This window comes from Nonlabens sp. MB-3u-79 (genome assembly GCF_002831625.1).
Lineage (GTDB): Bacteria > Bacteroidota > Bacteroidia > Flavobacteriales > Flavobacteriaceae > Nonlabens.
Window position 1 is genome coordinate 1617844 of sequence record NZ_CP025116.1, and the last position, 230686, is coordinate 1848529.

Genomic DNA, 230686 nt, shown 5'->3' on the forward strand with positions numbered 1-230686 from the left:
TGTCTAATATAATGTCCACCACACGCTGTTGCGTCGGTTTTGACACATAACTTTCTTGTCCATAGGTGAAGTATTGCACATTTAATAGTAGTGCTAAAAAAACAAATTTCTGTAGAGATCTAATTGACAATGTCGATAGTTATAAAAACAAATATATATGTAGTTATTTTAAAAAGTGAAATAAACATCTATTATTTGTGTTTTATCGATGTTTTGATTATGCGATTTAACTTTTGGTTAATTTTTTTGCGTGCAGAACCATATCTTTCAGTCGGTTAGCATATCCACTTTCATTGTCGTACCAGCCTATGATTTTCACCATTTTACCTATAACACTAGTCATTTGAGAATCATAAATACAGGAGTAAGGACTTCCTGATATGTCTATGGAAACAAGTGGAATATTGGTATAGGAGAATGTGTTCGGATGCGCTTTCGCGAAAGCGTAAAATGCATCATTAATTTCTTGAACAGTCACATCTTTTTTTACGTTGATAGTCAGGTCGGTAAGACTTCCATTAGGAACTGGTACACGTATGCCGCAACCACCTATTACGTTACTCAATTCAGGGAATATTTTAGTCAGTGCCTTTGCAGCTCCAGTAGTAGTAGGGACTATGGACTGTCCAGCGGCACGTGCTCTGCGTAAATCTTTATGTGGATGATCGTGCAAGCTTTGATCTGAAGTGTAACTGTGCACTGTGGTGATGTATGCCTGTTCCACACCGCAAAGTTCATTCATTACTTTGATAAGTGGCGCTGCGTTATTAGTGGTACAACTTGCATTTGAAAAAATAAGATCCTCTTCGGTAAGAATATGCTCATTAACACTTAACACAACTGTTTTGATATCATCTTCAATAGGAGGAGCACTCAGAATTACTTTAGAAGCTCCAGCATCAATATGTTTTTGTAGGTCAGTCCTCGTTTTAAACTTACCTGTTGCTTCAATAACTATATCTACATTTTTCCATGTGAGATCATCTAGATCCTTGTGATGAGTAAAGGATATTTGATGACCATTAATACTTATAGAGTCTTCGTCAAAGGTAATTTCAGCATTGAGTACGCCGTGAATAGAGTCGTATTTTAAAAGATGCGCCATGACCTCATTAGCAGCAAGGTCATTAATGGCAACGACTTCCATACGGGGGTCGTTAAATACCGTTCTTAAAAAAGTACGTCCTATACGCCCAAATCCGTTGATGCCTACTTTGACTTTTACCATGTATCGTTTAAAGAGGTTTTGATAACTCTTTGTTTTTTATTTAAATATTGATCGATCAATAGACCTGTTCCCGTACCTATTAAAAAACCAAAAAAGACATTAAAATGTGCAAAAAAAGAAAGTGCCATTCCAGCAAAAGACCCTATGGTTAAAAACAGATAAGAATAACTAGACTTTAATTGCTCTTTTAGAAACTGTATAAAGGATTGAAGAGAGTTTTTAATTATTTGAGCAGACAAATCTTTATTTCTTAAACGTATCATTTGAACATCTAATTCTTTATGTAAGATGTCAAGTTCATTGTCGCTATAATCAAATGCTGCGATTTCAAAAAGTAGTTCATTCCATTTATCAAGTAACAAGAGAACTTTTTTATCTTCCATTTCTACGCGGTGATAATTAATTTGTTCTATGGCTTCTTTTATTGTCATCTTGCTCCTTTAAAGGATTTATACAGTGATAAAAAGCTTATAAGAGATGCTTGTGAGCTTTATAAGAACTTCTTACTAAGGCACCACTTTCCACGTGTCTAAAGCCCATTTCTAGGCCTATAGTTTCATATTTTTTAAATTGTTCTGGAGTGATAAATTCTTTTACAGGCAAGTGTTTTTTAGAAGGTTGTAAGTACTGGCCTATGGTAACAATGTCTACATTGTTATCTCTAAGATCCTTCATAGTTTGTATCACTTCTTCTTCAAATTCACCAAGACCAAGCATGATGCCAGATTTTGTGCGCTTGATACCTTGTTGTTTTAAGTATCTTAAAACTTCAAGACTGGTGTCGTATTTAGCTTGTATACGCACTTCACGAGTAAGACGTCTTACGGTTTCCATATTATGAGAAACCACTTCTGGATTTGCTTCTACGATTCGGTCTATATTCCTGGTGTTCCCTTGAAAGTCTGGTATTAATGTTTCTAAGGTTGTTTCTGGATTCATACGCCGTATAGCAGCGACAGTTTCTTTCCAGATAATAGATCCCATATCTTTTAAATCGTCACGATCTACACTGGTAATAACGCCGTGTTTGATACCCATTAATTTAATACTGCGAGCTACTTTTTCTGGTTCTGCCCAATCCACAGTGTCTGGACGGCCGGTTTTTACACCACAAAATCCGCAGGAGCGCGTGCAGGTATTTCCTAGAATCATGAAAGTTGCTGTTCCTTCTGTCCAGCATTCTCCCATATTAGGACAGCTACCTGAAGTACAAATAGTATGTAAATCATACTTTTCTACCGTACTTCTTAGCTCTTTATATTTTTGACCAACTGGTAATTTAACTCGTAACCATTTTGGTTTTTTTTGAGTTGGCGCGACTGATGTTTTTACTGCTTCCATAATACAAAGTTAATGATATTGTAGTCGTATCTATAAGGATTACTAACTAGTTCCATTGTTTTGGTCGATGCACCATGTTAGAAATAAATAGTGCGAGTTGAGTTCCTATTAAAATCAATTCCAAAAAAGGCAGTATAATAATGATATCGCTTTCGCGAAAACGAGAAAAACCTTTGCTTAAAACCACCCAAAAAACGATATACCTTAGCACTATAACCGATAAAATAATTATCCAGTTGATGCCAAAAAGCAGGCCTAAAATCGCCGAAAGGAAAAATCCGATTTGAGATATATAAAATAAACCAAGCAGCAACTTATGAGAACTCTTATAATACTTTGCTGTATTGACGTGTCTTTTTTTCTGTTTCCACCAGGAAGACCAGTCCGTTTTAGGCTGGCTGCAAGTAAAGGAATCTTCATCTAGAGATACCGCAGTGTTCTCAGAAGTTGCTGCTTGGTTGACAAATAAATCATCATCGCCACCGAGTATTTTCATATGGTTCATAAAGCCGTTTACTTCATAAAATTGCGTCGCAGTATAGGCTAAGTTGCGACCCACGCCCATATAAGGGTTGCCGTGCATGGCATAGCTAAAGTACTGTATAGCTGTTAAGACAGTTTCATATCGGATGAGTTTGTTGAGCAGGGAATCGTCAATTTTTTTATAGCCGCTATACCCCAATACAATATTTTTCTCTTTTGAAAAATGTTTAGAAATGAGAGACAGCCATTGGGAGCTGTTAGGAGTACAGTCGGCATCAATAAAAACTAAGTGATCGTTGACCGCTTTTTTAATCCCAAGAGTTAATGCGTATTTCTTATTCCCCCAAAAACTCTCGTTATTAACTACATCTACCATTTTGATGCGATGGTCTTTTGCCATAAATTCTTCGATGACAATTCTGGTGTCATCGTGGCTGGCATCATTTATTAAAATGATTTCAAAGTTGGGATGGTCTTGTTCTAATAATTTAGGAACTAATGTTTTGAGATTTTCTTGCTCGTTTTTGGAGCAAACAATTACAGAAACTGCCTTTTTTAAATTGCCTTGCGGCTCGGGTTCTTTGCTGTATCCGACTTTTGATAAAAATAAATTAAAAGCAGTATTTATGATGGCAAAGCCTGCCAAAGCATAAAAGAATACACTTATTTCCATGAAGACTAATTAGGTTCTTACTTGATCGTTTTTACAATCTTGTTCTTCAGGTAATTTCCCGCACATACCGCAAGCATCTCCATTTTTATTAAGATACGGATTCTGACTGGCACAAGTTCCAGCAAATTTACCGTCTTTTTTGCTCCATATTTTTATGGCGATACCCGCAAAGGCAAGTGATAAAAGAACAAATGATATAAGTATAAGTTTCAAATCCATGACGCAAAGATAAGTATTAGAGTCAAGGGTTTACAACCAAGAACTATAAATTATCACTTGATTATTTTTTGTTAATTTTTATGATCAATGCACTATTTAGTGCTGGTTAAGGCATTTGATCTAACGGCAAGGCTTCTGGTAGAGGCCTTGTAAATTGATAAAATGTAAGAGGACTATTATGAGCGTCTAGCAACTCTTTAAGACTTTTAAGATTTGTCTTAATACCTATATTTTAAATTCTTGTTATCACAAAGCCCGATAGTTTTCTTAAACTAATGTGAGGAGTTATGAGGATAGATTTTACGATTAATTTATGGAGCTGTTGGACCTATTAAATTCCAAATTCATCATTATAACCAATTTTCTATGGTAGTGGTTTTCATTAAAGATCAATTAAATTAACCTCAGTGTCGATCTTTATACCATAACGATCGTGAACTGCTTTTTGAACCTTATGAGCTACCTCCAGGATTTCTTTCCCAGTGGCGTTACCATGATTTACTAATACGAGCGCTTGCTTGTCGTGAACGCCAGCATCACCATACCTTTTCCCTTTAAATCCGCATTGATCTATAAGCCAGCCAGCAGGGATTTTTACATGTTCTTCATCTACTTGATAGGAGGGCATTTCTGGATGCATTCTTATCAGGTCTTCATATTCGGACTTTTTAATAACAGGATTCTTAAAAAAGCTACCGCTATTACCTAATATTTTAGGGTCAGGTAATTTGGTGCTTCTTATTTTGCTCACAGCTTGAGATACTTTTTGAATACTGAGATCACCACCCAGTCGTTCTAGCTCTTCTTGTAGAGCACCGTAGCTAGTTTTAAGCTCGTACTCATTGGTCTTGTTAAGGTTGGCAAGCTTAAAAGTTACTGAGGTAATGACATACTTACCAGCCGCTTCATTTTTAAAAATGGAATCTCGATAACCAAATTTACAGTCGGTCAAAGAGAGTGTTTTTTCTTCTAGGGTTTTGATGTCGATGATGTTGCAGCTGTCAAAAGTGTCTTTGAGTTCAACACCATATGCACCTATGTTTTGAATAGGCGATGTACCTACATTACCAGGTATAAGGGACAGGTTCTCTATACCTGCAAAGTTTTTTTCAATGCAATAAAGGACAAAGTCATGCCAGTTTTCTCCTGCCATGACTTTTACATATACATCATTTTCTCCTGTTTGCGTTATCTCTATGCCTTTTAAAAGAAGATGAATGACTGGTTTTTGAACATCATTAATAAGCAACATGTTACTACCACCACCTAATAGAAAAACGTCCTGATCATGGTAATAACCTAGCGCTTCTTTTAACTCCAGAATGGATGCTGGTGCTGTGTACGCTTTCGCGAAAGCGGAAATACCAAAAGTATTGTGCTCCTTTAATGGAAAATGATGTTTTATTACTATCATCCCTTATAGGCCTTCAAAGCTTGATCTAAAATACGAATAGATTTTTTAAGGGATTCTTTTTCAAGAACATAAGCGATTCTTATTTGGTTTTTACCCATGCCAGGTGTGCTGTAAAACCCTGCAGCTGGGGCTACCATAATGGTCTCGCCATCCAGCTCAAACTCTTCTAACAACCATTGTGCAAAAACGTCTGTATCATCTACTGGAAGTTGAGCGACACAATAAAAAGCGCCTCCTGGATTTGCCACTTCAACACCTTCTATTTTTTTAAGACCATCTATAAGAATATCACGACGCTCTATATATTCACTGATGACTTCATCAAAATATTCCTGTGGAGTGTCTAGGGCAGCTTCTGCAGCGATTTGCGCAAAGGAAGGCGGGCTTAGTCTGGCCTGAGCAAATTTCATTGCTGTAGCTATCACTTCTTTGTTTTTAGAAACTAGACAACCTATACGGGCACCGCACATACTGTAGCGTTTAGAAACAGAATCAATCATAATGGCATGCTCTTCCAGTCCTGGCATACTCATCACAGATAAATGCTGGCGTCCATCATAGGCAAACTCTCTATATACTTCATCAGAAACTAGGAATAGATCATGCTTCTTTACAAGAGCAGATAACTGATCCATTTCTTCTTGTGTATATAAATAGCCTGTGGGGTTACCTGGGTTACAGATAAGAATAGCTTTTGTTTTATCCGTTATCAGTTTTTCAAACTCGCTTATAGCCGGTAAAGAAAAGTTATTTTCTATATGCGTTGAAATAGGTTTTACAGTAATACCGCTTGCCATGGCAAAGCCATTGTAATTAGCATAAAATGGTTCAGGTATAATCACTTCATCTCCATAGTCACAAATACTACCCATAGCAAACAGTAAAGCCTCACTCCCACCAGTAGAAACAATGATATCCTCACTTTTGAGATTCATATTGTTTTTATTGTAGTAAGTGGTAAGCTTATCTCTATAAGATTGATTTCCTGCGCTGTGACTATAAGAAAGAACTTCCATGTCTGCATTTTTGACAGCATTGATGGCTTGTTCTGGTGTTTTTATATCTGGTTGACCAATATTGAGTTGGTATATGTGCATTCCGCGAGCGGCTGCAGCTTCTGCATAAGGAACTAATTTCCTTACCGGAGAAGAAGGCATACTTTGTCCTTTTTCAGAAATTTTTGGCATAGTAATATTTTAAAAATGCAAATGTAATACTTGCGTAAGGATAGACAAAAGACTTTGACAATACCTTATATTTATATATCATGAAAAATTTAGTTTTAATAGTACTAGTTATTCATCAAGTATTTTTTCTCAGCGGTCAGAATGGGTTGAATTTTAAAGAAGGCAGTGTAAAGGAAAATATAGATATTAAATTACACTCTAATTTAATTATTGTACCAGCTAAAGTTAATGGTGTGGAGCTTAACTTTATTTTAGACACTGGAGCTACAAAGGACATCATATTTAGCCTGGTTGGAATTGATTCTTTGCAAATGAAAGCAGGGAGGTATATCTCAATTAACGGCTATGGGTCAGAGGTTCCTATCAATGCCTTACTAACTTCAGGAAATAAAGTAGAACTAGGTAACTTGATTATAGATGAAGAAGCACAGTTCCTTGTGGTAGAAAGTAGTGAAATTAATTTTGCGCCTAAACTGGATATACAAGTCCATGGTATACTAGGAGCGAGATTTTTAAAGAATTTGATTACCCATTTTGATTATGAAAATGAGTTATTACGAATTTATAAGGACTCTGAATCGTTCCCTAGCTATCTCAGAAATGCACAAAGTTTTGATTTGAGCTTTGAAAATTTCAGGCCTTTTTTTAATGGCGAGTTAGATTTTAAAAATAAAGTCAGGAAACTAGAGTTATTGATAGATACGGGCAGCGGCGATGCGTTATGGGTTTTTGATGAATTTGATTCTACTTTTGAACTTGATAATAGTTTTGAAGATTATTTAGGGTATGGTATGAATGGGGCTGTTATCGGACTCAGAACTAAGGCAAATTCCTTACGGCTTTTAAATAATACGCTTAAAAAGGTAGCTTTATCCTTCCCGTATAAAGAGTATGCGGGCTCAAGTAATGATCAAAGACAACATAATAGTAGCCTTGGAGGCGAGATTTTAAGAAGGTTTGACATGGTTATTAATTATCCAGAGAAAAAAATTATCATGTTGCCTAATGAAAATTTTAATGAAAGATTTTTCTACAATATGAGTGGTATTGGAGTGAAGAACGGGGCTAAGGAACTGATGTACGTGCAAGAAATGCGAGCTGCACTAAGAGACAATTATCGTGCTGTTGACAATGCTACAAGCAGCAATTATATCAGGACAAATAAAAGTTACAACAGTTATAACTATCGTACTAAAATCATAGTTGATTACGTAAGAGAAGGCTCTCCTGCAGCACTTTCAGGGGTTCAAGTGGGGGACCAGATTATCGCTATTAATAGGATTAGTGAACAAGAGCTTACCATTGATAAAGTGAGCGAGCTGTTTTTTAAAAATCCTTATAAAAAATTAAAAATTAGAATTAAAAGAGGTGATAACATATTTAAGGTGGAAATTGTTAATATTCCTCTAGTCTTGTAATTAGTTATTTTTAGGTATTACTTCACCTTTTAATCGCAATGGAATAGGGTTTTGATCAATATTTGCATAAACGGTAATCGTTTTTACGATAGGTCCTACTTTATTGGTTTCATATTTTACTTTGATCTCTCCAGTTCCTCCGGGAGCGATTGGTTTTTCAGGCTTTGATAGGATATCACAGCTACAAGAAGAGTAAATCTTGTATATTTTCAATGGATTGTTTCCTGTGTTTCTAAAAGTAAATGTTCTAATACCATCACTTCCTTTTTCTATTTTACCATAGTCCACTGTAGTAGATTCAAATTCTATAGTCGTAAGAGGGTCTTGGACAGGGTTACTCTGTGCTACTGCGCCAGTAGAGAATAATCCGGTAAATAAAATTATGAGTAAATTTTTCATCATTATTTATTTAAGTTATTAAAAGTAAACTATCGATCTTAAAGTGACTGTTAATGCTGCTTATATTTTAAGTAAATAGTACTTTTGTCCTTGAAATTCAAAAACTAAGCCAAACATGTCCTTAGCGTCAAAATACGATTCCAAAACTACCGAAGAGAAATGGTACAACTACTGGATGGAAAACGATTTTTTCACATCTGTACCAGATGAAAGAGAAAGTTATACGATAGTAATTCCGCCACCTAATGTGACCGGAGTCTTGCATATGGGGCACATGTTAAACAATACAATCCAAGATGTGCTGATACGTCGTGCACGCCTTAAAGGATATAACGCCTGTTGGGTTCCTGGGACAGATCATGCATCTATTGCTACTGAAGCTAAGGTGGTAAAGAAGTTAAAAGATCAAGGTATCGATAAAAATGACTTGACCCGTGAAGAGTTTTTACAACACGCTTGGGACTGGACGGATGAATACGGTGGTATTATTCTCGAGCAACTTAAGAAATTAGGAGCGAGTTGCGATTGGTCTCGTACGAAGTTTACTCTAGATGAAGATATGTCTGCATCGGTTATAAAGGTGTTTATTGACTTGTACAACAAAGGATTGATTTATCGTGGTTACCGCATGGTGAATTGGGATCCAGAAGCAAAGACAACTTTAAGCGATGAAGAAGTTATTTATGAAGAGCGCAATGGGCATTTATACCATTTAAAATATCAAATTAAGGGAAGCGAAGACTTTGTAAGTATAGCGACTACTCGTCCAGAAACCATTCTAGGGGACACAGCAATTTGTGTACATCCAGATGATGAGCGCTACACGAGCTTAGTAGGTAAAACCGTTATAGTACCTATAGTAAATCGTGAGATTCCAGTAATTGCAGATCCTTATGTGGATATGGAATTCGGTACAGGAGCTTTGAAAATTACTCCTGCGCACGATCAAAATGACAAAAAAATAGGAGAGACGCATCATCTAGAGGTGATCGATATTTTTAATGAAGATGCTACTTTAAATAGCTTCGGATTGCATTATGAAGGTAAAGATCGTTTTGTAGTGCGTAAAGAAATTTCTAAGGAGCTAGAAGACCTTGGTTTTCTTATAAAGAAAGAAGACCATGTTCATAAAGTAGGAACCAGTGAGCGCACTAATGCGGTTATAGAGCCCCGACTATCTGACCAGTGGTTCCTGAAAATGGAAGAATTGGCAAAGCCCGCTATCAAGGCCGTTAAGGAAGATATTGTGGAGTTGTTGCCGCCTAAGTTTAAAAGCACCTATTTCCACTGGATGGAAAACGTACGCGACTGGAATATCTCGCGACAGTTAATGTGGGGGCAGCGTATTCCTGCTTACTACTATGGTGACGGAAAAGATGATTTTGTTGTAGCTACTAGTCTTGATGAGGCTGTTAGGCTTTCGCGAAAGCGAGCTAATAACAACAACCTTCAACCAGAAGATTTACGTCAAGAAAATGATGTTCTCGACACCTGGTTCTCTAGTTGGCTGTGGCCTATAAGTGTGTTTAACGGTGTTTTAGAACCAGAAAACGAAGAGATTAATTATTATTACCCTACTCGTGATCTAGTTACTGGGCCAGATATTTTATTCTTTTGGGTAGCTCGTATGATCGTTGCTGGATATGAATTACGCGATGAAAGGCCTTTTGATAAAGTCTATCTAACTGGATTAGTTAGAGATAAGCAACGTCGCAAGATGTCCAAGTCTTTAGGTAATTCTCCAGATGCGTTAAAGTTGTTAGAGGAATATGGCGCTGATGGCGTGCGTGTTGGATTGTTGCTAAGTGCAGCAGCAGGAAATGACATTATGTTTGATGAAGATCTTTGCCAGCAAGGAAAAGGCTTTGTAAATAAAATGTGGAATGCCTTTAGACTCATACAAGGATGGGAAGTGGACAAATCACTAGAACAGCCGCAACATTCTGCTCAAGGAATTGCATGGTATACCAGCCGTTTTAATCAAGTACTTACAGAAATTGAGGATCACTATTCTAAATACAGAATTAGTGATGTATTGATGACCTCGTACAAATTGATTTATGACGATTTTTGTGGATGGTTGTTAGAAATTATCAAACCAGAATACCAACAGCCTATAGATCCACAAACCCTTGCTGAGGTCATTGCGTTATTAGAAGATAACATGAGATTGATGCATCCATTTACTCCATTTATAACAGAGGAAATATGGCAAAGTACTTCTAAGCGTAAGGTAGAAGAAGCTTTATGCATCAATACATGGCCAGAAGGTGGCGCTTCAGATCAAAAATTATTAGCTGATTTTGAACTCGTACAAGAAGTTATTTCAGGGATAAGAACGGTTCGTAAAGAAAAGCAAATTGCTTTTAAAAACCAGATCGAGTTGAAAGCCATCAATAATGAAAATCTAGATCCAAAATACAACTCATTGATTCAAAAAATGGGTAATGTTTCTAGTGTAGAGACAATTGCAGAGCAAGTTGCTGGAGCTGCCAGTTATCGAGTAAGATCTAATGAATACTTCATACCTTTAGAAGGAAACATAGACGTGGCAGCCGAGTTAGAAAAACTAGAAGCTGAGCTCAAAAGAGCTAAAGGCTTTTTAATAGGGGTGCAAAAAAAGCTAAGTAACGAACGCTTTGTAGGTAGTGCTCCAGAACAAGTAGTAGCTATAGAAAAGAAAAAAGAAGCCGACAGCCTTGCAAAGATCGAAACGATTGAGGCAAGTATGAATGCTTTAAAATAATTCAGGAAAGTAGAGCGTGTTGATCGATACCCTCTAATAGCTTTGGAGGGTTTTATGAATTATTTGATAAGGCTTTATCTTTGTTGAATTTGCGAACTATATTTTAAGAAATCAAAAATAATTATGAATCCATTTGTAACTATAGTCATTGTTTTAGGTGCTGCTGTTTTATGTTTAATAGCACTCGCTATTTATATTCTTAGAAAAAAGGATTGACCAGCGCCTTGTATGAACTTAAAAAGCCTCCAAAGAAAACTTTTTTGGAGGCTTTTTAAATATTGTTGTTGTCTAAACTAATAACCCAATACCATTGCGATTAGGGTATAGATTACCAAGGCTTAGGATAGAGTTTTTCAATGATTTCTATGTACCTTATTTTTGCTTCAGACTTAGATATAGATTGTACTTGAATAAGAGCGTTCATCTTAAAAGCGCTTCTCAAATCATTTGATTCAAAACTGCGGTTACTCACATAAGGTTCGTTAATAGCTCGCTTGTAATACGCATACAAATGTAGTTGTAGGTCTGGTGGCACTAAAGATTGTTCTTCAGAGGACGCTTTCGCAAAAGCGTTATTAAAATCAATATCAAGTTCTTTTTCTGTCATTTAAAAAGTAGCCAGTACGGTTTCTCCTCCTTTTACCTGCTGATTCAATTCTACGGTAATGAGAGTGTCTACAGGTAGATAAACATCTACGCGACTACCAAATTTAATAAAACCGCTATCATTCCCTTGTATAATCGTATCGTTTTCTTGGGCATAGTTAACAATGCGCTTAGCAAGTGCTCCAGCAATCTGGCGGTACATCACCTGTATTTTATTCTTGTGATTGATGACTACAGTAGTGCGTTCGTTCTCTTCGCTAGCTTTAGGATGCCATGCCACAAGGTATTTGCCTGGATGATATTTACTATAAGCTATTGTACCTGAAATAGGGTACCTGGTCACATGTACATTGATAGGAGACATGAATACAGATATCATTAAACGCTCTCCTTTGAAGTACTCTTTATCAGTAACTTTTTCAATCACTACTACTTTGCCATCTACTGGAGAAACAACGTTAGAGTCGCTTAAAGAGGTGTTTCTTTGAGGGTTTCTAAAGAATTGCAGAATGATAAAGAGTAAAGTTATGGTGATAGCAGACAAGCTTATCTGCAGCCATTGGGGTATAGATATAAGCCATATCGTACTCATTAAAATTACAGTAAGTACAAATGCAATTAAGATACTTTGATTTCCTTCTTTATGAAACATAATTGATAATTAGAAAAGTTGCGTAAGCAAATGGAGCTGCAAATATAATACTGTCCATGCGATCAAAAATCCCACCGTGACCTGGCATAATACTTCCGCTATCTTTTACTTCTGCTTGTCGTTTTATTTTACTCTGAATTAAATCTCCTATGGTACCAAAAAAGGCTACTACAAATGCAATGATCATCCAGTCCCAAACACTGTAGTTAATGATCCCTATGGATTTTAAATAATAGAAAAGTCCGGCACCAGATGCGATGGCCATAACTAAACCCCCAAGAAAACCTTCAATGGTTTTTTTTGGGGAGATGCGTTTCATGAGTTTGTGCTTTCCAAAGTTCTTGCCAAATAAGTAAGCAAAGCTATCATTGGTCCAGATAATCACAAAAATACCTATGATTAATTCCTCTTGAAATGAATCTTGAACGAAGTTGGTCTTTGCCACCACGTCTGGTATTAAAGCTAAAAATAGACTGCTTCCAATTAAATAGAGCAGGGCTATGATATGTTTTTTAGTATTAAAGAGCGCAATTCTATCCACGAGAACTAAATCTCTTATAAGGTATATATTGACCAATAATGTGGCGATAAGGAGCACGTAAATGAACTCCATTGATACGCTTTTCCATACTAAGAAATAATAAGCGATAGGTAGTATAGGATAGATGAACCATTGCCTTAACCTGATCATTGGTATTAACTCCAGAAGGCAAATAAACGCAAAGGCGCAAAATAAAATAATAAAGACATCTCTTGAAAATAAAGCGCTTAATACCACAAGAGATACATAAACGATTCCAGAAATGGAACGAGTAATTAATTCTCTCATTTTATAAGTCTTCTAAAAGTAGTAGGTAAAGTCTTTTGTTAGGCGCTCCGTAATTCATCAAATCTTTTTCTTGTTTAGGAGCTGTTTCTTTAAAGTTCTTGAGCGTTGTGATGTTAGTGGGTATGTGACCGTGGCTGTTGTGCTTGATGCCTCTTAAGCCTTCTCCAATAGACTCTACTATTTGACTTGTACTGGCTAGTATGACATAGGTGCCAGGTAGTTCTGCGGGTTTAGTTTCTTTTATTTGTCTTGAAGAAAAAAGAATGGCACCATTATTTGCAATCACATATTCACAAGTCCCTAAAAAGAACTCACCATGAAAATTAGCAGGAGAGTAGTTTAAGTTAAACCCTTCAAAGCGTTTTGTGAGTTGCCCATCAAAACACAGTACATCTTTTTCAAAATAGTCGTGTTCAACAAGAATGTCTTCAAAATGTTGCTGGATCTCCTTTTCATCGATCGCATAAAGAAATCTACCACCTTGATGTTGGAAATTATGAATAAACTCCTCGTCTAAAGGTGGTTTTTCATCGGGCATATATTTAGAACGTTCTTCATTAGAGCCCACAACGGGGTCAGAATCAGAAGTTTTCTTAAAAAGTCGTTTAAATATACTCATTGCCTATGAATAGCATTTTATGGGATTAACGTAAATATAGTTACTTAAATCAATGCTAGCAAACTATTCTTCCTCATCAGCTGGTGGAGTTTCATTTAAAATAGGTCGAGTAGAGGATTTTAAGGATACCGCTTGCTCTTTGATGAATGGTCGTTTTCCAAATATCTTTTCTAAATCATCTTTAAAGATCACTTCTTTTTCTAAAAGAATTTCAGCAAGCTGGGTGAGTTTATCTTTATTTTCTTCTAGAATTTTTATAGCACGGTGGTATTGTTCTTCAATAATCTTAGATATTTCCTCATCGATAATAACAGCTGTTTGTTCACTATAAGGCTTAGTCATTGAATATTCTTGCTGCCCGCTAGAATCGTAATAAGTAATGTTTCCAACTTTTTCATTAAGACCGTAAATGGTTACCATAGCACGAGCTTGTTTTGTAACCTTTTCAAGGTCACTTAATGCGCCTGTAGATATATTATTAAAGATTACTTTTTCTGCAGCCCTACCACCCATAGTAGCACACATTTCATCCAGCATTTGTTCTGGACGCACAATTTGTCTTTCTTCAGGCAAGTACCATGCGGCACCCAGAGATTGTCCCCGAGGCACTATAGTTACTTTAATTAATGGAGCAGCATGTTCTGTCATCCAGCTTACGGTTGCATGACCAGCTTCATGAAAAGCAATTGTTTTCTTCTCAGAAGGAGTGATTAACTTGTTTTTTTTCTCAAGCCCACCTACGATTCGGTCTACTGCGTCGAGAAAATCTTGTTTACCTACAGCTTTTTTACCATTTCTAGCGGCTATAAGAGCGGCTTCATTACAAACGTTTGCAATATCAGCTCCAGAGAATCCAGGGGTTTGTTTTGCTAGGAATACAGTGTCTAATTCATTCTCTACTTTCTTTAAAGGTCTGAGGTGTACTTCAAAGATTTCTTCTCTTTCTCTTACGTCTGGCAGGTCTACATAGATTTGTCTGTCAAAACGTCCTGCACGCATCAATGCTTTGTCAAGAATATCGGCACGGTTTGTTGCCGCTAATACGATTACATTAGTATTCGTTCCAAAACCATCCATCTCTGTCAGCAGTTGGTTCAATGTGTTTTCTCTTTCATCATTAGAGCCAGACATGTTAGACTTACCACGAGCACGGCCTATGGCGTCAATTTCATCGATAAAAATGATAGCAGGAGATTTTTCTTTTGCTTGTTTGAATAAATCACGTACTCGACTGGCACCTACACCGACAAACATTTCAACAAAGTCAGATCCACTCAATGAGAAGAACGGCACTTTTGCTTCACCAGCAACAGCTTTTGCTAGTAATGTTTTACCTGTCCCTGGAGACCCCACTAATAAAGCTCCTTTAGGAATTTTTCCACCTAGAGAGGTGTATTTTTCAGGATTTTTCAGGAAATCCACAATCTCTTGTACTTCTTCTTTTGCTCCTTCTAGTCCAGCAACATCTTTAAATGTGGTTTTAATATCAGTCTTCTGATCAAATAATTTTGCTTTTGATTTTCCGATGTTAAAAATTTGCCCGCCGCCGCCGCCAGCACCGCCACCGCTCATGCGTTTCATTAAAAATAACCAGATACCGATGATGAATACGAAGGGAAGTATGGAGATCAATAGATCTGTTATACCTTCATCTTCACGGTCAAAAACAAGTCTAGTTTCAGGACTCGATGTATTTATAGCCAGTTTTAATTGCTCTTCAAAAGATTTTGCATCACCAAATTCTACCGTGTAGTTAGGTAATTTAACTCCGCCGAATGATGGTGCTTTTGCGCTAGGTTTATATTTGGTTAGAGTAAGTGCATCTTTAGACATAAAGACCTGAGCGAGCCCTCTATTACTCACTACTACTATACTGTCTACTTCCTGATTTTCAATAGCCTTAAAAAACTCGTTATAAGTGAGCTTTTTAGTTTGATTGAAACTGTTGTTAAGTAAACTATAGCCTATAAAAAGTAAAGCAATAGGAACAATGATCCACCAAATATTAAATTTAGGTTTCCCTTGACCAGGCATTAAATTTGATTTTTTTTTGTCCTGTTCTTTATTATTGTTTTCTGACATCTTTTGTGTGTGATCTTATTAATAAGTACTTTCAATAGAGGTGAATTTTGCATCACCCCACAATTCTTCTAGGTCGTAATATTCTCTAATATGTTTTTGAAACACATGGACTACTACATTTACATAATCCATAAGAACCCATTCTGCTTGATCAGTTCCCTCTACATGCCATGCATTTTCATGAAGTTGTTTACTTACATTTCTTTGTACAGAGTTTACGATAGCGTTTACTTGCGTATTTGAGGTACCATTGCAAATAATAAAATAGCTAGTTACCGTGTTTTCTAATTCTCGTAAATCAAGTATGGTAATGTTATTTCCCTTTACATCCTCTATTCCAGATATTATTTGTGTAATAAGGGCATCGGTAGAAACTGTCTCTTTAGTCATTAAATATTTTTTGTATGCACAAATTTATTCTTTTTTTGATCTATGTTTATTAAATTACACATAAACTAACGAATAAATTTTCATTTTGAACATAGTCAAATTACATGCCACTACATCTACTAATGATGAGTTGAAATCTCGCATGCGCGAAAGCGAGCTGCCGCACCTAACAACCATCTATACTATGGAACAGACCAGAGGTAAAGGACAGCGAGGGGCGACATGGGTGTCTGAGAAAGGTAAAAACCTGACATTCAGTATATTATTAACTGAAAAAACTCAAAATCTAACACCTTTTTTAATAAATCAAATCCTTTCTGTCACTATAGTCCAATGGTTAAAAAAGGATTTACAAGTTCAAGCAAAAATTAAATGGCCTAACGACATCCTGTCAGTTCAACATAAACTTGCCGGAATTCTTATTGAAAATATATTTTTTGGAAAAGAAATAACCTATTCGGTAGTGGGTATAGGTCTTAATGTAAATCAAGAAACTTTCGAAAATTTACCCAGGGCTATTTCTTTAAAGAATATAACTGGCCGCGAGTTCGACTTAGAAAGCTTGCTTATTAATTTTTTAAATCTGCTGAAAAACAATTTGCGCGACCCTTTAGGAGTCGCGCAAGAGTATTATAAGTATCTTTTTAAGTACAATCAAATAACTTCCTTTAAATCTTCAAAAGGAATTTTTGAGGGGATTGTTAAAGGAACTGATCCAGACGGGAAGCTTTTATTACAAGTTAATGATAAGCTAATCGCCTTTGAAGTTAAAGAGTTGGAATGGATGTATTAGATCTTCTCTAATCCGTTAGCTAGTTGTTCTAAAAACTTAGTGATAGGTCCTTTAATCATCATGGCCATCATGGCATTAAAATCTCCATTAAATAATAATTGTGCCTCAGATCCATTTTCAGTTTCACTGATGTTGCAAGTAAGTGTAAAAGCAAGTTTATCGCTTGTAGATCCTAATACAACTTGTGAATGAGGAGTTTTATCTGTAAGAGCTAGCGCTATTTCGGGCATTCCTTTAAGCCCAAAAAGGAACTTGTCTTCCCCTTTAAGTTCAAACTTAGTGTCCTCTGGCATTAGGTTTTTAAAATTTTCTACCTGAATCAGAAAATTATATAATTCCTCAGGATTTTTTTGTGTTTTTGCTACACGACTTTCTAGATTCATGGTATTGAATTAAGCGTTCCAGTTGCTAGGATCTTTTCTCCAGCTTTTTAATAATTCTATTTCGTCTCCTTTAAAGTGCCCAGCTTGAGTGGCTTGGTCGACAAGGTGATCATAATCACTTAAAGTAGTTAACTCTAAGTCATGCTTTTTAAAATTCTCTACTGCAAAATCAAAGCCATAAGAGAATAGTGCGAGCATTCCTTTTACATCAGCTCCAGCTTCTTGAAGTGCTTCTACTGCATTGAGGCTGCTTTTACCGGTACTGATAAGGTCTTCAACGACTACGACTTTCTGTCCTTTCTCTAGATGTCCTTCTATCTGATTCTGTCGGCCGTGCTTTTTAGCCTCTGGCCTTACATAAATAAAAGGCAGGTTCATATAATCGGCAACCAGCATTCCAATGCCTATTGCTCCAGTAGCTACTCCAGCGATTACATCTGGTTTGCCGTACAGCGCTTCAATGCGCTCTGCTAGTTGTTTTTTCAAGAAATTTCTAACCACTGGATAAGAGAGTGTTACTCTATTATCACAGTAAATAGGAGATTTCCATCCACTTGCCCATGTAAAAGGTTCTTGTGGTTGCAATTTTATTGCTTTAATTTGCAACAATAACTCAGCAGTTTTTATTGCTATATTCTTATCTCTAACCATGGGGCAAATGTATAAAGTTTTTGTGAAAGAGGTCGCTATAATCGTTACCTCTGATAAAAGCGCTTTCAAAGACCATAATACCTTTAATATTAAAAAGGTAAATTTTAATGAACTTGTTCAACAAATCGAAAATAAAGAAATCGCTAATGTGGTTTTATATTCTAAAAATGAATCCAAGCTTTTAAAAAGACTTCATAAGCTACTGCCCGTAGTTATAGCGGGTGGAGGGTTGGTCTTGAATCAGGATAATGACTTTCTCTTTATACATCGCAATGGAAAATGGGACCTACCTAAAGGAAAAGCAGAAGAAGGCGAGACCATTGAACAAACTTCTATACGAGAAGTAGAAGAAGAAACTGGAGTTAGAGATCTTCAAATCACCGATTATCTAGGACATACCTATCATACTTTTACTAGAAAAGGAAAACTTAAATTAAAGTTGACACACTGGTTTATCATGGAAACGGACTTTCATAAAAAGTTGAAACCACAAAAAAAAGAAGGGATCGACAAGGCGGTATGGATCAATAAAGAGATGGCAATTCTGGCTTTGAAGGATTCCTATGCTAACATTAGAGAACTTTTTCCAGACGACATGTTAGTTGATGATGCGCGATAGATCTAAATAATGAGTTAACTGATAGGCATCTATTTCCACGATCACTGTATCGTTTAAAAAGTCAAATTCTTTAGGTAATTCCACTTTTTTAGACAGTCTTAAATTTTTAGAAATTTCACTGTTAAACTGAAAAGCAAGACCGCTATTTTCAAAATCTTTGGGATCAAATTGAAATGCAGTGTTGCGTACATGTTCTATAAATTTATTTTGTAGGTCTCCCCCAGGAATCTCGTTTATAAGGTTTGCCACTGCTTGTTGTAAGTTGGCGTCAAAAATAATTTTTATATCCCCTTTTTTATTTTCTGGAATAAGATCGCTTAAATGAATTTCTTTTAACTCTGGTTTTAAGAATGTCCTTAAGAGCCTTCCTTTTTCATTGCCTCGGGTATATTTCAATTCATAGCTGGTAAATTTTTCTACATCAGAAACAAAAACGGTATTTAAATCTAAAAGGCCTTCATTTTTTTGGTCCCTACATAAAACACGCTCTCTTCTGTTAGTAAAGATGTCAAAAAGGTTTTTTAATGGTGTTCCTTGGACATAAGTAACATCAATAAAGTCTCTTGTTATCAGGCCAGTAATCGCATTGTTTAGAACCTTATCGGCAGCAGTTTTTGAATTGAAATTAGGGATGGAATACTGATAGCTCTTCCCGTTGCATTCCAGGTCTTTTTCTAACAGCTCATAAGAAATGGCGCCTTCAACTTTTATATCTGTGATTGGGGTTGCTTCAGGAGTATTTTTCTTGTCATTACAAGATAATAATGTGATGCAACTAATAATTAATAGGATTTTATTCATTTTTTGTTCCATTTATAAATAGGGTAAGTTAAATGCGATTTCTCATAGTTAGGACTGCGTTTATGGATCCAGTCCAGTTGCTGGTAATTACTTTCTTTAAAGGCTTTGTTTGCTGTTTTTAAGGAGTCAAACTCTTTTTTTAAATCTGTATTCTCACTTAGAATTTTTTGAGCAGTAGATTCAAAGACATAACTGGAAAAACCTTCCTTCTGTTGAAGTATGGTGTCAAAATAGTTCCATTTGAAAAAAGAGTCTTGTCCTGCTGGCTCCAGCGTTTCCATGATATATCTCATACCAGGTTGACGGGTGGGGATGATCATGTCGCTTTCGCGAAAGCGTAATGCTACAACTTCCTCTTCCACTTGTACATTAGAGTGTGGATAATGTCCTTCATACGCACTTGAAGCAGTTCTATAGTTAGCAATTCGGTATTTAGTAACATTTAAAGTGGTGTCTTTTGGTAAGAATTCCATTTTTATGTGATTGTGTCGCATCAATTCAATGATTTTCCATTGACTTTGAGGTACTACATAATAGTCTGGAATAGAGACACTATCGGTTGCTTTGAAGTAATTTTGATAGGCTGTTTTTTTAGTAAAAGGTTGATTGCGATCATAAGTCATCAAGTCGTTTCCTGTCAAATCATTTATACCGACTACCGCTTCATAACCTAAAAAATCCAATGTATCGGCTTTAGAACTGTCGACTGTATAGTTCAACGTATAGGAAGAAGAAGTTTTATAAGTTTTAAAAGAATCGGCACGAGCTTTTTTGATTTCTGCAACGTTCTCAGAACCTATACCTATCATTTCTTCCATGATTGCTTGAGTACCCAATACGCGGTCTTTATAAGGTTTCAACATGTGCGTTTCTACCATCATCCCTAGTGTATTCCACAAACTGGTATAACCGGTAGAGTATCTTGGGTAATCCATAAATTGAGAAAAACCTTTCTCAGGTGAAGAATTAAAGACATTCACATAGGGTGTAATTGGTAAATTTCTTGCTGCAAGTCGTGTTTCTAATTCTGGTTGTAACTTGGAGTGAAGGTAATTCCCTGCCGCATTTCCCAACTTGTCGTGTTGTGTGAATAGATGCGTCAACGTGTATTGATAATCGGCTCCATTGCTCACATGATTATCAATAAAAATATCTGGATTGATTTTATGATATATTTTATAAAAAGCTAATGCATTGCGAGAGTCTGCCTTTATAAAGTCTCTATTCAAGTCGTAATTGCGTGCATTACCTCTAAAGCCGTAGGATTCAGGACCGTTTTGATTGGTACGAGTAGATGTATTTCGATTTAAAGAGCCACCCACATTATAAACGGCAATAGCGCTAAAAATCAAATTATCAGGAGCATTTACTTTTCCGGTCGCAAGATCTCTTAAGAGCATCATGCTCGCATCGATACCGTCACTTTCACCAGGGTGAATTCCATTATTGATCAAAATTTTAATTTTGTCCTCGTTAGCGCTGCCCCAGTCAATGGATTTCTTTGAAAAGCTGATAAGATGCAAAGGCTTACCACTATCAGTCAGTCCTATCTCTTCTAATTGAATACTAGCAAAGTCTGCAGCTAAATTTTTATAAAAAGCAATAACTTCTTCATAGGTAGCCGTTTGGTTTCCATTGCCATTTTCAAAAGGCGTAGGATGTTTTTTAGCAGCTTGAACAGCTTGTTTTTTACTATCCGTTCCACAAGAGAATAATAGAAAGACAGTAACTAATAGTGTGAAAAATTTGCTCATTTTATATTTTTATATTTCTGTACTTTATTTATAAATAGCTCTTTTAAAGTGTGAGAGGCTTGCGTTTTAATAAACCTTCTTGTCTCTCATGGAATAATAAGGAACTTATCTAATAAAAAAAGTGATGTATACACACTTTTAAATTCTTTCCGTTTCTCCCATGAAGACCTTAGAGTCCATCTCAGCAGCTCATCAATAATTTCAAAGGTTCTCCTCAGGCAAAACCCAACGGGTTTCTTAATCAATTGAGGTATTTTTCAGCTCTCAGCTTTCAAGACGTTATCCGTGGACTATTAAAAGTCCCATCCATATAAATGAGATAAGTTCCAAACAGTTTAGCTTTTTAACGCTTGGAGTAATGAAGGCGTATTTTAATAGTAAATAGAAATTCGTTTTTTGCTAATAGCTAATAGCTAATCACCAATATCCACCATCAAGAAAGCTATATCCTTACCGTATCAGGCACTAAACTGGTGTAATCACCATTATTTCTTATCACATCTCTAACGATAGAAGAAGAGATATAACTTTTTCCAGAACTGGTGAGTAAAAATACGGTTTCAATTTCAGACAGTTTTCTGTTGGTATGTGCGATAGCCTTTTCAAATTCAAAGTCGGCTGGATTGCGCAATCCCCTGAGTATAAACGCAGCATTTTGTTCTTTGCAAAAATCAATGGTCAGACCAGAATAGGTCATCACTTTGATTTTTTGATCCTTACCAAAAGCTTCTTCTATAAAACGTTTGCGATCTTCTAGTGAAAACATATATTTTTTATCGGCATTAATACCTATAGCTATTATAACTTCATCAAAGAGTCCCAACCCTCTTTCTATAATATCGTAGTGACCTAAAGTGATGGGGTCAAAACTTCCGGGAAAAACGGCTCTTTTCATGAGTTGTGATGTTTGATAGTGTTTTCAATAATTTGAGTGAATACATTTTTCATTGTAGCTCCTGAAGCTTTAATTTGTTGTGGTATGATGCTTTCTTCACTCATTCCTGGATTAGTGTTTACCTCAATAAAATGAGGAATATTATTGTGAAAGATAAAGTCGGCTCTGGCAAGACCTTTTAATTTTAAAACTTGATAAATACGTCTTGTGATATCTTGAACTGCATTTGTATGGTCCTCACTTATGCGTGCTGGCGTTATCTCTTGAGATTTACCTTGATATTTTGCTTCATAATCAAAGAAGTCATTTTCACTTACTATCTCCGTAGGTAAAAGTACTTTTATTTCATTATCAATTTGATAAGCACCTACAGACACTTCTACGCCATCGAGAAACGACTCTATAATAATTTCATTATCAACAGAAAAAGCATTTTCTAGCGCTGCATCCATATCTTTAACTTTATATACTTTAGAAACACCAAAACTACTGCCACTGCGATTTGCCTTTACAAAACAAGGCAAACCAATGTTTCTAGCAATTATTTCTGCATCAATACTGTCTCCTTGATTGAGGTACATATGTCTACCAGTGGTAATGTTCCAAGGCTTTAATATGGCGATACAATCTCTTTTATTAAAAGTGATCGCACTTTGATAATAATCGCAAGATGTTTGTGGAATATGTAAAAGTTCTAGCATCGCCTGTATGATACCATCTTCTCCTGGCGTTCCATGAATAGTGTTGTAACAGCAGTCAAAAGTGACTTTTTCACCATCTATCGATAAACTAAAGTCATTTTTATTAATCTCATACCGCTCTCCAGTAGCATCTTTATAGTACCAACCCTCTTTTAAAATAGCAACAGAATAAATATTATACAAGTCAGAATCGAGGTTCTGTGCAATGACAGCGCCACTTTTCATGGATATCTCCCATTCGTGGGAATAACCCCCCATTAATACCGCAATGTTCTTCATAAGCTGATTTTTCGCTTGAGCGTAAACAACAAAGTTAAAAAAGATGTCGTTCTAAGAACCTATTCTATCCTTATCTTTGTTCAATATATTAACGGTTTAAAAAAATTCATTCGTTTTTTAACCTTTAAAAACATTAAAATTCTATGAATTTTTTCAGATTCATTTTTACTAAAACCTTTTGGATTCAAGTAGTTATAGCTGCTGTGGTAACCGTAGTGCTATGTTTTACTTATTTATTTTGGCTGGATTGGTACACTAACCACGACCAGAAAATAGAAGTCCCTAATCTAGAAAAACTTTCGTTAACAGAAGTAGATGAACAGTTAGAAGTGTTGGATTTACGTCGTAAAATCATTGATAGTGCGAGCTATAACCCTGCTTTTAAGCCTAGAACAGTGATTGAACAAGATCCATTAGCAGGTAAATTTGTAAAAGAAAACAGACAAATCTATATTAAATTAAACGCATCAGGTTATGGAAAAGTAACCGTGCCTAATTTGATTTATAAAACCAGAAGACAAGCGATTCCTACTTTGGAAGCATTAGGATTTAAAATAGGACAGATCACTTATAAGCCTAATATTGCCGAAAACACCGTTTTAGAAATGCGTTATAAAGGAGCAACCTTGGAGCCAGGATCACAATTGAGTAAAACATCTACCATAGATTTAGTCTTAGCAGACGGTAATAACCCATCAGCAATTGAGCAACCTACAAACAATGAATAAAGAGTTGGACCACGAAGATCTTGACGATCAACAAAAACACGAGCATTATCACTTTGTAGCAGGTAGTGGACAAGACCCATTGCGTGTTGATAAATACTTAATGAATTTTATAGAGAACGCTACACGTTCCAAAATTCAACAAGGTATTAAAGAAGGCGCCGTTACTGTTAATGGCGATATTGTAAAATCGAACTATAAAGTAAAACCTCACGACGATATTAGAGTGTCCTTTGACCATCCACCACATGAATCTCTTTTGGTGGCAGAAGATATACCCTTGAATATAGTTTATGAAGATGACTATTTAGTAGTGGTCAATAAACCGGCAGGAATGGTGGTGCATCCTGGACACGGGAATTATTCGGGAACCTTGATCAATGCTCTTATTCATCATTTTGAAAACCTTCCTAACAATTCCAGCAACCGCCCAGGATTGGTACACAGGATCGATAAAGATACCAGTGGTTTGCTCGTTGTTGCTAAAACAGAAGAGGCAATGGCCTATCTGTCTGCTCAATTTGCTGCCAAAACTAGTGAGCGAGAGTATATCGCCATTGCATGGGGTAACTTTACAGAGCCTTCTGGAACCGTAGAAGGCAATATAGGACGTCATCCTAAAAACCGTCTTCAAAACACCGTATGGGTAAATGACGATGCAGATAAAGGGAAGCCTGCTGTGACTCATTATAAAGTAGAGGAAGATTTCGGTTATGTGACGGTAATCAGTTGCCGCTTGGAGACGGGTCGCACACACCAGATAAGAGTGCACATGAAATATATAGGTCACACGCTTTTTAATGACGAGCGTTATGGTGGCGATAGAATTCTTAAAGGAACTAACTTTACTAAATACAAGCAATTTGTAGATAATTGCTTTAAAGTACTGCCGCGTCAGGCCTTGCACGCTAGAACTTTAGGTTTTGAGCATCCCCATACTAAAGAATGGATGAGTTTTACCAGCGATGTGCCTCAGGATATGGTTGAATGTATCGATAAGTGGCGTGTTTATGCTACTAATTCTAAAGATATGTAAGTAGATCATGAGGTAGCTCGAGGCGAAAGTGAAATACCAAGCATTTCCCTCCCAGTTTTATTAGTGCTATTTCCTTATGCTGTTGCCGCTAGTGGGCATATCGGTACTTGTTAAGATCGAGAAAGTTCATAGTGATATAAAGAACTTAATTAGATTTTGAGAGCAACATTAGATTTTCAATAGTATTTTTACTAATCAAAATACAGTCTATGAAAATCTTACTTTCTCCTGCAAAATCATTGGATTACGAAACTAAATTGCCCACCTCTAGAGCAACACAACCTTTATTTGCAGAAGATGCATCGCAAATAAATGCAAAGCTAGAGCGTATGAGCAAAAAGGAAGTAGGGGAGTTGATGCATATTTCAGACAAGCTAGCTGATTTAAATTACCAGCGTTACAAGAATTTTCAAGAAGTCTTTACCAAAGAAAATGCACGACCTGCGATCTATGCTTTTGCAGGAGATGTATACACAGGTTTAGACGCGTATAGTTTACCAACAGCTATTTTAGATCATGCTCAAGACAGTATACGTATACTTTCTGGGATGTATGGTTATTTAAGGCCCCTGGATTTGTTACAGCCTTACCGACTAGAAATGGGAACATCTTTACCTATTGAAAGTAATAAAAATCTGTATGAATATTGGAAAGATAAGATTACACCAGCCTTGAATAAGGAGATAAAAAAAGAGGAGTTATTGGTCAATTTAGCCAGTAACGAATACTTTAAAGCAGTAGATAAAAAGAACCAGGAGGGAATCCTAATCACCCCGGTTTTTAAAGATTACAAAAATGATAAGCTTAAAGTGATCTCTTTCTATGCTAAAAAAGCACGTGGTACGATGGCCAGGTATTTAATTGAGAATAAGATCGATTCTCTAGAAGGAATTAAAGCCTTTGCTATGGACGATTACAAATTTTCAGAACAAGAAACAGTTAAAGAAAACGAGCCTGTATTTGTAAGGTGAGACTTGACAAAATTATGGCACTAGTTTAGAGTTTCATAGGTATAAGTTTTATCTTTCGGCATGGAAGAAGAAAAATCCCATTTTTCTATTAAAGATTGGTCACTTAACGATAGACCAAGAGAGAAGCTTTTGCACAAAGGTAGTTCCTCACTTTCTGAAGCAGAATTGATTGCGATATTGATAGGCAGCGGCACCCGTAAAATGAGTGCGGTAGAATTAAGTCGTATGATGATGAACGACTCTCAAAATTCACTAGATATCCTAGGAAAAAAAAGCCTGAAAGAACTCATGAAATACAAGGGGATAGGAGAGGCAAAAGCCATTAGCATTGCCGCAGCAATGGAATTAGGTAAACGTCGTGCCATGGAAATGCCAGCAGGACTCCCTAAGATTAAATCCAGTAAAGATGCTTTTAGAATTATGCAACCCATTATAGGAGAATTGCCTCACGAAGAGTTTTGGGTCATGCTACTGGATAACGCCCACAAAGTCTTAGAGAAAAAAAATATCAGTATAGGTGGAATAACCGGTACCCTGGTAGATACACGGCTGGTATTTAAAAAGGCAATAGAAGCCGGAGCAGTTGCTATGGTGCTTGCACACAATCATCCTAGTGGAACTTTACAACCTAGTGTTCAAGATAAATCACTTACTCATAAATTAATAGAAGCAGGTAAATTACTCGATATCAAAGTACTCGACCATTTAATTATAACACAACAGAGCTTTTATAGTTTTGCAGATGAAGGACAGCTATTATGATTTTAATTTACTGTGCTAACATCACTCCTAGGAAAGAGTATATTTTTAAACACGTCTTTCGTCGTTTGATGTTACAAGATTTTAAATTTACCTCAGAGGTGAGTAAATTTGTAAGTCATTCTGGTGTAAAATTCAGTTACGGGCCTAAGCCATTAGGAGAAGAATTATTTATCTGGTCCCATGGTCTTCTAGATGAAAATGGTATAGATGATCATGAAATTGAATTTCATCAATGGGATGAGCTTCCTATCTTTTTCAAGGCTCCAGAGCGCAGTGATATACCCTTTGATGTTTTTTCGGCTGCGTTTTATTTAATCACGAGGTACGAAGAGTATTTGCCGCAGGTAAAAGACGACTTAGGAAGGTATAGTGCCAAAGAAAGTACGGCCGTTAAAGGAGGCTTTATTTTAATGCCCTTAGTAGATCTATGGATTAGAAAATTACTCATTCTTCTAAACAGGAGTTTTGATACTACCATCAAGCGAGAATTACAGCTTAAAACAATTGTAACTATTGAGGTGTCTTCTTTCTTTAAGTATAAAGGTCGCGGTGTGATGGATAACGCTATCTTGTTTTATGGTCATATCAAACGATTTAAAATACGCTATCTATTCAAACAGATCTTGGTTCTTTTAGGTTTTAAAATAGACCCATTTAACAATTACCAGCAATTGATTGATTCCATGAGAAATAGATGGAAACACGGAAGAAAAATACCCAGTGCTACAGAGAATATGATCTTTTTCTTTCATTTAGGAAGATATAACCGTACCGATAACGGGATAAGTCATAGGTCCAGAAGATATAGGGAAGCTATCAAACAAATAGGGGATTATGTAGATATAGGTTTGAGGTATTCTTTTTTTTGTGATGATAATGAAGTAAAGGCACAAGGAAAGAAGTTTGAGAAAATATCAAACAGGCCATTGAGTAAAACTATGGCAGCTTATTCTAAGATTTCCACTCCAGGACATTACAAACGACTGGTAGATTTAGAAAAACTAGAAGATTACAGCATGGGTTATGAAACCATGCCTGGTTTTAGAGCAAGCACCAGTCATCCATTTTATTTTTATGACCTCGATTACGAGGTGCAAACTCCGTTGCTTATCTATTCCTATGCCTTGCATTACAAAAGTATTTCTGGCAATATGCTTAATGGTCAGAAACAAATAGTACAACAATTGAAAAGAAGAGTAGAAGAGGTATCAGGCCATTTTATAGTCATGTATGATTATGCACAATTTGAGCAAGGTTTAAAAAGTCATGCGACTACCATTTTAGAATATATATATGACAAAGAAGTTTAATAATATAGAACACATTTTTTTTGATTTAGATCACACACTCTGGGATTTTGATCTGAATAGTAAGTTGGCCTATAAACAGATATTTGAAGAGCATCAACTCACTTTAGAGTTGGACAGATTCATTGAAATATATGAACCCTTGAACTTGCAGTTTTGGCGCATGTTTAGAGAGAATAAGATTTCTAAGGAAAACTTGCGCTTCCAAAGGTTAAAAACTGCTTTTGATGCTTGTGATTATGCTGTAGAAGACGAGAAGATCCATCTCTTTGCAGATTTATACATGGAGTACCTTCCTAATTATAATCACCTTTTTGACGGGTGTATTGAGCTCTTAGATCAACTTCAAGACAATTACCGACTTCATTTGATCACTAATGGATTTAATGGTGTCCAGCAAAATAAAATCAAGAACTCCGGTTTAGATAAGTATTTTGACGTGGTATTAACTGCTGAAGCTGCGGGAGTGAAGAAACCAGCACCAGAAATTTTTCACAAAGCTTTACAAATGGCTAATGCAGAAGTAGCCAATAGTTTGATGATAGGAGACAGCTATGAGGCCGATATCAAAGGTGCTCAAAATATAGGGCTAGCAACGATCTGGTTTCAACTAAAAGATGAGGTCGTTCCAGAACATGAAGTAGTTGTTCGTCACCTCAGGGATATCTACCCATTATTGTCATAATCGTAATGGTCTTTCCAGCGTTTTTGTAAAAACTCCTTTTGTGCATTTTCTCTAGGATTATTCCCAGGCTCGTAGATTTTTGTTTTACTGATCTCAGCAGGTAAAAAGTCGTAGTGGGCAAAATTCCCAGGATGGTCGTGTGCATATTTGTACTCTTCTCCATACCCCAATTCCTTCATAAGCTTTTTAGGGGCGTTTCTTAGCCCTAATGGCACCGACAGGTCTCCGGTTTCTTTTACGAGCCGTTGAGCGTTCCCTATAGCCATATAGCTAGCGTTACTTTTTAAGGAAGTGGCGAGATAAACGGCGCACTGGCTTAAAATAATTCGTGATTCTGGGTAACCTATGGTAGAAACCGCCTGGAAGGTATTGTTGGCCATGATAAGAGCGGTAGGATTTGCATTTCCTATATCTTCAGAGGCCAGTATCAACATTCTACGAGCTATGAACTTTAGATCTTCGCCTCCCTCAATCATTCTTGCAAGCCAGTAAACACTGGCATTAGGGTCGCTGCCTCGTATGGATTTGATAAAAGCACTGATGATGTCATAATGTTGTTCACCAGTTTTATCATATCGTGCAGGATTAGCTTGTACTTGTGATAATACCAGCTTGTTCGTGATGGATATTTTATCCGTGGTTTGAGAATTCACGACAAGCTCAAAAACATTTAATAGTTTGCGTGCATCACCACCACTAATTCTTATAAGTGCTTCTGTTTCTGTGATGTCAATATCTTTTTTAGATAAGAGTTCATCAATTTCAATGGCCCTGCGGAGTAAGTTTTCTAAGTCCGCTTTCGCGAAAGCGTCTAATACATAAACCTGACATCTAGATAAAAGTGCCGGGATGACTTCAAAACTTGGATTCTCTGTCGTGGCTCCTATAAGGGTGACCCAGCCTTTCTCTACGGCCCCCAAAAGTGAATCTTGCTGTGATTTGCTGAACCTATGGATCTCATCAATAAACAAAATTGGATTCTTTGCTGTAAATAAGCCTCCAGAGTTCTTTGATTTCTCTATTACCTCACGTATGTCCTTTACACCGCTGTTGATTGCACTAAGGGAGTAGAAAGGGCGTTTGCTCTCTTGGGCAATAATATTAGCAAGAGTTGTTTTTCCAGTTCCTGGAGGGCCCCACAAGATCAAGGATGGAGTGGTGCCATTAAGGATATGTTGTCTCAAGGCACCCTTGTCACCTACAAGATGTTGCTGGCTCAAGTACTGGTTGAGATTGTTCGGTCGGATTCGTTCTGCGAGTGGTGTGTTTTGCATAAGGCTAAATTAAAGGTTCTTCGTCTTACGTACAATTTAAGATCCCATCATTTGTAATGATGTCATGACAAGATTTCGTTTATTTGTATTGGCTTCTTAATTGATAGGTACCTTCTAATGAAAGATTCAGAATATTTTAAATTTGATGGGTTCACCGTTTTACCGGCGGTGTTCTTTGTATTTGTTATGTGGCTGGTTTATTGGTTAGAAGTGAAATTTCACTTTAGGTTTACAGACAATGGAATCCGTCCACACCGATTGTCAGGTTTACAAGGGGTCGTTTTTAGTCCTTTTATCCATTCTGGATTGAAACATTTATGGAGCAATTCTTTACCATGTCTTATTCTTATCACCGCTCTTAGCTTTTTTTACAGAAGAGTGAGTTTCTATGTATTGGTGGGTGGAATAGTGCTAACTGGTGTTCTTACGTGGCTTTTAGGAAGACCTTCTTACCATATAGGAGCAAGTGGTGTCGTGTATATGTTAACGGCCTTTTTATTTTTTAAAGGCGTGTTTACGGGTCATTATAAATTACTTTCTTTAAGCTTTTTAGTGGCTTTTTTTTATGGTAGTTTGATATGGTATGTATTGCCCATTAAAGAAGGTGTTTCTTGGGAGGGTCATTTAAGCGGTGCCATAGCAGGCTTGTTTCTCGCTATAGTAACACGTAACAAGCTTCCTGAAAAGAGAAAGTACGTATGGGAACTGGAGCACTACAAAGAAGAGGAAGATCCCTTCATGCTTCATTTTGACGAGAACGGTAACTTTGTGGAATCCATTGATGAAGAAGAGTAGTAACGCTATAACTTCTGTCTCACTACTTCATAAAGCATAGCTCCACAAGCCACAGATACATTAAGAGAGGCGATGTCACCTTGCATAGGCAGTTTCACTATGTGGTCGAGCGTTTTCAATGTAGAAGGATTGATACCTCGGTCTTCACTACCCATTACAATACCAAGGGGTATGTTCAAATCAATATCGTACAATAACTGGGTTGCTTTTTCACTAGCTCCAGCGGTTTGTATACCATAGGCTTGTAAAAGAAAAATAGCGTCTTTGATGTGGTTTACTTTACAAATAGGCATGTTAAACACGGCACCAGCACTGGTTTTGATAGTGGCGGCATTTACAGGGGCACTTCCTTTCTCTGATACAATAATGGCTTTAACACCTGTACACTCAGCAGTACGTATAATAGCACCGAAGTTGCGTACATCAGTTATTCCATCAAGCAATAAGAAAAGTGGTTTAGTTTCTAGATCGGTCTTTTCAAGAATGCTTTCCAGATCATGAAAGTCCACAGGAGATATGCTTGCCGCAGCTCCTTGGTGATTACCTCCTTTAGCAATATGGTCTAGTTTTTCACTAGGCACATAAGAAACGGCTATGTTATTTTTACGTGCAGTGTTTTGAAGTTGGTGCATTAAAACCCCGTCAGCTTCTTTAAGAAGGTAGATTTTAGAAATCTCTTTATCGCTTTCGATTGCTTCTATGATTGCTCTGATCCCGTAAATGTATGTAGTCTTTTCCATGCTGCAAATGTAGTAGTTATTATTTGAGTTTAGTGCAAAAAAAAACCCAAGCCTAAGCTTGGGTTTTTAAAATTTTATTGTGGATCAATAATTATTGATTCACACAGAAAGATCTGCTTTGAGAAGCTCCAAAAGCACCTCCACCTGAAGCAAATGTAATAATAGAACAAGTTATTGTGTAGTTTCCAGTAACAGTTCCGTCTAGTTGACCATCTCCATAAGAGTCAGTTATTGTAGCTGTATAACAACCATCAGCTAAGAAAATGTCAGCTGTGATAGTTTGTACACCGTTACCTAGAGCAGGCATGGTATAAACCACATTTCCTGTAGCATCGTCTGTAATACTAAAACCAGTTTCACCAGCATAAAAATCAGTGTTGATGGTAAACGTAGTATCATTACAAACAATTTCTCTAAAGTAATCTACAGTTGTTGATCCTTTGAAAGCAGCAGTTGTTCCTCCAGACGTTTCGATTGTAAAAGTTGCGGTTTTAAGATCTCCATCATTTCCTGTAATTGCAGCGTAGTCAAAAGCTACTGAAAGCACTCCTTCATAAGAGTCTGCAGGAATAGATAAAGAACCAACTGTAAATTCAGCAGGATTAGTTGCGTCATTTACTGTTACGTTAAAAGACCTTGCTTCACCAGATACAGTCGTACTTAAAACTGGAATGGATAAAGTTAAACCTTCTACAGGTATCGATGTACTATAAGCAGCTTGAGTAAACTGTAGTGCCGTTTGTCCATTGACATTGTCAAAGATAGGCTCTTCAGATTCACAAGAAATTATGAATGCTGTTAAGCATATTGCGATAAATTTTATATAGTTTTTCATTTTCATTTTTTTTAGATTAATAACCAGGGTTTTGTTGTGCTCTCAAACCAGGATTACCGTTGAATTCAGATAATGGAATAGGCCAGTTGAATCTAAAGTCTGATAAAGCAAGATCACAAGCTGCAAAAGGAGCACAATCCATGTTAGCTCTATCAATACCTCTATTACCTAGAGAACCTAGTCTTCTAAGATCGACATATCTTCTTCCTTCAAAAGCAAATTCTAGTCTTCTTTCGTCAACAATTGCACCCCAAGCTTCTGTTATATTAGCATATGCAGGAGTAGCTTGATCAGCTCCAAACCTTGAATCTCTCAAATCATCAATTAATCCTGCAACGCCAGGAGCGTCACCAGCATTAGCACGAGCCTCTGCAAGAATCAATAACATTTCTGAAGAACGTAATATTTTTTGATCGTTCATTAATGGTTGACCTTCTGAACCTCTATACTTATTTACAATAAATACATCTCTACCAGCTTCAGCAACATTTGAAAATTCAATTCCATTGTTGTCTCTTCTTAAATCAGCTGCGTCATATGCAAACCATAAGTTAGTAGCCATTTCATAATATGGACCACCATTCAGGTCAGGACCAGAAAAGGCAAAACTAGCACCGTTCCATCCACCAGCAGAAGAACTTCCTGTAGCACCTTGACCGTCATAAGAATCATTAATAGTTCTTTCTAACTTCATGATTACTTCTGTGTTACCAGTGTCAGCGATCATAGCATCATACTGAGCAGGTGTTCCTAATGGGTAAGAGGTTAGTAAACTATTTGCGTAAGTTACTGCATTACCATAATCACCTGAATAAGCATAAGCTCTTGCTTTTAAAGCATTTACACTATCCTTACTAAAGAATGTAGAACTACTTTGAGTATCAATTAACCCATTAGCAGCGTCCAAGTCAGTAAATATTGCTGTAAAAGTTTCCCCAGTAGTGTTACGTAGTGGAGCAAGACCAGTATTTGCAACAAAATCAATAACAGGTACACCTAAAGTAGTAGGGTCTGTTAAGTCAGTGCTGTAGTACTGAAGAAGTTGTAAGTGTAAAAACGCACGTATCGCATGTGCTTGACCTACTATACGATCTTCAGCAGCTTGATCATCACTATCAATATCGGCAGCAGCTTCAATAATTCTTGTAGCTCTTGTAATACCTTGATAATTTCTTGTCCATAAAGCACTTGGTCCAGCTGCACCAGAATTAAACTGCTGACGGTACAAAGATTGTCCTTGACCTCCATTAGAATATGCAATACGAATTTCATCAGTAAATACCGCATTAAAGTGTATTTCTGGTGTCGTATCTAGTCTGTTGTATGCAGCAGATAACGCATCCTGTAGGTCGTTAGTTGTTTGTAGTGCATTATCAGCACCTAACAAACCTACTTGTTCAATGTCAATAGCATCTTCGCAGCTCACTGCAAATACCGCTAAGGCACCTAATATTAAATTTTTATATATTTTCATTGCTTGTTTTTTTTAAATTCCTATTTCTACTCCTACAGATATGATTCTCGGTGTTGGATATGTACGTGATCCATTGCTTAATACAGCAGCATCAAATCCTCTCCACTTAGAGAAAGTAACTAAGTTTTCTGCATTTACAAAAAGTCTCAAATTAGTTAAATGGAACTTTTCTACCACTGATTTGTCAAATGCGTAACCAAAGCTTACGAAACGTAATCTTAAGTAGTCAGCTTCTCTCAACCATCGGTTACTGTTGTTTAACGCTAACACGTTAGTCGCATCTAGTGATGGGATAGCAGTTACTCTGTTTGTTGGAGTCCATGCATCTAATAAGTCTGCAGATACATTAAACTGTCTTACACTTGTAATATCAACAACATCAGCAAGGTTAAAGTCAAAACGATCTATACCAGTTGCGTAATTCCATTGAGTTGTAAGGAAGAAGTTTTTGTAGTCAGCATTCAAAGTAATACCACCTTGAAATTCAGGAGTGAGATTTTTGTTTAACCATCTTCTGTCCGTATCATCATTAGGGTTTTCAGTTAGGTTTCCATTGATGTCATAATGAAGTAATTCACCGTTTGCTGGGTTTACACCTGCATAAGGAACTGAAAAATACTCTCCTAATCTACCACCTTCTCTACCTACACCGATACTTTGTCCGTCTTCTGTTGGTAAGTCTCTAATTACATTTTCATTAAAGTTTCCTACAACACCTAATTCTAGACCAAAATCTCCTTGGTTTTTAGGTTGAAAAATTTTATATCTAAGGTCTATATCTATACCTTTATTAGTCATTGTTCCAAAGTTACCAAAAAGTGAATAACCACCTGTACCAACTGCACCAGAAATATTTCTTGCTTGAAATAAGTCTTCTGTGTCCTTATAGTAAAGATCGATATTACCTCTTAATCTTCTGTCTACAGCTTCAAAATCAATACCTAAGTTAGTCTGACGAGTCGTCTCCCATTTTAAGTCACTAATACCAAATACAGTAGGCGCAAGTCCTTGAACACCTCCATAACCTCCTACAGAACCATATAGATCTTCTGTCAATGTAAGTCCAGTGAAGTATCCACCACCGTTTACATTTTGATTTCCTACAGTACCGTAAGAAGCTCTTATTTTCAAGGTGTCAAAAGGATTGTTGTCTCCCCAGAAGTCTTCATTACTTACGTTCCATCTACCAGCTATGGAGTAAAAAGTACCCCATCTGTTAGTTGATGAAAATCTTGAAGAAGCATCTCTTCTCAAAGTTGCACTAAATCCATATTTACTGTCGTAATCATAATCTAATGATCCAAAGTAAGAGAATAAACCTGAATTAAGAACTGTTGCATTAATGTTGTCTACAAACACATCGCTTCCACCATTATCACCGATAAATCCAGCGCCATCTCCAGGAGAAAATAGTGTTGGGTTAAGTCCGTTAGCTCTAAATCCAAATCCTCTAAAATGAGCCTTAAAGTATTCTGTATAAAGACCTACATCTAAAGTGTGCTTTTCATTAAATGTTTTGTTATATGCAAGACTAGTTACAGAGTTGAATGAAAATTGTCTGCTAGTCTGTTGAAAAGCAAAACCAGCTTGTCCTGCGTTGAAACTGTTTTGAAAAAACAAAGAGTTCCAACTATCAGAACCTTGGGATCTTGTTAGGACTATGTTTTGATAATCAAAACCACTTACGTTTCTCAGCGTAAGATCATCTGTTATTTTGTATCCAAAGTTTGCACTACCTAATACTTTAACTTCTTCTTCATCTCTTTGGTAAGAATTTAATCTGTCTAAAAGAATAAGAGGAGTAGATCTAAAAATAGATTCTAGTGTAGGAGTTGCTGCTACCAATTCTGTTGCATTTGTGTAATCAGTTGGTTGTAAATAAGGTACAGAGATAAACGCCCCTAATACATAGTTACGGTTAATAGCACCTGATCCAATTGAGTTAGGCTCATTATTCACAGAGTAGTTAGCATTTAAATTAAGACCGTAAGTAAATCTCTTGTTTTCAGATCTACCGTTGATATTAGTTCTAATGTTAAATCTCTTCAATTTGGATTGTACTAATACACCTTCTTGATCGAAATAACCAAGTGAAGTAAACTGCGTACTATTTTTTCCACCAGAAGATAAGGTCACTGTATTGTTTGTGCTTACTCCAGTTCTAAAGAATACATCTTTCCAGTCTGTATTAGGAGCACCAGCGATTTGAGCATCTGTAAGTGGAGTTCCACTACCGTCAAATCCATTTGCACCAAAACCGACACCTCTATCACGTTCTAACGTAAGTAGTTGCTGAGAATCCATGTAGTTGTAATCATTACCCATCAGGTTAGTAAATGACTGTATAGAAGTTGCATTCACTTTTAAAGGTTGTTCGTACTTACCTTTTCTAGTTTCAATAACAATTACACCATTTGCTCCTCTGTTACCATATATAGAAGTACCTGCAGCATCTTTAAGAACTACAACACTTGCTATATCTTGTGGGTTTAAACTTCTGAAGTTATCCTCATCTACTGGTATACCATCGATTAAGAATAAAGGCTCTGTATTACCATTGATAGATCCCACACCACGAAGGTTTACTGTAGAATTTGCTCCTGGTTGTCCAGAGTTAGTAAAAATGTTCAAACCTGCTACTTGTCCAGAAAGAGTCTGTACAAAAGAAGCGTTTGGTCTGTTCTCAATGGTTTCACTAGTTACTACACTAGCTGCTACATTGATTCTCTCTTTTACTGCATCTCGGAAACCTACTACAACAACAGCATCCAATGATGTTTTCATTAGCGTGTTTATTACGGTTTGGTCACCTACTAGGACCATGACTTGATCATAACCGGAATAAGTAAATACTAACGTGTCCTCTGAATTAGCTTGGATTGAGTAATTTCCATCAAAGTCGGTTGTGGTATTAGCGGTTCCTCCTTTTACAGAGACGACAGCTCCAAAGAGACCACCTTCTGTATCAGTTACCTTCCCGGTAACGGTTTGCTGGGCAAAAGCTACTTGCACAACTAACGCTAGTAAAAGCGTTAAAATTCCATTTAATTTTGTTTTCATGTTTAGATTTATTTGAATTAGCCAATGCCAAAAATCAAAAAAAGAAGTTAATAAAACAACTTTTATGGAATCTATTTATACTATTTATTTAAATAGACTTAACATTCAGCTAACATTCTAGAAGTTTATTTTTAGGTTAATGTGAGCTACTGTGCTGGATAAGTCCACTTTAGCATCTTCAAAACGGCCGTTTGCGATGCTTAAATTTAAAACCCCAGCCTGTGTTAAAATTGCAATCCCACCACCAAAACCGTATAATTTATCAAGCTTTTTACTATTAAAATTCTCAAAAACTCCTATATCTAGAATACTGTGTAGGTATATTTGATCGTTTAAACGGTATCTATACTCAGTTGCGAGCGTGGTATAGAAAGAGCTATCTATGCTGTTTTGGTTAAACCCTCTAATACTTCCCAAACCGCCGAATTGATAAAGCTCATTGAACTGGATATTATTAGAGTTTAAGTAGGTGCTCGTCAATCTGCCTAAAAACTTACTTCTATAACCTAGATGCCACAACTTTAAAAAGGTTGCGTGAAAATTCAATTGATTTTCAGAATTGTTTTCAATGCTTCTTTCATTGAACCCTATACGGGTAGTTAACCAGAGGTTTTCTGGCATTAAAAGGTCTGATGTCTGCTTTTTAATTTCTGTTATTAGCTCTATTCCGTTTTTAGAAAAATCTTCTAAACTGGCATCTTGACCTATTGCCGTAGAGGTGCTGTTGATGTAGTTGATTCCTATAGTACTGTTCCAATTGGGTTTGTAAAACAGTCCTGCTCTTACTGATGTTCTTTGGTAGGTGCTGTCTCGCCTTTGTATTTCCAGCATAGAAGATATCCCTAGAGGGGTATCCCATACATAAGGAAGGTCTATACTGGTCGTGAATTGCGTCTGGTCGCCATTGTCGTTTCTGTATTCTAGAAGAAAGGTTTCTGCGCGATCCAGATTGTTTTGTAGTTTGAGGTGAACATATCCGTTCAGTTCCAGTTTTCCATTATTAGAATTATTAAAACCTATTAAACCATCAGCACTATTTGTTTTTATTTTTTCCAGGTAAATAAAAACGTTGGTGCTGTCCTGTTTGAATAACACCTCTGTGTCCTTTGTTTTTTTTACAAAGGGCATGTCTTCAAGACTTTTTTCTAGTCGCCCAATGGTTTTATCGTTATAGGTGTTTCTTCTTTTGGTAAAGTTTTGGAGCGTGTTGGTTGGAAATTTGTCATATCCTTTTATCGTTATGCGGTTTAAATACCTTTTTTTTCTTTGAGAAACTGTAAGTGCAGCTTCTATAGTATCGCTATTGTTGAATTTAAAATGGGTTAGTTGGGTTGTGGTAAAAGGGAAGCCTTCTTGTTGGATGCTATTGTTTAGGTCATATAAATAATTTTCAATCTCATTTATAGGAATGAAGTTACGCTTTCGCGAAAGCGAGATCACTTTCAGGACCTCTAACCTAAGATCGGTATCTTCTTTAATTTGAACATGGGAATACCTTCTGTTGAGTACTATCTCTAATTGTTGTAAGCTGTCATTGATCTTTTGTCGCTTATTAATAAGAAGATTCAAGTAGCCCTTTTTCAACAAGGAAGTTCTGATGCTGTCGGTCTGTTGGTTGCTATTCATTTCTTTTAAAGGGAGTTGAACAAGGGAGTCTGCGGGACTAAGTTCTGTTTTTTTAAAAGCGAGTTGGAGTTGATGGTTTTGACCATTTCCTATATTTAAAAATAGAATATATATAATAAGGACGTAAGTATGTTTCAATGTAGTTTTGTTATTAAGGCTTAAACCTATGAATTAACGTGTGATATTGTTCTATTCTTGTGCTTTAATAAAAAGATATACAAATATTTGAAACTGAGGTTTGAATAAGTCAATTTTATTCATACCTTTGCCGACCCTTAAAAAAGGATTAATTTATTAGCGTAAAACAATATGCCAACGATTTCACAATTAGTACGTAAAGGAAGAGCCAAAATAACCAAGAAGAGTAAATCGGCTGCTTTAGATTCATGTCCTCAACGTCGTGGAGTATGTACTCGTGTTTACACCACAACACCAAAGAAGCCTAACTCGGCAATGAGAAAGGTTGCTCGTGTTAGACTTACCAACGGTAAGGAAGTAAACGCATACATTCCAGGAGAAGGACACAATCTACAAGAGCACTCGATAGTATTGGTTAGAGGTGGAAGGGTAAAGGATTTGCCGGGAGTTAGATATCACATTGTGCGTGGAGCACTGGACACCGCAGGTGTAGCAGACCGTACACAACGTAGATCTAAATACGGTGCAAAACGCCCTAAGAAGTAAACTAAATTTTAAAGAATTGGAGCATACTCTGTTCCTATTTTTTTAATTAACAATTTCAACAAGAAGAAATGAGAAAAAGACAGGCCAAGAAGCGTCCTATCCTACCGGATCCACGCTTTAAAGACCAGCTAGTGACACGTTTCGTTAACATGATGATGTTACACGGAAAGAAGTCTACAGCATTCAAACTTTTCTATGATGCAATGGATATCGTAGAAGAGAAAAATCAAGATGAAGAAAAGACTTCTCTAGAAGTGTGGAAAGATGCGTTATCTAACGTTATGCCACACGTAGAAGTACGTTCTCGCCGTGTTGGTGGAGCTACTTTTCAAATTCCAATGCAAATTAGACCGGATAGAAAAATATCTACTGCTATGAAGTGGTTGATCAGTTATTCTCGTAAGCGTAATGAAAAATCATTTTCTGTACGATTAGCTTCTGAAATTCTTGCTGCGGCTAAGGAAGAAGGTGCTGCTGTTAAGAAAAAGGTGGATACGCACAAGATGGCTGAAGCGAATAAAGCATTTTCACACTTTAGATTCTAAAAATGGCACAAAGAGATTTAAAATACACGAGAAATATTGGTATTGCTGCGCACATTGATGCGGGTAAAACCACTACGACAGAGCGTATTCTTTTTTATACAGGAGTAAGTCATAAGATAGGTGAGGTGCACGATGGTGCTGCTACTATGGACTGGATGGAGCAAGAGCAAGAACGTGGTATTACTATTACTTCTGCTGCTACTACATGTACATGGAAATTTCCAATGGAAAACGCAGAGCCATTACCAGAAACTAAGGATTATCACTTTAATATTATTGACACACCAGGTCACGTTGACTTTACAGTAGAGGTTAATAGATCGTTACGTGTTCTTGACGGTTTAGTTTTCTTATTTAGTGCAGTTGATGGTGTTGAGCCGCAATCTGAAACTAACTGGAGACTTGCTGATAATTATAAAGTGCCGCGTATAGGTTTTGTAAACAAAATGGACCGTCAAGGGTCTAACTTTCTTGCTGTATGTCAGCAAGTAAAAGATATGTTGAAATCTAACGCAGTGCCGATTGTTTTAAACATTGGCGATGAAGATGAATTCAAAGGTATCATTGACCTTGTGAAGAATCGTGCTATTGTTTGGCATGATGATACTCAAGGAGCAACATTTGATGTGATCGGTATTCCTGAGGAATTGAAAGAAGAGGCAAGAAAATATCGTGGAATGCTTATCGAAGAGGTAGCTGCATATGATGAGAACTTGCTTGAAAAATATATGGAGGATGAAGACTCTATTACTGAGGATGAAGTGCATGCTGCTCTTCGTGCTGCTGTAATGGATATGTCTATTATTCCTATGATTTGTGGTTCAGCGTTTAAAAATAAAGGTGTTCAGTTTCTATTAGATGCTGTATGTCGTTATTTGCCTGCTCCTACAGATAAAGAAGGTATTTTCGGTATCAATCCTGATACTGATGAGCAAGAAATAAGAAGACCAGATGTTAATGAGCCTTTTGCTGCTCTAGCATTTAAAATTGCTACAGATCCTTTTGTTGGTCGTTTAGCTTTTTTCCGTGCTTATTCTGGCCGTTTAGATGCTGGATCATACATCCTTAACAACCGTTCAGGTAAAAAGGAACGTATTTCTCGTATTTATCAAATGCACTCTAATAAACAAAACGCCATCGATTATATCGAAGCGGGTGATATAGGTGCAGCGGTAGGATTCAAAGATATCAAGACTGGTGATACCATGACTGATGAAAAGCACCCTATCGTTTTGGAATCTATGGATTTTCCAGATCCAGTTATCGGTATTGCTGTAGAACCAAAAACTAAGGCAGATGTTGATAAAATGGGTATGGCTTTAGCTAAATTAGCTGAAGAAGATCCAACATTCCAAGTAAGAACTGATGAAGCTTCAGGCCAGACTATTATCTCTGGAATGGGAGAGTTACACTTAGATATTATCGTTGACCGTATGCGTCGCGAATTTAAGGTTGAGCTTAACCAAGGTGCGCCACAAGTGGAGTATAAAGAGGCTATCACTAGATCGGCTACACACAGAGAAACTTATAAAAAGCAATCTGGTGGTCGTGGTAAATTTGGAGATATTGTATTTACTATCGAACCAGCTGAACCAAATGAGGAGGGTAAGATAGAAGAAGGTCTTCAATTCATAAATAAGATTAAAGGTGGTAACGTTCCTAAGGAATTTATCCCTTCAATTGAAAAAGGTTTCCGTGAATCAATGAAAGCAGGTCCTCTTGCTGGATTTGAGATGGATAGTATGAGAGTAACCTTGACTGATGGATCTTTCCACGCTGTGGATTCTGATGCATTATCATTTGAACTTGCTGCTAAAATGGGTTACAAAGCTTCTGCAAAGTCTGCAGGTGCGGTAATTCTAGAACCTATCATGAAGCTTGAGGTAATTACTCCAGAAGAAAACATGGGTGATATCGTAGGTGACTTAAACCGTCGTCGTGGTCAAGTGAATGATATGAGTGATCGTAATGGTGCTAAGGTTGTTAAAGCTGATGTGCCATTGTCGGAGATGTTTGGTTATGTAACTACGTTACGTACGCTTTCATCAGGTCGTGCAACATCTACAATGTCATTTTCACATTATGCTGAAACTCCTTCTAACATTAGTGAAGTAGTAATCGCAGCAACAAAAGGTAACAATTAATATTTCAAACGATGAGTCAAAAAATCAGAATTAAACTCAAGTCTTACGATTATAATCTGGTAGATAAATCTGCAGAAAAAATCGTTAAAACTGTAAAAAGTACAGGTGCTGTTGTAACTGGACCTATTCCACTTCCAACACACAAAAAAATATTTACAGTATTAAGATCTCCTCACGTCAATAAAAAATCTCGTGAGCAGTTTCAATTGAGCTCTTACAAGAGACTTCTTGACATCTATAGTTCTTCTTCAAAGACTATTGATGCTCTTATGAAGTTAGAACTTCCTAGTGGAGTTGAAGTGGAGATCAAGGTATAATCATTTTACTGAGGATAAGAAAATTGATAAGTACCGCTTTCGCGAAAGCGGTGCTTTTTAAAAAGTTTTTAAATAACAATTAATTAAATAAATATGTCTGGGTTAATAGGAAGAAAAATCGGAATGACTAGTATTTATGACGAGAATGGTAAGAATATGCCATGTACGATCATAGAGGCAGGTCCTTGCGTTGTTACCCAAGTCAGAACTGAAGAGGTAGATGGATATTCTGCTTTGCAATTAGGTTTCGATGACAAATCAGACAAGAATGCTTCTAAAGCTGCTCAAGGGCATTTTAAGAAAGCAGGTTCTGGTGTCAAAAGAAAAGTTGCTGAATTCAAACGTTTTGATAAGGAGTACAATTTAGGTGATTCGATCACTGTAGATATGTTCACAGAAGGTGAATTTGTCGATGTGGCGGGAACGTCAAAAGGTAAAGGTTTTCAAGGTGTTGTTAAACGTCACGGTTTTGGTGGTGTTGGACAAGCGACACACGGTCAACACAACCGTTTAAGAGCTCCTGGTTCTATCGGTGCTGCATCTTACCCTGCACGTGTATTCAAAGGAATGCGCATGGGTGGACAGATGGGTAACGAAAAAGTAAAAGTTCAAAATTTAAGAGTATTAAAAGTTGTTTCTGAAAAGAATCTTTTAGTGGTGAAGGGTTGTATACCTGGTCATAAAAACTCTTATGTAATCGTACAGAAATAATGAAGATAGCAGTATTAGATTTAAAAGGAAAAGAAACTGGCCGTCAGGTAGAGTTATCTGATGATATTTTTGGTATCGAGCCTAGTGAGCATGCTATTTATTTAGATGTAAAGCAATATTTGGCAAATCAACGTCAAGGTACGCATAAAGCTAAGGCCCGTGCAGAGATTACGGGAAGTACACGTAAGATAAAGAAACAAAAAGGAACAGGTACAGCACGTGCAGGTTCTATTAAGTCTCCTATCTTTAGAGGTGGAGGTCGTATTTTTGGTCCATTACCACGTAGTTATTCATTCAAATTGAATAAAGGTCAGAAGAGGTTAGCTCGTAGAAGTGCATTAAGTCAGAAGATGGCTGAGGGTACTCTTACAGTAGTTGAGAACTTTAATTTTGAGGCACCAAGAACAAAGGATTTTATTGAAGTTTTAGAAGGTTTAGGACTTAATAATAAAAAATCCCTTTTTGTGTTGGGTGAATCAAATAATAATGTATATTTGTCTTCGCGAAATTTGAAGGGCTCTGATGTTATAACTAACTCAGAATTAAGCACTTACAAAATTCTAAATGCTGCAAACGTAGTGCTTTTAGAAGGTTCGCTAGAAGGAATTCAAGAAACTTTAAGTAAATAAGTCATGAGCATTTTAATAAAACCTATTATTACTGAGAAGGCAACTAGAGATAGTGAGCTTCTAAATCGTTACGGTTTTGAAGTGTCTCCTAAGGCTAATAAAGTTCAAATCAAAAAAGAAGTAGAGGCGACCTATAGTGTAACTGTTCTTAAAGTAAGAACAATGAATACTCGTATCAATCGCAATACTAAATATACTAAATCAGGGATTCAAGTTGGTAAAACTAGTGCTCGTAAAAAAGCATTTGTACAACTTAAAGATGGTGAAACCATTGATCTTTACAGTAATCTATAATTAAAAGACAATAATGTCAGTAAGAAAATTAAAACCTGTAACACCTGGACAGCGATTTAGAGTTGTTAATGGCTACGACGCCATTACAACTGATAAGCCGGAGAAGAGTTTACTCGCTCCGATAAAACGTTCAGGTGGTCGTAATGATAGTGGTCGTATGACTATGCGTTACAAAGGTGGTGGTCACAAAAGACGCTACCGTATAATCGATTTCAAGAGAAATCATCATGGTGTTCCAGCAACTGTTGCAAGTATAGAGTACGATCCAAATCGTACTGCCTTTATTGCTCTTGTGAACTACCAAGATGGTGAGAAGCGATATATCGTTGCTCCTAATGGTCTTAAAGTGGGTCAGAACATTGTGTCTGGCGAAACTGCAACTCCAGAAGTAGGAAACGCTATGAAGCTTTCACAAATTCCTTTAGGTTCGATCGTTAGTTGTATTGAATTACGTCCAGGTCAAGGAGCTACTATAGCTCGTAGTGCTGGTTCTTTTGCTCAGTTAATGGCAAGAGATGGTAAATACGCTACGGTTAAAATGCCTTCTGGAGAAACAAGATTAATTTTGCAAGAATGTTTAGCTACTATAGGAGCTGTTTCTAACAGTGATCACCAGTTAGTGGTAAGCGGTAAAGCAGGAAGATCTAGATGGTTAGGTAGAAGACCTAGAACTCGTCCAGTAGTGATGAACCCTGTTGATCACCCAATGGGTGGTGGAGAAGGTAAGTCTTCTGGAGGTCATCCAAGATCTCGTAATGGTATTCCTGCAAAAGGATATCGTACACGTGATAAGAATAAAGCTAGTACTCAATATATAATAGAACGTAGAAAGAAATAAATTATGGCTCGTTCACTTAAAAAAGGACCTTACGTATTTCATAAACTTGAATCTAAGGTGGCTCAAAACATTGAGTCCGGAAAGAAAACTGTTATCAAAACTTGGTCTCGTGCATCTATGATCACTCCAGATTTTGTTGGTCAAACAATTGCTGTTCATAATGGACGTCAGTTTGTTCCCGTGTTTGTTACAGAAAACATGGTTGGACATAAACTTGGTGAATTTTCACCTACCAGATCCTACAGGGGTCACGGTGGTGCAAGGAACAAAGGTAAAAAATAAGCTAAGCTATGGGAGTTCGTAAACGACAAACGGCTGAAAGGCTAAAGGAAGAGAGAAGTAAAATTGCTTTTGCAAAGCTTAATAATTGCCCTACTTCACCTCGTAAAATGAGATTAGTAGTTGATATAATTAGAGGAAAGAAAGTGGAGGATGCATTAAACATTCTTAAGTTTTCTTCTAAAGAAGCTGCTAGAAGATTGGATAAGCTCGTACTTAGTGCTGTTGCAAATTGGCAAGCTAAGAATGAAGATGCTGATGTTGCTGAGGCTGGACTTTTTATCAAAGAGATAAGAGTTGATGGTGGTGCAATGTTAAAGAGGTTGCGTCCTGCTCCACAGGGTAGAGCGCATAGAATAAGAAAAAGATCAAACCATGTGACTCTTGTGTTAGGTCAAACTAATACCGTAGAGGCTAACTAATATATTTATGGGACAGAAAACAAATCCAATAGGAAATCGTTTAGGTATCATCCGCGGATGGGAATCTAACTGGTATGGTGGAAATGACTATGGAGATAAGTTAGCAGAGGATGATAAAATACGTAAGTATATCCACGCTCGTTTATCAAAGGCAAGCGTATCTCGTATTATTATCGAGCGTACCTTGAAACTTGTTACGGTTACTATTACTACTGCTAGACCTGGTATTATTATCGGTAAAGGTGGTTCTGAAGTAGATCGTTTGAAAGAAGAATTGAAAAAAATATCTGATAAGGATGTTCAAATCAATATTCATGAAATCAAAAGACCTGAATTAGATGCTCATTTAGTTGGCTCTAGTATCGCAAGACAAATTGAAAATCGCATCTCTTATAGACGCGCTATCAAAATGGCTATTGCTGCTGCTATGAGAATGAATGCTGAAGGTATCAAGGTTCAGATTTCAGGAAGATTGAATGGTGCCGAGATGGCAAGGTCTGAATCGTTTAAAGATGGTCGTATACCTCTTTCTACTTTTCGTGCTGATATTGACTATGCATTAGTTGAGTCACACACTACTTATGGTAGAATAGGTGTGAAAGTATGGATTATGAAAGGTGAAGTTTATGGTAAACGTGATCTTTCTCCTCTAGTAGGACTTGCAAAGAAACAACAAGGAAATAAAGGTGGTGGTACTAACCCTCGTGGTGGTAGTAATCGTCGTCGTAGAAATTAATAATAGCTAGAAATGTTACAACCTAGAAAAACAAAATTTAGAAAACAGCAAAAGGGTCGCATGAAAGGTGATTCTGGACGTGGTAACCAGCTAGCCTACGGGACCTTTGGGATTAAATCTTTAGATTCTAATTTCATTAACTCAAGACAAATCGAGGCAGCACGTATTGCAGCTACTCGTTTTATGAAGAGAGAAGGTTCTTTATGGATCAAGATATTTCCAGACAAGCCTATTACTAAAAAACCTCTTGAGGTTCGTATGGGTAAAGGTAAAGGTAATGTCGAGTATTGGGCAGCGGTTGTTAAACCAGGTAGAATTCTTTTTGAAATTTCTGGTGTACCTCAAGCTGTTGCACAAGAGGCATTGCGTCTTGCAGCACAAAAATTACCAGTTAAAACTAAATTCATAGTCGCTCGCGATTATCAAGAATAGATTTGAGTCATGAAACAATCAGAAGTTAAAGGATATTCCCAAGAGGAATTAAAAGACAAACTTGTGGAATCACAAGTTGCTTACGGAGATTTAAAGAGAACTCATAGTATGTCACCATTAGATAATCCTTCACAGATTACTAAATTGCGTAAGACTATTGCGAGAATCAAGACTGCGATCAATAATAAATAGTGTGACTATGGAGACTAGAAATTTAAGAAAAGAACGTGTAGGAGTTGTTAAAAGTAACAAGATGGATAAAAGCATCGTTGTTACTGAAGTCAAAAGACAAAAGCACCCTATGTATGGAAAGTTTGTTCTAAAGACAAAGAAATATGTTGCTCATGACGAAAAGAATGAGTGCAATGAAGGCGATACCGTACGTATTATGGAGACTCGACCTTTAAGTAAGTCTAAGAACTGGAGATTAGTAGAAATATTAGAAAGAGCTAAGTAATGGTACAACAAGAATCTAGATTAAAAGTAGCCGACAATACAGGTGCAAAGGAAGTTCTTTGTATTCGTGTATTGGGTGGTACTAAAAGGAGGTATGCTTCCGTAGGAGACAAAATTGTTGTTTCTGTTAAGGAATCTACTCCTAATGGTAATATTAAGAAGGGTGCGGTTTCTACTGCAGTCGTTGTCCGTACTAAGAAGGAAGTAAGAAGACCAGATGGTTCTTACATTCGTTTTGACGACAATGCTTGCGTTTTATTAAACCCAACTTCTGACATGAGAGGTACTCGTGTTTTTGGACCAGTAGCACGTGAATTACGTGACCGACAGTTCATGAAAATTGTTTCACTCGCTCCAGAAGTTCTATAATAAAAAATTATGGCAAAGTTAAAAATCAAAACAGGGGATACGGTGAGAGTTATTGCTGGAGAACACAAAGGTTCTGAAGGTAAGATCTCAAAGGTCCTTATTGAAAAAAATAAAGCAATCGTTGAAGGTGTTAACATGGTTTCTAAACACGAGAAGCCTAGTGCAACAAACCCTCAGGGAGGAATAAAAGAAAAAGAAGCTCCGTTACATGTCTCAAACCTTTCTTTGATAGATAAGAATGGTAAGAATACCAAAATTGGTTACGAATCAAAAGATGGTAAAAATGTACGTATTGCTAAAACAACTAAAGAAGTTATATAATCATGTCGTATTTACCAAGACTTAAAGGAGAATATAGAGAGCGTATTGCTGGGGCTTTACAGACAGAGTTTTCATACAAGAATGTTATGGAGATTCCTAAGCTACAGAAAATAGTGCTTAGCCGCGGAGTAGGTGGTGCTGTTGCTGACAAGAAATTGATTGATTACGCTTTAGAAGAGTTTACAACAATCACTGGTCAAAAAGCGGTGGCAACCCTTTCAAAGAAGGATGTTGCATCGTTCAAATTACGTAAAGGTATGCCAATTGGTGTAAAAGTTACTTTACGAGGTGATCGTATGTATGAGTTTTTAGATCGCTTTGTAACTGTTGCTCTTCCAAGGGTAAGAGATTTCCAGGGTATAAAAGCAGATGGATTTGATGGTAGAGGTAATTATAACTTAGGTATTACTGAGCAAATTATCTTTCCTGAAATTAATATAGATAAGGTAAATAAAATTTCTGGTATGGATATTACATTTGTAACCAGTGCTGATACTGATAAAGAAGCAAAATCGCTTCTTTCAGAATTGGGCTTACCTTTTAAAAAGAACTAATTAGAGATGGCAAAAGAATCAATGAAAGCGCGTGAGCGCAAGCGTCAAGCAATAGTGGATAAATATGCCGCTAAGAGAAAAGCTTTAAAGGAAGCTGGTGACTATGAAGAGTTACAGAAGCTTCCGAAAAATGCTTCTCCTGTTCGTTTACACAATCGTTGTAAATTAACTGGTCGACCTAAGGGTTATATGAGACAATTTGGTGTTTCTCGTGTAATGTTTAGACAAATGGCTAATCAAGGTTTAATTCCTGGCGTTAAAAAGGCTAGTTGGTAATAGCTTAAAGATATAATTATGAATACAGATCCAATCGCAGATTATCTAACTAGAATAAGGAATGCCGTTAGAGCAAATCACAGAGTAGTTGATATTCCTGCATCTAAAGTAAAAAAAGAAATAACTAAAATCTTATTTGATCAAGGTTATATTCTTAGCTATAAGTTTGAAGACACTTCGGCTCAACAAAACATAAAGATCGCTTTAAAGTACGATCGAGACACTAAGGAATCGGTTATTAAAGATTTACAGCGTCTATCTAAACCTGGTTTACGTAAGTATTCTGGTGCTAGTGAGTTGCCACGTGTTCTTAACGGTCTTGGTATCGCTATCATTTCTACCTCAAGAGGTGTTATGACTGATAAGCAAGCTCGTTCAGAAAATGTTGGTGGAGAAGTTCTTTGTTACGTTTATTAATATACAGTTATGTCAAGAATAGGAAAGAATCCGGTGGCTATACCTGCTGGTGTATCGGTAAAAGTTGAAAATAAGGAAATCATTGTTGAAGGTAAGCTTGGTAAGTTAGTTCAACCTTACACAGACGTTAGTGTTGAAGTAGATGGTGATCATGTTATTGTGAGTCGTCCTTCAGATGCCAAAGATCATAGAGCTAAACACGGACTTTACAGGTCTTTGATAGATAATATGGTTCATGGTGTATCTACTGGATGGTCTAAACAATTGGAACTTGTAGGTGTTGGTTATAGAGCATCCAGTCAAGGACAAAAGTTAGACTTAGCCTTAGGATTTTCACATAGCATAGTTTTAAATATTGCACCAGAGGTGCATATTGAAACTGTGTCTGAAAAGGGTAAAAATCCGGTTATTAAATTGACTTCCTTTGATAAGCAATTGTTAGGTCAGGTAGCCGCTAAGATTAGAGGTTTCAGACCGCCAGAGCCTTATAAAGGTAAAGGTGTTAAGTTTGTAGGAGAAATAATTAGAAGAAAAGCTGGTAAATCAGCATAATTTATATTTATTATGGCACTTTCAAAGTCAGCGAGAAGAATAAAAATCCGTAAGCGTATTCGTAAAACGGTAAATGGAACGGCTAGCCGTCCTAGATTATCTGTTTTTAGAAGTAATAAAGAAATTTATGCTCAGGTAATTAATGATGTAGATGGAGTGACCATCGCATCGGCCTCATCACGTGAGCTTAAGTCTAACAGCCCTAAAGCGGAAGCTGCCAAAGAAGTTGGTAAAGCTGTTGCTGAGAAAGCTAAAGCTGCTGGTGTTGAAACTGTTTCTTTTGATAGAGGTGGTTATTTGTATCACGGACGTGTTTTATCTCTTGCAGAAGGAGCTCGTGAAGGTGGTCTTAAATTTTAATTTGAAACATTTAATATAATGTACCAAAAATATAAAAATGTAGAAACGGTGAAGCCAGGTGGTCTTGAGCTTAAGGATCGTTTAGTAGGTGTTCAACGTGTTACTAAGGTAACAAAAGGTGGTCGTGCTTTTGGATTCTCAGCAATAGTTGTTGTTGGAGATGAAAACGGTGTTGTAGGTCATGGTTTAGGTAAATCCAAAGAAGTATCTGAGGCTATATCTAAATCGGTTGAAGACGCTAAGAAAAATCTAGTTCGTATTCCATTAAGAAAGGGAACTATTCCTCATGAACAAAAAGGTAAGTTTGGTGGTGCAAGAGTTTTATTGATGCCTGCTTCTGCTGGTACCGGAGTTATTGCTGGTGGTGCTATTAGAGCGGTTCTAGAGGCTGTTGGAGTTCATGACGTACTTAGTAAGAATCAAGGTTCTTCAAATCCTCACAACGTAGTAAAAGCTACTTTTGACGCGCTATTGCAATTGCGTAATGCAGAGACAGTGGCAAAACAAAGAGGTATTTCATTAGATAAAGTTTTTAACGGATAATCATTGTCATGGCTATATTAAAGGTAAAGAAAGTACGTAGTGCCATCAATAGGACGGCAAGACAAAAAAGAACACTAGAATCTCTAGGTTTAAGAAAGATGAATCAGGTTGTAGAGCATGAAGATACTTCGGCGATACAAGGTATGATTGCTAAAGTTCAACATTTAGTCTCTGTAGAGAAGGCATAAAAAATATCAAAATGGGTTTACATAATTTAAAACCAGCTGAAGGTTCCGTTAAAAATTCTGCCAAGATTATTGGTCGTGGACAAGGATCTGGTAAAGGTGGTACCGCAACTCGTGGTCACAAAGGAGCAAAGTCTAGATCAGGTTATTCTAAGAAGGTAGGTTTTGAAGGGGGTCAAATGCCACTTCAACGTCGTGTACCTAAATTTGGTTTTACCAATATCAATAGAAAGGATTATGCAGGCGTTAATCTTGATGTAATTCAGGCTTATCACGAGGCTGGTCGTTTTACAGATACTATTACTATAGAAGATCTTATCTCAGAAAGATTGGTTCACAAGAATGACTTAGTTAAAATATTAGGTCGTGGTGATATCAAAGCATCGGTTAATATTTCAGCACACAAATTCACTGCAACTGCCAAGGCTGCTATTGAAAAGGTAGGTGGACAAGCGCAAACAGTTTAATTTTTTTAGATGAAGTTAATTGAAAATTTAAAAAATATTTGGAAGATCGAGGAGCTAAGGGATCGTATTATTATGACCTTTAGTTTACTACTTGTATATAGATTTGGTGCCCAAATTACATTACCTGGTATTGATTCAACTCAATTAGTAGGCTTGGCCTCTAATTTTAAAGATGGTATAGGTGGTATTCTTAATGCCTTTACGGGTGGAGCTTTTGCAAAAGCTTCGGTTTTTGCATTGGGTATTATGCCTTATATCTCTGCCAGTATTGTTGTTCAATTAATGGGTATCGCAATTCCTTATTTGCAAAAGCTTCAGAAAGAAGGTGAATCAGGTAGGAAAAAAATCAATCAAATTACAAGATGGCTTACTATTGGTATCTGTCTCATTCAAGCACCTAGTTACATGCTTTCTTTAGGATCACTTGGTGTTCCTGAATCAGCATTCATGATGCAAGATCAGCAAACCTTATTTTTAGTATTAAGTACTATTATATTGGTGACAGGTTGTGTATTTGCTATGTGGCTTGGAGAAAAAATTACTGATAAAGGTATCGGGAATGGTATATCATTATTAATAATGGTTGGAATCATCGCTACATTGCCGCAAGCTTTTATACAGGAAGTTGGCTCTCGTATTGATGGAGTTGGTAGTTGGTTCCTTATAATTGTTGAAGTTGTTATATGGTTGGTGGTTATAGCCTCTTGTATAATGCTCGTTATGGGTGTCAGGAAAATACCTGTTCAATATGCTAGAAGATCAGCTACAGGAGGGTATGAGAAAAATGTTTTTGGTTCTCGTCAATATATTCCGTTAAAGTTAAACGCTTCTGGGGTAATGCCTATTATCTTTGCACAAGCAATAATGTTTGTTCCTTCAGCTATTGGTCAGATGGATTCATCGTGGGCAAAGTCTATAGGAACAGCTTACAGTGATATGTTTGGATTATGGTATAACCTAACTTTTGCCTTACTTATAATAGTATTCACTTACTTTTACACGGCAATTACGGTACCTACTAATAAAATGGCTGATGATTTAAAGCGTAATGGTGGCTTTATCCCTGGTATTCGTCCAGGTACGGAAACATCAGAATATTTAGATCGTATCATGTCACAAATCACTTTGCCTGGTTCATTGTTTTTAGCAGCGGTGGCAGTCTTCCCAGCAGTTATTTCATTAATGGGAGTTACTCAGTCATGGGCTTTGTTTTATGGTGGTACATCTTTATTAATTATGGTAGGTGTCGCAATAGATACGATGCAACAAATTAACTCTTATCTTCTCAACCGTCATTACGATGGATTGATCAAGACAGGTAAGAATAGAAAAGCAGTAGCATAATGGCAAAGCAATCAGCAATAGAACAAGATGGTTCCATTATAGAAGCTCTTTCAAACGCAATGTTTAGAGTGGAGTTGGAGAATGGACATGTTGTGACTGCGCATATATCTGGTAAGATGCGTATGCACTATATAAAATTATTACCTGGAGATAAAGTAAAATTAGAAATGAGTCCTTACGATCTATCGAAAGCAAGGATTACTTATAGATACTAACATGAAAGTAAGAACGTCAATTAAAAAGAGAAGTGCTGACTGTAAGATAGTTCGTCGTAAAGGGCGTCTATACGTCATCAACAAAAAGAATCCTAAATTTAAACAAAGACAAGGTTAAGCTATGGCTAGAATTGCAGGGGTAGATATACCTAAAAACAAACGTGGAGAAATAGCATTAACTTACATTTACGGTGTAGGTAGGAATCGTGCAAAGGATGTTCTTATTGCTAGTGGTGTTAGCATTGATAAAAAAGTTAACGACTGGGATGATGATGAGATTGGAAAGATCCGTGCCGCTATAGGTGAATTTACTATAGAAGGTGAATTGAGATCTGAGACTCAAGTCAACATCAAACGTCTTATGGACATTGGTTGTTACAGAGGAGTTCGTCACAGATCTGGTCTTCCATTAAGAGGGCAACGTACTAAGAATAATTCTCGTACACGTAAAGGAAAACGTAAGACTGTTGCTAACAAAAAGAAAGCAACTAAATAATAAGTAACTGATATGGCAAAGTCTAAAGCGGTAGCTAAAAAGCGCAAGGTAATTGTTGATAGTGTTGGAGAAGCTCACATTTCTTCATCATTCAATAATATTTTGATTTCGCTTACAAACAAAAAAGGTGAGGTGATCTCATGGTCATCTGCCGGGAAAATGGGTTTCCGTGGTTCTAAGAAGAATACTCCATATGCTGCACAACTTGCTGCTGAGGATTGTTCTAAAGTAGCTCACGAGGCCGGTTTGCGTAAAATTAAAGCATATGTAAAAGGACCAGGTAATGGTCGTGAAAGTGCTATACGTTCGATTCACAATGCAGGAATTGAAGTAACTGAAATAATTGATGTTACTCCTTTACCTCATAATGGATGTCGTCCACCGAAAAGAAGAAGAGTTTAATTTAATTTTAATATCGAGTGGTTATTAGATCATTGAAGGATATAGACCTGAATTCATGATACACGACTCACAAAATTTATAAAAATGGCAAGATATAGAGGTCCTAAGGCAAAAATTGCTCGTAGATTCAGAGAACCAATTTTTGGCCCTAGTAAAGCTTTGGAGAAGAAAAACTATCCTCCAGGTATGCACGGTAACGCAAGACGTCGTGGAAAAGAATCTGAATACGCGGTTCAGTTAAAAGAAAAACAAAAAGCTAAATATACTTATGGTATCTTAGAAAAGCAGTTCAGACTTATGTTTGAAAAGGCAACTCGAAGTACTGGTATTACAGGTCAAGTTTTACTTCAATTATGTGAATGCCGATTAGACAACGTTGTCTACAGAATGGGTATAGCTAGAACACGTAGAGGTTCTAGACAACTGGTATCCCACAGACACATTACCGTTAATGGACAACTAGTAAATATTCCATCTTACCAATTAAAACCTGGTGATGAAGTAGCTGTCCGTGAAAAATCAAAATCACTTTCTGCTATTGATGATGCTTTGTCAAGTAATGATCGTGTTTATGATTTTATTACCTTCAATAAAGCTTCTTTGAAAGGTGCATTTGTTAGCGTTCCAGAACGTTTACAGATTCCTGAGAATATCAAAGAACAATTGATCGTTGAATTGTACTCTAAATAATAACCAACTCATTAAGTAATCTTATGGCAATATTAAATTTCCAAAAGCCGGATAAAGTAATCATGATTGATTCAACTGATTTCGAGGGAAAATTCGAATTTAGACCCTTGGAACCAGGTTACGGACTTACCGTTGGTAATGCACTTAGAAGAGTACTATTATCTTCATTAGAAGGATTTGCAATTACCTCTATACGTATAGAAGGTGTAGATCACGAATTTTCTACTATCGAAGGTGTTGTTGAAGACGTAACTGAAATTATTTTAAATTTCAAACAGGTTCGTTTCAGAAGACAAATCGACGAAGTAGATAGCGAAGTAGTAAATGTGTCATTTTCAGGTAAGGATCAGTTTACTGCAGGTGATTTACAGAAACACATTTCTGGTTTTCAAGTATTGAATCCTGATATGGTGATCTGTAACACAGAAAGCAGCGTAAGTTTAAACTTAGAATTGACTATAGAAAAAGGTCGTGGATATGTTCCTGCTGAAGAGAATAAGAATGTAAATGCTGCCATCGGTACTATTGCAATCGATTCTATCTTTACGCCTATCAAAAATGTCAAGTATAGCATAGAAAATTACCGTGTTGAGCAAAAAACTGACTTTGAAAAGTTGATTTTTGAAATTATCACTGACGGTAGTATTCATCCTAAGCATGCACTTACTGAAGCTGCAAAAACATTGATCCACCATTTTATGTTGTTTTCTGATGAGAGAATTACTTTGGAGGCAGATGAAATAGCACAGACGGAAACTTATGATGAAGAAAGTCTTCACATGCGTCAGCTTCTTAAAACTAAATTAGTAGACATGGAGCTCTCCGTGAGAGCATTAAATTGTCTTAAGGCCGCCGAAGTGGAAACACTTGGTGATCTGGTTTCTTACAACAAAAATGATTTGATGAAATTCAGAAATTTTGGTAAGAAATCTCTAACGGAGTTGGAAGAATTAGTAAATGTCAAGGGTTTAAACTTTGGTATGGATCTAGCAAAATATAAATTAGACCGTGACTAGGTTGATCCTAGTTCAAGAATATAACAGAAAATGAAACACGGAAAAAAAGTAAATCATTTAAGTAGAAAGACAGCTCACCGTAAGGCCATGTTGTCAAATATGAGTTGTTCTCTTATTGAGCACAAACGTATCAATACTACTGTAGCAAAAGCAAAAGCGCTTAAACAATTTGTTGAGCCTTTAATCACTAAATCAAAAGAAGATACTACGCACAACAGAAGGTTGGTATTTGCTAAACTTAGAAGTAAGGAAGCAGTTACTGAACTTTTTAGAGACGTAGCTTCTAAAATTGGAGATCGACCAGGTGGTTATACAAGAATCATAAAAATGGGTAACAGACTTGGTGATAATGCTGATATGGCAATGATCGAGTTAGTTGACTATAATGAGACTTACAAACTTGAAGCTGGAGCTAAAAAAGCAACTACTCGTCGTAGTAGGAGAGGTAAATCAACAACTGCTGAACCAGTTGCTGAAACAAAAGCAAATGAAGAAGAATAATTTTCTTTATAAGTTGTAGAAAAAGGATCAATGAATATTTCATTGGTCCTTTTTTTTTGAATTATTTTTGAATATAAATTGATTATGGGATATCTAGAAAAAAAAGATGCCATTATTTTGTTGGAAGATGGAACAATTTTCCACGGCAAGGCAGTAGGAAAGGGTGGTACAGCCACAGGAGAAATATGTTTTAATACGGGAACCACTGGTTATCAAGAGATCTTTACAGATCCTTCCTATTACGGACAGTTAATGGTGACCACTAATGCGCACATTGGTAACTACGGTGTGGCCTCCAAGGACGAAGAATCAGACTCTATTAAAATAGCAGGTTTAGTTTGTAAAAACTTTTCTGAAATCTTCTCGAGAGATGCAGCTGAAGGGGATTTGCTTTCCCTTCTTGAAAAGAAAAACCTTGTGATATTATCAGATGTAGATACACGTGCACTGGTTTCTTATATTAGAGATCATGGCGCTCAAAACGCTATCATATCCTCAGAGTTAGAGGATCTTGATAAATTAAAATCACAATTAACTGAAGTTCCTTCTATGAAAGGTCTGGAGCTGGCTTCTAAAGTTTCTTGTAAGGAGCCTTACTACTTTGGTGATGAAAATGCGAGTATTAAAGTCTCTGCATTGGATTTAGGTATCAAAAAGAATATCCTACGCAACCTAGCTGATAGAGGTGTGTATATAAAGGTTTTTCCTTATAATTCATCTTTTGAGGAAATGAAGTCTTTTGAACCAGATGGTTATTTCTTATCTAATGGCCCTGGTGATCCAGAACCTTTGACGTCAGCTATACAAACAGCTAATGATATTATCGAAGCCGCACTTCCCTTATTCGGAATATGTTTAGGTCATCAAATTATTGCCTTAGCTAGTGGCATTTCAACCTTTAAGATGCACAACGGTCACAGAGGTATTAATCATCCTATTATGAATGTAGAAACTGGTAAAGGAGAAATTACTTCTCAGAATCATGGTTTTGCTATCAATAGACAAGAGACAGAAGAAAATAAAAATATTAAAATCACACATTATCATTTGAATGATAATACGGTAGCAGGAATCAAACATGTGTCTAAGCCATGTTTTTCTGTACAATACCATCCAGAAGCTGGTCCTGGTCCTAACGACGCTACCTACTTATTTGATCAGTTTATTAATTTAATCAAAACAAACCAAAAAGCTACAGTATGAGCACAATTATAGAAGTACACGCCAGACAAATATTTGATTCAAGAGGAAATCCTACAGTAGAAGTTGATGTATTTACATCAAACGGTATTATGGGAAGAGCTGCTGTACCATCAGGAGCATCTACCGGAGAACACGAGGCAGTAGAATTAAGAGATGGTGGTAAATCCTTTATGGGAAAAGGTGTAGGTAAAGCAGTAAACAATGTCAATACCCTTATCGCTGAAGAACTTTTAGGAACATCCGTTTTTGAACAAGCTTATATAGATCAATTGATGATCGATTTAGACGGTACGCCTAACAAAGCAAAGTTAGGAGCAAACGCTATACTAGGTGTTTCTTTAGCTTGTGCAAAAGCAGCGGCAATGGAATTGAACCAACCTTTGTATAAATACATAGGTGGAATGAGCGCTTGCATGCTTCCAGTTCCTATGATGAATATTATAAATGGAGGCTCGCATAGTGATGCTCCTATAGCATTTCAAGAATTTATGGTGATGCCAGTGGAAGCAGAGAGCTTTTCTCAGGCACTGCAAATGGGTACAGAGATTTTTCATCATTTGAAAAAAGTACTTCACGATAGAGGTTTAAGCACAGCAGTAGGTGATGAAGGTGGATTTGCACCAAAATTAGAAGGCACTGAAGACGCTTTAGATACCATATTACTAGCGATCAAAAATGCTGGTTACGAGCCAGGAAAGCAAATCATGATTGCCTTAGATTGTGCTGCCGCTGAGTTCTTTGTAGATGGTAAGTATGACTACACAAAATTTGAAGGAGCATCAGGAGTGATCAGATCTTCTGAAGAACAAGCTACTTATCTTGCAGAGCTTGCAGATAAATATCCTATTATTTCTATTGAAGATGGTATGGACGAGAACGATTGGGACGGATGGAAAATCTTAACTGAAAAAGCAGGTCATAAAATACAGCTGGTAGGGGATGATCTTTTTGTTACTAATGTAGAGCGCCTCTCTAAAGGAATTGAAAATGATATCGCAAATTCTATTCTTATTAAGGTGAACCAAATAGGTACACTTACAGAAACAATTGCAGCGGTTACCATGGCTCATAAAGCAGGTTACACGTCAGTAATGTCTCATCGCAGTGGAGAAACAGAAGACAATACCATTGCAGATCTTGCTGTAGCACTTTCTACTGGTCAGATCAAGACAGGCTCTGCTTCACGTTCTGATCGTATGGCAAAGTACAATCAGTTGCTTCGTATAGAAGAAGAGCTGGCAGATTCTGCTTATTACCCAGGTAGAAAAGCCTTTCAATTGTAATGCTTCCCTATTAGTTTCGCTTTCGCGAAAGCGGAACACACCAAAGCCATCTAGAACATAGATGGCTTTTTTATTTGTCAGATAGTTATAAAAAGAGACGCTATTTATGTAAAAAATCGATGAAATACATATAAATGCAATTAATCGTAAGATTTATAGTAGTGAATTTTAAAACAAGGTTAAAGTGTCGTTTATTTATGTCTTCAAAAACTCTTTCAGATGATTCGAATTCTATTTTTTACTTGTTTTTTATTATTATCCTTTTTAAATACCGCCCAAGTTATATGGGAAACAGCTGATCGACAAGAGGTAGCAAAAATACCTTCTGAAGAAAGGCTTATTCAACCGCATACATTTAACCTAGTTAAAATTAACCCACAAGCCTTAAGCGATAAGTTAGTAGCTGCTCCAAATCGCTTTTCTGGATCAAATGGGATTGCCATAGACTTTCCTGCTGGAAATGACACCTTTGAAACTTTCAGCGTTTACAACTCAGGAACCGTTTCAGAGGAATTACAAGCTCAATACCCAAACATAAAGTCTTATGTAGGGAAAAGCCAGCAAAACCCATTAAATACCATTTATTTTACCATTACTCCTCAAGGCTTTAGAGGTTTAATTACGGGAGAGAAAATTATTTATATGGACCCTTATGCTAAGAGTGTTCCTAATATTATCATGTCTTACGATCGCAAAGATCTTTCTAGAGCAGCTGATGATGATTTCAGTTGTGGGGTAGATGATAGCTTGGATTTATTAAATAAATCTTCGTTTACAGGAATGGAGACTAAAGCTTTTAGAGATAGACAATTTAGAACTTATAGATTAGCAGTAGCAGCTACGGGCGAATATACGGCCTACCACGACGATGGTAATGCAGGAAATGGTAATGCAGTAGCTGACGCTATTGCTGGTATAGTAACTACAATTACTAGAGTCAACTCTGTATTTGAAAAAGAGATGTCTATTAGATTCACTCTGGTAGGTAATAACGGTAGCTTAATTTATACTAATTCAAATACAGATCCATATGACAACTATAGCGGTGGTCAAATGATAGGAGTAAACACTTCTACAATTAATGGTCAAATAGGTAGTGGAGCTTATGATATAGGTCATGTGTTCTCAACCGGTGGTGGAGGAGTTGCAAGCTCATCTAGATGTAGTAATTTCAATAAAGGAAGAGGGGTGACTGGTATTGTAACTCCAGAGTTTGATCCTTTTGATATAGATTATGTATCTCATGAGATAGGCCACCAGTTTGGTGCTTCTCATACCTTTTACAATGGATGTTTTGGAGGATCCCCTTCTAGCAGTCCCTATGAAACTGGAAGTGCTTCTACCATTATGGGCTATGCAGGTATTTGTGCTCCTAATGTACAAGATAATTCTGATGCTTATTTTCATGCGATTAGTTTGCAACAGATGCATGCTACAATGGCATCAGATACATGTGACGATCAGATTTCACTAGGCTCTAATAACCCTACAGCTCCTGATGCACAAAATTTAGTAGAGAAATTCATGCCTATATCTACTCCTTTTAAGTTAACTGCAATTTCTAGTGTAGCTCCTGATGCTGGCGAGGTTTATACCTATCGCTGGGATCAATTGGATACTGGTGCTGCCGCAGCAACTGGAGCGACACAGCCTCCGGTAAGTTCTAATACTATTGGACCTATGTTTCGATCTATTTTTGCAACTACTGATCCTACCAGATATTTTCCTAATCTTGAGGAAGTGTTGAATGGAGATGATGATATATGGGAAACACTTTCTACAGTAACTAGAGAGATGACTTTTGTTTCTACTATTTATGACAACAACATTAATGGAGGGCAAACAGATCAAGCAGAAGTAATCGTAAAACCTAATACAGCTGCAGGTCCGTTTGTAGTGAATACACCAGTGGGTACTGATGTGTGGCATGAAGGAGAGACGAAAACAGTTACATGGGATGTTGCAAACACCAACCAGCCGGCCTTAGCAGAGCAAGTAAATGTAAAATTATCACTAGATGGTGGATATACTTATCCTATAATGTTAGCTAGTAATGTAACTAACTCAGGTTCTAGGAATGTTACCATACCTACAGGAGCTAAAACTGCTAATGCTAGAATCATGGTTGAAGCTGTTGGTAATTACTTTTATAATGTAAACAACGGAAACTTTGAGATCAAAGAAGGTACCTTTGAATTAACAGCTACAAGTGATGATTTCTCCGTTTGTCAGCCTAGTGACGGCGCTACTACTTTTGAATACAATGCAGCACCTGATTTTAATGAAACAGTTACTTTTAGTGCCGTAGGTTTGCCAGCAGGTTTGACAGCTAGCTTTACACCAAGTTCTACCACTACCGATGCTACAGTGAGTATTAGTATTTCTGGTACGGCAGGCGTAGCTGCTGATCAGTATGATTTTAGTGTGGAAGGACAGTCTACATCGGTGACCATATCTAAAAACTTTACTTTTAAATTATTTGATAATGCAGTAGGAGAAGTACTCCAAGTAGCTCCAGTAAATGGGGCGGCAAACCAAGTAGCCAACCCTTTACTCCAATGGGATGATCTGGCCAGTGCCTCTAGTTATTTAATAGAAATCTCAGAGAACAGTGATTTTTCAATTATCACGGAGTCCAATACTGTTTCTTTTCAAAACACCTACCAGCCAACGACATTGGTTCATAGTACAATCTACTATTGGAGAGTGACGCCTTCTAATGATTGTAACGCGGGATCAGCTGCGTCCATTAGTTTATTTCAAACAGCCCAAGATGTTTGTATCACCTATGACAATGAGACCTATGTGAATACTGCGCAACCGGCAAATAGACAAGACGAATGGAATACCAGTATCAACGCAGTTGCAGCAAAAGTCGTAGTTACCGATGATATTGAAGTCACTAATCTCAGTTTTTACATGCGAGCAACTCACGGGGATACGGGGCATATTAAAATGCAGTTGAGTGCTCCTACAGGTAGGTTTGCTGAAGTATACAACAGAGAGTGTGCAAGCGGAGTTAATTTTAATTTAACGGTAAGTGATCAGGGAACTCAAAATTTTGGTTGTGCACCTGGATATACAGGAGCTTTAACTGGTAATCAACGACCTGGTCAAGCATTTACCAGGTTTAATGATGCTAGTGCTTTAGGAGAATGGGTGTTGCTCGCGACCGATAGAACATCTGGTACGGGTGGTACATTTAATGAATTTTCAGTTACCGTTTGTGGAAGGTTGCAATACGTAAATGATATTGATAATGATTTAAACCTGGGTTTAACCACCAGCTTTAACGCTACTAATGTGATTGATAATACCTCACTGAGATCAGTACAAGCAGGGTTTACTAATGCCAACTTGGTTTACGTAGTTACTAACGATGTGGACTATGGACAAATCCAGCTTAATGGAGTAGACCTAAATATAGGGGATACCTTTACTCAAGGAGATGTAGATAACAATCTCATTCAATATGTACACACTTCTTTAGAATTAGTTGCTGCTGATTCCTTTGCATATTCCGTATTAGGAAATGCTAGTACAGTTTTGCCAGGAGAAGTGTTTAATATTACAATTGAAGACCCTACACTCATCTATGATACTGGGGTTTGGACACCATTTGCTCCTCATGCTGAAACTGGAAGTTTAAATGCGCAAGTCTTATCAGGTACAGCACCTGTTGCGGCAGATGCTATTATCAACGACTTGACAGTAACTTTAGGAGTACTTTCTATAGCATCAAACGTAGTACTTACTGTGAATGGAAATCTAAGCGTAGAAGGAGAACTAGATGGTACTCAGGGTACCTTGAGATTAGAAGGAGCTACGGCTCAAAGCATAAGTGGTGCTGGTTCATTAGAATTGGATAGACTAGAGGTGAACAACGCTTCTGGAGTAAGTTTTGGTGCAGTTACCAATATCTACGATGTGTTAATGCCTCAGGCTTCTGTGCTAAACGCAAATAACAATATCGTATTTAAAAGTAATGCTACGACAACAGGGCAGTTAGATGATGCAAGTGCAGCAACTATAAACGGTAGTGTTCGAGTAGAACGTTATATTCCTGCAAAACGTGCATTTAGATTTTTGGCCTCTTCTGTAAATACAACAGCTAGTATTAGAGAAAACTGGCAAGAAAATGGAGCAGTGGTGCCGGGCTTGGGAACACATATCACAGGGCCTAGTGCAGCAAACGGTTTTGATACTACTGCATCTGGAGCCTATTCCTTATATACATTTGATAACGATAATTATACTTGGAGCGCGGTCCCTAATACAGATACAGAGCAACTTGTTATCGGAGCTCCTTTAAGGGTGATGGTAAGAGGTGACCGTACTACAGATTTAACAAACAATAATGCAACCCCATCTGTTACTACCTTAAGAGCAAGCGGTGCAGTTCACACAGGAGACTTCGTGAGATCTTATGCTACGGACAGTGGAGAGTTTGCGATGATTTCTAACCCATATCAAGCAGCTGTTGATTTTAAGAATGTTTTAAATGATATTGCTACTTCTGGTATAAATGGCAACTTCGTATATGTTTGGGATCCTACACTTAATACACGTGGCGCCTATGCAACCGTAGATATGTCAACGCTTAATGGAACTGCTATTCCATTTTCAAGTGGAGCTAATAAATTTTTACAGCCAGGCCAGTCCGTATTTGTTCCTACTACAGGAGCTTCTGGAATGACTTTTAAAGAAAGTCATAAAGCAGTTGATCAACCGCTTACTGCAGTATTCGGTGCTTATAATCAAAACTCCTTTATCACCATCTCACTAAAAGATGCCAACGCCACAGAACTGATCGATCAAGCAACTATGCAATATGACAATGGATTCAGCAATATGGTTACCCAAGAAGATGCTATAAAATTTATAAATTTAGATGAGACGCTGGCTCTCACGAGTGGTGCAGACCAATTAAGTATTGAAAGACGTCAGTTGCCAGTGGATGGTGACATCACACCTATATACCTTTCTAACTATAGAAATAACTCCTACACTATGGATCTGGAAGTTGCACTGAATGCGGGATTGACCGCCATATTAGTAGATCAAGAAAGAGGAACGCGTAGGTTATTACAAGACGGTCATAATACTGTAAGCTTTAGTGTCGGTGCCTCTGGTAGTTCAGATAATAGATTTCTAATAGAATATGCTGATAATACTTTAAGCTTAGTAGAAAACAATTTGATCAATTCTATTTCAGTTTATCCTAATCCTGTGGTGAATAATAGCTTCCAAGTGTCTAGTACTTATCTGCTAGGTAAAGAGGTGCAACTGCGCATGTACAATGCTTTAGGTCAAAAGGTTTATGAGAATGCTACTGTTTTTAATGGTACACAAACCATTACTCCTTCAGCCATTCTGAGTTCAGGTATGTACTTGTTAAAAGTTAGTACAGGAGAAGAGAGTGCTACTATACAACTTATCGTAAAATAACATTTGTTAGTTTTGGAGCTTACAAATAGCAAAACGGCGACCTTTGGGTCGCCGTTTTGTTTTTACATAGTTGCTTATCTCGCTTTCGCGAAAGCGGAATTCCGATCTTCTCTTACGAATTGCGTCGCTTTTTAAGCCTTAAATTACACTATTCGTGTATAAAAACTAAATATTTTATTAAAGTATGGAACTTCATATCCTAAAATTTATGAAAATCAATGCTTGTGCAGTATTTTCGCAAGTACAAATCCAAAATTTAACATGGCAGACAAGGCGATATTAGAGTTTGATGGCAAGAAGTATGAATTTCCTGTAATCACTGGCTCTGAAGATGAAAAGGCAATAGAAATAAAAACGTTGAGAAGTGCAACGGGTGGACTTACTACAATAGATCCTGGTTATAAAAACACAGGGAGTTGTATTAGTGCAATAACCTTTCTAAATGGAGAAGAAGGTATTCTGAGATATCGAGGTTACTCTATAGAAGAGCTAGCTGATAAAGCCGATTTCCTTGAAGTTGCCTACTTATTGATTTTTGGTGAGCTACCTACTCGAGTTGAACTAGATAAATTCCATTCGGATATTAAGGCAAAGTCTCATGTAGATGAAGATGTAAAGAAAATTCTTGATGGTTTTCCTAAGTCTGCTCACCCTATGGGAGTGCTTTCTTCATTGACCAGTGCGCTGATTGCTTTTAATCCAGCTTCTGTAAATGCAGATAGTAAAGAAGATATGTACAATGCTATCGTGAATATTATGGGTAAATTCCCTGTTCTTGTGGCATGGGCATTGAGAAAACGCACAGGACAGCCACTTGATTATGGAGACGATAGTCTAGGTTATGTAGATAACATCCTTAAAATGATGTTTAAAAAACCTAATTCTGAGTACAAAATAGATCCCGTTGTTTCCAACGCACTAAATAAATTATTAATCCTTCATGCTGATCACGAGCAAAACTGTTCTACAAGTACTGTACGTATTGTAGGTTCCTCACATGCAGGTCTTTTTGCAAGTTTAAGTGCTGGTATTTCTGCACTTTGGGGGCCACTTCACGGTGGTGCTAACCAAGCTGTTCTTGAAATGCTAGAAGCGATCAAGGTAGACGGTGGAGATACTAAGAAATACATGGCCAAAGCAAAGGATAAAAATGATCCTTTCCGTTTAATGGGATTCGGCCATAGAGTATATAAAAACTTCGATCCACGTGCTAAGATCATTAAAGTAGCAGCAGATGATGTTCTAGAACAATTAGGTGTAGACGATCCTATTCTAGAAATTGCTAAAGGACTTGAAAAAGAAGCCTTGAATGATCCTTATTTTGTAGACCGTAAATTATATCCTAACGTAGATTTCTATTCAGGTATTATTTACCGTGCTATGGGAATTCCAGTAGAGATGTTTACCGTAATGTTTGCATTAGGTCGTTTGCCGGGATGGATCGCACAATGGAAAGAAATGCGTGAAAACAAAGAGCCTATAGGAAGACCACGTCAGGTATACACTGGTGAGAATCTTAGAGCATTCAAAGACGTTTCAAATAGATAAATCGATTTTTTTTGAAATAAAGTTCACATACACAACTCCTGAAAAGCGCTGCTTTTTGGGAGTTTTTATTTGGAGTCTACATTAAAATTTTGAAGATAAATCTGTTTATTTAATTCTGCAAATTTAAAAAGAACAGGATATTTTTATTGCTAAATTCACAATATGGAAAAAATAAACCTTCATGTAACCGACGAGACCTCACGTTTGAGAAGTGTCGTTTTGGGAACCGCACGCAGTAATGGTCCGGTACCATCTGAAGAAGACGCATACGACCCTAAGTCTCGCGAACATATCATTGCGGGAACCTATCCTTCTAATGAGGATATGGTAAATGAAATGGAAGCCGTAGCTGCTGTTCTTGAAAGGTATGATGTCAGCGTCCTGAGACCAAAACAAATTGAAGATTGCAACCAGATCTTTACTAGAGATATAGGTTTTGTGATTGATAATGTGTTTGTAAAAGCAAATATTCTTCCCGATCGAGAAGAAGAACTTGATGCTATCCAGTATATAGTTGATCAAATGCATCCTGATAATGTGATAAGACCACCAGAAGAGGTACATATAGAAGGCGGTGATGTCATGTTGTATGGCGACTATATATTTGTTGGGACGTATAGAGGTAGGGACTATTCAGACCATATCATTGCGCGCACTAACGTAGAGGCTGTAGCCTGGTTAAAAGAAACCTTTCCTCATAAAAAAGTAGTAAGCTTTAACTTGCGCAAGGATAATCTGGATCCTTATAATAATGCCTTACATTTAGATTGTTGTTTCCAGCCAATAGGAGATGGCAAGTGTATCATACATAGAAATGGCTTTTTACAAGAAGAAGAATACCAGTATTTAGTAGATTTCTTTGGACGTAAAAATTGCTTTGAGATTACTCAGGAAGAGATGTATCATATGAATTCAAATATTTTTTCTATCGCACCAGATGTGGTGGTGTCAGAAAAGAATTTTACGAGATTAAACGCTTGGTTGCGCAGCCATGGAATAACCGTAGAAGAAGTTCCTTATGCAGAGATTTCCAAACAAGAAGGACTTTTGAGATGTTCTACCTTACCCTTAATTAGAGACTAGATGAGACAGATAACCGATACTATTTTAATGGTACGCCCAGTGCAGTTTCGCTCCAACGAAGAAACTGCGGTAAATAATTATTACCAAGACGGAAGGATTAAGATCCTAGATCAAAATAAAAAAGCACAAGATGAATTTGATGCTTTTGCAGCAGCCTTAGAAGAAAAAGGGATACGTGTTTTATTGGTACAAGATCAAATAGAATTTGATACCCCAGATTCCATTTTTCCGAACAACTGGATTTCTACCCATGAAAATGGAGATATAGCCTTATATCCCATGTTTGCAGAAAACAGACGTCGGGAAAGAAGACCAGATGCCATGGAATTAATGGAGGCTGAAGGTTTTCAAATCAACAACGTTATCGATTACAGCAGTGCTGAGGACGAAGGTTTCTTTCTCGAAGGTACCGGGAGCTTATTACTCGACCGAGTTAATCGCAAAGCATATTGCAGCATTTCACCAAGAGCAGATGAAGAACTGATGATCGAATTCTGTGAAGACTTTGAATACACACCAGTAATTTTCACCGCTTATCAAAGCGTAGAAGACAAACGGCTGCCTATTTATCATACCAACGTAATGATGGCTTTAGGAGAAAATTACGCAGTGATTTGCTTGGACTGTATAGATGATAAAAAAGAGGCTAAAAATGTGCTCAAACACCTTAAGGAAGACGGTAAAGAAGTGATTGTTATTACAGAAGATCAAGTCAATGCCTATGCGGGTAATATGATGCAGGTACACAATGATAAAGGCGAGCGCCTACTAGTTATGAGTGATCAAGCTTATAAGTCGCTTACAGCTTCTCAAATCGCTAAACTAGAAAAGTACAACGAGATCCTCCATCCTTCTATTGCAACTATAGAAACATTAGGCGGTGGCTCGGTAAGATGTATGATGGCTGAGGTGTTTTTACCTAAGGCATAATTTAATTTTACTCAAATACAAAAGGGGCAGAATTCATTCTGCCCCTTTTTGATAGAGCGTTGTTTTTATGCTTTATTCTTGTATTGATTATTTGCCAGTCGCAATATGCCTGATCATTCCAGAAAAAATAAAGTAATGGAATGGGAGCATAGAATACCAATACAGCCTTCCCCAAAGACCTCTTGGTCTAAAAGTAGCTGTTTGATGTACGACATTATGCTCATCGATCTCAAATTCTAGCCAAGCTTCTCCTGGCACTTTCATTTCGGCAAAAAGCAACAGTCTTTTCTCTTCTTTATCTGCCACCAACACACGCCAAAAGTCCAGCGCATCTCCAGCGTATATTTTGTCAGCATTTGTGCGACCACGTCTTAATCCTACACCTCCAAAAAGCTTGTCTACAGCACCGCGTATTTTCCATAAAAAATTAGCGTAGTAGTATCCGTTCTTGCCGCCTATGGACCAGATACGTTCCAAAGCCGCTGCAGCATCTGAGGTTTCTAGTTGCTGTGCATCTTTAAGACACCCATAGCTAGGCACCTTTTTATATTTATTGAGACTGCGCTTAAATCTGCCACTCACCATCGAGTCTTTCCAGCTGCTTACCACTTGGTTTTGCTCAATTTTTGCAAATGCCATATCCAGTGCCTCTTGATAGTCGTATAGTTCAATACCTAATCTTTCTGCCAGGTCATTTTTTGAGGCAATAACTTCTATCGCCATACTGTCGACCAGGTTTTGAGCCAATTTATAACTGGTGCTGGTTACAAAATATAGCCAATAGCTACTGAGCTTAGGAGTCATTACTGGAATGGTAAATATGTAAAGTTTTAGATCTCTATTCTCAGCATACCCGGTCATCATTTTTTTATAGGTCAGTATACTTTTCCCGCCTATATCAAAGCTCTGGTCGTAACAATCTTCTCTTCCTAAAACACCCATTAAAAAACTCATAACATTACGTATTGCAATAGGATGTGTTTTAGTGTTGACCCATTTAGGAGTAACCATTACGGGTAGTTTTTCACAAAGATCTCGCACGATCTCAAAGGAGGAGCTACCGCTACCAACAATTATCCCTGCTCGTAAAACGGTCAGATGAAAATCACCGGTATAGAGTATGTCTTCTACTCGCTTTCGCGAAAGCAAATGCTTACTTAGTTGTTCTTCATTGACAATTCCAGAAAGATAAATGACCTGTTGACAATTGGTTTGCTGAATCAGCTCCACAAAACGCTCGGCACTATCGGCTTCCATTTGATCAAAATTATCGGTACTAGAGGACATAGAGTGGATCAAATAATACGCGGCATCAATATCCTTAGGTAACACATGATCTGCAGGTGCTTTGAGAAAATCAATTTCTATAATTTCAATTTGGTCTTTGATCTCTTGAGGTACAGAGAGTCTTGCAGCACTGCGCACCGCACAAACAACCTCGTGATCCTCTTTTAATAATTCATAAAGAAGGCGTACGCCTATATAACCGTTAGCTCCTGTAAGTAATACTTTCATAATTTAAAGATACTATTCAAATAGTGTAACTAAGGTATAAGTTTGTTAAAACAAAAAACGCCATCTGAGCAGATGGCGTTTTAGACTATTGTGATATTCAAAGATAACTCTTTTACTAATTATTATTTTTTTTCTCATTCAAAAGTGAGCGGTTATCATCACTGTTTCTATCAATCAATTTGTTGTAAGGGTCTATTCCTGCCTCCACAGGTTTAGAGTCTACCACAATATCAAAAGTGTTTGAAATATCAGTTATTTTCATTTTCTTTAAATAAAGCACTTTTTCTATTCCTGTTTTTTCATCTTCTTCACCAAAAACTCCTACTTCTATATAATCAGCTAGTGGTAAGGACTGTAAGGCTCTGTTTCTTCCTTCAGGAGTAAAAGAAAGACTGTCACCAGACATATTCTTATAAACAGACTTCCCTTTCTCATCAGCTCTATACTTAGTAACTACAGCATCAATAGATACCAGATATTTGCCATCTGGTAATTCTGTATAATTCGCTTTTTTTACTTTGTTATCATATAAGGTTATGGTCTCGAACATATCGGTAATTAGATATTGCAAAGAGTCTGGCGTTACGGCTCTAATGTCATCTACAAATTCTGTAGCTACAGGATAAGGAGCACCTTTGAACTGATACTTTTCGGCAAATCTCTTAATTACATTATTGAATTTTTTCTCTCCTAGATAATCGCTCATCGCGTAAAGTACTAAAGAACCTTTTTGATAATGAATGTATTGTTGGTTTTCATTATACATCAAAGGGTTCTCCTTTATTTGCTCTACTGTTCTACCTAAAAGGTAGCCATCCATGGCAACTTTAAGAAACTTGCGCATTTGTTCTTTACCATTTGTTTTTTCTAAAACTTTAAGCGAACTATACTCCGATAGACTTTCTGATAAAAGCGTAGCCCCTTTGGCATTGGCACCTATCACTTGATGCGCCCACCACTGATGCGCTAACTCATGAGCAGTAACACTAAACGGATAATCTACATTGTCATTGTCATCATCATCTACATCTGCTATAAAGCCTATAGCTTCACTGAAAGGAATGGTGTTAGGGAATGCTTGGGCAAAGCCCCCACCAGTTCTAGGGAATTCAATGATACGCACTTGTTTGTGTTGATATGGTGTGTAGTTATCATTATAATAATCTAATCCATCCTTTAAACCATTCATCATGCGATCTACGTTATAAATGTGATCTGGATGGTAATAGATTTCAAGTTTTATTCCATTATGTTTCTCTCTTCTCACATCGTAGCGACCGCTTAAGAAAGCGTAGAAGTTCAGGATTTTAGAATCCATTTTATAATAAAAGTATTTGCGTCCATCTTCTTCCCATTCTTTCATTAGATAGCCTGGTGCAATGGCAATTTGGTCGTTTGAAGTACTCACAGTAGCCTCAAAGTCTATCCAGTCGCTATTGCCGCCTATATAATTGTTGTCTCTAGCACCTGGAGCATCGGGTTCTGGTAAGCGGTCTTTAGGAGGTAAATTGTACTTCTTACGTATTTGTGTATTGCGTATTTCGCCTTGATCGTTATAGCCTATAGAAGGAAATATGCTGTTGTTGATAAATGTTCCATTATCTACTACTGGAGAATTATTGTCAAAGAATGTATTGGGTTTGTTCTCGGTTGTAAACTTCATGATCAATGTATCACCAGGCTGCAAAGGATTTTTAAATTGATACATCCTATAATCGTAATCTTCTTGATCATAAACGATTTCAGTCTCTCTATCTAGATCAATAGTAGTAGGTCGGTCAGGATAGTTGACGTGTAATGTATCTATGGTGATATTTGTTTGATTTACAAAGGTGTATGTCGCACCAGCTTTAAAGTCTCTAGTGTCAGGAAAAACATCCATAAAGGTGTTTACTGCAACTAATCGAGGTTGAGGTGTTTTAGCAAATTTGCTTAACTCCTTTTCATAGTTGACCCTCATTTCTTCTTGTTCTTTCCCAGAGATTTGCTTGTTATCTACATTGTTTACTTTCCAGATGTAGCCACCTATTGCAAAGAATCCTATCAAAGAAACTGCTAGTATTGCTATAAGTGACTTTGATAATCTTGCTTTCGCGAAAGCGAAACGTTCCATCATATTCGTATCCATTCCACGACGGTAGAACAAGACAGAAAGTGCAAATAATGCAATACCTAATAAAAACCAATAGACTCTATAAGTAAAATAACGAGCTAATCCACTACCATAACCATTCATGTCACTAGGGCTAGGAGAACCTGCGCCTTGATTGAATATAAACTGGCTTTGTTGAACACCTATCGCACCCAATAATGGAGGAATCCCTATGGCTAGAACTAATAAAACAATTAACCCTACCCATTTGTTTTTTATTAGGGTATGAATGAGCAGCGACATTAAAATCCAAGGAATGAAATCCCATATATTTATCACATATAAATCAAAGAAGTACAAGGGCAATTCAAACTCAAAGAATCCATTATAAGACTGTATGATGATACCACTCAAAATGACAATGAGCAAAATGGTCGCTACCATAAATAGCATGGCTATAAACTTAGAGAGCAATAGGGTCCAGTTTTTAGTAGGTGTTGCATCTACCAGTTGATTGAGGTGTGCGGCTTTTGCACGGTCCATTATCAAACCACTGTATAAAAAGATCAATAAATAAGAGAAAACACTAAAAATTCCACCTGCAAATTCCAGCATCACCCATGTTTTAGGTAATATATCTGTTCCATATTGTTGTCCTGTAATCAACATAGTTAGCAATGAAAAAGCAAAGGCTACAGAGCCAATGATGATAAATGGCCATCCTATAACAATATATGAAATATCTGATTTTGCGATAATCCACGAAGTTTTAAGCTGTCCAAAAAATGATAAATCCTGCCTAGCAGTAGGCATAACCACTTTTTCTATAGTACCAAAATTCTTCTTGGTCACCCGTTGAGATTTTTTTCTAAAAAGAGATAAACTTGAAGGATTTTGAGAGAAATTGAAGCCAAATAAAACACCAGTGAATACCAGTAATGAAATCCCTAACCAGATCAAACGGTTGTATAGTAAAGTTCCTTCTACGGGAATCAATTGTGTGCTCTGTTCTTCGGGTGTCCAGTATTTGATTTGTGCATAAGTCGCGCTATCTCCCGTAGGTTCTAGCAATTCTACCCAGTAAGAGTCGTCCATAGTTGGGACGCTAGATTGAGCTGCTAATTGTAGGATGATCATGACCAGTACAAACATAAATCCTATATTCACATTTCGTAAAAAGGCGGTTATAGCAAAAACAATAGCGCCGTAGAAAAATATATTAGGAATAATGTAAACCAAGAACGGTTGCAGGTAATTCATGATCTTGAATGGACCTACTAGTTCTTCATTTGCTCCAGGCAAGTAAAATCCTATAGTAATACCTATCAAACTCGCAATAACTACTAAAATGCTCATAGTCATACCAGCGCCAAATTTGGCCAATAAATAATTCCATTTTGTCAATGGATAAGAATACAACACATTATGCATGTTATTCTTAAAATCTCGTTGTATGGTTCCACCTATTATGGACGGAATCAGTAAATAAGATAGTATAGCAAAAAAGCCCAACAAACTGTAGATTCCTACAGCACCATTAAGTTTAATGGCACTTGTTACGGTGACATTATCACTGTCAAAAACACCCACTGCAATGGCGGAAATAGTTACAGATAATAAAAAAAGCACGACTGTATATATGTAAAAAAGAGGTTGTTTAAACCAGGTTTTTAGTTCGTGTATATATATGGTAGAGAACATATTTAGGCGTTTTCTGTTTCGGCAATGAATTTATCATTGCTCAATGTGGTGAAGTAAACATCTTCTAATGATGGTTGCGCCTTTGCGAAAGCGTCACCAGGACTTGTTTCGCCATAGACACGTACATTTAATTTATTATCCTCATTGTAATTAGAAGAAATGACGTTGAAGTCTTTTTGCATTTGCTCGATAGCGTCTCTTTCTACCGTTGTTGTCCAGATTTTATCTACCAGCTCAGCCACCATTTGCTTAGGAGTTGCTTGAGCCAATATCTTCCCACCATTCAATATCGCCATGTCGGTACATAATTCCTTGACATCATCTACAATGTGGGTAGAGAAAATAACGATGTGGTTGGTTCCTATTTCCCGTAATACGTTTAGGAAACGGTGACGCTCTGCTGGATCAAGTCCTGCGGTAGGTTCATCAACAATGATTAATTGAGGGTCGTTCAATAAAAGTTGAGCGATGCCAAAACGTTGTTTCATACCTCCAGAATATCCTGCGACATGTTTGTGTTGTACATCAGTAAGGTTAGTTACTTCAAGAGCTTTGGCTACAATAGCATTGCGCTCTGATTTACTAGTGATCCCTTTTAAACTGGCAAAATAATGCAACAAATCATACGCACTCATTTTAGGATATACACCAAATTCCTGTGGCAAATAACCTAAGGTCTTTCTAAATTCAATCTTGTTGTTTAAAATGTCTAAACCATCTAAATGTATGCTGCCTGAATCAGGAGACTGTAACGTAGCAATAGTTCTCATCAGAGAAGATTTACCAGCACCGTTAGGGCCTAAGAGACCAAACATCCCTGCATTGATATCTATAGATACATCATCTAGTGCTTTTACACCATTAGGGTAGGTCTTGGATACATTCTTTAAACTAAGAATCATGTGATCGTATTTTATGGTTTGCAGGTTAGTGTCTCTTTCTATATATATGTTACACTTTTATAAGGTAAAAGTCAAAAGCAACAGCAAGCCCAAGTAGAAAATACAAATTCTAAAAGGAGGAAATTTTAGTCATTACTTTATAGAAAAGAAGAATGTATTCTTCAATTCATTAAAGGGTTTTTAATTTTTTGCATTCGGTAATTCTATAAATCATCAATAAATTCAAGCCCTTGATCTAATTTTAATTGAGATAATTTATCAAAGAACTTGTGAACCCGCTTGTGGTCTGCCTTTACTTTTACAAAGTAATTATCTCGATGAATACTGTATTCTTGAGCACGACCTTTGTATATAGTAAGTTTGTAATAGGGAATAGGCAATGCATAGGTCTCCAATAAAGACCGGAACCTAACGATTATTCCATTTTGTCTGATCTCCACATTGCAGCAGTTGATATTAATATCGAGCACCATAAGGTTGTGAATTTGTATACTGGTGCTGGTAATAAACAGCTTAGGAGAACCAGATCCTTTTAATTTCCAGCGTTCTTTTAACGTGAGAACGGCACCTACTTCTTTAGAAATTTCTCGATCAATTTTCGGATTGTTATAAGAGACGTTATGTAGCATAAAATAAAGTTATATTCTTGGACCAGTTATTATTTCAGTAAATTCAAATGGTGAATTCTATTAGTTCGTTGAATCTCAAAAGCCTTTCATAATACTTATCTTTGCGGGCTTAAATTTTTTACTTATGACGCTGTTTCAACAACTAGAAAAGGCTACGAAGGAAGCTGTAAAATCCATTTTTTCTATAGAGTTAGAACAGGTGGAGATTACGCTTACGCGAAAGGATCAAAACGGAGACTATACCATCATGGTATTTCCTATGTTGCGTCATATTAAAGGCAATCCAGCTGCGATAGGCGAGCAAATTGGAACCTATTTAAAAGAAAAAACAGACTTGATCACTGCTATCGAAGTCATTAAAGGATTCCTGAATATCAGCGTTTCCTCAACAGCCTTCTTGATAGATTTTAATCGCATACTCAACCATGAGAAGTACGGCACGACTGAAGTAGATGCTACACAACCAGGTGTGATGGTGGAATACAGTTCGCCTAATACCAACAAGCCACTTCACTTAGGACACGTTAGAAATAACTTGTTAGGTTATTCGGTAGCTAATATTATTAAGGCTACGGGTCGTAAAGTCAATAAAACACAGATCATCAACGATCGCGGTATTCATATTTGTAAATCCATGCTGGCTTGGGAGCAATATGCAAATGGAGAGACACCAGAATCTACAGGTTTAAAAGGCGATAAACTAGTTGGGAACTATTACGTTAAGTTTAATCAAGAATATAAAAAGGAAATAGCGGTACTTATTTCAAATGGTAAGACTGAAGAAGAAGCAAAGAAAGAAGCTCCTTCTTTAATAGCGGCTCAACAAATGCTTCAAAAATGGGAGCAAGGCGATGCTGAGGTAGTAGCACTTTGGGAAAAAATGAACGCATGGGTATATGATGGTTTTAAAACCACTTACCAAAATTTAGGAGTTGATTTTGATAGCTTGTATTACGAGAGTGACACCTACTTATTAGGTAAAGACGTCGTTCAACAAGGACTGGATAAAGGCGTGTTTGAAAAAGACCCGGATGGATCGGTATGGATCGATCTTACTGAAGATGGACTGGATCGTAAAATAGTATTGCGCAGTGATGGCACCTCCGTTTATATGACACAAGATATAGGAACTGCTATACAGCGCGTAAAAGATCACGACATCAATTCTATGGTGTATACCGTAGGTAACGAGCAGGATTATCACTTTAAAGTACTCTTTCTTATCCTAAAGAAACTAGGTTTTGATTGGGCAGAGAACTTGTACCACCTGAGTTATGGAATGGTAGAGCTTCCATCTGGAAAAATGAAGTCCAGGGAAGGAACTGTAGTTGATGCCGACGAGTTGATGGAAGAAATGACGTCCACTGCTAAAGCCATTGCACTAGAACAAGGTAAGCTAGAAGGGCTTTCTGAACAGGAGAAAGAACGACTCTACGACATGATCGGTTTAGGAGCTTTAAAGTACTTTATGCTGAAAGTGGATCCTAAGAGAAGCATGTTGTTTGATCCAGTGGAATCCGTAGATTTTCAAGGGAATACTGGCCCTTTTATTCAATATACGCATGCGCGTATCAAATCTATTTTACAGAAAACCGGATTTGATTCGACTAAATTAAATAGCGCAACCAATTTAGAATTGACCGATAAGGACACGGCAGTAATCATGTCTTTACAACAGTTTCCAGAAGTGATTCAGAGCGCAGCAGATAAATACAGTCCAGCACTAGTAGCAAATTATGTATACGAACTGGTCAAAGAATTCAATTCCTTTTATCAAAATGTACCCAAAATTGTAGAAGAAGAAAACGCCGACTTAAAGCAATTCCGTTTGTTGTTGTGTTATAAAACGGCAGCGGTTGTAAAAAGCGCTTGTGCCTTATTGGGAATCGAAGTTCCTGAGCAAATGTAAGACAGTCTTTGAGTGGTGAGTCCTTGAGTAGTGAGCTGTGAGTTGCTGAGTCCTTGAGCTGATGAGCGGTGAGCTGTGAGTCGTGAGCTTTGAGTTTGTGAGTGGGGAGTCTTTACAGGACAAACTTCTGTAATACCATAGGTTGGTCCTTCCAGAAAATTCAGAGCACATTTCTTAATGCTAGCAAAGTGGCAGCAGTGAAATTTGTCTGTCATCCATTATGGATGGAGACAGCTTTCTAATGGAAATTGAGAATTGAAAACAGCGACTGAAAATTTTAGTTCAGCGCATCCATTTTCTTAGCAATTACGTCAGCTGCAGCATAGGCTTTATCACTTGCCGTGCGATCTGAAGTAGAAAGGTCATGGTATTCTTTCATGAGTTTTTGATATTGCTCTTGCAATTTTTCCATCTCACTTTTCTTTTTAAATAATCCGAACATCGTAGTGTTTTTTAGGTAGTCGAGAAGATACCAACAACCTTCCACAAAACTTGTCATTCTAGAAAGAGTTCCAGAAAAATAGGCTGTTAGAAGTTTTAGATCAAGCACCTATTCGTCCCAAATTTGTATGGAATCCGGCATGAAAATTTACAAATACAACTGTAAAATCCTTTTGGCAGCTTTTTTGGCTCAGCCCAGACCGTTGCTAAATTGTTTTCCATTTGAAATAAAGGGAAATGCTTTTCGGGAGGTCGGAATGCGATTAAAAAAATAATATAACTTTTGAATGAAAAATGGATACTTTATTTCCGAAAATTTAATTTCATCTAATCATCTAATCATCTAATCATCTAATCATCTAATCATCTAATCATCTAATCATCTAATCATCTAATCATCTAATCATCTAATCATCTAATCATCTAATCATCTAATCATCTAATCATCTAATCATCTAATCATCTAATCATCTAATCATCTAATCATCTAATCATCAAATATTACTTCTTTTAATACTCACGGCATTTGCAAACCATTGAAAAGCAAAGAAGCTGATCAAAAAGGCAGTCACAAAAACATTCATAACATCTTCTGTAGTAAAGCTAATGTAAAGCGCAATTCCTGCGATCAGGGTCATGATTCCAGCAGCGAGCGGCATCATTAATGCAGGTTTAGTTTCCATATAAAACATACTCCACGGAATCATTAAAATAAGTCCAGCTATAGCGAGCATTAAGAATCTAAAATCGTCTAAGAGCAGGTATCCTGTCACTCCTGATAAAGAGACGAGGATACAAACAGCCGTAAAAATAACAGCTTGTTTTTCTTTTGTACTCAAAAGGAACTTGGCATATGTATTAAAACTGAAAAGCAATTGAGACACAGGGCCGATAACCCACGTGCTCAGTGCAATTAAAGCCAAAAGAACTACTACAGGAGTTAGAAAAGGTTCTAATGCGGGAACTGTTTCTGCTGCATAGCTTATGGCTCGAGTTCCTAAATAAAATCCTATGATAAAAAACCACTGGTATTTGGCACCCATATTTCCCAGCCAAAATTGATATTTTAAGAACCATCTGTAAACAAAATATCGGGCTTGCAAGGCTTGCATCATCCCGGCTTGAGCATAAGAATTGTTAGGATCGTACCTCAAGGCTTCCTTAAAATGTTCTAGAGCTGCTTTGTGATCTCCTATTTCTAGTTTGTTCCAACCGTAATTGGTATGCGTATAAGAATCTTCTGGATTTTCTCCCAAGGCACCTTTTAAAGTTTCTTCTGAGGCTGCTCTTTTATTCTGTTTGAGTTGTGATGTACTTTTTACATTGAGTGCCAGCAGGTTAGCTGGATCTAGAGATAATGCTTTTTCAGCGAGTTGCTCTGCTTCTTTATACCGCTTTCGCGAAAGCGAAACATGAGCCAGCATCGCATAATTTTGAGGTTCTTGAGCATTGAGGCTTATAGCTTCTTTAAGTAATTCCTCAGCTTCATCATAACGTTCTACATCCAGCATAACTCGCGCTTTAGTAGCGTACAATTGTGCCATGGATGGAGAGAGTCCTATTGCGATATCAATAAAATGTTTTGCCTTTTTAGGGTCGTCTTGAGCAAGGTTGACCTCTGCAAGAAGATGCAAACAAGAAATGTCGTTGGGGTCTTGAGTCAGCGCTTGGTTAAGGATATCTTCTGACTGAGAATATCTTCTTTGTTGATAGAGCAAATAGGCCCTTTCGTATAAAGCTTCTGTCATTACTTTTTGATTTTTAAGTAATGAAGTATATCATCATACAGCCCAGATTCATTTGCATAGACAGCAAAGTTTTTTGCAGTGACAAACCATTCTTTAGTGCTGGGTTTGTGTTGTTTTAAGGATCTTAAAAGGTCTTTAGTCGTCAAGGGTTGAGGTATACCAGACTTGATGGCATCTTCCAGTTTATTTTCTATAGCGATATCGATTACGGCTTCTATATCAGCACCAGAGTATTCCAATGCTTTTTTTGCTAGCGCTTGCGTATCTATATCTTTAGTGGGTTTTTCTTCTAGCTTGAGATCAAAAATAGCTTCTCGTGCTGGAGCATCTGGTGGCGGTACAAAAAGGATGCGGTCAAATCTTCCAGGACGACGGAAGGCCGTATCCAGATGCCAGGGCATGTTAGTGGCTCCTAAAACTAATAAGCCTTCGTTATCGTTAGAAATACCGTCCAGCTCTTGTAAAAACTGATTGATCAGGTTTTTTCCAGCGCTTTGTTTCATATCACTACGGCTGGCGCCTAGCGCATCGATCTCGTCAATAAAAAGAACACAAGGGGTGTTGTTTCTCGCTACTTCAAAAATACGGTGTAGGTTTTTCTCTGAATTACCAATCCACATATCCAGAATATCGTTGAGGTTTAAGGATATAAATTTGGCATTAATTTGTCCAGCAGTTGCTTTTGCAATATAGGTTTTACCGCACCCTGGAGGTCCGTAAAGTAGAATTCCACCACCTATTTTCTTACCGTAGGCTTTATAAATTTCTGGATGGAGTAAGGGTTGCACAATTTTAAGGTCTATCTCTCGCTTGACATTTTCCATGCCTCCTACATCCTTAAAACTGATTTCTGGCTTTTCTATAAAAACACTGGATTCATCAAAACCGTCGTCATAATCATCATCGTAATCGTCGTCGTCGTCGTAATCTCCAGCGCCATTAGAAGGCATTCTCAATTCTTTATCCAGTTCATCATCACTAAATCCAGGATGGTATTTTAATAAATCTTGATAAGCATCTATAGCTTGTGCCTTGTCATTAGATCGCACTAAAGACCTCGTATAAAATAAATGCGTGTCCAGATCCTTATTTCCTTCTTGGATCAGGCTTTCTAAGATCACAATTGCCTTAGAATAGTTTTTCTGTTTATAAGAAATAAGCGCCAGTCCAATTCTTGCTTTAGGCTCTGCTTTGTATTGTAAAATAATCTCGTATTCTTCCTCGGCTTCCTCCAGCATGTTTGCCAGTCGCAGGGATTCTGCAAGATGCAATCTCAAAGGGATATTGTCTGGAGAAAACTCCAGTGCTTCTCGTAAATTTTGAATTGTCTTATCGTCCATTTCTCTTCTTCAATCTTTTCTAACTTTTAAACCTCCATGCTACAAATCTGGACTCTTTATTACCTGTGGCCATTTCTATAACTTTCACTTCTGCTTGAAGTTTTTCCAATTGCTTTATTGGTTTTTTTAGGTTTTGCTTACGCGAAAGCAAACAAGTAAACCATCCTACTTGGCCTTTATATGCAACCGATTCTTTAATCATGCGCTTGATGAAAAGGGCTTCTCCACCGTTACACCAAAGTTCATGTGCATGACCAGCAAAGTTGCGTCGCTCTTCATAAGTGCCTAGCTTTCTCTGTTTGGACATATTGGCTTTTACAGCTTCTTCTTCGCTTCCATAAAAAGGCGGGTTGCACATGGTGAAGTCATAGCTTTCGCCTTCCAGGATGACTCCTTTAAAGATATTGCCTTTATCGATCTGATGACGTATTTCTATCGGGTCAATTTTGGAGGTGTTTTTTTTCGCAAAAGCGACACTTTCATCCTCTACATCACAACCTACCATTTTCCAGTCGTAAATCGAATTTCCTAAAATAGGATAGATAGCGCTTGCGCCACAACCTATGTCCAAACCATTTTTACCACCTTTTCCAACAAGATCTGCCAAATGGTGTATATAATCTGCACGACCAGGAATAGGTGGGTAAAGAGATCCTTCTGGAAGTTTCCAGTATTTGATTTTATAATGGTGTTTTAATAAGGCGGTGTTGAATTCCAAAATAGAAGTCGCATCACTAAAATCAATAGTTGTAGCGCCAGAAGGGCTTTCAACAAGATGATTCCCTAATTCTGGATGCGTAGCTATTAGTTTTTGAAAGTCGTAACCGTACCTGTGTATGTTTCTTAAATGCATGCTGCAAAGATACTTTTTAGTGAGGTGTTTTCGGTGATTTTATAGTATTAATAGTTCCATTGCCCAGCTTTCAATACTAAGGGTTTTTCTATGCCTGCCAACTGAGCATTAGGAATGCCTATCAATGACTTATTTAACTTAGGTTTTGATTTTAAGTTGCTGTGAATGTAGGTTCTACGAATAATAAGCTTCCAGTTTTTATAAGGTATGAAAACCGACGATTTAATGTCCTTAAGGGGTGAAACTTGTCGACCATAAAAGAGCGACAATTTTTGACGGAATACATACATTTTCTGCGGTTATTCATTTCAGGTATCCTTCCAAATGATAAGCTTTCCACGATAAAGGTGCATGGTGTTTAAATCTAAATTTGATTTTTTAGATTTCAATGGAAGCTTTAGAGCAGACGTCAACAAGTAGGTTGTCGTTAATTAGATCTAGATATTTTGCGCAGCAAAAACGATTTGATGTCTTTTGCCTTTTGTCTGTCGTTATCAAATCTGTCGTCCTAATAATGATCATCATAAAAACGTATCTTTGCAAAAATGTTCAATTATGAAAACCTTTGTTGATCTAAACCTCAAAACACCCTTACAAAACGGGCTAGAGGAATTGGGTTTTGAGACCATGACACCTATTCAAGAGGAGGCTTTTCCAGTCATCCTTTCTGGACGTGATATGATAGGAATCGCGCAAACAGGAACTGGTAAAACTTTGGGATACATGTTGCCATTGCTACACGAGTTAAAATATGCTCAGATAAACGACCCTAGAGTTTTAGTTCTTGTTCCTACCAGAGAGCTGGTAGTGCAAGTGACAGAAAACATTAGAGAGTATTCTAAGTACATGAAATTGAATGTGTTGGGAATATACGGAGGTGTCAATATCAATACTCAAAAGAGAGCCTATGCAGAAGGTGTTGATGTGCTTGTAGCTACTCCAGGACGATTATATGACCTTATCGTGAGTCAGACGGTCAATTTTAAGAACTGTAAAAAGGTAGTGATTGATGAGGTAGACGTGATGCTGGATCTAGGTTTTAGATTTCAGCTGACTAATATTTTTGATCATTTGCCTAAGCGACGTCAGAACATCATGTTCTCAGCAACAATGACAGATCAAATAGAAGATTTTATAAAAGCTTACTTTTATAATCCAGATAAGATTTCCATTGCTGTTTCTGGTACGCGATTAGAAAATATAGAACAATCTTGCTATGCAGTAGAGAACTTCTACACCAAAGCAAATTTGCTCATGCACTTAGTAAGTGATCAAGAGCAGTTTCATAAAGTGCTGGTTTTTGTAGGAAACAAAAAAAGTGCCGATAGACTTCAAGAAGTCATGAGTCCACATTACGGCGGTGAGATTTCTGTCATTCACTCCAACAAGACACAAAATTATAGATTGCGATCCATTGAGCTTTTTGATACGGGTGAAAGCCGTATTCTAGTTTCTACAGATGTTATGGCTCGTGGTCTGGATCTGGATAAAATCTCTCATGTTATCAATCTAGATGTGCCAGCATTTCCAGAAAACTACATGCACCGTATAGGAAGAACGGGTCGTGCTGAAGAAATGGGTAGGTCTATTCTGTTTTATACAGAGAAAGAAAAGGATGATAAAGAAAGAATAGAGGAACTCATGAATTATAAGATTCCTGAACTAGATTTTCCTGAAGAAGTAGAGGTTTCCAAGCAAAAAACTCCTGAAGAGAAACCTGTAGTGCGCGAGATCTTTAATCCGCATAAAGCAATCGAAGACGAGCGAGGTGCTGCTTTTCACGATAGAAGTGAGAAAAACTCTAAGACTAATGAAGGCGGTAGTTACCGTCGTATAATAGCAGCAAAGTATAAAAAACCTAAAACTCGAGGTGATAAGGGAGCTAACAGGCGCCATAAGAAATAAGTATAAAAAAGCCGTTTAAGAAACTCTTCTTAAACGGCTTTTTTAAAGGTATGAAGTGCTTACTCAATAAGCGTTGTGGTGGTAGAGCTCATGGTTATTTTTACTTCTTGAGGAATCGTTTCAGATTTCTCAATCAATACTGTTCCTTCGAGACTTTGCTCAAAACTGGCCTTTTTGATCCAACCTGTTTTCTTATCAATAGTATAAGTAGCTTTTGATGGACCGTATAAGTCATACTTTGCTTTCATCCCCATTAAATCGGTAGTGGCGTTTTCTGGCGTTGTAACCATAGCAGAAGAGTTGATCATATACGACTCCTCGGTCACACCTTCTAAGTTATAGGTGGTGGTAGATTTAAAAGTAGCTATAGAGTTAACAGTAGTAACCTGTTCCCAAGAATCACCAATATGGATTTCTTTTGTCGGTAATATTTGAGTGATTTTACTGTAGCTATCTATTTGCTTTTCAGCACTCATTTCTTTTTTCATAGCCCCTTCAATCTGCAGCAATTGCATTTCTGGCAATTTCATACCCTCTGTTAATCCTGTAAGCTGTGCGCTATTGTCAAAACTTAATAGTTCTCCTTTAGTATTCATGGTGATTTTAATAGGGTCTTTGATCATATTTTTAAACATCTGATTCATGGGGTTAGAAGAAGCTCCATTAGAAGACATGGTTTCAGTTCCCATCACAGTTTTAGTGGTATTGGACATCTTTTTAACAATGATATCGATGGAATAAATACCATCCTTAATATCTGTTACAATATAATCAGACTCTGTAGAAATGATAGTGGTAATATCTTGAGGCTGGCCGTTGACAACTTGCTTTTGCTCACTAGTAACCACTAGATTTTGTGGATAAATTCCATCTTTTTCTAGATTGTAAACAATATCGTATTGAGCTGTGGCGATTATGCTACAACATAAAGCGATAAAAAATAAAGTCTTTTTCATATTAGTTGGTTTAAAGTATGAATATAATATCATAAAGTGATTTACGGGAAACTTTAACGATTTTCTAACGATAGGCAGACGGTTTAAGATAGAGCTGTTTCTCTTGAAATCATCACAAAGGTCTTTAGGGGGTAATTTATAATCCCTGGGGATTGCCTTAATAGTTATATCAATAAGTAGGATTCCGCTTTCGCGAAAGCGAGATAAAAAGCATTTATAACACTAATTAACACTAAACGGGGCAAAAGTGGTCCAATAGTTGAAAAGTGGAGGTGTGTTAAGCCCGAAAATCTAAATGGACTTAACTATATTGCACACCTTAATTTAAAGAGAAAATGAAAAAATTACTTTTAGTATTATTCCTTGCAGCAGGAACAGCAATGGCACAAACGGGTTATGTAGCTTCTGAAGCTCTTTTACAATCCATGCCAGAATTTCAAACAGCTCAACAGGAAATAAGCAAACTAGCAGCTTCATTAAAAGCTGATGATCAGAAGGCAGAGAACAATGTAAAAGAAAAGATTGCACTTCTTCAAGCTAAGGTTCAAGAATTAAATAAGACTTCGACAGATGAAGTAGCTTTTAATGAAGAATATGAAATCTACAAGTCTCAGGCTACTGCATTACAGAATGAATTGATGAACAGCAAAAAACTGGCTGAGTTAAAACTGGGGGAAAAGCAAAATAAATTGTTGACTCCTCTTTCTCAGAAACTCAACGAGGCTATTAAAAAAGTCGCTCTTGCTAAAGGATACAAGATCATATTAGATATTAGCGCTGTAACTTATGCGACAGAAGAAACTAATATCAGCAAGGCTGTAGCTTTAGAATTAGGTATTCCGATTCCTACAGAATAAGGCTTACACCTATAGTTTTACCTATTCAAAAAGATCACTTCTAACGGAGTGATCTTTTTTTGTGGAGCTTATTGAAATTAAAGTTTATATAAAAAAGTTCTTCATCTATAAGATTCATTTATGGTAATCATTATATTTGTTTATATATACCATAAGCGGCAATTCAATTGAAAAACTTTCTAGTAAATCATAACTTAATAGGGAACATAATTGTTTTGTTTGTTGCTGCTTTATTTTTAGGCCAGCCTGTTGTTGAAGTTTGTTTAAATATGGAATATGAGGTATCTATTTTGGAGGCTGAAATTGATGCATCTTCTGATCTAGAAGAATACACAGATACCGAACTAGAAAATGAAAAAACCATTACAGAGTTATTCTTTTTTGAATCCAAAAATGGCGCTTTTGTTCAAGTTCATTTGCTTCATTTCACTCCCCATCTATGGTCTGATTGCTCTCAGGAGATATTGATTCCGCCTCCTGAATTAGTTTCTTAAAAGCAACTCGAGACCAAATTCAAATTTTATTCATCAAAGTATTGATTTGCACGTCAAATCGATTCTTACTGCTCCCGTAGTTTACGGGACAACATTCTAATTTATGCATTCTTCAAATCCGTTTAAAAATTTTAAAAAAGACATACCAGCCAGTATTGTTGTTTTTTTTGTCGCCTTACCCTTGTGTTTAGGTATCGCATTAGCTAGTGGCGCACCACCATTTGCAGGACTTATTTCTGGGATAATAGGTGGTATAGTAGTGGGAGCTTTAAGTGGTTCTCAATTAGGAGTAAGTGGTCCAGCTGCTGGCCTCGCTGCCATAGTAGCTACTGCTATCACCGATTTAGGTAGTTTTGAAATCTTTTTAGTGGCTGTGGTGGTAGGTGGCGCGATTCAAGTAGTTTTCGGCCTCTTAAAGTTGGGGATTATAGGGTATTATTTTCCTTCTTCGGTTATCAAAGGGATGCTCACCGGTATAGGTATTATTATCTTTTTAAAGCAAATCCCGCACTTTTTTGGATTGGACAATGATCCAGAAGGGGATATGGATTATTTTCAGGTAGATGGAGAAACGACCTTTAGTGAGATTTTAAGCATAGGAGAATACATCAGTCCAGGAGCTACGTTGATAGGTGTTATCGCACTGGCTATTTTACTTTTATGGAGCAATGTTCTCAGTGGTAAATCTAAAATATTTGAAGTTATTCAAGGTCCATTAGTAGCGGTTGCGGTAGGAATTATCTATTATGTTTTTACCAGTGATTTATCCTATTGGAATATTTCTAATGAACATTTAGTAAACGTTCCTATTCCAGAGAACTTTGATTCTTTTGTAGGTCAATTTAGATTTCCTGATTTTAGTCATATAGGTAATGTAGATGTTCTTATCACTGCATTTACGATTGCTTTAGTGGCATCTTTAGAAACACTGTTATCTGTTGAGGCTACAGATAAATTAGACCCTTTAAAAAGAGTTTCACCTACCAATAAAGAGCTGATAGCACAAGGAACCGGTAATATGGTTTCTGGTTTTATAGGTGGTTTGCCTATTACTCAGGTAATTGTGAGGAGTAGTGCAAATATTCAGTCTGGTGGAAAGACAAAGATGAGTACTATTTTACATGGTTTTTTATTATTGGGGTCTGTCATTATCATTCCAGCGTTAATGAATAAAATACCGTTGTCGGTGCTTGCAGCCATTTTACTTATAGTGGGTTATAAGCTGGCAAAACCTAGTGTTTTTAAAGAAATGTGGACAGCAGGTTGGCGACAGTTTACTCCTTTTGTTGTCACGGTTTTATTGTTGCAAATTAACTTTTTACTAGGGGTAGGGGTAGGTCTAGCTATAGGAATTGTGATCACACTTTTTCAAAGTTATCAAAACTCTCATTTCCTTCATGCCACTGAAAGTGATGAAACAGGGGAGCACAAAGTTATAATGATCCTTGCAGAAGAAGTCACCTTTTTCAATAAGGCCACTATTCTTAAAGAATTAGATAGCTTGCCAAGGAATACTTACCTTGAGCTGGATGTTACTAATACCAATTATTTAGATTACGATGTGATTGAGATACTAGATGATTTTAGAGAAAAAGCAAGGAATAGAGAAATCAATATCTTGTTAATTTCTGAACTAGGAATGGAAGAGAACCCAGAGAGTTTTTCAGAATTCTTCAAATTGAGATCTAAAAAGTAAAGTTAAATTTTAAAGGAAATTAAATGAAAGTACATACTAAAGAATCACAAGCAACCATGACACCTGAAAAGGCGTTGCAGTTTTTAACTGAAGGCAACCAGCGGTTTCAAAATAACTTAAAAGCAAACCGTAATTTATTACAACAAATAAACGATACCCGTGATGGTCAGTTTCCTTTTGCAACCATTCTTAGTTGCATAGATTCTCGTGTATCAGCAGAGTTGGTTTTTGATCAAGGTCTAGGAGATATCTTTAGCGTTCGTATTGCTGGTAATTTTGTAAATGAAGATATTTTAGGAAGTATGGAGTTTGGGTGTAAGCTTGCAGGCACCCGGCTTGTAGTGGTTTTAGGGCATACCAGTTGTGGTGCTATAAAAGGAGCTTGTGATCATGCGAGGTTAGGAAATCTTACCAAGCTTATTCAGAAGATTGAACCTGCGGTATACGCAGTGAACGAACCTAAAGAAGAAGCCTTACGCAATTCTAAAAATTTAGATTTTGTCGATGCTGTTTCTGCAAAAAACGTAGAGCTTACTATCGATAGAATACGCAAAGAAAGTCCAGTTTTAATGGAGCTAGAAGAGGATGGAGATATTAAAATAGTAGGGGCAATGTACAATATTGCTACTGGGGCTGTTGATTTTTATAGTTAAAAGCAGCTGTATTTTGAGTTACAACAACAAAGCCCTCCATTTAATGGAGGGCTTTGTTGTTTAGTTTTAATCACAAATACTGGTGTTTTTTAAACTTGGAGACGTTGTTTTATAACCTACTTTAATTGTTCCTCTTTTACGGGGTTGTGCTTCTCTTCTTTTTTTAAAAACAAGTAATACCCATTTACTATTAAAATGCCTGCATTGGTCACAATGATAGGCAGATTAGGTGTGATAAATAGAAACCCGTAGAGTAGAAATAATCCACAACCAATGGAATTTACCATGCGCAGGGTAATGATGTTTTTCATAAAGAAAGAAAACAGTACGACTGCGCTTGCCGCATAACCTACTAGATCTAATGTTTCTGTACCTAATTCCATAACTTATAGTTGAGTATGCAATAGTACCGTTTATTAGTCAGATGGTGAGTAAGGGAGCTATTGGTAATCTTACTTAGTTCCAACAGGCTTCTTCTTATATTGATAAAATAAAGAAAGTTTCTACCGTATTCACAGACTATTTAATGGCTGTATTCAGGTTTTTTAATAAAGAAAATCAGGTGTATCATCTTGTTATTTAATGCCTAAATTTGTGGATTCACACAATGCTTATGCTTTACGTTACCGCGTTTATGGAAATTGACTTTTATCCTTATGTAAAATCCTTACACCTCATTTTTGTTGTTACTTGGTTTGCGGGACTGTTTTATATCCCTAGATTATTTGTGTATCAGATCGAGGCACATGCAAAGCCAGAGCCTGAAAAAAGCATCTTACTTCAACAATTGAAGATCATGACGAGTAGGTTGTGGTATATCATTACGTGGCCCAGTGCTGTTCTTACCACAGTTTTTGCTGTCTGGTTGCTTATTTTAAATCCGTACTGGTTACAAGCTGCTTGGATGCAGGTTAAATTAGGCTTTGTGGTGCTACTCATTATCTATCATATTAAAACTCATTTTATACAAAAGGAATTACAAAAGGATGTTGTTAAATGGACCTCTAACGCTATGCGCATCTATAATGAAGGTGCGACCCTTATTTTGTTTGCAGTAGTTTTTTTAGTAATTGTTAAGAGTGCGATCAATTGGATTTACGGTCTGGTGGGGCTTTTAGTTTTTGTTGTAATCTTGATGCTCCTTTTTAAGCTTTACAAAAGGCTTAGAGAAAGAAATAAGGAGTAACACCAATTTATCTTTCAAATGCCTCATAAAATTAGTTTATTTTTTAATATGTCATTTAAAAAACAAATTGGTGTAAATAGTCCGTAATGATTTCGCTTTCGCGAAAGCGAGACCTCCTATAAATTCCTGTTTAGAAAGAAAATAGAAAGTGGTACAATGAGTCGTAAAATAGGTCTCTAGAACTCCTGAAATAACATAAAGATGGCCATGATCATCATGATGGCATTCTCAATAAAAGTTGCCTCTGTCATGGGTAATTTAAGAGCTGTCCCCAAACAGGCGCATGAAATAGATTTTTTATCTAGTAGTGTTTTAGTTACGCCAATTGTAGTGATGCCTAATAGGATCAAGGTAGCAATGAGTGCTATGTCTATTTCAAATCGCATCAAAAACATCAGTCCAAGTGCCGTTTCTAGGAAAGGATACACCCATCCATAAACTGAAGTCATCTTAGCTAATGGATCATACATGGCAAAACTTGTTGAAAAACCTTTTATATCCAGCATTTTAAAAAAGCTAAAAACGATAAAGAACAAGCCCATAAAGTCCAGCATGGCTTCGTCCCAGTTTTCTCTTTGATAGTTGAGCATTACTGTTGCAACTGTCAAGTAACTTAATATAAGCAAAAGGGGCAGTAGTTGTTTCCATTTGGACTTCTCCATTTTTATAGTCGAGCTGGAACCCAAACTGGAATCAACCACCTCTGGTTTTGTCATTGCTGTTATTACGTACTTTTTAGGCAGCGCTTCTTGAAAGGTTTTAATGCTTATGTGGTATGCCATAAGGATAACAGCTTGCTCATTTTCTAAAGTCACCATGGCTTCTTTAACCCCAGGAATAGCGTTGAGTCTTTTCTCCACATCGCTGCGGCAACCATTACAGGTCATTCCAGATATTTGATAGGTATGTTTCATTAGTTCTTAGGTAGATAAAGTTCCATATCTACACCTATAAGCTGATCTATATGACCGGCGATGGGACGTTCTTTATCTGTTTTAAAATGCATGTGCAAGAATGTGGTATGGTGCGTATAAATCGCTTGATGCTTTTCAGAATAGAAGCCTATAATCTCGACATTTTTCTTTTTTAAAATGCCATTTGATCCAGTTTCTTGGTGCTTTTTATGATTGTGCACTTGGTCCCCTTCTGGCCAGTTGATCACGTGCCAGTCTAAAGATATCGCATTTCCTTTTAATAAAAACGGAAATGCTTGGTCTACATCTAATCCATTTTTGAGTGCGGCTTCTTTGATTTGTTTTTCCAGTGCAGCGTTATTAGAAAAGGGTTTCAGTGCCACCCCATCGTTCCATTCTGGAATTTGGGCATAGACTAACAATGCCGCTTTGTGATTAAAACTTGAATCTATTTCCACCTTATTATTTGTAGTCGATTTACTTACATAAGATACCCCGTCAAACACCTGAATCTCGCCTTTGAGATCTTCTAAAGCACCTAGAGCATAAAGATGAGGCAATAGTTGTAATGAATCTAGAGACATCGTTGCTTCTAAATTTCCTGACATCATGTTTTTTAAGGCACCTTGATGTTTTACAGTGTTGTCTTTAGTTGGTTGATCAGCACAATTTATAATACTTGTTGCTATAATAAGCAGTAGTAAAAACTTTAGTTTATTCATTTTTTGTTGGTTTAAATGGTATTGGACCAATTCAGTATGGAGCTAATCCGTCAAAGAAATTATTTGAGGTTGCACAAAGGTATCATTAAGTTTTATTTCAGTTGCTATAGCGTGACCATTACAAGAATAGACTTGTTCTCAAAATTAGTAAATCACACTTCATGGACGGTTGTAAAAGTCACAATAAGCACATGGATCTATTTATCAGAATATAGAAAGGGGCAGCCCTTTTCTACTTTTTCAAAAACCAAATGAATAGAAAACCTAATGTACAAAAATGGCGATGGTTTTTAAAACCAGCCTAGTAAATGTTACATAAATGTCTTGCTGTGATTGTTGTAAATTGAATTAGAATAAAAAACCCTTAAAATCATTTGATTAAAAGGGTTTTATTATAGGATATAAAAAGCGTCTGGATTCCTTTTTAAGGTGATGCTTTCAATTTTATCTGGATGAACTAAAGAGGTTTCTTCCCTTTGTTTTAGCCAGTTGTTATAAGCTGCTATAAATGAGTGATGAAAGGCTGTTTTTTAGATTTTAAAACTCATCACCGGTAGTAAGGAGTGGTTAGCTAGATCTTCAGAGATGCTTCCTCTAAAGAAGTGTGAAAGTCCTTTTCTAGCGTGTGTGCTTACCGCTATACAATCGGCATGAGTCTCCTCTGCATATTGTAACAAACCGTCTTCAACCGTATAGCCAGAAATAAATTCCACCTGATCGGTACCACCAGCAGCGGCAAATTGGGTTGTCATTTCTTTAAATTCTTTGGAGCTGATAAAGTCAGTATGAGGTCTATTGACATACACAACATGTAACTTACTTCCTAGCGTAGAAAATACACCAACAGCTTTTTTATACGCTGCCACGCTTTCATCTGCTAGGTCTGTTGCAAAAACCACATTATTAAGGCTAAAGTTTTCTGGCCTTGATTTTACAGTTAGTACTGGAGTACTGCTGTTTCTAACCATTTTTTCAGCATTGGATCCAGTAAAAATACCTTCGTGCGCCATCAGTCCATGTGAGCCCATAATAATAAGGTCTGCATTTACATCTTGGGCTAATTCATCTACTTCTTTATATACCTTATGATGTTTTATCATGGCATTTACTTGAACTCCCTCCAAGTAATCTTTATCAAGAAAAGGTTTAAATTTCTTTTGAGAAAGAGCTAGTAGAAACATCATTTCATTTTTATTGTCACTATCAGAGTTAGTAATCAGCGAGTCCGATAATTCGAGCATGTGCAGCACATGTAGGGTTGCGTTGTGCTTTTTAGCAAGCAAGGCACCTATCTCTAAAGCATATTCAGAATATTTTGAAAAGTCTACTGGTATGATAATGTTGTTCATGAGGTATAGTTTGGTATAAATTTAATTCATTCTACAACCAATCTCTTCTAAACAGCATTGATATTAGTCATAGGTTGTTTTAACTCTTTTTTATAAAAGGAATCTGTATACAGAAACGAATAGCATGGAGTACTTATTTAGACAGGACAATTTCTATTTCAAAACTGTTTAAAAGGCTTGTGTCTGGTAAATTATAAACCCGTAAATATCTTCCATAAATTAGGGACAAGGATTCTTTAAGATTACTTTTTTGGGTTTAACCCCAACAAAAGCTAAGTAGAGAGGGCTTAAACTATACTAACAGCTATTAGAGATTGCTGCTTAACTTTCAAGACAGAATAAAAAGATCAAATAGTGACTTGTCTTTTTAGAAAGTGGCATATGGGACTAGACGATATTCGTCTTTTTGTAGATCAATAATCTACTCACTCTTAATAATAATTCATTTGGATTAAAGGGCTTGGCAATAAAATCATCTGCTCCAAGATTAAAAGCCTTAGTAACCGTTCCTTCTTCTTCCCCCAATCCAGATATGACAATAATAGGTATATGAGGAAAATTATTTTTACAATAACTGGTTACTTCTAAGCCTGATTTAAGGGGTAATATCACGTCTGTTATTAGCAGGTCTGGTTGTATCTCGTTTATAAGTTCTATAGCATCCATTCCATCTACGGCATTATAAACTACGTAGCCTTCTTTCTTAAGAATGAAATTATAGATTTTTAAGGTGAGTAGATTATCTTCTACTACAAGGATTTTGATTGTCTGAATCATAACTTAGTTAACTTTAGGGCAGATATAACGATATGCGGCACCATTTAACGATTCTGTATTCATGTAAATATATAGAATAAACCAACTTTTATAGCTTATTAATGTTGAAAATACATATTTAATCGATTAAAATCTGTTTTTTATAAAAATAGATCTTAGAGTCTGTAATGAATCATTAAAAAAGTCTCGTATTCATTTTGCCATTTATTTTTACTGTATTCTTGGTAATTATAAACTCCTTGAACTCCTATAAGGAAATGTTTTCCAAATTGTCTGTAATAGCCTAATCCTACTCTGTAGGAATCGAGTTCGATACGTTGATTCAGATCTCCTAAAAGTATTCGTTCATCTGGCGAGGTACCATATCCAAGAATTGAATTGATATAATCAAAGCGTGTATGGTAGTAATACCTAGACGTTAACGTAAATGCCGGGTATATATTTTTCTTCTGTTGTTGAAAAAAAGATCTAAAATGCATCCAGTAGGATCCAAAATACTTTCCAACTCCTAATGTTGCAGCAGGAATATCATTTTGTACCACATACGTGTATCTCATTCCTAAGTCCATTTCCCAACCCATAGGTAAGGCTTGGAAGTAAGTTGCACCAAGTCTCCATTTTGGAAAAACCAAATCTTCAGAGTAACCAATAGAAACATTTGCATAACTCTTATCTCCAGTAAAGAAGTAAGATTGACCTTCCAACTGAACTCCATCTATCAAAAAGGAGTCATTGGAACGTCTTTGGGTATAGTTCACACGACCTAAAAAGGATCCCCATGGGCGCTCGCCAATGTATTGGATGGTCCCCAGGTGCCATGGACCGACACCGGAGCGATCAAAATTGGTAAGTCTGTATTGAACGCCTATCCTATTGCTGTTAAATCTAGAGTTTAACCAAAACAGGCGCTGAGTTAGGCTAGCGTTTTTTGGATACATCAGTGTAAGCTCTTCTAAATATTCACGCTCTTTATTAACATCCTCTTTTAACTGATAGACATGTAGCTTCTTCAATGGGAAAGTTTGATTTTTTGGATGAATAGTTATGGCATCATTTATAAGAATTTCTGCCGGTTCATAATTTTCTGTTTTTAATTCAAGATTGATTAAATATAAAAAGGCTTCTTCATAAGCGGTGTTTTTAGCTAAGACCTTTTTGAAGTAAAGTCTTGCGCTATCTTGTTGACTAGTAATTTGGTGAATACGACCTATTAATAATTGGAAGTCTAGATAATCAGGACTTATTTTCTTTCCCAGGTGGGCTTGTTTAAAAGCCAACTCATATTTTTTTTCTTTTAAGGATTCATAAGCTTTGATGAGCAAGCTATCCGTATTTATTTGTTGTGCAGGAGATAATTGAAACCCTAAAAAGCACACGCAAATGAAGGCTACTGTATTTATCGAAAAAGGAATACTACCGCTAATCTTCATAGAACTGATTTTATTTTTCAATAAGCTTAAAGCCTTTTCTAACCATGACTCCCCATATTGCTTCTTTCTTTATAAAAAATCGCCAATATCCTTTTAACGCAGCAACAACTAATATGGGGTGATAAAAAAATGGTTCAATTAAGGCCATTCCAATTAACTTTAGAATCTCACTGATATTTGCGTAGCTTTTGTATAACAATTCATCCAGTAAAATTGAAATAATCGTAATGTTAATATAAAACAAATAAACGAAAAGAAGGGGCCACATCAAAAAATCAGAATAGATGAAGTCGCCATAAAAATAAGATAAAGTCAATGATGAAATGATCAGGAACAAACCAAAAGTTTCAATAATAGGTGTCAAAAACTCAAATAAGAAAAAATAGGGGAGCGCAAACCAACCCGTGTTGCCGTACTTAGGATGGAAGAACATATTTTTATGAACCAGAAGTGTTTGTATCAATCCTCTTGCCCATCGCACGCGCTGTCGCATTAAAATACTTAGATTAGGAGGTACTTCTGTCCAACACAAAGACTCCGGTATGTAGGTGATTTTAAATTTTATTTCTTCATCATACATCACTTTTCGCATTCTAATAATCAAGTCCATGTCTTCTGCAAACGAATTATGAGTATATCCTCCAGCTTTAATAGCCACTTCTTTGTCAAACATACCTAATCCTCCTGAAACTAATATTAAGGCGTTTACCTGACTCCATGCCATTCTGCCAAACAGAAAGGAACGCACATATTCTAGTTCCTGAAACATGGGATACCATTTTGTTGGAAAATGAACCTGTACTAAAAAACCTTCGTCAAATGTGCAAGAGTTAGAACTTCTTATAGCTGCTCCTGATGCGATCACCTTAGTTTTACTTTCAATAAAAGGTTTGATAAGTTTTACTATGGTGTTGGGGTTTAAAATAGAGTCTACATCTGTACATACAAAAAACGGGTATTGTGAAGAGTTGATCCCAGCATTGGAGCCATCAGCTTTTGATTTTCGATTTTCTTTATCGACCACCAAAAGTTTAGAGTATATTGTTTTTTTTGATTTATAATGACCCCTTACTGGAGCGGTCTTAATATGTTCTTGATAATAAAACGGAACCTTGACTAAGTCGAACTCCTCAATTAATTTTTCTAAAGTATCGTCAGTACTGCCGTCATTAATGATGATCACTTCATATTTGGGGTAGGAAAGAGATATCAAGCTTTTAACGTTATAAACAATAGTAGTACTTTCGTTAAAGGCAGGAGCTACTATGGATACACCAAGCGCTTGATTGGATTTTAATAGAACATCTTCATTAATGTAGTGTTTCGTCAACACATACTTCCGGATGGCATAATAGGAAAGAAAAGCAAAAACTAAATAAAATATTACGTAAAGGGAAGCATAGACAACCATGAACCAATTATTATACGAGTCCTGAAAATTTACTAAGAAATCATATAAGGCTCTCATAGATAGGTAGTATTTAAATGTAATTTCATCTTATCGATTTCTATATCAAGCATAAAGTTGGTGTTGTAATAGGAAGGGTCAATTGCCTTTAGGCATTTTAACAACTCCATCTTTACACCCTTACCTAAGCTTTTTAAGGTTAGATTTTTTATAATAAAACTAAGGGTAGATTCACCACCAATAACAGTTAGTGATTTTAATATTTCTATTTTTAATAATTGATCTTCCCTATAAAATTGTTTTAGTAAAAGTTCTTCAGCATCAGTAAAAAATAGTTCTCTAACGGCATGGATAGCCTCTTCTCTTATTCTGTAATGTCGATGGTTGATCAAGTGTAAAATTGTTGCTTCTGCCCCTGTATAGTTATAAAAGACCATCACTTTTAAACCAAGAATAATAACAGATTCATTTGTGCTTTCCAAATACTTGTCAATGTTGTTTGGCATAGGTTCTTTTTTCATATAAATAACATCAAGTACCTTATACTCATTTACTCTAGATAAGAAAAATGGATAGTCTATTAAAATATCAAAAGGCTTTGTAGTTAGATAGAGGTATGCCACAAAAGCATTGGAACGCAGGACTTTATTTTTAGATGTTAGAAGAGGTCTTATGTATTTTAAACTATCGACAAAATGGAACGACTGAAAATGATACATCCCGTTGCATTTGGTATGCCAAAACCAACTTTTAAGCAGCTGAGCACTGTATTTATGTAGCTCAAAGGCTATATAAATATCACGTATTTGATAGATGAGGTTGCCTTTTAAAGTAAGGCTTAAATCAATTAGCGAGGAAAGCACCAACTTACGGAACCATTTTTTACGATATGGAAACGCTGATTTAAATTTTGTGACTTCTGCTTGTAAAACTTCTCCTTGATATCCAGAAAAGGTCAATTCAGTAAGAGCGTCAGATATTTTAGGAAGGAATCTTTTCTTTTGAAAAGAAATATATGCAAATCTCAGCCGGTAATAGATCAAGCTTATGGTAAGAGCGATCAATAAAACAACAAAAACTGGTAATATCCAATTTATAAGAAACGCCTCAAAAAAATTTTTATCCATCATTTGAAGGTGATATTTATTTACCTATTCCATTATTTGAGGTAGATCTAATTTTCCTTGGTTTATGTTTTGGTTGGTGAACAGTTGTTTAATAGGTTTTTCATAAATTTACGTTAAATAAACGAGAATTATTCTCATTTAAGGGCTTTATCTGCTTTTATTAGAGTAAACACCTATTAATCAGGGTAACTACATGAAAGTGTCGCCTATTAGAATTATGCAAGTAGGATATTTTAGAAATTAGAAGTAATCTTGTGGTTCATTTAATTGAAGCATTCCAGATTTTATAGAAATATTTTTCTCGAACCAGTTCTTTTTTAGCCGTTGGCACATAGTCTTTATTTGGTGTTTCTAAAGCCGACCTTTCAACAGTTACTTTCCTTCTCTTTTTCAGTTTAATCAATGATTTTAACGACTCTTTTTAATAACTGTATCAATAGAACAGGGGAGAAACTTGTCCCTATTATGATCAACCAAACAGTTGGATCAATCATTCTAAGACCAAGTATTTCATTTAATGGGGCTAGGTTGTAAAAAACAGCTATAATGATGATACAAAGCAGCAATGCGTACCACACAAAAGCATTGCAGGTAATCTCATTTTTTATAAATGATATTTTATTTGAAGATAAATTGAACACATGCCACAATTGTGCTAATGCGAGACTAAAGAAGGTAATGTTATTACAAACTTCTGGCTCGTATTGGAGGTAAGAACTACAATACCAGCTTACTATCATAATAGGCAATGCCATTAAGAGGGCATAAACGATGATACTGATCCAATCCTTTTTGACAACAATGGCTTCTGCTGGATTACGTGGACCATTTTTCATGGTTAACTCATTGCCTTTTCCCATTCCCAATGCCAATGCCGGAAAAATATCGGTTACTAAGTTGAGAAACAGAATCTGCATAGGAAGAATGGAGAAGGAGAAATTGAACAAGCCATAGCCAAAAACGATAAAAATTTCGGACAAATTACAGGAGAGCAAATACACTAAAAACCTTTTAATATTTTGAAAGATGGCCCTGCCTTGCTCAATGGCCGAGACAATAGAAATAAAAGAATCGTCTTTCAGTACCATCTCAGCTGTTTCTTTTGCTACCTGTGTACCTCTCAACCCCATTGCAATTCCGATATCTGCTTTTTTTAGCGCCGGAGCATCATTTATACCGTCACCAGTCATGGCGACAATATCCCCTTTTTTTTGGTAAAGGCTCACCATATCTAACTTCTGTTTGGGGTCTACTCTTGCAAATATAGTGGCGGCAAATAATAACTTTTCGGGTGGATTGCTTTCCAATTCCTTGCCAGTAATAACGATATTTTCTTTATCAGATAATTTTATCTTTTCAGCGATATGAAGAGCAGTGGCGGGATGGTCGCCCGTAATCATTATTACTCTTATGCCTGCTTCTCTGCAAGATTGTAACGCACCTATCACATCCATTCTTGGAGGATCTAAAAACCCGATAAAACCGGAAAAAGTTAAATCTTGTAAGAACTTATCAGTTGAGATACCAGTAGCTTCCTTAAAAGCAAAAGCAAGTACTCGGGTGCCTTGTGCTTGTATTTCTTCTGCTTTCTGTAAAAATAGTTCCTTCTCCTTTTTCGTTAATATTTCTATGGTATCTCCCTTACTGTAAGTAGTGCACTTTTCTATGAGTACTTCCACCGCTCCCTTAGCGGCTACAAAGTTGGTACTGCCGTTTTTATGTAAGGTTCCCATCACTTTAGTTTCAGAGCTAAATGCTTCCTCTGATATACGGGGATATTGTTGATTAATTTTATCAGAATCGATATGGTTATCAGCTACAAATTGCAACAACGCAATTTCTATAGGGTCACCTAGTTCTTTTTCATTAGTTCCTTTTTCACGGATCACCGCATTGTTACACAGGGTGGAGATCAGCAGCAGTTGGTCCATAATCACTCTATTGTTTTCAGTGCTTATTTTATTTTTCTCCACAGCGATGTACTCATCAAAAATGTATATGTTGCTGACTTCAATTTTATTTTCAGTTAGGGTTCCCGTTTTATCCGTAAAAATGGTATTGATCCCTCCGAGGGTCTCCACTGCTGCTAGCCTTTTTATCAACACATTTTTTTTAGCCATACGCAGCATTCCATAGGTTAATGCAATGGTAGCTACTATAGGCAATCCTTCGGGAATTGCTGCCACAGCTAGTGCTAATGCTGTTTCAACAATAAGGTAGATGTCTTTACCTTGTAGAGCCCCTGTAGCAATAAAAATTAACGCCAACGCACTTGTAATCCAAATCAGCTTTTTTGTAAGACCCTGTAGCTTTTTTTCGAGAGGGGTACTACTTTGCTCTGCAGCTTCTACCAGAGACGTAATTTTACCCAATTCTGTGTGCATCCCTGTACCCGTTACTAGAACCTTAGCATTGCCATTTACAATGGCGGTGCCCTTAAAAACCATGTTGGACTGTTCGGCTAGAGGAGTATTTTTTATAAGTGATTCCAGCCTTTTGGTTACGGGCAAAGATTCGCCGGTCAGCGCTGATTCGTCTGCTTCGAGTTGATGAAGTTCAAATAAGCGACCATCAGCAGGTACCATATCTCCGGCTTCTAAGAGCACTATATCGCCGGGTACTATCCTTTCGGAGGGGACTTCGACTACCCAGTGATCTCTTATTACTTTGGAAACACTAACATCCATCTGTTTTAATGCACTCATGGATCTGCGTGCCTGTAATTCCATCAAAAAACCTAGGGCTGCTGTAATAAATAGTACGGCAATAATTGAAAATCCCTCCAACCAATGTTGAAAAGAAAAGGAAAGGGTAGCAGCTACTACTAGTAATAAAACGATGGGGCTTTTGAATTGAGCAAGAAGAATTAAAAAGATGCTTTGTTGTTTTTGTGCTTTATAGCTATTCCAACCATAGTCTTTAATTCCTTTTTGTACCTGTTGCTCTGTTAGTCCACTCTGTTGATTTGCCTGAAGAAGTTGAGCAATTTTTTCTATATCCTCAGCGTGAGGAAATTTAATGGGATAGGAGTTATTTTCATTTTCGTTTTTCATTTTTAGTTTCTCCTGATCTGGGTGATGGTATTGGACTAAAAGCTTTTTCGCAAATACGTGCAGCTAAATGAGTTGCACAAGCACTAAAGTAGCACATACACACAATAATTTAATGCATATACACCTGTTTTTACAATTCCTATTCATTTATGATGCCTTAACGACCATACTATATATCGTAGTGATGGATCAAATTACAGCTAGAGGTACACTTCATCATCGCAGTTTTTTCTAGTCCATCTGTTCACTAATTTTGCTACAACTTATGTTTTAGAACAGCGCTATATGTACTTAAATCAACATTAAAAACATCCCTTAATAAACCCTTGTGTCTTTCTATTTTGGAAACCTAAGGGTGTTTTTTGTAGCGTCGGAGCGAGAGCACTCTAACTTTTTAGTTGTGGGTATGGAGCTAGTTTTTGCTAATTCAGATAGTAGTTTGTGTCGCATCACCTCTATTGATATATAAGTTAGCGTCAGTACTCTGTTTGCTGTGCTCTGTTGGATCGTTCTTTTTGGATGGAGTACGATAGGAGGATTTACAGGACGCTGCTACAGGAGAAGTACTTCATTTAGAATTTTAAGAACTGAGGGATGTTGAAATTATAGAACAAAATACGACACAAGCTTTTTTGATACCGCATTAATTATCTCATATCAACACTTTTTTAAGCACCTTTTAAATCCTAATTATTGCTTTAAAACCATTTCCTATTTCGGATTCAAAAGTAATGCTGCCGTTAATAGAATGCACGCGGTTCTCCATATTTTGAAGGCCATTTCCTTTTATAAGTTGGGCTCCTACACCATTATCTTTATAGTTGATGCTAATGGAATTTCCAGTGGAGCTAAAGTTGATGAACACAAAACTAGCCTCGCTGTGTTTTCTCATGTTGGTTAAGAGTTCTTGTAACACTCTATAAATAGCAGGTTTTTGAATATCCTTCAAGTTTTTCCAATCCATGAGTTGAAGTCCTTTTGTGATGACAGTTACATTTTCATTTTTATAACTCAATAAAAGATCACTAAGCAGCTCTGTATACGGAATATGGAGATCTATAGAACTGTTTTGTTTTGAAATATCTCTGGTTCTCTTATAGATGTTTTCTAGATGGTCTAATAATTCTATATTGCTATTGGAACCTGTCTGTAGTTGAGTCATTACATGATAAACATCATTTGCAACCTCGTCATGAATCTTTCTAGAGATGCGCGTTTCTGTATTATAGACTTCCTGTAGTTTTTCTTTTTTGTGTTGATAGGATAAAATAAAATAAATAGATAGGGATGCCAAAGCAATAAATAACAAGAGGTAAAGCAGTCGCTCATTGTCGAGTTGACTATTTTTAAGGTCTTTTTCTTTTTTATCGTATTGATAAACGTAATAATTAAAGTTATTGCGTTGCTCCTCTTCCATGTTGTTGAGACTGTCATTTAGCCTGATGTAGGATAAAGCGTATTCAGTTTCTCCAGTTTCTACTTTTAATCGTAGAGCGCTTTGTAAATGCTCAGGAAATTTGGTTATACGGGCTGTTTCAAGAAACTTATCAGAATATTTTTTCATATTTAAGCTGTCTTTGGCATCTTTATAAAAACGAGTCAAGTGGTTGTAACTGGATATCATTCCATTGGGGTATTGATCTTTTAATCTTAAGTCTAATGCCTCTAACATGCCTTTTTCTGCGTTGGGTATGTGGAGTTGAGATTCAATAAAACTCAAATTACTCAATGTTCTTGCAATCTCTACCGTATTAGCACTTTCTAAGGCTTTGTTATAGGCGGCTTTATAAAAAGATAAAGCGGTTTCTAGTTCGTTTTTGAATTCGTAGACGTATCCCTTGTTATTCAATAGGACCGCTCTATCAGCAGGTAAGCTGGCTGTGGTTAAGGCTTCATCATAAAGAGCTAATGATTGTGAATAATCCTTCCTTTCCCTATAAATTTTGGCCAACTCACCAATGGAAGTGGTGTAACAAATCTCAGTCCAGGCGGTTTTATTTTCAAGCTCAGCTAAGAGATCTATGCATTCTAGATGTAAGAGCTCACTTTCAGAGGTATAGCCCAATCGCATTTGTATACGTGCCAGATTTTGAATAGCATAAATGTACCTAGTTCTATCTTCTTTTTTTTTAGAATTATCTATCTTAAGCTGTGTAAAGAATTGATAAGCTTTAGCCAGGTCATTAGATTTTAACGGGTTGCTAATTTTGTTGGAGTAATAAGATAAACTATCGGTTTCTTGAGCATTTGATGTAGAGCTCAAAAAAGATAAAAGACAAAAAAAGAGGAATGAAGTTAAGGTTGCTTTCATGTCTCTAAAATACTACCTAAATTTAAAATGTAGGATTAATCTTTATAATTATCTACAGGAGGTGGCGGTGGAGGAGGTGTTTCAACCGTTCCTTCATTTTTAGCAATTATAATTTATTTGATTTTTCGGTATTATTTTTTAGCATATAAAAATGGGTACGTTTATTCAAAAGGGTTTGTTGTCCATACCGTTAGCTCGGGAATAAAGCCTTTGTTGCGCATTTCTACAATCGATATAATAGTATGTGCAATATCTTCTGGTCCTAGCTTGTTAAATTGTTCTTTATGGTCTTCACGATTTTCTCGTGATCGATACCTAAATGCAGTTGTAACTTCACTTGGGTTTACTAAAGTTACGCGACTATTATATTTTCGTAATTCAGCCTGCCAAGATTGCGTCATTGCTCTAACTGCAAACTTTGATACAGCAAAAACTGAACCTTGTGCAAAACCTTTTTGGCTAGCGCTTCCTCCACTATTTATAATAGTGCCAGTGCTTACTTCCTAAAATTAGAGTCTGATGATTTTTCTCAAACTATAAAGCTTATCAAAAAGTAAGTTTTCTAACGCTTTAAAAAGCCGCTTGATCTCAGAAGGTAAAGCGGTTTTTTGACGACTCATTTTCCATCTTAGAATTTAAACACTAGACAGTTACTAGTAGTGTTTTATGGGTTAGTATTCTTCTCGCTTTCGCGAAAGCGGTACCCACACAAAACCTATAACCTATAAGAGGTATCATATCCTATTCTAAAAATTATATAGGATGCAGAGGAGGTGTCTTGAAAGACTAGAGGGGTTTATTTTTTATAGCCTTATCACGCTATTTTCACCTCCAGCATAGTCATTCCATGCATAAGAATCTGCTTCTTCTTCATTTAAATAAGCACCATCCACGAGGTATTTAAATTCATAAGAATTAGAAGTTTCTAAGTCAACGGTTGTTTTAAAGCTTCCATTTTTTAATTTTTTAAGAGGAGTTGCTTGATCATTCCAGTTGTTAAAACTTCCTACAACAGCAACATTTGTTGCCTCTTCAACAGGTAGCATAAATGTTACCTTACAGACCGGTTTGCTTTTTAAAAATTGTTTCTTGAGGGCCATAATTGATTTTTTTTAAATTCTGAAATAAAAATAAAGAAAAATAAATAAAAACAACTATTTGAAAAACAGAATGTTAGGATAAATGTAAATATTTATTAGATTGATAGTCAGTAGGTTTAAATTTTAATTATTTCTAAAGAAGCCTGATGATAAATTAGCATTTTCTTAAAAAACAAGATAAAAATTTAACATTCAATTTTAGTTGCTTTTCAACTAAATCGTGTGCGTAAAAAGGTAAAAAGCCATAAAAAAGTTCAAAAATGTCAGATTGGAGCCTTTTTTACTGTGGATGGATGGGATTAGTTGCATCCTTTATTTAAAAACAACTCCCTTACGGATTACCGTACATCAACAACCCCTTTCTTATCGTATTATTAACCTGAAAAATGGAAAGCCAATTTACAGACTGCTTTTTTGAGATGTAGTGTTGAAAAACTAGCAGCATCTGAGATAAGCGTTTTAGAGCATAAGCATTATTAACGGTGATGTATATGGCTCTTAGCGTGTAAATTACTTTTCGGATGAAACACAAGCCGAATTTTTAAATTTTATTATCACTTTTTTTTCTCAATAAGCCAAATTAAAAAATTTGGCGGACTTCCAAATATGCCATAACTTCGATTAAACAACTAATTAGCTATGAGCTATATACGGTGTTGTGTGTAGTGCTTTCGTCACATTTTTGTTCCTATATAATATACTTTTTTGTTTTTCGGCACTACATAAATTAGTTCTGCTCCAGTCGGTGTAACTCCATTGCAATAGATACTCCATGGATAAACATAAACTTCTTCCTTTTTTAAATCTTCTAATTTAGGAAACCACGGTATTTCGTGTTCCCATCCACTTGTCATTTCAACTGCATCTTTCAAAACTTTGGGTAAACTATCTAAACGATAAAAACCTTTTTTATTTTTCAATTCTTCGCGAGTGACTTTCGATATGTCAATCGCATAAGCGTCTAAAAAGTCGCCAGTAAATGAGCGTCCGGATTCATAACTATTCGTTACTTTTTCAATTCTTTCGTCTCCAAGTCTGCACCAATTCAGTACAAATCTCACATCAGATTTTGTGGCTTTATTTTCAACCGTTTTATTTCCGATTGTGGTTGAATAGGCGAGGTACCCCAATATCAGAATTATTCCAATTAAAGATATTCCGCCCCAGATTGTTAGAGCTTTTTTTCCTAAATTATAAATTCTGTTCTTCAATTAATATAAGTTCAAATGTTTATTTTGCATTACACACAACTCGTTATATACACACTAATGTAATACATATCCTACTATCTGATTTGGATATGGTTAACTTTTCGATAATAGGAGCCTTTCCAATTTGTTGTTACAAGGAAGAAACATTCTTGATATTAGCTAAAGTTTTCTATACCTGTTTTGTTGATGGTAGAGTTGTGAACAGGTCATTGGATCAACAAATAAAATACTATTCATTTCATTTAGGTTACGGGTTTCCTCATTCCTTGATGTCTTTATCTAAATCAACATGAAAAACTTGTGTCTGTAATTTTCTACGTATTTCAATGTAAATGAGACTATTCCTTAGAAAGATTACATAAAAAACAATATTTCGTTAAGAATTAAAAGTTAGATAAAATTGTGTTTCAATGATATATTCAAAGGCTATCAAAACACCTTTTTACTATATCACGTTGAAAATAATTATGCGGGGAATTAATTTTAATAGCTTGTCAACACCAATCTACTTATTAAACATAAAAGCAATAATTTTGTAACAATTACATTAACGGGATCGTTTCAGCATTGTTATTCAGGAATACCGGCTTAAATAACTCTTAAGGTTTGTTATTTTTTGTATGGAACTATTCGTTTTATAAATTCATCGGATATCCTATCATTCATAACTATTGGTATAATAAACGGTAAGAAGCTAATCTAGGATACTACAGAAATTAAATGTATTCGTAAGAAACAAGATGCTTTAATTATATTTCCATTATTTTCCGATAGGTACTGAAACATATTCTTTAACTTGAAATTTCTAAAATATCCTTTTGAATTTTTAGATAACTTAACTACCACTTTAATACTAAAATCAAACGACTATGAACAAAAATCAAGACTGGTTACAAAAAGGTCGTGATGGCTGGAGCAATAGAGGTAGTAAAAGACCACCTTTTGCTATTGAACCAAAGGAAGGTCAGCGTTCTGTTTGGGACTTTCCGCGTCCACCTGTAATTGAAAAAGTGACTGAAACTTTACTTGTGAAATACAAAGGTGAAACCATTGCAGATACTCAGAATGCTTGCGCAGTTTTAGAGACAGCGAGCCCACCTACGTATTACGTCCCACGTGAGGATGTAGAGCTGCATATGCTATCACAAATATCTGGAAAAAGCTCTTTATGCGAGTGGAAGGGTGAAGCTAATTATTGGGCATTAAAGGAGAACAAGAATCGGCCTGTCGCTTGGTCCTATGCAAATCCGTTTCAAGAATTTTCTGAGTTAAAAGACTACTTTGCTTTCTATCCTCAACACTTAGAATGCTTTGTAAATGGAATTCAAGTAAAATCGCAACCTGGAGAGTTTTATGCTGGTTGGATCACACCTGACTTGACTGGACCTTTCAAAGGGGAAAGCGGTACAAGCCATTGGTAAGACTTATTAATATGAGGTTTAACACTAGGTTGCAATAGCGCTTTAAAATTGCATTTTTAAACTAACCTGATTTCTGTTGTATGTTGTATGTTGTAAACTTACTGACATAGTGCGTCAACATTAAGCTTATGTCTAAATATACAAACAACAAGACTGCAACATCCACTTGTTAGCGTTTGTTGCAGCCTTGTTGTAATTTTGTTTTTTAACAATGCTTTACTATTGGTCATAGTAACACATTTATACAACAGAACAACTCATAAATATCAATTCATGGACTTCGTCTCTAAATAAAAACTCTTCAATACATCTCTTACAATTTCCTTGACCTTGACCAATTCTTTAGCATCAAGATCTTTTTCATTTCCACAAGGCTTTCTACTCCTTGACTGAGATGAAATTCATATTGTAAAATTATAAGGTCATCTGTCTGATAGATTAACTCTTCAATTTTAATTATATCATTAAGAGGTATTTGAAATGATACAAATGATCTAAATAAAATTTCTTTTTGAAGAGTTGGATCTTCATACATTAATGTAGTGGTCGAATACAATAGCGAATTTGACTACTCATTGTAAACCAAATCTCCAGCTTTATCTTCTATAAGATCCTTGTCACTCCATTATGAATTAAAATATTCTAAAGCGTCAATGTTAATCTGAATTTTGTTTTGCGGAGAAGCTGGGTAAGAATAAAAAAGGAATAAAAATAAAGACTATATTATTATCGATTTTGTGTTCATTAAGTATGTTTTAAATGTTTGCTAACGTTAGGCTAAGAAACGTGCGGTTTTTGGAACACGTGAATGGCCTTTGCATCGTAAATTATATTGAAAGTAATCATCTTCATTTTTGCGGAAATCCCGCATATTTTCTTAGGTGTTGTTAGCCTTTGTTTTGTTCATTTCGCTATTGCTTTAGTCTTTAACTATTCCCACTCTCTAAAGTGACTTTGATATAGTCATTAATTAACTCCTCTAAAATATCTAAAGGAACAGCGCCATTTTGTAAAACTGCATTGTGAAACTCCTTCAAATCAAACCGACTTCCAAGCTCTTGTTTTGCTTTTTCTCTTAGTTCCAAGATTTTCATCATGCCTACCTTATAAGCGCAGGCTTGACCTGGTGTTACAACATACCGGTTAATCTCGGAAATGACTTCATTGGTTGGTATTCCTGTATTAGCAATCATGAAACCAATGGCTTCTTCCCGCGTCCATCTTTTATAATGCATTCCAACATCCACTACTAAGCGAACGGCCCTGAACATTTCAGCTTGCAGCCTTCCTAAATTACCAAATGGGTCGTTTTCATAGAAGCCCAGTTCCCAGGCTAATTGTTCGGTATATAGCGCCCAACCTTCCATATAAGCTATAAAAGGAATAACGGTTCTAAAAGTTGGTAAACCTTTTAATTCATTTTGAATAGCTGTTTGAAAATGGTGACCGGGAATGCCTTCATGGTAAGCTAAGGTTTTCATACCGAATTTAACAATATCCTTTGGGCTCCTTAAATTAGTAAAGAACACACCTCCTTTTGAGCCATCGAGGGTAGGTCCTTCATAGTAAGCTAATGGTGTACCTTCTTCTTTGAATGGAGGCACTCGCTTCACTTCTAAGCCTGCTTTTGGGGTCATGTCAAAAGCTTCTCCAAGACCTTCCTTTACTTCCTCTAATATGCTGTTATATTCTGCAATAATCATCTCGCGACCAGCATCATTATCAGGATATAAGAAACGTTCTTCTTTATTCAGTTTTTGAACAATCTCCCCAATTGTTTTAGTAGAGTCTGCATAGCCTTCGGCTTCTAGGATTGTATTCATTTCCTCTTTGATTCTAGCGACTTCAGAAAGTCCAAGATTATACAATTCTTCAGGGTTAAGGTCAGTGGAGGTATTTACTTTCAACATGAAGCGATAGTATTTATCGCCATCAGGAAGTTTCCAAGCACCGGCATCGTCAGTTGCGCTAAGATTTAGCTTTTCCATAAAATCAATTAAGCTCTGGTAGGCAGGAAACACTGTTTGTTCAATAGCCTCTTCTACCTGTCTTTTATAAGCTGCCTTTTGCTCTTGAGAAATATCAGCTATCGCATCCACTTTAGTTTCAAAATTGACATAAAGGATATTGGAAGTCACTGCTGAGGATATATCCACCTTACTATTGGCTAAACTGTCTTTTTGCTGCCCAATAAAAACCCTCATTTCATCAAGCACTATGGCATTAATGAATTTTGGTGCGATGATGCCTTTTGATTCTCTTATTTTAAGGGATTCTATGAGCTGAGAAAACTTGGTGTCAAATTTTGATAGCCTGGAGATGTATGCTTCTATATCACTTTTACTTTTAAGCTTGTGGTAGCTTTCTAGTAAACTTGGTAACTGACTCTGTAACCCATCCACTTGTTTTACAGGATAGTCATGATAAAGGAATTGCTCTCCCTGCAAACCAATATCTAGGTAGTATCCTACCTCCATGTAATATTTCAATATTTTAGTATTGAGTTGTTTTTCTGGCGATTGACTATCAAAATCGTAACTCAACAAGGTTTCGTAATTTTCTTTTGCCTGATTGAATTTTTCCCATTTCTTAGTATCAGAAATATCATCAAGTTCATCTTTAGTCCAATCATAAACAATAGGAATACCCAACTGTGTAGTTATTTCAGGACTGTCTAATATAAGTTCTACGAACACCTTTTCATAAAAATGATTGATGTTAAAAGGTTTGAACCATATAAGATTGGTTAGCCATAATCCTCCAAGGATTACTAATGTCAGCAAGGTTCTTCCTGTCCAAAATTTCCAAGTACGTTTTTTCTTCATGGTCAATGTTTATGAATGGTGGTTAATCATAAAGGCTAACGGTCTTATATATGAAAAGTAAGGCAGTTGTAAGCGATACTTTTCGGATTAAACACAAGCCGAATTTTTAAATTTTACTTTTTATCTTTTTTATTGGAAATCGTCAAATTTAAAAATTTGGCGACTTTCCAAAAATGCTCAAGCCTTAGTGCCTACAGTGACTTGCTCTATTTTTTATATACAAAGTTGCCAATAGTACTTTATACGATACCTGTATATCTCGTATAAGCACTGTTGTGCAATTCTATTCCAATTAATCTATTCGAGTCTAAATTCAATAAATATCGGCCTTTTATATCGTTATACATTCCGTCATAAGAACTATCTAAGCAACCAATAAAAACGAAATAGAAATCATCAAAAAAGTATGTAGAATCAGCAGTTCTATATATTCCGCCCATTCCAACGTAATCGTCGTTATTTTCCTCAAATACTCTGGTTATGTCATTGAAATGTTTATCGTAAATTATATCTAATTCCTTTTTGCTCTTTATTGACATTTTCTTGTCATAAATATCATTGAATAAATTATATCTTACACGACTAAATTCTCTTACGAAAATTTTATTCTTTTCTCTTACCTCATTCATTCTGAGTTCGGTTATACTTTTCCAATCAGAAAACCTATCAGTTTTTACTTTATCGCGATTTGATTTTTCGGCTGTTTTTAATCTTTTCAATCCGTAATATGCAAGTATTAAAGTTATAGTTGCTCCGAAAAGTTCTTTGAAGTTGGTTATTTCGGTGAAGTAATTATTAATGCCTTCTAAATCGAGTTGTAAATTCCGTTTTAATAATTCTAAATGGACAAAGACAAAAGCAATCAACGAGAATAAACTTAGTATGATTGAGAATATAATTATTACTATGTTAAAAAATTTCTGCATTGTTTTTCGGTTGTTTCTCGTACACCTAACGTGTTTGTGTATGATTTCGTTGCGTGGTTAAGCACCTAATTTAGCAAATTAACAACCGAATAGAAAACCCCCTAGGATTTTTGTAAGTAGGCAAGAAGCCAGCAATAAATTATATACGGGTTATGTGACGTGTTATTTATTATTCTTTCATTACAAAGTCACTTAGCAGTTTTACAATCATATCATCATTATCTAGAATTGCTGTGAGTAGTGTCGCGTGAGTTCTATTTGGTACCTCTTTTGTAAATACGTGAACATTACCTACATCTGTCATTGCTGTAGCAAATCGTTCGTTCTGTTCTTTTCTCCAGGCATCGTCACCGTCAGCATAGATAAGTAAGATATTGTCTCGATTAGGTAATATATGAGGTTTTACGGAGGCTTGTATCCAACTTTGTGGGTCATTACCCCAAATTGTCTGGTAAATTGAATCCTTTTCGATGCGGTCTTTAGCTGTCTCTTCAACGTAAAGAAATGGACTTATAAGTACCGCACCAGCCAACTTAGAATCTTCTATTTCATGAATCTGTAGAAGAGCAGAATCAATTGCAAGGAGTGCAGCGAGGTAAGCTCCAGCGGAATGGCCGCCAACGTAGACCTTTTGGGGATTGCCACCATAGCCATCTATGTTTTTAATTACCCATGCAGTTGCTGCTGCTGCATCATTTACATGTGTTGGATGTTGAAATTCTGGAGACAATCTGTAGTTGACACTTACTAAGCCGATTCCAGACTCAGCAATTTTATTACCTATATCCTCACCCCAACTTTTATCTCCCATTAAAAGAGCTCCTCCATGAAAATACACAATCACAGGTACATTTTTTTTGCCTTGTGGCATATAGATATCTAATAAATCCTTGCCATTATCATAAACGGAATCATTCATATAATCTACATCCTTTGTGACAATAACTTGTGCATCCACAAGGATTGAGCTTAGCAATAGTAATAATGTGCAACAGTAAAATTTCATATTCATGATTCTATTGATTCTTATTCATGTTACATAATGGTTCGTGTATGTTACGTATCCCGAAGGGTATGGCTTATACACTTTGTTAGGCATCATTATTATTCATGTTTGTGATGATCCGAATTCTTATAATGTTCTCTAATGATATTTCTACCAAAATCTCCATCAAAATCTCTCCACACGGTGTGAATGTGATTAGCTTCGTCCTGGACATTATCAAACTCAATTAAAAAAGACTTCCCCTGAATCCGATAATAGTGACCTTCACCCAGCAAAGTTGCTCCGGCCCATCCAAATCTTACCTCATTTATTTCTTGATCCATAATACTATTCATTCTCTTTTTGGCCTGTTCAGCTGGCACGGTTGATAGATACTCATCAAGAAGTTTTAAAAAAATAAGTTGTTGATTCCTGGTTAACTGACCATACATAATTCCTACGGGACTTAGAGGCTCAACTTTTGTGGATTTCCCTGTAACAATGTCAAAAAATGGTTTCTCCTGAAATAGTGCCACTTTCCTTTGTTCTTCGGATAATGAGTTTATCAATTCAAAACCTAGGTCTTCTTCCTTTTGAAGAGTGCGCTCACCTTCTCTGGGGCCAAAAAGAATTCTTGCTGGATTCGCTCCTAAAAATCGGGGAGCACTTTCAACTTTTCCGTTATTAATTGTAAAATTCAGAGAAACATGATGTCCTTCAAAAGAGAAAGCCCATAAGGGGGCCTTTTCAGGATTTCCATAAAATGCTACCGAATATTTTTCAGGATTTCTCCGTATTGAATCTCCACTGATTTCCAAAAGGATATTTTCTAAATCGATGATTTTGATCGTTTTATTATATCCCGTTTCTGAAAGAAAAGTCTTAAGAATTTCGTCCAATTTGGCCTTCTGATTGGAATCAAGTTCATTCAGTTGAATTCCTGCTCTAGGAAACATTGAACTAGGTAAATAATGCCAGAGAATTCTAGATTTGTCATTGAAGAGCATCTGCGTTTTGTTCCTTTGAGCCTGTGTTAGAGATTTCAAAAAATCAACTGTAGGTAGTAATTTATGTTCTATAAAGGCCCCTTGTTGTCCCACAGCATTCAGGCTAAAAGCTAAGAATACGATGCTTGCTAGTACTGTGTTTTTCATATTTCTGTAATTTATTAAATTGTTTTTTTTGACTGTAGCGTCGAAGAATTCTTTCACCGCCACACTGCAGTAATCTATCTCGTGGTCTCCTATTTTCATGAGGCCTTAAGGTCTTGTTATACGCTTATTTTTTACCATACAAAGTGTATACCGTCTTTCTTAGATTCGCTGGCTGGACAGATATATGTGATTCGCCATCAAATATTTGCCACTTTAAATTTATAGTATTATAATTACTATTCTCGAGATATTTGCTGAATTTCATCATCGTTGGTACCATTGTTTTTTCTTCCTGACCTCCAACAGAAATATAGACTTTAGTTTGTGGTAAATCCCAAGTTTTATTTTCAGTGAATTGCGCAACAGCTTGATTTAATAATTTCTCATTGTCCCACCAAAATGATGGACTACTGATACCAAACCGAGTAAAATAACCATCAGAATTCACCAAACAATAAGCCACAAACAAGCCTCCAAGTGAAGCTCCGCGAATACCTCTGTCAGCATTCGTTTTGTAATTCTTATCTACGAATGGAATTATTTCGGTTTTAAGAGATTCAAGAAATTTAGCTGCCCCTCCAGTTTTAAATTCACTTTTGGTTGCATTGCGTTTTTCATTTCTTTCTTCATCAAAAGTAGCTATAGAGGTCGTATAGTCTTCATTTCTATATTTAAAATTTGAAGCATTAACCCCGACAAGGATAAAGTCTTCTGTATCTCTTTCAAAAAAGGGTCTTATTCCCTTGATTACGGGAAAGGTATACATACCATCCAAAGAATACAAAACGGGATACGTAATGGTATCTTTTGTCGAATAATTTTTAGGAAAAGAAATGTACAACTGATAATCTCTTCCTATAATCTTGGAGTATATGGTGTGGTCTGGCTCCGTTTTTCTGTTTTTTGGGGTTAATTTTTGACTAAACAAAGAGTTACTAAAAATGAGGAATAGCATTGTAGTTATTGCAAGTTGTGTTGGTTTTAAAATATTCATGTAGTTTTATAATTTAATAACTTTTTGTGGTACCCTGAAATAAATTTAGACAAGGCATTTATTCTAATTCAATATTGTTAAGGAAAGTATTTTTAATTGCAAATAGTATTCACCTTTCGCAAACTCCCGAATGCTTTATTTACCATATGCGATGTTGCATGCAGTGTACTTTATTTTTTAACGCCATACAAAGATGTTAATGTTCGGCTTACTTGAGCGGCAATTACCGACATATGTGTTTCACCATCAAACACTTTCGAGCTTACCTCTAATCCTTTATAGTTACTGCTTCTAAGACTTTTGCAAAACGCAATCATATTTTTTTCCATATCTACTGCGGGGTCAAGCGCTCCAACGGAGGCAAAAACCTTTATATTTAATTCAGAATTTTGCTTAGGAAAAGATTTTTCCATTTTTAAGACTTCTTTGTCTTGCCACCATAAGGCAGGGCTGTTTATTCCATAGCGATTAAATAATTTAGGTTCTTTAACAAGGCAATATGCAGTAAATAGACCCCCTAATGAAGAGCCCACTAATCCACGATTATCATTTGATTTATAATGCGCATCAACAAAAGGAATAATTTCATTTTTAAGAACGGCTAAAAATTTTGAGGCTCCACCTGACTTCGTCTTTGTATTATATTTCAAATCAGTTTCTTTACTGTAAGAAGGGCTATAGTCCGTGTGACGGTTGTCAAACCAACTCCTTATTTCAGTCTCACTACTACCAATACCAACAATTATTACCTTTTCAATTTCGCGGTCCAAATCTAAAACAATTCTGGTACCATGAAAGGTGTAATACAGAAGCGCACCATCTAAATAATATAAAACAGGATATAAAAGCGAATCTTTTGCTGAATATCCTTTGGGAAGAGAGACATATAATTCGTAAGATCTTTTATTTATCTTAGATTCAATGGAGTGGTCTGGTACTAATTTATGGTCTACAAATGTCGCTTTTTGTCCCACAGCATTCAGGCTAAAAGCTAAGAATACGATGCTTGCTAGTATTATGTTTTTCATATTTCTGTAATTTATTAAATTGTTTTTTTTGACTGCTACCTCGAAGAATTCTTTCACCGCCACACTGCAGTAATCTATCTCGTGGTCTCCTATTTTTATGAGGCTTTAAGGTCTTGTTATACGCTTATTTTTTACCATACAACGTATATATCGTTTTATTGAGCGAAGCAGGAAAAACAGATATATGATTTTCTTCATCAAATATTTTCCACTTCAAGTCTATATTCTCATAATTACTATCCTCAAGATATTTGCTGAATTTCATCATTGTTGGTACCATACTACTGCTTTCCTGATCTCCAACTGAAATAAAGACTTTAGTTTGTGGTAAATCCCAAATTTTATTTTCAGTGAATTGAGTAACGGCTTGGTTTAATACTTTTTCATTATCCCACCAAAGCGAAGGACTATTGATGCCAAAACGGGTAAAATAACCATCAGAATTCACCAAACAATAAGTGGTAAACAATCCTCCAAGGGAGTGCCCTGTAATCCCTCTGTCAGCATTGGTTTTGTAATTTTTATCCAGGAATGGGGTGATCTCGGTTTTAATGGATTCAAGAAATTTAGCTGCTCCTCCAGATTTAAACATTCCTTTCCTCTTTTCATCTTCAGAAGTATTTACAGATGGCGTAAAGTCTTGATATCTATTAACTATCCAATTTGAAGTACCAATTCCGACAATGATGACATCTTCTATCAAGGGTCCAAGGTCAAAAAGTGTTCTCATTCCTCTAATTGTAGAAAAGTTAATTTGACCGTCCATAACATATAAAATTGGATAAGAAATGCTGTCTTTTGTCGAATAATCTTTAGGAAAAGAAAGGTACAATTGATAGTCTTTTCCAGTTATGGTAGAAGTAATTGTATGGTCTGGGGCTAATATTCTTTCTTTTGGGGCTAATTTTTGACCAAATAAGGAACTACAGCAAATGAGTAATAATATTGCTGTGAATTTAAAATGTAACGGTTTTAAAGAATTCATTTTTTTTATTTTTAATATGATTTATTATTCGTACTTGACGGTAGTTTTTTTTTATTTGTCTTTCTTAATAAATTAAAGACGAGATATCTGCAGTTGCAGTTACTCTTTTAAAATACGAATCGATATTTTAGAGGCATGTTCTGCGTCATGATAAATACGATGTGTCGCTTTGATAAAATCTTTCTCATCCGCTTCATAAATATTTACAAACGATTGTGGGTTTATATCAACCAAAGGGAACCAGGAATTTTGAACTTGAATCATTATTCGGTGTCCTTTTTTAAATTGGTGCGCAGTAGCCGGCATTTCAAACGATACTTCAGTGACTTGACCCGGTGTAAAAGGCTCTGGATTTTCAAAACTATTTCTAAACTTACCTCTCATTACATCTCCTCTCACTAACATTTGATAGCCAGCCATGGTAATGTCCGTGTCATTTTGTTCGTCATTTTCTAATTCGTTTGGAAAGACGTCAATCATTTTTACAACATAATCTGCATCTGTCCCTGTAGTACTCACAAATAAATTGACGTTTAAAGCACCCACTACAGTGATGTCTTCTTCTAAAATAGCTGTTTGGTAGACCATAACATCAGGTCTTCGACTTGCAAATCGTTGGTCGTCGGTCATATATTCTCTTGTTCTTTTCAGGTGGATGCCTTCGGCATAAGGTACAGGCTTATTGGGATCCACTGCATACTCATCATAACAAGCAGTGGCTGCTGGCTTGCTAAAAGAAAGTTTTTCATCACAGCCCAGAAATAACTCTTTCTTCTCAATATTTAAGGGGGGCCAAGCATTAAAGGCTTTCCATTTATTTGCTCCTGTAATAAATATGGAAGCCTCAGGAAGGTCCATCTCCCCTTTATTTTTTAAATGGTAATTAAAAAACTTTAATTCAACATCTCTAAAATATGCTCGAGTGTTGCTTTCAAAATTAATATTTCCGAGTTTTTTACCTTCATCTAAGACCCATTGCCCGTGAAACCAAGGCCCCATAATAAGGCTGTTTTCAACCGTTTTATTCTGTGTTTCTATGGCTTCATATGTTTTTAGTGGGCCGTATAGATCTTCGGCATCAAACCAACCACCAACCACCAGCACGGCAGGTGCAACATTTTTAAGATGCGGAAGCACATTTCGTGCTTTCCAAAACGAATCGTAGTTTGGGTGCTTTATCAAGTCAGACCAGAATTTATTCGTTTGTACCGTAGGTTTTTGTTGCATATTTTTAATCGGGCCAAGCTCTTTATAAAAAGCATAATTGTCTTTATTTTTATAATCAAATGGGACTTTTGAGCTAAGTCTTGTGGGGCCATTTCTAGGTATGCCCATAGCAGCAGACTTTGGAAATGAATCCATCAGGAAAAAAGCACCGTTGTGATGACGATCATCTCCTAAAAACCAATCGGTGACCGGCGCTTGTGGGGAAACTGCTTTTAGAGCCGGGTGCGCATTAGGTAGGGTCATCGTTGCATAAAACCCCATATAGGAAATCCCAAAGACACCAACATTACCGTTGTTGTTGTCGACATTATGTACCAACCAATCAATGGTGTCATACGCATCACTGTTCTCATCTGTTTCTTTCTTTTTTTTATTTGGATTGTATGGTCGCACTTCTACAAATTCGCCTTCACTCATATATTTACCTCTCACATCCTGACGAACTAGAATGTATTTTTCTTTTACTAGATGTGTGAAATAGTTCAAAAATTTCGAATTTTTGTCTTTGTTTGGTTCACTATTAAAAGGCGTTCTTATAATCAATATCGGATACGAAATTGATTTGTCTCTTGGTGCATAGACGGAAGTAAACAATTTTACACCATCTCGCATTTCAATTTGAATTTCCTCTTTGGTATAGTTCTGCTGTATGTCGTTTTGAGCGAAAAGTTGAAATGAACATGCAAGCAATAATGAAAAAAATAATATGGTTTTTTTAATGGTATTCATTGTGTTTTATTTCTTTTTGTTAAAGTAAATTGATGGATTGGACTTGGTTTAAACTACACTATTAGGTAACGCGACGGTTACCATTGCAACCTACTTTTTATAAATGTCTGAGATTTATCATATTTTTTTTAAGACAGTGCTATTCTTACTTTAGCTCCAACAGTTATTTTTGTATCTATTAAAAGTTCCTCTGCTGGACGCCTAATTCTTGCTACTTTGTAACCAGTAACTCCTAGAAGTGATAAGCTTTTTTTAATATATTGTTATTGTTAATAAAAGTTAAAAAAGTAATCATATCAAACTTATCTTCCTATTCTCTTTGTTCAAGAACTTCAACATAATACTTTAAAAGCATCGGTATCAATATTTTATTTTTCTACCTCTTGAATGTTAAAATTTGAAGCAGGTAACAATCTTGAGTCTTCTAAAGAGGCTTTTCTATGCCCAGTAATTTTTTGATAAGCTTCACTTTTAACAAAATCTACAAAGACATCTAGAGAAGCATATTCGACGAGTATTATGGCATCCCATTTTTCATCCTGTGGCCCAATTAAGAAATCTTGGCTTTCACCATAATATATTATGTTTCCAACTTTCGTGTTTTCAAAAATTTTTTCAACTTGTTTTAGATAGTATTGATAGGTTTCTTTACCTGTTTTGTCTTTTTGAATATTCGAAACTGCTATGCCCGTATAGTCAGCAATAGGTTTATACTTCAGTAAATTAAGCATTACAATTTTCTCCTGGCCTTTGAAAGTGTCATAGAATTGATTCCAAGATTCTTCCGTAGATCCAATATATTTTTGTTTTGTACTTATTTTTGCTATGTCTTCTTTTAGATTTTTAGGCGCAGCATCTGCCTCTTTATTTTCAGATATGCAGCTATTCAATAGAATGGCAAAAGTTAAAAGTGAACTAATTTTAATTAATTTAATCATGTTATATTTGTTTTAATGTTTAATCTAACTATCATTAAATTAGGTTTTATAAAATACTCCCTAACTATTTGTTTCGAATCATCTCGGTAAATAATTGTGATCGGTTGTTATTTAAAGTCGTATTTCAAAAGGTCATTTCCTAATTTCAATTTCTAATTATCTTTTCGTGTTCTTTTTTAATTGCTACCAACGGTCATGGCTAAACTGCGTTTAAATGCAGTTTAGACAATGTTAGTAAGCGTCTCTAGCGTTCTACTTTAGTAAGTATATAATTATCCTGTTCTTTCATTAGAACAATTTTTCCTGGTTCATCTCTCTCAAAGGAAAGAACTTCTCCTAAATTACCATCTTCACGAATTCGTTGAAATTTATCTCCCTCAATATGTTTGTATAACTGCATTGATTCAGCTGGAGAAACTGATGGTAGAGAAAACAAAGCTAGTTTACCTTCCCAGGTAGCAACATAGTACTCGTTCATGTCTATCTCATATGATCCGGTATACTGTACAAGATCATGTTCCATTTTTTCGACAGAATCCTTTTTAACGGGTTTAACTTTATTGATAATGGCATGCATCCCCTTTATATATTTTCCAGGACTTACCCCCCCCGCCATTAATCATTACAGTGTACGCCATTTTCTCTTTTAAATTTAGCGCAAGTGATGTCATGTAACCAGGACAGTGTCCACTATGACCAACCCATTTATTTCCACCTTCCCCTTTCCAAACATGAAACCCTAATCCCCAAGTGACTTTCCAGTCTGAGTTCGTCCAATGTACATTATGCATATTTTTTAATGTTGCTGGGTTTAATATCTCCGCAATAGTTGTATCCCTTAATCTAAATTGCCAAGAAGCAAACTTTCCTAAATCCTCTACGTTAGAAGAAAAACCTGCCGCGGCTTGGACTCCATTTGCTTGGAAAAACCCCACTTCTTTTCGCTTTCCTTCTCTTGATAGTGGGCTGTAACCAATTGCCAATTCAGTTCCGTGTAAAGATTCTGGCATAGTCGGTCGTGTATTGTCTAGCTCAAGCTTTGATAGAATATTAATTTTGATGTAATCCTCAAAATTCTCACCTGAGACTTCTTCTACAACATACCCTAATAATGTAAGTGCAAGGTTACTATATTGAAAATAAGTGGATGCAGGATACAAGGTTTGTTGTGATGCTAATTCGGCTTTAATTTCTTCTTTAGTTGGGAAATTATAGATCGGGCCATTCCAATGTGAAAAGGTGTTTTCACTAGGTAAACCAGATGAGTGGCTCAACAAAGTCCTAATCGTAATCGGACCACTTCCTTTGTATTGTTGTTCTAGATTGTACCAAGGCAATACATCTTGAATATTGTCATCTAATCGCAGTTTCCCTTCATCGTATAATTTCATAATTGCAACCGAAGTAAACAACTTTGAAATAGAACAGATACTACAAAGCGTTTTAGGGTCAGCTTTAATCCCTCCCTCTATGTTAGCCATGCCGAAGGCACCAGACCAAATCAATTCTTGGTCAGAAACAATACTTGCAGTTATTCCAGGAAGTTTTTCGTAATCTTTTTGGGCGTCTAACCATGCTTCAATAATTTTAATGGCATCGCTATAGTCTTTGGATTCTTCTTGAGCGAAAGTTGAAATCGAAAAGGAGAATAAGATGATAATCAATAAGTTCTTTTTCATAGTTTAATTTCAATGCTTACTAACGGTTGCGTATTTGGTAAGTAGCGTGCAAAATAGCGATTACCTTTCGGTTAAGCTAGAGCCAATTTTAAAAATTTGGCAACTTTCCAAAAAGGCCCAAACCATTTTGTTAGCGATTACTTGCGCTATTTTTTATATGCGTTGTAGTTTGTAGTTTTTTTATTTTAAATTCTTGAATGAAATTTGAGTAGAAAGTAACCAGAGATTATTGTCAAGGCTAGAAAAACCCCAACAGCCGTCTGTTTAGCAATATTTTGATGTTCATTCACTTTCATGCTTTTTAGCACATTGCTGTTGATCCAAATTCCTAGTGCCGAAAAGACTCCAACCTCCATAGTTAGAATTACGAATTGCGCGATCATGAAACTGGTCATATCGTCACGTAGTTGACCGTTTTCCCAGCGAAAGTCACTCGGAATAAAGTTTGGATTTATGTACATGTTCAAGTAGAGCAAGATCCAAAGAATGAATGCCAATCTAAGGAGATTGTAAGTTGAATATATACTCCATTCAAGTGTTTTCATTTTTTAATAGCTCAACGTGTTCGGTTTTGATTTGTGGCTTTGTTAATTGCTTACAAACGGTATACATATCCACGAGGATTTTTGTAAGTAGGCGAGAAGCAGCAATAAATTACACACGGCTTAATCTTGATTCTCATTAATAAGTAGATATAGAGCATAATCGCAAGCAGTATCCATATCAAAATCTAAAATTATTTTTTCAATTTTCGCTGCTATTTCCGGTCTTTGAAATACAATTGCAAGACCACCATCAACTTCCATCATTTCAGCATATTTTCTTCCATTGGCACTTGCAACTGACCAATTATAAGGGTAAGCAATTTTTCTTCCGTCACTACCCGTGCTAGTTGTCCAACCTGAATAAGGGTAAGCAATTTTTCTTCCGTCACTACCCGTGCTAGTTGTCCAGCCTGAATAAGGATAAGCAATTTTTCTTCCGTCACTTCCTGTACTGGTTGTCCAACCTGAATAAGGATAAGCAATTTTTCTTCCGTCACTTCCTGTACTGGTTGTCCAACCTGAATAAGGATAAGCAATTTTTCTTCCGTCACTTCCTGTACTGGTTGTCCAACCTGAGTAAGGATAAGCAATTTTTCTTCCATCACTTCCGGTACTAGTTGTCCAACCTGAATAAGGATAAGCAATTTTTCTTCCGTCACTTCCGGTACTAGTTGTCCAACCCGAATATGGATAAGAAATTTTTACGCCGTCAGAACCTGTACTACTTGTAAATGAATAATTGAAATTCAATAGGTAAACTACATTGTCTTTAACAACAATCAGTTTCTGAGCATTTAGATTACTCCCCAATGTCATTATCAGAAATAAAAGGAATCCAACTTTATTATTTATCATATTTTATCTTTTTAAATTGTGGCCCCAATGTCTTGTGTTTGATTAGTTGCGGTATAGCTTGTTGTAAGGCTGAAAGATAATTAAACGGCATCTAATTTGATTACGGTAAACCGTAGCTATTATTTATACACGGTGATGCATTAGTTATTTACGTTTTCCTTATTAAAATCCGCGAATTAAAGTTACGGTGTACAAGGGTGGCATTCAACCCTGAATTATTTTTTTTTAAAAAAACTATTTTTTTTTTAACACAAGAAAAAACTTTAATATTGTGCGTTTTAACTTAGGTTAATTAATTTTCTTCTCTCTTTTAATTGAGGTAAGAAAAGACAAAATTTTTTAAAAAGACCCAATGAAAAAAATAACACTCGTGGCCTGTCTATTACTTGCTACACAATTAATGTATTCACAACAAACCATTCCAACATCAGGAGGAGATGCCACAGGCAGCGGAGGTTCCTCTAGTTATACGGTTGGGCAATTGGTGTATACGACCAACACCGGTAGTGGCACAGTTATCCAAGGGGTGCAACAGCCGTTTGAATTTCAAATACTCAGTAACGAAGAATTGACTACTGTAAATCTAGCAGCCATTACGTATCCTAATCCAACGTCTGATTATGTGATGCTGAAAATTTCAGATCATGCGCTCGATAATTTAAGTTATCATCTTATAGATATTAATGGAAAAGCTATATCTAATGGCCACATTATTAATGGGGACACTCAAATTAACATGCATCAATTAGCTATAGGTATGTATATTTTAAAAGTAAGCCTAAACAACCAAAAACTAAAAACCTTTAAAATCATTAAAAAATAACATTAACCTATTATGAAAAAACTATACACAATTTTAGCAGCACTATTTCTTACTGCCAGTGCTTTTGCCCAAGCACCAGAGAAGATGAGTTACCAAGCAGTGGTAAGAGACAGTGGAGATGCTTTAGTAACAAGTCAACCAGTAGGCATGCAGATCAGTATATTACAAACTACAGCAACTGGAACAGCCGTTTATGTAGAAACTCAAACACCAACAACCAATGTAAACGGATTGGTGAGCCTAGAAATAGGCACAGGAAGTGTCGTTAGTGGCGATTTTACAAGCATAGATTGGTCTACAGACAGTTATTTTATAAAAACAGAAACCGACCCAGCTGGCGGAACTACATATACCATAACAGGTACCAGCCAATTAATGAGTGTTCCTTTTGCCTTGTATGCAAAAACATCAGGCAATGGTGCAGGTCCAATTGGCCCACAAGGGCCAGCAGGTAACGATGGTGCAACTGGACCAATAGGAGCAGACGGAGCTGCTGGAACTAATGGAACCGATGGAGCACAAGGTATTCAAGGAGCACAGGGAGATATTGGAGCTGCCGGTGCAGATGGAGCACAAGGTATTCAAGGAGCAGATGGAGCAACAGGTACAACTGGGCAGCAAGGACCAGCAGGTAACGATGGTGCAACTGGACAGCAAGGACTGGCAGGAAATGACGGTGCAACAGGGTTGACAGGTCCTGTAGGTCCAACCGGTCCCGCAGGTTCTCTAGGTCCTCAAGGTATTCAAGGAGCTGCTGGAATTAATGGAACACCAGGTATTCAAGGAGCACCAGGAACTGCAGGAGCACCAGGAGTAGACGGAGCTGCTGGAACTAATGGAACCGATGGAGCACAAGGTATTCAAGGAGCAGATGGAGCAACAGGTACAACTGGGCAGCAAGGACCAGCAGGTAACGATGGTACAACTGGACAGCAAGGACTGGCAGGAAACGACGGTGCAACAGGGTTGACAGGTCTTGTAGGTCCCGCAGGTTCTCTAGGTCCTCAAGGTATTCAAGGAGCTGCTGGAATTAATGGAACACCAGGTATTCAAGGAGCAACTGGTGCATCGGGAGCAGATGGAGCTGCAGGAGCACCAGGAACTGCAGGAGCACCAGGAGTAGACGGAGCTGCTGGAACTAATGGAATCGATGGAACACAAGGTATTCAAGGAGCAACGGGAGCAGATGGAGCAACAGGACCTTCAGGAACTAATGGAACACAAGGTATTCAAGGAGCAACAGGAGCAGATGGAGCACAAGGTATTCAAGGAGCAACAGGAGCAGATGGAGCACAAGGTATTCAAGGAGAAACAGGCGCAGCAGGAACTAACGCAACACAACCTACCTACACTGTAAACACCCTTTATCCAGAGTTAGGAGGTTACGTAATAGAAATTAATGCAGATGGCACACATGGTTTGGTTGCAGCCATGCAAGATCAAGGAACTTCAAATTGGTATCAGGCAAATGACTTATTGAGCAATGCCGCTAATCATGATGTTAACGGCGCTAAATTTAAAGATTGGCGCATACCTACCAAAAGAGAATTAAACCTTATTTATTTTCAGAGAGCAAGTATTGGAGCGGCCTCTTACTACTGGAGTTCTACGGAGATCGATAACTATAGCGCGTGGTACCAGTTTTTCCCCAATGGTAATCAGGGCTACAGCTTTAAGAGCAGCACAGAATATGTGCGTGCTGTTCGGGCTTTTTAATTATTTAGTTATTTATCAATTTAATTAGTACCGCGTAAGCGGTCGGTTTAAAAAATATAGAACCAATAGTACTCTAAAAAAGTAGTATTGGTTTTTTTGTTTGCAGTAATTACTGGCAACTGGTTATATACCTATTAATACAATACATATCCCGCCATATGACAGGAATACGATTAACTTTTTGCGATAGTAGCTTTTTCAATTTGTTGTCACAAGGAAGAAAAGTTATTGATAGTCGTTAAACTATTCTATAACCGGTTTTGTTGATGATGGCATTGTGAACATGTCGTTGGCTTAACAAATAAAATGCTATTAATTTGATTTAGGTTACGGGTTTCCTCATTCCTTGGTGTCTTTATCCAAATCAACATTAAAAACGTCTGTCAATACACTTTTTCTTATTTCAATATGAGACATCGGGGATGAGTCTTTATTTTTTGCTCTTTTAGGGGATTGATTTAAGGTTACATCATCACTTATCATGGCATAAAGTTTCCTAAGTTCCATAGTAGATAATTCCTTAGCAATTTAATATACAGATGCAGCGGTTAACATGGTTTTTTTGAACCTAACTTACTGTCCTAATTTCGGGGGAATGATCAATGTTTATCAAATAATAATACTAAGGTGAGCTCTCATATAAGTTTCGTTTAATGTTTATTCATTTCTTTAGGTAGTTCTTCTGGCACCGTATTTTAAAGCAAGCAGGAGGTTTGTATTGTAAATAAAATTAAAATGGATAAATGTTGCACCTATGTTGTACCCAAGTTAAAATATTTTATTATTATTCATATATAGCTGAGGTTTCAAGAGGTTATTAATACAACACGGTGTTGGTGGTAGTTTTTATTGTATTTCTTTTTCGTAAAGGTTATTATTAGATAATGGTAATTCTTTTATTCCAACCTTTATGAAATCAAGTTTTTCATAGTATTTACAAAGTTTTGTGTTTTTAGAATCTGCATCAAGTCTTAAATATTTATAATTATCTTTTTTGGCATTATTTTCAATTTCTTGAAGCACTTTAGTTCCAATTCCTTTTCCGTTATATTCTTCCTTTACTACTAATGAATGTACATATTTGGATTTTTCGGTTCGTTTCCCCCAGTATAATAAATCTTCATTTAGAATTCTAACCATACCTATATTTTTTCCGTTTAAATCATCGAGAAAAAAGAATTCGTTGTTGTTAATTCCTTCTTCGACCCATCTAATCTTTTCTAGAGGTGGATTCATCCAATACTGCCAATGGTCAATATTCATTTTATTTATTTTCTCAGCAGTTTTTTTAAATAAGTTTAAGACGGTACTTTTATCTTTGATTTTCACTTGTTTAAATGTAATATTCATTTAATAATGCTTTTTATTTTAATTACCGCCATCGGTCATATATATGGTTTGTTGCGTGTTTAAACACTTAATTTAGTAAATAAAAACCGAGTAGAAAATCCGCGAGGATTTTCGTAAGTAGGCTAGAACTAGCAATAAATTATATACGGTGTTGGTAGCAGTGCTTATTCCATATTCGTTTTTGTTTTGAAATCTGAATTTTTTCCAGTTGAATTTACTTTATTTATAAACTCTTGCATTTTATCTGTTAGATAAAGTATGTCTTGATTTTTCCAATATTCTGCATTGTATTCTCCTTTGAGGTCAAACATATCTCTATTTAAGTTGATGTTGTTCTTAATTTTTTCAGTATTGTCTATGGGAATTGAATAATAAACATAACTCCAATCAAAAATATCTTTTACTTGTTCTTCATAAACTTCTGTTTTTCCTTTTAAAGTTGCTTTATTTAACTGAATTTTATTTGTTATAGTGTTTCTCTCAAAGCTCGACTTCCAATTACTTAATATAGTTCTATATTTTGCATTTCTTATATTCTCAAAATTTGCATTTTGATTGCTATAAGTTACATCTGCTTCTTTAAAAGTATTGTCTTCATTTAAAATATAATAACCACTATACAAAAATTTTTCACTATCTATTGGATTGAGGATAATTTTACTTGAACTCTTTTCTAAAGAAGTTTCGTAACTAATATTAAATTCTTCACGATTAAAAGCAATTCTAATAATGTTTGTAAAGAATTCTTTAAAACTGAATAATGCAAAGTCAATATTTCTATTTTCGATACCTACTTTTCTGATATTTTCAATATGTACTTTATAGTTTTTTTTAGGCATAGGTTTTGACCTAGTATCAAATAAAGCTTGTTTTTCCACTATTCCAGAAAAATCGACAATTTTATAAAATTCATTGTTTTTTTTAATCACAGCTCTTAAGAAAAACTTTTCTTTATGTGGTTCAAGTGCATAGTCTGTCAATACAGTTTTTAGCATTTGAGTGTAAAGTCCACCTTTGCTCAATACAATTTCATCTAATTCATAAGTTAATGGCTTCATAAAAATTGTGTCATTTGCTTTTAGATACATAAAATCAACATCTAAAGTTTCATAAACTACGCTTTGGATTGAAATTTTTCCATTCGTTTTTTGAAATTCAAAAACACCATCTTCATTGCTAATTGTATAATTTTCAAGTCCCTTTATAGTTGCATAAGAAATAGGTTTATTATCTTCTTTGTCCCATAGAATATTTAATGCTGACTCCTGTCCAAATAAGAAATTTGAACTTATTAGAAATATTAATAAATAAAGTCTAATTATTAATTGTTTTTGATTCATTTCGGAATGTTTTTTTGCATTGCTACCAACTCTTTATATGCATACTAATGTAATACATATCTTACAAAATGATAGGAATACGGTTAACTTTATGGCATTGGAGCCTCTCCATCTTACCTGTTAGATGGAAGGAACATTCTTAATATTTATTAAAATATTCTCGACTTGTCTTGTTGATAAAAGAGAGTGAACGGGTTATCGGTTAGGCTATTTAAAAACGCCTCCATTACAGATTATCGTACACCAACAATTCCTTTCTTATCGTGTTATTAACTTGAAAAATTGAAAACCAATTTACGGACTGCTTTTTTAAGATGTCGTGTTGAAAAACCACCGAGCGGTAGCAGGTGTTTTTTTTAAAGTGGAGTCGGAGAACGACATTGCGGTAGCAATGTGCGAGTTGTAGCGCTGGCCGTGATTCTCCCGACCTGCACAAAAAAAAACCACCGAGCGGTAGTAGGTGTTTTTTTTAAAGTGGAGTCGGAGAACGACATTGCGGTAGCAATGTGCGAGTTGTAGCGCTGGCCGTGATTCTCCCGACCTGCACAAAAAAAAACCACCGAGCGGTAGCAGGTGTTTTTTTTAAAGTGGAGTCGGAGAACGACATTGCGGGAGCAATGTGCGAGTTGTAGCGCTGGCCGTGATTCTCCCGACCTGCACAAAAAAAAACCACCGAGCGATAGCAGGTGTTTTTTTTAAAGTGGAGTCGGAGAACGACATTGCGGGAGCAATGTGCGAGTTGTAGCGCTGGCCGTGATTCTCCCGACCTGCACAAAAAAAAACCACCGAGCGATAGCTGGTGTTTTTTTTAAAGTGGAGTCGGAGAACGACATTGCGGGAGCAATGTGCGAGTTGTAGCGCTGGCCGTGATTCTCCCGACCTGCACAAAAAAAAACCACCGAGCGATAGCAGGTGTTTTTTTTAAAGTGGAGTCGGAGAACGACATTGCGGGAGCAATGTGCGAGTTGTAGCGCTGGCCGTGATTCTCCCGACCTGCACAAAAAAAAACCACCTAGCCGAAGCAGGTGTTTTTTTTAAAGTGGAGTCGGAGAACGACATTGCGGGAGCAATGTGCGAGTTGTAGCGCTGGCCGTGATTCTCCCGACCTGCACAAAAAAAAACCACCGAGCGATAGCTGGTGGTTTTTTTAAAGTGGAGTCGGAGAGAGTGTAACAACTCCATTTCATGATATTTATGGTATAAGTGAATATAGGGTATTTATTGATTAATTCAATGATATAAAGGTTTATAAGAGTTTATTAAACTTTGAATGGAATTGAATAAGATTGATATCAGTTGACTAAATGTTGACTAAATGTTGACTAGGTTGTTTGGGTTGGTTATATTTGAATGTTCAAATACTCAATATAATGGCAACGATTAAATTTCAACTTCAAAGTAAGTCTAAAAACGCACCTATATATTTACGTCTATCTCTAGGACGAGATTTAAAGAAGTCAACCAAAGAGAAAACAGTATATATAAGTTTTAAACGCAAAACTTCATTAAGCATCAATCCGAAAAATTGGAGTACAAAGACGCAACTCCCTTTACAGAATTATGCAGATGAAAAAAATTTGACTTCCAAATTAAGAAAGTTAAACGATTTTATATTAGACGAGTTAAACGACTCTAATAGTCAAGGTATAGAAATTACTGGCGACTGGTTACAAGTTAAAATTGATGCACACTTCAACAAAGTAGAAACAAAGCAATTAGACTATCTATCTGAATACAGTATTTATTTTATTGATAACCTTAAATACAAGGTTAATGAAAAAACGAAAAGTATCGGAGTATCTAAGTCAACAGAGAAAAAATATAAAACTATATCAAACAAAATAATTGCATTTGATAATTACCAAAGCAAGAAAAAAAAGAAAGTAATTCACACAAAACTGATTGATGTTAATTTGACCTTTAGAAGCGATTTAATAGATTATTTCAGCAAAGTCGATAAACTAAGCGACAATACTATTGGACGGTATTTAAAGTTCGTCAAAAGCATTTGTATAAATGCAAAAAAGAATGGTTACCAAGTAAGTCCACAACTAAACGATTTTTTAGGATTTACAGTTAAAGCACCAAAAGTAATTCTGTCACTAGAGGAAATTGAGCAAATAAAAAACACAAAATTCGTCAGCGATGCACATGAGATTTCAAAAGATTGGTTGATAATAGGTTGCTTTACTGGTCAGCGTGTTTCAGATTTATTGAGAATGAATAAGGGAATGATAGAGCATATTCAAGATTATGACTTTATCGTATTAGAACAAGTGAAAACAAAAAAGACTGTTCAAATACCAATACATTTTGAAGTTCAAGAGATACTAAATAAAAGAGGTGGGGAGTTTCCGCCAGTTTTCACAAATAATATTGATAGCAACAAGGCAATGTTTAACCGTTATCTTAAACAGTTATCTAAAATTGCAGAGATTTACACTATTGTAAATGGTAATAAATTTGATGATGTAAAGAAAAGGTATATCAATGGAGATTATCCAAAGCATGAACTCGTTGCTAGTCATATTTGTAGACGTTCATTTGCTTCAAATCATTATGCTACTGAATTATACCCTACACCTATTTTAATGAATATAACTGCTCATAAAACAGAGCAAGTCTTTTTGGAATACATAGGTAAAAAGCCAATAGACTATAGTTTGCAACTTGCAAAAATCTGGCAGAAAGTTGGTAAGAAAAAGAAGAAGTTCAATAAGCAAAAGGCAGATTTAAAAATAGTTCGTAAAGTTTCAAGTCTAAATTAAAAACACGATTAAATAAATTATGTAGAACCCTTTTAAATAACTTTAAAAGGGTTTTTATATATTGACCACGCAACGCAAATTAATACCCATGAGTTTCGAAAAATCAAAAGAAATTGTAAGGAGTTTTAATCACGATTTCCAGTTTAAATACGTCATGTTAGATTTACCTAATATGGCTGACAGTGAATTTTTGAATTTTGATGAAGATGATTTTAAGAACTACAAATGGAATTATTATTGGGTAGGGAGTGATCTACCTCCATTTGGAGATGATGACAGTCCTGAATTAAAATTTCAAAAGGTTTTTAAGGAGGAGTATGATGAATTGAATAATAGAAATATTTTTTTTCATTGCTGTCTTTTAGAAACTTATAAGGAAAACTTTAAAGTTGTTTTAAATAACTTCCTTGATAGATTCCCTGACGCATTAAAAGTAAATGCAATTAAAGAAGAGATTGATAAGTTTGTTGAGCCATCAGAAAACACATATTTATACTCACTAGCAAGCGATGAGGTTAAACTAAGTTTGAACTTTTCAAGAACAGCAATTTTAAGGTTCTTAATCGAAGAAGCGAATAAAGAAAATTACGATGTAAATGTATTTGAGGATTTTCATAAAAATATATTTAGTACTGAAATAGTTCCGTTCAGCATTGAAGGTAAAATAAAGTCTAATAATGATGATGATGATTTGAAACTTCAATGGAATGGCGATATATCCAATTTAATTGAGCTTATAGAAGCACTATTAGTTAATGAAAATATAAAAGGGACTAAAAAAGATGTGTATAAATATTTTGGCGATTTGTTCAATTTAGATTTGAGCAAACATGCAATCATAGTTAGTAAGTTTATACATCGTAACTCTGATAATGAAACCAAATTCCTAAACGAACTTGCTTCATCTTTACTAAAAGAAATTAAAGCTAGATTAGAAAAAAAACGCAATTAAGTTACTAGTAACTATGCTTTACACACCTTTAAACCTATGCAATTTTACAGAATATTAATAAACAATATTCTATATTATGCAAACAGTACAATTTATTTCAGTTACACCTGAACAGTTACAAAACGCAATTATTGAGGGCGTTAAACTCCAATTAGAAGACTTCAAGAAACATTTTCAACCAAAGACTCCAAAAGACTACCTAACTCGTCAAGAGGTGGCAGAACTCTTATCAGTAGATTTGTCAACTGTTCACAATTTAAGTAAGAGAGGTACTCTTCAAAAATTACAAATTGGTGGTCGTGTTCTATATCTGCGCTCCCAAGTAGAAAACTCTATTGTCAAACTTAATAGTTAGAACAATGGCAGCGAAAGTACCTCAACATCATACATTGATTTATAAAGAAATTAATGTTGGAAAATTCAAAACGACAAGACACTACGAGCTTATCAATTTTATTGATCCAAAGATTAAACTTACAAAGTTGCTGAACCTTAGCAAAAACAAAGAGTTTGCAAAATCTTCGCCTATATTTTGGTTGCAAATTCGTATAGATAATAAATGGCAAAAGCCAAGATTAACAGGGCTTTTTAAAACTTCATTATCTAACGTGTATTATGGCGACATAGATAAATGCAAACATCTATTATTATTCAATTTTTCAGATAGAACAAATACTTTGACTATCAAATATTTTGAAAACTACTACACAACGAATCTAACAAGCCTTTTACTACTCTTTATAGAACAATAGTAAGAAACGAAAAGGAGCGTATAAAACGCTCCTAAATGTTCAAATGATAGGTATTTGTGGCAACGCATACCCATTAATCAAATATACCATTTTATAATATTCCTTGACTTTAGATTTTCTAAAAATAAAAATAGTTGATCAGTCCGTAATGAAATACTTATGGGAACACCCTATGCTTTATTTTCACTCTAAAGGTGAAAAACTTTCAACGGATAAGGAATTAATATCTACTACGAATAAAAGGCAATGGAACGGAATCATATTTGAATTAACACATTACTGCCTTTACATAGAGTTTAAACCGCATTATTTCTTTAATCATGGTTTGCATAATGCAAATGATTTTAAAGTAACTGACTGTATAAAAGTATTAAAAGAATTTATTTCTGTTTTTCAACTTGACCCTACATTGTTACTTATCAGGAATATAGAATTTGCCTTAAATGTTGTTATTCCAAAGGAGTTAATTTGTGTCAAAGAATTGTTATTACTCGCGATATACCATGAAAGAAATCAATTCTATAGTGATAAAAAATTACCGTTTATGCGTTACAGTACTACGGTAAAAGCAAATGGTGAATCCAATGTATATAAAATAATTAAATCCTACGCAAAAGGTATTCAATACCCAAAAGAAACGGATCTCAATACGTGGAGATTTGAAGTTAAAAGTAATAGAAAAGGTTATATCTCTAAATTAGGAATTCACACATATAGCGATTTGCTTAATCCTGACATTTATCTAACTTTAGAAGAAACGATTTTAGATGAGTTTGACAAGGTTTTAATACTTGATCATTCCGTTACTCCAAACCTTACTAGAACTAAGTTAAAAACACATAAAGAACGGCTAACGCAAATATATTGGCATAGATTATTCCAAAAGTCAAGGAATGTATTCAGAACGAATTTTAATAAATATTATGATGATCTAAATTCTTGCGAAACACATTTAAAAAAAGAACTAAGAAAACTAATAGTTAATAAACTTCAAGAACTAAAAAAGTGTGCAATTTAAAACCCTTATATAGTTGAAATGCGCACTCCAATTTTAAAAGAGTGTTTATTAACTGGATTAGATATTACAATGCAGAGAGCAGATAGTAAATATATTTCTATTACTGGATTAAAGTTTTTAGAAATAAATAATTTGCCAACTTTCTTAATATTGAAAAAGTCGTTATTGACAGGTCATGTGAATAAATTTGAAAAAGATATATATTCAAAGATGAGTAAGCAAATACGTAATAGGGCTGGGTCTAGACTGCCCATAGACGCTAATCAATTAGGTATTTCATTTTAAATAGTTGTTATTAAATGACAACCAGTACATCAATTTTAAGTCAGACTTTGATTATAGTTAGCATTTTGTTTAATAAGCTTCTTAATTCGATTACAGTTCCTTTATTACATAAAATGTTATTCTACACTGTTTAAGCATTATCTTACTACTTTAGAATAGTTGCTAATTCGGTAGGACACTAAGTACCTAAACATAAAAGTCTAAAACTTTTCAAATAATTATAATATATAAATAAAGGGGGTGGTTAATTTTATGAGTCCACCCTTGGAAAAAATAAGAAGAACTACATACTCTAAGTACTAATAAACAAATTTATGCAAATTAGAATATAGAAAAAACAGTAATTAAAAGGGGTTTCTTAGAGGTTAATGTCAATGATAGGTTAAAAACTATATAAGTAATGTTTTAAAATAGTTTCTTGTTTCTTGATCTGTACAGTATATATGACATGACTTTGATCCTCTTGTCATTAAAGTTCTATACGTGTTTTTTATAACTTCTTCAACTTTGGCTCTACCGTCAATAGGGTCTTCTTCAACAATTTTCCTCCATGTTTGAATAGCCTTATCTGCTCCAGGATGTTTTTCTGGCTGTATGATAACTTCGCCTTCTCTTACAATGAAATCATCACCGATAATCACAGCAATATGCTCTAGTTCCAGACCTTGACAAGTATGAATACAGCCAACTTCATTTATTGAATTTTCTTTTAATAGCCATAACATGCCATCCTCTTTTAAATTCCATCTCATTTGGAAATCATATTCAGGGAATTCAATATCAAACAAGTTACTTTGTTCTTCTTTTGTTAATCCTTTCCATTTTTTTGAATTTGATGCTGTTTTCCATTTCCAACAATATCCAGCAACAATTCTAGCACTATTCTTTTCATTGTTTAGCGTGTTGATGATGTTACGCATCTCTGTTGGGTTATCATAAACAACAAAATTATACTCACTAGTATCTAATTTAATATTAGCGGTATCTCTTATGGCTAGTGTATTGTCAAGCCATGATAAATAGCCGTTTGAGCCTGAACACCTGAATTGCGATTCAAGGGCTCTATTAGTTATGCTAGCATCTAATTCGTAAGCCCATTTTTCTATTTCCTCTTTTGACCCAATATCTTTTAAAGTGACTTGTTGATTTTCATCAATGAAAAAAACTGAAAACAGAGATGAATTGATAATTTCCTTTACTTGATTTTCCCCTAAATTTGAAAACATACCTGATTTTAAATTTAAACGATGAGCCTCATCGACAATTAATGCGTCAAAAGTATTTGTTTTAGTATCGTGAAAAACACCTGAACCCTTAAACATATTAGAAAACTGAGTTTTCTTCATAGTTTTTGTTAATTTAGCTTCATATACACTACGTGGCGCTGAGTTTTTAGTAACATATTGACTAACTAATCCCATTTTAGTTAATTGGACTAATAAGTTTATTGCGACAACAGACTTGCCAGTACCAGGTCCACCTTCAATTATTAACACCTGTTTTTTACCTGTTTTTGCTTTTTTAGCTAATACTTTAGCTTCTTCAAAAACTTCTTTTTGCTCATCTATTAAAATAAATTCTTGATTACCCTTTATTAAGGAAACCATACTATCAGCTAACACTTTTGATGGTCTAATCTCGCCGTTTTCAATTTGAACTATAATGTCATTTGTATCTCCAAATTTTATATATCTTCTGATAAAATCTTTAAGTTTAACTTTATCATCTTTGCAAAATACTGGTGCTACATTAAGATATTCAGAATAAAATTCATTTTTAATGACATTATCTTCTTTATAGTTATGAAGATATGCACATGGTAGTAAATTTATATCACCTTCATAAACAGCTGCATTATAACTTTTAAGTAACATTGAATATGACCAAGCTTGATAACTAGGATGCTGTGTATCTTTATTACCGTGGCTAAACCTTGTATTAACTATAGCGTCTTTACTAGTAATGTTGGCTTTATCCCATTGTTTCAATTCCACTAAAATTGCTTGGTCTTGTCTAGAATCATTTTGACCAGTAATAATGAAATCTATTCTATTCTGTGTACTCGGTATAGAATATTCTATAGCAATACCGGCGGTATTAGGAATATCATCCCCTATTAGGATCATCCCCATCATTGGTAATGAATTAGCCCATGAACGATATTCACTATCGCCAACTTTTTTATTTAATTTTTCGGCAACAGAATTTTTAACAATGTCCTCTATACACCCTTCCATAAAGTCTTTAACAAATTGCTCCTTAGTTGACTTATATACAATCATAGTTGATTGTATTTTTTTGCAGTTCCTTTTGCTTTTTCTACAGGATATTTTTCTCCATTTTTTTTGATTTTTTCAAGCAAAATATCTTTTACATTAAATTTATATTTTTCAGCTAGGAGTAAGGTATAAGCAAGAACGTCAGCCAACTCTTCTTTCACTTTTTCTTTATCTGCTTCTTCATGTGATTTCCACAAGAAATTTTCTAAAAGTTCACCTGCTTCAATATTAAGAGCAACTGCAAGATCTTTTGGGTTGTGAAATTGCTCCCAATCCCTTTCATCTCTGAATTTTATCAGTGCATTAGTCATTTCTTTTATATCACTCATGTTCTTATTATCTTAATTAAACACAACGGTCTTGATTATTATTAGTGGGGGCTACCTTGTTAAGGGTTTTTCACAAGGGTGAAAGATAATTAAACTGTATCGACTTTAATTACGGCAAACCGTAGCCATTAATTATACACGGTGTTACAAGCTGTATTTTATTGTTTTATCTCTTTCTAAATCCGTATTTTCTTGCCATTCGATAATAGAGTTTTTAGGTGTTTCTCGGTCAATTAAAACTTGTTTTGCAAATTGAATTGGTGTAAGCTCAAATTCAATTGAGTTTTTTTTAATTTTATAAATATATACTTCATTGCAAAATAAAAAGTCATCAACAAACTTTGCCTTTATTCCGTAATTCACATATTTCAATTCAGATGCTACGCTAGGATAGATTATACAATTAATTCCGTCATTCTTAAGTAGAATATTGCTAAATGCTATACTTGATTTATATTTATACTCTTCTCCGTTTTTAATTTTTTCTTGAAATTTAGAAGAGATATATTTTTCAATCAGTTCGTCTGTTTTACTTGGGTATTCATATTTTTCTAATTCAGAATCTCTGTCAGGATTAGTTTTTAAAGCTTCAATTCCAGCATATTGTGAACGGAATTTTATTTTTTTAAATTTCTTGTGGAAAATTCCAATCATTACCAAATCATCATTGTTTGGATTCAGTTCTTTTATTGTAGCTCCCAAGTAGTTTGATGAGTAGAAAAAATTTTGTCCAATGTTACTGCACCTGTTTAGTTGATGATATTTCTGGTCAATTTCTTTGAAATCGGGATACCAAATGGATTTTACAGTTTTTAAATCCTCTGCATTAGTATTTTCTATTATTCGTGCTCTAAATAAACCATCTGGCGAGATATTTATTGTTGGTCGATTATGTCCTAAAATTTTTCCCGAAAAATACTTTTCAATTTCTTCGACAGTATTTTTTTCGAAATCAAATTCATTAAATTCTCGTTCTATTCTGTCGGTCATTCGTGATGTTGCTTGTAACGTTGTTGTATAAGATAGTGGCGTGTTTAAGCACCTAATTTAGCAAATAAACACCAGATAGAAAATCCGCGAGGATTTTCTTAAGTAGGCGAGGACTAGCCATTAATTTTATACGGTGTTTTGCACCGTTTTTTCTTCATTTTTTTTCAATTCTTTCGATAAAAAATATCCGCCAACTATTCCGTGAATTATTCCAAACATTCCGTAAATCCAAAGTTGATAAATCAAATATCCAGCAAGCGATTCCAAAATTCCTATTCGCTCAAATTCGAATGAATTTATTATTCCGATTACTAATGCTTTAAAGTATAATATTAAAATCCACGAAGCAAAAAGAGTAAAAAATGATATTCCGAAATATTTTTCTTTTTCTTTTCCAACATATTTGTTTAAATATTTAAAAGCTAATATTCCGACTAATGGTATCGATATTATTGTTGTAATCCATTCAATCCAATCTCTTTCGATTGTGTACCAACTTGGAATTTCTCCAATAATGGCATAAAAAGCGAAAAGAAAAATCAGTCCGGAAGAGTAATATTTGGTGATTAAAAATTTTATGTTTTTCAATTCATCGTACAGTTTTTCTTAAGTGGCACACAGCGTTCAGGCTATGCTGCGTATCCCGAAGGGTATGAAGTATAGGTTATATTGTGCTTAGTTTTTTATTCTTTCAATATACAAAGGAGCTTGTTGGAATCCTTATATTTCAACTTGGTCTATCACTTTGTTTGCTGCACCTCTGAATTTTTTAGTTTTGAGCATTTTATCGAACAGAGCTATGGTTTTTTTAAGGTGCTTAGGATTTTTTGTTGCCAAACTGGATAGTGAGTTGTATATCCCGATAAGGACTTTGACAGGTTCGACATCATAGTAGCCTGCCTGGGAAATATCCGGTTTGTCGTAGGTGTTCACATGTTGTAGAAGTTCAAGACATTCAACAGGATACTTTTTGGCACATTTAAGCAGGTATTCGAAATAGTACCGTGGCTCTTTTCTGGCCACATTTGATTGGGCGTATCTTTGAAGCAATGGATAAACTTCAAGGAACATTTCGGGGGTAAGGTCGAAGAATGCAGACGAATACTCTTGTATTACTTTTTCATCGGTAGAGTGAAGGAATCTTAGAAAGATTTGGCGGCATTTTGCCCGAACACTTTCTTTTTTATCCCCGATATTTTTCACGGCCATATCTACTAGCTTTGCTTTTGCTTCATCACTGATTTTAAGCAGTGAGTTTAAAAGCTGATAGCTTCCTTTTTTTTCTTTTAGCCACGCTCCACCCAAAACAACGGCAATTGTACCGTGTATGGATTCCATTTTTATCGCTCGTTGGAAGTAGTCATTGAGCTTATCGAAGTTGTTGTTGAGTAAGTATTGCACCGACCAGATGGAATGTTTCATGATTTCTGGTTCGTTGGAGCTTACCAGCTTTAGAAAGATTTTCAGTGTTTTTTGCTCATTAAGGCGCATCAGCATCGCAAGGCGTGGCATTATTGCAACCCGAACACTAAGATTCGGGTCTTCTGCTATCTTCTGAAGTGCTTCGAAAACAAGGTTTTCAAAAGCAGGATTGAAATAGACCTCACTGATTCTTCCCGCTGCTGATCCGCGCACATTATTTGCACCATCATTCAGCGCATCATTGCGAATGGTGTTGCCCTCAGGGTCTGGGTGATGTTTGGCAATTTCGATCAGGTATTCTAATACATCCTGATCCAGAATCTTGGTCTCTATGAAGTATGAGGACACCCAAACGAAGTAAAGCGTGTATTCCCTATCAAATGGAATGGAGAGCGCTTTTTTGTAGATGCGCTGAACTTCGGATGGGTTGTATTTCGCCTCTTTTAAGCCTGTAAGACCAGCGACTATGTATTGGTAGGGCACTTTGTTCTCGTCAATCAGTTTTTCGATGAATGGAAAGAAATGTGATGCCTTGTTTTTTGTTTCTGCCTGAAATGCGCGGGAGTGCTCTAAAATCGACCCTCTGGACGATGCGAACTCGGCTTTGTATTCTGCATCATATTTTTCAAATGTTTGCTCCCATTGATCGAATGTCATTTTATCGTAGGCCGAGCTGTTCATGGGTGGGCCTACACCTATCAAACCAAACTTTCGGGGTTCTTCATCCTTAACAGTCTTAAACTTTCGTTGCAATTCTTGGAAGCGTTTTTTTAGCTGTGCCATTGCCATCACTTCATTTAGCGGTATGGCATTTAAATAGAGAAATTGGTGGTGGCCGTATCGCAATAAAGTATGCTGCTTCTTGTCGTTGTCATCAGTGTATATTCTGACTTCGTACTTCAACTGAATTGAAAGAACGATCTTGTCTATCGTTTCTTTTTGCGCTTGATTGAAGTGCGGATAGACTGCCGTTAACAGCTGCCGGAACTGGAATTGAATCTTGTCATCACCCTCCAGTCCATCTTTTTGATGAAATAGCTCCATTAGCTGAAATATCTCGGTTGCATAATGGGCTGGGTTTGCCAACAATCCGAAGAACAACAACCTTAAGATGGTAATGGAATTACTGTTGTGATGATTTGCCAAGAACTGGTCAAACCACGGAGTAGTTTGCTCTGCTTGCTCTTGCACTTTATCTACGAGCAGATGATATATTGCCTCGTGCCCGTGGGAACGGCCATGACGCTCATAGTCGAATAGCCGAAAACCTAAGTCGATGTATAATTTAGATTTATCCTCGCCACTTGTTTTTGCAGAAATCCGCTTGATAATATCGAATGCGAAGTCGAGCGCTTTAATGGTATCAACCTCGAACATCTTTTTAAATAGCTCTTCGTCCTGATGTTCAAAATGGGGCTTGTCATTATGGCCCTTGATGGCTTCAATTTTATTAAGGCAATGGGTTTTGTAGTTCTGTATGACCCAATCAATATTGAAGTTCAACGCATCTTCGAGTGTCTTATAGTAACCAAAACGATCAGTTCCTGCTTCGGCTTCATGTTTTTCGAAGAGCTGGAAAGCTGCTGGAATATCCCATTCTTTAACATGGTAGAGCACCCTGAAAATGAACTTTGATCTCCCTTCAAATTCAGAACAATTCAAAAGAAAATCGCAAACGGTTTGTCTGCTATTGGGTAGTTGTTTGATCAAAATCTGCCACAGCAGGTTAATTTGAATATCCCATCTATCGGAGGTGCTTTTATAGTGTAGAAGGGTTTTGATATTGTCCACAGCCTTATTCGCTTTTCCCCAATCCCGTTCAGCAAGCTTGTTGAGCCAGCCAATCCTTTGGGTGATCAGCTTATTCAGTTCTCCTTCTTCAAGAAGAAATGAAAACCAACCATTGCCAGTAACCGATTCTAAAAAAGACATTTTCAGCTCATTACTTGGCAGAATGCGGGATTTTACGAGCTGCTTTTCCTGTGTTGTTGGGCCTTCTTCAAAACCAAGCAGATTCAAAAGCATTAGTTTGATATGAAATCGGTAATTAGAGGAAAGTAGAATGGTTTCGAGGGCTTTTATGTATGCAGTATGATCTTGTTCGCGCAGAAAGCCAATAATCATTTTCAAGCTAGATCGAATGAAAAGACCTTGATGGTTTTCAAGTATGTAGTTTGTTACTGGTTTTCCGTTCTGAACGAATTGCTTCGCAAAGGCAAAGTCAAAAAATGTTTGATGAAAAAATTGTACTTCCTTGTCCGCTTCGGTTAAGATTCCACAGCTTTTCAAATAGTCAATCTCGTCCTTAAACGATCCGAAAAATGGCTTTGAGGGGGTGCTAATTCTCTGTTCCCCATGCATCTGTTCCGCGATGGTAAAAACTAGATTTTGGCATTTATCGGTATTCGCTGACGATGTGTTTGGAATCTTAACTATTTTCTGAATCCAGAGATTTTCATACAGGTCGTGCAGTGTGTTTATTGACCGAAGGTTGGTTTGGGTATCGTACACCTTGCAAAACACATTTAGATGATGTGGCGTTTGCAGAAGGTTAAGTAATTGCCTAGGTACTTCGTTCTCTCTTATTCCAAGCTTGGTAAGCACCTGTGTAACCTGAATTGCATCTAGGAAACCAACTTTGAAGCTTTTTTGATTTTTGTAGAACTTCAATTCATTGTCATAATCGAGATCGTATCCCCTAACAGAAATAACCACTCTAACCCGATCAATAGCAATAAGCTTCCTAACAAGAAGGTTATAAGTATCGAGGTATTCTCGTTTGGCTGATAAAGACTGGGAAAGCGCATCTATCTGGTCAATAAGCACAACTACCCACTCACTAGCCTCGCTTAGAGTTCGAACTACTTTTTCGAACGAGTCTTCTAGATCAATTTTGTTTTGTAGGTCTGTGATACTTTCAGCATAAAGCCTATCAGCTTTTAAGGCAATTGCAGGTACGTTAGTTTCTTTGAGTTTTAGAAAGGCATCTTTCAGAATAACAGTTTTTCCAATACCGGCATCGCCAACCAGCAAGACTACAGGTTGCTCATTTTTTCCCAATGGTGATTTGATCCATTGTAGCAAATCATTCGTTTCCTTTCTTTCTATGTGCGAATTATCTACCCCTTCAAAAGTGCTGTTGTAATCCGTTAGGTGGTGGGAGGCATGATCAAATTTTTGCAGAATAACATCGACTGGAATATTAGAAGTGGTTTGGTATTCGCTCTGCTTTTTCAGCTCTTCCGTCAGCTTTTCAACTGGCTCCGATTCAATCACCATTCTAACCTCAAAAAAGGTTTTGATGATAGACTGAAAACCGTCAGTATTTAGCAGCGTGTCTAAGTCTTGTGGTATTATTTTCTTTACAGTAATTGAACCGAGTATTGTTTTAAGGTCGGATTCAATGTCTGTGTATTTAAAGTGTTTAAGTTCTTCATTGGTATTTATTACAGCTTCTGTCCAATCTTTTAGTTCTGTCTGTTTTAGTATCTCTTTTTTGAAGTCGTCCAGTAAATCTTTAGCCTTTTCATTGAAACCGTAGGAGACGGCAAACCAATACGTAAAATTCTTAGGGTCGTGAATCAACCTATTATCCAAAAGGTAATGCAGCACAAACTTGATGATCTCCCTTGCACAATCTGGCCTCGTAATTCTCTTACCGCCAGCAATACTATGCTTGCACTGAATTAGTCCAATTGATTTGCCATCCAAATGCAAGCTACAATCTCGCCCACGTTCCCCAACTCCTTGTAGAAGATTAATTTCGTCAAACTGCCCTTTCCAGTCACCTTTTTCAATTCTTAGTTTTCCAATTGAGTAGTGAAGTTCTTCAAACCTTCGGTCGTCAAGATCAGAATATGGATAGCCTTTATTTGGCGAAGCCAGAGGTTTATTTAAGGCTTCTTCAATAGTGGGTTGAGTGTAAGATAAGGCCATTAAGAAAGTTACAGTTTTGAATCAAAATATTTTTTTACATTATTTTTAGTGTCGCAAGCTGTTTTTCATACAATTAAGCACAACGGTCTTGTGTATGAAACGTAGTGCATAAATAAACGCTAACTTTTCGGATTTATAACTAGCCGAATTTTTAATTATTTTATTTTATTTTCTAAATATAACCAAATTAAAAATTTAGCGTACTTTGTAAATATATAAAAACCTCTCGGAATGCTATAATAGCTATGTTTTATACACGTTGTTGTGGTTCGTTTTTACTCCAGTTAATTATTATATTAATTTCCGAAATATCATTGAATAAATCAGCATTTGGGTCGTACTTTCTTGTGTCTAAAGTTACTCCAACTTTACCTTTCCCGAATTTTGTTCCAATTGAAGTTAGATTGTGATGAAGTTCTTTTGGTTCCATATTCGGGAAAGGAAGTAAAGCTCCTATTAGTGTTTCCGAATAATCTGTTTTTAACGAAAAAACATTAAATGTGGATTTTGAATTGGGATTGCATACATAGTAAGTTCCAATATGATTTGACTTAAATTGATTGCTAATCATTAAATGACCTTCTGTAGGTGAATCAGGTTCTTTAATTTCCCTTCTTATAGTGTCGTAATAAGAATCTAGTAAAAAGATATATCCAAATTTTGAAAACGCTATAATGTAGTTGGTTTTAAGTAAAGCTTTATCAACTTTACTATCATCTATCCTTTTTTTATTCGGTACCATATTAAGGATTTCTCCAACGGATTTATTTTTTAAATTATAAATAAACCTATCGAGTGTACTCGGATTATTATTATCCATTTTGTGAAGTACATTTAAAAGGCCATTTCCTTTTGACGTAATCTCAGAATTCACAAAAGTATCTTCAAATTCTACTCTAACTCTTTGAACTGAATCTTTGTGAAATTTTGAGTCATCTATTTCTCTTATTCTATGAATTAAATGATGGTCAATTTGATGTCCAGCTTTAGAGTTACACTCAAAGCAAGTTAGTGCTATTCTAGAGCCTTTTAATTTCGCAGGCGGCGCATCTTCTTCCGTTAAATAGTTCTTTGATTTATTCGCGATTAAATCTGACTTTTGGAATTGTTCTAAACATAAAGGGCAGATATAAGTTTCGGGATATTTTAGTTCAATATCAATAATTCCTTCATCTTTGAGTAAGTGTAATTGTTTCGAAAACTTTTCAAATAAGTTACTTCTTGATTTTAATTTTTGACTCATAATTTCCTGAATATACTATAATTATTTTGTTTGTCATACTGCCTTATTTATTCCAAGAGTTTAATATTAAATCTATTATATTTTTTAACTCTGGTAATTCTAATGCAGCGTTATCATTCGTGATAATTTTGTTTTTGTAAAGGTCTCTAAAGTTTTTTTGTATCGTTTTTTTATCTTTTACTTCTCCTTGGTATTGTCCAAGTTTGTCATCGTAACCTTTCCATTGTACAGGATAAAAACTTGTTTCCGATGCTAGAGACTTCTCTCCTAAATACATTTCAATGCTACATCCTAAACCGTTAATATTCATTAGACTTAACCCATTAGGACCTTGTGTTGGGTAATTAACAGCTAAACTATTATGAGGGTATGTAAAAATTTTTATGTTTTCTGGAAGCTTTGTTCTTTTTAGATTATTAATTTCTTTTATTCCCGCAGTATCATTATCAAAAAGAGCAATTATTTTGTTTTTTACTCCTGACCCAACAAAAGCTTTTACAGTTTGAACCAACCGTGAAGCGTTAGATTCATAATTTGAATTTTCAAAATCCATAAAATGATACCGTAAATTTAAAAAAGGATAAAATAAATTAATGCCTTTTTTTATGAATTCAGTATCGGTTTTACCTTCGGTTAAAATTATGATTTTTTGAAAATCAAGTTCTTTTTCAGGATTATTCGTTATCCATCCAGCTTCTATAATAAAGGTTAAATCGTAGACTATTTCTATATCCTCATCTATTGAATCAAAAATAGACCATAGCAGACATTCTAGTTTTTGGTTTGGTATTCCGAAGTTATTTGAGGTAATGAATTCTTGAAAATTTAATGAAAAGTAATCATCACAATCTCCGTAATTTTTAATTCCTTTATTGATGGAAGTTTCTATTATTTTTTGGTAATTCTTAAAAGAAATTTCGCTTTCATTATTAAAAATCACTTCGTATTCGTCTTTATATTTTTTCAGAGCGATATTAAAATCATTCTTTGTTTTTGATAAATTATTACCATAAATCTCTAATTTCTTTTTACATATTCCAGCTGTTGAGATGAACTTTTTTGATATATAATCATCTCCATCAAATTGCTTTACTAAAAAATCTGACTCATCAAATATTAAGTTTATGACTTCACTTTGATAATCATTTTTAATCTCAAAAATGTCATAACCATTAACTTTTAATTTGCAATATGTTCCCATTAATTTTTAAAGTTCAGATTATTTTCAAATGCACTATAACAAAGGTATAAACGCCGTTTTTCCCATGGCGTTTATACAATTCATTTAAACTTAAAAAAAAAGTGGTTTGATATGATTCTTTCTGTAGAGAATATAGAAGAGTATTGAGATTTTTAATTCTCTCTAATTATATTTGCGTGTGCTCTAATTTTTTCAGGTTTTTTAATTATTATATCAAACACATACATCTTTATTCCTTTTAAATTACTTGTCTTAACTTGCTCCCATTCTTCATCAGTTAATCTTAACCAGGCATTATGATCAAAGGTATTTGATCTTGTATTTAAACGATAGTCAACTTTTTGTTTAGGCTTCTCTATTTTACTCCCATCTTCAAAGTATAACGTGACTCCAGTTCCTGTAAAAATACTTGAACTGCTTTGCTCAATGCACATATAATAAGTGCCAGAAGTAGTTTTCCTAAATTGAACTTGTTTATTATAACCTTTGGGTATTACGTAATCTATATCACCAGATAATTCATTAACTGTTACTTCTAGTTGTTTTCTATACTTACTTAATTTTAAATCTGTTTGTGCATTGGAAATCAATACTGTGAACATTAATCCGATAACTAAAATACTTTTCATTTATATATTATTTAGATTATTCATTTACTTTTCTAAGTTAATAAAAAATAAAATTAAAAAACTACAAATTGCAATTATCATCATTAAACCTATTGTTAACCTTACATACAACGTGTTTGTATGCAGTTTCTTGCTTGTCTTAAACACCTAATTTAGTAAATATAAACCGAATAGAAAATCTGGTAAGATTTTTTTGAAAAGGCGAGCACTAGCAATAAATTATATACGGTGTTGTGTACAGTTTTTATCCTTTTACAGTTCTAATTTTTAACTCTTCCAATTTTATTAATGCGTCAACTACAATTTGAATTTTGTTCCCAATCAAACAAAAGTACTTTCCTTTCTTGAATTCCGTCATAATTCCGATTAGGCGATATTCAACTTTGTGTTTTCCATTTTCCATATATGTAAACATTAACCATAGTCCGCAACCACTAATTCCGTGAAATTTATCATTAATTTTAGATTTGTCTCCAGAATCCAAATCTTTACCTTTTCCCTCCATTTTTAATATGTAGAAGTGCTTTGGGTCAAAGTCATAATATTTATAGACTTTTTCTTTACTTGGTGAAGTAAGGTAAATCGTAGCTCCAGTTTCTAAAAGTCCGTTTTCTCTTTTCACGTTAACAGCAGGAAATCCGACAACCGCATAATGTGGAGCGTCAAGCATTTTATCGTGCTTTCTAAATTTTGAAATTGGGAGGAAAAAATATGGTTTTGATAGTGCAGGTAACATTTCTTCGTCGATTCGTATAATCGCAACATCTATTCCCTTACTTTTTTCGATTTCAGTCATCCAAATTTGACCAATTACATTGATAAATTTTTTATGGTCAACTTTTATAAATAGATTTTCTCCATCTTTTTCAAGATATTCAGCTACGTGAGATGCAGTAAGGATAAAATGCTTTTTCTTTGATTTAACAAAAACGCCAGAACCAAAAGGTTCTAATCCTTTTTTCCCTTTTTTAAAGAACTGGCACGTGTGTCGAACGATTTCTGTTCCACAAACCTCATTGATTTTTTGGTCAAAAATCCAAATATCTTCTTTGTCAGTTATCTCGTTCATTAATTATACATGTTGTTAGGTGTAGTTATTTCGTCTCTAATGAATTTATAACTATGTCGGTAATATTTTCATCATCAACAATAAAATTAAACGATATATTAAAATGAATTCGTCTAATTGTATTTAAAAATGTGTTTTCATCATTACTTTCAATATCATAAAATTTTGTGTCGAATAAATTCTTATTGTTTTTGTAAACAATTGTTGGAATAGTTAATCTTAAATCGACTTTTCGCAAATTGAAATATAGTTCCGCAAAAAAATCATTATCATTTATAATTGACCATTTCATTAAATCAGGGTCTTCAATCCCTTCAATAATTACTATCTCAAAGTCAATTAGATAATTGATATTAGTCAATTCTCCAACACTATTTTTCAATAATTGTTGAAACCAATTCGATGTTTGTGAATTGATGTGATATTCTAATTCCTGTTCTATTAGTTTTTCATTGGGGTAAATAAACTCCTCCATAATTTGGTGAGAGGAATATTTGTTTTGTTTCATATCAACCTCTTTGTCAATGAAGTCTCTAATTGAATTATAAATTCTAAAATTATTTTTTAATCCAAATTTTGACACATCTTCAAGTAAGTCTTGATGTAAGTTTTGATTTTTACCGTCAAAAAAATCTTTCGAGTTATTATTGATGAACAAAACATCTTCGTAAGGACAATTATTTTTTAAATATTCCAAGAAAGAAAGCCATATCAGAGTGTCTCTATATCCTTTGTCTTGATCCTGAAAAGGTTTTACTTTTTTTATGGCTCTTTCGACAATTTTGGTATTTTCTATAGAGTTGTAAGGAATGAATTTTACATTTTGTGTTTTTTCAGATATTATATCTCTAATAGAATATTTGTAATCCAATTTTTTAAAATCGAATGAAGGTTCAATTTTCAATAATGATTTTGAACGTTTGATACTGTCTTTAAATGACTTCTTTAAAGTTTCTAATTCTTTATTGAACTTATTTTCAATTTCATCGCATACTAAATCGGATACAATCAATTCAGAATTTGTGTTTTCAAGAAAATTTATCAAGTACTTAAAATTAGCGTTTTCAAAATGCCAATTGTTATAAAGTATATTAGTATCTATAAATACAACCATTGTTTTTTTAATTACACCTAACGGTTTTGTGTATGATTTCGTAGCATGTTTCAGCAACTAATTTAGCAAATACAAACCAAATAGAAAATCAGCGAGGATTTTCGTAAGTAAGCTTGCACTAGCAATGAATTATATATGGTGTTATGTGCCGTTTTTTAAATGATCAATCTTCAATAAGCATAACCCAAACAGAATGTTTTTCAACAATTTTAATTCGACCATCCTTTAGTAATAATTTCAAAGTGCCTAATCTATTATGACCTTCAATTAATTGATATTTACCATTCATTTCAGAATTATCTGGTTTTTCATTGATGAATGAAGCTACATCAATTATTATTGGTGGTATTTCCCATGTTCCATTGTCTTCCCAAAATTTTCTGTGCCAAAGTGCAAATTTATTTATCGGATATTCATTGACCATTTTTTTGTTATCATCTATAATACTTAAATCGTTGAAAAATGAGGTTTTTACTTCAATCAAATCGAATTTAACTTTTGATAGGTCAATCCAAGAATAGTTTTTAATTGAGTTTTGATCATTATAAAGAGGGAATATCCATTGATGAATTACTTCTTTTGGAATATGAGAATAATTTAATTTTTCAATTCTTTCATAGTAACTGTCGTAAGTTTCTAAATTTTCGTTGACTTTAGGTTCTAAATCCTTCCATGATTTATGACTTAAGATTTGATTCTTTATGGGGGTGTTCATTATGGCATATAAATGGTTATATCAGCTCAAAATAACTTTTATACAGAAATAATACTAGGATAAACTCTTATTTAAGATGCGTTGAATATTTAGCTTCTACCGAATAGATGAGTTCTTTGTGGAGGTAGAATATAACAATACCGAAAATAAAATAGTGGGTTTACTATTTTTTAACGCAAGTTGCTTAGTGAATAGGAATATTACTATTTAAGGAATCAATAAATCAATACAAGATTATAATGGCTTTCATAAAAGTAAAATTTAATTAAAAACATCAAGATTTTCCGATAGTTGACTAAATGTTGACTTAAAAAAACCCCAACAAATTGAATAACAATAAGTTGAGGTGTTTAAAAGTGGAGTCGGAGAGAATCGAACTCTCGTCCAAACGAGCGGTTTAACGGCCTTCTACATGTTTAGTTTCCATTTGATTTCAGTCGTTACACCGGTCAGAAACTACCAAAGCAACGCTTGTCTCCAATTGAGTTTCTCCTCAACATCAAAGCCCTGTTGAGAATAGATTTACTTTTACGAAATCTCAAAATCAGCCGCCGTAAATCAAGGCTTCTGAGAGATTTCCTGCTTGTCTACCTAGTAGACCGAGGCACTATCCTACTGTGATTCGGATTATGCAGCTAGGGCGTAGTTATTCTCGCCGTTTAAAAAAGTTGAAAAATGAGATTTAAGAGCTGTTTCCCAGCGCTCTACATGCTTACAATTAACTCGATCTCGCTGTCAAAACCAGTCGACCCCAGTTGTTTTTTTGATAAAATCAAAAAAAATCCAAATTCCAATTCACAATCATTGAAAAATGGATGACAAATATAACCATCTGCCATAGAAATTACCGTAAAAAATATGCCAAAAGAAATTTATCTCTTTAAAGTAATCGGCCCCTTATAGAATGTGCCACTAGGTTGCTCCACCATCAACCAATAATCAGAAGAGGGTGCCGCAATCCCATTGAAAGTGCCATCCCAACCTAGTCCCTGAGGAACCATAAAGTCCATCAGCTTTTTATAGCGATCCTAAAAGCTACTGCGCCGTCCGGTGTCTTTTTTGGAGTTGAAAAATGGCCAGTAGTCCTTAAAAGCATCAGTAGGTCAGTGAAACAGATTGCTCTGCTTAGTAGGGTGGTTCTTAGCTCCCTTGATGCTTATACCGAACTGGCTTTTGCAACATTAGCCTTAGGTAAAGATGCGGTGCTGCCTTTAGTAAGGTATCTTTTTAAAACGCCTCCACGCACTTTATGGACGTCAAATTCAATAATAAAAGCTTTTGGATCCAATTCCTCCACCAGTTTTAATGTCTTATTGATATCGATGCGATTGACCACCGTTTGAATAATACGTACTTTTTCACTCTTGCCACTACTTCCATAACCACTTGCGCCTTTGTAAATAGTCATTCCCACTCCTAATTGTTGTGCAATACCTTCTTCAATAACTTCAGATTTATGAGAGACTATAGTAAGACCTATAAAATTTTCCAGTCCCTGAATAAATAAATCAATCACTTTGGCAGTAACTATATAAGCAAGAATAGAATACATCGCTACTTCCATAGACATGACATAAGCCGTAATAGCAAATAGCACGACGTTAAAAATCAGTATGGTTTTGCCAATACTAATACCGTATTTATTAAAAATAAATAAGCCTAACAATTCAGAGCCGTCTAATACAGCGCCGTTGCGTATACTGATTCCTATTCCAGCCCCTAAAAACACCCCACCAAAAATGGCGATCAGCAACTTATCCTCTGTAATCGTGCTGAAGGTTTCTAGATTTATAGAGAGTGCGAGCAAAGCAATCGCAATCATTGACTTGATCACTATTCTTTTGGAAACAGTAAAAGCTCCTACTAGTATAAATGGAATGCTGATGAGAATCAGTAAGATAGAAATGTTCCAGCCGGTTTGCTGACTCAATAAAATCGCAATCCCTGTCACACCGCCATCTAGAAAATTATTAGGCAATAAGAAGGCTTTTAAACCTACACTGGCTAATAGAATTCCTATGGCTATTTGACCATACTCTTTGACATAAGTGCGCATATGAATTGTTTATAATCAAATGTAATAGTATTACTATTATTAAATAATCGTTTAACTATTGATTAACTAAAGGTTTATTCTCCAGCTCTATTTCCTTATATTGCTGCTTTAAATAGTAGCTATGAAATTTGCCATTATCAAAGAAAGGAAGAATCCGCCAGATAGAAGAGTGGTGTTTACTCCAGAGCAGTTGAGCCGTTTAGGTCTCGCTTTCGCGAAAGCGGAATTCATAGTGGAATCCTCACCCATCAGAATATTTCCAGACAGCCAGTACCAATCTCACGCAATAGAGGTAAAGGATGACGTGAGCGATGCTGATGTGATGATAGGGGTAAAAGAAGTGCCCGTAGAAGCTTTGATTCCCAATAAAAAATACTTTTTCTTTTCCCATACCATTAAAAAGCAACCCTATAACAGCCAATTGCTCAAAGCAGTTTTAGATAAAAAAATTGAGCTTTACGATCACGAAACCATCGTAAAAAAGAGCGGTAGCCGATTGATAGGTTTTGGAAGATATGCCGGTATAGTAGGAGCTTATAACGGTTTTCGAGCACTTGGTATGCGAGACGGTTTGTTTGAGTTACCTAAAGTAGAAGACCTGCCCGATTACGCGGCTCTAAAAGCAGCGTTGAAACTCATAAGATCAAAATTACCAGCTATTCATATTGTAATGACCGGTAATGGTAAAGTTGCTGGCGGTATAAGAGAAGTGCTGGAAAAGCTCGAAATAAAAGAACTGAAACCTAAGGAATACCTGCAGTTAGGTCATTTTCAAAATAAACAGACCACCTTTACCGTGCTGGATGTACATCATTATTACACTCGCAAGGATGGTTACCGACCTACTAAAACAGAGTGCTACAACAATCCAGAATTGCTAGTGAGTGACTTTTCAAAATACGCCAAAATAACGGACATGTTAATTACAGGTCATTTTTATGGCAATGAAGCTCCTTATCTTTTTACTCGAGAAGATGCCAAGCAATCTGACTTTAAAATAAGCCTAGTCGCAGACGTGAGTTGTGATATTGATGGTCCTATTGCTTCCACCATAAGACCTAGTACTATAGCAGATCCTGTTTATGGTTATGACGCTCAAGGCGAAAAAGAGGTCCCTTTCAAAACCCCTGGATCCATTACGGTGATGGCGGTAGATAATTTGCCCTGTGAATTGCCCAAGGATGCTAGTGAAGGATTTGGCGAAATGTTTGAAAAACACGTGATCCCTGCTTTCTTTAATGGAGATAAAAATGGAGTTTTAGAACGCGCTCAAATGACCACTAGCGATGGAAAGCTAACAGAACGATTTACCTACCTTCATGATTATGTGTACGGTGAGCAAACTTCCTTTTAAATGATAACAACTATTACAAAATTAAAATACTCCTATGAAGAGAACAAACGGTAAAATAAATGCACTGCTTGTTGCAACTCTTTTTTTGTTGTTGTTTGCTTTGCCTGTTGCTGCCCAATTTAATCCTAGTTTAATAGGTAATGCTGCAGCTCAAGGAAATGACTGTTATCAAATCACACCTAATTTAAACGGTCAATCTGGTGCCATCTGGTCTCCAGACAGGATCAATATGCTAGGTGATTTCATTATAGAATTTAGAATTTATCTCGGTACAAATGACGTAAATGGAGCTGATGGACTCACCTTTGTATTGAAAAACAACCCAACTCCTATAATTGGTGCTTTAGGTGGTGGAATGGGGTATGAAGGCATTCCCAATTCTTTTGCAGTAGAATTTGACACCTGGCAAAATGGACAATTAGGAGACCCTACTTTTGATCATATTGCCATGGTTTCAGCTGGACAAAACAATCACAATCTCGCTCAAAATCTAGCAGGACCTATTGTAGCGTCTACCACTTCCAATAATGTAGAAGATGGACAAGAACATGATGTGCGTATAGAATGGAATGCTACCGCACAAACCATGAGCGTTTACTTTGATTGTAGCTTACGACTTTCTTACACAGGGGACTTAATTAGTCAGGTTTTTGGGGGTAGTGTCTTTACTTATTTTGGTTTTACTGGTTCCACAGGTGGTGCTGCAAATTTACAGCGGGTGTGCTTTGATTACATATCTTTTGCAAATGATATAGGCAGCCTTAATGATACCGCTATTTGCGTTGGAGATACAGTTTCTAATGTTGACGTGACCATTAATGGGGGTGCTAGCTACTTATGGACACCTGCAACTGGAGTGAGTGATCCTACTATTGCCAACCCTACTTTTACACCTACCTCAACCACTACTTATTCGGTAGATATTATTAATGGTTGTGGGAATATCATACAAGATGATTTTACAATAAGCGTAGGTACCCAACCTATGGCAAACACCATAGCAGATCTAGCAGTTTGTGATGATGCCTCTAACGATGGGTTCATTATTTATGACCTATCTCAACTAGATGCAAGTGTTTTAGGAACTCAGGACCCAGCATTATATGCGGTGTCTTATCACACGTCACAAGCAGATGCTGACACTCAAATGAATCCGCTGCCAGCTAACTTTACAAATACAGCTATTTGTACACGTATTTATGCGCGTTTGGAATCTGTAATCAATACGACCTGTTATGATACTACAAATTTTGAATTATGTGTAAGCATACAACCAGTAGCTAATCCAGTAGCCACCTACAGGTTATGTGATGATGCATCTAACGACAATTCTGAAGTCTTTGATCTGGTTTCTAGAAATCCAGAAATTCTGCTCACTCAAAATCCAGCAGATTTCAATATAGAATACTTTAGCGCTCAAGCAGATGCCGATTTAGGATCTGTAGGCGGGGCGACTCCTGTGAGCAACCTGTATAGTAGTGGTGGTCAAATCATATATGTGCGTATAGAAAACAATACTAATACCGACTGTTTTGATACCACCTCATTTGATATTATTGTAGATGATATCCCACTAGCAACAGCCCCTGCAGATGTAATTATTTGTGATGATGTTAGTAATGACGGGACCGAAGATATTGCGCTGTCCCAATTTGATGCTAGTATTTTAAATGGACAAACGACTCCTGCTTTTGTAGTGTCCTATCATCTAAATCAAGCAGATGCTGATGCTGACGCTCCCGGACTTATGAGTCCATTTACCATTACCACCGGTACAACAACCATTGTTGCAAGAATAGATAATACAGCTAATCCAACTTGTTTTGATACCACACCTATCAATATCATTCTCAACGAGCAAGCAATAGCTAATAACGTTGCCGAATACCGTATTTGTGATGATGCCAGTAACGACGGGCTAGAAGATTTTGACCTGAGTACTCAAGATAGTCAAGTTTTAGGAACTCAAAACGCAGCTAACTTTAGCATAGAATACTTTACCTCTCAAGCAGATGCTGATTTAGGATCTGTAGGTGGAGCAACGCCATTGCCTACTAGTTACAATAGCGGTTCTACAACAGTTTTTGTAAGAATACAAACCAATGCCAATACCAGCTGTTACGACACTGCTGTATTCGATCTGTTTGTAGATCCATTACCACTTGCAGGAACTCCAGTAGATATTATTGTGTGTGATGATCCGTCTAACGATGGAACAGAAGACGTGAACTTATCTCAGTTTGATAGCGCCATCCTCAATGGACAGACCAATCCTAGTTTTAATGTGACCTATCACGCCTCTCAAGCAGATGCTGATGCTAATGCAAATCCATTGTCCAGCCCTTATGCAGTGAGCAGTACCACACCTAGTTTATTTGCCAGAATCGATAACGCTGATAATGATAGCTGTTACACGACCTCTACTTTTAGATTTGTGATCAGTCCTACTCCAACGGCAAATCCAGTTGTGGATATGATTACTTGTGATGATCCTGGAAATGACGGTTCTGAGGTATTTGATTTAAGCATGGCCAATAGCCAAGTATTAAATGGACAAAACTCCAGTGATTTCAATATCAGCTTTCACCCATCACAAAATGATGCCGACATGAATACTGGTGCGTTAGCTACTTCTTATGCTAGTAACACGACGACTCCAGAAACTATCTTTGTAAGAATAGAAGCGATCTCAAATCCGGTTTGTTTTGATACGACCAGTTTTACCTTAACCGTAAGTGAACAGCCTACGGCAGGAACTGGAACTGACGTGGTAGGTTGTGATGACATCAGCAACGATGGTTTTGAAGAATTTGATTTCAGCACACAAGATGCTGCGATCTATAACGGTCAAAACACTACAGACTTCAATGTGACTTATCACAGCAGTCTAACAGATGCTAACAATGATATCAATGCCTTGAGTTTTCCTTATACCAATACTTCTAGATCACAAACGATCTACGCAAGAATAGAGAATGCTGCTAATCAAGATTGTTATGACCTATCTACTTTTAGAATAGAAGTATTTGCACGACCTCTTATTGCTGACCAAGGACCTTATACTATTTGTGCAGGCGTTGCTGAAACTATTGACGCAGGTCCAGGATTCTCTAGCTACCTGTGGTCTACTGGAGAAACGACACAGACTATTGATGTTGCCTCTGGTGGCGATTATACGGTAACGGTAACCAACAGCGATGGTTGTGATAGTATGGCAACAGTAACTGTTGTAGCCTCTGATGTAGCCATAATTGAACGCATCGATGTAGGACAGTTTGAAGTAAACACCAACACACTGACAGCAATTGTCACTGGAAGTGGTGATTACGAATTCTCATTAGATGACTTTGTGTATCAAGACAGTCAGCGATTTAATAATCTGTATCCAGGATTCTATACGATTTATGTACGAGATAAAAACGGTTGTGGAACTGTATCTATGGATGTTGTCATCATAGGTGGACCTCCTTATTTTACTCCTAATCAAGATGGGTATCACGATACGTGGCAAGTCATTGCAATAGAAACCATTCCTGATGCGAGTATTTATATTTATGACCGTCACGGTAAATTATTGAAACAAGTAAGCGCTACGGGTCAAGGATGGGATGGAACTTATAACGGAGCTCCTATGCCATCCAGTGATTACTGGTACTTAGTAGAATTAGCTGACGGGCGTAGTTTTAAAGGCCACTTTGCTTTAAAGCGATAATCCAACTGATTCCTTAACTAATAAAAGCGAGTTATTTTTCAATAACTCGCTTTTGTATTTGAACACATCTGATTTGATCCTATTCCTTATTTCTTGAGAGCTAAGAGGTGTTCCACCACCAAAACACATAAAATTCCCAGGGTGTACATCAACATATCCCACCAAGAAAAGCTGGTGCCCATAACCACTCTTGCCCATTTATATTGATCCAGACTTAATAGGCTTATCAATTGTACATACTGAGCGGTCTCTATGGCGTAAGCAAAAACCAACGCACCCACAGCTGCCGCAACCACTTTTAAATAACTTATAGACATCAATACGGCATATACGAGTATGACCACTAAAAAGTCTCCTAAATAAGGGCGTACAAAGGCATCGTGAACATAGCGCTCTATAAGCACTTCAAGAACAAACAGGAATAGGGCAGTTAAGAGGTATAGGCTTCTTTGCTTTCTATTTATGGAAAATGCGCTCATTGTAATTTTTAAAAAGTGTGTAGGTCACTATAAGAAATAGACTCATACTACCTATCATCAACCAAGCCTCTGCATGTGAAAAAGCATGTATAAATAGGTCTGCCATGTCTAAAAACAGTTGTTGTGGGTGTTGTATCATATCCCAAGTATTCCATCGCAGCACACGACCCAGGTAAACCCCATAACCGCAAAGAAACAAAATGCTGTATTCAAAAATACGTACCCATTTCTTATGAGGTAACCATCCTTTTTCACTTAAAAGAACACTCATGTCTCTCAAGCTTAGAAAACCTAGAAATAGTCCTGTAGCGCTAAAACTGAGGATGAGCAAGGATTCATAAACCAGCCAGTTACTTGCAGCATGCCTGATGTGAATCAAATCGGTCAGTATATAAGGTGCGTTAGGTAGGAAGGCCAGCCAGATCAGGAATGTGGCGATGAGGTTGGTGTTGGTGACGCTTTCGCGAAAGCGCAATCGTACCAACATCACATATGGAATAAAAGCCAGAAACAAGTTCCAAACTAAAAAGAGCATGGAATAATGATGCGTAATTTTCATTCGAAATCCCAGGAGTACGATACTCAACAAAGTGAGCGCAGTAACTTGCTTAAATTCAGAAAATCTTTGAATAACAATTAATTTCATAAGATATGGTTTATAAAAATTGAAGAGCAACATAGCAATAAAACATAGCTATAGGGATATTCAGTAAGAGTACATAGGTAGTGAATAGGGCTTCCTTAAACGGGACATCACCTAATAAAAAGTTGGCCATCACTATCAGGAATAGGACTACATTTATAAAAAATGCAAGGACCAAAATCCCAATGCCTAAACCTATAAAGTACTCCTCACCGGTGACTAGATAAAGTAAAAAATCTAATGTCCCAACAGCAAAGGATAAACCTGCTATCTTTACGGAGATGCTATTTTGCTTTTGTAGCCTATTGAGAACTATCTTCATGATCCAGTTGTAGTTGATGAGCGATCCAATTAAATTCTTGCCAGTTGCGGTTGGTATAAGCAGCTTCATTATACCGGTCGCTTAGGTACTTTTCCCCACTTTTTTGCTGACTGTAAAGCTCATATAAGTCCTGCTCTTTTAGAACTAATGCATTTTGAGGAAGGAGGCGTTCTAGGTAAGGCTGGTCTATTTTATTTGCTTTGATATTGTGATCGGTAATGATTGCCGACCAATTGATCAGCGCGTAAATAACAATGCTAGCGTAGCCTATCGCCATATTGCGTCTTAATAAATACACAAAATTGAGTCGGTGAGTGACTTTAAGATAGGTGGTACAGAGTCCGATAAGGGTGAGAAAAAGATAGATCATCACACCTATGCGTTTATGAGTTAGTCCATGATCCTGTATATAGATATAGTTTTTTATACAGATACTAACAACGAGTAAGGCATTGAGTCCTATCCATATATAGGTGAGCGTGCGCAACTTCTGATTGTTTTTTAAAAAATTGACATCTCCGCGAAATATAAAAGCAATCACTCCCAAAGCAAGAACAATACTTACTATAGAGGCATTCACTCCTTGATGCACCGCATCAGATAAACTGCTGGCTTCTAAATTGGTGATACCGCTTAAGAATAAGATTTCTGTAATCAGGACTATACAGAGTAAGCTATTCAAACACAGAAGAGAGATAAAACCTATTTGCGACTCATTAGCGACACTTTTTAAGGCTGCGTCGTTAAGTGTTTGGGGAACCAACTGATTAGGGTAATTTTGATCCCTTGCAGTGAGCTCTTTTATAGGTTGCGGGTCATGAATATTTGCTATAATAAAGGCTCCTAGAACAGCGGTAAAGATCCAAAATACATCTATAAACGAGAAGTCTATAGCTGTTAAGACTTCATGGAAAACAGGATTAGAGCTGCTGTATAGAACACTAAATACCACTACTAAAACTAAGGGGATACCGATCAACTTTAGAACTTGACCTGTAGCTATCTTTTTTTTAGGTTCCCCTATTTTGGGTGGCTCCAGTTGATAAAAAAAGGAATGAAATACTCCAAAAACAGCATTGTAACATCCGTTGAGCCAACTCACGTAAATACTGCTTTGAAAGCTAGCCACGTAACCTATATATAGTAAAGTGCTTAAAAAATAGGCGGTCATGCTCCATGTAGAACCGTGGATGCTGATTGCTAAGGCACTGGAAAGCATGGCTGTACCACTGAGGATAATGCTGCTTTTTAACAACATTTTTTTGCGAGAAATAGCTAATGCGCCTATTAAAAAGATGCTGTAAATCAAGGCATTAATTCCTAAACTTTGAGTGTAGAATAAGGTGGCAAATACGAGTCCGCCGGCGGTGATGAGGATGGTTTTTTTCATTTTGTTATGAATTTATAGTGACAAGGGTTGATTTAAAAAGAGAGATAGGAGAGGAGAGGTATTGTTTAAAATCTAATTGATGAATAGATTCAGAGGCGCTACCATTTAAATAAGCATCAGTAAATACCAAGTGCTGATCTATATATAATACGGCACCTACCAGCATGGCGAGTAAGACAAAAGGACTGCGTTTGCCATTTCCCCACAACCAGTATTGCATGGCTATTTCTTGGGCGGTGTCTATTTGGAAATCCGTAAGCACGTGAAAGATGTCGTGATCTTCACAACGCGGCTGAGGTTCTAGTTGGTGCTGTAATAGAAAACAACCCAAGTGAAAGCCCAAGCTTTCTTCTGGATAGGACAGCAGTTCCTTAGTGTGTACCTGCCAGGAAGGACCTGTTTTGAATTTCATATACAGGTTGCTTGCAATCTCAAAAGAGTGACAAACAAATAGCTCTCGTATCAACCTTAAAGTACTTTGTATTTCAAAGTAAAAAGATAAAAAAAAGGTTTTCATAATGGGATAGGTGTTATGTAGCATGTGATTTTTTCATTTGGTGTTTGTTGCATCCTTATAAGTTTTGGATGGGAGCACTTTTTTAAAGTGCTCCTTTTTAAGTTTCGTTATTTTAAATACTTGAACTTCAGGTTGCTTCTTAGCTACCGCTTATTAATTTCTCCAGTGCGTCTATGTGTTTTTTGAATTCGAGTTTACCGATCTCTGTTGCGATGTATTTGGTATTGGGTTTGCGTCCTATAAAGCTTTTTTCTACTCTGATATAGTCTTCTTTTTCCAGTGCTTTTGCATGACTGGCTAGATTTCCATCGGTTACGTCTAGTAATTCTTTGAGTTCTTTAAAGTCGGCATGATCGTTCACTACGAGCACGGACATAATGCCCAGCCGTATGCGGTGATCAAATGCTTTATTTAATTTGTTGATTAAACTCATGAGTAGTTCGTCGTTTTGTTTCTTTGTTGCTATCTGTCCCTACAGCATAGAGACAGAGGGTGTTTTGGCAATGCGATTCCTCGCTACCTGTCGTATTTATAATACATCACCGCTCCATAAATAATATGACACAGCCCAAAACCAGCAGCCCAAAAATACAGTCCGTAACCTATATACTGCGTATTGATCAAGCCTAAAATCGCACAGCTTATTCCTAGATATTTTACAGTTCCCAAGGTGTATTGAGCGGCGTTCATACAGGCCAGTCCATAAAAAACCAACATGGCTGGTGCGACCAGTCCTATCAAATGGTATTGTAATAAAGCCAAGGTAAATAAAGCTCCTATGTTTAATGGTACCATAAAATTAATAACCAATCTAATAGATTGTTTGGTCCAGATTTTTTGTTGGTGCTTTTTTGCTTTTGCCTTGGTTAGAAAAAAAGCGGTAAAAACTGCCAAAAATAATACGACTGTAGCCACCACAAGTATTTGTATTGACGGATTTTGAGCCCATGGAGTAGTCGTCAGGCGATCCAATGTCTCGGTATAGTCATTTCTATAGGCATTTTGAATGATAAAATATCCCATCACACTACCTATTAGCGCATAAATCCCAGCCATGACACCGCTCATTCCTGATAGTGATATAAACCTGGTCGACTTATTCATAAGCGACTTGATCTCTTTAATGTCTTCTAGATATTTATCTGTGGTCATAATTAAAGTACTTTGAAATACAAAGTAAAACTATTTTTGGATAAGCTGCAATAGTTTTTAAAATTATTTTTTTGAGGGGTCTTGATGTTTATTCCGCTTTCGCGAAAGCGTGCATAGCTTCCTAACCTATCCTTAGAATGGCAAATGAAGGCTATGATTGCTCCCATGAGAAGAATCCTAATAGAAGGTTTTTTTATGTTTTGCCGCCTATGCTGTATAAAAGAACGGCTTGCGCCATCTAGCGCAAGCCGTTCTTATCATGTTTCTGGATGTTAAAAGCTCTAGTCTTTATTCTAACACCACAAGTCTTTACTTATTAGCAAGCAGCAATGATTCTTAGTTTTTATCCCAACCTGTTGCTTTTTTCCAGCGCACCGGTGCCGCAGGTTCCGGTTTTGCTTTAAACTCTTGAGCAGGTAATAGACTTAATGCTACTTGAACTGCTTTTTCTAATTGTGGATCTATTCCTGAAGAGATGCTTTTAGGGTCTTGAATAACCTCAATATCTGGTGCCACACCTTCTCCTTCTACAGCCCAATTTCCATCCAGATCAAAGAAGCCGCCGCGTGGTGCCACCATTCTTCCACCATCTATAAATCTTGGGGTGTCCCAAGTTCCTACTAATCCGCCCCAAGTTCTAGTACCTACTATAGGTCCTATATTTTGTTGTTGGAACATATAAGGAAGTAAATCACCACCAGATCCAGCTCTTTCATTAATAAGCATCACTTTAGGGCCAAATATTCCTGCCATAGGAGTGGTCCATGGTTGGTTATCATTTGCCTTGCTGTTAAAATACCCCATAGGCTCGCGATTCATAATATCAATCATGTAGTCTGCCGCAGAGCCACCACCATTATTACGCTCATCTATTACCACTCCTTTTTTATCTTGTTGAGAAAAATAATACCTATTGAAGGAAGTAAAGCCACCATCACCGGTGTTGGGTACATAGACATAAGCCAGTTGACCCTTTGATAATTTATCTACTTGGCGTCTGTTAGCTTCTATCCATTCTACCGTTCTTAAACCACGTTCACTTCTTACAGGTTTTATGATCAGCTTTTTGGCATCTTTCTCTTTACCAGTAGAACTCACTTTAAGACTTATGGTACGGTTTGCTGTTTGTTCTAGAAGTTGGAAGGGATTTAGGTTTTCGCTTAAAGCGGCACCATTAATAGCGTGTATATAATCTCCTTCTTGAACATCAAGTCCAGGCATAGAAAGCGGGCCAGTTACATTTGGATTCCAGTTCTCGCCTGTATATATTTTCTTAATTCGATACATTCCCTTGTGCAGTTCTAAATCTGCTCCTAATAAGCCTACAGGAACGTAATTAGCATCTGGTAGATCACCACCAGAAACATAGGAATGGCCTATGGCGATTTCACCACTCATAATGTCTACCACATAATTGAGATCTACCCGATGACGCACGTCTTTGATCCAGGGTGCATACCAATCATAAACTTGATCCCAAGGAGCTCCATGTGTATTATCTACATACAGGAAGTCTCTCATATAACGCCATCCTTCTTTAAAGATTTGGGCATATTCCTCTTGCGGGTTGACCTTTATTTGAATGGAAGTTTTAAGCGTTTCTTTTCCAGCGGCATCTGCTTTGGTATCGTTCAAGCTCCAGTTGCCTGATTTATAAATTAGAATATGGCTACCATCATAGGAGGAAATCATGCCATTGACTTCAGTGGCAAATTCTTTTGCTTTCTGTTCTTTTACATCGTATTTGTGAACTTTGAACCCGCTTTCATTAGGAATGCTTTCTGCAATAAAAACAACTCCAGCAGGACCTTTAGTCATGCTGACATAATTTCTAGCAGGGAGGTCCATTGGGATGATACGTTGATAGATTCCTTCTTTATCGATCCTTACTGTTACAGCGGTATCTTCTTCTTTGTCGGCAGCCTTCTTTTTGTCCTTTTCCTTGTCTGTTGCTGTATCTGATTTTTCTTCATCCGTTTCTGGTAGGTGAGGTGCTTTAGCATTTTTAGACAGTACGACTGCATATAGCGATCTGTTCAATGATTTATCCATAGAACTCATGTCCAACCATCCAGAACTAAGACCGTAATCCGTGCTTGTCAATGTGTATAGATAGTCGCCAGACTCATCCCAAACAGGGTCGATAGAATCTGCCAGTGGGTCTGTGATTTGAATGGTTTCCTTGGTGTCTATGTTGTAAGCAAAAATGGCTTTGAAGTGGCTTTTCAACTGTTTGCTGTAAGCGATCCATTTACTGTCTGGTGACCATACAGGGTTTAAAGTTCTGTTGGGATGTGCAAAATTATCTGTTGCTACGATGTTATAGGTTCCAGTAGCAATCTCGAGTACATAGGCATTAAAGTTAGTATCTGTAAACGTGAGATACTTTCCGTCTGGAGACCAGTCTGGTTTAAAGTAAAACGTAGGATTTGCTATGGCTATGGTTTTTTTATTAGCACCATATTGATCGGTAACCATCAATTGGTATTCCCCACTTTGATCAGAGAACCAGGCTATTTGGTCTCCTTTAGGCGACCAGATGGGACTGCGGTCTGCAGCTGCAGTAGAGTTGGAGATATTACGCCAGGTACCGTTTTCTTTAGGTACTGTAAAAATTTCTCCTCGGTGTTCAAAAAGAACCCGTTTTCCATTAGGCGAAATATTAGGATTGCTTAAGTCTGAAGCTTTTACTTCTTCCCATCGCTCTCTAGCATAGTTGTAATCGGCATTTACATCAATGGCAAGTGGAGTGGTCTTTCCTGAATTGGGATCCAAAAGATGTAAATAACCAGCTTGTTCGTACACGATCTGATTCTGGTCGGTGTCTAAGTTTTTTACATCAAACCTTTTGTGAAAAGTAATTTGTTTTTCTTCTTTGGATTTGGGGTTGTAGGACCAGATGTTACTGGTATAATCCCGCTCAGAAATGTAATAAATCACCTCCTTATGCCATACCGGGGTCAGGTGACGTTCCTGATCTAATTGAGGGGTGGTTTGCAATTCTTTAGTCTTTAAATCTACGATCCAAATAGGAAGCGCCTGCCCACCGCGGTAGTTGCGCCATTCTGAATCCCATGAGGTGATGGGAGTATAGGCTAGGTATTTCCCATCGCTAGACATATTCCCAAAAGCAGCTCTACCTATATCTATTTTTACAGGAAAATGCTCCTCAAGACCTATGGTAAATAAATGACTGGATTGAGTAGGTTTTGATTCCCGATCAGATCTAAAAATGATTTTGTTGTTAGGAGTCCATCCTTGGACAAAGTCTCCACTGGGATGAAACGTAATTCGTTTTGGTTCACCGCCAGAAGATGGAATGACATAAACATCCATATTCCCATCATACTCTGCGGTAAAAGCGATCATGCTGCCATCTGGTGAAAACTGAGGGGTCATTTCGTAACCTATATCGCTCGTAAGTCTTATGGCACTCCCTCCAGAGGTGCTGGCTTTCCAAAGATCATTTGCATAAGAAAAAACAACTTGACCCTTATGTATACTAGGTTGTCTTAAAAGCTGTGTTCCTTGACTTGTGGCAAGAATTCCAGAAAGTGCAAGAAAAATGCTGAGTAAATTTTTCATAGTTGATGTATTGTGGTTACAAGATATAACATTTATATATGTGTTGTATTCGGTTTTTTATTTTGTCTAAAAAATAAAAATAGGTGCACAGGACATGAAATGGAACGCTAAATTTCCAATAAGGCTATTGTTCAAACCAAGCTATAGCGTTATGGATCTATTCATGTGTAGACGAACCAGCTTCCATTAAAAAGGTGTTTATCAATGCTCTTAGAGCATAGACTTCTTAGAACTCCATTGAAACAGCATTAGCATTAAATATATAAATGATAAAAGTCTGATTTTTTTTTAAAAAAAGGAGAAAGACATTTGTAAATTTATATCCTGATAAAATGATCCATAACGGAACCAGTATGGAGTTCTTATCGCTTGTGAAAACTACAATAGAAATTGTTCTTTGCGAGTGGTAAAATGAGAAGAAAGCAATGATTAAAAATGTAACTCCAAAACAAAGAAATGAAGCCTAAAAAATGGACAGCAGTGATCGTACTAGCGGTGACTCTTTTAGTGACGGTAACTATAATAATGACCGAGCGTTATTCTTATCATAGCAGTCCCCGACAACCTGCTAACACGTTTTTACACCAACGAATTAAGAAATTTCAAATTCACGGAATAGATATCAGTCATCATCAAGGACTTATTGATTGGCAACAGGTAAAACATCCAGATACCGCTCATAGGTTCAATTTTGCTTTTATAAGAGCAACGGTAGGAATGAATAAGGATCAACGCTTTAAAGAAAATTGGGAAGCGGCTTTGGATCATGGATTCTCTCGAGGAGCCTATCATTATTACTGGAGTAATGTCAATAGCACAAAGCAAGCGCATCATTTTATAGAAACCGTTTCTATAGCAAAAGGAGATCTTCCACCAGTACTCGATATTGAAGATATCTCCAATGTCCAAAATAAAAAGTCGTTGAGGAAAGGACTTAAAAATTGGATCCAGATCATCGAAACTCATTATGGTGTGAAGCCTATTATATATAGCGGGGAAGCTTTTTATAGAGATGTTTTGAAAGCCGACGCCTATTTTAATGATTATCCAAGAGTATGGATTGCTAACTATAACGGAGTTGCCTCCCCTCGCATTTCATGGGATTTCTGGCAGTACACCGACCGCATGCCTGTAAATGGCATTGTAACATTAGTAGATGCCAATGTTTTTAAAGGTTCTCTGGAAGAATTTAATAGGCTTTTAGTTCCTTGATTTATGGAGTAATAAAAGGGTTGCTCCATTTTACATTCGTATACATATCATTACCAGTTAAGGTTTTTAAAAAATTTACTAAAGCTTCTTTATCAGTAATAGATAGATTCAATTGTTGCCCTATCGGGCCATTAGGGCCTAATCCTTGAAACAATAATGGGTCTACCAGTTGCTGGTTAGTCATATCTATATCATTATAATGTTCTACCATTTCTAACAAGGAATTTAAAGAGCCGTTATGCATAAGAGGTCCATTAAGGTAGCCTGCTGGGTTTTCTAAATCTCTTAAAGTAGGAGCTCTTGTGTTATTGTGATCAAAAATGGTTGGGTCTGCAATGGTCGCGATGATTCCATTGTTGTGAATATTATCTTTTATCGCAAATTCTGGTGGTACGTGGCAACTCACGCAACCTGCACCTCCATTTTGTGGGACGGTGGTAAATAAAAATTTCCCACGATTTTCTGACATGTTATAGTTAGGAAACGGCTGCCCTGGATTTCCAGTTAATAAAAGACCATCATCATACTTAGAATCAAACGACTGAATACTTAAAACAAATTGAGCAAGACTTTCTTGTAGACGTTCTTCAGTAACCAACTCGTCACCATAAACATGATTAAAAAGTACTTGGTAATAATCAATTTGAGATAATTTACTTAATAGGTCGTCAAAATTAGGAGCAGCATTTTCACCGCTAAAACCCATTTCTAAATGATCCTTAATAGGTTCGGTTACTTGTCTTTCTAACGAGTTGACTCTTTCATTCCAGAAATAGTTAGTCCCTGCTTGAAAACCAGTATTTACTAACCTCATACTATGTCTTGCTGTTACTCCGTTAACACCTATGCTGGCTATTGCGGTATCACTAAAAGCATTTTCTTGTTGATGACAATTAGCGCAAGAAATTGAATTGTCAATAGATAATTGTTTGTCGTAGAACAATATGCGTCCTAAGGTGGCTTTTTTATTATCTATGGTATTTCCTGTTTCCGTAAAGCGTATGTAAGGTGGGATATTTGTGTTTTGATAATTTAAAGTAGAATTAAGGTCCACATTCGTGCCAAATACACTTTCTAAAATAGTTTGATCTGTAGGGATGTAATCTTCTTCACTGCTTTGACAGGAGGTAATGGAAATGAGGGTGATTAAAGCTAAAACAAGACAGGATTTCATAAACGACTTTTTGTTAAGACCGTCACAAGGTAACGAGTTTAATTTTAATAAAAAGAAATGGCTTCATGAGTGATCATGAAGCCATTTCAAATCTATAAATAGATGTTTTAATTGGTAACCATCGGCACTCCATCAACCGTTTCATTAGTTGATTTTGCATTATGGCTAATAACTTTACTGTCATTCGAGCGCAGTATTTGAAGGTCTTTAATCTCGGTATCACCAGTATTTACAAGGGCACCTTTATTGGCAAGGATGACCATTCTATCTTGATATTTGAAATTTGTTAAGGTCACCTGTGTCTTGCCTGTTATAGAAAGTGCTTCTATGTCGTCGGTATAAATACGAATTTTCAGTCCAGGAATACTTTGTTCAGAATTTTGTGTAATGACCAAAGAATTATGATCAGACACAACGTTTAAACCTTTTAGGTTTTCTGTGTTTTTATTGAAAATAATTTGACTTTTATTAGAATGCACTATTTCAACTTGTGCCTCCGTATCAATTTTAATTTTGGAGAAGTCTTCTACTTCTTGAATACTTTGTGCGGTACATAAGCCTACAAAAAGGACAGCAGTTATTACTATTATTTTTTTCATGTCTTAAAATTTTTAATTGTTAGTTACTTACCAGATAGACCTGTCATTTTATAAATTGTTACAGGTTTAGATGTTTTTTGTTGAATTAAAAATCTTTTTAATTCGTATTTAATGGAACATAAAATTATGATACAGCAGGGTAGTAGCTATTTTAAGCAGTTAAATGAGTAAGAATAAAATATAGCTGAATGGCATTTAATAAAGCAGCTTCTGTTGAATTTGATTCAACATACTAATTGAAATGTACCTGATTGCCCCTTATCTGTCATCTCATCCTAAAGCTCTTTTGGACGGCCTTATTTTTAAATCTTTGTGGAGTTACAGCAAAAAAAAAGCTGCTATTTTTAAAATAGCAGCTTGGAATTTGAAGAGAATGGGAGTGTTAAAACGAATTGATTGTTTTTCTAATAGCAACCAGTCTTGTAAGAAGTCCTTCTAAATGTTGAAGATCCAGCATGTTTGCTCCGTCACTTTTTGCATTTGCTGGGTCAAAGTGTGTTTCTATAAATAAACCATCTACATGGTTGACAATACCAGCGCGAGCGATAGTTTCTATCATGTCTGGTCTTCCACCAGTAACACCACTGTTCTGGTTAGGTTGTTGTAAACTATGAGTCACATCAAGAACAGTAGGAGCAAAGGCTCTCATGGTAGGAATCCCTCTGAAATCTACAATCATATCTTGATAACCGAACATCGTACCACGATCTGTGATCCATGCTTTATCACTTCCTGTATCTTTTACTTTTTGTACGGCATGCTTCATGGCTTCGGGTGACATGAACTGACCTTTTTTAAGGTTCACTACTTTGCCGGTTTCTGCTGCTGCGACAACTAGATCAGTTTGTCTTACGAGAAATGCAGGAATTTGTAATACATCCACATACTCTGCTGCCATTGCTGCATCGCTGACCTCGTGAATATCGGTAACCGTAGGGATATCAAATGTCTCAGAAACTTTACGTAATATTTTTAATGCATTCAGGTCTCCTATACCTGTAAAGCTATCAATACGACTGCGGTTTGCTTTTTTAAAACTTCCTTTAAAAACATAAGGTATTTTTAAATGATCTGTAATTTTGACCACTTTTTCAGCTATTCTTAATGCCATGTCTTCTCCTTCAATGGCACAAGGTCCAGCGAGTAGAAAGAAGTTATTTGCATCTAAATGTTTAAGTTTAGGTATACTATTAAGTTGCATAAAATGCTGTTTAAATTAATTTCTGACGAGTACTTCTCTGCCGCTTTCTTCCCATTTGGAAATACCACCTTGCATATCATAAATAAGAGTGAAGCCTTTATCTTGGAGAATCTGAGCACAACGCTCACTTTGGCCACCTTTATTACAATAGATAAGAAGGGGTTCGTTTTTATCTAATTGATCAAGGTAGCTATTGAGGTCATCATCTTCTACCTCAATATTAATCGCGTCTTTAATGTGTTTATCAGTAAACTGTATTTCGCTGCGTACATCAATCACCTTGACTTTATTCAATTCCATCATGTTAGCTGCTTCTTCTACAGTCACCTGATTGATGACACCTGGTTGGTCATTGAAACAGCTTTGTACAGAGAGTACCAGTAAGGATATGAGTAGTATTTTAAATAGACTTTTCATTATTCTGGGATTGCTGTATCTCCATCCCAATTGCTGTAACCGCCAGTAAGGTTAAAAGTGTTTTTTAAACCCAACTGCTCCATGATCTGGCAAGCTTGCATACTTCTACTGCCAGCACGGCAGTAAACGTAATAATTCTGGTCGGCATCCATATTATTCATAGCGTTCATGAATTCTTGAGGTTTAAATATATCGTAATGCAAAGCGCTTGGAATAATTCCTTCACTTACTTCTTCATCGGTGCGCACATCGATAATAAAGCCTTTAGTATCTTGAGCCGTTTGCTCTTTCCATTCTTGGTTGTTGAGGTCTGTTATCATAATTGTCTTATAAGGAACAATTGCTTGTCGCAACTATTTTTTGATTTTTTAAATTCGTATTCTTAATGGCTCCATAACCACCTTCTACATTTATTATATTTTTAATGCCGTTAGCCTTTGCAATACTAGAAAATATTACAGATCTATAGCCACCGGCACAATGAACGTGATAAGTGGTATCAGCATTTAAGTTTTTTACTTCTTCATGGATCTCACTTAAAGTATGTAGCGGTACACTGCAAATATGCCCAGTTTCATATTCACCAGGCTTACGTGTATCTATGGGGTTTTTTACAGAACCATCTTCCAAACCGTCTATAAAAGCTTGTGGGGTACAGTTTTTAATAGTTGTGACTTCTAAATCACTGTTTTTCCAAGTGTCAAAACCACCTGATAAGTATCCTTGGGCATTATCATAACCTACACGAGCAAGTCTGATCACCGCCTCTTTTTCCCGCCCTTCAGGGACAACGAGAATTATTTTCTGATCTATATTTTCAATTAAAGCACCTACCCATGGGGCAAACTGTCCATCCAGACCTATAAACCAAGACCCAGGAATGGCACCTGCCGTGTATTCTTGGGGAGATCTTACATCTAACACTAAATAATCAGGGTCTTCAGCGAGTGCTTTAAAAGCGGCCAACTTTATAGGTGTTATTCCTCTTGCAATAACTTCGTCTATGCTAGAATTAACGCCTTTATTCATCCAGACATTTTTAGGAAAGTAAGCAGGAGGCGCTGCGATACCTGTAGTCACTTCTTTTACAAAATCTTCTTTACTTAATGTAGGAGACAGTGCGTAATTGGTTTTTTTCTGATTGCCTAATGAGTCACTGGTTTCTTTACTCATATTTTTACCACATGCACTTCCTGCTCCGTGAGCTGGATATACGGTAATGTGATCAGGTAAAGGCATGATTTCATTTCTTAAGGAATCGTATAAATGAGCGGCAAGATCTTCTTTGCTTATGTCAGATTTCACAGCTAGATCTGGTCTTCCTACGTCTCCTATAAAAAGAGTGTCACCAGTAAATAAAGCTTGTTCTTTACCTTCTTCGTCTTTTAAAAGATAACAAGAAGATTCCATGGTATGTCCAGGAGTGTGCAATAATTGTAACGACAGGTTCCCTATTTTAAATGCTTGTAAGTGTTCCGCTTTCGCGAAAGCGTAACTAGTAACCGCATTTGGACCTATAACAATCGTGGCCCCAGTTTTATCTGCTAGATCTACATGTCCAGAAACAAAATCTGCGTGGAAATGGGTAAGAAAAATATAGGTAATGGTCACGCCGTCTTCTTTAGCGCGGTCTATGTATTGTTGTACCTCTCGCAAAGGGTCAATGATAGCAGCTTCACCGTTTGAGGCAATGTAATAGGTTCCTTGAGCAAGACATTTAGTATAATATTGTTCCAGGATCATAAAGTTGATTTTATGCAAAAATACAATTTATAAACCTCAGAAATAAGAAAAGCTCATGAGTAGATCATAAGCATGTATAGAAAATAGTGATGCTAATTTGCACCGGTAAGCATCTAAGGGTATCAGGGTAAAATATTTTTTTCTTTTCTTTTTTGAAATTCAAACACAAATGCACAGCCTTACTTAATACGGCATCCTATAGCCGTAGATGTAGTGACCTTTATGCGTTCACCATTGAGCAGGGCTTGTAACGCATTTTCAAGATAGGTATTCTTCACCGCATTTGCATCTTGATAATTATCATCAATGGCCCCTATATATTTTACGATATAGTCCTTGCCTTCTTTTTGAAGTAAGAAGACATGAGGGGTTTTTGTAGCACCGTACTGAGGGTAAATTTTTTGTCCGGCATCTAACAAATAGGGGAAAGTAAAGCCTTTTTCCTTTGCTCTTGTTTTCATAGCGTCAAAACTGTCGGTAGGGTATTCTTTTGGGTTATTAGGATTGATAGCGATAACCGGGTATCCTACACTTTTATATTTTTGGTCTAAAGCGATAATTCGGTCTTCATACGCCACACTATAAGGGCAATGATTGCAGGTAAAAATAATAACAAATCCTTTTGCCTCTTTAAAGTCCTTAAGAGATGTGGTATTGCCATCTGTATTTTTTAAAGAAAAATCTGTTGCAGCATCACCTATATCATATCCTTTTGTGGAGCTAATTTTTACGGCTGCTTCTGTATGGAGGTATTCCTTATTGGGGGTGGGTTTTTGAGCAAAAAGGTTTTTGCGCTCTCGATGATCTAGTATTCCGAAAAAAAATGAAATTGCAAGTCCGCCAACTAATAGAATCACTAATATTTTTAACGTCTTCATAAAAATTCATTTATGGCATTTTCCAATTCATCGTAGGTCAATGCTTTGTTGTAAAATTGTTTTTTGTCTTTAGAAATGATTAAAGTCACAGGTATAGCACCATCCCAGTGCTGATCAACTAGGGGAATCCACTCTGCCGCATAAGGATCATCTAGGAGTAATACCTTAGACCTTATTTGATTGTTTTCTAAAAAGGGTTGGACCGCAGTTGTTATACTTTTTGCCTCGTCTAAAGAGATTAAAATAACATCCAAATCCTCTTTATAGGAAGCACCTATTTTTTCAAAATAGGGTAACTCTTCTATACAAGGGGCACACCAAGTTGCCCAAAAGTTGATCACTTTTATTTTTTCATTATCTGCAATAAGAGCTTGTTTTAATCCGTCCTGATTTATGGTGACCACTTTTGCAATAGGTCGTTGATCACAGGAGAGTAGGCTGAGCATCAAAAAAACGATAAGTATATTAATTTTCATCTTACCAAAGATAAGAGAGGAAGGGCTCCCTCAAAAGGGTTTAACAAAAGATGGCTCAGAATTTAAGAAACTATAACAAAAGCTATGTAGGAAATCACTCTTATAAGGTAGGTAGGCTAGCTTTCATACGTTCTACTATTTTGTAGGCAGCTGGGCAAACAGAAGTGTTTGTCACGGTAAGTGTTCCTATTTGATAAATTTTTCTTCGGTCGGTATGAGGGTATTCTCTGCAGGCTTTGGGTCTCACTTCATATATAGAACAATAATTATCGGCTCCTAGAAAATGACATGGAGTTTGTTGCAATACATAGTCCTGATCTTCATCAACCTTTAAAAATTGATCGATAAAATCACCGGGTTTCATTCTAAAATGCTTAGCAATTCTATCGATATCAATATTGGTAAATAGAGGCCCGGTAGTCTTGCAACAATTAGCACAAGTAAGGCAGTCTACTTCTTCAAAAACTTCATTGTGAATTTCTTGAACGACACCGTCTAGTCCTTTTGGTTTTTTCTTGCGCAGTTTTTTAAAGAAGTCTGTGTTTTCTTTTTTCTTCTGTTGCGCTAGTTGAGGAAGTTGTTGGAGAAAGTCTTCCATAAGGGATACTATGTTTATTTTATGAACTCGTATTTGAGTGGAGCCCTTCTTTAGAGCAACCACTTATTTATTGAAATAAAAAAAAAGTGTTTTGCTTTGAAAAAATCTAAGATACTATCTATTTGCCACTCTGTTAGCTTAGAGAGCAAGTAATGCAATAATCAAGTAGAATAAAGTCAAAATTCTGGTAGGTTATTATTAGAAACAAGTGATCTCGTAGCTCAGCTCACATGAAAAAGAACGATCAAACGATTACTACTCTTGATTCCCTCTAGTTGTTCCAATGCTGCGTATTTATCGTCAGGAGGGATCAAAAATATAGTCAACTCCGTTTTTATAACTGCATAGAGAGCAGTAAAAGTTCCCTCTTATTTGGAGTTATAGAAAGATATCATCCCCACACCGTCTGCATCTCATCTTAGATCTCTAAAGTGTAGATAAGCTCAGAATAGATGATGACTGAATCTTCATTCTTACAAGAGTAAAGCTTGCGTTCTTTTGCACTATTTCACTTTCGCGAAAGCAGCTTTCTAAACATTCTTGTAGGACTATTTTGCAGCCGCTCTATGACGTTCTCTAGCTAACAAGGTGTTCTTGAGCAGCATTGCAATGGTCATGGGGCCAACACCCCCTGGAACAGGTGTGATGTAACTTGCCTTTTTAGAAACATTTTCAAAATCTACATCACCAGTGATATAGTATCCGCGTTCTCTAGATTCGTCAGGTACACGAGTAATTCCTACATCTATAATAACCACATCGTCTTTTACCATTTCTGCCTTTAGGAATCCTGGAACACCAAGAGCGGTAATAATAATGTCTGCTTGAGAAGTGATTTGCGTTATATTCTTGGTATGACTGTGAGTAAGAGTAACCGTTGAGTTGCCAGGGAATCCTTTTCTTCCCATTAATATACTCATAGGTCTTCCAACAATGTGTGATCTTCCTATAACAACAGTGTGTTTCCCTTGAGTTTCTACACCATAACGATCCAATAATTCAAGTATTCCAAAAGGGGTAGCAGGAATAAAGGTGCTCATATCCAGCGCCATTCTACCAAAGTTAGTAGGGTGGAAGCCATCCACGTCTTTATCAGGGTCTACTGCCATCAAGACTTTTTGGGTGTCAATTTGTTTAGGTAGGGGTAACTGAACAATAAACCCATCAATTTCTGGATTATCATTTAGTTGTTTAATTTCTTTAAGAAGTTCGGTCTCGCTGGTAGTATCAGGTAGGCGTACCATAGTACTTTCAAATCCTACACGTTCACAAGCACGCACTTTAGAACCTACATAAGTAAGGCTTGCACCATCATTTCCTACGATTACCGCAGCGAGATGAGGTACTTTCTCACCGTTATTTTTCATTTTTTGAACGGTCTCCGTGATCTCGTTCTTAATGTCATTACTGGTTTTTTTTCCGTCGAGAATAATCATAGTTGTGCGTAATAGTTAAGGCATTTGTAAAATTCACAAATAACTAGTTAATTAAGAAATTTAAATACCTACACTTATTACCTACTTGTTAACGATAAGGTTTGCGAAGCATAAAAAGGAGATCTAACAACAAACCCCAAGCGCTAGCTTAGGATTTTTTAGTTTAAAATATTTTTAAAATCGGCAATTTATTATTTCATATTACCTAGAGCACTCATCATTGCTTTTCCTTTACCACCTTGCATCATCTTCATCATTTTGCTCATCTGGTTAAATTGTTTCAGCAATTGGTTGACATCAGTTACTGAGGTACCGCTACCATTAGCAATACGTTTTTTACGCGAGCCGTTAATCACTTGAGGTTGTGTGCGTTCTTCAATAGTCATGGAATGTATAATCGCTTCAATACCTTTAAAAGCGTCATCATCGATATCCACATCTTTGAGCATTTTTCCTGCACCAGGAATCATACCCATAAGATCTTTCATGTTACCCATTTTCTTGATTTGCTGTATCTGAGAAAGAAAGTCGTCAAAACCGAATTGGTTTTTTGCAATCTTTTTACTCAGCTTTCTAGCCTCTTCTTCATCAAATTGTTCTTGCGCGCGTTCTACCAGAGAGACTACGTCTCCCATTCCTAGAATACGGTCGGCCATACGTTCTGGATAGAAAATATCGATAGCCTCCATCTTTTCTCCAGTACCTATAAATTTAATAGGCTTATCTACTACAGATTTGATCGATAAGGCAGCACCACCACGTGTATCACCATCTAGTTTTGTAAGAACAACACCGTCAAAATTTAAAATATCATTAAAAGCCTTTGCGGTATTTACAGCATCCTGACCTGTCATGGAATCCACTACAAATAGAGTTTCCTGAGGTTGAATTGCTGCGTGCACATCGGCAATTTCTTTCATCATTTGCTCATCTACCGCAAGACGACCTGCGGTATCTATAATGACAGCGTTAAAACCGTTTTCTTTTGCATAGGCAATTGCGGCTTGAGAAATCTTTACAGGACTCTTCTCTTCGCGAATAGAAAACACTTCAACTCCTACACTTTCTCCTACTACATGCAATTGATCTATTGCCGCTGGGCGATAAATATCACAAGCTACTAGCAGTGTTTTTTTATTCTTTTTGGTTTTTAGGTAGTTAGCCAGTTTACCAGAAAAAGTAGTCTTACCAGATCCTTGAAGACCGGACATAAGAATTACGGTAGGATCACCACTTAGATTGATCCCAGCGGCCTCTCCTCCCATAAGGGCTGTGAGCTCATCTTTTACTATTTTGGTAAGAAGTTGGCCAGGTTTTAGTGTGGTGAGTACACCTTGGCCTAATGCCTTCTCTTTTGCACGAGCTGTAAAATCCTTTGCGATTTTATAGTTCACATCGGCATCTACGAGAGCGCGACGTATTTCTTTAAGAGTATCTGCAACGTTTACCTCGGTAATGCTTCCGTGTCCCTTAAGGACATGCATGGCTTTATCGAGCTTGTCAGTTAAATTATCAAACATATTTTTGACTCATTTTTTGAAGACCGCAAAGATACTATTTAAGGGGTTTATCTTCAAGGTTTTCATTTGGTTTGTGAATGTGGTAGAGATCAAACTTTTAATATGCGACCACTGGGCACTAATTTCTTTCTGTGTTCCGCTTTCGCGAAAGCGGAATTAAAATAAAAGGTAACAACTTATTTCTTGTGTAAATGATTCATCACAAACACATGAGGGAATGTAATACCTCCCAAAAAAGCAATAATGGTAGAAAGGAAGAGGTTGGTGTAGTCTTTTAAAAAATAATACAATACAGCTAAAAACACCAAGGCACCGATCCAATAAATTAAAGAATTTATTATGTATTTTTTTATGGAACCTTTTGAAACTTCCCCATTTAAAAAAGCAATCTGATTGTAAATAGAGGGGATGCTATGCCATAAAATAAAATATATGGCAAAACCCCAAAGTAAACTGGCCGTTTGAAATAAAAGATACAACACAATAAGGTAAAATATTTCTCGGCCTATCATATTCCAAGATAAGGATTTCATGACCTTTATAGAGCTGATGATCATTATCGCTGCCGATACGATTAAAGGGTACAATAAAAAGGAGTAGGTAATCTCAGTTTTTAAGAGGTCATTTATTATCAGGATGCTGTCGGTATGATGTATTACTAATAAAGTAAGAATAATGTTCAATCCATAAGAAGTTAAAAACAGGTTGTAAAGCCAAAAAGAAGCAATCTTATACCTTTCAAAATGCTCTTGTCCAAAATGGTAACCACTTATTAAAATAAATAGGACTAAAATGACTTCTGGGATGATGAAAAACAGCGCAAAACCCATCAAAACGACTAGTGCATATAACGCATTAAATGAAAAAACATTCTTGTTGTTATTTTTTTTTGTGTTAAAATAAATCTTTAGATCATTTGCTCCATGTCCTACTCCTATAGTTAATATTAAAAAATATCCAATGGCAAACTCCCATTTATCAGGCACTTGTATGGAAATCCACAAGGCAAAAAAGCTTAATACCATTATGGCATTATACAGGTGCAATTTCTTAGGCATAAACTTTTGTTTAATTTTAACATTGTAAAGTTAAACAATATTAATTCTGATTTCGTATATTTACTTGAATATATAAACCAAATATTATGACTAAATTACTTTTAAATCTTGAGGTAGCTAGATTAGCTGCTGACGATTATGTAGGATTTACATTCTTTGTAGGGTGTATGGCTATGATGGCAGCTAGTGCCTTCTTTTTCTTATCCATGAGCAGTTTTGACAAGAAGTGGCGAACTTCTATTCTAGTTTCTGGATTAATTACCTTTATCGCAGCAGTGCATTATTGGTACATGCGCGATTACTGGGCAAGCTTTGGTGAATCTCCAGTATTCTTTAGATATGTTGACTGGGTACTTACGGTGCCTTTGATGTGTGTGGAGTTTTATTTAATTCTTAAAGTTGCAGGAGCAAAGAAATCCCTTATGTGGAGACTTATTTTTCTTTCTGTAGTGATGTTAGTTACAGGTTACCTAGGTGAAGCCGTAGATCGCGATAACGCATGGTTCTGGGGTCTTATTTCAGGTTTAGCGTACTTCGTAATTGTTTACGACATCTGGTTCGGTCAAGCTAAAAAATTAGCTGTAGCAGCTGGTGGAGATGTTCTTGCAGCTCACAAAACACTTTGCTGGTTTGTACTAGTAGGATGGGCAATTTACCCAATAGGTTACATGGCTGGAACTCCAGGATGGTATGAGCCTTTCTTTGGTGGATTTAATCTAGACATCGTTTACAACATCGGTGATGCTATCAACAAAATTGGTTTTGGACTTGTAGTTTACAATCTTGCTGTATTAGCTTCTAAGAAATCAGAAGCATAATAATTACCGCATATCAAATATTTGTAAATGGCTCCTTCTAAAGGAGCCATTTTTTTATGCGTTTTATTTATCCAATTAACAGGACTAGTTGGTTGAAGTAATGGCTGTGAAACTTTAAAAAGTCTTATAATTTTGATATTTTCTTATACCCTATAAACAAAGGGTTTTGAATTCCAACAGCTTACAGGCTGAGGATAGACCTCAATGTTATTAGTGAATGAATAGCGTCGGGTATAGATGTGTTACATTTCCTTGGTTCTGGACCGTGATGGGATCTTTTTACTCTTATGCTTTTGTAAAAGGCGCTTATGCTTTGCTATCAAACCCGTTGATCGTAAGTTGGTGTTGCCGTCTATTTAATTAAGCTTGTATTCTATATGAAAGGACTGTGATTAGGGGGAGCTTTTTTATTTTTCTGGGCTGTACTCTTCGTATGTTTATCATAGAGATAAAACACTTTATTAAAAGTGTTCATAAAAAAAGCCCATCGAGACTTAACGCGATGGGCTTTTCTTTATAATAGGAGTGAGGATTAGTGAATCTCCACTACTTCTAGTTCAAATACCAAGTCTTGACCTGCAAGTGGATGGTTTGCATCTACTATAATATGATCTTCTTCTACCTGTGCAACGCGCAGCTGGCGCTCTGTACCATCAGGATTTTTTGAAACAAGTCCCATTCCTACCTCAGGTTTGATTTCTGGTGGTAGTTGAGTTCTTTCTACTTTATGAAAAAGCTCTTCAATGATTTCTCCATAAGCTTCTTCTTTAGGGATTTCAATAGTTTTTTTCTCATTTACTTTCATGTCAACAAGGCCTTTTTCAAAACCTGGAATTAACGCACCCTGACCTAATTGAGCTTCTAATGGCTCTCTTTCGGCAGAAGTGTCAAATACTTGTCCGTTTGCTTTTATTTTCCCTGTGTAATGCACCTTTACAGTGTCATTTGCTTTAACTTGACTCATAAAAATTGTTATTTTTTGTATCAGTTGCAAAGGTATGATTTGTAAATACTTATCAAAGTTTAATGGACTATAATGCGGTTTTATTAAGAAAGGCTTAACGATTACGCCGGTAAAACATCAAATTCATCAGGTGGCTGGTTTTTTTAATCCACCAAACCAGACTAATAAGAAGCTTTTAAATGCATCAAATTCTCTTATCTCAAATTTCAAGCAGCAATTTATTGTTTCTTGGGCAGCTATAATTTAAACGACTATAAAACTGGTGGTCATCTGTAGGCATGCTAATTGGAAAAGTGCCACTGACATTAGGATAAAGAAGTGGTATGCGTTCCTGCGCACAAGCGCTTCAATGCATTAACACTATTTTCTTCTAAATAAACAGCCGCTTTATTTTTTTAATGTTCCGGTCGCTGAGTAACCCCAGTCAGAATATCCATCTCCATCTTCATTAGAAACGTGTCTGGTATGATATATAGAAAGTTCGTTTTCTGATGTCCAAGAGAGGGAATAGAATTGAGTCTCTGTCCAGACACCACCAGAATCCATCCAGAATGCGTTAAGCTGGCCACCATAGCCTTTGCTCATCATAACTTCTTTAGAATAATCTTTAGCAAGATCCCCGTCTTCATCAGTTGTAGTCATGTAGACGTTATTTTGCTGTACAAACAGTCTTACAAAAACAGTTTCGCCGTCGTCTTTATTTAAAGTTCCTTCCCAAAGTCCATCAAAGTCCTTTGCTTGTCCAAACGCACTACCCATGCTAACGCATAGTAACAATGCAGTAAAAATCCATTTTTTCATAATTGAATAAGTTTGTTATACCATAAATTTAAGCAAGTTATTTTTAATTACAAATACCCCATATAGGGTATTTTACATGGCTTTACTACAGGTAGGCACCAGAAGAATAGGTCAGTTCATAACTGTGTGTGTAAATCTCAAACACAATCCCAAATGGGTCTTCTGCGTAGCACATTTTATAAGGCTTGTCATCTGGATAATAGGCTCTTATGGGCATTCGTTGTTTGCCTCCTGCGGCTACAATTTTATCGACTAGTGTTTCTATGTCTGGGTCTTGGATACAGAAGTGAAAGAGTCCTGTGTTAAAAGGGTTGAAATCAGGAGCTTCTTTAACCCCAAAAGGGAAGGAGAACAACTCTATTCCTATTCCGTCAGAGGTAGAGAGGTGCGCGATTTCAAACTCTTCCCAATCGTTTCCAAAGACATCAATACACATTTGTCCTATGGCCGTGTCGGTTTCTTTTTTCACCTTTGATGGTTGCATGATCACATACCACCCCATTACTTCCGAATAGAATTTTACGGCTTTGTGAATATCAGGTATCGTAATTCCTATATGAGAAAATGATCTTGGATAATTTTTGTTAGATGACATAATTAGTTTTCTAAATGCAAAATAAGCATATATTTACTTACTGAGCAATAACTTACTTAAAAGTGCTATACTTACTTAAAAGAGTAAAATGCGTATAATCAATTATTTATATGATAAAAATCAAACAAAATAAATACTGTCCTTTAAATTACACTATGAACCTTATAGGTACCAAGTGGAAGCCCTTAGTTTTGTTTCACCTTTTAGAAGGTGCTTCGCGTTCTGGAGTGTTACAGAAAAAAGTTCCGGGAATTTCTAATAAAATGTTTACCCAGACGGTAAGAGAATTAGAAAAAGACGGTTTGATAAGCAGAGAAGTCTTTCCTGTCGTTCCTCCTAAAGTAGAATACAAACTTACAGAACGAGGTAAAACATTGGAAAACATATTAAAAGCCATGGACGCTTGGGGTGTTCAAAACCATCATGCAGAATAGTATAGGCAATCAGTTACACTCTCCCATGATAAGGCAGTAGATAGTTGTCTTATCATAAAATAAGCGGTATAATTTTTTCTTGAAAGCTATGTTCAATTATTTCTCGGTTCAGAAATGAATATGCAGGCCGTCCTTCTATTGTGAATGAGCAATAAGAGTTAAATATCTTCACCTATGAGATGGAAGGTTTGCGCCTATTGGTCACGCTATTTTGATAAGCTTATCTCAAAACAGTAAAATCAATTTATAGTACAGTCGTTATTTTTATTGATAATCACTGTTTTGAAGATACATATTGCTTTTTAATTCATCTTAGGGGATGTTTTAACTAAGGCAACTTACACTAGTTCTTTTTAAAAATCAAATACAGCTAAACGGTATGACATTACCATTATCATCTAGAACTTTAATTTCTAGAAAATAAGGGTCATCTCCCATATTGTCATCAAATGATCTTACCGTAATAGTATCTGTTTCTGCTACTAAAGTAATCGTTAAAATATAATCATCGTCTGGACCATTAGCCACATTACTGCTGTTCGGCAGAACACCTGAAAAGGTGTCAATGGAAGCCTGAGAAGCAGTTCCTGCATTATCTAAATCTACTAAAAGGCCTAAATCACCTGGACTTTTCTCGTCCGACCAGTAGATAACAACTTTACCGCCAGCAGGAATGGACTCACTTAAGGTAAATTCGATAGTATCATCCGAATCATGATGTAATCTCAAATCGTCTTCATCCGGTTGAGGACCGTTCAATACAATACCATCAAATAGAAGAGGTATACTACTTGTAGACAAGTGATTTGTTGATAAAAGAGCTGTTGTAACCGTAACACAGTCAGGAAAACTGCCGACTTCTTTACAGTCACTATCTACTGATTTCCACTCTGTATTGTTATAATAATATAAGGCACCAGTACCGTTGGTACAGCAATCTGAGCAGTATATAAATAAGCCACCAGGGACTGTTTCCCCGGCAGCAGCAGCAAGGGTATTGATATTATCTCTTTGCGCTAGAGTGAGTACTGGAAACAACACGCCTTTTTCATTGCTATTGATATGTAAAATAGAGGAGGAATCAATATTTTCTGTGTTGATACCTACTTGAGAAAAGGAGTAAAAACTAAAGAAAAGAAGTGTAATAATTAAATAACTAGTTGATTTGATCATAATAAGTGTATTTATTATCTAGTCAATGACTAAAAAAAGATTTTTAAATTGCACGCTATTTCTATGCCAGACTAGAAATTTGTAGTAAGTAATTAACTTATTCATTAAATTCAAATACAAACTTATGAATTATTTAGTCCTAATAAAGAACTAATCGATAAACAGTTAATATAATTGTCATCAGTTATTTAGGATTAAAAAAAAACAGCGTTAAGTGCTCTATTCTTCCGATAAAATGAGGATTGTCAAAAAAAACAGTTGTACGTATGAATACCTTTAATTCAAATTTTCCCAAACACTACCGTTCCACAGTCGGACTTTGTTGGTACCACTATCGTAATATATATCACCTGCTGAAGGAGAGGTAGGTGTTGTAGCTCTAGGGGTTAAATTGATGATATCGCTTATTTTTAAACCTCCTCTAACTTCCACCTCGTCGGTATCAAACTTTCCATAGATTAAAGGGTCGTCATTGGGATCGTTTTGAATAATAAGGGTGTTGCTAGCGGTAGTTTCTCCGTTACCGGCACCAAAACCTATAAAAACATTGTTATTTCCAGTATTCAAAACTCCACTAGTAGCTCCTAAATAAGTATTGGAGTTTCCAGCAGCATTATTGCGCCCTGCGGTAGCGCCCACAAACACATTTTCATCTCCTACACTAGAGTTCAAACCGCTAGCGCTACCTAGAAAAGTGTTGCTGAGTCCTGTGGTGTTAGCGTTGCCTGAAGTCTGACCAAAAAAGCTATTGTCAGAACCTGAAGTATTTTGGATCCCTGTACGTTCTCCAAAGAAGCTGTTCTTTGATCCATCTACATTAGCTACCCCACTTTGAGAACCGAAGAAACTATTTTTTTCTCCTGTGGTATTGCTTTGACCACTGTTAGCTCCAAAAAAACTGTTGTCTGCACCAGAGGTGTTGGAAGCCCCGCTTTTAGATCCTACAAAGGTGGATCTTGTCGTGAGGCTAATATCGTTTGCTTCCCCTGCATCTTCTCCTATAAACACCGATTCTCCTGTGTTTAAAAAATCGAGCTGTCCTTTTTGAGTAAATCTAAAAAACAGGGTATTGTTGGTTTTTATAGCCAGATCCTGTGCGTCTGTGGTTCCAATAAAATCATTACCGCTCGTGGTGCCTGTGTTCCCCTCTAAGTTCCAGTCTTTAGATTCTGTATCATTGGTCACTAAACGAACCCATCGAGGATCGGTAGCAGCAGCGTTCCAATAATAAAAACCTGGGGTCACATCGCTTACAGTTGCGGTGTTGTACACCAGCAAGCTTTCAATATTTCCATTTGTAATGGTAGACATGTCACCGGTCCCTGTTAGCGTCAATCTAGGTATGAGTATTCCCGTATCTGAAGACACTACATCTAGTGAAGAAGATTCGTCAGGAGTTGCCGTGTTTAAACCTACTTGAGCTATTAGGCTGCTAGAGCATAATAAGAATAACAATAGCATGCATTGTATTCTAATCTGCTTTGATTGGTAATTATATATATTTAAGTTCATCATCTCGTGTATTAATTAAGAGGTTCCCAAATAGAACCTGTCCATACTTTTAATTTATTATCACTGGAATCGTAATAGATATCTCCCGTATTAGGTGTTGATGGGATTTGAGCTTTAGGTGATAAGTTTAATTTATTTTGAATAATCAATCGTCCATTTATCAGAAGTGTATTAGCTTGAAAATCTCCATATATAAGAGACGTATCTAGGTTGTCATTTTGAAGTACAAGAAGATCGTTGGCGTTAGGCACCAAACCATCTGCATCATGACCAATAAAGATATTGCCTTGACCTGTATTTGTAGCACCTGTGTAACTTCCTAAAAAGGTATTGTGATTAGACGAGGTATTTACCAGACCCGCGTTCTTACCAATAAAGACATTGTAATTACCTGTGCTTAAAGCAAAGCCACTGTTCTCACCAATGAATAGGTTGTGATTCCCTGTGACATTAGATAGGCCTGCAGCATTTCCAAAGAAGTTATTGTACACCCCTTTTGTGTTTTGATTTCCACTGCGTTCTCCAAAGAAGCTGTTTCCTCCAACACCACAAGCGATCAAGTTGATTACCGTAGGAAGATCGTTAGATGTATTAGAACCAGAGAGGTCATTTACTGTTTGCGTACCACTTGTTCCTTGAGCAGTTGCTTGGTTGGATATAAAACCAGCATCTATATCTGTTGGAGTAATGCTATAGGTAGCTGTATACACCCAAGTTTCAGTTGTATCTAACTCGTTATCAGCATTTGTATCACCATTGACAAAAGTTATAGCAGGCACTTCTACATCTGTAAGACTTACTGCAGTTAAACTGGAGTTCCCTAGGTTGGATACTTGAAAAGTATAGGTAACCGTCTCTGATGCATCTGTACAGCCGTTGGCATTAGTATCATTGAAAACTGCTGTTCGCACCAGTGCAATGTTAGGTAGAAGTACGCTAAGAGTTCCTGATTGTACTTCACGTGCACAAACATTATCCACGTGTGTAATGACTACAAAGTATTGTTGGCCATCTAATGCTTCTGTCGCTGTAATGTTTAAACTGGCATTAGTTTCTCCAGGTATGGCGGTGCCACCTGCATCAGGGTCGTCTAGATACCACTGATATCTGATCCCAGCATTGGCATTACCTGGTGTGGTATAACTGGGTGTTGTGGCAGGTGCGGCACCCACAAATGTGGTGGTCTCATCTCCACTAGCGGTAAGGTTAAAGGTAGCTGTGGCTCCATTATTTACGGTTTGATTTGCTGCAGCAGCCGTTATTTGGAGTTGAGTAGCGGTATATTCATTACCGGTAATACCATTATAACCACCTGCGCCGCCTGTAACTAAACCGTCAGTGTCAAAACCTGTACCGTCTAAAATGCCATCATTATTAGCATCTAATCCTCCTGATTCTAGCACATCAAAGCAGCCGTCATTATCAGAGTCGCTATCTAAAGAGTCGACAATACCGTCTCCATCTGTATCTCCGACAGTTTGTTCTATTTGAAAAGTTAAGTCCCCATCATTATCGCTATAATTATCATCAGCAAAAACAACATAGATCTCCCCTGAAACTGATGGGGTCACTGAAATGGTATTGTTAACAGCAAAAACTTCTCCTAATAATTCATCCACCCCTGGGTTGTATTGCCCGTTCCCATTAGTATCTACCATGGCTATAAACCGCAAACGATTGGTATAGTCTGCAGCTACTAAATTTGCAAAGGGAAGGTCAATCGAAGTGTTGGGGTTTCTAACATGATTGTCAGCATTATCTCTATAGTAATTACCATCTAAGTCCACCCATCTGCGGTCAGCACTTTGATCAAAAAAATACTTTAACACCGATAAGCCATCATGTGGTCCACCACTTACTACTGCAGCGCCTATAGATGAAGTAGGGGAGGTAAATCGGATAGTAACACTAGGGGTAATAGAAACACCAGAAGATTGCCAGGCCTGCACAGTCGTGCTAAAGTTAGAAGATGTTGACAGTACTACCACTTGATTTTCATTAGTATCTAATATCCCATCATTGTCATCGTCTAGGTCACAAATATCAGAGACACCATCTCCATCGGTGTCTAGATTGTTGGAAATAGTAGCGTCACATTCATCATTTGAAGCATCACGGTAATCGTAGTCAATAGTGAGTGCGATAGCATTGCCACCGCCTGGATTCACGTCGTCATCAGTATCTAATAAGGTGAACAAGCCACTACCACTAGTATAAGCGTTTCCATTGACATCGGTATAATCGTCTACGGATTCTGAATCGTCAGAAAGGCCATTAACGCCTGCTCCATTTGCAAGGATAGGTGTGGTTGTAAAACTTTCATTTATATCATTAATTCCATCGTTGTCAGAATCAGCGTCGAGGTAATCTACATCATCAGTACCGTCTGTATTTACAGGAGTTAAACCAGTAGAGCCTGTGCCGTCTGAGTTTCCATTTGGTGTGGCATCATAGGCGTTATCTAGTCCATCATTATCATTATCAAGACCTGTAGGCGATATGTATCCTGCTGTGGTTTGGGCTTCTACGTTGTCTGGAATACCATCATTGTCGGAGTCTAGGTCAAAATTGTTTCTGACGCCATCGTTATCTGAGTCTTCTGATAAGGGCAAGCTGCAGGCGTTGGTTATACGAATACTATGGTTATTAGTACTACCACCAGTGGATGCTGTAAAACCAAAATACACGTTTGATTCTCCTGCAAAGAAATTGGTTATCAAATCAGCAGTATAAGAATCGCTATACACGTTGTCAAACAAGTACGAAAGTCTCTGTGTGCTGGCATTCCATGAAATATCTATAGTGTGCCATTGTCCATCTTCTATGTTACCTGAAGCACCTAAGGCTACATCTGGTCTTAATGTCGTATTTGGAGCAGCCTGATCTGTATCCCAAAATGTTGCATGATCTGCTGCGATATCTAGGGCATTTTGATAGGTATCAAATTCAATAGCAATACCATTTTGAATACCTCCAGCACCAATAGCTATACCGTTATTTCCAACCACATTATTACCTGCAGGATCATTGTGGAAGACAGTGGCTATACCATCAGCTCCGTTATTATTGTTGGTTCCAAAATTGGCTTCAAAACTTAAAGTAAAGCTCTCATTAAAACTTATTCTACCAAAAGACCAAGCCTGCCCGCTTTGATTGTTTAGATTGGGTGTAAGTCGAAACTCATTTATTGAAGTTTCTGAAGCGTTTCCTGTAATATTAAAGTATTCTGAAACAGTTCCAGTCAAATTCCTTTCTTCACAATCTAAGATTCCATCGTTATCATCGTCTATATCGCAAATATCAGAGACACCATCTCCATCGGTGTCTATATTTCCAGAGGCGACAGGGTCGCATGGGTCAGGGCAGTTTGCATCTTGTACGCCACTATTCTGGCTACTCCCTGCAGATTGGCCGCTTCCTGTAGCTATTGTTGGAACTCCATTGGCATCTACACTACCGGTAAGCATGTCATTAGCATCTGTGTTGGCACTGGTGAAATTTGCTCCTCCCTCAACCGCATCACTACAACCATCACTATCTGAGTCCCTGTCTAAATGATCTGGAACCCCATCGTTGTCTGTATCTTGACCACTACACGGAATAGTAATTGTCGTTCCAAATTGACCATCTACACTAAATTCAAATAGATGTGGGTCTGATCCATCGTTATCTTGTCTACTTCTGATTCTTATAGAGGTAATAGGGCCGGCAGAAAACACGTTAAACTGTCTGATAGCTGTTGAGACTACTGGATCATAAGCGGTTGCGTAGGTTGGACCAACTTGTGTGGCGCCATTAAAAAGCAATACTTCTAACCCCAAATAGTTAGCTGCATTATTATTTTGTTCACTATTGCCCCAGTAAATGGTTATTTGAGTATTGGTAGGTAAGGTTGCTCCAAAATCTAAATTAAGATCGTTACCTGGTGGATGATGAACTCTACGGTCATCATTAACAGGGTTAGCAGTATTGGCATCAAACAAGTCAGTAAAAGTAGCGTTCGAAAAATGATCAGGGAGTGTTCCAGTCAGTGTAATATTAGCGGTAGTTTCTACACAACCTTCGTCGGTATCTAAAATCCCGTCATTATCGTCATCTAAATCACAGTTGTTATTAATTCCGTCTGCATCTGGGTCGTTTGCGGTTGGTGTGCCTACTATCGCTCCGTTAGTACAAGGATCTGTAAGAATTATATTGTCAAAAAACATATCTTCACTTCCAGAACTATTACTGGTTAGTATTCTGACCCATGTATTTGTATTACCACCGCTTATTTCAAGTGAAACGTCACCTGTATTATTCTGATTGGAACCACATGGAGCCGTTAAGGTTTGTAAATTCGTATAGGACCCTCCATTATCATAAGAAACTTGAAAAAAGGTTTGATCTCCTGATTCAAAACCACTACTGGAATCATCACAATTCCAATCTGCTGTCCATATAACAGAAGAATATCCACTTAAGTCTATTCTACGAGCAAAGGACCTGTCTGCACCACCGTTAGAAAATACTCTGCCACCGGTAACTGAAGGGCTCCCAGTGGTCGTCCAAGATGCAGTTGCCCAACCGGTACCACCAGAAAAGTTGTTGGATGAAAAATCATCTGAAGCTATAGTGCTTTGTAGGTTGTACGGGTAGTCTGAAATGACTAAAGGAGAAGTTAGTTGGTTTCCAACCTCTAAAACCCAATCACCAGCGGCACCGGTAAGATTAGTAGAAGCTGCAACTTTTATACCCAGCTGTTTTTCAAGATAGCTTACTGCGGCGCGGCCTTTGGTGCCTTTGGCGAAATAGCAGCCGTAGATGTTAAGGCTCCTTTGTCCTGCGGACATTTCCCCAAAGGGGAAAGAAAAATGAGTTTTTACAAAAGTTGCTATTTCTTCTGCGCCTAGCCATTTGTCGTTGATAAAAAGTTCGCCTGGACGACCATGAGAGAATAAGTAAAAGCCTAACTTATCTTGAGGCAGGGCATTTTTTAACAGATCGCTATCTAACAGGGACGTGTCTATATAGTAATTTTGTATGCTATTGGTATACTCGCAAGTAGTTATCGCACTTGAAACAGAAGTGTAAAAAAACACTGACATCAAAGAGAGTAGTGTCCTTACCGTCCAATATTTAAAATAATTTTCTCCCATTATTGTGAAATATCTATAGTTGCCTTTTAGTTGTTCTCTGTAAGCTAGTAAGTTACTAAAAATAATATTTGGCGCAAAAGTACATAAAAATAACTTTTTTTTTATAAAATAAAACTGTTTTAAAGGGTTTATAATCAAAAGATAAAATTTTACAGAATGCCTCTTCTATTGTAGGAATTTTTCATTATTAACGATAATATTAAATAGCTCACGGAGCCTAGTACTTGCTATAAACATAGGGGAGGTGTGTAGATTTTGGATGGTATTTCGCTTCCCGAAGTGAATTCGGGACAAGTTTCGCGAAAGCGGGATGCTCATCCTTCTACAGAATGTCTCAATATTATTTAGAGCATATTCATAAATATAGCTCGTCTTAAAGTAGTATTATTCATAGTTGGAGTCGCTTATCAGGAAAGGATGATAGAATAGTATTTGATGAATCTGCATGCCATATTATTGAACTATAGATTTTGAAATAGGTGTACCTTCCTAAAAGCTTAAATACGGCTTGCTCTATTGTTTTTTAATTCAAAGTTTCCCAAACACTACCGTTCCACAGTCGGACTTTGTTGGTGCCACTATCGTAATATATATCACCTGCTGAAGGAGAGGTAGGTGTTGTAGCTCTAGGGGTTAAATTGATGATATCGCTTATTTTTAAACCTCCTCTAACTTCCACCTCGTCGGTATCAAACTTTCCATAGATTAAAGGGTCGTCATTGGGATCGTTTTGAATAATAAGGGTGTTGCTAGCGGTAGTTTCTCCGTTACCGGCACCAAAACCTATAAAAACATTGTTATTTCCAGTATTCAAAACTCCACTAGTAGCTCCTAAATAAGTATTGGAGTTTCCAGCAGCATTATTGCGTCCTGCTGTGGAGCCTACAAACACATTTTCATCTCCTACACTAGAGTTCAAACCGCTAGCGCTACCTAGAAAAGTGTTGCTGAGTCCTGTGGTGTTAGCGTTGCCTGACGTCTGACCAAAAAAGCTATTATCAGAACCTGAAGTATTTTGGATTCCTGTACGTTCTCCAAAGAAGCTGTTCTTTGATCCATCTACATTAGCTACCCCACTTTGAGAACCAAAGAAACTATTCTTTTCTCCTGTGGTATTGCTTTGACCACTGTTAGCTCCAAAAAAACTGTTGTCTGCACCAGAGGTGTTGGAAGCCCCGCTGTTAGTTCCTATAAAGGTGGATCTTGTCGTAAGGGTATTATCGTTTAATTCTCCAGCATTTTCCCCTATAAACACCGATTCTCCTGTGTTTAAAAAATCGAGCTGTCCTTTTTGAGTAAATCTAAAAAACAAGGTGTTGTTGGTTTTGATATCCAGATCCTGTGTGTCTGTAGTTCCAATAAAATCCACACCGTTTACGGTGCCTGTGTTCCCTCTTAAATTCCAGTCTCTAGATTCTGTATCACTAGTCACTAAACGAACCCATTGGGTAGCGGTAGCGTTCCAATAATAAAAACCTGGGGTCACATCGCTTACAGTTGCTGTGTTGTACACCAACAAGCTTTCAATATTACCATTTACAATGGTAGACATGTCACCGGTCCCTGTTAGCGTCAATCTAGGTATGAGTATTCCTGTATCTGAAGACACTACATCTAGTGAAGAAGATCCGTCAGGAGCTGCCGTGTTGATCCCTACTTGAGCTATTAGGCTGCTAGAGCATAATAAGAATAACAATAGCATGCATTGGATTCTAATCTGCTTTGATTGGTAATTATATATATTTAAGTTCATCATCTCGTGTATTAATTAAGAGGTTCCCAAATAGAACCTGTCCATACTTTTAATTTATTATCACTGGAATCGTAATAGATATCTCCCGTATTCGGTGCTGAAGGAACTTGAGCTTTAGGTGATAAGTTTAATTTATTTTGAATGATCAATCGTCCATTTATCAGAAGCGTGTTAGCTTGAAAATCTCCATAGATAAGAGAGGTATCTAGGTTGTCATTTTGAAGTACAAAAAGATCATTGGCGTTAGGCACCAAACCATCTGCATCATGACCAATAAAGATATTACCTTGACCTGTATTTGTAGCTCCAGTATAGCTTCCTAAAAAGGTATTGTGATTAGAAGAGGTATTTACCAGACCAGCGTTCTTACCAATAAAGACATTGTAATTACCTTGATTTAAAGCAAAGCCACTATTTTCACCAATGAATAGGTTGTGATTCCCCGTGACATTAGATAGGCCTGCAGCATTTCCAAAGAAGTTATTGTACACCCCTTTTGTGTTTTGATTTCCGCTGCGTTCTCCAAAGAAGCTGTTTCCTCCAACGCCACAAGCGATCAAGTTGATTAGTGTAGGAAGATCGTTAGAGATATTGGAACCAGAAAGATCACTTACTGTTTCCGTACCACTTGTTCCTTGAGCAGTTGCTTGGTTGGTTATAAAACCAGCGTCTACATCTGTTTGTAGAATGCTGTAAGTAGCTGTATACACCCAGGTTTCAGTTGTATCTAACTCGTTATCAGCATCTGCATCACCATTGACAAAAGTTATAGCAGGCACTTCCACATCTGTAAGACTTACTGCTGTTAAACTGGAGTTCCCTAGGTTGGATACTTGAAAAGTATAGGTAACCGTCTCTGATGCATCTGTACAGCCGTTGGCATTAGTATCATTGAAAACTGCTGTTCGCACCAGTGCAATGTTAGGTAGAAGTACGCTAAGAGTTCCTGATTGTACTTCACGTGCACAAACATTATCCACGTGTGTAATGACTACAAAGTATTGTTGGCCATCTAATGCTTCTGTCGCTGTAATGTTTAAACTGGCATTAGTTTCTCCAGGTATGGCGGTGCCACCTGCATCAGGGTCGTCTAGATACCACTGATATCTGATCCCAGCATTGGCATTACCTGGTGTGGTATAACTGGGTGTTGTTGCAGGTGCGGCCCCCACAAAAGTGGTGGTCTCATCTCCACGAGCGGTAAGGTTAAAGGTAGCTGTGGCTCCATTATTTACAGTTTGGTTAGTTGTTGCAGCAGTTATTTGGAGTTGGGTAGCGGTATATTCATTACCGGTAATACCATTATAACCACCTGCGCCGCCTGTAACTAGGCCGTCAGTGTCAAAACCTGTACCGTCTAAAACGCCATCATTATTAGCATCTACTCCTCCTGATTCTAGCACATCAAAGCAGCCGTCATTATCAGAATCGCTATCTAAAGAGTCGACAATACCGTCTCCATCTGTATCTCCGACAGTTTGTTCTATTTGAAAAGTTAAGTCCCCATCATTATCACCATAATTATCATCAGCAAAAATAACATAGATCTCCCCTGAAACTGATGGGGTCACTGAAATGGTATTGTTAACAGCAAAAACTTCTCCTAATAATTCATCCACCCCTGGGTTGTATTGCCCGTTCCCATTAGTATCTACCATGGCTATAAACCGCAAACGATTGGTATAGTCTGCAGCTACTAAATTTGCAAAGGGAAGGTCAATCGAAGTGTTGGGGTTTCTAACATGATTGTCAGCATTATCTCTATAGTAATTACCATCTAAGTCCACCCATCTGCGGTCAGCACTTTGATCAAAAAAATACTTTAACACCGATAAGCCATCATGTGGTCCACCACTTACTACTGCAGCGCCTATAGATGAAGTAGGGGAGGTAAATCGGATAGTAACACTAGGGGTAATAGAAACACCAGAAGATTGCCAGGCCTGCACAGTCGTGCTAAAGTTAGAAGATGTTGACAGTACTACCACTTGATTTTCATTAGTATCTAATATCCCATCATTGTCATCGTCTAGGTCACAAATATCAGAGACACCATCTCCATCGGTGTCTAGATTGTTGGAAATAGTAGCGTCACATTCATCATTTGAAGCATCACGGTAATCGTAGTCAATAGTGAGTGCGATAGCATTGCCACCGCCTGGATTCACGTCGTCATCAGTATCTAATAAGGTGAACAAGCCACTACCACTAGTATAAGCGTTTCCATTGACATCGGTATAATCGTCTACGGATTCTGAATCGTCAGAAAGGCCATTAACGCCTGCTCCATTTGCAAGGATAGGTGTGGTTGTAAAACTTTCATTTATATCATTAATTCCATCGTTGTCAGAATCAGCGTCGAGGTAATCTACATCATCAGTACCGTCTGTATTTACAGGAGTTAAACCAGTAGAGCCTGTGCCGTCTGAGTTTCCATTTGGTGTGGCATCATAGGCGTTATCTAGTCCATCATTATCATTATCAAGACCTGTAGGCGATATGTATCCTGCTGTGGTTTGGGCTTCTACGTTGTCTGGAATACCATCATTGTCGGAGTCTAGGTCAAAATTGTTTCTGACGCCATCGTTATCTGAGTCTTCTGATAAGGGCAAGCTGCAGGCGTTGGTTATACGAATACTATGGTTATTAGTACTACCACCAGTGGATGCTGTAAAACCAAAATACACGTTTGATTCTCCTGCAAAGAAATTGGTTATCAAATCAGCAGTATAAGAATCGCTATACACGTTGTCAAACAAGTACGAAAGTCTCTGTGTGCTGGCATTCCATGAAATATCTATAGTGTGCCATTGTCCATCTTCTATGTTACCTGAAGCACCTAAGGCTACATCTGGTCTTAATGTCGTATTTGGAGCAGCCTGATCTGTATCCCAAAATGTTGCATGATCTGCTGCGATATCTAGGGCATTTTGATAGGTATCAAATTCAATAGCAATACCATTTTGAATACCTCCAGCACCAATAGCTATACCGTTATTTCCAACCACATTATTACCTGCAGGATCATTGTGGAAGACAGTGGCTATACCATCAGCTCCGTTATTATTGTTGGTTCCAAAATTGGCTTCAAAACTTAAAGTAAAGCTCTCATTAAAACTTATTCTACCAAAAGACCAAGCCTGCCCGCTTTGATTGTTTAGATTGGGTGTAAGTCGAAACTCATTTATTGAAGTTTCTGAAGCGTTTCCTGTAATATTAAAGTATTCTGAAACAGTTCCAGTCAAATTCCTTTCTTCACAATCTAAGATTCCATCGTTATCATCGTCTATATCGCAAATATCAGAGACACCATCTCCATCGGTGTCTATATTTCCAGAGGCGACAGGGTCGCATGGGTCAGGGCAGTTTGCATCTTGTACGCCACTATTCTGGCTACTCCCTGCAGATTGGCCGCTTCCTGTAGCTATTGTTGGAACTCCATTGGCATCTACACTACCGGTAAGCATGTCATTAGCATCTGTGTTGGCACTGGTGAAATTTGCTCCTCCCTCAACCGCATCACTACAACCATCACTATCTGAGTCCCTGTCTAAATGATCTGGAACCCCATCGTTGTCTGTATCTTGACCACTACACGGAATAGTAATTGTCGTTCCAAATTGACCATCTACACTAAATTCAAATAGATGTGGGTCTGATCCATCGTTATCTTGTCTACTTCTGATTCTTATAGAGGTAATAGGGCCGGCAGAAAACACGTTAAACTGTCTGATAGCTGTTGAGACTACTGGATCATAAGCGGTTGCGTAGGTTGGACCAACTTGTGCGGCTCCATTAAAAAGCAATACTTCTAACCCCAAATAGTTAGCTGCATTATTATTTTGTTCACTATTGCCCCAGTAAATGGTTATTTGAGTATTAGTAGGTAAGGTTGCTCCAAAATCTAAATTAAGATCGTTACCTGGTGGATGATGAACTCTACGGTCAGCGTTAACAGCGTTAGCCGTATTGGCATCAAATAAGTCAGTAAAAGTAGCGTTTGAAAAGTGATCAGGGAGTGCTCCGATGAGTGTAATATTAGCTGTAGTTTCTACACAACCTTCGTCGGTGTCTAAAATCCCATCATTATCGTCATCTAAGTCACAGTTATTATTAATTCCGTCTGCATCTGGGTCGTTTGCGGTTGGTGTGCCTACTATCGCTCCGTTAGTACAAGGATCTGTAAGAATTATATTGTCAAAAAACATGTCTTCACTACCAGAGTCATTACTGGTTAGAATTCTGACCCATGTATTTGTATTACCGCCGCTTATTTCAAGTGAAACGGCACCCGTATTATTCTGATTGGTACCACAAGGAGCCGTTAAGGTTTGTAAATTCGTATAAGACACTCCATTATCATAAGAAACTTGAAAAAAGGTTTGATCTCCTGATTCAAAACCACTACTGGAATCATCACAATTCCAATCTGCTGTCCATATAACAGAAGAATACCCACTTAAGTCTATTCTACGAGCAAAGGACCTGTCTGCACCACCGTTAGAAAACACGCTACCGCCTATAACTGAAGGGCTCCCAGTAGTGGTCCAAGAGGCAGTTGCCCAACCGGTACCACCAGAAAAGTTGTTGGATGAAAAATCATCTGAAGCTATAGTGCTTTGTAGGTTGTACGGGTAGTCTGAAATGACTAAAGGAGAAGTTAGTTGGTTTCCAACCTCTAAAACCCAATCACCAGAGGCACCGGTAAGATTAGTAGAAGCTGCAACTTGGATATCTAGCTCTTTTTCTAAGTAGGTAACTGCTGCTCTCCCTTTTTCGCCTTGAGCAAAATAGCAGCCGTAGATGTTAAGGCTCCCTTGTCCTGCAGACATTTCCGCAAAGGGGAAAGAAAAATGAGTTTTTACAAAAGTTGCTATTTCTTCTGCGCCTAGCCATTTGTCGTTGATAAAAAGTTCGCCTGGACGACCATGAGAGAACAAGTAAAAGCCTAATTCGTCTTGAGGCAGGGCATTTTTTAACAGATGAGTATCTTTTAGGGAGGCGTCTATATAATTACTTGATATAGAACCAGTATGCTGGTAAGTAGTTATAGCACTTGAATTTATGGTGTACAGTAGCATTGTAATTAAAGGCCATAGTACCTTAACCACCATATACCTAAAATAATTTCCCCTCATTATTTAAAATATTTACAGTTATCTTTTTATTTGTCCTCTGGAAACTAGGACGTTAGAAAATTAATATTTTTTTTGCTAAAACGCATAAAAAAATAGATGCTTCTTTTTTTTTAAAATATTTTTATACTCAAAATATTTTTTTTTTAGAAAAGGGAGCCGCTATCACGATCCCTTTTGTATAGAGGTCTTAGCGCAATTTTACTTCTTCAATTTGAAAGGCTGAGAATTATTTTTCCATCACTAAAATTATAATTTAAGATTTTTTATTTATTCGATAAACATCACTATTCTGTTAATATTTAGCATTATTAATTGTGTGAAATAATATTTTATAGTTGTTTGAACAAAATGTAAATAATTGTTTTCAAATCACTTGAGTATAAATTTAGGTATAATTATGGGTATAAATACCCATTTAGATACAACCTAGTAGTCTGCTGAATACGTATTAAAAGTCAGCTATTTCTAAGTATAATGGAATTCATTTTATTACCAGGTAATTTTTAGGGTATTTTAAAAACGTGAATAGCGTCCTTGGATGATGGTAATTCCTTTATCACTATAAAGCAATAGAGCAAGTTCAAATCCCTGAAAAAAGGAATTCAGAGAGGAAGACCTTAGGTGCACTATCAAATTTGCAATCTTCATTGATAGTTGAATAACAATAGATACCTCTTTAAATCAGGAGTTGTCCTTTTGATGAGTTAACCTCTCATTATGTTGCTCAATAAAGCGATTCTTAATAGTGCTTGATAGATACAGGTATTGGTGTAAAAAATGTGATAGGATTAGGGATGCTGTATGGTATTTCGCTTTCGCGAAAGCGGTACTAAGAATAAGCCTGTTGAAAACCAGACAGTTGATGATAACGATCATTTAACGTAACAAAGTGTTAAAAACCAATAAATAAGAGTATTTTTGCAGCCGCTTAGAAGCATTATTTTTTATGAAAGATATCAGAAACATCGCGATTATTGCTCACGTAGACCACGGTAAGACTACGTTAGTAGACAAGATTTTACACCATTGTGAAACCTTCCGTGAGAATGAAACTACCGGAGATTTAATTCTTGATAACAACGATATTGAACGTGAACGCGGGATTACCATCCTTGCAAAGAACGTATCAGTAATGTACAAAGGCACGAAGATCAATATTATTGATACTCCTGGTCACGCCGATTTTGGTGGTGAAGTAGAGCGTGTATTGAACATGGCTGATGGTGTACTACTTTTAGTAGATGCCTTTGAAGGCCCAATGCCTCAAACTCGTTTTGTATTGCAAAAAGCTATCGACCTTGGTTTAAAGCCATGTGTGGTAGTGAATAAAGTAGATAAAGAAAATTGTACACCAGATGAGGTGCATGAGTCTATTTTTGACTTGATGTTTGAACTTGGTGCTGAAGAATGGCAATTGGACTTTCCTACTGTTTACGGTAGTGCAAAGAACAACTGGATGTCTGAAGACTGGAAGAATGAAACGACTGATATCGAGCCTTTGTTAGATATGGTGTTAGCGCACGTTCCTGCTCCTAAAGTAGAGCAAGGAACAACTCAGTTGTTGATTACTTCTTTAGATTTCTCTAATTATACCGGACGTATCGCGATAGGTCGTATCAAAAGAGGATCTATTAAAGAAGGACAAAACGTTTCATTATGTAAGCGTGATGGTTCTGTAACTAAAACTAAAGTCAAAGAAGTTTATGTCTTTGACGGTATGGGAAAAGCCAAAGCAGAAGAGGTAATGGCTGGTGATATTTGTGCCATTGTAGGACTAGAAGGTTTTGAAATAGGAGACTCTGTTGCCGATTTTGAAAACCCTGAAGCTATGCCTACGATTGCTATCGATGAGCCTACCATGAGCATGCTATTTACTATTAATGATTCTCCTTTCTTCGGTAAGGACGGTAAATTTGTAACCTCACGTCACATTAATGACCGTTTAACTAAAGAATTAGAGAAAAATCTTGCCTTACAAGTACACGATACTGGTAGTGCAGATAAGTTTATGGTTTTTGGCCGTGGTGTATTGCACCTTTCTGTATTGATCGAAACGATGCGTCGTGAAGGTTATGAAATGCAAATAGGACAGCCACAAGTTATTATAAAAGAAATAGATGGTGTTAAATGTGAGCCTATTGAAGAGCTTACTATCGATTTACCTGAAGAGGTAAGTGGTAAGGCTGTTGAAATGGTTACCTTAAGAAAAGGAGAAATGACTAGTATGGGGCCTAAAGGGCAACGTATGGTTTGCGAATTTAAAATTCCTTCTCGTGGTATCATCGGATTGCGTAATCAATTGATTACAGCTACTGCAGGAGAGGCGATTATGAACCATCGTTTTGTAGGTTTTGAACCTTATAAAGGAGACATTCAAGGACGTACTAATGGTTCTATGATTTCTATGGAGAAAGGAACGTCGATTCCTTATTCTATGGATAAACTACAAGATCGTGGTAAATTCTTTATCTACCCAGGTGAAGAGATTTATGGTGGTCAAGTAGTAGGAGAGAATTCTAGACCAGATGATCTAGCGATCAACCTTACAAAAACGAAGAAGCTTTCTAACGTGCGTAGTGCTGGTAATGATGATAAAGTAAAGATCGCACCGCCGGTAAAATTTACTTTAGAAGAAGCATTGGAATACATTCAAAAAGATGAGTACGTTGAAGTGACTCCTAATTACTTAAGATTGCGTAAGATCATTCTTGATGAAGGAATGCGCAAACGTGCAGGAAAACAACTTTCTTAATTTCTAATTAAGAATTATAATATAAAAAAGACTGTCTGAAAAGACAGTCTTTTTTGCTTAAAAAGCTTTCAGAGTTCGTTTCCGTTCCCCAATCCTGAAGGGTGCGGAAACTAGTATTGTATTAGTATGGGGTGTGGATTAGAAAGCTCTCCCTTTAGGGCAGGGGAAAAGCTTTCAGAGTTCGTTTCCGTTCCCCAACCCTGAAGGGTGCATTTCGTTTCCGTTCCCCAACCCTAAGGGTGCATTTTGTTTCCGTTCCCCAACCCTAAAGGGTGCGGAAACTAGTATTGTATTAGTATGGGGTGTGGATTAGAAAGCTCTCCCTTTAGGGTAGGGGAAAAGCTTTCAGAGTTCGTTTCCGTTCCCCAACCCTAAAGGGTGCGGAAACTAGTATTGTATTAGTATGGGGTGTGTATTAGAAAGCTCTCCCTTTAGGGCAGGGGAAAAGCTTTCAGAGTTCGTTTCCGTTCCCCAACCCTGAAGGGTGCATTTCGTTTCCGTTCCCCAACCCTAAAGGGTGCGGAAACTAGTATTGTATTAGTATGGGGTGTGGATTAGAAAGCTCTCCCTTTAGGGCAGGGGAAAAGCTTTCAGAGTTCGTTTCCGTTCCCCAACCCTAAAGGGTGCGGAAACAAAAGCTTTAATTTCAAATTAGTTTTTAAGTTCAAAAGTTTCCTTCTACCTATCTTAGCGTCTTAATAATTTTAATTGAGTATACAGGTTCAAAAATATCTTCTAGAAAATGCCGCAGAGTGGAACGCTTTTGTAAAGCAATCTGTAAACGGTACCTTCCTTCTGGATCGTAATTTTATGGACTATCACCAGGAGCGCTTTGAAGACCACAGTTTAATGATGCACCTAGACGGTCAATTGATGTGTTGTATTCCTGCTCATGTAAAAGACGGTATTTTTTACAGTCATCGAGGTTTGAGTTATGCGGGTTTGATCATCAGCGCTAACGCAGCAACAAATATAGACAGGATTGTTGATGCGTTGTTGGAGTATTTGAAAGGTCTCGCTTTCGCGAAAGCGGAATTACAACTACCACCTGTATCCTATCAATCTATAAATAAGGAAATTGCAGATGTTTTAGAACAGAAAGGTTTTACTCCTAATCGAAAATTGCACAATCAGTCGGTAGCATTAGATCAAGAAATACAGGTGTCACCTAAAAAGTCTATAGGTTACCGCAATGGGAAATTTGAGGGTTTGAGGATGGAAACCACAAATGATTTTAGGAGTTTCTGGGAAGAAGTTTTAACGCCACAATTGGCAGAACGTTACCATTCAAAGCCAGTACACAGTCTAATAGAAATAGAATTACTCGCTTCTAGGTTTCCAGAGAACATCATTCAGTATAATGTGTATAGGGAGGGTGCATTACTTGCAGGAATCACTTTTTTTATAAAAGGGAACATAGTGAAGTCTCAATATACTGCTAGTTCTCCAGACGGGTTAAAAACAGATGCCGTAGCTTATGTTTATATGGAGGCTATGAAAGAATTTAAGGAAAAAGGATGCTCCTTAATGGATTATGGACCAGTGAATGAAAAAGACGGATCGGTAAATAAAGGTTTACAGCGCTTTAAAAAACAATTGGGCTGTCAAGAAGAGGAATGGCGACGATGGGAATTTGAATTGTAATCAATAGGTCAAAGAAAAAAACCACCAAACAATAAGTTGCTATCAAACACTTATTATCCGGTGGTCATTCAACCAAACTTAACTTATTTTTCTTTTTCATAATATTTTCGGATGTTTATAATTAATAAAGGCTAATTCAATAATCTAAACTTTACTTCCAATCTTATGATGGTACAAATTTAAAGGATTTACCCAGTTCAAGATGCCAATATCTAGTTAAGCAATGTTAAGTAGTGTTACCTTTATATTTTAAAAAACCAATTAAATTTGCAACAGACTTTTAACAAATGAAGAATACAAAGAGATCATTTCATTTCGCCGTTTTTTCGAGTGTATTGCTTGTCGTTTTTACGATTTTAGGCCAGACCACAAGGACAGCAGCTAATACTATCAATGATATCACTGCTTACTTAATCACCTTGTTTTTTATATCAGTTCTTTTTGGAGCTATTTTTAGTGTTTTGAGTATTAGAGAGGATTTCCATTGGAAAAAATATGCGGGAATAGGAGTTAATTTCTTCTTTTTGGTAATGACCAGCCTTGCTTTGATCGGTAATTTAAAAGACATCGTAGAAGCCTTTAGATAAAGCACTTTTGTTGTGTTATCTTCGTTACCTAGTCCATGAAGGAAATGATATCAACTTATATTCCATATTTAGATCTACAACCTCATAACAACAGGTTTGCTCAACAAGACCTAAAGACGTTTAAAGAAATTCACCGTACAGGTAGATTCATAGGTGGGGAATGGGTGAATAGATTTGAAAATACATTTGCCTCATATTGTGGAGTAGATCACTGTATAGGAACTGCTAACGGAATGGACGCGCTCACCATTATCTTAAAAGCAGAACTTGCTTTAGGAAAGCTTCCTAAAAATGCAAAGATTGTGGTGCCAGCTCACACCTATATCGCCACTTTTTTAAGTGTGCTTCATGCAGGTATGCAGCCTATTCCTGTAGATGTGGAAGAACTTACTATAACTGCACAAGTATTGCGTCAGTTCCATCAAAACTATGATGCTATCATAGCTGTAGATATTTATGGGAGGCTGGTAGATGATGAAGTATATGCCTATGCAAAAGAAAAGTCAATTCCTATCTACTGTGATACCGCTCAATCTCATGGTGCAACTAGTGATACAGGCGTTAAGTCTGGGAATCTAGCTCGAGCCAGTGCCTTCTCCTTTTATCCAACAAAAAACTTAGGAGCTCTTGGAGATGCAGGGGCGATAACCACAAATGATCACGACCTGGCAATTACCTGCCGCAAGATTGCTAATTACGGTAGAGAAAGCCGTTTTATCAATAACTTAGTGGGAGTTAATTCTAGACTGGATCCATTACAAGCTGGTTTTTTGCTCAATAGATTGCCACAACTCGACACCGATAATCAAAGAAGAGTAGCGATAGCTTCGTATTATTTCAAGCATCTTCAGAATACTAAAGTAAGCTTACATACTCTCGATTTCCTTAAAAATAATGTCGTGCATGTTTTTCCTGTTTATGTAGATCATAGAAAAGGCTTTGTAGATCACTTAGATAAGGAAGGCATAGGTACAAGCGTGCATTATGAAGTGCCTCCACATCAACAAAAAGCATTGCAAGAGTTGAATCATCTTAGATTTCCAGTTACAGAAAAATTACATCGCACAGAGGTGAGCTTGCCTTGTCACCCATTAATGACTTTAGAGCAGCTGCAAAAAGTAGTACAAGCAGTAAATGCCTACTAGATGAGAAGACTCTTTTATAAACTTCATAAAAATGTATTGCTCAAAGTAGCTGGGTTCAATTCTATTCATGTATTTCTGAAAATAGGAATAGGGGCCATCATGTCTAAAATTCTTGCTGAGTACGTAGGTGCGGCAGGATTGGGAATCCTTGGTAACCTGCGTAATTTTACTCAAGGCTTACTCACTTTTTCTGTGCTAGGGCTGGAAAATGGACTGATTAAAAATACGGCCCAATTTCAGCAAGAGCCGGCAGCGTTAAAAAAGGTATTTGGTACCGCTTGGTTATGGAGCATATGCGCCAGTATAACAGCAGCTGTTGTGATATTCTTTGCCGCTTCTTGGTTGGATGAAAAACTTATAGCGACAGAGGTAGACTTTTCTATGGTTTTTAAAGTTCTTGCCTGTTCGCTGCCTTTTTATGTAGTTTTTGTTTTGATTACCAGCCTGATGCAAGGTCTAGAGTGGTACAAGAAATTTATTATTCTCAATATCATTATAAGTATTTTGGTTTTTGGAACTTCTGCGATTCTGGTCTATCAATACAATCTTACCGGAGCTTTATATTCGCTTGCTTTAGTTCCTTTTTTACAATGTATCGCAGCCGTTGTTTTTTGGTTGTTTCAAGGAGAAAAAACCATAATACTTCAAGAACTTCTGAATTTTCACTTTGATAAAAAAACCAGTCGGCAGTTGCTTAAATACAGTATTATGGCACTGGTCAGTGCTTTGCTAATTCCCTTGGTAAATATCTTGGTAAGAGATCAAGTTAGAGTAGAAGTGAGTGATGAGGCTGCTGGATGGTGGGAGGCTGTCGTGCGTATCTCTGGATATTACATGCTTTTTGTAACCAGCTTGATCAGCCTTTATGTCTTGCCTAGTTTGAGTAAAGATAACAGTCATAAGAACTACAGAGCTACTGTCTGGAATTTCTATAAAACAATATTACCACTTGTTATAGTCGGTCTTATCGCCATTTACTTTTCTAGAAATTTGATCATATCCATATTATTCACCAATGAATTTGACCCTTCTAGCGGTTTATTTAAATGGCAGCTACTAGGCGATTTTATAAAGATCATTACTACGGTCTTAGCCTTTAGATTTATTGCTATAAACGACTTGAGAAACTACCTTATAGCTGAGGTCTTGAGTATCGCATCTTTTTACCTCTTAGCGCTTTATTTTATCCCCGCTTATCAAGAAGAAGGTGTAGTAATGGCTTATTTAGGTAATTATATATTTTATTTATTGGTGTTGCTCTTCATCTTGCGAAAAGAACTGTTTGGTAAAGAAATTTCTCTTTAATTCTCCCTAAGATAGTTGTGTCACATAGTTACTAAAGTATTAATAATCAATAGTATAAATTAGTTTTTTTTATATTTTCATCAGTAAAAAAGCTTCTTAAGTGAGTGCTTATGATCTTTTGTCCAGGATGGTACTTTAAAAAAGGATGCAGTTACATCCTGATAATATTTTAATAAAAGGATTCCTATTTTGTGCTCGGCTCGGTACTACAAACTTATATTTGTACCTTCAGTTCGTTTCTGTTTTTGTTGTTAGTGGGTGTTCCGCTTTCGCGAAAGCGGATATTTTAAAAATCAATCGACCACTTATTATGGATTTACAACTCAACAGACCTATTTGCTTTTTTGACCTAGAAACTACTGGTACGAATATCTCTAAAGATAGAATCGTTGAAATTTCTATACATAAAGTATTCCCCAATGGAGAGGAGAAGACCTATACTTTTAAAATAAATCCTACGGTGCCTATTCCTGCAGAAACTACCGCGATCCATGGCATTACAGATGATATGGTCAAAGATGAACCTACTTTTAAAGAAAGAGCTCATGAGGTCAATAATATCATCAAAGATGCAGATCTGGCGGGTTTTAATTCCAATAGATTTGACATCCCATTGCTAGCAGAAGAAATGTTGAGAGCAGGAATAGATTTTGAAATGGGAAACAGGAATGCCATTGATGTGCAGAATATTTTTCACAAAATGGAACAACGTACACTAGTAGCCGCGTATAAATTCTACTGCCAAAAAGACCTTACTGATGCCCACAGCGCAGAGGCTGATACTATCGCTACTTATGAGGTTTTAAAAGGCCAATTAGATCGTTATCCAGAACTGGATAATAATATGAAATCTTTATCAGAGTTTTCTACTCGTAGAAAGCCAGTTGATTTTGCGGGTATGCTAGCTTTTAACGAGGCTGGAGAAGAGTGTTTCAACTTTGGGAAGCATAAGGGCAAACGTATAGTAGATGTATTGAATCAAGAACCAGGATATTACAGTTGGATTCAAAATGCAGATTTCCCGCTTTATACAAAGAAGGTGCTCACTGCTATTAAGCTGCGCGGGTTTAACGGCTAATGATTTGTTGAGGTAATTTTACTACATGTTGTGTTTATTATCATTGATTTACAGTGTGTTATGATTTAACACAGCCTATTTTGTATTAGCTATGTTGAGGTGTTTTTTTTACTATATTTGAGTAAATGAATTTATCTTGAAAACCTTACTTTCTCTATTCTTATTTTTAAACACCATTATTGCCTCTAGTCAGGTGCTTCCACCGCTTCATAATTACGAGCCGTCCTTATATCATGCAGGTAATCAAAACTGGATGGTATCTGAGTCTGATGATCATTTTATCTATGTAGCTAATAATAAGGGACTGCTCGAATATAACGGGTCTCAATGGACCTTGTATAAAACCCCTAATGAAAGTATCATGAGGTCTGTAAAGGCCCAAGGTGATCGTATTTATACGGGTTGTTATATGGATTTTGGTTATTGGATACGAGATGACAGCGGTAGATTGAATTATACTTCTATCATAGAAAAGACGAAGTTTCAATTACAAGAAGATGAGCAGTTTTGGAATATTATTGTTAAGAATGATTACGTTCTTTTTCAATCGCGTTCTCGTATCTACTTTTATGATATCGATTCTGGTGAGGTATCTCAAATTGCCGAGCAGACGGAGATCAACAAGTTTTTTCAGGTAGGCGATACATATTATTATCACGTCCTGGGTGAGGGTTTATTTCAGGTGGTAAATAAGCAACCACAGTTAAAAGGGTCTATAGATTTTTTTCTAGAGGAGACCATCATCTTGATGTTTGAATACCATTCTAAAGTGTACCTTCTTACTCAAGATGCAGCTGTTTACCTATACAAAGACGGTGAGGTTTCACTAGTAGGCTCTTGTGAGCTGAATCAAAAAATAACCGTTTATAGCGCTTCATTGTTAAGTAATAATAATCTTTTATTGGGAACTATAGCAAATGGTGTTATATCAATGGATCTTGAGGGTAAAGTAAATTATGCTCTTAACCAAGGTGATGGATTGGCAAATAATACCTGTTTATATGTTTATGAAGACAGTTCTAAAAATGTATGGTTTGGTTTAGATAATGGTATTAGCTCTATAAGTATAGATTCGCCTTACCAGGTTTATAATGATAATGCCGGTAACTTAGGTACCGTGTATGCTTCTTATCAAAGTGATGGCATTTTATATATAGGTACCAATCAAGGCTTGTTTTACAAGAAATCAGGTCAACAGAAGTTTAGTTTTATTGAAGGTACGGAAGGCCAAGTATGGTCGATTAGTGAACATAACGGAACTGTTTTCTGTAACCATCATTTAGGGGTTTTTGTCTTAAGGGATAAGAACGCGCGGCGACTTGATAACACTATTGGAACTTGGCAGTTATATACCGTTCCCAATGCATCAGACTTGATAGTAGCAGGGACCTATAAAGGACTTCAAGTCTTAACTAATACTACTGGGCAATGGGAATTCCGCAATAAGATAGATGGTTTTGATATTAGTTCAAAAGACATCATTGCTTATAAGGATTTGGTTTACGTCAACCATGAATATAAAGGAGTGTTTAAAATAACAGTAGATAGAGAATTTAAAAAACTGACAAAACTTGAGAAAATAGAAGAATTAGGAAAGGGGATAGGCTCAGATATCACTGACTTTAAAGGTAAAATCTTCTATTCTAAAAGAGATGCTATATATGTTAAAACATCTGCTAATAGTAAGTTTGTAAAACATAAGGAACTTAGTAATATTGTTGCTAGCGGTGAATATACATCTGGAACTTTTATTAAAAATGATGGTTATTTATGGTTGTTCAACAGTAGCCAGATTTATAAGATCAATATAGAAGATATAAATGGCAGTTATAATATAGAAAGTATACCATTAGGTCATGAGCTGAGAAGAGAAAAAATCGGTTATGAAAATTTAACAAAGGTGGGTCCAAAGAATTATCTGATTGGTACTTCTTATGGATACACGACGCTGAATCAAAACTCAAGTAACACTCTTTCTCATAAGGTATATATCAATAATTTATGTCGTCTTGATAAAAGTACCCCAACCAGTCTTAGTTTAAAGAGTCCTTCGGAAATACCTTATAAAAATAATCATTTACAAATAACCTATTCATCACCTTTTTATAAAACCCTAAGTATTGTTGAATATCAGTTCAGACTTTTGGGGGAAGATGAGGAATGGAGCCCATGGAGTAAAGTGAATAGTACAGAGTTAAAAAACTTATCTTATGGTGAGTACACGTTTGAGGTGCGATCCAGAGTGAATACCATACTATCTGATAACGTAGCTACTATAGACTTTACTGTAGCTAAGCCCTATTACGCGACTAGTGTCGCTATTGCAGTATACATCATTATTTTAGTACTCATTATTTTAGTGCTTAATGGCTTTTATATCTGGTACTTTAAAAGGCAAAAGCAGAGAGCACTGCAAAAGCAGCAAAAAGAATTAGAATTAAAGAGCTTGACTAATGAGAAGAATCTAGTGGAATTGCGTAATGAAAAATTAAGAAGTGATATTGAGCATAGAAATAAAGAACTTGCCATTTCAACGATGGCGATGATCAAGAAAAATGAAACTCTTAATGAGTTGAAAGTGGAATTGGATAATTTACCAAAATCGGTAGCATCTAGATCTTTAAAAAAGATGTTAGATAAAAATTTAAACAGCAAGCAAGATTGGCTCACTTTTGAAGAAGCATTTAATAATGCAGATAAAGATTTTTTCAAAAAAATTAAGGAATTACACCCCTCCCTTTCTTCAGGGGATTTGAGATTATGTGTTTATTTAAGACTTAATTTATCTTCCAAAGAGATCGCTCCACTATTAAATATTTCCCCTCGTAGTGTGGAAATAAAACGATATCGTTTGCGTAAAAAATTAGCTCTTTCACGCGATGATAGTTTGACTAGCTATATTGTTGAGATTTAATTTCGCATTAAAATGTTTTAAATAACTCAACATTTCCACATCATTCTTTATGATGCGGACTATTTTTTATCAAATCGAAAGTTATAAACACTTATTTTTAAGCTTTTTATAATATGCGCTAGGAATTAATATAGATTTATATATATTTTTACTTGTGTATATTTTTTGTTGTGTTTGAATTTGATTCATCAAGTTTTTCACAATATATATTTAGAACCTTGAAATCAATAGAATTATAGTGCCCATAGAAAACTAGTCATTACCATTATTTATTAGTAACAACCTATCAATATCTCTTTACATATGAAGAATCTTTTATTAAGTATTTCGTTGATCTTTTTTTCCTTTTTTGGTTTTTCACAAAATCAAAAAGTTTCAGTTCTAGAAGACATGAACGGTCATACCCTTATGGTGGATGGCAAACCATTTATCATTAATGGTATGAACTGGGATTATGTTCCTATAGGTAAAAATTTCTCTTATAATTTTTGGGCACAATCAGATGACTTTATTAAGGCAGCATTGGACTCAGAAATGGGTTTGTTGAAAAACATGGGTGTGAATACGATACGTGTCTATACAGGTATGCAGCCTAAATGGGTGGAGTATATCCATAAGAATTACGGTATATACACCATGATCAACCATTCTTTTGGTCGTTATGGTCTGACTTTAGATGGTTCTTATGTTTCAAATACAGAATATGCAGACCCAAGGGCCCGTGCATTTTTATTAAAAGAAGCAACTAATTTAGTAAACGATTTTAAGGACACTCCAGGTCTTTTGATGTTCATGTTAGGGAATGAGAATAATTATGGTTTATCATGGGGTGGAGCAGAAACTGAAGATATTCCTATTGAAACAGAAGGAACGGTGATAACTAGAGCTCGAGCTATGTATAAGCTGATGAATCAAGCCGTTGTTGAGATGAAAAAAATCAATACAGATCATCCTATTGCTATTTGTAATGGAGACTTGCTGTATTTGGATTTAGTTGCTGAGTATTTGACAGATATGGATATATATGCAACCAATATGTATAGAGGTGTTTCTTTTAGCGATGCTTTTGACAGAGTTAAAAATGAACTGGGTAAGCCTGTAATGTTTTCAGAATTTGGTTCTGACGCGTTCAATGCTTTAAATAATAAAGAGGACCAAAAAATGCAGGCTTATTATATGGTGAATAACTGGAAGGAAATTTATCAAAATGCGGCTGGTCTTGGCAAGGCCGGAAACTCTTTAGGGGGATTTACATTTCAGTTTAGTGATGGTTGGTGGAAAAGAGGACAAACAGAAGATTTAGATATTCACAATTCAGAAGCAAGTTGGATGAGTGGTGGGTATTCACTTGATACAGATGGTGTTTCTAAAAACATGAATGAAGAGTGGTTTGGTATTTGTGCTAAAGGGCCTTCTAATGAAAGAGGACTTTATGATCTTTATCCTCGTGCGGCTTATTACGCGTTAAAAGAAGTACATCAATTAGACCCTTATAGTGGTAGTAAAACTTTAGAATTTGTCACTAATTATTTTGATAATATTCAGTTAATGGATGCTGTGCTTAGAGCAAGAGGTGATAAGGCGGCATTAGATGGCGGCAGTAATAATAAAATACGATTAAGCAACCTTCGAGCTGAATTTACAACTTTTAATACAGGCGGTAGCCTTGTCTCTACCCCTGACAATCCAGATCCAGATAATCCTGTGTATCCTGATCAGTTAGGTTTTGATCGTATGGAATCATATTTTGTTGGAGTAGAAGGGAATCCATCACCTAACATGAGAGCCGAGATAAACTTTAACATACTTGGCAATGTAGCACAGAATCCTATTGATGAGATCTTTTATGAAAACAGAGGACGTCCTCAACAAGTAGAAACTCCAGACGGTATCGTAGAGTTAAGAGATGTGAATAGAGTTCAAGTGTACAACGCATCTTATGAATGGAATACAAAAGATTTTGACATAAGAGGTTTTTATCGATCAGGTCATTATCACTGGGGTTATGAAGGGGATTTCTTTGGTTTATATCCTGAAACTAATTATGGACCCAATCTAGATATTTATGGGGGAGAAACACTAGGACTTGAAATAGATGGAAAAAATGAGTTTGCGGGATTAAAGGCCGCTTTTGGACCACAATTATGGTGGGGTGCAAATCCAACCGCACTACTTAAGTATTCCCGTACCATTGAAAACTTCAACATTACTGGAATTTATCACAGAGATTTACAAACAGAAATTCAACTAGACGAAAATGGCGTACGTATTTTAGATCAAAATCAGGTACGTAGTGGTATTATTCCTGCATTTCCTATGGAGAGAGCTACACTAGTAGTGGAAAGAGACTTAGGTAAATTTGGATTTACCTTAGGTGGTATATGGGGTGGGAGTCCTTTAAATGGGACTACCTACCAAGATGTTACAGGGACTGAAGGTAATTATACGGTATTTAATGATAAAGTGAAGTCAAGCGACAACTGGGGTGGAAAAGCTAAAATGACCTATGAAGGTGGGAAAGTTAATGCTTACATGCAAGGTGGAGTTCTGGGACTTGTTGCTAATGGAGGGGCAGATGCTACACAAACCTTTACTGGATGGAAATTAAAAGACAATGGTAGTGGTAATCAGTCCAACTTTTTAGCTGGTATGACCTATACCATGGGTGATTTACAAATTGCACCTAACTTTTTATGGCAAAAGCCACTAGTAGATCCTATGCCTAACAATGTTGGAGCGCCAGGTAGATTAAGAAACTTCATTGATGATCCATTTGCAGTGAGAGGAAATAGAGAAACTACAGCTGGTGAGATCTTGTTCACCTATGACCCTACACCAGGAACCTGGATGTATCAATGGGATAATGATAGAAATGAAGATGCAGAATTTGCTATGAGCGCTGGATTTGTATACCGTCATTTACCTACAACTCAAGACGCGGCTATTGGGTTTGGAGCAGATCGTAATTTTCTTAGATTTCCTAACTCTGCACCAGCACTTGATTTATATGAGGCACATACACGTATCGTTTCAAAATTGAATCCTGAATTGGGAATTATAGGTAACTTCTACTATGGTAATGGCCAGGGTAATGGAGATAGTCCTAGAGAAATAAAACGTTTCGGTGGTGATATAAGAGCTATTTATAAATCAATTAAAGCCACTGCACAAGTGAAAGTTAATGATTGGGGACCATTTGATTACTACAGAGACTTTAACATCACATTCCCTATGCAATTAATGCTGGATGTTTCCACTACTTTGGGGAAACCAGATTGGTTTATTTTACCTAGTACTACTGTAGGTGTAAGAGGGACATGGAGATCCCTTGATGCTAATTCAGGAGGAAGATTTGGTCCGAATGCCGCAGCTGAATTTGCAAGCGAGCCTACTATAAGTCCAGTAGGATTTCCTGACGGAACGGAGTGGGAAATCAGAACCTATGTTCATATTAATATAGGTAACTAAATATAAGAGAAATGAAAAATATAAACCCCAATTTTTTCAAGAACTTAAGCCTTGTATTTTTGACACTAGGTTTAATCATTGGTTGTGAACGAGAGATCTCTGATGACTCTGTTTTAGCTACTTTTCCTACTACGGGTGAGGTTTTTACAGATAATCCTGTAAATCTTACTGATGATTTTTTCATTTCTTTCGATCCAGCCGAAGGAGCTAACCCTGAAGGTTTTGGCACTGATAATAATGTGGCCTATGCAGGTACGAGCTCTATACGTATAGACGTTCCAGCTCCCAACGACCCGAATGGTGGATTTATAGGAGGTATTTTTAAAGATCGTGGTGAGGGACGTGACCTCACGGGCTACGATGCATTAACCTTCTGGGCAAAAGGATCTTTAACAGCAACAGTAGGTTTAGTAGGTTTCGGTACGGATTTTATAGATGATAAATATGCGGTAGGTTTAGAAAATATTCAGCTTTCTACCGATTGGAGGAAATACACGATTCCAATTCCAAACGCCTCAAGACTTGTTCAAGAAAAAGGAATGTTTATTTTTTCTGCGGGTACTCAAAGCACCAACGGTTTGGGGTACACGTTGTGGATCGATGAGCTCAAATTTGAAAATCTAGGTACCATCGCACAACCAAGTCCTATTATTTTAGATGGTCAAGACCTAGTTCAACAATCATTTACAGGTTCATCTATTACGATTTCTGGATTAACACAAACTTATAATATAGAATCAGGTGAGAATTTAACTGTACAAGCAGCGCCTTCTTATTTTGATTTTGTATCCTCTGATACAAGTGTCGCAACTGTTAATGAATTAGGGGTGGTTTCTGTTGTTGGATCTGGTACGGCTTTAATTACCGCGACTATCAGTAGTGTTTTAGCAAGTGGTTCCTTAGAGGTAACCTCTACTGGCGCTTTACCATCTGCGCCTATCCCAACATTGCCTTCATCTAATGTCAAATCTATATTTTGCGATGAATATACCGATGAAACTACAAGTGATTACACACCAGATTTTGGTGGGTCTACCACACAGGCTACGGTAGTCACTACTAATAACGACTCTGTTTTAATTTACTCCAATAATAATTTCACAGGAATTATTTTTGATAATACCGTAGATGCATCTGCTTTGTCTTTTATTCATGTGGATGTATATGCGCAGCAAGCAGGAGTTCAAGTTGAATTTCAAATTAGAGATATTGGTGCTAATGGAGTGATCAATACCAATATTTTTACGGGACAACCTGAAGGAGATGATTCAGATAAAAGATTTACAGCTTCTGGCTTAACAGTTAACGGCTGGAATTCTTTTGATATTCCATTGAATGCCGGTATTCTCAATCAAAAAAATAATCTTGGAGCAATTATTTTAGCTGGAGGACCTAATTTTATATTGGATAATATTTACTTCTATACTCCTTAAAAAGGCCAATTAACAATATCAAATAAAAGAACAATGGATAGCATATATAACAAAAAAATGATAAAAATTGTATTCAAATCATTGATGGTAGTATCATTCTTAATGCTTGCTAGTTGTGACCCTGACGAAACTCAAACGGTTGCCACTTTTGAAAAATTAGTGATGCAAGACGAGTTTGATGTAGAAGGTGCACCTGATAGTGCTTTGTGGTCTTACGATATAGGGACTGGACCTGGTAGTGATGGATGGGGTAATAATGAGTTACAATATTACACTGATAGAACTGAAAATGTGACGGTAGAGAACGGGTATTTATTGATTACGGCCAAAGAAGAAGCCTTTAATGGTTCTAACTACACCTCGGCTAGAATTAAAACGGAAGGTCTTTTTGAACAAGCGTATGGTAGGTTTGAAGCCCGTATAAGAGTGCCTTATGGAAAAGGTTATTGGCCTGCGTTTTGGTTGTTAGGAAATGATTGTGATCAAAATGCTTGGCCACAATGTGGAGAAATCGATATCATGGAATATTTAGGAGATATGCCTACTACTGTTTTTGGTAGTGCTCATGGACCGAAGTTTTTTGCGGAGAATGCGATTTCAAAAGAATATGTCTTGCAAAATGACAGGTTTGATACTGGTTTTCACGTATTCGGGATTGAGTGGGCTCCAGATTATATCAATTATTATGTAGACGATGTGCTCTATCAACAAATCACTAAGGAAGATGTGCTTGAGGAAACTAATGGCGAAGGGGAATGGGTTTTTGACCATCCATTTTATATCATACTTAATGTTGCTATTGGTGGTGATTTGCCAGGCTCACCAAATACAGATACTGTTTTTCCACAAACAATGTTAGTGGATTACGTAAGAGTTTACCAAAAATAACACCAGTCAAGGATCTTTAACATACCTCGCATTCATAATTTTAAATGGGATTTTTAAACATAAAATCATTTGACTTTTAAAAAATTAATAAAATGATAAAAACAATAAAATGTTTTAAAGCAATAGCTGTTCTATTTATAAGCATAGCTTTTATAGGTTGCAGTGAAGATGATGTGGTTGTGCGACAAGAACTATCTGCAGGGTTTACACAAACTATCAATCAAAATACAGGTACGGTAACTTTTATTAATACGTCTAGTAACGCAAATACGTATGCATGGGACTTTGGAGATGGAACCTCTTCTACAGTAATTAATCCTGTTAAAACTTATAGCGCAGGAGGTTCCTACGTTGTGGTACTCCAAGTCAGTAATGACAACGCTGCAATGGCTCGTTTTGAAGATACCATACAAATTGACGAATTGTTTGATGGTGGACTCTTGACTAATGGGGACTTTGAAAACGGAGTTAATCCTTGGATACAAGGTGTTGATGATAATAATCCTGCACCAGTTGTCACTTTTGCCGGTAATACATATTACCAAGTAAACATAACCAACCCTAATTCAAACCAGCCGTTTCTAGTGAATTTAAGCCAAAAAGTAGAAATTACTCAAGGGCTTACGTACATACTAACGTTTGACGCTTGGTCAGATCGCAATAGAGATATCATAGCAGGAATAGGATTAAGTGGTGGAACATTTGCTAATAACAGTCAGCCTGTCAGCATCACGGACATACAACAACAATATCAGTTAACTTTAATTGCAACAAATTTCGGTGCTATGGATGCTCGAGTATTATTTGATTCTAATGGAGAAGCTGGATTGGTCAATATTGATAATGTCACATTAATGGTACAGTAAAATAGTTCTAAAAAGCTAGGTAATAGGTAACCTTTTATGAATCCAACCGGTAATTATCATCAGCGCTATATATGTTTTTTTATAGTTGTTTGACTTGCGGATAGGGTCCTGTTTTTAAAGATTACAGCAAAATGTCTCTTGTGTTTTTAATTTTAAAAAAAAGAAAAAAGAAAAAAGAAAAAATGAAAAATAGAAAAATAACTTTTTATAAAATATCTATAACACTCTCTGTTGTGTTTATGATAGCAGTAGGTTGCGAGAGAGATTTGTCAGATGACGCTATACCAGCAACCTTCTCAAAAACAGGAGAGATTTATACAGACGGTTTTGTAAGTATGGGAAGTGACTTCTATTTACCTTTTGCAGGTTCTAAGCCAGATGCGTTTTCAGTGGATGAGCAAGTGGGTTATCAAAGTAATTCTTCCATACGTATCGATGTGCCTAACGCGGTTGATCCTACTGGGAATTATGCTGGGGCAATTCTTCGTGTAGATGGTGCTGGAAGAGATTTATCCGGCTTTAATGCGCTAACATTTTGGGTGAAAGCTTCTCGAGGAGTTAGTGTTGACGCTTTTGGTTTTGGTCAAGACTTTTTAGAAGATAAATATCAAGTCACTGCCAACAATATAAATGTAGGTACGAACTGGTCTAAAGTGACCATACCTATTCCAGATCCTTCAAAATTAGTGGAGGAGCGTGGGGCCTTCTGGTATGCTATGGGAACTCAAGGTACAGGAGGTTCAGGTTATATCGTTTGGATGGATGATATTAAGTATGAAAACCTGGCCACTGTAGCACAGCCTCGACCTGCTATCTCCAACGGCGATGATGCCAGTACCAGCTCCTTTATAGGAGTTAATTTGGCGGTTACTGGATTAATAGAAACATTCAATTTAGCTTCTGGATTAGAACAAACTATTACAGTCGCTCCTAGCTATTTTGATTTTACAGCTTCTGACCCTAACGTAGCATCTGTTGATCTGTTAGGTAACATTGCTGTAGCGGCTGCAGGAACTTCAGTGGTTACGGCAACGCTTGCGGGGCTTGATGCGGCTGGTTCTTTAACGATTAATTCACGAGGGAATTTTCAATTACCAACCCCACCGACTAGAAACCCTAATAATGTCATTTCTGTTTTTAGTGATGTGTATGCTAATGTTCCTGTAGACTATTATAACGGATTTTGGCTTCCTGGCTCCTCTACTGGATCTGCTGATTTTTCAGTGAATGGAGACAATATTTTAAATTATACCAACTTTAATTATGTGGGTACTCAAACGGCTAATCCGTTAGTGGATGCATCGAGTATGACGATGGTGCACTTTGACTTGTATATTCCAGGACCGGTGCCTAACAATTTTGACTTTTTGATATCTATAGAAGATTGGGGTCCTAATGGGGTCGATAATGGTGGAGATGATTCTAGACAACAAATATTTGTGCGTCGCAATCAAGTAATAGCTGACAGCTGGATCAGCGTAGATGCTCCTTTAACTCTAGTTAACAGGAATAATATTGGACTCATCATCTATGAAAACATTAATTTTTCTTCATTGAGAAATTTTTATATAGATAATGTATACTACTACAACTAGTCATTAGACGCCAATAATTCAACAAATAAAATAATGAATATCACACTTCAAATGATACATACTAAGTTAATAATTCGTCTTGGACTTCTAGTCGCTTTTGTGATGGTAATCCTAAGTTGTAACCCAGATGATAAACAACAAGTAACGACAAAAAATAATCTTGTATGGCAAGATGAGTTTGCTGTAGATGGTGCACCAGATCCTTTAATATGGGGCGCTGATATAGGAAACGGCGACGCAGAAGGAATACCTGGATGGGGAAATGGGGAACGCCAATACTATACAGACCGTCCAGAAAATATGGTGGTTGAAAATGGAGTGCTTAAAATTACGGCTCTTAAAGAATCCTTTCAAGGTTCTGATTATACATCGGCTAGAATTCTTACAAAAGGTAAGTACCAAAAGAAATTCGGTCGTTTTGAAGCTAGAATAAAGCTTCCTTGGGGACAAGGATTGTGGCCAGCGTTTTGGATGTTAGGGGATGATAATAATGGAGCTCAAGCATGGCCGCAAATAGGTGAAATTGACATTATGGAGTACCGCGGTCAGGAACCAACCATAGTGCACGGTAGCATGCATGGTCCTGGCTATTCAGGAGGTCAGGCTGTTACTAAACAATATGATTTAATTACCGATAGGTTGGACACCGATTTTCATGTTTATGGAATAGAATGGGGTCCTGGATACGTCAACTATTATGTGGACGATGTCCTTTATAATCAAATTACGCGGGAAGACGTCAGTGGCGACTGGGTGTTTGATGACAATGAGTTTTACATCATCATGAACCTTGCGGTTGGAGGCACATTTGTAGGTGCTCCAGGTTTAAATACGGTTTATCCACAAACCATGTATGTAGACTATGTGCGCGTATATGAATAATCCTGTACAAAGAAATTAATTTTAATAAACACTACTGTAGTTGTTTCGCTTTCGCGAAAGCGTAATAACTATTTAACTATTTAAAGCCTTTAGACTTAAAGTCGTTTAAAGGAAATTATAAAGAATTATAAATTTACCAATGAACAAAAATTCTACATACCTAGGGAACCAAAAAGCTGCTTTTGATCAAAGTAAGGTGAAAGGTGAACTTGTTGATTTTGAAAACGAAAAATATTATAAAATAAGCAACCACGATGCCATGCGCCCATTTTTTATGAGCATAGTAAGTGATTCCAACCACTGGATGTTTGTATCCAGCAATGGTGGCCTAACTGCAGGGCGTAAAAACAGCGATTCGGCGATTTTCCCTTATTACACAGATGATAAGATTACGGAGTCCAATGATATTACGGGTAGTAAAACAATCATAAGAGTGCACAACAAGGACCGTGATTTATTATGGGAGCCTTTTTCAAATAGATATACCGGTATTTATAAAATTACTCGCAATCTCTATAAAAATGCTATCGGTAACAAATTGGTTTTTGAAGAGATCAACCACGACTTAAACCTTACCTATAGATACCATTGGAATTCCAGTGATAGTTACGGATTTATCAAAAAATCTGAGTTGATTAACGATGGTTCTGATTCTTTACAAATGACCGTGTTGGATGGTTTGCAAAATATGCTACCAGCAAATGTAGGAGAAGATTTACAAAAGGCATCAAGTAACCTAGTGGACGCTTACAAAAGATCTGAACTTAAGCAAGAAACGGGGATTGGAATTATCGCTTTAAGTGCGGTAATAGTTGATAAAGCAGAGCCTAGTGAAGCGCTTAAAGCAAACATAGCCTGGTCGTTAGACGTAGATAATCCTACTTACCTATTGTCTAGCCTTCAGTTAGATGATTTCAGAAAAGGAATAACCGTAAAGCAGGAAACTGATGTTAAGGCAGCAAAAGGAGCCTATTTTACTGTTTCAGAAATTCAACTCAGTGCAGGAGAAACTAAAGTATGGTACACCCTTGCAGATGTCAACCAAAATATCGTTAGCATCAACGATATTTCCAACCAGATTCAGACCGATGCACATCTTGTAGAAAGGATTCAAAAAGACATAGAATTAGGTTCTCAAAAATTAGTAGCGCTTATAGCTGCATCAGACGGTTTGCAATTAACAGCAGACCCGTTAACTAACAATCGCCATTTTGCAAATACCATGTTCAATATTATGCGTGGGGGAATTTTTGATAACAACTATGTTATTGAAAAGCAAGACTTCTTAGAGTATTTAGAAGCTGCAAATTTGGAAGTGTTTGAAAGTGCTCAAGAATTGCTTCAAGACCTACCAGCAGATTTTGATCTAGATAATTTAAAGGAAATCGCTTATTCTCATAATAATCCGCATTTCAAAAGATTAGTAATAGAGTACTTACCTTTAAAGTTTAGTAGAAGACACGGTGACCCAAGTCGTCCATGGAATAAATTTTCTATCAATACACGTAGTGAAATTGATGGTTCTAAAATATTAGACTATGAAGGAAACTGGCGTGATATTTTCCAAAACTGGGAAGCTTTATCTCATTCTTATCCAGAGTTTATTGATGGAATGATTCACAAATTTTTAAACGCAACAACCTTTGATGGTTATAATCCTTATCGAGTTACAAAAGGCGGATTTGACTGGGAAGTAATAGAAGAAGACGACCCTTGGTCTTATATTGGATATTGGGGAGATCACCAGATCATTTACTTGCTTAAATTTTTAGAGTTTATACAAGATTATTACCCAGGCAAACTAGATAGTTTCCTTAACGAAGATCTCTTTGTTTATGCAAATGTTCCTTATAAAATTAAGGAATATGCAGACATCCTACAGGACCCTAAAGACACTATTGATTTTGATTACCGTTTACAAGAAGTTATAGAAGAACGACGCGAGCAATTAGGTGCTGACGGTTCTTTATTAAGAGATACATCAGGGGCTATTTATAAAGTAAACCTGGTAGAGAAACTATTAGCTACTGTTCTTGCTAAAGTTTCTAACCTGATTCCTGAAGCTGGAATATGGTTAAATACCCAACGACCAGAATGGAATGATGCTAACAATGCCTTAGTAGGTAATGGTGTTTCCATGGTAACCCTTAACTATTTGAGACGTTTCTTGAATTACTTTAAAGGCTTTATTGAGGATGCAGACTTTGAGTCTTCATCCATATCTAAAGATCTAGAGGTGTTTTATACAGCAGTAAGCAACACTTTGAAAGATCATCAAGGTTTATTGAAAGGTTCTCTCAACGATACACAACGTAGAGCTGTTCTTGACGGTGTTTCTCAACCAGCAAGTGATTATAGAAAAAACATTTATGACCATAATTTCTCAGGTAAAAAACAAGATGTTTCAAAAGCTAGTTTACTTGAATTTATAGAGGTTACTTTAAAATACTTGGACCATAGTATAGATGCCAATAAGCGTAAAGACGGTATGTATCATGCGTATAACTTGATGACATTAGAGGATAACGGCGACGTGAGTATTTCCTACTTATCAGAGATGTTAGAAGGTCAGGTAGCGGCTTTAAGCTCTGGATATTTAACATCGGTACAGGCTTTAGAGGTCATGAACGCGTTAAAGTCTAGTGCCTTATTTAGAGAGGATCAATACAGTTATATCTTATATCCTAATAAGAACTTACCGGGATTTGAAGAAAAGAACATCATTCCTAATGAACTGGTTGCTAAGTCTGAATTGTTACAGCAATTGCTTAAAGATGACAATCAACAAGTTATCGTTCAAGACCTGACAGGGGTTTATCATTTCAATGCCAGCTTCAACAATGTCAACAGCCTTAAAAAAGCGCTCAAGCAACTAGCTAAAGGGAGTTATAGCAGCCTTGTTAGTAAGGAACAAAGACAGCTAGAAAAAACTTTTGAAGTTGTTTTCAATCATAAAGCTTTTACCGGTAGATCAGGAACATTCTTTGGTTTTGAAGGACTAGGCTCTATATATTGGCACATGGTTTCCAAGCTATTACTAGCTGTACAAGAATGTTGTTTAAAAGCAGTTAATGATGGAGAAAGCGATGCGTTAATAGGCGAGATGTTGGACCATTATTACGAGATACAGGCAGGAATAGGTGCTCATAAATCACCGGAGTTATATGGAGCTGTTCCTACAGATCCTTACTCGCATACACCAGCTACCAAAGGTGCTCAACAGCCAGGAATGACTGGACAGGTGAAAGAAGATATTTTGAGCCGTTTTGGGGAGTTAGGTATTGTTGTTTCTAATGGCGTACTTTCCTTTAAACCTAGCTTGTTGCGCAAGCAAGAGTTCTTAGCAAACGATCAAGGCTTTAACTATATAGACGTAGGTAGAAATAAACAGACCATAGCTGTAAGTGCAGGATCCCTTGCGTTTACCTATTGTCAGGTTCCTGTGATTTATACCAAGTCTCTTCAAGAAAGTGTGCTAGTTGTATTTAAAGATGGTACAGAGAAAACTTTTGAGCAATTGAAACTGGATAAAACAACCAGTGAAAAGTTGTTTCAACGCACAGGAGAGATCAACCATATAATTGTAAAGGTGATTAAATAGATCATGGAATCATAGATAATGTATCAGTTCGCTTTCGCGAAAGCGAAATTTAAAATTAACCCAATGAACGTCAACCGCAGTTTTAAAATAGGAATATTACTAGGACAATTATTGATTCTAGGAAGTTGTGGTAATGCGCCAAAAGAGGAAGAAAAATTGAATCAAACGAAAGAGATTAATGCAGTAGACATCTTGGGCAACCCAGATTATCAAGCTATTTCTTATGGAGGTTATAGAGGGATTTCTAGAGAAGAACAGCCCACTATAGCCCAGCTAAAAGAAGATATGAAGATCATGGCAGCCATGGGGATAAAAGTGTTGCGCACTTATAATGTGCAACCTAATTTACCACATGCTTCTAATATTCTCGCTGCTATAAAGGAGCTTAAGAATGAAGATGCTGATTTTGAAATGTATGTCATGCTAGGAGCATGGATTGATTGTAAAAATGCGTGGACTGGTTTAGAGCCAGATCATAACATCGAGAGCGAGGCAAACGCTGGTGAAATAGCTAGAGCCGTTGCCTTAGCTAACAAATATCCAGATATTGTTAAAGTAATAGCTGTAGGTAACGAGGCCATGGTAAAATGGGCAGCCAGTTATTATGTGCAACCTGCTGTTGTTTTAAAATGGGTCAACCATTTACAAGGGTTAAAGAAAAAAGGGAAGCTTTCTAAAGATCTGTGGATTACTAGTTCAGATAATTTTGCCTCTTGGGGTGGTGGTGATTACATTTATCACACACCAGACTTGACCAAACTCTTGAAAGCTGTTGATTATGTGTCCCTGCATACCTACCCTATGCACGATACACACTACAATGCCGTATTCTGGGGAACATTAAGCTTTGAAAAGAGTTTGACAACTCATGAGAAAATGGATGCCGCTATGGGCCGTGCAAGAGACTATGCAAAATCACAATATAGAAGTGTGGTGGAGTACATGACAGTAGTAGGTGTTGATAAGCCTGTGCATATAGGTGAAACCGGATGGGCATCAGTGTCAAATGGGCATTTTGGTCCAGATGGATCAAGAGCTACAGATGAGTATAAAAGTGCAAAATTCTATCATCTTATGAGAGACTGGACAAATAAAGAAGGCATTTCTTGTTTTTATTTTGAGGCCTTTGACGAGCGATGGAAAGATGCTGCTAATAAGCTAGGTTCTGAGAATCACTTCGGTCTTTTTACTCTTGATGGTAAAGCAAAATATGCACTTTGGGATCAGGTAGATGCTGGTGTTTTTAAAGGTGTAACTAGAGGAGGGAAGCCTATTACTAAAACGTATAATGGCGATAAAAAGGAGTTAATGAAAGATGTATTATTTCCACCTTTAAAATAAAATAACGGAAGAAGATTGATGAAGAGGGATAAAACGAACCAACATGAGATATATTAAATATGGAACAATTTGTTTATTCACTGCTCTTATGCTAAGCTGTAAACAGGAAAGTGAACAGCTCATAGAAAGAGAAATACTTGATGTAGAAGTTTACGAGACTTCTGCGTCTGGTAATAATTTGACTAAAGTGATGCCTTTTGAAGTAAAAGACAGTACGACTGTAATTACTATAAATGAGGAGGTAACTTTCCAAACCATTACTGGATTTGGTGGCGCATTTACAGAATCTTCTGCTTATTTGCTCAATCGATTGAGTAAAAAAAACAGGGATACTATTATCAACGCTTACTTCTCTCGGGAAGGAGCAAATTACTCGCTAACTCGCACGCATATGAATTCTTGTGATTTTTCTTTATCACAATATTCCTATTCCCCAGTGGAGGACGATGTGAACCTAGAGCACTTTAGTATAGAAGAAGATAGAGATGATTTAATTCCTATGATTAAAGATGCTATGGCAGCCTCTGAAGATGGTTTTAATCTATTTGCTTCCCCATGGACAGCAGCACCTTGGATGAAGGATAATAATGATTGGGTAGGGGGAAAACTACTGCCTAAATACTATGATACTTGGGCGCTTTTCTTTTCAAAATATGTGGATGCTTATGAAGCAGAAGGCATCCCTATATGGGGGTTTACGGTAGAAAATGAGCCGCATGGAAATGGAAACAACTGGGAAAGCATGCATTATACTCCTAAGGAAATGACAGATTTTGTTCAGTTCCATTTAGGCCCTAAGCTTGAAGCAGATGGTTATGGAGATAAAATTATTCTAGGTTACGATCAAAATAGAGCTGGAATCAAAGAATGGGTGGATGAAATGTATAGAGATGAGGCGTCTTCTAAATATTTTGATGGTACCGCCATTCACTGGTACGAAAGCACCTATGATTTCTTTCCAAAGGATTTACAATACGCACATGATAAAGCACCAGATAAATACTTAATTGAGACGGAAGGTTGCGTGGATTCTCAAGTACCAGAGTGGAAAAATGACAAGTGGTACTGGTCTAAAGAATCAACGGACTGGGGTTGGGATTGGGCAAAAGAAGAAGAAAAATACCTGCATCCTAAATACGCTCCTGTTAACCGTTATGCCCGTGACATTATAGGATGTATGAACAATTGGGTAGATGGATGGGTAGATTGGAACATGGTTTTAGACCGACAAGGTGGGCCTAACTGGTTTAAAAATTGGTGTGTCGCACCAGTAATTGTGGACCCAGATAATGATGAAGTTTATTTTACCCCACTTTATTATACCATGGCACATTTTAGTAAATACATACGTCCAGGCGCTCAAGTTATTGATGTAGAACATACAGATAAAGACCTTATGGTCACTGCAGCAAAAAATCCAAACGGTACTATTGCCTTTGTTATTTTTAATGAAGGTATGGAAGATAAGAATTATGAATTACGCTTTCGCGAAAGCGCAGTCAGCATCAACTTAGGTGCACAGAGCCTGCAAACCGTTATTATACCAACTAAAAACTAAATCTTATGTCGAGCACTACTCATAAAGTTCATTTTGGCCAGAAAATCGCTTTCGGTCTTGGAATGTTGGCCAACCAGATGTTCCCTGCGGCACTAGGTATTTTCATGGTAGTCTTAGTCCAGAATTTGGGTTTCCCTACCTGGATGTGGGGGATTTTGTTTTTCCTTCCTCGCGTATTTGATTCAATTACCGATCCTATCATGGGTTTTATTTCAGATAACACCAAATCAGTCTGGGGTAGGCGTAGACAATACGTTTTGATAGGAGCGGTGATGATGGGGATATCCTTTAGTATGATGTGGCAACTTTATGAAGTAGATGGCTTAAGTTATAACTTTACTTATTTTTTATTGTGGTCCTTAGTTTTCTACCTAGGCTTAACCATTTTTAGTGTGCCTTATGTGGCTATGGGCTATGAAATGAGTGATGATTTCCATGAGCGTACAGATATTATGGCTGTAGCACAATGGATAGGACAATGGGCTTGGGTTATTGCACCCTGGTTTTGGGTGATCATGTACGATCCATCCTGGTTTGAAGACGGAGCAGTTGCCACTAGGACCATAGCCGTATGGGTGGGTGTTATTTGTGCAATCTTAGCGATGGTTCCTGCTTTTTTTATAAAAAGTAAATCCACTCTAGATGATGAAAGTTTGACTCCTCTAACTATAAAAACTATAGGAGGAAGTTTTGAACAGATTATAGATAATTTTAAAGAAGCCTTTAAGATTGAAGATTTTAAAAAACTTTGTTTTTCAACATTCTTAATTTTTAACGCGTTTAATACCGTTGCTGGATTCTCCTTTTTTATTGTAGTGTACTATTTATTTAATGGAGATGCTGCAGCAGCTGGTCTATGGCCTACATTATTAGGAAGTATAGGGGCTTTAGTAACTACCTTTTTAGTCATCCCTATTGTTGCAAAAATGTCTAAAACACTGGGTAAGAAGAAAGCCTTTTTGTGGTCTCAAGGAATTTCAGTGATTGGTTATATCATGCTTTGGTTTTTATTTGTTCCTGGAAAGCCTTACTTATTTTTAATCGCATTACCTTTTTTCTCATTTGGTATTGGAAGTTTATTTACTTTAATGATGTCCATGACATCAGATGTTATCGATATAGATGAATTGAATACAGGAAAACGAAGAGAAGGTGTTTTTGGAGCTATTTATTGGTGGATGGTAAAGTTTGGTTTTGCCATCGCAGGTCTATTAACAGGCGTTATTATGGCATTAGTAGGCTTTGTTCCTGATGCGGTAAACTCTGAAGCGTCTATTACAGGAATACGGTTATTTTACTCTGGCCTACCTATAGCGGGTACTCTAGCAGCGATGTGGATCATGCGTAATTATGATCTTACGGAAGAAAAATCCTTAGAAATTAGTGCAGAGCTAGCTCTTAGAAAAAAACCGTTAAGCAAGCCTATAAGTTCTTCTTACTATGCCTTAAACAAATTACAGTCAATGGGCTCTTTCGAAGGAACTCTGAATTATCCAACTGATGTCAAAAGTGATGTGACAGCTGCAGAACTGGCCGCACACTTCAAAGTCACTTTAAATGCGGGATTACATGGTATTTGTTTTAGTCCTTATCGGGAGGGTCAGGATGTACGTGATACTTTGACGGGTACCCAAATAGATGAAAGAATGGAGGTCATTGCACCCTATACGAAGTGGATCCGTTCTTTTTCAACCACAAAAGGAAACGAACTTATTCCATTATCGGCGCGTTCTAAAGGTATAAAAACCATGGTAGGTGCCTGGATAAGTGGTGATAAAGCTCAAAACGATTTGGAAATCCAAAGCCTTATTGAGCAGGCTAAAAAAGGAATGGTTGATATAGCTGTTGTGGGTAACGAGGTGTTATTAAGAGAAGAGCTAACTTTAGACGAGTTATTATTTTATGTAAGAAAGGTAAAAACTGCTGTTCCTGATATTCAGGTAGGCTATGTGGATGCTTATTATCAATTTGTGGAGAATCCTCAGTTAGTAGAAGAATGTGATGTAATTCTAGCAAACTGTTATCCTTTCTGGGAAGGCTGTGATATAGATAACTCAACGGCATATCTCAATGAAATGCATAATATTGTATTGAGTGTAGCAAATGGTAAACCTGTCATTGTCACAGAAACAGGATGGCCAAATCAAGGTAATAAGAACCAAAATGCGACTCCTTCAAAAGCAAATGCGATGAAATATTTCGTAAATGTGGACAATTGGGCAAAAGATAAAGGAGTTGAAACCTTCTATTTCTCATCCTTTGACGAGTCATGGAAAGTAAGACAAGAAGGAGAAGTTGGAGCCCGTTGGGGATTATGGGATAAATACGAAAATTTAAAATATTAATAATGTCATTTAGAAACGAAGATTACCATCCGTATCAAGAATATCAAAAGCATCATGATCCTGACCATATAGACAGCTCGGGTGTTGATTTTACTGAGCATACCTCAGTAGAAGATTTAAGTGAATTATGGAATGAATCCCTAAAAAGAGGTATGCATGGGATTTGTTTTAGTATGTATGAAGACGGGCAGCAGCCTGGAGATCATATCACTATGGAACAGGTAGAAAGGCGTATTGGAATATTGAAGCCTTATACCAAGTGGGTGCGGTCTTTCTCTTGTATAGAGGGAAATGAATTTGTGCCACAAATGGCTCATAAATATGGACTTAAAACTCTTGTCGGAGCCTGGTTAAGCGATGATCTTGAGAAAAATGAATTAGAGATTGAAGCCTTGATTGATCTTGCAAATAAAGGTTTTGTTGATATTGCAGCTGTTGGGAATGAAGTGCTTTACCGCAATGATCTTTCTATTGAGCAATTATTGGAGTACATTAAAAGAGTAAAAAAGGCGCTACCAAATATTCCTGTAGGCTATGTTGATGCCTATTATGAGTTTGTAGTACATCCAGAATTAATACAACATTCTGATGTTATTTTAACCAATTGCTACCCGTATTGGGAAGGAACGAGTATAGATTATTCTCTAGGCCATATGAATGATATGTTTAATCAGGTGGTCAATGTAAGCCAGGGCAAAAGAGTTATCATAACAGAAACAGGCTGGCCTAGTCAAGGGGAGAGTTTAAGAGAGGCACATTCATCAGCCGAAAATGCTATGAAGTATTTTATAAACGCACAACTTTGGTCAAGTCAAAACGATATAGATATTTTCTATTTCTCCTCATTTGATGAGTCTTGGAAAAAAGGTGCTGAAGGTGAAGTAGGCGCTTATTGGGGCCTTTGGGATAAATTAGAACAGTTGAAATTCTAATACGTCAGGAGTTTCATTTCTATGATATTTTAAAAAATAAATAATTACTCGTTAGAACATACTTGCTAAGCAAATTTAATAATCTGGTTAGCAAGTTTTTGTTTAAGAGTTACTAGTAGCTGACGCTTTCGCGAAAGCGAATGTCAACCGGCTATACCTTCATTCCCCTTTAATTACTAAGTCTACTATTATTAAAAACACACACTATTTTACCGCCCTGATTCTTTGCATTTTGATAATGTCTATCACCGCATGTAAAGAGGCTATTCCATCTGTTACATTTAATGAAAAAGATGTCGCACATCTTGAACAGGACGCTATTGACAAAAAAGTAGATTCCGTTCTAAATTTGATGACATTAGAAGAGAAAATTGGTCAAATGAACCAGTATAATGGGTTTATGGATTTTACTGGTCCAGTTCCAAAGACGGAGGATACGAAGCGTAAATTTGAACATATCAAAATGGGATATGTGGGAGCTATGTTAAACGTGCGTGGTGTAAAGGAAGTCAGGGCTGTTCAAAAAATTGCGGTAGAGCAATCTCGTTTAGGAATTCCTTTAATCTTTGGCTATGATGTAATACACGGATATGAAACCATGAGTCCTATACCGCTTGCAGAAGCCGCAAGCTGGGATTTAAAAGCCATTCAAGAGTCGGCTCGATTAGCGGCAAAGGAAGCCTCGGCAGCTGGTATCAACTGGACATTTGCTCCTATGGTAGATGTTTCCAGAGATCCACGATGGGGAAGAGTCATGGAGGGAGCAGGTGAAGATCCCTTTCTTTCTAGTGAAATTGCTGTGGCACGTATTCAGGGTTTTCAAGGAAAAGATTTAACCGGTCAGGAATCTATTATGGCGTGCGCAAAACACTTTGCTGCATACGGTTTTCCAGAAGCGGGAAGAGAATATAATAATGCTGATATAGGGACATCTACTCTTTACAATATCGTTTTACCTCCGTTTAAAGCTTCAAATGATGCAGGTGTCAGAACCTTTATGAATAGTTTCAACCAATTGAATGGAATTCCTGCAACTGCAAATAAGTTTTTACTCAGAGATATTTTAAAAGAAAAATGGAATTTTAATGGCTTTGTAGTTTCTGATTGGGGTTCGGTGGCTGAATTAATACCCCATGGTTTTGCTCCAAATGGTAAAATGGCTGCAAAGCTAGCGGTTAAGGCCGGGACAGATATGGATATGGAATCCTATCTTTATGTAAATGAATTAGCGAGTCTCGTAAAGGAAGGTCTTGTAAATAGTGCTACAATTGATGATGCTGCTAGACGCATTTTAAAGGTAAAATTTGAATTAGGACTATTTGATAATCCTTATAAGTATTGCGACCTGGAAAGAGAAAAAAAGGTCATAGGCAGCAAAGAGATCATCGATGGTGCTTTAGATATGGCTTTAAAATCTATCGTACTTCTGAAAAATGAAAACCAGCTTTTACCTTTGGATAAAAGAGGTCAAAAAGTAGTTCTAATAGGAGCACTTGCTTCTGAAAAAAACAGTCCGTTAGGAAATTGGAGAGCGGCCGCCAAAGAGAATACTGGGGTAAGTGTTCTTGAGGGAATGCAGCAGTATGATGAGCATATAGTTTATTCCAAAGGACCAGAAGTCATCATTGGTAAGGCTGAATTCACCAAAGAGATACGCATCAATAATACGGATATTACTGGAATGTCTGAAGCCGTTAAGGCAGCCAAAGGAGCAGACGTAGTTGTAATGGTTTTAGGAGAACACGGTCTTCAAAGCGGGGAAGGTCGCAGTAGAACTCAATTAGGATTACCCGGTCTTCAACAAGAATTGCTTGAGGAAGTATATAAGGTGAATAAAAATGTAGTTCTAGTTTTAAACAATGGAAGACCTCTAGCATTGCCTTGGGCAAAAGAACATATTCCTGCAATAGTTGAAGCATGGCAGTTAGGCTCGCAAAGTGGTAATGCGATAGCACAAGTCCTTTACGGAGATTATAATCCTTCTGGTAAATTACCGATGTCTTTTCCTAGAAATGTAGGTCAAGTGCCTATCTACTATAATAGTAAAAGTACTGGAAGACCTAGTTTGCCTTCTCCAGATTTTGTGTTTTGGTCACATTACCAAGACGTAGCAAATGATGCATTATGGGTTTTTGGTCACGGATTAAGTTATACAGCATTTGAGTACGCTGATTTACAGGTTACAGACAACTTTAGCTCCAACGGAACTATAGATATTACTGTAAATTTGAGAAATTCTGGAAAATTAAAGGGCAAAGAAATTGTCCAATTATACATACGTGATAAATTTTCGAGTATTGCTAGACCTGTTAAAGAATTAAAAGGATTTAAGCTTGTGGAATTAGAACCTGATAGTTCTACTCCAATTAGCTTTGTACTAGATAAAAGTCACTTGGGATTTTATGATAATGAAGGGAACTGGTTTATAGAAAATGGGAGTTTTGATATTTGGGTGGGGGGCAGCTCTGATGCAGGTCTTAAAACTAATTTTGAATTAAATGGGGTAGAGTAAAAAAGAGACTGCGTTATTTTAAGTAACTAGAAGTCATAATTTGAAGTCCAATGACAATAGGTAAATTAAATCAAGTAATATTGATGTGTTGGTCTTATGAATTTGAAGGAATAATTTAGATAATTATTACCTTTACCTGTATTGATTGAACTCCAAAAACGACTTGTTAAACATCAGAGTATAAAAATGAAAAAATCAAATAGTCAACTCATAGTATTATTAATAATCACAAGTTTCTTGATGAGCTGTAATAACGAGCCTTCACGCGATCTTTACCCTAAAGAGCTGGTAGGAGGGCTTAATTTATTGCCTTCTGAAGAAACGGGAATAGATTTTAATAACACCATCGAGGAGTCTAAGTATTTCAATCATTACTTTTTTGGGCAAATTTATTTAGGTTCTGGTGTGGCGATTGGCGATATAAATAATGACGGTTTACCAGATATTTTTTTTGGGGGGAATCAAGTGAATGATAAGTTATATCTCAATAAAGGTGATTTTAAATTTGAGGACATTACTACTAGTTCTAAAATAGATGCAGATTCAGGTTGGACTTGGGGCGTTACTATGGCTGATGTTAATGCAGATGGTTATCTAGATATATACGTTAGTAGAAATGGTAATTCCTTAAAAACAGAAGACAGGGAAAACAAATTATTTATAAACAACCAAGACTTAACTTTTACTGAAAGTGCTGCTGCTTACGGTCTAGCAGATGCTGGCTTTTCTACCCAAGCCGTATTTTTTGATATGGATAATGACGGCGATTTAGACATGTACCAAGTCAATCAGCTACCCGATAAGAAATTAATTTTAGTTAATGAAATTCCACGGGAGCAGTTTAATTTATTTAGAGATAAACTATACAGAAATGACAATGGTAAATTCAATGAGGTGTCTAATCAAGTGGGTATTTCTAGCAATGTCTCCTATGGCTTAAGTGTTAATGCCTCCGACTTTAATAATGATGGTTGGACAGATTTGTATGTTGCAAATGATTATGCAGAACCTGACTTTATGTATTATAATAATGGCGATGGAACATTTACAAATGTCATAAATGAAAAGTTAAAACATATTACCCAACTAAGTATGGGCTCAGATACAGGGGATATTAATAATGATGGTTTTATTGACTTGATGACCACTGACATGACCCCAGAAGACCACTATAGGGCTAAGACTAACATGGCTTCCATGAGTACAGAGATCTTTAATAAAATGGTGGATGCAGGAGCTCATTACCAGTATATGTCTAATACGTTACAAGTGAATACAGGGTTAGGGACTTTTTCTGACGTGGCAAGTATGGCAGGAGTATCCTCTACAGATTGGAGCTGGGCAAGTCTCTTGGTAGATTTAGATAATGATGGCTGGAAAGATATCATTGTTTCTAACGGAATAAAGAAAGATGTCGATAACAATGATTTCAGAGTTACGCTCAACAATTTAGATAAAAGCACAACAGTAGATGAATTGTTTCAATTAAGTAAAGATGCCCCATCACAACCAATAGCTAATTATGCTTTTAGAAACAAGGGGAATTTAGAATTTGAAAAAGTAAGTGAAAAATGGGGGTTTGATACTCCTAGTTTTTCAAATGGAATGGCATATGGCGATTTAGACAACGATGGGGATCTAGATGTGGTTGTAAATAACATCGATGGGCAGGCATTTGTTTACAATAATAATGCGACAGGAAATTTCTTAAAAATAGCTTTTAAGGGATCTGTTAAGAATCCATTTGGAATAGGAGCAAAAGCAAAAATTTATCAAAAAAATAAAGTTCAGGTGTCCGAGCATTTTTTGTCGAGAGGCTATTTATCTTCTGTAGAACCAGGTTTGTTTTTTGGAGTAGGGAAGGATACCCAAATAGAGAAAATCGAGGTAACCTGGCCTGATGGGAAGGTGAACATATTTAAAGATGTCACTGCAAATAAGACAGTAACTGCAAATTATGCTAAAGCAACAAAAAAAGATGCTCCTACTGAAAGGTCCAAGACATTGCTTTCATCAGTAAAGCCAAATGATATTGGAATCGACTTTATACATATTGAAAATGATTTTGACGATTTTACAGAACAAATACTTTTACCACATAAATTGTCTCAGAACGGTCCATTCACAGCCATCAAAGATGTCAATAATGATGGGCTAGAGGATGTTTTTATAGGCGGTGCCGCTGGGCAAAGCGGTCGATTATATTTGCAACAAGAAAGCGGTCAGTTTCTGAAGAGTCCATCTCAACCTTGGCGATTAGACAAAGCTAGTGAAGATATGGGAAGTGTCTTTCTCGACGTAGATGGTGATAATGATGTTGATTTATATGTAGCAAGTGGAGGAAGTGAGTTTAATATAGGAAGTCCGCAACTTAGAGATCGATTATATATAAACGATGGACAAGGTAACTTTAGCAAAAATGAACGAGCATTACCTGTAATAGCTCAAAGTACCCAAAGTGTCAAAACCTCAGACATAGACAATGATGGGGATCTGGATATTTTTGTAGGCACTAGAATGATTCCTGGCAAATATATTTTTCCAGCAACCAGTTATTTTCTTATTAATGACAATGGAGTGTTTAAAGAATCATCAAGCAATGTAGCACCAGCATTACAGAATATAGGAATGGTTACCGATGCTGTTTTTACAGATATAGATAATGATAATGATGAGGATTTGATGATAGTAGGGGAATGGATGGAAATCAAGGTTTTAACAAATGAAAATGGTGTTTTTAAAGACGATTCAAAGCAATTTGGGTTAGAGAATACCAGAGGGATTTGGTGGTCTATCACTGCCAGTGACATAGATAATGACGGTGATGAAGATTATGTAATCGGTAATCTGGGTAAAAACAATAAGTTTAAAGCTTCTAAAGAGCACCCTTTTAAGGTATATGCAAATGATTTTGATAACAACGGTACTAATGATGTAGTATTTGCTAAGTTTTATAAAGGCGATTACGTACCAATGCGTGGCAGAGAATGTACCAGTCAGCAAATGCCCTATGTAGCTGATAAGTTTGGAGATTATCACAGTTTTGCTTCTTCCACTTTAATAGAAATTTTACCGGAAGAAAAGATAGAGGGCAGTGTCGTTTATGAAATATCTAGTTTTGAAAGTATCCTATTGATCAATGAAAACGGTAAGCTAATTGCAAAATCATTACCTAATGAAGCGCAAATAGCTCCTATTAAATCAGCTCTTGTTATAGATGTTAATAATGACGGTTATAAAGATATCATTACAGTAGGAAATCATTACGGTGTTGAGGTTGAAACAGTGAGGTATGACGCGGGTTATGGAACGGTGTTATTGGGTAATGGTAAAAACGATTTTAGTTTTACGCCTCCAGAAAAAAGTGGTTTTTATGTACCTAGCGATAGTCGAGACCTCAAACAGCTGTCAATTAAAGGAAACAATACGTTTGTGGTAACCAACAACAATTCATCTTTATCCTTTTTTAAAGAACAACAATAGTTCTATAAATATAGCCAGTATTTATTGATTGATGCCGTTTATACTGCTTAGTCGGTCCTTGTATAGTTGTTTTGTAAAGTTAATTTCTTCTTTTAGGGTTTTTTACAACTATTTTCAAGGGTGATTATCCTTTATTATTTCTGCTTTTGAGCTACGCTTACTTGTGCGTGAGAACATATAAACTTTATGGTGTTAACGCTATAAGATAGAATAGCCTTTTACGATCGTGCTGTAGGTTTGATGATCACCACATTTAAATAAGCAAGAAGCGACATTGCCGCAAAAGCATTTTGTATTCCCCTCGGTATCCTAAAGTTGCTTTTACAATGGTGTAGGAAATATGTAATTGGAATGCTTGTCTTCTTTTACTATGATCGGGTCTATTCTAAATTTTATAAAGATATAGTCTTATAAGAGTTAGAGTATTTTTTACTCTAACTTAATTCGAAGATCTCCTTAAAATTTCCATGGTTTTTTTAATTATAAGTAGTTTGCACCATTTTTAATGCTTAATTGCTAGATAATTACAGTTTTGTATAGTTTTTGTATAGGTATTTAGTGTGTGCTATATCGTTATAGTTTCGCATATTGTTACATCAATTTTAATAAAAAATATCATGAAAAAAATTACATTTTTATTAACCTTCTTAATTAGTTCTGCTTGTATTGCACAGGTGGTTCTAGAGGATTTTGAAGGTACAGCTCCTACCATAGGTTTTGCTAATGGACCAGGTTCTGTGACGATCGTACCAGACCCTGCGATGGGAGGTACTAATGGTAACGTTCTCGAGATCATTACTGGAGCAGCATCTGCTCCTTGGCAGCAAGGTGAACTTACTTTGCAAAATGATTGGATGGATTTAACTACAAATAAAGTAGTTTCAGTGGATGTGTATTCTACTTCTGCTTTTGATATGTTAGCAAGAGTTGAAGGAGGAACAGGTCCTATTTCTGCTACTGATGACAGCCATACTGGTTCTGGATGGGAAACTTTAAGTTTTGACTTTAGTATACCTAAGGACAACCAGCAAGCAGCTAATGGTGCGTATCCTAAAATATTTTTCTTTAACCTATGGGACAGTGCAGCAGGCGGTGGAGCCGGTGGTTGGGCCGATGCAAACGGCGCAAGTACTGTAAGAACTAGTTATGTAGATAATATTACTGCATTTTCTACACCACCACCACCAACATGTAATGATGGTATTCAAAACCAAGGGGAAACAGGAATTGACTGTGGAGGTCCTAACTGTGCGGCTTGTCCTTCACCACCAACTGTAGCGGCACCCCGTCCACCTAATAGACCAGCTGCTGATGTTATTTCTTTCTTTAATGGTTTTGGTGTTTATGGAGATGTTACAGTTGGAACATTTGATACTTCTTGGTGTGGAAATGCCACCACTGATGTTGTTATTGCAGGAAATCCAACCAAATTAACGACGGGTGCGTTATGTGAAGGAATTGATTTTGCTAGTAATCGTATAGATGCTACTGGTTTTACTAAATTCCATATTGATTTTTATACGGATGAGACAAACATTGTAGGTAAAGTTTTTAATCTAAAATTAGTAGATTTTAATGGAGGTGCTGGAGAAGATGCATCAAGAACCATTCAAATTAATATTAATGATGGAACGAATCCAGGAGTTGTTGCAGGTACAGGAACCAATTGGGTTTCAGTAGATGTCGATATCGCCCCTTTTGATGACCTTGCGCAGATAGTTATCACTACCAACTTGAACAATGTTTGGTATAATAATCTATACTTGCACAAAGGTACTACAGCTAGTGTAGATGATGCAAATGCTGCTGTGTTTACTGCATATCCTAATCCAACTTCAAATAATTGGACAATTTCTGGTACTACTACCATGAACTCAGTTGCTATTTATGATATTATGGGTAAGCAAATCACTACAGTTGAAGCTAATGATACTGATGTAGTAATCAACACTACTAACATAGTTGCAGGTATGTACTTTGCTAAAATTGAAAGCGATAATGGCGTACAAACCATAAAGCTTATTAAAGAATAACTATTGGTTATTTGATTTAATTTAATAAGAGTTAAAAAGGCTGTCCGGAAGGACAGCCTTTTTTATTTTCCCTTCTTGAATAAAGATTCCATATTTATAAAACCCATATTTTTACATCAAAATTATAATTGACTATGATTCGTAAAGTCCTTTTTCTCTTAGTTTCTTTTATCTTTATTTGTAGTTGTACAAAGAAAGAAAAAGAACCCGTTGCAACAGATGTTCAAGGACGGATCGCCAATGATTTAATTCATGAAACAAGTCCTTACTTATTGGAACATGCATACAACCCTGTAAATTGGAAGGCGTGGAATTCAGAATCTTTAGAATTAGCAAAAGAGGAAAATAAGCTGGTGGTTATTTCCATAGGTTACTCTGCTTGTCATTGGTGTCATGTCATGGAAGAAGAAAGCTTTGAAAATGATTCTATTGCAGCTTTAATGAACGATAACTTTATCAGCATTAAAGTGGACCGAGAGGAGCGACCAGATGTGGATCAGATTTATATGGATGCGGTTCAATTAATGACAGGCAAGGGCGGCTGGCCGCTTAATTGTATTACCCTTCCAGATGGAAGACCTGTCTTTGGAGGTACTTATTTTACAAAATCTCAATGGACTAAAGTATTGGTCGAAATGTCTGATTTGTACAAGAATGATCCAGAAAAAGTAATCGCCTACGCTGATAGATTAACAAAAGGCATGAAAAATAAGGACTTGATTACGGTTAACAAAGAAGCTGTTGCATTTAATACGGAGTCACTTGATGCTATAGTAAACTTGTGGAAGCCTTCCTTAGACCTTGTTAATGGAGGACAACAAGGTGCTCCAAAG

Annotated in this window: 196 protein-coding genes, 1 other RNA gene and 1 pseudogene (2 of these 198 running past the window's edge); 92 read left to right on the forward strand and 106 right to left on the reverse strand. The window is 36.5% G+C overall.

From position 1 onward, the window contains the following. The 8 genes from CW736_RS07135 to CW736_RS07170 all read right to left on the reverse strand — a co-directional run. Positions 1-79, reverse strand: partial view of an ATP-binding protein gene (locus CW736_RS07135; RefSeq protein WP_232735309.1) — the 5' portion only. The gene continues 2225 nt to the left of window position 1, outside the view; the window shows 79 of its 2304 coding nt (coding positions 1-79); the start codon lies at positions 77-79; its stop codon lies beyond the left edge, outside the window. 147 nt (positions 80-226) lie between these two features. Next, on the reverse strand, positions 227-1228 hold the full coding sequence (gene gap, locus CW736_RS07140; RefSeq protein WP_101013305.1) for a type I glyceraldehyde-3-phosphate dehydrogenase: 1002 nt from the start codon (positions 1226-1228) through the stop codon (positions 227-229). Then, the gene (locus tag CW736_RS07145; RefSeq protein ID WP_101013306.1) at positions 1222-1659 is read right to left on the reverse strand and encodes a hypothetical protein; all 438 of its coding nucleotides are present in this window, start codon (positions 1657-1659) and stop codon (positions 1222-1224) included. Before CW736_RS07145 ends, gap begins: the two co-directional genes overlap by 7 nt. Before the next feature lie 37 nt (positions 1660-1696). Continuing rightward, entirely contained in the window at positions 1697-2569 is an 873-nt protein-coding gene (lipA, locus tag CW736_RS07150) for a lipoyl synthase (RefSeq protein ID WP_101013307.1), read from the reverse strand. 46 nt (positions 2570-2615) lie between these two features. Beyond that, positions 2616-3725 carry a glycosyltransferase gene (locus tag CW736_RS07155; RefSeq protein ID WP_101013308.1) on the reverse strand — a complete coding sequence of 370 codons (1110 nt, stop codon included), beginning with the start codon at positions 3723-3725 and terminating at the stop codon, positions 2616-2618. 9 nt (positions 3726-3734) lie between these two features. Next, positions 3735-3944: a membrane or secreted protein gene (locus CW736_RS07160; protein ID WP_410503944.1), complete on the reverse strand. Its 210-nt coding sequence runs from the start codon at positions 3942-3944 to the stop codon at positions 3735-3737. 382 nt (positions 3945-4326) lie between these two features. Then, positions 4327-5355: a UDP-N-acetylmuramate dehydrogenase gene (gene murB, locus CW736_RS07165; protein ID WP_101015066.1), complete on the reverse strand. Its 1029-nt coding sequence runs from the start codon at positions 5353-5355 to the stop codon at positions 4327-4329. After that, positions 5355-6545: a pyridoxal phosphate-dependent aminotransferase gene (locus CW736_RS07170; RefSeq protein WP_101013309.1), complete on the reverse strand. Its 1191-nt coding sequence runs from the start codon at positions 6543-6545 to the stop codon at positions 5355-5357. Before CW736_RS07170 ends, murB begins: the two co-directional genes overlap by 1 nt. An 80-nt stretch (positions 6546-6625) precedes the next feature. On the opposite strand from CW736_RS07170, the gene CW736_RS07175 reads away from it, so the two are divergent. Further along, a complete protein-coding gene (locus CW736_RS07175; protein WP_101013310.1) occupies positions 6626-7963 on the forward strand; it encodes an aspartyl protease family protein in 1338 nt (445 codons plus the stop codon). Here the strand turns inward: CW736_RS07175 and CW736_RS07180 are convergent, their stop codons facing one another. Then, on the reverse strand, positions 7964-8362 hold the full coding sequence (locus tag CW736_RS07180) for a DUF1573 domain-containing protein (RefSeq protein ID WP_198519307.1): 399 nt from the start codon (positions 8360-8362) through the stop codon (positions 7964-7966). Positions 8363-8477: 115 nt separating this feature from the next. Here CW736_RS07180 and CW736_RS07185 point away from each other — a divergent pair, with 115 nt between their 5' ends. Next, positions 8478-11108: a valine--tRNA ligase gene (locus CW736_RS07185; RefSeq protein ID WP_101013312.1), complete on the forward strand. Its 2631-nt coding sequence runs from the start codon at positions 8478-8480 to the stop codon at positions 11106-11108. 328 nt (positions 11109-11436) lie between these two features. Here the strand turns inward: CW736_RS07185 and CW736_RS07190 are convergent, their stop codons facing one another. From CW736_RS07190 to rsfS, 6 genes are all read right to left on the reverse strand, one after another. After that, positions 11437-11715: an acyl-CoA-binding protein gene (locus tag CW736_RS07190; RefSeq protein ID WP_101013313.1), complete on the reverse strand. Its 279-nt coding sequence runs from the start codon at positions 11713-11715 to the stop codon at positions 11437-11439. Beyond that, positions 11716-12366 (reverse strand): phosphatidylserine decarboxylase family protein, encoded by a 651-nt coding sequence (locus CW736_RS07195; RefSeq protein ID WP_101013314.1) that lies wholly within the window; start codon positions 12364-12366, stop codon positions 11716-11718. Beyond that, positions 12356-13195 carry a phosphatidate cytidylyltransferase gene (locus CW736_RS07200; protein ID WP_101013315.1) on the reverse strand — a complete coding sequence of 280 codons (840 nt, stop codon included), beginning with the start codon at positions 13193-13195 and terminating at the stop codon, positions 12356-12358. The genes CW736_RS07195 and CW736_RS07200 overlap by 11 nt, the downstream gene beginning before the upstream one ends. Before the next feature lies 1 nt (position 13196). After that, on the reverse strand, positions 13197-13814 hold the full coding sequence (locus CW736_RS07205) for a lactate utilization protein B/C (RefSeq protein WP_101013316.1): 618 nt from the start codon (positions 13812-13814) through the stop codon (positions 13197-13199). A 63-nt stretch (positions 13815-13877) separates the two neighbouring features. Further along, entirely contained in the window at positions 13878-15896 is a 2019-nt protein-coding gene (gene ftsH, locus CW736_RS07210; protein ID WP_410503945.1) for an ATP-dependent zinc metalloprotease FtsH, read from the reverse strand. A gap of 18 nt (positions 15897-15914) precedes the next feature. Continuing rightward, positions 15915-16286, reverse strand: a complete 372-nt coding sequence (rsfS, locus tag CW736_RS07215; protein ID WP_101013317.1) for a ribosome silencing factor — start codon at positions 16284-16286, stop codon at positions 15915-15917. Positions 16287-16371: 85 nt separating this feature from the next. Between rsfS and CW736_RS07220 the strand changes: the two genes are divergently transcribed. After that, positions 16372-17079, forward strand: coding sequence for a biotin--[acetyl-CoA-carboxylase] ligase (locus CW736_RS07220; protein ID WP_101013318.1), 708 nt, complete (start codon positions 16372-16374; stop codon positions 17077-17079). Here the strand turns inward: CW736_RS07220 and CW736_RS07225 are convergent. Then, positions 17076-17462, reverse strand: coding sequence for an orotate phosphoribosyltransferase (locus tag CW736_RS07225; protein ID WP_101013319.1), 387 nt, complete (start codon positions 17460-17462; stop codon positions 17076-17078). The two genes, CW736_RS07220 and CW736_RS07225, sit on opposite strands and share 4 nt — an antisense overlap. 9 nt (positions 17463-17471) lie before the next feature. Further along, positions 17472-18113, reverse strand: a complete 642-nt coding sequence (pyrE, locus tag CW736_RS07230; protein WP_101013320.1) for an orotate phosphoribosyltransferase — start codon at positions 18111-18113, stop codon at positions 17472-17474. A gap of 7 nt (positions 18114-18120) precedes the next feature. Here pyrE and CW736_RS07235 point away from each other — a divergent pair, with 7 nt between their 5' ends. Continuing rightward, a complete protein-coding gene (locus CW736_RS07235) occupies positions 18121-18732 on the forward strand; it encodes an NUDIX hydrolase (protein WP_317044389.1) in 612 nt (203 codons plus the stop codon). Here the strand turns inward: CW736_RS07235 and CW736_RS07240 are convergent. From CW736_RS07240 to CW736_RS07255, 4 genes are all read right to left on the reverse strand, one after another. Then, positions 18712-19533, reverse strand: a complete 822-nt coding sequence (locus CW736_RS07240) for a hypothetical protein (RefSeq protein WP_157810899.1) — start codon at positions 19531-19533, stop codon at positions 18712-18714. The two genes, CW736_RS07235 and CW736_RS07240, sit on opposite strands and share 21 nt — an antisense overlap. Continuing rightward, positions 19530-21287, reverse strand: coding sequence for a M14 family metallopeptidase (locus CW736_RS07245; protein ID WP_101013323.1), 1758 nt, complete (start codon positions 21285-21287; stop codon positions 19530-19532). Before CW736_RS07245 ends, CW736_RS07240 begins: the two co-directional genes overlap by 4 nt. A 442-nt stretch (positions 21288-21729) precedes the next feature. Beyond that, complete coding sequence (gene coaD / locus CW736_RS07250) at positions 21730-22182, reverse strand: pantetheine-phosphate adenylyltransferase (protein WP_101013324.1); 453 nt, start codon at positions 22180-22182, stop codon at positions 21730-21732. Next, positions 22179-23162 carry a D-alanine--D-alanine ligase gene (locus tag CW736_RS07255; RefSeq protein WP_101013325.1) on the reverse strand — a complete coding sequence of 328 codons (984 nt, stop codon included), beginning with the start codon at positions 23160-23162 and terminating at the stop codon, positions 22179-22181. The genes coaD and CW736_RS07255 overlap by 4 nt, the downstream gene beginning before the upstream one ends. A 143-nt stretch (positions 23163-23305) precedes the next feature. Between CW736_RS07255 and CW736_RS07260 the strand changes: the two genes are divergently transcribed. From CW736_RS07260 to CW736_RS07285, 6 genes are all read left to right on the forward strand, one after another. Next, on the forward strand, positions 23306-23890 hold the full coding sequence (locus CW736_RS07260) for a PASTA domain-containing protein (protein WP_101013326.1): 585 nt from the start codon (positions 23306-23308) through the stop codon (positions 23888-23890). Continuing rightward, positions 23883-24923 (forward strand): RluA family pseudouridine synthase, encoded by a 1041-nt coding sequence (locus CW736_RS07265; RefSeq protein WP_101013327.1) that lies wholly within the window; start codon positions 23883-23885, stop codon positions 24921-24923. Before CW736_RS07260 ends, CW736_RS07265 begins: the two co-directional genes overlap by 8 nt. 209 nt (positions 24924-25132) lie before the next feature. Next, positions 25133-25894 carry a peroxide stress protein YaaA gene (gene yaaA, locus CW736_RS07270; RefSeq protein ID WP_101013328.1) on the forward strand — a complete coding sequence of 254 codons (762 nt, stop codon included), beginning with the start codon at positions 25133-25135 and terminating at the stop codon, positions 25892-25894. A 60-nt stretch (positions 25895-25954) separates the two neighbouring features. After that, positions 25955-26656: a RadC family protein gene (gene radC / locus CW736_RS07275; RefSeq protein ID WP_101013329.1), complete on the forward strand. Its 702-nt coding sequence runs from the start codon at positions 25955-25957 to the stop codon at positions 26654-26656. Then, positions 26653-27966, forward strand: coding sequence for a DUF7033 domain-containing protein (locus tag CW736_RS07280; RefSeq protein WP_232735310.1), 1314 nt, complete (start codon positions 26653-26655; stop codon positions 27964-27966). The genes radC and CW736_RS07280 overlap by 4 nt, the downstream gene beginning before the upstream one ends. Then, positions 27950-28648 carry a YjjG family noncanonical pyrimidine nucleotidase gene (locus CW736_RS07285; protein WP_101013330.1) on the forward strand — a complete coding sequence of 233 codons (699 nt, stop codon included), beginning with the start codon at positions 27950-27952 and terminating at the stop codon, positions 28646-28648. Before CW736_RS07280 ends, CW736_RS07285 begins: the two co-directional genes overlap by 17 nt. Here the strand turns inward: CW736_RS07285 and CW736_RS07290 are convergent. Continuing rightward, complete coding sequence (locus CW736_RS07290) at positions 28630-29922, reverse strand: replication-associated recombination protein A (protein WP_101013331.1); 1293 nt, start codon at positions 29920-29922, stop codon at positions 28630-28632. The two genes, CW736_RS07285 and CW736_RS07290, sit on opposite strands and share 19 nt — an antisense overlap. Before the next feature lie 117 nt (positions 29923-30039). Between CW736_RS07290 and CW736_RS07295 the strand changes: the two genes are divergently transcribed. Then, on the forward strand, positions 30040-30717 hold the full coding sequence (locus CW736_RS07295) for a rhomboid family intramembrane serine protease (RefSeq protein ID WP_101013332.1): 678 nt from the start codon (positions 30040-30042) through the stop codon (positions 30715-30717). A 5-nt stretch (positions 30718-30722) separates the two neighbouring features. Here the strand turns inward: CW736_RS07295 and rlmB are convergent, their stop codons facing one another. The 5 genes from rlmB to CW736_RS07320 all read right to left on the reverse strand — a co-directional run bounded on the left by rlmB (position 30723) and on the right by CW736_RS07320 (position 38590). Beyond that, positions 30723-31457, reverse strand: coding sequence for a 23S rRNA (guanosine(2251)-2'-O)-methyltransferase RlmB (gene rlmB, locus CW736_RS07300; RefSeq protein WP_101013333.1), 735 nt, complete (start codon positions 31455-31457; stop codon positions 30723-30725). A 91-nt stretch (positions 31458-31548) separates the two neighbouring features. Further along, on the reverse strand, positions 31549-32292 hold the full coding sequence (locus CW736_RS07305) for a hypothetical protein (protein ID WP_101013334.1): 744 nt from the start codon (positions 32290-32292) through the stop codon (positions 31549-31551). A 16-nt stretch (positions 32293-32308) separates the two neighbouring features. Beyond that, the gene (locus CW736_RS07310) at positions 32309-33766 is read right to left on the reverse strand and encodes a RagB/SusD family nutrient uptake outer membrane protein (protein ID WP_101013335.1); all 1458 of its coding nucleotides are present in this window, start codon (positions 33764-33766) and stop codon (positions 32309-32311) included. 12 nt (positions 33767-33778) lie between these two features. Then, on the reverse strand, positions 33779-36826 hold the full coding sequence (locus tag CW736_RS07315) for a SusC/RagA family TonB-linked outer membrane protein (protein WP_101013336.1): 3048 nt from the start codon (positions 36824-36826) through the stop codon (positions 33779-33781). A gap of 117 nt (positions 36827-36943) precedes the next feature. Further along, the gene (locus tag CW736_RS07320; RefSeq protein WP_101013337.1) at positions 36944-38590 is read right to left on the reverse strand and encodes a BamA/TamA family outer membrane protein; all 1647 of its coding nucleotides are present in this window, start codon (positions 38588-38590) and stop codon (positions 36944-36946) included. 171 nt (positions 38591-38761) lie between these two features. Here CW736_RS07320 and rpsL point away from each other — a divergent pair, with 171 nt between their 5' ends. The 38 genes from rpsL to ctlX all read left to right on the forward strand — a co-directional run bounded on the left by rpsL (position 38762) and on the right by ctlX (position 67142). Continuing rightward, positions 38762-39136 (forward strand): 30S ribosomal protein S12, encoded by a 375-nt coding sequence (rpsL, locus tag CW736_RS07325; protein WP_015361172.1) that lies wholly within the window; start codon positions 38762-38764, stop codon positions 39134-39136. Between the two features lie 68 nt (positions 39137-39204). After that, positions 39205-39681 carry a 30S ribosomal protein S7 gene (gene rpsG, locus CW736_RS07330; protein WP_101013338.1) on the forward strand — a complete coding sequence of 159 codons (477 nt, stop codon included), beginning with the start codon at positions 39205-39207 and terminating at the stop codon, positions 39679-39681. A 2-nt stretch (positions 39682-39683) separates the two neighbouring features. Next, positions 39684-41825: an elongation factor G gene (gene fusA, locus CW736_RS07335; RefSeq protein ID WP_101013339.1), complete on the forward strand. Its 2142-nt coding sequence runs from the start codon at positions 39684-39686 to the stop codon at positions 41823-41825. 11 nt (positions 41826-41836) lie between these two features. Continuing rightward, complete coding sequence (rpsJ, locus tag CW736_RS07340) at positions 41837-42142, forward strand: 30S ribosomal protein S10 (RefSeq protein WP_008992279.1); 306 nt, start codon at positions 41837-41839, stop codon at positions 42140-42142. 93 nt (positions 42143-42235) lie between these two features. Beyond that, on the forward strand, positions 42236-42853 hold the full coding sequence (gene rplC, locus CW736_RS07345; protein WP_101013340.1) for a 50S ribosomal protein L3: 618 nt from the start codon (positions 42236-42238) through the stop codon (positions 42851-42853). Further along, positions 42853-43482, forward strand: coding sequence for a 50S ribosomal protein L4 (gene rplD / locus CW736_RS07350; protein WP_101013341.1), 630 nt, complete (start codon positions 42853-42855; stop codon positions 43480-43482). Before rplC ends, rplD begins: the two co-directional genes overlap by 1 nt. Before the next feature lie 3 nt (positions 43483-43485). Beyond that, positions 43486-43776 carry a 50S ribosomal protein L23 gene (gene rplW, locus CW736_RS07355; RefSeq protein WP_101013342.1) on the forward strand — a complete coding sequence of 97 codons (291 nt, stop codon included), beginning with the start codon at positions 43486-43488 and terminating at the stop codon, positions 43774-43776. Positions 43777-43789: 13 nt separating this feature from the next. Continuing rightward, entirely contained in the window at positions 43790-44614 is an 825-nt protein-coding gene (rplB, locus tag CW736_RS07360) for a 50S ribosomal protein L2 (protein WP_101013343.1), read from the forward strand. Between the two features lie 3 nt (positions 44615-44617). Next, entirely contained in the window at positions 44618-44896 is a 279-nt protein-coding gene (rpsS, locus tag CW736_RS07365) for a 30S ribosomal protein S19 (RefSeq protein ID WP_101013344.1), read from the forward strand. Positions 44897-44904: 8 nt separating this feature from the next. Next, positions 44905-45315, forward strand: coding sequence for a 50S ribosomal protein L22 (rplV, locus tag CW736_RS07370; RefSeq protein ID WP_101013345.1), 411 nt, complete (start codon positions 44905-44907; stop codon positions 45313-45315). Between the two features lie 7 nt (positions 45316-45322). Then, on the forward strand, positions 45323-46051 hold the full coding sequence (gene rpsC, locus CW736_RS07375; RefSeq protein WP_101013346.1) for a 30S ribosomal protein S3: 729 nt from the start codon (positions 45323-45325) through the stop codon (positions 46049-46051). A 12-nt stretch (positions 46052-46063) separates the two neighbouring features. Continuing rightward, a complete protein-coding gene (gene rplP, locus CW736_RS07380) occupies positions 46064-46483 on the forward strand; it encodes a 50S ribosomal protein L16 (protein ID WP_015361160.1) in 420 nt (139 codons plus the stop codon). A 9-nt stretch (positions 46484-46492) separates the two neighbouring features. Beyond that, positions 46493-46675, forward strand: a complete 183-nt coding sequence (gene rpmC / locus CW736_RS07385; protein WP_101013347.1) for a 50S ribosomal protein L29 — start codon at positions 46493-46495, stop codon at positions 46673-46675. 7 nt (positions 46676-46682) lie between these two features. Next, positions 46683-46940, forward strand: coding sequence for a 30S ribosomal protein S17 (rpsQ, locus tag CW736_RS07390; protein WP_101015069.1), 258 nt, complete (start codon positions 46683-46685; stop codon positions 46938-46940). After that, positions 46940-47308, forward strand: a complete 369-nt coding sequence (gene rplN / locus CW736_RS07395; RefSeq protein WP_101013348.1) for a 50S ribosomal protein L14 — start codon at positions 46940-46942, stop codon at positions 47306-47308. Before rpsQ ends, rplN begins: the two co-directional genes overlap by 1 nt. A gap of 9 nt (positions 47309-47317) precedes the next feature. Next, positions 47318-47629 carry a 50S ribosomal protein L24 gene (rplX, locus tag CW736_RS07400; RefSeq protein WP_101013349.1) on the forward strand — a complete coding sequence of 104 codons (312 nt, stop codon included), beginning with the start codon at positions 47318-47320 and terminating at the stop codon, positions 47627-47629. A gap of 2 nt (positions 47630-47631) precedes the next feature. After that, complete coding sequence (rplE, locus tag CW736_RS07405) at positions 47632-48183, forward strand: 50S ribosomal protein L5 (protein WP_101013350.1); 552 nt, start codon at positions 47632-47634, stop codon at positions 48181-48183. Between the two features lie 6 nt (positions 48184-48189). Beyond that, positions 48190-48459, forward strand: coding sequence for a 30S ribosomal protein S14 (gene rpsN, locus CW736_RS07410; protein WP_101013351.1), 270 nt, complete (start codon positions 48190-48192; stop codon positions 48457-48459). Positions 48460-48477: 18 nt separating this feature from the next. Continuing rightward, positions 48478-48876, forward strand: coding sequence for a 30S ribosomal protein S8 (rpsH, locus tag CW736_RS07415; protein ID WP_101013352.1), 399 nt, complete (start codon positions 48478-48480; stop codon positions 48874-48876). A 9-nt stretch (positions 48877-48885) separates the two neighbouring features. Beyond that, positions 48886-49428 (forward strand): 50S ribosomal protein L6, encoded by a 543-nt coding sequence (gene rplF / locus CW736_RS07420; protein ID WP_101013353.1) that lies wholly within the window; start codon positions 48886-48888, stop codon positions 49426-49428. Positions 49429-49440: 12 nt separating this feature from the next. Then, positions 49441-49788 (forward strand): 50S ribosomal protein L18, encoded by a 348-nt coding sequence (gene rplR, locus CW736_RS07425; protein ID WP_101013354.1) that lies wholly within the window; start codon positions 49441-49443, stop codon positions 49786-49788. Between the two features lie 18 nt (positions 49789-49806). Further along, complete coding sequence (rpsE, locus tag CW736_RS07430; protein WP_101013355.1) at positions 49807-50331, forward strand: 30S ribosomal protein S5; 525 nt, start codon at positions 49807-49809, stop codon at positions 50329-50331. Between the two features lie 8 nt (positions 50332-50339). After that, complete coding sequence (rpmD, locus tag CW736_RS07435; protein WP_101013356.1) at positions 50340-50519, forward strand: 50S ribosomal protein L30; 180 nt, start codon at positions 50340-50342, stop codon at positions 50517-50519. A gap of 11 nt (positions 50520-50530) precedes the next feature. Continuing rightward, positions 50531-50983 carry a 50S ribosomal protein L15 gene (gene rplO / locus CW736_RS07440; RefSeq protein ID WP_101013357.1) on the forward strand — a complete coding sequence of 151 codons (453 nt, stop codon included), beginning with the start codon at positions 50531-50533 and terminating at the stop codon, positions 50981-50983. Between the two features lie 9 nt (positions 50984-50992). Then, positions 50993-52327: a preprotein translocase subunit SecY gene (gene secY / locus CW736_RS07445; protein ID WP_101013358.1), complete on the forward strand. Its 1335-nt coding sequence runs from the start codon at positions 50993-50995 to the stop codon at positions 52325-52327. After that, positions 52327-52542: a translation initiation factor IF-1 gene (infA, locus tag CW736_RS07450; protein WP_013549436.1), complete on the forward strand. Its 216-nt coding sequence runs from the start codon at positions 52327-52329 to the stop codon at positions 52540-52542. The genes secY and infA overlap by 1 nt, the downstream gene beginning before the upstream one ends. 1 nt (position 52543) lies before the next feature. Next, a complete protein-coding gene (gene ykgO, locus CW736_RS07455) occupies positions 52544-52660 on the forward strand; it encodes a type B 50S ribosomal protein L36 (RefSeq protein ID WP_101013359.1) in 117 nt (38 codons plus the stop codon). Positions 52661-52663: 3 nt separating this feature from the next. After that, positions 52664-53038 (forward strand): 30S ribosomal protein S13, encoded by a 375-nt coding sequence (rpsM, locus tag CW736_RS07460; protein WP_101013360.1) that lies wholly within the window; start codon positions 52664-52666, stop codon positions 53036-53038. 12 nt (positions 53039-53050) lie between these two features. After that, the gene (gene rpsK / locus CW736_RS07465) at positions 53051-53440 is read left to right on the forward strand and encodes a 30S ribosomal protein S11 (RefSeq protein ID WP_101013361.1); all 390 of its coding nucleotides are present in this window, start codon (positions 53051-53053) and stop codon (positions 53438-53440) included. Between the two features lie 84 nt (positions 53441-53524). Continuing rightward, positions 53525-54130, forward strand: a complete 606-nt coding sequence (gene rpsD / locus CW736_RS07470) for a 30S ribosomal protein S4 (protein WP_101013362.1) — start codon at positions 53525-53527, stop codon at positions 54128-54130. A 23-nt stretch (positions 54131-54153) separates the two neighbouring features. Further along, a complete protein-coding gene (locus CW736_RS07475) occupies positions 54154-55146 on the forward strand; it encodes a DNA-directed RNA polymerase subunit alpha (protein ID WP_101013363.1) in 993 nt (330 codons plus the stop codon). A gap of 30 nt (positions 55147-55176) precedes the next feature. Further along, on the forward strand, positions 55177-55647 hold the full coding sequence (gene rplQ, locus CW736_RS07480; protein ID WP_101013364.1) for a 50S ribosomal protein L17: 471 nt from the start codon (positions 55177-55179) through the stop codon (positions 55645-55647). An 84-nt stretch (positions 55648-55731) separates the two neighbouring features. Next, positions 55732-56850, forward strand: a complete 1119-nt coding sequence (carA, locus tag CW736_RS07485) for a glutamine-hydrolyzing carbamoyl-phosphate synthase small subunit (RefSeq protein ID WP_101013365.1) — start codon at positions 55732-55734, stop codon at positions 56848-56850. Further along, positions 56847-58133: a phosphopyruvate hydratase gene (gene eno / locus CW736_RS07490; protein WP_101013366.1), complete on the forward strand. Its 1287-nt coding sequence runs from the start codon at positions 56847-56849 to the stop codon at positions 58131-58133. The genes carA and eno overlap by 4 nt, the downstream gene beginning before the upstream one ends. Positions 58134-58352: 219 nt before the next feature. Beyond that, complete coding sequence (locus tag CW736_RS07495; protein WP_101013367.1) at positions 58353-63581, forward strand: reprolysin-like metallopeptidase; 5229 nt, start codon at positions 58353-58355, stop codon at positions 63579-63581. Between the two features lie 261 nt (positions 63582-63842). Next, complete coding sequence (locus tag CW736_RS07500; protein WP_101013368.1) at positions 63843-65129, forward strand: citrate synthase; 1287 nt, start codon at positions 63843-63845, stop codon at positions 65127-65129. 162 nt (positions 65130-65291) lie between these two features. After that, the gene (locus CW736_RS07505; protein WP_101013369.1) at positions 65292-66212 is read left to right on the forward strand and encodes a dimethylarginine dimethylaminohydrolase family protein; all 921 of its coding nucleotides are present in this window, start codon (positions 65292-65294) and stop codon (positions 66210-66212) included. Then, a complete protein-coding gene (gene ctlX / locus CW736_RS07510) occupies positions 66213-67142 on the forward strand; it encodes a citrulline utilization hydrolase CtlX (protein WP_101013370.1) in 930 nt (309 codons plus the stop codon). An 87-nt stretch (positions 67143-67229) separates the two neighbouring features. On the opposite strand, the gene CW736_RS07515 is transcribed toward ctlX, so the two are convergent. From CW736_RS07515 to CW736_RS07530, 4 genes are all read right to left on the reverse strand, one after another. After that, positions 67230-68657, reverse strand: a complete 1428-nt coding sequence (locus CW736_RS07515) for an SDR family oxidoreductase (RefSeq protein WP_101013371.1) — start codon at positions 68655-68657, stop codon at positions 67230-67232. A gap of 115 nt (positions 68658-68772) precedes the next feature. Next, complete coding sequence (locus CW736_RS07520; protein WP_232735311.1) at positions 68773-72378, reverse strand: ABC transporter permease/M1 family aminopeptidase; 3606 nt, start codon at positions 72376-72378, stop codon at positions 68773-68775. Between the two features lie 74 nt (positions 72379-72452). Further along, a complete protein-coding gene (locus CW736_RS07525; RefSeq protein ID WP_101013373.1) occupies positions 72453-73352 on the reverse strand; it encodes an ABC transporter ATP-binding protein in 900 nt (299 codons plus the stop codon). A 203-nt stretch (positions 73353-73555) separates the two neighbouring features. Beyond that, entirely contained in the window at positions 73556-73981 is a 426-nt protein-coding gene (locus CW736_RS07530) for a hypothetical protein (RefSeq protein ID WP_101013374.1), read from the reverse strand. A 124-nt stretch (positions 73982-74105) separates the two neighbouring features. Here CW736_RS07530 and argS point away from each other — a divergent pair, with 124 nt between their 5' ends. Then, positions 74106-75890, forward strand: coding sequence for an arginine--tRNA ligase (gene argS / locus CW736_RS07535; RefSeq protein ID WP_101013375.1), 1785 nt, complete (start codon positions 74106-74108; stop codon positions 75888-75890). 277 nt (positions 75891-76167) lie between these two features. On the opposite strand, the gene CW736_RS07540 is transcribed toward argS, so the two are convergent. From CW736_RS07540 to rlmF, 4 genes are all read right to left on the reverse strand, one after another. After that, positions 76168-76332: a Lacal_2735 family protein gene (locus CW736_RS07540; protein ID WP_157810900.1), complete on the reverse strand. Its 165-nt coding sequence runs from the start codon at positions 76330-76332 to the stop codon at positions 76168-76170. Positions 76333-76825: 493 nt separating this feature from the next. Continuing rightward, positions 76826-78079: a tetratricopeptide repeat protein gene (locus CW736_RS07545; protein ID WP_101013377.1), complete on the reverse strand. Its 1254-nt coding sequence runs from the start codon at positions 78077-78079 to the stop codon at positions 76826-76828. Further along, positions 78079-79419 carry an ATP-binding protein gene (locus CW736_RS07550; protein WP_101013378.1) on the reverse strand — a complete coding sequence of 447 codons (1341 nt, stop codon included), beginning with the start codon at positions 79417-79419 and terminating at the stop codon, positions 78079-78081. Before CW736_RS07550 ends, CW736_RS07545 begins: the two co-directional genes overlap by 1 nt. Positions 79420-79438: 19 nt before the next feature. After that, a complete protein-coding gene (rlmF, locus tag CW736_RS07555; protein WP_101013379.1) occupies positions 79439-80272 on the reverse strand; it encodes a 23S rRNA (adenine(1618)-N(6))-methyltransferase RlmF in 834 nt (277 codons plus the stop codon). 555 nt (positions 80273-80827) lie between these two features. On the opposite strand from rlmF, the gene CW736_RS07560 reads away from it, so the two are divergent. Then, complete coding sequence (locus tag CW736_RS07560) at positions 80828-82177, forward strand: DEAD/DEAH box helicase (protein ID WP_101013380.1); 1350 nt, start codon at positions 80828-80830, stop codon at positions 82175-82177. Between the two features lie 59 nt (positions 82178-82236). Here CW736_RS07560 and CW736_RS07565 read toward each other — a convergent pair whose 3' ends face one another. After that, complete coding sequence (locus tag CW736_RS07565) at positions 82237-83133, reverse strand: DUF6263 family protein (protein WP_101013381.1); 897 nt, start codon at positions 83131-83133, stop codon at positions 82237-82239. 335 nt (positions 83134-83468) lie between these two features. Between CW736_RS07565 and CW736_RS07570 the strand changes: the two genes are divergently transcribed. The 4 genes from CW736_RS07570 to CW736_RS07585 all read left to right on the forward strand — a co-directional run bounded on the left by CW736_RS07570 (position 83469) and on the right by CW736_RS07585 (position 86833). Beyond that, the gene (locus tag CW736_RS07570) at positions 83469-83990 is read left to right on the forward strand and encodes an OmpH family outer membrane protein (RefSeq protein WP_101013382.1); all 522 of its coding nucleotides are present in this window, start codon (positions 83469-83471) and stop codon (positions 83988-83990) included. A 167-nt stretch (positions 83991-84157) separates the two neighbouring features. Beyond that, on the forward strand, positions 84158-84484 hold the full coding sequence (locus CW736_RS07575; RefSeq protein ID WP_101013383.1) for a hypothetical protein: 327 nt from the start codon (positions 84158-84160) through the stop codon (positions 84482-84484). A 103-nt stretch (positions 84485-84587) separates the two neighbouring features. Continuing rightward, positions 84588-86180: a SulP family inorganic anion transporter gene (locus CW736_RS07580; protein WP_101013384.1), complete on the forward strand. Its 1593-nt coding sequence runs from the start codon at positions 84588-84590 to the stop codon at positions 86178-86180. 23 nt (positions 86181-86203) lie between these two features. After that, positions 86204-86833, forward strand: a complete 630-nt coding sequence (locus tag CW736_RS07585) for a carbonic anhydrase family protein (protein WP_101013385.1) — start codon at positions 86204-86206, stop codon at positions 86831-86833. A gap of 116 nt (positions 86834-86949) precedes the next feature. Here the strand turns inward: CW736_RS07585 and CW736_RS07590 are convergent, their stop codons facing one another. Beyond that, positions 86950-87216, reverse strand: coding sequence for a uroporphyrinogen decarboxylase (locus CW736_RS07590; RefSeq protein WP_101013386.1), 267 nt, complete (start codon positions 87214-87216; stop codon positions 86950-86952). A 230-nt stretch (positions 87217-87446) separates the two neighbouring features. Between CW736_RS07590 and CW736_RS07595 the strand changes: the two genes are divergently transcribed. Then, positions 87447-88019: a CopD family protein gene (locus CW736_RS07595; RefSeq protein ID WP_232735312.1), complete on the forward strand. Its 573-nt coding sequence runs from the start codon at positions 87447-87449 to the stop codon at positions 88017-88019. Positions 88020-88195: 176 nt separating this feature from the next. On the opposite strand, the gene CW736_RS07600 is transcribed toward CW736_RS07595, so the two are convergent. The 12 genes from CW736_RS07600 to CW736_RS07655 form a co-directional block, all read right to left on the reverse strand. Continuing rightward, entirely contained in the window at positions 88196-88933 is a 738-nt protein-coding gene (locus CW736_RS07600) for a heavy-metal-associated domain-containing protein (RefSeq protein WP_101013387.1), read from the reverse strand. Beyond that, the gene (locus tag CW736_RS07605) at positions 88933-89655 is read right to left on the reverse strand and encodes a decarboxylase (protein ID WP_101013388.1); all 723 of its coding nucleotides are present in this window, start codon (positions 89653-89655) and stop codon (positions 88933-88935) included. Before CW736_RS07605 ends, CW736_RS07600 begins: the two co-directional genes overlap by 1 nt. Before the next feature lie 530 nt (positions 89656-90185). Continuing rightward, positions 90186-91004, reverse strand: a complete 819-nt coding sequence (locus CW736_RS07610; RefSeq protein WP_101013389.1) for a universal stress protein — start codon at positions 91002-91004, stop codon at positions 90186-90188. 387 nt (positions 91005-91391) lie between these two features. Beyond that, positions 91392-91781, reverse strand: a complete 390-nt coding sequence (locus CW736_RS07615) for a response regulator transcription factor (RefSeq protein WP_101013390.1) — start codon at positions 91779-91781, stop codon at positions 91392-91394. Positions 91782-91936: 155 nt separating this feature from the next. Beyond that, entirely contained in the window at positions 91937-93211 is a 1275-nt protein-coding gene (locus tag CW736_RS07620) for a YaiO family outer membrane beta-barrel protein (protein ID WP_157810901.1), read from the reverse strand. A 10-nt stretch (positions 93212-93221) separates the two neighbouring features. Further along, a complete protein-coding gene (locus CW736_RS07625) occupies positions 93222-94544 on the reverse strand; it encodes a glycosyltransferase family 2 protein (protein ID WP_232735313.1) in 1323 nt (440 codons plus the stop codon). Between the two features lie 131 nt (positions 94545-94675). Next, the gene (locus CW736_RS07630) at positions 94676-95749 is read right to left on the reverse strand and encodes a HEAT repeat domain-containing protein (protein WP_157810902.1); all 1074 of its coding nucleotides are present in this window, start codon (positions 95747-95749) and stop codon (positions 94676-94678) included. A gap of 392 nt (positions 95750-96141) precedes the next feature. Then, on the reverse strand, positions 96142-98799 hold the full coding sequence (locus CW736_RS07635) for a cation-translocating P-type ATPase (protein WP_101013394.1): 2658 nt from the start codon (positions 98797-98799) through the stop codon (positions 96142-96144). A gap of 679 nt (positions 98800-99478) precedes the next feature. After that, positions 99479-101110 carry a tetratricopeptide repeat-containing sensor histidine kinase gene (locus tag CW736_RS07640; RefSeq protein ID WP_101013395.1) on the reverse strand — a complete coding sequence of 544 codons (1632 nt, stop codon included), beginning with the start codon at positions 101108-101110 and terminating at the stop codon, positions 99479-99481. 161 nt (positions 101111-101271) lie between these two features. After that, positions 101272-101595, reverse strand: a complete 324-nt coding sequence (locus CW736_RS07645; RefSeq protein WP_101013396.1) for an SDR family NAD(P)-dependent oxidoreductase — start codon at positions 101593-101595, stop codon at positions 101272-101274. 318 nt (positions 101596-101913) lie between these two features. Then, a complete protein-coding gene (locus CW736_RS07650; RefSeq protein WP_101013397.1) occupies positions 101914-102210 on the reverse strand; it encodes an isoamylase early set domain-containing protein in 297 nt (98 codons plus the stop codon). Positions 102211-102884: 674 nt separating this feature from the next. Next, positions 102885-103421 (reverse strand): hypothetical protein, encoded by a 537-nt coding sequence (locus CW736_RS07655; RefSeq protein WP_101013398.1) that lies wholly within the window; start codon positions 103419-103421, stop codon positions 102885-102887. Between the two features lie 869 nt (positions 103422-104290). Here CW736_RS07655 and CW736_RS07660 point away from each other — a divergent pair. After that, positions 104291-104842 carry a DUF427 domain-containing protein gene (locus CW736_RS07660; protein WP_101013399.1) on the forward strand — a complete coding sequence of 184 codons (552 nt, stop codon included), beginning with the start codon at positions 104291-104293 and terminating at the stop codon, positions 104840-104842. Between the two features lie 926 nt (positions 104843-105768). Here CW736_RS07660 and CW736_RS07670 read toward each other — a convergent pair. The 12 genes from CW736_RS07670 to CW736_RS07730 form a co-directional block, all read right to left on the reverse strand. Continuing rightward, positions 105769-107667, reverse strand: a complete 1899-nt coding sequence (locus CW736_RS07670; protein WP_101013401.1) for a DUF885 domain-containing protein — start codon at positions 107665-107667, stop codon at positions 105769-105771. A 239-nt stretch (positions 107668-107906) separates the two neighbouring features. Beyond that, positions 107907-108593 (reverse strand): hypothetical protein, encoded by a 687-nt coding sequence (locus tag CW736_RS07675; RefSeq protein ID WP_101013402.1) that lies wholly within the window; start codon positions 108591-108593, stop codon positions 107907-107909. A gap of 169 nt (positions 108594-108762) precedes the next feature. Next, a complete protein-coding gene (locus tag CW736_RS07680) occupies positions 108763-109551 on the reverse strand; it encodes an alpha/beta hydrolase (protein ID WP_157810903.1) in 789 nt (262 codons plus the stop codon). A gap of 146 nt (positions 109552-109697) precedes the next feature. Next, on the reverse strand, positions 109698-110732 hold the full coding sequence (locus CW736_RS07685) for a DUF3500 domain-containing protein (RefSeq protein WP_157810904.1): 1035 nt from the start codon (positions 110730-110732) through the stop codon (positions 109698-109700). A 124-nt stretch (positions 110733-110856) separates the two neighbouring features. Beyond that, entirely contained in the window at positions 110857-111726 is an 870-nt protein-coding gene (locus CW736_RS07690; RefSeq protein ID WP_101013405.1) for an alpha/beta hydrolase, read from the reverse strand. A gap of 170 nt (positions 111727-111896) precedes the next feature. Further along, positions 111897-112754 (reverse strand): alpha/beta hydrolase, encoded by an 858-nt coding sequence (locus CW736_RS07695; RefSeq protein WP_101013406.1) that lies wholly within the window; start codon positions 112752-112754, stop codon positions 111897-111899. Between the two features lie 124 nt (positions 112755-112878). Continuing rightward, a complete protein-coding gene (locus tag CW736_RS07700) occupies positions 112879-113739 on the reverse strand; it encodes an alpha/beta hydrolase (RefSeq protein ID WP_101013407.1) in 861 nt (286 codons plus the stop codon). Between the two features lie 99 nt (positions 113740-113838). Further along, a complete protein-coding gene (locus CW736_RS07705; protein ID WP_101013408.1) occupies positions 113839-115695 on the reverse strand; it encodes a CocE/NonD family hydrolase in 1857 nt (618 codons plus the stop codon). Positions 115696-116063: 368 nt separating this feature from the next. Beyond that, positions 116064-116633 carry a DUF1330 domain-containing protein gene (locus tag CW736_RS07710; protein WP_101013409.1) on the reverse strand — a complete coding sequence of 190 codons (570 nt, stop codon included), beginning with the start codon at positions 116631-116633 and terminating at the stop codon, positions 116064-116066. Positions 116634-116877: 244 nt separating this feature from the next. Beyond that, a complete protein-coding gene (locus CW736_RS07715; RefSeq protein ID WP_101013410.1) occupies positions 116878-117210 on the reverse strand; it encodes a hypothetical protein in 333 nt (110 codons plus the stop codon). Further along, a complete protein-coding gene (locus CW736_RS07720) occupies positions 117191-118312 on the reverse strand; it encodes a serine hydrolase domain-containing protein (protein WP_101013411.1) in 1122 nt (373 codons plus the stop codon). The genes CW736_RS07715 and CW736_RS07720 overlap by 20 nt, the downstream gene beginning before the upstream one ends. 665 nt (positions 118313-118977) lie before the next feature. After that, the gene (locus CW736_RS07730) at positions 118978-119712 is read right to left on the reverse strand and encodes a hypothetical protein (protein ID WP_101013413.1); all 735 of its coding nucleotides are present in this window, start codon (positions 119710-119712) and stop codon (positions 118978-118980) included. A gap of 352 nt (positions 119713-120064) precedes the next feature. On the opposite strand from CW736_RS07730, the gene CW736_RS07735 reads away from it, so the two are divergent. Both CW736_RS07735 and CW736_RS07740 read left to right on the forward strand, forming a co-directional pair. Continuing rightward, positions 120065-120535 (forward strand): T9SS type A sorting domain-containing protein, encoded by a 471-nt coding sequence (locus CW736_RS07735; protein ID WP_101013414.1) that lies wholly within the window; start codon positions 120065-120067, stop codon positions 120533-120535. 12 nt (positions 120536-120547) lie between these two features. Then, on the forward strand, positions 120548-122251 hold the full coding sequence (locus CW736_RS07740; RefSeq protein ID WP_101013415.1) for a DUF1566 domain-containing protein: 1704 nt from the start codon (positions 120548-120550) through the stop codon (positions 122249-122251). Positions 122252-122590: 339 nt separating this feature from the next. Here the strand turns inward: CW736_RS07740 and CW736_RS14045 are convergent, their stop codons facing one another. The 3 genes from CW736_RS14045 to CW736_RS07750 all read right to left on the reverse strand — a co-directional run bounded on the left by CW736_RS14045 (position 122591) and on the right by CW736_RS07750 (position 124941). Next, on the reverse strand, positions 122591-122758 hold the full coding sequence (locus tag CW736_RS14045; RefSeq protein ID WP_157810905.1) for a hypothetical protein: 168 nt from the start codon (positions 122756-122758) through the stop codon (positions 122591-122593). A 339-nt stretch (positions 122759-123097) separates the two neighbouring features. After that, on the reverse strand, positions 123098-123601 hold the full coding sequence (locus CW736_RS07745; protein WP_101013416.1) for a GNAT family N-acetyltransferase: 504 nt from the start codon (positions 123599-123601) through the stop codon (positions 123098-123100). Between the two features lie 164 nt (positions 123602-123765). After that, the gene (locus tag CW736_RS07750) at positions 123766-124941 is read right to left on the reverse strand and encodes a hypothetical protein (protein ID WP_101013417.1); all 1176 of its coding nucleotides are present in this window, start codon (positions 124939-124941) and stop codon (positions 123766-123768) included. Between the two features lie 1370 nt (positions 124942-126311). Here CW736_RS07750 and CW736_RS07755 point away from each other — a divergent pair. The 6 genes from CW736_RS07755 (at position 126312) to CW736_RS07780 (ending at position 130716) form a co-directional block, all read left to right on the forward strand. Continuing rightward, positions 126312-127709 (forward strand): phage integrase SAM-like domain-containing protein, encoded by a 1398-nt coding sequence (locus CW736_RS07755; protein WP_101013418.1) that lies wholly within the window; start codon positions 126312-126314, stop codon positions 127707-127709. 154 nt (positions 127710-127863) lie between these two features. Beyond that, positions 127864-128661: an RteC domain-containing protein gene (locus CW736_RS07760; RefSeq protein ID WP_157810906.1), complete on the forward strand. Its 798-nt coding sequence runs from the start codon at positions 127864-127866 to the stop codon at positions 128659-128661. A 76-nt stretch (positions 128662-128737) separates the two neighbouring features. Beyond that, on the forward strand, positions 128738-129016 hold the full coding sequence (locus tag CW736_RS07765) for a helix-turn-helix domain-containing protein (RefSeq protein WP_101013420.1): 279 nt from the start codon (positions 128738-128740) through the stop codon (positions 129014-129016). A gap of 4 nt (positions 129017-129020) precedes the next feature. Then, entirely contained in the window at positions 129021-129413 is a 393-nt protein-coding gene (locus tag CW736_RS07770; protein WP_101013421.1) for a hypothetical protein, read from the forward strand. 148 nt (positions 129414-129561) lie between these two features. Continuing rightward, the gene (locus CW736_RS07775) at positions 129562-130431 is read left to right on the forward strand and encodes a hypothetical protein (protein ID WP_157810907.1); all 870 of its coding nucleotides are present in this window, start codon (positions 129562-129564) and stop codon (positions 130429-130431) included. Positions 130432-130449: 18 nt separating this feature from the next. Then, the gene (locus CW736_RS07780; protein WP_101013423.1) at positions 130450-130716 is read left to right on the forward strand and encodes a hypothetical protein; all 267 of its coding nucleotides are present in this window, start codon (positions 130450-130452) and stop codon (positions 130714-130716) included. A 389-nt stretch (positions 130717-131105) separates the two neighbouring features. On the opposite strand, the gene CW736_RS07785 is transcribed toward CW736_RS07780, so the two are convergent. The 14 genes and pseudogenes from CW736_RS07785 to CW736_RS07850 form a co-directional block, all read right to left on the reverse strand. Beyond that, the gene (locus CW736_RS07785; protein WP_101013424.1) at positions 131106-132998 is read right to left on the reverse strand and encodes a DUF2075 domain-containing protein; all 1893 of its coding nucleotides are present in this window, start codon (positions 132996-132998) and stop codon (positions 131106-131108) included. Further along, positions 132995-133324: a nucleotide pyrophosphohydrolase gene (locus CW736_RS07790; protein ID WP_101013425.1), complete on the reverse strand. Its 330-nt coding sequence runs from the start codon at positions 133322-133324 to the stop codon at positions 132995-132997. The genes CW736_RS07785 and CW736_RS07790 overlap by 4 nt, the downstream gene beginning before the upstream one ends. Before the next feature lie 144 nt (positions 133325-133468). Further along, on the reverse strand, positions 133469-134314 hold the full coding sequence (locus CW736_RS07795) for a hypothetical protein (protein ID WP_101013426.1): 846 nt from the start codon (positions 134312-134314) through the stop codon (positions 133469-133471). 126 nt (positions 134315-134440) lie between these two features. After that, positions 134441-134902, reverse strand: coding sequence for a hypothetical protein (locus CW736_RS07800; RefSeq protein WP_101013427.1), 462 nt, complete (start codon positions 134900-134902; stop codon positions 134441-134443). Positions 134903-135034: 132 nt separating this feature from the next. Continuing rightward, entirely contained in the window at positions 135035-139672 is a 4638-nt protein-coding gene (locus tag CW736_RS07805) for an NACHT domain-containing protein (protein ID WP_101013428.1), read from the reverse strand. 250 nt (positions 139673-139922) lie between these two features. Then, the gene (locus tag CW736_RS07810) at positions 139923-140915 is read right to left on the reverse strand and encodes a hypothetical protein (RefSeq protein WP_101013429.1); all 993 of its coding nucleotides are present in this window, start codon (positions 140913-140915) and stop codon (positions 139923-139925) included. A 43-nt stretch (positions 140916-140958) separates the two neighbouring features. Then, positions 140959-142116 (reverse strand): HEPN/Toprim-associated domain-containing protein, encoded by a 1158-nt coding sequence (locus CW736_RS07815; protein WP_101013430.1) that lies wholly within the window; start codon positions 142114-142116, stop codon positions 140959-140961. Between the two features lie 152 nt (positions 142117-142268). Beyond that, positions 142269-142745: a hypothetical protein gene (locus tag CW736_RS07820; RefSeq protein ID WP_101013431.1), complete on the reverse strand. Its 477-nt coding sequence runs from the start codon at positions 142743-142745 to the stop codon at positions 142269-142271. A gap of 244 nt (positions 142746-142989) precedes the next feature. Then, entirely contained in the window at positions 142990-143814 is an 825-nt protein-coding gene (locus tag CW736_RS07825; RefSeq protein ID WP_101013432.1) for a hypothetical protein, read from the reverse strand. Between the two features lie 25 nt (positions 143815-143839). Further along, positions 143840-144928, reverse strand: a complete 1089-nt coding sequence (locus CW736_RS07830; protein ID WP_157810908.1) for a PIN domain-containing protein — start codon at positions 144926-144928, stop codon at positions 143840-143842. A gap of 163 nt (positions 144929-145091) precedes the next feature. Further along, entirely contained in the window at positions 145092-145643 is a 552-nt protein-coding gene (locus CW736_RS07835; protein WP_101013434.1) for a hypothetical protein, read from the reverse strand. 354 nt (positions 145644-145997) lie between these two features. Beyond that, positions 145998-146396: a transfer-messenger RNA gene (gene ssrA / locus CW736_RS07840) on the reverse strand. A 119-nt stretch (positions 146397-146515) separates the two neighbouring features. Then, positions 146516-146659, reverse strand: a pseudogene (locus CW736_RS14365) (T9SS type B sorting domain-containing protein); the annotation flags it as partial. 140 nt (positions 146660-146799) lie between these two features. Continuing rightward, positions 146800-147699 carry a YitT family protein gene (locus CW736_RS07850; protein WP_101013436.1) on the reverse strand — a complete coding sequence of 300 codons (900 nt, stop codon included), beginning with the start codon at positions 147697-147699 and terminating at the stop codon, positions 146800-146802. A 121-nt stretch (positions 147700-147820) separates the two neighbouring features. Here CW736_RS07850 and CW736_RS07855 point away from each other — a divergent pair, with 121 nt between their 5' ends. Together CW736_RS07855 and CW736_RS07860 are read left to right on the forward strand one after the other, a co-directional pair. Beyond that, a complete protein-coding gene (locus tag CW736_RS07855; protein WP_101013437.1) occupies positions 147821-149053 on the forward strand; it encodes an NAD(P)-dependent oxidoreductase in 1233 nt (410 codons plus the stop codon). A 34-nt stretch (positions 149054-149087) separates the two neighbouring features. Beyond that, on the forward strand, positions 149088-152765 hold the full coding sequence (locus CW736_RS07860) for a lectin-like domain-containing protein (protein WP_101013438.1): 3678 nt from the start codon (positions 149088-149090) through the stop codon (positions 152763-152765). Between the two features lie 86 nt (positions 152766-152851). On the opposite strand, the gene CW736_RS07865 is transcribed toward CW736_RS07860, so the two are convergent. The 8 genes from CW736_RS07865 to CW736_RS07900 all read right to left on the reverse strand — a co-directional run bounded on the left by CW736_RS07865 (position 152852) and on the right by CW736_RS07900 (position 160853). Further along, entirely contained in the window at positions 152852-153244 is a 393-nt protein-coding gene (locus CW736_RS07865) for a DUF2809 domain-containing protein (RefSeq protein WP_101013439.1), read from the reverse strand. Further along, positions 153222-153890, reverse strand: a complete 669-nt coding sequence (locus CW736_RS07870; protein WP_232735314.1) for a DUF1361 domain-containing protein — start codon at positions 153888-153890, stop codon at positions 153222-153224. Before CW736_RS07870 ends, CW736_RS07865 begins: the two co-directional genes overlap by 23 nt. A gap of 10 nt (positions 153891-153900) precedes the next feature. After that, positions 153901-154209, reverse strand: a complete 309-nt coding sequence (locus CW736_RS07875; protein WP_101013440.1) for a hypothetical protein — start codon at positions 154207-154209, stop codon at positions 153901-153903. Continuing rightward, a complete protein-coding gene (locus tag CW736_RS07880) occupies positions 154190-155599 on the reverse strand; it encodes a DUF4173 domain-containing protein (protein ID WP_101013441.1) in 1410 nt (469 codons plus the stop codon). The genes CW736_RS07875 and CW736_RS07880 overlap by 20 nt, the downstream gene beginning before the upstream one ends. 4 nt (positions 155600-155603) lie before the next feature. Continuing rightward, the gene (locus CW736_RS07885; RefSeq protein ID WP_232735315.1) at positions 155604-156011 is read right to left on the reverse strand and encodes a hypothetical protein; all 408 of its coding nucleotides are present in this window, start codon (positions 156009-156011) and stop codon (positions 155604-155606) included. A 244-nt stretch (positions 156012-156255) separates the two neighbouring features. After that, positions 156256-156549, reverse strand: coding sequence for a winged helix-turn-helix domain-containing protein (locus CW736_RS07890; protein WP_101013443.1), 294 nt, complete (start codon positions 156547-156549; stop codon positions 156256-156258). An 83-nt stretch (positions 156550-156632) separates the two neighbouring features. Then, entirely contained in the window at positions 156633-157268 is a 636-nt protein-coding gene (locus CW736_RS07895) for a hypothetical protein (protein ID WP_101013444.1), read from the reverse strand. 336 nt (positions 157269-157604) lie between these two features. Beyond that, positions 157605-160853 carry a S41 family peptidase gene (locus CW736_RS07900; protein WP_101013445.1) on the reverse strand — a complete coding sequence of 1083 codons (3249 nt, stop codon included), beginning with the start codon at positions 160851-160853 and terminating at the stop codon, positions 157605-157607. 456 nt (positions 160854-161309) lie between these two features. Here CW736_RS07900 and CW736_RS07905 point away from each other — a divergent pair, with 456 nt between their 5' ends. Beyond that, complete coding sequence (locus CW736_RS07905) at positions 161310-162065, forward strand: glycoside hydrolase family 25 protein (protein WP_232735316.1); 756 nt, start codon at positions 161310-161312, stop codon at positions 162063-162065. A 1-nt stretch (position 162066) separates the two neighbouring features. Here the strand turns inward: CW736_RS07905 and CW736_RS07910 are convergent, their stop codons facing one another. The 12 genes from CW736_RS07910 to CW736_RS07965 all read right to left on the reverse strand — a co-directional run bounded on the left by CW736_RS07910 (position 162067) and on the right by CW736_RS07965 (position 173165). Then, positions 162067-163239 (reverse strand): cytochrome-c peroxidase, encoded by a 1173-nt coding sequence (locus CW736_RS07910; RefSeq protein WP_101013446.1) that lies wholly within the window; start codon positions 163237-163239, stop codon positions 162067-162069. A 107-nt stretch (positions 163240-163346) separates the two neighbouring features. After that, positions 163347-163838, reverse strand: coding sequence for a GIN domain-containing protein (locus tag CW736_RS07915; RefSeq protein ID WP_101013447.1), 492 nt, complete (start codon positions 163836-163838; stop codon positions 163347-163349). 382 nt (positions 163839-164220) lie between these two features. Then, positions 164221-165039: a 3-deoxy-8-phosphooctulonate synthase gene (kdsA, locus tag CW736_RS07920; RefSeq protein ID WP_101013448.1), complete on the reverse strand. Its 819-nt coding sequence runs from the start codon at positions 165037-165039 to the stop codon at positions 164221-164223. A 15-nt stretch (positions 165040-165054) separates the two neighbouring features. Continuing rightward, positions 165055-165456, reverse strand: a complete 402-nt coding sequence (locus tag CW736_RS07925) for a rhodanese-like domain-containing protein (RefSeq protein WP_101013449.1) — start codon at positions 165454-165456, stop codon at positions 165055-165057. Further along, the gene (locus tag CW736_RS07930) at positions 165456-165776 is read right to left on the reverse strand and encodes a rhodanese-like domain-containing protein (protein WP_317044390.1); all 321 of its coding nucleotides are present in this window, start codon (positions 165774-165776) and stop codon (positions 165456-165458) included. Before CW736_RS07930 ends, CW736_RS07925 begins: the two co-directional genes overlap by 1 nt. A gap of 7 nt (positions 165777-165783) precedes the next feature. Then, positions 165784-167199 carry an MBL fold metallo-hydrolase gene (locus CW736_RS07935; protein WP_101013450.1) on the reverse strand — a complete coding sequence of 472 codons (1416 nt, stop codon included), beginning with the start codon at positions 167197-167199 and terminating at the stop codon, positions 165784-165786. A gap of 179 nt (positions 167200-167378) precedes the next feature. Then, positions 167379-168077, reverse strand: a complete 699-nt coding sequence (locus CW736_RS07940; protein WP_101013451.1) for a thioredoxin family protein — start codon at positions 168075-168077, stop codon at positions 167379-167381. Further along, positions 168074-168553 (reverse strand): TlpA family protein disulfide reductase, encoded by a 480-nt coding sequence (locus CW736_RS07945; RefSeq protein WP_232735317.1) that lies wholly within the window; start codon positions 168551-168553, stop codon positions 168074-168076. The genes CW736_RS07940 and CW736_RS07945 overlap by 4 nt, the downstream gene beginning before the upstream one ends. Positions 168554-168653: 100 nt before the next feature. After that, positions 168654-169151 carry a YkgJ family cysteine cluster protein gene (locus CW736_RS07950; RefSeq protein ID WP_101015075.1) on the reverse strand — a complete coding sequence of 166 codons (498 nt, stop codon included), beginning with the start codon at positions 169149-169151 and terminating at the stop codon, positions 168654-168656. Between the two features lie 548 nt (positions 169152-169699). After that, positions 169700-170587: a bifunctional 5,10-methylenetetrahydrofolate dehydrogenase/5,10-methenyltetrahydrofolate cyclohydrolase gene (locus tag CW736_RS07955; protein ID WP_101013452.1), complete on the reverse strand. Its 888-nt coding sequence runs from the start codon at positions 170585-170587 to the stop codon at positions 169700-169702. Positions 170588-170778: 191 nt separating this feature from the next. Next, positions 170779-172107: a signal recognition particle protein gene (gene ffh, locus CW736_RS07960; RefSeq protein ID WP_101013453.1), complete on the reverse strand. Its 1329-nt coding sequence runs from the start codon at positions 172105-172107 to the stop codon at positions 170779-170781. A 176-nt stretch (positions 172108-172283) separates the two neighbouring features. After that, positions 172284-173165: a Brp/Blh family beta-carotene 15,15'-dioxygenase gene (locus CW736_RS07965; RefSeq protein WP_101013454.1), complete on the reverse strand. Its 882-nt coding sequence runs from the start codon at positions 173163-173165 to the stop codon at positions 172284-172286. 86 nt (positions 173166-173251) lie between these two features. On the opposite strand from CW736_RS07965, the gene CW736_RS07970 reads away from it, so the two are divergent. After that, positions 173252-173983: a bacteriorhodopsin-like gene (locus tag CW736_RS07970; RefSeq protein ID WP_101013455.1), complete on the forward strand. Its 732-nt coding sequence runs from the start codon at positions 173252-173254 to the stop codon at positions 173981-173983. A gap of 532 nt (positions 173984-174515) precedes the next feature. Here CW736_RS07970 and CW736_RS07975 read toward each other — a convergent pair. The 3 genes from CW736_RS07975 to CW736_RS07985 form a co-directional block, all read right to left on the reverse strand. Then, positions 174516-174947: a peptidylprolyl isomerase gene (locus CW736_RS07975; RefSeq protein ID WP_101013456.1), complete on the reverse strand. Its 432-nt coding sequence runs from the start codon at positions 174945-174947 to the stop codon at positions 174516-174518. A gap of 387 nt (positions 174948-175334) precedes the next feature. Next, positions 175335-175748 (reverse strand): hypothetical protein, encoded by a 414-nt coding sequence (locus CW736_RS07980; RefSeq protein ID WP_157810910.1) that lies wholly within the window; start codon positions 175746-175748, stop codon positions 175335-175337. An 85-nt stretch (positions 175749-175833) separates the two neighbouring features. Next, positions 175834-176343, reverse strand: coding sequence for a lactoylglutathione lyase family protein (locus CW736_RS07985; protein WP_101013458.1), 510 nt, complete (start codon positions 176341-176343; stop codon positions 175834-175836). A gap of 110 nt (positions 176344-176453) precedes the next feature. Between CW736_RS07985 and CW736_RS07990 the strand changes: the two genes are divergently transcribed. Then, positions 176454-176777 (forward strand): winged helix-turn-helix transcriptional regulator, encoded by a 324-nt coding sequence (locus tag CW736_RS07990; protein ID WP_101013459.1) that lies wholly within the window; start codon positions 176454-176456, stop codon positions 176775-176777. Between the two features lie 360 nt (positions 176778-177137). On the opposite strand, the gene CW736_RS07995 is transcribed toward CW736_RS07990, so the two are convergent. The 5 genes from CW736_RS07995 to CW736_RS08015 all read right to left on the reverse strand — a co-directional run bounded on the left by CW736_RS07995 (position 177138) and on the right by CW736_RS08015 (position 191491). Then, positions 177138-177950: a hypothetical protein gene (locus CW736_RS07995; protein WP_101013460.1), complete on the reverse strand. Its 813-nt coding sequence runs from the start codon at positions 177948-177950 to the stop codon at positions 177138-177140. Between the two features lie 276 nt (positions 177951-178226). Then, positions 178227-179411, reverse strand: coding sequence for a hypothetical protein (locus CW736_RS08000; protein WP_101013461.1), 1185 nt, complete (start codon positions 179409-179411; stop codon positions 178227-178229). Between the two features lie 62 nt (positions 179412-179473). Further along, the gene (locus CW736_RS08005) at positions 179474-184549 is read right to left on the reverse strand and encodes a lectin-like domain-containing protein (protein ID WP_198519308.1); all 5076 of its coding nucleotides are present in this window, start codon (positions 184547-184549) and stop codon (positions 179474-179476) included. 574 nt (positions 184550-185123) lie between these two features. Further along, a complete protein-coding gene (locus CW736_RS08010; protein ID WP_101013463.1) occupies positions 185124-186302 on the reverse strand; it encodes a hypothetical protein in 1179 nt (392 codons plus the stop codon). Between the two features lie 62 nt (positions 186303-186364). After that, positions 186365-191491, reverse strand: coding sequence for a lectin-like domain-containing protein (locus tag CW736_RS08015; protein WP_101013464.1), 5127 nt, complete (start codon positions 191489-191491; stop codon positions 186365-186367). 946 nt (positions 191492-192437) lie between these two features. Between CW736_RS08015 and typA the strand changes: the two genes are divergently transcribed. From typA to CW736_RS08125, 22 genes are all read left to right on the forward strand, one after another. Beyond that, the gene (gene typA, locus CW736_RS08020) at positions 192438-194243 is read left to right on the forward strand and encodes a translational GTPase TypA (protein ID WP_101013465.1); all 1806 of its coding nucleotides are present in this window, start codon (positions 192438-192440) and stop codon (positions 194241-194243) included. A 708-nt stretch (positions 194244-194951) separates the two neighbouring features. Further along, positions 194952-195887: a hypothetical protein gene (locus CW736_RS08025; protein WP_101013466.1), complete on the forward strand. Its 936-nt coding sequence runs from the start codon at positions 194952-194954 to the stop codon at positions 195885-195887. Positions 195888-196174: 287 nt separating this feature from the next. Beyond that, the gene (locus CW736_RS08030) at positions 196175-196474 is read left to right on the forward strand and encodes a hypothetical protein (RefSeq protein ID WP_101013467.1); all 300 of its coding nucleotides are present in this window, start codon (positions 196175-196177) and stop codon (positions 196472-196474) included. Positions 196475-196518: 44 nt separating this feature from the next. After that, positions 196519-197619, forward strand: a complete 1101-nt coding sequence (locus CW736_RS08035) for a DegT/DnrJ/EryC1/StrS family aminotransferase (protein ID WP_101015076.1) — start codon at positions 196519-196521, stop codon at positions 197617-197619. Further along, entirely contained in the window at positions 197620-198924 is a 1305-nt protein-coding gene (locus CW736_RS08040) for an O-antigen translocase (RefSeq protein ID WP_101013468.1), read from the forward strand. A gap of 310 nt (positions 198925-199234) precedes the next feature. Then, complete coding sequence (locus CW736_RS08045; protein ID WP_101013469.1) at positions 199235-200002, forward strand: 3'-5' exonuclease; 768 nt, start codon at positions 199235-199237, stop codon at positions 200000-200002. Positions 200003-200138: 136 nt separating this feature from the next. Then, complete coding sequence (locus CW736_RS08050; protein ID WP_101013470.1) at positions 200139-202916, forward strand: triple tyrosine motif-containing protein; 2778 nt, start codon at positions 200139-200141, stop codon at positions 202914-202916. 303 nt (positions 202917-203219) lie between these two features. Beyond that, positions 203220-206384: a glycoside hydrolase family 2 TIM barrel-domain containing protein gene (locus CW736_RS08055; protein WP_101013471.1), complete on the forward strand. Its 3165-nt coding sequence runs from the start codon at positions 203220-203222 to the stop codon at positions 206382-206384. An 11-nt stretch (positions 206385-206395) separates the two neighbouring features. Beyond that, on the forward strand, positions 206396-207817 hold the full coding sequence (locus CW736_RS08060; RefSeq protein ID WP_101013472.1) for a glycosyl hydrolase family 16: 1422 nt from the start codon (positions 206396-206398) through the stop codon (positions 207815-207817). Positions 207818-207874: 57 nt separating this feature from the next. Then, the gene (locus CW736_RS08065; RefSeq protein WP_232735318.1) at positions 207875-208705 is read left to right on the forward strand and encodes a family 16 glycosylhydrolase; all 831 of its coding nucleotides are present in this window, start codon (positions 207875-207877) and stop codon (positions 208703-208705) included. A 92-nt stretch (positions 208706-208797) separates the two neighbouring features. Further along, positions 208798-209571 carry a PKD domain-containing protein gene (locus tag CW736_RS08070; RefSeq protein ID WP_101013474.1) on the forward strand — a complete coding sequence of 258 codons (774 nt, stop codon included), beginning with the start codon at positions 208798-208800 and terminating at the stop codon, positions 209569-209571. 182 nt (positions 209572-209753) lie between these two features. Next, positions 209754-211166 carry a glycosyl hydrolase family 16 gene (locus CW736_RS08075; protein WP_232735319.1) on the forward strand — a complete coding sequence of 471 codons (1413 nt, stop codon included), beginning with the start codon at positions 209754-209756 and terminating at the stop codon, positions 211164-211166. A gap of 33 nt (positions 211167-211199) precedes the next feature. Further along, the gene (locus tag CW736_RS08080) at positions 211200-212048 is read left to right on the forward strand and encodes a family 16 glycosylhydrolase (RefSeq protein WP_101013475.1); all 849 of its coding nucleotides are present in this window, start codon (positions 211200-211202) and stop codon (positions 212046-212048) included. A gap of 139 nt (positions 212049-212187) precedes the next feature. Continuing rightward, a complete protein-coding gene (locus CW736_RS08085) occupies positions 212188-215649 on the forward strand; it encodes a hypothetical protein (RefSeq protein ID WP_101013476.1) in 3462 nt (1153 codons plus the stop codon). 63 nt (positions 215650-215712) lie between these two features. Continuing rightward, on the forward strand, positions 215713-216990 hold the full coding sequence (locus CW736_RS08090) for a glycosyl hydrolase family 17 protein (protein ID WP_101015078.1): 1278 nt from the start codon (positions 215713-215715) through the stop codon (positions 216988-216990). Positions 216991-217033: 43 nt separating this feature from the next. Next, complete coding sequence (locus CW736_RS08095; RefSeq protein ID WP_101013477.1) at positions 217034-218548, forward strand: glycoside hydrolase family 30 protein; 1515 nt, start codon at positions 217034-217036, stop codon at positions 218546-218548. A 5-nt stretch (positions 218549-218553) separates the two neighbouring features. After that, the gene (locus tag CW736_RS08100; RefSeq protein ID WP_101013478.1) at positions 218554-220893 is read left to right on the forward strand and encodes an MFS transporter; all 2340 of its coding nucleotides are present in this window, start codon (positions 218554-218556) and stop codon (positions 220891-220893) included. 2 nt (positions 220894-220895) lie between these two features. Beyond that, positions 220896-221825 carry a glycosyl hydrolase family 17 protein gene (locus CW736_RS08105; RefSeq protein WP_101013479.1) on the forward strand — a complete coding sequence of 310 codons (930 nt, stop codon included), beginning with the start codon at positions 220896-220898 and terminating at the stop codon, positions 221823-221825. A 238-nt stretch (positions 221826-222063) separates the two neighbouring features. Then, positions 222064-224337, forward strand: coding sequence for a beta-glucosidase BglX (gene bglX / locus CW736_RS08110; protein ID WP_101013480.1), 2274 nt, complete (start codon positions 222064-222066; stop codon positions 224335-224337). Positions 224338-224523: 186 nt separating this feature from the next. Next, entirely contained in the window at positions 224524-227820 is a 3297-nt protein-coding gene (locus CW736_RS08115; RefSeq protein ID WP_101013481.1) for a VCBS repeat-containing protein, read from the forward strand. 617 nt (positions 227821-228437) lie between these two features. Further along, complete coding sequence (locus tag CW736_RS08120) at positions 228438-229853, forward strand: T9SS type A sorting domain-containing protein (protein ID WP_101013482.1); 1416 nt, start codon at positions 228438-228440, stop codon at positions 229851-229853. A 134-nt stretch (positions 229854-229987) separates the two neighbouring features. Beyond that, on the forward strand, positions 229988-230686 hold the 5' portion of the coding sequence (locus CW736_RS08125) for a thioredoxin domain-containing protein (protein WP_101013483.1). It continues 1425 nt past the right edge of the window; 699 of the gene's 2124 nt are visible here — the first part of the coding sequence; its start codon is at positions 229988-229990; its stop codon lies off the right edge, out of view.

Excerpts from the sequence above, each read along its gene's own strand:
- rpsD (WP_101013362.1), top strand. The coding sequence starts at position 53,525 with ATGGCAAGATATAGAGGTCCTAAGGCAAAAATTGCTCGTAGATTCAGA.
- CW736_RS07885 (WP_232735315.1), bottom strand. The coding sequence starts at position 156,011 with ATGAAATTCAAAACAGGTCCTTCCTGGCAGGTACACACTAAGGAACTG.
- CW736_RS07825 (WP_101013432.1), bottom strand. The coding sequence starts at position 143,814 with ATGAACGAGATAACTGACAAAGAAGATATTTGGATTTTTGACCAAAAA.
- CW736_RS07880 (WP_101013441.1), bottom strand. The coding sequence starts at position 155,599 with ATGAAAAAAACCATCCTCATCACCGCCGGCGGACTCGTATTTGCCACC.
- rplN (WP_101013348.1), top strand. The coding sequence starts at position 46,940 with ATGGTACAACAAGAATCTAGATTAAAAGTAGCCGACAATACAGGTGCA.
- CW736_RS07995 (WP_101013460.1), bottom strand. The coding sequence starts at position 177,950 with ATGATCAAATCAACTAGTTATTTAATTATTACACTTCTTTTCTTTAGT.
- CW736_RS08100 (WP_101013478.1), top strand. The coding sequence starts at position 218,554 with ATGTCGAGCACTACTCATAAAGTTCATTTTGGCCAGAAAATCGCTTTC.
- CW736_RS07715 (WP_101013410.1), bottom strand. The coding sequence starts at position 117,210 with ATGCATGCCATTATCAATAAAGTTAAACCCGTTAAAAAGGATTCTGTC.
- CW736_RS07810 (WP_101013429.1), bottom strand. The coding sequence starts at position 140,915 with ATGAGTCAAAAATTAAAATCAAGAAGTAACTTATTTGAAAAGTTTTCG.
- ctlX (WP_101013370.1), top strand. The coding sequence starts at position 66,213 with ATGAGACAGATAACCGATACTATTTTAATGGTACGCCCAGTGCAGTTT.
- CW736_RS07785 (WP_101013424.1), bottom strand. The coding sequence starts at position 132,998 with ATGATTGTATATAAGTCAACTAAGGAGCAATTTGTTAAAGACTTTATG.
- CW736_RS07850 (WP_101013436.1), bottom strand. The coding sequence starts at position 147,699 with ATGCGCACTTATGTCAAAGAGTATGGTCAAATAGCCATAGGAATTCTA.
- CW736_RS07675 (WP_101013402.1), bottom strand. The coding sequence starts at position 108,593 with ATGCAGAAATTTTTTAACATAGTAATAATTATATTCTCAATCATACTA.
- CW736_RS07595 (WP_232735312.1), top strand. The coding sequence starts at position 87,447 with ATGCTTTACGTTACCGCGTTTATGGAAATTGACTTTTATCCTTATGTA.
- CW736_RS07265 (WP_101013327.1), top strand. The coding sequence starts at position 23,883 with ATGAATAAAGAGTTGGACCACGAAGATCTTGACGATCAACAAAAACAC.
- CW736_RS07145 (WP_101013306.1), bottom strand. The coding sequence starts at position 1,659 with ATGACAATAAAAGAAGCCATAGAACAAATTAATTATCACCGCGTAGAA.
- CW736_RS07660 (WP_101013399.1), top strand. The coding sequence starts at position 104,291 with ATGAACAAAAATCAAGACTGGTTACAAAAAGGTCGTGATGGCTGGAGC.
- CW736_RS08030 (WP_101013467.1), top strand. The coding sequence starts at position 196,175 with ATGAAGAATACAAAGAGATCATTTCATTTCGCCGTTTTTTCGAGTGTA.
- CW736_RS07755 (WP_101013418.1), top strand. The coding sequence starts at position 126,312 with ATGGCAACGATTAAATTTCAACTTCAAAGTAAGTCTAAAAACGCACCT.
- CW736_RS07700 (WP_101013407.1), bottom strand. The coding sequence starts at position 113,739 with ATGAATTCTTTAAAACCGTTACATTTTAAATTCACAGCAATATTATTA.
- coaD (WP_101013324.1), bottom strand. The coding sequence starts at position 22,182 with ATGAAAAGAGCCGTTTTTCCCGGAAGTTTTGACCCCATCACTTTAGGT.
- CW736_RS07495 (WP_101013367.1), top strand. The coding sequence starts at position 58,353 with ATGATTCGAATTCTATTTTTTACTTGTTTTTTATTATTATCCTTTTTA.
- CW736_RS07740 (WP_101013415.1), top strand. The coding sequence starts at position 120,548 with ATGAAAAAACTATACACAATTTTAGCAGCACTATTTCTTACTGCCAGT.
- CW736_RS07620 (WP_157810901.1), bottom strand. The coding sequence starts at position 93,211 with ATGAAGATTAGCGGTAGTATTCCTTTTTCGATAAATACAGTAGCCTTC.
- rpsN (WP_101013351.1), top strand. The coding sequence starts at position 48,190 with ATGGCAAAAGAATCAATGAAAGCGCGTGAGCGCAAGCGTCAAGCAATA.
- CW736_RS07870 (WP_232735314.1), bottom strand. The coding sequence starts at position 153,890 with ATGAAATTAATTGTTATTCAAAGATTTTCTGAATTTAAGCAAGTTACT.
- CW736_RS08090 (WP_101015078.1), top strand. The coding sequence starts at position 215,713 with ATGAACGTCAACCGCAGTTTTAAAATAGGAATATTACTAGGACAATTA.
- CW736_RS07260 (WP_101013326.1), top strand. The coding sequence starts at position 23,306 with ATGAATTTTTTCAGATTCATTTTTACTAAAACCTTTTGGATTCAAGTA.
- CW736_RS07550 (WP_101013378.1), bottom strand. The coding sequence starts at position 79,419 with ATGGACGATAAGACAATTCAAAATTTACGAGAAGCACTGGAGTTTTCT.
- CW736_RS07525 (WP_101013373.1), bottom strand. The coding sequence starts at position 73,352 with ATGATTCTTAGTTTAAAGAATGTATCCAAGACCTACCCTAATGGTGTA.
- rpsJ (WP_008992279.1), top strand. The coding sequence starts at position 41,837 with ATGAGTCAAAAAATCAGAATTAAACTCAAGTCTTACGATTATAATCTG.
- CW736_RS07710 (WP_101013409.1), bottom strand. The coding sequence starts at position 116,633 with ATGATTAAATTAATTAAAATTAGTTCACTTTTAACTTTTGCCATTCTA.
- CW736_RS07295 (WP_101013332.1), top strand. The coding sequence starts at position 30,040 with ATGAAAGATTCAGAATATTTTAAATTTGATGGGTTCACCGTTTTACCG.
- eno (WP_101013366.1), top strand. The coding sequence starts at position 56,847 with ATGAGCACAATTATAGAAGTACACGCCAGACAAATATTTGATTCAAGA.
- CW736_RS08085 (WP_101013476.1), top strand. The coding sequence starts at position 212,188 with ATGAACAAAAATTCTACATACCTAGGGAACCAAAAAGCTGCTTTTGAT.
- CW736_RS08045 (WP_101013469.1), top strand. The coding sequence starts at position 199,235 with ATGGATTTACAACTCAACAGACCTATTTGCTTTTTTGACCTAGAAACT.
- CW736_RS07935 (WP_101013450.1), bottom strand. The coding sequence starts at position 167,199 with ATGATCCTGGAACAATATTATACTAAATGTCTTGCTCAAGGAACCTAT.
- CW736_RS07975 (WP_101013456.1), bottom strand. The coding sequence starts at position 174,947 with ATGAGTCAAGTTAAAGCAAATGACACTGTAAAGGTGCATTACACAGGG.
- lipA (WP_101013307.1), bottom strand. The coding sequence starts at position 2,569 with ATGGAAGCAGTAAAAACATCAGTCGCGCCAACTCAAAAAAAACCAAAA.
- CW736_RS07540 (WP_157810900.1), bottom strand. The coding sequence starts at position 76,332 with ATGTTCGGATTATTTAAAAAGAAAAGTGAGATGGAAAAATTGCAAGAG.
- CW736_RS08105 (WP_101013479.1), top strand. The coding sequence starts at position 220,896 with ATGTCATTTAGAAACGAAGATTACCATCCGTATCAAGAATATCAAAAG.
- CW736_RS07160 (WP_410503944.1), bottom strand. The coding sequence starts at position 3,944 with ATGGATTTGAAACTTATACTTATATCATTTGTTCTTTTATCACTTGCC.
- CW736_RS08015 (WP_101013464.1), bottom strand. The coding sequence starts at position 191,491 with ATGAGGGGAAATTATTTTAGGTATATGGTGGTTAAGGTACTATGGCCT.
- rplX (WP_101013349.1), top strand. The coding sequence starts at position 47,318 with ATGGCAAAGTTAAAAATCAAAACAGGGGATACGGTGAGAGTTATTGCT.
- CW736_RS08075 (WP_232735319.1), top strand. The coding sequence starts at position 209,754 with ATGAAAAATAGAAAAATAACTTTTTATAAAATATCTATAACACTCTCT.
- rpmD (WP_101013356.1), top strand. The coding sequence starts at position 50,340 with ATGGCTATATTAAAGGTAAAGAAAGTACGTAGTGCCATCAATAGGACG.
- CW736_RS07790 (WP_101013425.1), bottom strand. The coding sequence starts at position 133,324 with ATGAGTGATATAAAAGAAATGACTAATGCACTGATAAAATTCAGAGAT.
- carA (WP_101013365.1), top strand. The coding sequence starts at position 55,732 with ATGGGATATCTAGAAAAAAAAGATGCCATTATTTTGTTGGAAGATGGA.
- kdsA (WP_101013448.1), bottom strand. The coding sequence starts at position 165,039 with ATGCAACTTAATAGTATACCTAAACTTAAACATTTAGATGCAAATAAC.
- CW736_RS07225 (WP_101013319.1), bottom strand. The coding sequence starts at position 17,462 with ATGAATCTAGAAAGTCGTGTAGCAAAAACACAAAAAAATCCTGAGGAA.
- rplW (WP_101013342.1), top strand. The coding sequence starts at position 43,486 with ATGAGCATTTTAATAAAACCTATTATTACTGAGAAGGCAACTAGAGAT.
- CW736_RS07820 (WP_101013431.1), bottom strand. The coding sequence starts at position 142,745 with ATGAAAAGTATTTTAGTTATCGGATTAATGTTCACAGTATTGATTTCC.
- CW736_RS07565 (WP_101013381.1), bottom strand. The coding sequence starts at position 83,133 with ATGAAAAAGACTTTATTTTTTATCGCTTTATGTTGTAGCATAATCGCC.
- CW736_RS07235 (WP_317044389.1), top strand. The coding sequence starts at position 18,121 with ATGTATAAAGTTTTTGTGAAAGAGGTCGCTATAATCGTTACCTCTGAT.
- CW736_RS07175 (WP_101013310.1), top strand. The coding sequence starts at position 6,626 with ATGAAAAATTTAGTTTTAATAGTACTAGTTATTCATCAAGTATTTTTT.
- CW736_RS07530 (WP_101013374.1), bottom strand. The coding sequence starts at position 73,981 with ATGCTACATAACGTCTCTTATAACAATCCGAAAATTGATCGAGAAATT.
- CW736_RS07170 (WP_101013309.1), bottom strand. The coding sequence starts at position 6,545 with ATGCCAAAAATTTCTGAAAAAGGACAAAGTATGCCTTCTTCTCCGGTA.
- CW736_RS07635 (WP_101013394.1), bottom strand. The coding sequence starts at position 98,799 with ATGAAAAACGAAAATGAAAATAACTCCTATCCCATTAAATTTCCTCAC.
- CW736_RS07855 (WP_101013437.1), top strand. The coding sequence starts at position 147,821 with ATGAAATTTGCCATTATCAAAGAAAGGAAGAATCCGCCAGATAGAAGA.
- CW736_RS07280 (WP_232735310.1), top strand. The coding sequence starts at position 26,653 with ATGATTTTAATTTACTGTGCTAACATCACTCCTAGGAAAGAGTATATT.
- rplR (WP_101013354.1), top strand. The coding sequence starts at position 49,441 with ATGGCACTTTCAAAGTCAGCGAGAAGAATAAAAATCCGTAAGCGTATT.
- CW736_RS07195 (WP_101013314.1), bottom strand. The coding sequence starts at position 12,366 with ATGTTTCATAAAGAAGGAAATCAAAGTATCTTAATTGCATTTGTACTT.
- rpsH (WP_101013352.1), top strand. The coding sequence starts at position 48,478 with ATGAATACAGATCCAATCGCAGATTATCTAACTAGAATAAGGAATGCC.
- CW736_RS08070 (WP_101013474.1), top strand. The coding sequence starts at position 208,798 with ATGATAAAAACAATAAAATGTTTTAAAGCAATAGCTGTTCTATTTATA.
- CW736_RS07860 (WP_101013438.1), top strand. The coding sequence starts at position 149,088 with ATGAAGAGAACAAACGGTAAAATAAATGCACTGCTTGTTGCAACTCTT.
- CW736_RS07900 (WP_101013445.1), bottom strand. The coding sequence starts at position 160,853 with ATGAAAAATTTACTCAGCATTTTTCTTGCACTTTCTGGAATTCTTGCC.
- rplF (WP_101013353.1), top strand. The coding sequence starts at position 48,886 with ATGTCAAGAATAGGAAAGAATCCGGTGGCTATACCTGCTGGTGTATCG.
- fusA (WP_101013339.1), top strand. The coding sequence starts at position 39,684 with ATGGCACAAAGAGATTTAAAATACACGAGAAATATTGGTATTGCTGCG.
- CW736_RS07545 (WP_101013377.1), bottom strand. The coding sequence starts at position 78,079 with ATGACAGAAGCTTTATACGAAAGGGCCTATTTGCTCTATCAACAAAGA.
- CW736_RS07585 (WP_101013385.1), top strand. The coding sequence starts at position 86,204 with ATGAAAGTACATACTAAAGAATCACAAGCAACCATGACACCTGAAAAG.
- CW736_RS08095 (WP_101013477.1), top strand. The coding sequence starts at position 217,034 with ATGAGATATATTAAATATGGAACAATTTGTTTATTCACTGCTCTTATG.
- CW736_RS07705 (WP_101013408.1), bottom strand. The coding sequence starts at position 115,695 with ATGAATACCATTAAAAAAACCATATTATTTTTTTCATTATTGCTTGCA.
- CW736_RS07240 (WP_157810899.1), bottom strand. The coding sequence starts at position 19,533 with ATGAATAAAATCCTATTAATTATTAGTTGCATCACATTATTATCTTGT.
- secY (WP_101013358.1), top strand. The coding sequence starts at position 50,993 with ATGAAGTTAATTGAAAATTTAAAAAATATTTGGAAGATCGAGGAGCTA.
- CW736_RS07580 (WP_101013384.1), top strand. The coding sequence starts at position 84,588 with ATGCATTCTTCAAATCCGTTTAAAAATTTTAAAAAAGACATACCAGCC.
- CW736_RS07915 (WP_101013447.1), bottom strand. The coding sequence starts at position 163,838 with ATGAAAAAAATAATAGTAATAACTGCTGTCCTTTTTGTAGGCTTATGT.
- rpsS (WP_101013344.1), top strand. The coding sequence starts at position 44,618 with ATGGCTCGTTCACTTAAAAAAGGACCTTACGTATTTCATAAACTTGAA.
- rpsC (WP_101013346.1), top strand. The coding sequence starts at position 45,323 with ATGGGACAGAAAACAAATCCAATAGGAAATCGTTTAGGTATCATCCGC.
- CW736_RS07315 (WP_101013336.1), bottom strand. The coding sequence starts at position 36,826 with ATGAAAACAAAATTAAATGGAATTTTAACGCTTTTACTAGCGTTAGTT.
- CW736_RS07910 (WP_101013446.1), bottom strand. The coding sequence starts at position 163,239 with ATGAAATCCTGTCTTGTTTTAGCTTTAATCACCCTCATTTCCATTACC.
- CW736_RS07815 (WP_101013430.1), bottom strand. The coding sequence starts at position 142,116 with ATGGGAACATATTGCAAATTAAAAGTTAATGGTTATGACATTTTTGAG.
- rlmF (WP_101013379.1), bottom strand. The coding sequence starts at position 80,272 with ATGCATTTAAGAAACATACACAGGTACGGTTACGACTTTCAAAAACTA.
- CW736_RS07200 (WP_101013315.1), bottom strand. The coding sequence starts at position 13,195 with ATGAGAGAATTAATTACTCGTTCCATTTCTGGAATCGTTTATGTATCT.
- rplQ (WP_101013364.1), top strand. The coding sequence starts at position 55,177 with ATGAAACACGGAAAAAAAGTAAATCATTTAAGTAGAAAGACAGCTCAC.
- rsfS (WP_101013317.1), bottom strand. The coding sequence starts at position 16,286 with ATGACTAAAGAGACAGTTTCTACCGATGCCCTTATTACACAAATAATA.
- CW736_RS07690 (WP_101013405.1), bottom strand. The coding sequence starts at position 111,726 with ATGAATATTTTAAAACCAACACAACTTGCAATAACTACAATGCTATTC.
- CW736_RS07765 (WP_101013420.1), top strand. The coding sequence starts at position 128,738 with ATGCAAACAGTACAATTTATTTCAGTTACACCTGAACAGTTACAAAAC.
- CW736_RS07735 (WP_101013414.1), top strand. The coding sequence starts at position 120,065 with ATGAAAAAAATAACACTCGTGGCCTGTCTATTACTTGCTACACAATTA.
- CW736_RS07500 (WP_101013368.1), top strand. The coding sequence starts at position 63,843 with ATGGCAGACAAGGCGATATTAGAGTTTGATGGCAAGAAGTATGAATTT.
- CW736_RS07835 (WP_101013434.1), bottom strand. The coding sequence starts at position 145,643 with ATGAACACCCCCATAAAGAATCAAATCTTAAGTCATAAATCATGGAAG.
- rpsM (WP_101013360.1), top strand. The coding sequence starts at position 52,664 with ATGGCTAGAATTGCAGGGGTAGATATACCTAAAAACAAACGTGGAGAA.
- CW736_RS07640 (WP_101013395.1), bottom strand. The coding sequence starts at position 101,110 with ATGAAAGCAACCTTAACTTCATTCCTCTTTTTTTGTCTTTTATCTTTT.
- CW736_RS08055 (WP_101013471.1), top strand. The coding sequence starts at position 203,220 with ATGAAGAATCTTTTATTAAGTATTTCGTTGATCTTTTTTTCCTTTTTT.
- CW736_RS07190 (WP_101013313.1), bottom strand. The coding sequence starts at position 11,715 with ATGACAGAAAAAGAACTTGATATTGATTTTAATAACGCTTTTGCGAAA.
- CW736_RS07965 (WP_101013454.1), bottom strand. The coding sequence starts at position 173,165 with ATGCCTAAGAAATTGCACCTGTATAATGCCATAATGGTATTAAGCTTT.
- CW736_RS07985 (WP_101013458.1), bottom strand. The coding sequence starts at position 176,343 with ATGTCATCTAACAAAAATTATCCAAGATCATTTTCTCATATAGGAATT.
- CW736_RS07830 (WP_157810908.1), bottom strand. The coding sequence starts at position 144,928 with ATGGTTGTATTTATAGATACTAATATACTTTATAACAATTGGCATTTT.
- CW736_RS07780 (WP_101013423.1), top strand. The coding sequence starts at position 130,450 with ATGCGCACTCCAATTTTAAAAGAGTGTTTATTAACTGGATTAGATATT.
- bglX (WP_101013480.1), top strand. The coding sequence starts at position 222,064 with ATGTCTATCACCGCATGTAAAGAGGCTATTCCATCTGTTACATTTAAT.
- CW736_RS07865 (WP_101013439.1), bottom strand. The coding sequence starts at position 153,244 with ATGAGCGCATTTTCCATAAATAGAAAGCAAAGAAGCCTATACCTCTTA.
- rpsL (WP_015361172.1), top strand. The coding sequence starts at position 38,762 with ATGCCAACGATTTCACAATTAGTACGTAAAGGAAGAGCCAAAATAACC.
- rplP (WP_015361160.1), top strand. The coding sequence starts at position 46,064 with ATGTTACAACCTAGAAAAACAAAATTTAGAAAACAGCAAAAGGGTCGC.
- rplV (WP_101013345.1), top strand. The coding sequence starts at position 44,905 with ATGGGAGTTCGTAAACGACAAACGGCTGAAAGGCTAAAGGAAGAGAGA.
- CW736_RS07950 (WP_101015075.1), bottom strand. The coding sequence starts at position 169,151 with ATGGAAGACTTTCTCCAACAACTTCCTCAACTAGCGCAACAGAAGAAA.
- CW736_RS07605 (WP_101013388.1), bottom strand. The coding sequence starts at position 89,655 with ATGAATAAACTAAAGTTTTTACTACTGCTTATTATAGCAACAAGTATT.
- CW736_RS08080 (WP_101013475.1), top strand. The coding sequence starts at position 211,200 with ATGAATATCACACTTCAAATGATACATACTAAGTTAATAATTCGTCTT.
- CW736_RS07285 (WP_101013330.1), top strand. The coding sequence starts at position 27,950 with ATGACAAAGAAGTTTAATAATATAGAACACATTTTTTTTGATTTAGAT.
- CW736_RS08010 (WP_101013463.1), bottom strand. The coding sequence starts at position 186,302 with ATGCTATTGTTATTCTTATTATGCTCTAGCAGCCTAATAGCTCAAGTA.
- CW736_RS07750 (WP_101013417.1), bottom strand. The coding sequence starts at position 124,941 with ATGAATCAAAAACAATTAATAATTAGACTTTATTTATTAATATTTCTA.
- CW736_RS07180 (WP_198519307.1), bottom strand. The coding sequence starts at position 8,362 with ATGAAAAATTTACTCATAATTTTATTTACCGGATTATTCTCTACTGGC.
- rplO (WP_101013357.1), top strand. The coding sequence starts at position 50,531 with ATGGGTTTACATAATTTAAAACCAGCTGAAGGTTCCGTTAAAAATTCT.
- pyrE (WP_101013320.1), bottom strand. The coding sequence starts at position 18,113 with ATGGTTAGAGATAAGAATATAGCAATAAAAACTGCTGAGTTATTGTTG.
- CW736_RS08035 (WP_101015076.1), top strand. The coding sequence starts at position 196,519 with ATGATATCAACTTATATTCCATATTTAGATCTACAACCTCATAACAAC.
- CW736_RS07955 (WP_101013452.1), bottom strand. The coding sequence starts at position 170,587 with ATGATTATTCTCGACGGAAAAAAAACCAGTAATGACATTAAGAACGAG.
- CW736_RS14045 (WP_157810905.1), bottom strand. The coding sequence starts at position 122,758 with ATGGAACTTAGGAAACTTTATGCCATGATAAGTGATGATGTAACCTTA.
- CW736_RS07875 (WP_101013440.1), bottom strand. The coding sequence starts at position 154,209 with ATGAAGATAGTTCTCAATAGGCTACAAAAGCAAAATAGCATCTCCGTA.
- infA (WP_013549436.1), top strand. The coding sequence starts at position 52,327 with ATGGCAAAGCAATCAGCAATAGAACAAGATGGTTCCATTATAGAAGCT.
- CW736_RS07475 (WP_101013363.1), top strand. The coding sequence starts at position 54,154 with ATGGCAATATTAAATTTCCAAAAGCCGGATAAAGTAATCATGATTGAT.
- rpsK (WP_101013361.1), top strand. The coding sequence starts at position 53,051 with ATGGCAAAGTCTAAAGCGGTAGCTAAAAAGCGCAAGGTAATTGTTGAT.
- rplD (WP_101013341.1), top strand. The coding sequence starts at position 42,853 with ATGAAGATAGCAGTATTAGATTTAAAAGGAAAAGAAACTGGCCGTCAG.
- CW736_RS07720 (WP_101013411.1), bottom strand. The coding sequence starts at position 118,312 with ATGAAAAAGAACTTATTGATTATCATCTTATTCTCCTTTTCGATTTCA.
- CW736_RS07795 (WP_101013426.1), bottom strand. The coding sequence starts at position 134,314 with ATGACCGACAGAATAGAACGAGAATTTAATGAATTTGATTTCGAAAAA.
- CW736_RS07600 (WP_101013387.1), bottom strand. The coding sequence starts at position 88,933 with ATGAAACATACCTATCAAATATCTGGAATGACCTGTAATGGTTGCCGC.
- rpmC (WP_101013347.1), top strand. The coding sequence starts at position 46,493 with ATGAAACAATCAGAAGTTAAAGGATATTCCCAAGAGGAATTAAAAGAC.
- rlmB (WP_101013333.1), bottom strand. The coding sequence starts at position 31,457 with ATGGAAAAGACTACATACATTTACGGGATCAGAGCAATCATAGAAGCA.
- CW736_RS07685 (WP_157810904.1), bottom strand. The coding sequence starts at position 110,732 with ATGAAAAACACAGTACTAGCAAGCATCGTATTCTTAGCTTTTAGCCTG.
- CW736_RS08005 (WP_198519308.1), bottom strand. The coding sequence starts at position 184,549 with ATGTCAGTGTTTTTTTACACTTCTGTTTCAAGTGCGATAACTACTTGC.
- CW736_RS07775 (WP_157810907.1), top strand. The coding sequence starts at position 129,562 with ATGAAATACTTATGGGAACACCCTATGCTTTATTTTCACTCTAAAGGT.
- typA (WP_101013465.1), top strand. The coding sequence starts at position 192,438 with ATGAAAGATATCAGAAACATCGCGATTATTGCTCACGTAGACCACGGT.
- ykgO (WP_101013359.1), top strand. The coding sequence starts at position 52,544 with ATGAAAGTAAGAACGTCAATTAAAAAGAGAAGTGCTGACTGTAAGATA.
- CW736_RS07745 (WP_101013416.1), bottom strand. The coding sequence starts at position 123,601 with ATGAATATTACATTTAAACAAGTGAAAATCAAAGATAAAAGTACCGTC.
- CW736_RS07505 (WP_101013369.1), top strand. The coding sequence starts at position 65,292 with ATGGAAAAAATAAACCTTCATGTAACCGACGAGACCTCACGTTTGAGA.
- CW736_RS07970 (WP_101013455.1), top strand. The coding sequence starts at position 173,252 with ATGACTAAATTACTTTTAAATCTTGAGGTAGCTAGATTAGCTGCTGAC.
- CW736_RS07980 (WP_157810910.1), bottom strand. The coding sequence starts at position 175,748 with ATGAAAAAATGGATTTTTACTGCATTGTTACTATGCGTTAGCATGGGT.
- CW736_RS08065 (WP_232735318.1), top strand. The coding sequence starts at position 207,875 with ATGATAAAAATTGTATTCAAATCATTGATGGTAGTATCATTCTTAATG.
- rpsE (WP_101013355.1), top strand. The coding sequence starts at position 49,807 with ATGTACCAAAAATATAAAAATGTAGAAACGGTGAAGCCAGGTGGTCTT.
- rpsG (WP_101013338.1), top strand. The coding sequence starts at position 39,205 with ATGAGAAAAAGACAGGCCAAGAAGCGTCCTATCCTACCGGATCCACGC.
- CW736_RS07515 (WP_101013371.1), bottom strand. The coding sequence starts at position 68,657 with ATGAAAGTATTACTTACAGGAGCTAACGGTTATATAGGCGTACGCCTT.
- CW736_RS07770 (WP_101013421.1), top strand. The coding sequence starts at position 129,021 with ATGGCAGCGAAAGTACCTCAACATCATACATTGATTTATAAAGAAATT.
- radC (WP_101013329.1), top strand. The coding sequence starts at position 25,955 with ATGGAAGAAGAAAAATCCCATTTTTCTATTAAAGATTGGTCACTTAAC.
- CW736_RS07615 (WP_101013390.1), bottom strand. The coding sequence starts at position 91,781 with ATGATTCAGACAATCAAAATCCTTGTAGTAGAAGATAATCTACTCACC.
- CW736_RS07730 (WP_101013413.1), bottom strand. The coding sequence starts at position 119,712 with ATGATAAATAATAAAGTTGGATTCCTTTTATTTCTGATAATGACATTG.
- CW736_RS08115 (WP_101013481.1), top strand. The coding sequence starts at position 224,524 with ATGAAAAAATCAAATAGTCAACTCATAGTATTATTAATAATCACAAGT.
- argS (WP_101013375.1), top strand. The coding sequence starts at position 74,106 with ATGACGCTGTTTCAACAACTAGAAAAGGCTACGAAGGAAGCTGTAAAA.
- CW736_RS07650 (WP_101013397.1), bottom strand. The coding sequence starts at position 102,210 with ATGGCCCTCAAGAAACAATTTTTAAAAAGCAAACCGGTCTGTAAGGTA.
- CW736_RS07805 (WP_101013428.1), bottom strand. The coding sequence starts at position 139,672 with ATGGCCTTATCTTACACTCAACCCACTATTGAAGAAGCCTTAAATAAA.
- CW736_RS08060 (WP_101013472.1), top strand. The coding sequence starts at position 206,396 with ATGAAAAATATAAACCCCAATTTTTTCAAGAACTTAAGCCTTGTATTT.
- rplC (WP_101013340.1), top strand. The coding sequence starts at position 42,236 with ATGTCTGGGTTAATAGGAAGAAAAATCGGAATGACTAGTATTTATGAC.
- CW736_RS07245 (WP_101013323.1), bottom strand. The coding sequence starts at position 21,287 with ATGAGCAAATTTTTCACACTATTAGTTACTGTCTTTCTATTATTCTCT.
- CW736_RS08000 (WP_101013461.1), bottom strand. The coding sequence starts at position 179,411 with ATGCTATTGTTATTCTTATTATGCTCTAGCAGCCTAATAGCTCAAGTA.
- CW736_RS07760 (WP_157810906.1), top strand. The coding sequence starts at position 127,864 with ATGTTAGATTTACCTAATATGGCTGACAGTGAATTTTTGAATTTTGAT.
- CW736_RS07630 (WP_157810902.1), bottom strand. The coding sequence starts at position 95,749 with ATGATGGATAAAAATTTTTTTGAGGCGTTTCTTATAAATTGGATATTA.
- CW736_RS07290 (WP_101013331.1), bottom strand. The coding sequence starts at position 29,922 with ATGCAAAACACACCACTCGCAGAACGAATCCGACCGAACAATCTCAAC.
- gap (WP_101013305.1), bottom strand. The coding sequence starts at position 1,228 with ATGGTAAAAGTCAAAGTAGGCATCAACGGATTTGGGCGTATAGGACGT.
- CW736_RS07905 (WP_232735316.1), top strand. The coding sequence starts at position 161,310 with ATGAAGCCTAAAAAATGGACAGCAGTGATCGTACTAGCGGTGACTCTT.
- CW736_RS07890 (WP_101013443.1), bottom strand. The coding sequence starts at position 156,549 with ATGAGTTTAATCAACAAATTAAATAAAGCATTTGATCACCGCATACGG.
- rplB (WP_101013343.1), top strand. The coding sequence starts at position 43,790 with ATGTCAGTAAGAAAATTAAAACCTGTAACACCTGGACAGCGATTTAGA.
- CW736_RS07895 (WP_101013444.1), bottom strand. The coding sequence starts at position 157,268 with ATGACCACAGATAAATATCTAGAAGACATTAAAGAGATCAAGTCGCTT.
- yaaA (WP_101013328.1), top strand. The coding sequence starts at position 25,133 with ATGAAAATCTTACTTTCTCCTGCAAAATCATTGGATTACGAAACTAAA.
- CW736_RS07610 (WP_101013389.1), bottom strand. The coding sequence starts at position 91,004 with ATGAACAACATTATCATACCAGTAGACTTTTCAAAATATTCTGAATAT.
- CW736_RS07930 (WP_317044390.1), bottom strand. The coding sequence starts at position 165,776 with ATGATAACAGACCTCAACAACCAAGAATGGAAAGAGCAAACGGCTCAA.
- CW736_RS08040 (WP_101013468.1), top strand. The coding sequence starts at position 197,620 with ATGAGAAGACTCTTTTATAAACTTCATAAAAATGTATTGCTCAAAGTA.
- CW736_RS07940 (WP_101013451.1), bottom strand. The coding sequence starts at position 168,077 with ATGAAGACGTTAAAAATATTAGTGATTCTATTAGTTGGCGGACTTGCA.
- rpsQ (WP_101015069.1), top strand. The coding sequence starts at position 46,683 with ATGGAGACTAGAAATTTAAGAAAAGAACGTGTAGGAGTTGTTAAAAGT.
- CW736_RS07255 (WP_101013325.1), bottom strand. The coding sequence starts at position 23,162 with ATGAAGAACATTGCGGTATTAATGGGGGGTTATTCCCACGAATGGGAG.
- ffh (WP_101013453.1), bottom strand. The coding sequence starts at position 172,107 with ATGTTTGATAATTTAACTGACAAGCTCGATAAAGCCATGCATGTCCTT.
- CW736_RS07205 (WP_101013316.1), bottom strand. The coding sequence starts at position 13,814 with ATGAGTATATTTAAACGACTTTTTAAGAAAACTTCTGATTCTGACCCC.
- CW736_RS07155 (WP_101013308.1), bottom strand. The coding sequence starts at position 3,725 with ATGGAAATAAGTGTATTCTTTTATGCTTTGGCAGGCTTTGCCATCATA.
- CW736_RS07670 (WP_101013401.1), bottom strand. The coding sequence starts at position 107,667 with ATGAAGAAAAAACGTACTTGGAAATTTTGGACAGGAAGAACCTTGCTG.
- CW736_RS07695 (WP_101013406.1), bottom strand. The coding sequence starts at position 112,754 with ATGAAAAACATAATACTAGCAAGCATCGTATTCTTAGCTTTTAGCCTG.
- CW736_RS07305 (WP_101013334.1), bottom strand. The coding sequence starts at position 32,292 with ATGAAAAACTATATAAAATTTATCGCAATATGCTTAACAGCATTCATA.
- CW736_RS07310 (WP_101013335.1), bottom strand. The coding sequence starts at position 33,766 with ATGAAAATATATAAAAATTTAATATTAGGTGCCTTAGCGGTATTTGCA.
- CW736_RS07560 (WP_101013380.1), top strand. The coding sequence starts at position 80,828 with ATGAAAACCTTTGTTGATCTAAACCTCAAAACACCCTTACAAAACGGG.
- rplE (WP_101013350.1), top strand. The coding sequence starts at position 47,632 with ATGTCGTATTTACCAAGACTTAAAGGAGAATATAGAGAGCGTATTGCT.
- CW736_RS08120 (WP_101013482.1), top strand. The coding sequence starts at position 228,438 with ATGAAAAAAATTACATTTTTATTAACCTTCTTAATTAGTTCTGCTTGT.
- CW736_RS07945 (WP_232735317.1), bottom strand. The coding sequence starts at position 168,553 with ATGAAAATTAATATACTTATCGTTTTTTTGATGCTCAGCCTACTCTCC.
- CW736_RS07185 (WP_101013312.1), top strand. The coding sequence starts at position 8,478 with ATGTCCTTAGCGTCAAAATACGATTCCAAAACTACCGAAGAGAAATGG.
- CW736_RS07925 (WP_101013449.1), bottom strand. The coding sequence starts at position 165,456 with ATGAAAAGTCTATTTAAAATACTACTCATATCCTTACTGGTACTCTCT.
- ftsH (WP_410503945.1), bottom strand. The coding sequence starts at position 15,896 with ATGTCAGAAAACAATAATAAAGAACAGGACAAAAAAAAATCAAATTTA.
- CW736_RS07590 (WP_101013386.1), bottom strand. The coding sequence starts at position 87,216 with ATGGAATTAGGTACAGAAACATTAGATCTAGTAGGTTATGCGGCAAGC.
- CW736_RS07570 (WP_101013382.1), top strand. The coding sequence starts at position 83,469 with ATGAAAAAATTACTTTTAGTATTATTCCTTGCAGCAGGAACAGCAATG.
- CW736_RS07990 (WP_101013459.1), top strand. The coding sequence starts at position 176,454 with ATGATAAAAATCAAACAAAATAAATACTGTCCTTTAAATTACACTATG.